This is a genomic window from Paenibacillus sp. UMB4589-SE434 (assembly GCF_030226685.1).
Classification (GTDB): Bacteria; Bacillota; Bacilli; order Paenibacillales; family Paenibacillaceae; genus Paenibacillus_B.
In genome coordinates, this window is the sequence record NZ_JASOYK010000001.1 from 1,095,753 (window position 1) to 1,326,438 (window position 230,686).

General features: G+C 42.8%; 172 protein-coding genes and 2 pseudogenes (2 of these 174 only partly in view). 17 read left to right on the top strand and 157 right to left on the bottom strand.

Going from position 1 to position 230,686, the window contains the following annotated elements; translation table 11 throughout:
• From QP775_RS04655 to QP775_RS04685, 7 genes are all read right to left on the bottom strand, one after another.
• Positions 1 to 388, bottom strand: the start of a protein-coding gene (locus QP775_RS04655) for a HAMP domain-containing sensor histidine kinase (RefSeq protein ID WP_285105703.1). The gene continues 848 nt to the left of window position 1, outside the view; only the first 388 of its 1,236 coding nucleotides appear in the window; its start codon is at positions 386 to 388; its stop codon lies off the left edge, out of view.
• 4 nt (positions 389 to 392) lie between these two features.
• On the bottom strand, positions 393 to 1,088 hold the full coding sequence (locus QP775_RS04660; RefSeq protein WP_285104002.1) for a response regulator transcription factor: 696 nt from the start codon (positions 1,086 to 1,088) through the stop codon (positions 393 to 395).
• Between the two features lie 87 nt (positions 1,089 to 1,175).
• Positions 1,176 to 3,158, bottom strand: a complete 1,983-nt coding sequence (locus QP775_RS04665; protein ID WP_285104004.1) for an ABC transporter permease — start codon at positions 3,156 to 3,158, stop codon at positions 1,176 to 1,178.
• A 17-nt stretch (positions 3,159 to 3,175) separates the two neighbouring features.
• Positions 3,176 to 3,868: an ABC transporter ATP-binding protein gene (locus QP775_RS04670; protein WP_285104006.1), complete on the bottom strand. Its 693-nt coding sequence runs from the start codon at positions 3,866 to 3,868 to the stop codon at positions 3,176 to 3,178.
• Between the two features lie 54 nt (positions 3,869 to 3,922).
• Positions 3,923 to 4,639, bottom strand: coding sequence for a lipoprotein BA_5634 family protein (locus QP775_RS04675; protein WP_285104008.1), 717 nt, complete (start codon positions 4,637 to 4,639; stop codon positions 3,923 to 3,925).
• Positions 4,640 to 4,793: 154 nt separating this feature from the next.
• On the bottom strand, positions 4,794 to 4,982 hold the full coding sequence (locus tag QP775_RS04680) for a hypothetical protein (RefSeq protein ID WP_285104010.1): 189 nt from the start codon (positions 4,980 to 4,982) through the stop codon (positions 4,794 to 4,796).
• 243 nt (positions 4,983 to 5,225) lie between these two features.
• Positions 5,226 to 6,728, bottom strand: a complete 1,503-nt coding sequence (locus QP775_RS04685; protein WP_285104012.1) for an alpha/beta hydrolase family protein — start codon at positions 6,726 to 6,728, stop codon at positions 5,226 to 5,228.
• 546 nt (positions 6,729 to 7,274) lie between these two features.
• On the opposite strand from QP775_RS04685, the gene QP775_RS04690 reads away from it, so the two are divergent.
• Positions 7,275 to 8,375, top strand: coding sequence for a hypothetical protein (locus QP775_RS04690; RefSeq protein ID WP_285104014.1), 1,101 nt, complete (start codon positions 7,275 to 7,277; stop codon positions 8,373 to 8,375).
• A 124-nt stretch (positions 8,376 to 8,499) separates the two neighbouring features.
• On the opposite strand, the gene QP775_RS04695 is transcribed toward QP775_RS04690, so the two are convergent.
• From QP775_RS04695 to QP775_RS04720, 6 genes are all read right to left on the bottom strand, one after another.
• Positions 8,500 to 8,757, bottom strand: a complete 258-nt coding sequence (locus QP775_RS04695) for a transposase (protein WP_285104016.1) — start codon at positions 8,755 to 8,757, stop codon at positions 8,500 to 8,502.
• 426 nt (positions 8,758 to 9,183) lie between these two features.
• Positions 9,184 to 9,945 carry a SagB/ThcOx family dehydrogenase gene (locus tag QP775_RS04700; protein ID WP_239331266.1) on the bottom strand — a complete coding sequence of 254 codons (762 nt, stop codon included), beginning with the start codon at positions 9,943 to 9,945 and terminating at the stop codon, positions 9,184 to 9,186.
• Positions 9,946 to 10,286: 341 nt separating this feature from the next.
• Complete coding sequence (locus tag QP775_RS04705; RefSeq protein WP_285104020.1) at positions 10,287 to 10,775, bottom strand: YfbM family protein; 489 nt, start codon at positions 10,773 to 10,775, stop codon at positions 10,287 to 10,289.
• Between the two features lie 270 nt (positions 10,776 to 11,045).
• Positions 11,046 to 12,635, bottom strand: a complete 1,590-nt coding sequence (locus QP775_RS04710; RefSeq protein WP_285104022.1) for a polysaccharide lyase 6 family protein — start codon at positions 12,633 to 12,635, stop codon at positions 11,046 to 11,048.
• A 464-nt stretch (positions 12,636 to 13,099) separates the two neighbouring features.
• A complete protein-coding gene (locus tag QP775_RS04715) occupies positions 13,100 to 13,939 on the bottom strand; it encodes a poly(ethylene terephthalate) hydrolase family protein (protein ID WP_285104024.1) in 840 nt (279 codons plus the stop codon).
• A 477-nt stretch (positions 13,940 to 14,416) separates the two neighbouring features.
• The gene (locus tag QP775_RS04720; protein ID WP_285104026.1) at positions 14,417 to 15,103 is read right to left on the bottom strand and encodes a DUF1266 domain-containing protein; all 687 of its coding nucleotides are present in this window, start codon (positions 15,101 to 15,103) and stop codon (positions 14,417 to 14,419) included.
• A gap of 366 nt (positions 15,104 to 15,469) precedes the next feature.
• Between QP775_RS04720 and QP775_RS04725 the strand changes: the two genes are divergently transcribed.
• A complete protein-coding gene (locus tag QP775_RS04725; protein ID WP_285104028.1) occupies positions 15,470 to 16,516 on the top strand; it encodes a hypothetical protein in 1,047 nt (348 codons plus the stop codon).
• Between the two features lie 170 nt (positions 16,517 to 16,686).
• Here the strand turns inward: QP775_RS04725 and QP775_RS04730 are convergent, their stop codons facing one another.
• The 10 genes from QP775_RS04730 to QP775_RS04775 form a co-directional block, all read right to left on the bottom strand.
• Positions 16,687 to 17,181, bottom strand: a complete 495-nt coding sequence (locus QP775_RS04730; protein ID WP_285104030.1) for a DUF4358 domain-containing protein — start codon at positions 17,179 to 17,181, stop codon at positions 16,687 to 16,689.
• Between the two features lie 22 nt (positions 17,182 to 17,203).
• A complete protein-coding gene (locus QP775_RS04735; RefSeq protein ID WP_285104032.1) occupies positions 17,204 to 18,352 on the bottom strand; it encodes a DHHW family protein in 1,149 nt (382 codons plus the stop codon).
• 39 nt (positions 18,353 to 18,391) lie between these two features.
• Complete coding sequence (locus QP775_RS04740; RefSeq protein WP_285104034.1) at positions 18,392 to 19,798, bottom strand: MBOAT family O-acyltransferase; 1,407 nt, start codon at positions 19,796 to 19,798, stop codon at positions 18,392 to 18,394.
• A 27-nt stretch (positions 19,799 to 19,825) separates the two neighbouring features.
• Positions 19,826 to 20,509 (bottom strand): GDSL-type esterase/lipase family protein, encoded by a 684-nt coding sequence (locus QP775_RS04745; protein ID WP_350338958.1) that lies wholly within the window; start codon positions 20,507 to 20,509, stop codon positions 19,826 to 19,828.
• Between the two features lie 198 nt (positions 20,510 to 20,707).
• Positions 20,708 to 22,522 carry a sensor histidine kinase gene (locus tag QP775_RS04750; RefSeq protein ID WP_285104039.1) on the bottom strand — a complete coding sequence of 605 codons (1,815 nt, stop codon included), beginning with the start codon at positions 22,520 to 22,522 and terminating at the stop codon, positions 20,708 to 20,710.
• Positions 22,519 to 23,196, bottom strand: coding sequence for a response regulator transcription factor (locus tag QP775_RS04755; protein WP_239331288.1), 678 nt, complete (start codon positions 23,194 to 23,196; stop codon positions 22,519 to 22,521). The genes QP775_RS04750 and QP775_RS04755 overlap by 4 nt, the downstream gene beginning before the upstream one ends.
• A gap of 207 nt (positions 23,197 to 23,403) precedes the next feature.
• Positions 23,404 to 24,171, bottom strand: a complete 768-nt coding sequence (locus tag QP775_RS04760) for a polysaccharide deacetylase family protein (protein WP_285105705.1) — start codon at positions 24,169 to 24,171, stop codon at positions 23,404 to 23,406.
• A gap of 337 nt (positions 24,172 to 24,508) precedes the next feature.
• The gene (locus tag QP775_RS04765; protein WP_239331292.1) at positions 24,509 to 25,012 is read right to left on the bottom strand and encodes a DUF3600 domain-containing protein; all 504 of its coding nucleotides are present in this window, start codon (positions 25,010 to 25,012) and stop codon (positions 24,509 to 24,511) included.
• Complete coding sequence (locus QP775_RS04770) at positions 25,002 to 25,565, bottom strand: sigma-70 family RNA polymerase sigma factor (RefSeq protein WP_239331294.1); 564 nt, start codon at positions 25,563 to 25,565, stop codon at positions 25,002 to 25,004. The genes QP775_RS04765 and QP775_RS04770 overlap by 11 nt, the downstream gene beginning before the upstream one ends.
• A 354-nt stretch (positions 25,566 to 25,919) precedes the next feature.
• The gene (locus QP775_RS04775; RefSeq protein WP_239331296.1) at positions 25,920 to 26,228 is read right to left on the bottom strand and encodes a cupin domain-containing protein; all 309 of its coding nucleotides are present in this window, start codon (positions 26,226 to 26,228) and stop codon (positions 25,920 to 25,922) included.
• A gap of 90 nt (positions 26,229 to 26,318) precedes the next feature.
• Between QP775_RS04775 and QP775_RS04780 the strand changes: the two genes are divergently transcribed.
• Positions 26,319 to 27,191, top strand: coding sequence for a LysR family transcriptional regulator (locus tag QP775_RS04780; RefSeq protein ID WP_285104044.1), 873 nt, complete (start codon positions 26,319 to 26,321; stop codon positions 27,189 to 27,191).
• A 458-nt stretch (positions 27,192 to 27,649) separates the two neighbouring features.
• Here the strand turns inward: QP775_RS04780 and QP775_RS04785 are convergent, their stop codons facing one another.
• Together QP775_RS04785 and QP775_RS25855 are read right to left on the bottom strand one after the other, a co-directional pair.
• On the bottom strand, positions 27,650 to 28,108 hold the full coding sequence (locus tag QP775_RS04785) for a cupin domain-containing protein (protein WP_239331300.1): 459 nt from the start codon (positions 28,106 to 28,108) through the stop codon (positions 27,650 to 27,652).
• Between the two features lie 19 nt (positions 28,109 to 28,127).
• Positions 28,128 to 28,307, bottom strand: coding sequence for an ethanolamine ammonia-lyase reactivating factor EutA (locus tag QP775_RS25855; protein WP_483311988.1), 180 nt, complete (start codon positions 28,305 to 28,307; stop codon positions 28,128 to 28,130).
• A gap of 1,014 nt (positions 28,308 to 29,321) precedes the next feature.
• Here QP775_RS25855 and QP775_RS04795 point away from each other — a divergent pair.
• Positions 29,322 to 30,989 (top strand): S8 family serine peptidase, encoded by a 1,668-nt coding sequence (locus QP775_RS04795; RefSeq protein ID WP_285104046.1) that lies wholly within the window; start codon positions 29,322 to 29,324, stop codon positions 30,987 to 30,989.
• 470 nt (positions 30,990 to 31,459) lie between these two features.
• Positions 31,460 to 31,984 carry a hydrolase gene (locus tag QP775_RS04800; protein WP_285104048.1) on the top strand — a complete coding sequence of 175 codons (525 nt, stop codon included), beginning with the start codon at positions 31,460 to 31,462 and terminating at the stop codon, positions 31,982 to 31,984.
• A gap of 277 nt (positions 31,985 to 32,261) precedes the next feature.
• Here the strand turns inward: QP775_RS04800 and QP775_RS04805 are convergent, their stop codons facing one another.
• The 14 genes from QP775_RS04805 to QP775_RS04875 all read right to left on the bottom strand — a co-directional run bounded on the left by QP775_RS04805 (position 32,262) and on the right by QP775_RS04875 (position 44,133).
• Positions 32,262 to 32,414 carry a hypothetical protein gene (locus QP775_RS04805; protein WP_285104050.1) on the bottom strand — a complete coding sequence of 51 codons (153 nt, stop codon included), beginning with the start codon at positions 32,412 to 32,414 and terminating at the stop codon, positions 32,262 to 32,264.
• 355 nt (positions 32,415 to 32,769) lie between these two features.
• On the bottom strand, positions 32,770 to 33,501 hold the full coding sequence (locus QP775_RS04815) for a hypothetical protein (protein WP_285104052.1): 732 nt from the start codon (positions 33,499 to 33,501) through the stop codon (positions 32,770 to 32,772).
• 99 nt (positions 33,502 to 33,600) lie between these two features.
• A complete protein-coding gene (locus tag QP775_RS04820) occupies positions 33,601 to 34,044 on the bottom strand; it encodes an SMI1/KNR4 family protein (RefSeq protein WP_239331310.1) in 444 nt (147 codons plus the stop codon).
• Positions 34,045 to 34,106: 62 nt separating this feature from the next.
• Positions 34,107 to 34,244 (bottom strand): hypothetical protein, encoded by a 138-nt coding sequence (locus tag QP775_RS04825; protein ID WP_285104056.1) that lies wholly within the window; start codon positions 34,242 to 34,244, stop codon positions 34,107 to 34,109.
• Positions 34,245 to 34,309: 65 nt separating this feature from the next.
• Positions 34,310 to 35,524 (bottom strand): hypothetical protein, encoded by a 1,215-nt coding sequence (locus QP775_RS04830; protein WP_285105707.1) that lies wholly within the window; start codon positions 35,522 to 35,524, stop codon positions 34,310 to 34,312.
• A gap of 174 nt (positions 35,525 to 35,698) precedes the next feature.
• Positions 35,699 to 36,067, bottom strand: a complete 369-nt coding sequence (locus QP775_RS04835; RefSeq protein WP_285105709.1) for an SMI1/KNR4 family protein — start codon at positions 36,065 to 36,067, stop codon at positions 35,699 to 35,701.
• Positions 36,068 to 36,151: 84 nt separating this feature from the next.
• Positions 36,152 to 36,289, bottom strand: coding sequence for a hypothetical protein (locus QP775_RS04840; protein WP_239331312.1), 138 nt, complete (start codon positions 36,287 to 36,289; stop codon positions 36,152 to 36,154).
• A complete protein-coding gene (locus tag QP775_RS04845; protein ID WP_285104058.1) occupies positions 36,279 to 36,842 on the bottom strand; it encodes a hypothetical protein in 564 nt (187 codons plus the stop codon). Before QP775_RS04845 ends, QP775_RS04840 begins: the two co-directional genes overlap by 11 nt.
• Positions 36,843 to 37,042: 200 nt before the next feature.
• A complete protein-coding gene (gene trpB / locus QP775_RS04850; RefSeq protein WP_285104060.1) occupies positions 37,043 to 38,203 on the bottom strand; it encodes a tryptophan synthase subunit beta in 1,161 nt (386 codons plus the stop codon).
• Positions 38,204 to 38,497: 294 nt separating this feature from the next.
• Positions 38,498 to 40,375, bottom strand: coding sequence for an FtsX-like permease family protein (locus QP775_RS04855; RefSeq protein ID WP_285104062.1), 1,878 nt, complete (start codon positions 40,373 to 40,375; stop codon positions 38,498 to 38,500).
• The gene (locus tag QP775_RS04860; protein WP_285104064.1) at positions 40,350 to 41,120 is read right to left on the bottom strand and encodes an ABC transporter ATP-binding protein; all 771 of its coding nucleotides are present in this window, start codon (positions 41,118 to 41,120) and stop codon (positions 40,350 to 40,352) included. Before QP775_RS04860 ends, QP775_RS04855 begins: the two co-directional genes overlap by 26 nt.
• Positions 41,121 to 41,213: 93 nt before the next feature.
• Complete coding sequence (locus QP775_RS04865; protein WP_285104066.1) at positions 41,214 to 42,227, bottom strand: sensor histidine kinase; 1,014 nt, start codon at positions 42,225 to 42,227, stop codon at positions 41,214 to 41,216.
• On the bottom strand, positions 42,224 to 42,937 hold the full coding sequence (locus QP775_RS04870) for a response regulator transcription factor (protein ID WP_239331324.1): 714 nt from the start codon (positions 42,935 to 42,937) through the stop codon (positions 42,224 to 42,226). Before QP775_RS04870 ends, QP775_RS04865 begins: the two co-directional genes overlap by 4 nt.
• A 368-nt stretch (positions 42,938 to 43,305) precedes the next feature.
• Positions 43,306 to 44,133, bottom strand: coding sequence for a hypothetical protein (locus QP775_RS04875; protein WP_285104069.1), 828 nt, complete (start codon positions 44,131 to 44,133; stop codon positions 43,306 to 43,308).
• 198 nt (positions 44,134 to 44,331) lie between these two features.
• Between QP775_RS04875 and QP775_RS04880 the strand changes: the two genes are divergently transcribed.
• Positions 44,332 to 44,664, top strand: a complete 333-nt coding sequence (locus QP775_RS04880; protein ID WP_285104071.1) for a DUF1904 family protein — start codon at positions 44,332 to 44,334, stop codon at positions 44,662 to 44,664.
• Positions 44,665 to 45,822: 1,158 nt separating this feature from the next.
• On the opposite strand, the gene QP775_RS04885 is transcribed toward QP775_RS04880, so the two are convergent.
• Positions 45,823 to 47,031 (bottom strand): hypothetical protein, encoded by a 1,209-nt coding sequence (locus QP775_RS04885; protein ID WP_285104073.1) that lies wholly within the window; start codon positions 47,029 to 47,031, stop codon positions 45,823 to 45,825.
• 284 nt (positions 47,032 to 47,315) lie between these two features.
• Positions 47,316 to 48,656, bottom strand: coding sequence for an erythromycin esterase family protein (locus tag QP775_RS04890; protein WP_285104075.1), 1,341 nt, complete (start codon positions 48,654 to 48,656; stop codon positions 47,316 to 47,318).
• A gap of 416 nt (positions 48,657 to 49,072) precedes the next feature.
• Here QP775_RS04890 and QP775_RS04895 point away from each other — a divergent pair, with 416 nt between their 5' ends.
• Positions 49,073 to 51,334: a PQQ-dependent sugar dehydrogenase gene (locus QP775_RS04895; RefSeq protein WP_285104076.1), complete on the top strand. Its 2,262-nt coding sequence runs from the start codon at positions 49,073 to 49,075 to the stop codon at positions 51,332 to 51,334.
• 363 nt (positions 51,335 to 51,697) lie between these two features.
• Here the strand turns inward: QP775_RS04895 and gnpA are convergent, their stop codons facing one another.
• The 42 genes from gnpA to QP775_RS05105 form a co-directional block, all read right to left on the bottom strand.
• Positions 51,698 to 53,869 carry a 1,3-beta-galactosyl-N-acetylhexosamine phosphorylase gene (gene gnpA, locus QP775_RS04900; RefSeq protein ID WP_285104078.1) on the bottom strand — a complete coding sequence of 724 codons (2,172 nt, stop codon included), beginning with the start codon at positions 53,867 to 53,869 and terminating at the stop codon, positions 51,698 to 51,700.
• A gap of 170 nt (positions 53,870 to 54,039) precedes the next feature.
• Positions 54,040 to 54,843: a carbohydrate-binding protein gene (locus tag QP775_RS04905; RefSeq protein WP_285104080.1), complete on the bottom strand. Its 804-nt coding sequence runs from the start codon at positions 54,841 to 54,843 to the stop codon at positions 54,040 to 54,042.
• Positions 54,844 to 54,883: 40 nt separating this feature from the next.
• Positions 54,884 to 56,479 carry a response regulator transcription factor gene (locus QP775_RS04910; RefSeq protein ID WP_285104083.1) on the bottom strand — a complete coding sequence of 532 codons (1,596 nt, stop codon included), beginning with the start codon at positions 56,477 to 56,479 and terminating at the stop codon, positions 54,884 to 54,886.
• Positions 56,454 to 58,193 carry a sensor histidine kinase gene (locus QP775_RS04915; protein ID WP_285104085.1) on the bottom strand — a complete coding sequence of 580 codons (1,740 nt, stop codon included), beginning with the start codon at positions 58,191 to 58,193 and terminating at the stop codon, positions 56,454 to 56,456. Before QP775_RS04915 ends, QP775_RS04910 begins: the two co-directional genes overlap by 26 nt.
• Positions 58,194 to 58,294: 101 nt before the next feature.
• On the bottom strand, positions 58,295 to 59,482 hold the full coding sequence (locus QP775_RS04920) for a glycoside hydrolase family 88 protein (protein ID WP_285104086.1): 1,188 nt from the start codon (positions 59,480 to 59,482) through the stop codon (positions 58,295 to 58,297).
• A 121-nt stretch (positions 59,483 to 59,603) separates the two neighbouring features.
• Entirely contained in the window at positions 59,604 to 61,427 is a 1,824-nt protein-coding gene (locus QP775_RS04925) for a DUF2264 domain-containing protein (RefSeq protein ID WP_285104088.1), read from the bottom strand.
• A 131-nt stretch (positions 61,428 to 61,558) separates the two neighbouring features.
• Complete coding sequence (locus QP775_RS04930; RefSeq protein ID WP_285104090.1) at positions 61,559 to 62,365, bottom strand: gluconate 5-dehydrogenase; 807 nt, start codon at positions 62,363 to 62,365, stop codon at positions 61,559 to 61,561.
• A gap of 41 nt (positions 62,366 to 62,406) precedes the next feature.
• On the bottom strand, positions 62,407 to 63,237 hold the full coding sequence (gene kduI / locus QP775_RS04935; protein WP_239328660.1) for a 5-dehydro-4-deoxy-D-glucuronate isomerase: 831 nt from the start codon (positions 63,235 to 63,237) through the stop codon (positions 62,407 to 62,409).
• Between the two features lie 210 nt (positions 63,238 to 63,447).
• Positions 63,448 to 65,916, bottom strand: coding sequence for a glycoside hydrolase family 95 protein (locus QP775_RS04940; RefSeq protein ID WP_285104092.1), 2,469 nt, complete (start codon positions 65,914 to 65,916; stop codon positions 63,448 to 63,450).
• A gap of 292 nt (positions 65,917 to 66,208) precedes the next feature.
• The gene (locus tag QP775_RS04945; RefSeq protein ID WP_285104094.1) at positions 66,209 to 66,862 is read right to left on the bottom strand and encodes an L-fuculose-phosphate aldolase; all 654 of its coding nucleotides are present in this window, start codon (positions 66,860 to 66,862) and stop codon (positions 66,209 to 66,211) included.
• A 281-nt stretch (positions 66,863 to 67,143) separates the two neighbouring features.
• On the bottom strand, positions 67,144 to 67,809 hold the full coding sequence (locus tag QP775_RS04950; RefSeq protein ID WP_239327774.1) for a bifunctional 2-keto-4-hydroxyglutarate aldolase/2-keto-3-deoxy-6-phosphogluconate aldolase: 666 nt from the start codon (positions 67,807 to 67,809) through the stop codon (positions 67,144 to 67,146).
• 63 nt (positions 67,810 to 67,872) lie between these two features.
• Positions 67,873 to 68,835 carry a sugar kinase gene (locus QP775_RS04955; protein WP_285104097.1) on the bottom strand — a complete coding sequence of 321 codons (963 nt, stop codon included), beginning with the start codon at positions 68,833 to 68,835 and terminating at the stop codon, positions 67,873 to 67,875.
• 128 nt (positions 68,836 to 68,963) lie between these two features.
• Positions 68,964 to 70,475 (bottom strand): alpha-L-fucosidase, encoded by a 1,512-nt coding sequence (locus QP775_RS04960; protein WP_285104099.1) that lies wholly within the window; start codon positions 70,473 to 70,475, stop codon positions 68,964 to 68,966.
• A 303-nt stretch (positions 70,476 to 70,778) separates the two neighbouring features.
• Complete coding sequence (locus QP775_RS04965) at positions 70,779 to 75,158, bottom strand: polysaccharide lyase family 8 super-sandwich domain-containing protein (RefSeq protein WP_285104101.1); 4,380 nt, start codon at positions 75,156 to 75,158, stop codon at positions 70,779 to 70,781.
• A 131-nt stretch (positions 75,159 to 75,289) separates the two neighbouring features.
• Positions 75,290 to 76,672 carry an ABC transporter substrate-binding protein gene (locus QP775_RS04970; protein WP_285104103.1) on the bottom strand — a complete coding sequence of 461 codons (1,383 nt, stop codon included), beginning with the start codon at positions 76,670 to 76,672 and terminating at the stop codon, positions 75,290 to 75,292.
• Between the two features lie 174 nt (positions 76,673 to 76,846).
• Positions 76,847 to 77,683, bottom strand: coding sequence for a carbohydrate ABC transporter permease (locus QP775_RS04975; protein WP_239327779.1), 837 nt, complete (start codon positions 77,681 to 77,683; stop codon positions 76,847 to 76,849).
• A 19-nt stretch (positions 77,684 to 77,702) separates the two neighbouring features.
• Positions 77,703 to 78,650, bottom strand: a complete 948-nt coding sequence (locus tag QP775_RS04980) for a carbohydrate ABC transporter permease (protein WP_285104106.1) — start codon at positions 78,648 to 78,650, stop codon at positions 77,703 to 77,705.
• Between the two features lie 646 nt (positions 78,651 to 79,296).
• Positions 79,297 to 79,986, bottom strand: coding sequence for an aspartate/glutamate racemase family protein (locus tag QP775_RS04985; RefSeq protein WP_285104108.1), 690 nt, complete (start codon positions 79,984 to 79,986; stop codon positions 79,297 to 79,299).
• 206 nt (positions 79,987 to 80,192) lie between these two features.
• Complete coding sequence (locus tag QP775_RS04990) at positions 80,193 to 80,414, bottom strand: hypothetical protein (RefSeq protein WP_285104110.1); 222 nt, start codon at positions 80,412 to 80,414, stop codon at positions 80,193 to 80,195.
• A gap of 271 nt (positions 80,415 to 80,685) precedes the next feature.
• Positions 80,686 to 81,225, bottom strand: coding sequence for an AAA family ATPase (locus QP775_RS04995; RefSeq protein WP_285104112.1), 540 nt, complete (start codon positions 81,223 to 81,225; stop codon positions 80,686 to 80,688).
• 935 nt (positions 81,226 to 82,160) lie between these two features.
• Positions 82,161 to 82,730: a manganese catalase family protein gene (locus QP775_RS05000; protein WP_239327791.1), complete on the bottom strand. Its 570-nt coding sequence runs from the start codon at positions 82,728 to 82,730 to the stop codon at positions 82,161 to 82,163.
• Between the two features lie 93 nt (positions 82,731 to 82,823).
• The gene (locus QP775_RS05005; protein ID WP_285104115.1) at positions 82,824 to 83,093 is read right to left on the bottom strand and encodes a spore coat protein CotJB; all 270 of its coding nucleotides are present in this window, start codon (positions 83,091 to 83,093) and stop codon (positions 82,824 to 82,826) included.
• Entirely contained in the window at positions 83,090 to 83,269 is a 180-nt protein-coding gene (locus QP775_RS05010) for a spore coat associated protein CotJA (RefSeq protein ID WP_483312002.1), read from the bottom strand. The genes QP775_RS05005 and QP775_RS05010 overlap by 4 nt, the downstream gene beginning before the upstream one ends.
• A 226-nt stretch (positions 83,270 to 83,495) precedes the next feature.
• Positions 83,496 to 84,248, bottom strand: a complete 753-nt coding sequence (locus tag QP775_RS05015; protein ID WP_285105713.1) for a YwiC-like family protein — start codon at positions 84,246 to 84,248, stop codon at positions 83,496 to 83,498.
• Positions 84,245 to 84,925 (bottom strand): molybdate ABC transporter permease subunit, encoded by a 681-nt coding sequence (gene modB, locus QP775_RS05020; protein WP_285104118.1) that lies wholly within the window; start codon positions 84,923 to 84,925, stop codon positions 84,245 to 84,247. Before modB ends, QP775_RS05015 begins: the two co-directional genes overlap by 4 nt.
• Entirely contained in the window at positions 84,922 to 85,746 is an 825-nt protein-coding gene (gene modA / locus QP775_RS05025) for a molybdate ABC transporter substrate-binding protein (protein WP_285104120.1), read from the bottom strand. The genes modB and modA overlap by 4 nt, the downstream gene beginning before the upstream one ends.
• A gap of 11 nt (positions 85,747 to 85,757) precedes the next feature.
• Positions 85,758 to 86,768, bottom strand: coding sequence for a GTP 3',8-cyclase MoaA (gene moaA / locus QP775_RS05030; protein WP_285104122.1), 1,011 nt, complete (start codon positions 86,766 to 86,768; stop codon positions 85,758 to 85,760).
• 34 nt (positions 86,769 to 86,802) lie between these two features.
• Entirely contained in the window at positions 86,803 to 87,288 is a 486-nt protein-coding gene (locus QP775_RS05035) for a molybdenum cofactor biosynthesis protein MoaE (protein ID WP_285104124.1), read from the bottom strand.
• 26 nt (positions 87,289 to 87,314) lie between these two features.
• On the bottom strand, positions 87,315 to 87,800 hold the full coding sequence (gene moaC, locus QP775_RS05040) for a cyclic pyranopterin monophosphate synthase MoaC (RefSeq protein ID WP_285104126.1): 486 nt from the start codon (positions 87,798 to 87,800) through the stop codon (positions 87,315 to 87,317).
• 16 nt (positions 87,801 to 87,816) lie between these two features.
• On the bottom strand, positions 87,817 to 88,083 hold the full coding sequence (locus QP775_RS05045; protein ID WP_285104128.1) for a MoaD/ThiS family protein: 267 nt from the start codon (positions 88,081 to 88,083) through the stop codon (positions 87,817 to 87,819).
• A 3-nt stretch (positions 88,084 to 88,086) separates the two neighbouring features.
• Positions 88,087 to 89,118, bottom strand: a complete 1,032-nt coding sequence (locus QP775_RS05050) for a ThiF family adenylyltransferase (RefSeq protein ID WP_285104130.1) — start codon at positions 89,116 to 89,118, stop codon at positions 88,087 to 88,089.
• Positions 89,108 to 89,734, bottom strand: coding sequence for a molybdenum cofactor guanylyltransferase (mobA, locus tag QP775_RS05055; protein WP_285104132.1), 627 nt, complete (start codon positions 89,732 to 89,734; stop codon positions 89,108 to 89,110). The genes QP775_RS05050 and mobA overlap by 11 nt, the downstream gene beginning before the upstream one ends.
• Positions 89,735 to 89,758: 24 nt before the next feature.
• Positions 89,759 to 90,439: a respiratory nitrate reductase subunit gamma gene (gene narI, locus QP775_RS05060; RefSeq protein WP_285104134.1), complete on the bottom strand. Its 681-nt coding sequence runs from the start codon at positions 90,437 to 90,439 to the stop codon at positions 89,759 to 89,761.
• Positions 90,439 to 91,098 (bottom strand): nitrate reductase molybdenum cofactor assembly chaperone, encoded by a 660-nt coding sequence (gene narJ / locus QP775_RS05065; protein ID WP_285104136.1) that lies wholly within the window; start codon positions 91,096 to 91,098, stop codon positions 90,439 to 90,441. The genes narI and narJ overlap by 1 nt, the downstream gene beginning before the upstream one ends.
• A gap of 43 nt (positions 91,099 to 91,141) precedes the next feature.
• Positions 91,142 to 92,611, bottom strand: coding sequence for a nitrate reductase subunit beta (gene narH / locus QP775_RS05070; protein ID WP_285104138.1), 1,470 nt, complete (start codon positions 92,609 to 92,611; stop codon positions 91,142 to 91,144).
• The gene (locus QP775_RS05075; protein ID WP_285104140.1) at positions 92,601 to 96,281 is read right to left on the bottom strand and encodes a nitrate reductase subunit alpha; all 3,681 of its coding nucleotides are present in this window, start codon (positions 96,279 to 96,281) and stop codon (positions 92,601 to 92,603) included. The genes narH and QP775_RS05075 overlap by 11 nt, the downstream gene beginning before the upstream one ends.
• A 118-nt stretch (positions 96,282 to 96,399) precedes the next feature.
• Positions 96,400 to 96,969 (bottom strand): molybdopterin-guanine dinucleotide biosynthesis protein B, encoded by a 570-nt coding sequence (gene mobB / locus QP775_RS05080; protein WP_285104142.1) that lies wholly within the window; start codon positions 96,967 to 96,969, stop codon positions 96,400 to 96,402.
• Between the two features lie 16 nt (positions 96,970 to 96,985).
• Positions 96,986 to 98,260: a molybdopterin molybdotransferase MoeA gene (locus QP775_RS05085; protein WP_285104144.1), complete on the bottom strand. Its 1,275-nt coding sequence runs from the start codon at positions 98,258 to 98,260 to the stop codon at positions 96,986 to 96,988.
• A gap of 13 nt (positions 98,261 to 98,273) precedes the next feature.
• Entirely contained in the window at positions 98,274 to 99,827 is a 1,554-nt protein-coding gene (locus QP775_RS05090; protein WP_285104146.1) for a nitrate/nitrite transporter, read from the bottom strand.
• A gap of 122 nt (positions 99,828 to 99,949) precedes the next feature.
• Complete coding sequence (locus QP775_RS05095) at positions 99,950 to 100,843, bottom strand: hypothetical protein (protein WP_285104147.1); 894 nt, start codon at positions 100,841 to 100,843, stop codon at positions 99,950 to 99,952.
• A complete protein-coding gene (locus QP775_RS05100) occupies positions 100,836 to 101,489 on the bottom strand; it encodes a response regulator (RefSeq protein WP_239327809.1) in 654 nt (217 codons plus the stop codon). The genes QP775_RS05095 and QP775_RS05100 overlap by 8 nt, the downstream gene beginning before the upstream one ends.
• 18 nt (positions 101,490 to 101,507) lie before the next feature.
• Positions 101,508 to 102,755, bottom strand: a complete 1,248-nt coding sequence (locus tag QP775_RS05105) for a sensor histidine kinase (protein ID WP_285104150.1) — start codon at positions 102,753 to 102,755, stop codon at positions 101,508 to 101,510.
• 358 nt (positions 102,756 to 103,113) lie between these two features.
• Between QP775_RS05105 and QP775_RS05110 the strand changes: the two genes are divergently transcribed.
• A complete protein-coding gene (locus QP775_RS05110) occupies positions 103,114 to 103,788 on the top strand; it encodes a CerR family C-terminal domain-containing protein (RefSeq protein ID WP_285104152.1) in 675 nt (224 codons plus the stop codon).
• Between the two features lie 56 nt (positions 103,789 to 103,844).
• Here QP775_RS05110 and QP775_RS05115 read toward each other — a convergent pair whose 3' ends face one another.
• The 31 genes from QP775_RS05115 to QP775_RS05265 all read right to left on the bottom strand — a co-directional run bounded on the left by QP775_RS05115 (position 103,845) and on the right by QP775_RS05265 (position 133,922).
• A complete protein-coding gene (locus tag QP775_RS05115; RefSeq protein WP_285104154.1) occupies positions 103,845 to 105,104 on the bottom strand; it encodes a M24 family metallopeptidase in 1,260 nt (419 codons plus the stop codon).
• Between the two features lie 450 nt (positions 105,105 to 105,554).
• A complete protein-coding gene (locus QP775_RS05120; protein ID WP_285104156.1) occupies positions 105,555 to 106,349 on the bottom strand; it encodes an aminoglycoside phosphotransferase family protein in 795 nt (264 codons plus the stop codon).
• 114 nt (positions 106,350 to 106,463) lie between these two features.
• Positions 106,464 to 107,159: a DUF6273 domain-containing protein gene (locus tag QP775_RS05125; RefSeq protein WP_285104158.1), complete on the bottom strand. Its 696-nt coding sequence runs from the start codon at positions 107,157 to 107,159 to the stop codon at positions 106,464 to 106,466.
• Positions 107,160 to 107,461: 302 nt separating this feature from the next.
• Positions 107,462 to 108,049 carry a YdeI/OmpD-associated family protein gene (locus QP775_RS05130; protein WP_285104160.1) on the bottom strand — a complete coding sequence of 196 codons (588 nt, stop codon included), beginning with the start codon at positions 108,047 to 108,049 and terminating at the stop codon, positions 107,462 to 107,464.
• A gap of 104 nt (positions 108,050 to 108,153) precedes the next feature.
• A complete protein-coding gene (locus QP775_RS05135; RefSeq protein ID WP_285104162.1) occupies positions 108,154 to 108,573 on the bottom strand; it encodes an SRPBCC family protein in 420 nt (139 codons plus the stop codon).
• Positions 108,570 to 108,899, bottom strand: a complete 330-nt coding sequence (locus QP775_RS05140; protein ID WP_285104164.1) for an ArsR/SmtB family transcription factor — start codon at positions 108,897 to 108,899, stop codon at positions 108,570 to 108,572. Before QP775_RS05140 ends, QP775_RS05135 begins: the two co-directional genes overlap by 4 nt.
• A gap of 586 nt (positions 108,900 to 109,485) precedes the next feature.
• Positions 109,486 to 110,655, bottom strand: coding sequence for a serine hydrolase domain-containing protein (locus QP775_RS05145; protein WP_285104166.1), 1,170 nt, complete (start codon positions 110,653 to 110,655; stop codon positions 109,486 to 109,488).
• Positions 110,656 to 111,059: 404 nt separating this feature from the next.
• Entirely contained in the window at positions 111,060 to 111,746 is a 687-nt protein-coding gene (locus QP775_RS05150) for a class I SAM-dependent methyltransferase (protein ID WP_285104168.1), read from the bottom strand.
• A gap of 31 nt (positions 111,747 to 111,777) precedes the next feature.
• The gene (locus tag QP775_RS05155) at positions 111,778 to 112,629 is read right to left on the bottom strand and encodes a DMT family transporter (protein ID WP_285104170.1); all 852 of its coding nucleotides are present in this window, start codon (positions 112,627 to 112,629) and stop codon (positions 111,778 to 111,780) included.
• Between the two features lie 41 nt (positions 112,630 to 112,670).
• Positions 112,671 to 113,537: a nickel transporter permease gene (gene nikC, locus QP775_RS05160; RefSeq protein WP_285104172.1), complete on the bottom strand. Its 867-nt coding sequence runs from the start codon at positions 113,535 to 113,537 to the stop codon at positions 112,671 to 112,673.
• Positions 113,534 to 114,490: a nickel ABC transporter permease gene (gene nikB, locus QP775_RS05165; protein ID WP_285104174.1), complete on the bottom strand. Its 957-nt coding sequence runs from the start codon at positions 114,488 to 114,490 to the stop codon at positions 113,534 to 113,536. The genes nikC and nikB overlap by 4 nt, the downstream gene beginning before the upstream one ends.
• A complete protein-coding gene (gene nikA / locus QP775_RS05170) occupies positions 114,480 to 116,048 on the bottom strand; it encodes a nickel ABC transporter substrate-binding protein (RefSeq protein WP_285104176.1) in 1,569 nt (522 codons plus the stop codon). Before nikA ends, nikB begins: the two co-directional genes overlap by 11 nt.
• Entirely contained in the window at positions 116,030 to 117,367 is a 1,338-nt protein-coding gene (locus QP775_RS05175) for an opine metallophore biosynthesis dehydrogenase (RefSeq protein WP_285104178.1), read from the bottom strand. Before QP775_RS05175 ends, nikA begins: the two co-directional genes overlap by 19 nt.
• Entirely contained in the window at positions 117,364 to 118,182 is an 819-nt protein-coding gene (locus QP775_RS05180; RefSeq protein WP_285104180.1) for a nicotianamine synthase family protein, read from the bottom strand. The genes QP775_RS05175 and QP775_RS05180 overlap by 4 nt, the downstream gene beginning before the upstream one ends.
• Positions 118,183 to 118,392: 210 nt before the next feature.
• A complete protein-coding gene (locus QP775_RS05185; protein ID WP_285104182.1) occupies positions 118,393 to 119,181 on the bottom strand; it encodes an ABC transporter ATP-binding protein in 789 nt (262 codons plus the stop codon).
• Positions 119,182 to 119,240: 59 nt separating this feature from the next.
• Positions 119,241 to 120,131: an ATP-binding cassette domain-containing protein gene (locus QP775_RS05190; protein ID WP_285104184.1), complete on the bottom strand. Its 891-nt coding sequence runs from the start codon at positions 120,129 to 120,131 to the stop codon at positions 119,241 to 119,243.
• Positions 120,132 to 120,324: 193 nt separating this feature from the next.
• Positions 120,325 to 120,975 carry a response regulator gene (locus QP775_RS05195; protein ID WP_285104186.1) on the bottom strand — a complete coding sequence of 217 codons (651 nt, stop codon included), beginning with the start codon at positions 120,973 to 120,975 and terminating at the stop codon, positions 120,325 to 120,327.
• Position 120,976: 1 nt separating this feature from the next.
• Complete coding sequence (locus QP775_RS05200; protein ID WP_285104188.1) at positions 120,977 to 121,801, bottom strand: sensor histidine kinase; 825 nt, start codon at positions 121,799 to 121,801, stop codon at positions 120,977 to 120,979.
• An 83-nt stretch (positions 121,802 to 121,884) separates the two neighbouring features.
• Positions 121,885 to 122,205, bottom strand: a complete 321-nt coding sequence (locus QP775_RS05205) for a hypothetical protein (RefSeq protein ID WP_285104190.1) — start codon at positions 122,203 to 122,205, stop codon at positions 121,885 to 121,887.
• On the bottom strand, positions 122,198 to 122,710 hold the full coding sequence (locus QP775_RS05210; protein ID WP_285104192.1) for a redoxin domain-containing protein: 513 nt from the start codon (positions 122,708 to 122,710) through the stop codon (positions 122,198 to 122,200). The genes QP775_RS05205 and QP775_RS05210 overlap by 8 nt, the downstream gene beginning before the upstream one ends.
• 29 nt (positions 122,711 to 122,739) lie before the next feature.
• A complete protein-coding gene (locus QP775_RS05215) occupies positions 122,740 to 123,468 on the bottom strand; it encodes an ABC transporter ATP-binding protein (protein ID WP_285104194.1) in 729 nt (242 codons plus the stop codon).
• Positions 123,461 to 124,282 carry an ABC transporter permease gene (locus QP775_RS05220; protein ID WP_285104196.1) on the bottom strand — a complete coding sequence of 274 codons (822 nt, stop codon included), beginning with the start codon at positions 124,280 to 124,282 and terminating at the stop codon, positions 123,461 to 123,463. Before QP775_RS05220 ends, QP775_RS05215 begins: the two co-directional genes overlap by 8 nt.
• A complete protein-coding gene (locus QP775_RS05225; RefSeq protein ID WP_285104198.1) occupies positions 124,279 to 124,878 on the bottom strand; it encodes a nitrous oxide reductase accessory protein NosL in 600 nt (199 codons plus the stop codon). Before QP775_RS05225 ends, QP775_RS05220 begins: the two co-directional genes overlap by 4 nt.
• The gene (locus QP775_RS05230) at positions 124,875 to 126,209 is read right to left on the bottom strand and encodes a right-handed parallel beta-helix repeat-containing protein (protein WP_285104200.1); all 1,335 of its coding nucleotides are present in this window, start codon (positions 126,207 to 126,209) and stop codon (positions 124,875 to 124,877) included. Before QP775_RS05230 ends, QP775_RS05225 begins: the two co-directional genes overlap by 4 nt.
• The gene (locus QP775_RS05235) at positions 126,206 to 126,577 is read right to left on the bottom strand and encodes a hypothetical protein (protein ID WP_285104202.1); all 372 of its coding nucleotides are present in this window, start codon (positions 126,575 to 126,577) and stop codon (positions 126,206 to 126,208) included. Before QP775_RS05235 ends, QP775_RS05230 begins: the two co-directional genes overlap by 4 nt.
• Before the next feature lie 267 nt (positions 126,578 to 126,844).
• Positions 126,845 to 128,245, bottom strand: a complete 1,401-nt coding sequence (locus QP775_RS05240) for an amino acid permease (protein WP_285104204.1) — start codon at positions 128,243 to 128,245, stop codon at positions 126,845 to 126,847.
• 774 nt (positions 128,246 to 129,019) lie between these two features.
• Positions 129,020 to 129,727 carry a DNA alkylation repair protein gene (locus QP775_RS05245; RefSeq protein ID WP_285104206.1) on the bottom strand — a complete coding sequence of 236 codons (708 nt, stop codon included), beginning with the start codon at positions 129,725 to 129,727 and terminating at the stop codon, positions 129,020 to 129,022.
• 359 nt (positions 129,728 to 130,086) lie between these two features.
• The gene (locus tag QP775_RS05250; RefSeq protein ID WP_285104208.1) at positions 130,087 to 130,848 is read right to left on the bottom strand and encodes a class I SAM-dependent methyltransferase; all 762 of its coding nucleotides are present in this window, start codon (positions 130,846 to 130,848) and stop codon (positions 130,087 to 130,089) included.
• 269 nt (positions 130,849 to 131,117) lie between these two features.
• Positions 131,118 to 132,416 carry a DUF4179 domain-containing protein gene (locus QP775_RS05255; protein ID WP_285104210.1) on the bottom strand — a complete coding sequence of 433 codons (1,299 nt, stop codon included), beginning with the start codon at positions 132,414 to 132,416 and terminating at the stop codon, positions 131,118 to 131,120.
• Positions 132,382 to 132,945, bottom strand: coding sequence for an RNA polymerase sigma factor (locus QP775_RS05260; RefSeq protein ID WP_285104212.1), 564 nt, complete (start codon positions 132,943 to 132,945; stop codon positions 132,382 to 132,384). Before QP775_RS05260 ends, QP775_RS05255 begins: the two co-directional genes overlap by 35 nt.
• A gap of 296 nt (positions 132,946 to 133,241) precedes the next feature.
• A complete protein-coding gene (locus QP775_RS05265; RefSeq protein ID WP_285104215.1) occupies positions 133,242 to 133,922 on the bottom strand; it encodes a GNAT family N-acetyltransferase in 681 nt (226 codons plus the stop codon).
• A 481-nt stretch (positions 133,923 to 134,403) separates the two neighbouring features.
• On the opposite strand from QP775_RS05265, the gene QP775_RS05270 reads away from it, so the two are divergent.
• Both QP775_RS05270 and QP775_RS05275 read left to right on the top strand, forming a co-directional pair.
• On the top strand, positions 134,404 to 134,865 hold the full coding sequence (locus tag QP775_RS05270) for a hypothetical protein (RefSeq protein WP_285104217.1): 462 nt from the start codon (positions 134,404 to 134,406) through the stop codon (positions 134,863 to 134,865).
• Between the two features lie 140 nt (positions 134,866 to 135,005).
• Positions 135,006 to 136,391 (top strand): SMI1/KNR4 family protein, encoded by a 1,386-nt coding sequence (locus QP775_RS05275; RefSeq protein ID WP_285104219.1) that lies wholly within the window; start codon positions 135,006 to 135,008, stop codon positions 136,389 to 136,391.
• Between the two features lie 375 nt (positions 136,392 to 136,766).
• On the opposite strand, the pseudogene QP775_RS05280 reads toward QP775_RS05275, so the two are convergent.
• The 11 genes and pseudogenes from QP775_RS05280 to QP775_RS05330 form a co-directional block, all read right to left on the bottom strand.
• Positions 136,767 to 136,928 (bottom strand): annotated as a pseudogene (locus QP775_RS05280) (TCP-1/cpn60 chaperonin family protein); the annotation flags it as partial.
• A gap of 96 nt (positions 136,929 to 137,024) precedes the next feature.
• Positions 137,025 to 137,606 (bottom strand): CatB-related O-acetyltransferase, encoded by a 582-nt coding sequence (locus tag QP775_RS05285; protein WP_285105715.1) that lies wholly within the window; start codon positions 137,604 to 137,606, stop codon positions 137,025 to 137,027.
• A gap of 816 nt (positions 137,607 to 138,422) precedes the next feature.
• Positions 138,423 to 139,484, bottom strand: a complete 1,062-nt coding sequence (locus tag QP775_RS05290; RefSeq protein WP_285104221.1) for a suppressor of fused domain protein — start codon at positions 139,482 to 139,484, stop codon at positions 138,423 to 138,425.
• A gap of 478 nt (positions 139,485 to 139,962) precedes the next feature.
• Positions 139,963 to 140,139 (bottom strand): YfzA family protein, encoded by a 177-nt coding sequence (locus QP775_RS05295; RefSeq protein ID WP_483311989.1) that lies wholly within the window; start codon positions 140,137 to 140,139, stop codon positions 139,963 to 139,965.
• A gap of 18 nt (positions 140,140 to 140,157) precedes the next feature.
• On the bottom strand, positions 140,158 to 140,994 hold the full coding sequence (locus QP775_RS05300; protein ID WP_285104223.1) for a CPBP family intramembrane glutamic endopeptidase: 837 nt from the start codon (positions 140,992 to 140,994) through the stop codon (positions 140,158 to 140,160).
• Between the two features lie 107 nt (positions 140,995 to 141,101).
• A complete protein-coding gene (locus tag QP775_RS05305; RefSeq protein ID WP_285104225.1) occupies positions 141,102 to 141,728 on the bottom strand; it encodes an ABC-2 transporter permease in 627 nt (208 codons plus the stop codon).
• Positions 141,721 to 142,587 carry an ABC transporter ATP-binding protein gene (locus QP775_RS05310; RefSeq protein WP_285104227.1) on the bottom strand — a complete coding sequence of 289 codons (867 nt, stop codon included), beginning with the start codon at positions 142,585 to 142,587 and terminating at the stop codon, positions 141,721 to 141,723. Before QP775_RS05310 ends, QP775_RS05305 begins: the two co-directional genes overlap by 8 nt.
• Positions 142,584 to 142,964, bottom strand: coding sequence for a GntR family transcriptional regulator (locus QP775_RS05315; RefSeq protein ID WP_285104230.1), 381 nt, complete (start codon positions 142,962 to 142,964; stop codon positions 142,584 to 142,586). Before QP775_RS05315 ends, QP775_RS05310 begins: the two co-directional genes overlap by 4 nt.
• A gap of 377 nt (positions 142,965 to 143,341) precedes the next feature.
• Positions 143,342 to 144,736: a TolC family protein gene (locus tag QP775_RS05320; protein ID WP_285104232.1), complete on the bottom strand. Its 1,395-nt coding sequence runs from the start codon at positions 144,734 to 144,736 to the stop codon at positions 143,342 to 143,344.
• 96 nt (positions 144,737 to 144,832) lie between these two features.
• On the bottom strand, positions 144,833 to 147,958 hold the full coding sequence (locus QP775_RS05325) for an efflux RND transporter permease subunit (protein ID WP_285104234.1): 3,126 nt from the start codon (positions 147,956 to 147,958) through the stop codon (positions 144,833 to 144,835).
• Positions 147,955 to 149,325, bottom strand: a complete 1,371-nt coding sequence (locus tag QP775_RS05330) for an efflux RND transporter periplasmic adaptor subunit (RefSeq protein ID WP_285104236.1) — start codon at positions 149,323 to 149,325, stop codon at positions 147,955 to 147,957. The genes QP775_RS05325 and QP775_RS05330 overlap by 4 nt, the downstream gene beginning before the upstream one ends.
• A gap of 405 nt (positions 149,326 to 149,730) precedes the next feature.
• Between QP775_RS05330 and QP775_RS05335 the strand changes: the two genes are divergently transcribed.
• On the top strand, positions 149,731 to 150,543 hold the full coding sequence (locus QP775_RS05335) for a MerR family transcriptional regulator (RefSeq protein WP_285104237.1): 813 nt from the start codon (positions 149,731 to 149,733) through the stop codon (positions 150,541 to 150,543).
• Complete coding sequence (locus tag QP775_RS05340) at positions 150,518 to 151,150, top strand: GNAT family N-acetyltransferase (protein WP_285104240.1); 633 nt, start codon at positions 150,518 to 150,520, stop codon at positions 151,148 to 151,150. The genes QP775_RS05335 and QP775_RS05340 overlap by 26 nt, the downstream gene beginning before the upstream one ends.
• A gap of 122 nt (positions 151,151 to 151,272) precedes the next feature.
• Here the strand turns inward: QP775_RS05340 and QP775_RS05345 are convergent, their stop codons facing one another.
• The 9 genes from QP775_RS05345 to QP775_RS05385 form a co-directional block, all read right to left on the bottom strand.
• Entirely contained in the window at positions 151,273 to 152,346 is a 1,074-nt protein-coding gene (locus tag QP775_RS05345) for a hypothetical protein (protein WP_285104242.1), read from the bottom strand.
• The gene (locus tag QP775_RS05350; RefSeq protein WP_285104244.1) at positions 152,336 to 152,911 is read right to left on the bottom strand and encodes a sigma-70 family RNA polymerase sigma factor; all 576 of its coding nucleotides are present in this window, start codon (positions 152,909 to 152,911) and stop codon (positions 152,336 to 152,338) included. The genes QP775_RS05345 and QP775_RS05350 overlap by 11 nt, the downstream gene beginning before the upstream one ends.
• An 82-nt stretch (positions 152,912 to 152,993) precedes the next feature.
• Positions 152,994 to 154,136 carry an efflux RND transporter periplasmic adaptor subunit gene (locus tag QP775_RS05355; RefSeq protein ID WP_285104246.1) on the bottom strand — a complete coding sequence of 381 codons (1,143 nt, stop codon included), beginning with the start codon at positions 154,134 to 154,136 and terminating at the stop codon, positions 152,994 to 152,996.
• Between the two features lie 19 nt (positions 154,137 to 154,155).
• Entirely contained in the window at positions 154,156 to 154,989 is an 834-nt protein-coding gene (locus tag QP775_RS05360) for a carbohydrate ABC transporter permease (RefSeq protein ID WP_285105717.1), read from the bottom strand.
• A 56-nt stretch (positions 154,990 to 155,045) separates the two neighbouring features.
• Positions 155,046 to 155,939, bottom strand: coding sequence for a carbohydrate ABC transporter permease (locus tag QP775_RS05365; RefSeq protein WP_285104249.1), 894 nt, complete (start codon positions 155,937 to 155,939; stop codon positions 155,046 to 155,048).
• A 337-nt stretch (positions 155,940 to 156,276) separates the two neighbouring features.
• The gene (locus QP775_RS05370) at positions 156,277 to 157,650 is read right to left on the bottom strand and encodes an ABC transporter substrate-binding protein (RefSeq protein WP_285104251.1); all 1,374 of its coding nucleotides are present in this window, start codon (positions 157,648 to 157,650) and stop codon (positions 156,277 to 156,279) included.
• 187 nt (positions 157,651 to 157,837) lie between these two features.
• Positions 157,838 to 158,605, bottom strand: coding sequence for a hypothetical protein (locus QP775_RS05375; RefSeq protein WP_285104253.1), 768 nt, complete (start codon positions 158,603 to 158,605; stop codon positions 157,838 to 157,840).
• Positions 158,598 to 160,046, bottom strand: coding sequence for a sensor histidine kinase (locus QP775_RS05380; protein ID WP_285104255.1), 1,449 nt, complete (start codon positions 160,044 to 160,046; stop codon positions 158,598 to 158,600). The genes QP775_RS05375 and QP775_RS05380 overlap by 8 nt, the downstream gene beginning before the upstream one ends.
• 3 nt (positions 160,047 to 160,049) lie before the next feature.
• Positions 160,050 to 160,706: a response regulator transcription factor gene (locus QP775_RS05385; protein WP_285104257.1), complete on the bottom strand. Its 657-nt coding sequence runs from the start codon at positions 160,704 to 160,706 to the stop codon at positions 160,050 to 160,052.
• A gap of 316 nt (positions 160,707 to 161,022) precedes the next feature.
• Between QP775_RS05385 and QP775_RS05390 the strand changes: the two genes are divergently transcribed.
• Positions 161,023 to 161,520, top strand: a complete 498-nt coding sequence (locus tag QP775_RS05390; RefSeq protein ID WP_285104259.1) for a DUF1036 domain-containing protein — start codon at positions 161,023 to 161,025, stop codon at positions 161,518 to 161,520.
• 228 nt (positions 161,521 to 161,748) lie between these two features.
• Here QP775_RS05390 and QP775_RS05395 read toward each other — a convergent pair whose 3' ends face one another.
• The 13 genes and pseudogenes from QP775_RS05395 to QP775_RS05455 form a co-directional block, all read right to left on the bottom strand.
• Entirely contained in the window at positions 161,749 to 164,004 is a 2,256-nt protein-coding gene (locus tag QP775_RS05395; RefSeq protein WP_285104261.1) for an ATP-binding cassette domain-containing protein, read from the bottom strand.
• 158 nt (positions 164,005 to 164,162) lie between these two features.
• Positions 164,163 to 164,561: an SRPBCC family protein gene (locus QP775_RS05400; RefSeq protein WP_285104263.1), complete on the bottom strand. Its 399-nt coding sequence runs from the start codon at positions 164,559 to 164,561 to the stop codon at positions 164,163 to 164,165.
• A pseudogene (locus QP775_RS05405) lies at positions 164,558 to 164,890 on the bottom strand (ArsR/SmtB family transcription factor). The gene QP775_RS05400 and the pseudogene QP775_RS05405 overlap by 4 nt, the downstream one beginning before the upstream one ends.
• A 728-nt stretch (positions 164,891 to 165,618) precedes the next feature.
• Positions 165,619 to 175,311 carry a non-ribosomal peptide synthetase gene (locus tag QP775_RS05410; protein WP_285104265.1) on the bottom strand — a complete coding sequence of 3,231 codons (9,693 nt, stop codon included), beginning with the start codon at positions 175,309 to 175,311 and terminating at the stop codon, positions 165,619 to 165,621.
• Positions 175,287 to 182,447, bottom strand: coding sequence for a type I polyketide synthase (locus QP775_RS05415; RefSeq protein ID WP_285104267.1), 7,161 nt, complete (start codon positions 182,445 to 182,447; stop codon positions 175,287 to 175,289). The genes QP775_RS05410 and QP775_RS05415 overlap by 25 nt, the downstream gene beginning before the upstream one ends.
• Positions 182,448 to 182,474: 27 nt before the next feature.
• On the bottom strand, positions 182,475 to 183,725 hold the full coding sequence (locus tag QP775_RS05420; protein WP_285104269.1) for an MFS transporter: 1,251 nt from the start codon (positions 183,723 to 183,725) through the stop codon (positions 182,475 to 182,477).
• Positions 183,726 to 183,896: 171 nt separating this feature from the next.
• Positions 183,897 to 184,772 carry a 3-hydroxyacyl-CoA dehydrogenase family protein gene (locus QP775_RS05425; RefSeq protein ID WP_285104271.1) on the bottom strand — a complete coding sequence of 292 codons (876 nt, stop codon included), beginning with the start codon at positions 184,770 to 184,772 and terminating at the stop codon, positions 183,897 to 183,899.
• A 47-nt stretch (positions 184,773 to 184,819) separates the two neighbouring features.
• Positions 184,820 to 185,068 (bottom strand): acyl carrier protein, encoded by a 249-nt coding sequence (locus tag QP775_RS05430; RefSeq protein WP_239327872.1) that lies wholly within the window; start codon positions 185,066 to 185,068, stop codon positions 184,820 to 184,822.
• A 30-nt stretch (positions 185,069 to 185,098) separates the two neighbouring features.
• A complete protein-coding gene (locus QP775_RS05435; protein ID WP_285104275.1) occupies positions 185,099 to 186,040 on the bottom strand; it encodes an ACP S-malonyltransferase in 942 nt (313 codons plus the stop codon).
• Entirely contained in the window at positions 186,021 to 186,746 is a 726-nt protein-coding gene (locus QP775_RS05440; protein ID WP_239327874.1) for a thioesterase II family protein, read from the bottom strand. The genes QP775_RS05435 and QP775_RS05440 overlap by 20 nt, the downstream gene beginning before the upstream one ends.
• A 40-nt stretch (positions 186,747 to 186,786) precedes the next feature.
• Positions 186,787 to 192,603, bottom strand: a complete 5,817-nt coding sequence (locus QP775_RS05445; protein WP_285104278.1) for a type I polyketide synthase — start codon at positions 192,601 to 192,603, stop codon at positions 186,787 to 186,789.
• Positions 192,604 to 192,735: 132 nt separating this feature from the next.
• On the bottom strand, positions 192,736 to 195,060 hold the full coding sequence (locus QP775_RS05450; protein WP_285105719.1) for an ABC transporter permease: 2,325 nt from the start codon (positions 195,058 to 195,060) through the stop codon (positions 192,736 to 192,738).
• A 2-nt stretch (positions 195,061 to 195,062) separates the two neighbouring features.
• Entirely contained in the window at positions 195,063 to 195,767 is a 705-nt protein-coding gene (locus QP775_RS05455) for an ABC transporter ATP-binding protein (RefSeq protein WP_239327877.1), read from the bottom strand.
• A 241-nt stretch (positions 195,768 to 196,008) separates the two neighbouring features.
• Between QP775_RS05455 and QP775_RS05460 the strand changes: the two genes are divergently transcribed.
• Positions 196,009 to 196,206, top strand: a complete 198-nt coding sequence (locus QP775_RS05460) for a hypothetical protein (protein ID WP_285104281.1) — start codon at positions 196,009 to 196,011, stop codon at positions 196,204 to 196,206.
• Between the two features lie 44 nt (positions 196,207 to 196,250).
• Here the strand turns inward: QP775_RS05460 and QP775_RS05465 are convergent, their stop codons facing one another.
• The 7 genes from QP775_RS05465 to QP775_RS05495 all read right to left on the bottom strand — a co-directional run bounded on the left by QP775_RS05465 (position 196,251) and on the right by QP775_RS05495 (position 205,035).
• Complete coding sequence (locus tag QP775_RS05465) at positions 196,251 to 197,303, bottom strand: dihydrolipoamide acetyltransferase family protein (protein WP_239327878.1); 1,053 nt, start codon at positions 197,301 to 197,303, stop codon at positions 196,251 to 196,253.
• Between the two features lie 6 nt (positions 197,304 to 197,309).
• Positions 197,310 to 198,302 carry an alpha-ketoacid dehydrogenase subunit beta gene (locus QP775_RS05470; protein ID WP_239327879.1) on the bottom strand — a complete coding sequence of 331 codons (993 nt, stop codon included), beginning with the start codon at positions 198,300 to 198,302 and terminating at the stop codon, positions 197,310 to 197,312.
• 20 nt (positions 198,303 to 198,322) lie between these two features.
• Complete coding sequence (gene pdhA / locus QP775_RS05475; protein ID WP_239327880.1) at positions 198,323 to 199,384, bottom strand: pyruvate dehydrogenase (acetyl-transferring) E1 component subunit alpha; 1,062 nt, start codon at positions 199,382 to 199,384, stop codon at positions 198,323 to 198,325.
• A 22-nt stretch (positions 199,385 to 199,406) separates the two neighbouring features.
• On the bottom strand, positions 199,407 to 200,618 hold the full coding sequence (locus QP775_RS05480) for a class-II aminoacyl-tRNA synthetase family protein (RefSeq protein ID WP_285104285.1): 1,212 nt from the start codon (positions 200,616 to 200,618) through the stop codon (positions 199,407 to 199,409).
• A gap of 49 nt (positions 200,619 to 200,667) precedes the next feature.
• Complete coding sequence (locus tag QP775_RS05485) at positions 200,668 to 201,873, bottom strand: acyl-CoA dehydrogenase family protein (RefSeq protein WP_285104287.1); 1,206 nt, start codon at positions 201,871 to 201,873, stop codon at positions 200,668 to 200,670.
• Positions 201,857 to 202,486, bottom strand: a complete 630-nt coding sequence (gene loaP, locus QP775_RS05490; protein ID WP_285104290.1) for an antiterminator LoaP — start codon at positions 202,484 to 202,486, stop codon at positions 201,857 to 201,859. Before loaP (QP775_RS05490) ends, QP775_RS05485 begins: the two co-directional genes overlap by 17 nt.
• 1,022 nt (positions 202,487 to 203,508) lie before the next feature.
• Positions 203,509 to 205,035, bottom strand: coding sequence for an FAD-dependent oxidoreductase (locus QP775_RS05495; RefSeq protein WP_483312003.1), 1,527 nt, complete (start codon positions 205,033 to 205,035; stop codon positions 203,509 to 203,511).
• 593 nt (positions 205,036 to 205,628) lie between these two features.
• On the opposite strand from QP775_RS05495, the gene loaP (QP775_RS05500) reads away from it, so the two are divergent.
• Both loaP (QP775_RS05500) and QP775_RS05505 read left to right on the top strand, forming a co-directional pair.
• Positions 205,629 to 206,156, top strand: coding sequence for an antiterminator LoaP (gene loaP / locus QP775_RS05500; protein ID WP_285104292.1), 528 nt, complete (start codon positions 205,629 to 205,631; stop codon positions 206,154 to 206,156).
• Between the two features lie 684 nt (positions 206,157 to 206,840).
• Complete coding sequence (locus tag QP775_RS05505; protein WP_285104294.1) at positions 206,841 to 212,474, top strand: hypothetical protein; 5,634 nt, start codon at positions 206,841 to 206,843, stop codon at positions 212,472 to 212,474.
• A gap of 178 nt (positions 212,475 to 212,652) precedes the next feature.
• On the opposite strand, the gene QP775_RS05510 is transcribed toward QP775_RS05505, so the two are convergent.
• Positions 212,653 to 216,102 carry a COG1361 family protein gene (locus QP775_RS05510; protein ID WP_285104295.1) on the bottom strand — a complete coding sequence of 1,150 codons (3,450 nt, stop codon included), beginning with the start codon at positions 216,100 to 216,102 and terminating at the stop codon, positions 212,653 to 212,655.
• A 165-nt stretch (positions 216,103 to 216,267) separates the two neighbouring features.
• Between QP775_RS05510 and QP775_RS05515 the strand changes: the two genes are divergently transcribed.
• Positions 216,268 to 224,343, top strand: a complete 8,076-nt coding sequence (locus QP775_RS05515) for a beta strand repeat-containing protein (RefSeq protein WP_285104297.1) — start codon at positions 216,268 to 216,270, stop codon at positions 224,341 to 224,343.
• Between the two features lie 153 nt (positions 224,344 to 224,496).
• Here QP775_RS05515 and QP775_RS05520 read toward each other — a convergent pair whose 3' ends face one another.
• Together QP775_RS05520 and QP775_RS05525 are read right to left on the bottom strand one after the other, a co-directional pair.
• The gene (locus QP775_RS05520; RefSeq protein WP_285104299.1) at positions 224,497 to 229,710 is read right to left on the bottom strand and encodes an alpha/beta fold hydrolase; all 5,214 of its coding nucleotides are present in this window, start codon (positions 229,708 to 229,710) and stop codon (positions 224,497 to 224,499) included.
• Between the two features lie 54 nt (positions 229,711 to 229,764).
• On the bottom strand, positions 229,765 to 230,686 hold the end of the coding sequence (locus QP775_RS05525; RefSeq protein WP_285104301.1) for an SDR family NAD(P)-dependent oxidoreductase. 6,059 nt of this gene lie beyond the right edge of the window; only the last 922 of its 6,981 coding nucleotides appear in the window; its start codon lies beyond the right edge, outside the window; it ends in the stop codon at positions 229,765 to 229,767.

The window sequence follows — 230,686 nt, forward strand, 5'->3', positions numbered from 1 at the left end:
ACTGCATGTAGCTTGCCAGAATCAGTACACATCCGAAACAAACCAATCCCCAATACATAAACTGATTATGGCTAGCGATATGGTTATTTAATAGAGGAAAAAGCTGCGACTCCAGTCCCTCATATAATCCATACTGCCTTAAGATCTCTCTCCCTTTTTCCTGATGCGGAATTGAATCAGAGGAATGGCTTGTTAAGACTTTCATAATTTCCGCTTCATTCTCAGGGTTTTGTTCGACCAATCTTGCGGTGATTTCCCCCCAAGTTGTAATGGAATCGCTTTTCAATTGATTGTTGAACAGTTGTTGGGTAATCAATTGATAAACGGTAAATAACGTTAACAGAACGGCCAATATCGCTATGTAGCCTTTCAACTCGGTATTTTTCATCATCTTACTCTCTGCTCACATCCTTATTCCAGCGATAGCCCAATCCTCTTTGCGTGACGATAAACTGCGGATTTTGGGGATCATCTTCAACCTTGTCTCTTAAACGCCTAATGTATACAGATAACGTATTTTCATCAAAAAAAACTTCATCTCCGTCCGTCATATTTAGCAGGAGTTCATCTCGTTTCAATGCTTTGTGGGCGTTCATCATGAAAGCTAGGAGAAGCTTATATTCTGAATTCGTTACTGGAACGCTCTCTTGATTTTTGTACACCTTGACTAGGTTCATATCGATTTTAATATTTTCAGATGTAAGGATCATCGAAGTAGTTTTCAGCAGCGCTTGCTTGCGTAATTGCACTTTCACTCTGGACATCAGTTCCTTCACGCGAAAAGGCTTCGTGATATAATCATCCCCTCCTATATCCAGTCCCATGACCACATTTGCTTCTTCATCCAGGGCGGTTAAGAATACAACCGATGTATCGCTATGTTTTTTGAAATGCACACATAAATCATAGCCATTTCCATCTGGAAGGCCAATATCTAGAATAATTAAATCAAAAGTATGATGATCATACTGATGCTTCGCTTCTTTGACACTAGAGGCTCTAATTACCTCATACCCCTCATTTTTCAATGAAAATTCGATGGCTAGCCCAAGAGCTTCATCATCTTCAACCAGCAATATGTTACTCAACGTGTGGCCCCCTTCTCCTCTTTCAATTTCGGCCATAGGCCAACAAATCAGAATAGCCTGACTATACACATAGCCAGGCCCTCGTTATTATTCTTCCCTGATCACATCAATAATATTATCTTTTTGGATTTTGCGCAGCGGAATCAGAACAGATACATAACTGATGATCAAAGCGGCAGCAAACGTAATGACACAAGCTATATAAGGAATCGTCCACTCAAGCTTCAAGACACCAGAAGCTGCCACATATATTATATAGGAAAGTATACATCCGAAAAAGATCCCTTGTAAGCTCCCAGACACACCGTATATCAATGCTTCATAGATAATCATTTTTTTCAAACCTTTTTGTGACATACCAATTGATTTTAACGCAGCCAGTTCTTTACGTCTGATGATGATGCTGATCGTAATCGTATTGATGATATTAACACTGCCAATCAGAGAAATAACCGCAATAAAACCATATACGAGCACTTTAATCACAAGCTCTGATTCTTTCCTTATTTTATTCTCGTCCAGATAATTAACGATTGTAATCGAGTACTTGGTTCCAACGGTCTGCTGGATGTCCGCAACTGCCGCGCTAGATTGATCCACATCCTTTAAGTTGATTCGAAAACTAGCGTCCTGTTGGCTAACTTCAGATACATTACTAAGCAACTTCAACTGTTCTAAAATGGCATGACGGTCTTGGGAAGAATCATGATGATCTTGTTGCAGGTAGATGGTTAGATCCGATTTCGTGGACTCTTTGTTCACATATTTGGATGCAAATGCGATATTCATGATCGATGAGAACGTAATAAACAAAACACTACTTATAATGATCGATAAGATCGTAATGTTATATCGATTTTTATTTCTTTTTACATTTTTCATGGCCAGGCTCAATGGAAAAGATATCGGCTTTTTCAGCACGGTATTTTTTTGTTTTTTGATCGATTCTTTCCTTATGGATAATCTACTGCTGATTGCCAGCAGGGGAGATATTCTGCCTGCAAAGAAAGCCGGATAATAACTGGATGCTAATACAGCTGCCAGCGTAATGATCGAACTGATCAATACGATTTGCCAATCAATGTGAAAGAACGAGACACTTGCACCGTCTTCTAATAAAATGAAGAAAATAAACTGCAGAGCTGCAAGAGCTAATATGCTGCATACAATTCCAATCGGAATCGCGATAACAGCCAGCACAGCAGCCTCCCTCATGACAATGTGTCGAATCTGCTTGCGCGTAGCGCCGATGCTTCGGAGCAGCCCGAACTGTTTCATCCGCTCAACGACGCTGATTTGAAAGGCGTTATAGATGACGACAGCTGTCGCGACCACGACTATACTGATGACGATGACGAGCATGGCCAAAATAGAGCGATTCGACTGTGGCTTCAACACTCGTATCAATTCTTCATTGATAACAATATTTTCATTACCAGTAAGTAATTTGATTTCATCCAAAACTTCGTTAAAGTTCGCTGTCTGGTTGATTTCGAATAATATCCGACCTTCCCCAATGGCAAAATCACGTTTATAGGTTAATAATCGTCCAACTTTACTTTTCTGTGTAAACTCGCGATTGTCTAGTAACCCAACCAGTTTATAGGTTTCTCCATCTAATTGAAAGGATTCTCCGAGCTTAAGATCTTTATTGATATAAGGAAGCGTCCATGAATCGACCGCTGCCTCATGCTCATTGGCAGGTAGTTGGCCATCCAAAAGGCTATAAGGTAAAAATTCCAACGCACGATGATCGGCGAAATTCATTTGTACTGAAACGTCCCCAACCGGGATGTTCTTGCCCTGAGACATCAATCCATACGATGCGATTTGGGGATTATATCTGATCTTATTCAGTATCGCTTCATCGTAATTGGAGATGCCGACATGAAACGAAAATCCATTTAGCTTTTTGATGTTTTCAATTTGGGAGAGCTGTGATCCCTTCATAAACAGACCGATCGTGGATATTAACGCTACTGAGAGTACGATTCCGACTAAGGTCAAAATGGTACGCTTGATATTCCCTTTTAGATACCGGCTGCTAAGTTGTTTGTAACTGCTGATCAACTTCATTCTCCCCCAGTCTAAGCCTTATTCACAGTTAGCCGTTGATCTGAAATGATACTACCGTCTTCAATCGTTATCACCCGGTCGGAAGCCGATGCAATCGATAAATCATGCGTAATCAACACAATAGTTTGATTGTATTTCTTGGCTGTCAATCGTAATAAATCCATGACTTCCTTTGTATTTTTCGTATCTAGGTTACCTGTAGGTTCATCGGCTAGTATCAAATGAGGACGATTAATTAGCGCCCTGCCAATGGAGACCCGTTGCTGTTGGCCGCCAGATAATTCGGAAGGCAGATGAGTCTTTCGGTCATGAAGCCCCAGGGTTTCAATAATTTCATCGAGATACGTCATATCTACCTGTTCCTCATCTAATAGCATAGGCAATGCGATATTCTCCTGGACATTCAATACCGGAATCAAATTAAAGAATTGAAAAATAAATCCGACTTTTCTTCTTCTGAATATGGAAAGCTCATCGTCCGAATAATCGTAAATACTATTTTCCCCGATGAATACTTGTCCTGAAGTTGGTCGATCCAACCCTCCTAATATATGCAGCAGTGTACTTTTCCCCGAGCCGGACACACCTACGATGGAGACAAATTCTCCTTGTTGGATCGAGAGCGTAATCCCTTTCAACGCATCAACCCTGCTATTGCCTTCGCCATAACTTTTCACTACATTTTCCATTCTTACAACTTCCATATCTTCACCCACTCATCACGTAAAGTTCAACCTTATGTGTATGCATTCATGTACTTAATCTTTTACATCTACAAAGTTTACTTTGTCTTCGCTATCTGGATAAACACTTCTGATTTCATCTAAAATCTTATTCACTTTTTCTTTCTTTTTATAATCAAAACTGTCTTTTTGGAAATGAATCAATGAGATCGTTGACTCTGCTTCCTTTATGTTGTTATAAGTTTGGTCGTTAACAATAACCAGATCCATAGGGTCATACCCGATCCAAGCCTGACGTTTCACATACTGTACGGATACTTTCTGACCGTTCAAATCGATTTGGTTATTCTTTATTTCGTAATCACTTAAAGAGAAGAGCAGATTTTGACCATTCGATAATTCTTTAATTGCGGTAACTGGATCTGAAATAATAGATGAGCTTTCAGGATCTTGTCTAGCTCGAATCATCCCCTTCTTGATGAACTGCTCAGCTGTAGAACGAGTAATAACTGAATATTTGATATCTCGGGTATCAAATTCCTGGCCCGCTTCATCCCGATCTTGCTCTGCAATTTTTGTAGTTATTGTTGTTGTAATCAGCTTCATTTTGTAGTCGATCATTTCTTTGCTTCTATCTTTGTACAGCTCTTTGACTTTCTTCATCTCTTGATCTGTAGCGATCACTAAAATTCCATTAGCCGATTGCGTTGGGCCTTCCACAAAACGTTTTACGCCGAACCCGATACCTGCAAAAATAGCGATAACCAACACGAAAACTATCAACTTCTTCATTTTGACTGCCCCTTTATAAAAATCATTTTATGTCTGAATTATATACAACTACGCTTTATAAGTTAATGACTCTTATCTAACGATTTGACCTCTTCTCTTACATTTTAGTAAGAATGATAGAGATTACTGATTTTCTTAGGGCAGTATTTAACCACTATATGGGAACCAACATGACGTGAGTTGTATCTTCATGAGAAAGCGGAACGCCAAAAAGCCCTAACCGATGCGGCATAGGGCTAGAACAAGCGACGCCGAATGAAATGTACACGTGACGCACATGATCGACCACAATCACTTGTGCGGGAATAACCTCCTTTAACTCTCGCCGAACTTCCGTGCTCATTGCAAAAGGAAAGCATCTTTTATTTGTCCACGCGCACCTAGCTAAGCTAGGCACAACCAGCCGGAGTGAGTCCAGTCGAGGTAGGAGCCAAGTCACTTCGTAGCTGACAGACAACTGGTGGAGAGGAGAGATCCTAAGGTTGAAGCCCTGAAACAAAGGAAAACTCCCCTTCAAGCAGCGGTTTATTACTAAACCTCTCTATTTGAAGAAGAGCATATCAAAATCGGTAGCCTGTTCCATTATTTATAGTAGCGAGGTTACGAACTTCACCTCTGGAAAGCGGCTATTCGGTCCTTTCATTAAGATTCCACCCTGATTTTTCAGATACATATCGAAGAAATCCAGTATATAGGCATTGATAACGGAGTTTGCTCTCTCGGGCGCAATCTTTCCTGTAACGCCTAGCATTTTGAACAGCGGAGAAATGAACTGTACGTCAATAAAATTCAAATGCTCCGTATTGTCGATATAGAGGAATTGTCCCCCTGCGGTAACCGTTTCGCGCATCCGTTCAAGCTCTAACTTTTTGTCTTCCGTTACTTGATTCATCCACTCTCTTGTGTTGCCCATACGGTTAAGCTCTGCATCCGTGTAGACCCGGTTATCCATCACCATTTTTAATCTATCAAATTCGCTTTCCGAGTTCATGAACAAAAACGGCTTTCGCAGGCCCTCTCTGTCACGCAGTCGATAAAGCGCTCCATCTAAGTCGATTCCAACCGTGATTCGCGGATCGTAAGCAGCGTCGTAGGCCGTCGCTCCGCCGATGGAATGACCGAATACCCCGACATGACCGAGATCAAACCTCCCTTTTAGATGACTTGGAATCTGACCCGATTGGATGAGCTCGAATTGGTCTAGCGCAAACGCCACATCGTCGGTTAACACTTTTCCCAACTTGTCGCGATTACCGCTTTCCGTCCGATAATCATGGTCAGGCGAGAATAAGCCGTTGGTTGTGCTGGTCGTGATTCGACCGTCCGGAAACTCAGTTGCAAATGTATTGTAGGTGTGGTCGATCACTGCCACGATATATCCGTGACTAGCGAGATTTTCGGCTTGTGACGTATGGAGGAACCTGGAAGATCCGAAACCGGGATTCGCAAGGATCAGCGGGTATGAAGTCTGAGCCGAAGAGACCTCGGCCCCTGAATAAGCATTGCTGGATACGTACTTCAGGTGTTGAAGAGTAAACCCAGGAAGGCCATAGTTCGCGGCCATATAATTCAAAATCTGGGTATCGGGAATAAAGGGAGCGTACTTGCAAGTGCCAGCTTGAGCTGGATACCATACCTGAACCATCAATTCTCTCTTACCATCTCTGGCTTCGTCGAAAATCTCTTCCCTTTTTGTATCCACGAAATGAAAAGTTTGCGTCCCTACCTTAAATTCGCCTGTCGGTTCAGGCAGTTTAAATACAGGAAAAGCATATATGAGACCTGCTGTTACGACCAGCATTATCGCGATAGCGGTATAAGCCGAACCCAACATGAATCTTGGGATTTTTTTTGGGCCTGTTTTTTTAAAATAGCTATAACCAGAAATGGCTAAAAACAGCATCGTTATGCTGTATGGGAAAAATATCTGAACTCTGTATCCTTCCACTGTCCAATGAATGACCAGTAAAAGTGTGGCGATTCCGCTGGCTACAAATACTGGAAATCTGCGCCTACCTTTTTTTAATAGGACTGTTAATGCAAACAAGCCGATGTTTGACAAAAAAAGCAACAGTTCATACAGCCTCATCTCGATTCTCCTTTTAAAAAATCTCTTTTCATTTGTTCCAATCTTATCCTGCCAGACTGGCCTAAGCTTTCGATTTGCCTTACATCTACCTTACAATTGTGTAATTCGATCTTGCGGTATTAGAGGACTCGTAAAACAGTTTCTGATATTTTTAATGAAACCCATTTTATTGAATTTCGTGAACGATGCGAGGTATCTGCAGATTTAGATTTCGTAACCGGATCAAATTAAATTTCAATTGCAGCTTCTTCAATTCATACTTTCTTTATCATTGTAATAATGTAAAAAAGCACCCTAAGAATGCAACATTTTCGCATTCTCAGGATACTTCCCTCTCCCTGACTTTTCATTTAACATAACCTTCCATAATAGGTTTTGATCTCACAAGCTCTATTGCAAATTATCGCAGTTTAGCGGATCTATAATAGACATATTTCGCATCCCTTTTTTATCGTACATCCAACTATTGTTTTATCAATACTATTCACATAATTTAGCTATCTAGCATAAGATATATAGATTTTTTAGTAGATAGGAGGAATAAAATTGACAATCATCAATCGTCAGCGCTTAACAAGTCAGACTACCAATACCGTGGTCGCAGCCTCTCAAGTACAAGCCATAACAAGCTTACTGGCAGGATCCGCACCTAATGCTGTAAATGTAGGTAATGCTCCTCTCATTTGGCCTTCTCTCAACAAATATATTAACGACAATAACGATGCTCCTGCATTCACTATAATTCCTGAACAACCATTTTCTTCTGTACCGGAGCCGCAATTTCTATGGAACAGCTTAACTCCTATTCCTGGAGAGAGCTTGGGGTTTGCCACCATGACATCACCAATCTTGATAGAAGCTAATACCCAAGCTGAGTTTGTTCTGTTTCTAGCCGTATTTGCAGATAATGCTCATACCGCCAGAATTGACATCGTGAATGCACAAACCTTTGCCCCAATCCCATCGACCGATGCAAGCGTTAACTTGTTAGACGGTTCACTTGATCCCGTAACAAGTGTAACGACCGACACTAGTAATCCTTATAATTGGCAAAAGATTCGCTATTATTCTATTCCAATTACGTTGACCGCTGTTCCGACTGATCAGCTGGTACGCTTTGTTATTTCCTTTTCAGTCAGCAATTACTTGGATAATGGACCCATAAATACCGCTGGCTTGGCTTTTGTTGCGGACTTTTATCAATTTGTGGGAGATGATGAAATCGTGAGTGCATTTGGAGGACTTTTACTTGATGAAGTTGGAATTTTGAATCTATCCTCTACATCGATCAGAGTGCCATTGGACCTGCCGTCTAATACCTCACTGAATATCAGCTATGCTACACCGGAAGTCATAACAATTACCGAGGCGGGCACCTATCGTGTCGATATTAACTTGGTAGGAACGATCGCCATTGCCCCCTCCCAAGTTGGAGTGGGACTCGGCATCAACAACACCCTCCAAGCCGATATGTTTCAGGAACTGATAGTGAATGCAGTAGACTTTTCCACGTTTACCCTGTCCAACTACTATGTTTTAGGTATTGGAAATCAATTGAGCATTCTTATGTATTCCATACCCAACTTGCAGTTTTTCTTTGCTGGTACGGGTATTTCAGCAGTACTATCGGTTCAGCGCGTATTCTAATATAGTTGTAGACTGACTGGATGTTCTTAAAGTAGAGAAACGAAAAGGCCAACTATTCGCAGGCCATACCCCTGTTGAGTAGACAGAACTAAAAAGACAGGTTTAAGCAGCAGCCGTATCTCGGTTATTCCGTCCGTAGATATGCCATCTCTTCTTCCATACTGGAAAATTTCGTTTTCGGCCGTCTTCGTCTTGTAGTAGTTGGCTCCAGAACCTCGCCTGTTTGATATTTCGTCACCCAGCTTTGAACTTGAGATTTATTACGAATTCCCAACTGTTTCGCTACCCCACGGGTGCTCATATGCTCTTCATTCACCACCCGAACAGCTTCCAGCTTTAATTCTAAGGAGTATTGCCTAAAGGTTTTTCCTTTTGGGACCATAAAAAATCCCCTCCGATCAACAAGATTAAGTCCATCTTAACAGATGTCTTTTTGCTCTTGTCTAGCTAGAAGGGGATAATACCATTCGCGCGGATGCCAAAAGGAACCGTTCTACAAATAAACAATACAACCTTTATCCCCCAATTCACCCCACCACTTTGGTATGTTTAATTGATGATTCTATCTAAGATCCAGACACTATAATCTTCAATTTCCAGCACTTATTTTGGTAGTTCAGTTAGATGATTATTTCTTAGGTCTAATTCTAATAAATTCCCAATTGTGAAATCTCTTCAGGCAAAAAGGAGCAAGTGTTTTTCATACGTTCAACCTCTTCATTACCTGCAGCGATATAGACGCCAGCCTTTTATATGCTTCTGACACTACCATCGCACCCTTCGGACCAATCTTTGATCAATGCGTGTATTATTCTCGTTTCTTCCCAACTGCACCCATAAAGATGATGAATTCTTCATCACCGTCTAATTCTAAAATATCATCAACCAATTTTTGATCATAGATTCCAATTGCACAAGCACCTGCACCGATCGATTCACTAGTCAAATAAAGGTTTTGGCTTACATGTCCAACATCGATGAGGATTTTTTTGTGAGCTGAAATATCATACTTCCATTCAGAACGATAGGGTGTTGTACTCCATGCAAACATTACCGAAGCTTTTTTTACAAAATTAGGAACAAAAGGTTGATCCAAAGTAATCGCATCAATTTTTTGATCAATTTTATCTAATTCAAACATAAACAGGAGCTTGTGTTCCATGGGAAGGTATCTATAAATTCCTTGTTGCAAGCCCTCTACTCGCATAATAAATAAATATGTCTCAAATGTATGTGTTGCCCCACTGCAGGGTACAGTTCGCAATGTACACCCATTCTTCGTCATACTCGTTATCCCTTGGGTAGCCCATAATAAATATGATAACTCTTCAAGACTTAATGATTCATCAGAATAAAACCTTGTACTTCTTCTTTCATTTATACATTCATATATGCTTTCTTTACTTACAACATCTTTTCTGATCTCTGGCAAATCAATAATTAGTGATGTTGAGTTATAGGACTTAACAATTGGTGGTTGCGGAAGTCCCTTTAGCTTATCTGTTTTAATATGTTTAAATTCAAGAAAATTCGATTTCAAAAAGTTTCTATGTTGTTCATATTTAGCCATAATAGACTCTCCTTAGATGACTTAATCGTTTCTTAATAGTTCTAACATAGCATGTATTAAAAATTATATTGTGATCTCATTCACAATATAATTTTTTACTTGAATACTAATGTGGTCTCGGTTAATGTGGTCTCGGTGTCAGCAGAAAATAAAGTCCTAGACTGTCGCTGTTTCATTTAACTAACGTGTCCTGTTAGCTTAACAAACAACTTTTCCGTTGGGTTTGAACCTATCCTCTCGATTCCATCCTTCGGAGATATACATCTCAATTATAATGAACTCAGCCGGATTCCTTGCACGATCCGCTCCTGGAGACTCTACGATGAATCAAATTATTAGAATCAGAAAATATAGAAAATAAGACCTTTGCCCTCGGCTACAGTTTGGCTATAGAAACGCCGGATTTCGTTAAAATTCTGAAGCATGTAGGCAAAGAATTCATCTTCATCCTCGTCTGAAACAGTGTCAGGTTCAAGCGGATATACCTCTTCCTTAACCATGGCCGGGAAATCATACCGCAAGCGAAGCTGCGCTTCATCCAGCTCAGAAATAGCCAGAAGCGCTTCTGCAACTTGCTCGGCGCGTAAGGAAAACGCCCCGAATGAGCCGAAATCGATGCCTTTGTCAGACGTCAGCGGAACAACATAGCCAAGAGGGGGCTCTCCATCAGCAATATCGCCACAAAGCAAGTAGTGAATCGCCTCCCAGGATCTATCAATGTCCAGTCCGGGATAATCGTCTATTTTCAAACTCTTCAATGCAATGTCACCTGCTGTGATTTGCTGCACCATGTTGTCATCCATAGCAACGTAATATCCGCGCATTCCCATGTCGTCATCCTTCTTTCCATTATTAGTAGTGACTATACTGCCCCATCAAAATGTAACATCTGGTAATTGTGTATTTCAAGGAACATTATACCCATGTTGCCGTCAGGACTACTTGTATGAATGTATATGTACTATTGCCCTCATAAAACAGATATTACGCTCGCTATTCATAGAAAAAACCGTTCCTTATTCGGGAAACGGTTCGTTATTTTTATAAAAGCGACACAATGATTGTATTTTTATAATAGTAAACCCATTAATGGATCCCATTTATTCCGGTGCATTCGGACCCACATCTGCTGCTTTAAGCGGTTTGCGACTACTAGCAGCATTTGAAAATTCATCAGCTCCTACATCGGTTTTCGAGCGTAGTTGTCCATCCATATCATCTATCACTTTCACTCGTTTTTCAAGTTGGATGTCAGTTACTGCTTTATTTATAGCTGGGCTGTTGGCAGATAGTTTATGCAAGCCTTCAGAAATGGTAAAGTCGGGATTTATGGCTAATATTTCAGAAGGGCCGCGTGACGCATTGGATAATGTGCTACCAAAGCCGAGGTTACCCTTAAAGATAGTGTCGGTGCTGCTAGACTCGTGATATAAGATGCCCGTCTTATTAGCGACGATATTGTTGGCCACCCAGCTTCCAGTCGGGGCGTATTTTTTTGACGTATTCGTTGAACCAATCGTAATACCATCTTTACTGTTAACAATGGTGTTATTTACGACTGTTGCACGATACACTCGCCATTGGGAGCTCAAATCTTCATCTGAAGGGTTCGTTGGTTTCCCATCTTTTCCACCGTCATACTTACCGCTGTCCAGAAATATAGCATCACCTGTTATGTCTTCCATATAATTGTTATAAATTTTATGATCATTTCCATATATCCGAATGCCCATTACCTTCTCCTTCACGCCATCTCCAAAAAAGAAATTGCCGTAAAACTTGTTATTGTGACCATGTCTGGCTGTCAATCCACCGCGGTTATTTATGAATGTGTTATACCTAACCTCATTGTTGCCTGATTTTACTGACACAACCTCTAGATCGCCGTCACAATTCTCGAATAGATTGTATTGGACTTTGTTTTGACCTTCGGATAAGGAAATCTTCGATACTCCAAGACGAATCGTTTCATTACCGTTTGCTGCTGATAATTTAACATTACGGAAATGGTTGTATTCAATCACGTCACGCTGAGAAATTTGTTTAACAGCTCCATTTATATATCCACTAAAAGCAATTACTGGTGCAGGATCGCTTTTCCCGTTAAAATCGTTGCGATCAATCTGGTTGTCGGAGCTGTTCTCACCTTTAATCTCCAGCCAGATCATCTTATTTCCAGTTGCAGGGACAGCAAACATATTGCGTGTCAATCGGATATGGTTCGAACCGTCAAGCTGAACCGCTGCACTGCGGGTGGTAGTTCCGGTGTTCGTAATTTTCAGTCCTTCAACGACAATATGAGATGAACGGACAATGTGTAACACGTCAGCACCCGCAATAATCGCTCGCCCACGGTTTGCGGCTTTAATCGTAATCGGATTTGTACTTGTGCCATGTTTACCACTGATTTGCAGCGCTTTGCTTCCTGTGTATGTACCATTTGCCAACACAATGGTTGTCCCTGGATTTGCCTCATCAATTGCTGTCTCTAGCTGTGCAGAGGTCGACACTTTTACTACCTTTGATACTACCCCTGATTCAAGTGCAACGTCATAAACGACGTCTGTTACTCCGGGCGCACCACCAGCTAACTGATTTTCTGCTGACGAATAACCTGTTACTGGAAACAAGGTTACTGACAACAAGGTCATAAGTAATAATCGTCTAACTTTGCTAGGTTTTATCAACATGATCACCTCTGTATATAATTGTAGTTGTAATCCTACCTTCTATATATAACCTATTTTGAATAAAATGATCTTAAAAATTGGTAAATAATTAAAAGTTACGGATATCGGATCTCTTTTAGTTCATTAAAAATAAGCAGGCTTAAGCAGCCTGCTCAACAATGTATAATATTCAACTTCAAGTCCCGCTAAAGTTTTCTTCCCTTATTGCCCTTACTAATATTGCCTACGTCTCGTCCCATAACGACCGAATCTAAGAGAAAAGTTCAGCGCTGGGTGTTATGGCGGAAGAGGAATAAATAGCTGACTACTGAAAGGCTGCAGAACATGATGGTACTAACAGTAAAAACGGCCAACATGCTGTTTTTCTGTTATTGATGCACGAATTTATTATCATCCATATTTGCTTGTATAACGTCCACCCAATTTGTATTATGCATCATTTCGGAAGAATCCCCATCAAATGCCTACATGGCTTCCTGATCATCATGCAGCCGATATCTCATCCAAGCCGTTAAGTAACCCCTATGGTTGCCACCATTACCTTCAATCGCTGTATGAGCTGCACCTTTTGCCATCCCCATCATAACAGGCGTGCTTGCGTTAGCACTATGCAAGGCTAATTGATTTGTTGATACCGGTGAGATTAAAAAATCTTTTGTACCGCCCAAAATGAGGAAAGGAACGGTAATTCGTGCTGTATCGTACACATCTTTTGGATCACAATGCTTCAAATCCGGGAGAGCGATGGATACAACCGTCTTAATCAACGATCCACTTTTATAGTTGGTATGAGCATTAATGACGCCAGTAGACCCTTGAGAATGTCCAGCTACACCAATATGTTCTATTTTTATTTTTTGATAAAACAAGCTGTTAGTGAGTTGGTTTTCATTTCTCAAATAATCAATAGCCTCTACAATTTCTTTGCCTGTTCCTGTCGTTTTGCTATAGGAATCGATTACAATGAATCCCCAGCTAGCAAGATGCGATAAGAGCTCATCATAACGATCTGGCGTGGCACCTGTTCCATTCCCCCAAGAAATAATAGGATAGGATTCGTCTCCCTGAAATGCTGGGTAGTATATTCTAAATAAAGCCTCTTTGCTCGTACTCTTAACTTCTTCTACTTTTACATGATAGCTTCCTTGCTGTGCATACCGCTGCTCAATGCTTCCTTCTGTAAGTTCTGGTACATTAGAGTGAATGATTATTTGCATGAATATAGTTATTGGAACTGCAACGATAAGGACAACAACTGACAACCATAAAATCCACTTTCGTTTTTTCAAAACCGACATAGACATGACCTCTCCGATAGTCTATAGGTTTCTCTATCGTTTTCTCTGTTAAATTATAAAACTAATGGGATATACGTGAAAGATACAGTTAAGTTTCATTAAACAAGATGCTAGATTAAACAGTAGATAAGGAGAACTGAGAATAGCTCAGAGAGTACGATTTGCTGTAAGTACAATAGACTGTCACAGTTCCAATTTTAGCAATTTGCCACGTGAAATCAAAAACAGGACGGGCAGAAAAGAGAGGTGTTTTGAAACTCGGTTATTTCGTCCTCTTTGACGGTAAAAAGGTGGGATTATTGCATTGGATTTTAACGAAGATTGACTCATCAAAGAAGAGACCTTTTAACGGTCTCTTCTTTAATGGCAATTCTACTATTGAGCGTCAATTAATAATTTTTAACTTTACAGCAAATGGTCGGGTCTTGTATACCACTTGTAGACCTCATTTATAAATGAGGTGAATTTATGAAAATATCAAGATTAAAACATATGTAATGGATACTTGTTCAAAACATATTTTTTCCCTTTTATTAACTGCTCTGCACTCAAAGTTAGTCCGTATATATCGCTTGAAAATGACACACTTCTCCCCAATAAGAAACCTACCATATAAGCTTCCCAATCAGGATAAGCTTTGCTTGCCAGTTTTGCAACAGTTTGCAAATATGACATCGCTTCTTCTCTAGTTATGTAGTTAAGAAAGCAACAAGTTCTTGCTAGGAATCCAACACGCTCATAATCCCATGCTTCCATAGTCTTAAAGTTGACAATATCCTCTGGTGAGGTGAATTTAACTTTTCCTTTAGAAACGCTAAATAAAGTTTTACAACCTTCATTAAAACTATCTACGATTTCTTGTTCAATTCCCTCTGGACTTCCTTTACTCTTGATGATTTCTAAAATAATATCATTATACTTTGTACGATGCCCTTCATTGAGCAACCATTCTATTGTTTCTTTTGCAGTTGCAAAATCTACAATTTCCCACATTTCAGCAAGACCATTTATATAAGTCTCTCTGTGTTTCTCTTCAAAATTTAAAATGCTTGCTTGCGAATAAACATGGTTATTGGAAACTAGTACGCTTCCAAAACACATCAATTTCTCTTCATTTTCTGGTAATTTGTTCACTTCATAGAAACTAGGTTTTCTAGAGAACCAACCCAAAATACTCACTCCTATTTCTTTTTTGTAAGGATAACATTTCTTTTCCTACTAATTATTCGCTGATACCACTTTTTATACCCAAGTAAAAATATAACAAATTCAATTATAATACATATTTTAATTAATGCAATAAATTATTAATATCATTTCCGTTTTAGAAAGCAATAAAGCCCAATGTAAATGTGCGCATAACAATTTTCAGATAAAAGGCTTTGACCAACTTCCATTGAGAAGGATTTTCCATTGGATTCCAAGCATGTTCATCACCAAGGACTGGTACAATCTTCTAATTATTATTGACTAAACCAAATTTACTATATTATTATTAACATTGTATTCCACTACCAAATTCAAGGAGGTTGTATAATGAAAAAGAAACTTGCTATTTACATCATGACTGCTCTACTGATGTTGTCTGTTGCAATTCCTGCAAGTGCTGCTTCTTACACCACGAATTTGTCCAATATTAACAACGATGAAATTACAGAAGTTAATCCTGAAAGAACTAATAAAATCGAAATATTGTATGAAGAGAGATCTAGGTTAATACAATCAAACGACCATGGAGAAAAACTTGCTGAAAATCAAATGAAATTAGAGGGTCTAGGTGTAGAGTTTCTTTCCACTAATGAGGTTCAGCAAAGATTTGGTAATGATGCTCCAGCTGAAGCTCATTTAAATTTAACTAGTGTCAATAAATCGGACTTGATTTCTCCTTACGTTAATCCTCCTGAAAAGAAAAATATTGTTTGGAAAAGTTATCGAGCGGATATGGTTAAGAATAGCGTTACATATGAAGTACAACATCTAACTGCAGAATCTAACAGCCAATCTTCATCATTAAAAGGAACAACCACTGCTGTTGTACAAACAAGCAGCTCCTTTGGAGTTGCAGTCGAAAAATTAATATTTACTGTATGTAAAGCAGGGGCATCAACCGTATCTAATGGAGTAAGTATTGCAATATCATTTTATGACGCATTGAAATCTTTTATTAGTGATGCAAATTTCAAAGCTACTACAACGGTTGATAATGTTAAAGTCACCTATCAAACAAATCAATATCAATCTATTGATTATATGTATGTTAAGGTAAAATCAAAGAATGACAATACTCAAGTTTTATCTTTTGTAACTAATGAAGTTTCAGGTGATACAACTGCAATTGTCCCTATTTTTAAATATGGTGCTAATGGTGCTACATCTGGATCATCATCTAGCACTATAAATAGACAGTTTTCATATAAAGCACCAAAACATCGGGATAGCGCACAGGCAGTGGCCTCCTATCTTGATCCTGTTTATCAACCAGGTCAATCGTTCTTAAATGAGCTTCAAGTTACAGGGATTAAGGGCGCAAAAGTACATTTTATCCCTATGACTGTTGTAACTTTACCAGGTTCTCTTAATTAACTTTTATCAAAGAGCATAACATCTTGGAGTATGTACAAGGTGTTATGCTCTTTACTCCATTTTTTACGTGTCAATAGTTTGTATTAACCGCGATTTGGTACTCCCCCCCTCAGATAGGATTCATAGCAAACTGTATATGAAATCGAATACTACGTATTATTGACAATGATTCATTTTAGCGCCTCGTCAAACGCCCGTTCGATCTGATCAATTTCTGTAGAGACCGCAAACAGAATATAAGGTTCCTTCACCTTTACTACGTGTTTTTCAAGCAGAGCATATTCATTCGGGCGATAGTCTTTAAATTTGACCGACTGAGCGTCGATTCGTTTTGTAATGTTTGATTTGACACTTTCTACTTGCTTTACGTCTGTTACCTTAATTACAACAATTTCATCCGCCATGACGTTGGACTTAGCAGTATAGAGAATAAATTCTTCAACTTGTTCAGAGTCAAGGCCGTATAGCTTTTTCAGCTTACTCTCATCCCCTTTCTTCAACTTGTCCAAGTTGACAGACTGCTTGATCTGCTCTTCGATCTTGGCAGTTGATACGTTGATAGATGGCTGTTTAGAAGTACATCCAATCATTAGACTAACTGCAAGGATGAATACAAGCATTGCTAACCACTTTCTTTGTTTGATTATTTTATAATCACTTTCCATAAGGTCTGTTTCCCCTTCTCCGTTATTCTTTTGTATCCGTCAAATTGTTGATCGATGGATCCTCTACGAATGTATTCATGTTATAAAGTATCAGCATGTCATGGATTTGATGCTGCTGCGCGAGCGATGCAACATCTCCCTCATAATATCTAAGATCCACAATATAAATTTCACTGAAATGTGAAGTTAGGAACGGAATAAAGCTATTGGCATAGGAATCCTTGACCACAAGCAGCTTCTGCCCTTCCTTGTGGCCTGTATTAATCTTAATAAGAGGGTGGTTGCCATTAAAAAATACGGTATACTTGTCCTTTTTCTTCATATTTTCCAACTCATACATGGAATCCGTGCGTTGCTGCTCTTCAACGTATTCGACGGTATACATCCATTCATTCTTCGGTATATACAATCCTATACTGTCTGGACTCACATTTCGAAATCCACTCTTCGAATACAAGGAGCCATAGAAATCATTCGTCAAGATTCGTATATCGAAGTCTTCTTCCCTCTTCTGAATGAATCCCATCTGCTTGCTTAGCTGCTGGTACGCATAGAAAGCACCTTTACTTGTCCAATGGTGATCCGTTTTGTAGTAAATCGGTTCATTTTGTCGAGAAGAAAGTACTGGGTACACATCGACATAATGGATGCCTGGATTTAAAGATGTTCTTACGTCATTCAGCAAGACCCGTTCACGATCACCCGAGACGTAATCCGGAAGCTTGCTTTGCAGCACACTGACGGCAGTTGGAACGAGCATTACATACTTGGTAAGCTCTGGCGTTGAGAAGTGGAAGGAATTAATCGTTTGGACCTTCTCTTTCAATTCACTTTCATTTCGCTCAACAAACTTCTGAAGCAAATACCCTTCTTTTCCAAGGTACACACCATTGCTTTCTTTCTTGCCTATCAAGCGATCCGCATTAGATTTTACACCAACCCATATCTCTCTTGCCACGAATTGATCCATCATATACTTCTCAAAGTCCGATGTGAACTTTCCAGATATAAAGCTGTGAAACGAAAACACTGGCAGTTGCTCCAACTTCCTATTTTCTGACTCTGAGAATACCTCCTTAGGCAGCATCAGATTGAGAAACAGAATAAGACCGATAAAGATCAGAAATAATATCGCCATTACGTATTGCAACAACTTGTCATAACGACTCAAGCTCAATCACCTCCCCGTTAATCATTTTTGTTCCGTCTCTTAGAATCTAAAGTACAAGAAGGGATTATACGTTTCATTGACCAAATAGGCCGTAGAAAGAAGCAGAAATATAACATATAGGATGGGCATGAAAATAGTCCCGCCTATCTGATACTTGTTATTAAATGCTGAAATCGCCTTCTTTGGAAATGGTGTAGCCAATAGTGCAGCTAGCAGCAATACAATCAGATTCGTAGATAAGTAATAGTAGCTATGATCGTTAGCAATCTGATGTGTGCTAAAGTTAAACATTGTTCCTAGAAATTCCATCGCTGTCGACATCTGATCAAGTTCAAAGAATACCCATCCGATCACGACAATCAGGAGTGTATAGATATGCCCTACTATGCGAGGGAGATGCTGCAGCCACTTGTATAGGAAGAGCTTCTCAAGCGCAATAAAACATCCGAAATAAAGACCCCATATGATGAAATTCCAGCTTGCGCCATGCCAAAACCCGGTCAAAAACCATACAACAAACAAATTGCGTAACTGCTTTACGATTCCTACCCTGTTTCCGCCTAGCGGAATATATACGTACTCACGGAACCAAAAACCTAACGACATATGCCATCTCCGCCAGAACTCCGATACGCTAGTTGAGATATACGGATAATTGAAGTTCTTCGTAAACTCGAAGCCTAACATTTTACCGAGACCGCGTGCCATATCCGAATATCCACTGAAATCAAAATAGATTTGCAAAGTAAAGGCGATAATGCCAATCCATGAAGTTGCTACGGTCAAATCCGACGCAGGAGTAGCTTTAATGCTTGACCAGAGCATGCCGATATTGTTCGCAAGCAGCACCTTTTTCGCCAGACCTCTAATGAACAATTGCGTTCCTTCCCCAAATAACGCTAGTGTTATTTTTCGGCTTGTGAGTTGCTTTGCAACATCACCGTATGCAATGATGGGTCCCGCCACAAGCTGCGGAAACATCGTTACAAATGTACCGAAGGAGATGATATTTTTCTGAACAGGAACTTTATCGCGGTACACGTCTATAATGTAAGACATGGTTTGAAACGTATAGAAGGAAATGCCGATCGGAAGCGGAAGCGACGTTACTTCTAGATGCAAGTTGAACAAAGAATTAAGATTCTCGACCAAAAATCCGAAGTATTTGAAAAAACCGAGTATTGCTATATTCCCGATGAGGGAGCAAACCAAGATGGCTCTTGCAATACTTTTATGACTACGAAATCTATCGATTAGAAGTCCATTCGCATAATCAAACACGGTCGAAAATATCATTAGAAAGATGTAAACTGGCTCTCCCCACGCATAGAAAACCAAACTTGCCAAGATCAAAATTACATTTCGCAGCCGATTCGGTGTTATAAAATAGATAAAAAGTGTTACAGGCAAAAACAAATACAGAAAAATCAGGCTACTGAATACCAAAGCTCGGCGACCTCCTTCATGAGAATCTTATTTCAGTTCGCCTTTCAGATAGTCGAGCAAAAGCGGATAGAATTCAGCCTTGAAATGTATGCCATCCTCATCATATAAGGCTAGATTCTGTTGGGCTACGGATGATACATTTACATACTTCACTTGTTTTTTGCCGGCCAGTTCCTTTAAAAGTTGATTGTAAGCGTCAATATTGGAGTAACGCGGCTCTTCTATTAATGCTTTCTTGGTTACTGGAGTGACTGACAATATCGTTATTTTGGTTTGCGGCAGCGTCTCTTTGATCTTGTCGAGCAGCTTCCCGTATTGCTCGATCCCAAACTGCAACGGATTATCTACTGGCCAGAGAATGTCATCTGAGCCCAATGCTATAAATAAATGTTCCGGATTTCTTTTAGCCAATTCGGCCACATCATTGCCTTTCAAGGCGAAGAAAGCTGTCTTGCCGGCTGCTCCAAATACGTTCGCTTTGTCCAGTACATCATGGAAACTAAATCCCTCGGTAATAGAATCTCCATAGAATACACTCGTATTAAACAAAGATTTCAGTGCAGATTCCTTTGCTATTGATGTTGTAGCTTCTTTTTGCGGAGTCGCTTCTTTATCTACTGCTGTCGAAGCAGTTCCGTTCTCTTGACTTACACAAGCTGCCAGGGACATGGCGATCATCGCTGTCATCAATAGGGTCATCCACTTTTTCATAATCATTTTCCTCTCTTGTGACTTACTTTTTTTATGAAATGATGTGTGATAATAGGACTACTCTCTTCATCACAATAGATAGTTTAAAGAAGTAAGATGAAGATAAAGTGCAGATGAGGTTGAATTTAAATAAAAAAGAGCAGCTCTTGATGTTTACAAGAGCTGCTCAGCTATAAATGAATCAGATATGGTATATGTTTATTTAGAAGGTACTTTTCTTTTCTCAAGGAAGAAAAAGAAAAGTACACCGTCCACAGTATTGTTCGCACCATAGGAAACCCCGTGCAGTTCCAATATCTTTTTGGAAATGGCAAGTCCTAGACCCGTTCCTCCGGAAGCGCGATGTCGGGAAACTTCGCCCCGATAAAAGCGATCCCATATTTTCTCGATCTGCACTGACGGAATATGGACGCCTGTATTCTCGATGCATACCTTAACGGATTCCTGCTCCTCAGTCATTGAAATGTTAATGGAATTTCCCTCGGGTGTGTATCGAATAGCGTTGTTGATAAAGTTGACAATCACTTGCTCGATTCGGAGCTTATTGGCCACGACTTCAATCGGAGCTAGCGATACATTCAAACTCAATTGCTTGTGTGCAATGTCGTTATACAGCTTTTCACAAGATTGCTCGATCACAGTATCAATTCTGAACGTGTCCAGCTTCATTTTGTATGTTCCTGATTCATATTTTGCTAATTCCAGCATGTCCACGATGAGAAGATCCATCCGCTTCACTTCATTTTCCATGGCAGAAAAGTAATAATCCCTCTTATGGTTGGCCACGCCGTCTTTCAAAATCGACAGACAGCTCTGAATGACACTCAGAGGGGTTTTCAATTCATGCGATACCCCTGAGATGAATTCCTTTCGTGTATTCTCCAACTGCTTTTCTTTTTCAATGTCCTGCTGAAGCTCTTGGATATAGGAATTTAACGTGTCTGATAATTCATTAATATTACGCGAGAGATCCCCAATCTCATCTTTTGTTGTAATGGGGAGCTTTTCAGAAAAATCCAGCTCAGTTATTTTCTTTGTCATTTGATTGATCCGCAATAAAGGACTTGCGATACCCTTGGAAAAATAGAACGAGGCCAGCAATATAAGTACTAGGACAAACACTACGATATAAAGATAATAATCCTGGATCATCCGAATCGCTTCATCGACTGGCTGCAGGGAGGTCATTGCAAATATATATGCGTCCTTCCCCTCTTGGTCTGTAATAGCCGTAACAAACTGTTTATATTTAATATCATTCTCTTCGTACGTACCCTCTAATGTAGCTGTTGCCTCTTCCTCATTCTTTAACAGCAAATCCGCTTGAAATGCTTTAATTCTGTCCAAGAATAAGTGGTTCGTATAAATAAATCGTGTAGCTTCATTTTTTGCAGGTAACATCGTTTTCGTTATGGTTCCGAATAAGAAAAGGGTTGGAAATTTCGTATTATTCAAATCTTCAGACCCTTTTTCGTTTGGTAAAAGCTCATGTTCCTTTTTTGCAAGCCGATTATTCTCCCAAGTAACAGCAAAGTTATCTGTGCTGATTATGTATGGAATAACCTCTGTCCCTTTTTTAAGTCCTTGAATTACGATGTCGTTTCCTTTACGCAGAAATTCGTTTCCTTGCCGGATTCCCTCAAAGTCACTAAAGCTATATAAGGGGATTATGATAGTTTTGGCAGCGAAATTATCATGACTGACTTCATTTATTGTAACTTCAATTGAGTCATCACTGCTCTCTTTTACATTGCCGAATTCATCTAATACAGTTACCCAAGTATTGTGCTCTCTATAAAATTCCTGCTCCAGACGTCCAATGTCTAACGAACGATTTTCTTGGTTAACATAGTTTTGAGCGAATGTTTCAAGGCTCGCTTTTACATTCTTTACTTTCTGATGGACATAATATTGCTTAAAAAATACGGTCTGGCCAAAAAAAATGGTGTCGAGGATCAGTATACATAATGCCGTTGTTAAAACAAATAATTTGAATACGATACCTTTTTTCATGACAATTCCTCAAATTTATAGCCGGATCGAACGACCGTAACAATGCATTTGGCCTTGTGCCCTAGTTTGTGGCGAAGGTTCCGGATATGACTATTGACTGTCCGATCGTCGCCTACGAAGTCATAGCCCCATATTTTCGTTATCAATTGTTCGCGGTTGATAATGATTCCTTTATTCTCCATCAAGTAAATTAATATTTCAAATTCCGTATGAGTTAAGCTGATGTGAACCTCATCTACCGAAACAGTACGAGAAGATAGGGAGACCGTAATGCCGCTGCTGGAGATGATTGAACTATCCGGTTCTTGCATATGTCGGTTTTCCAGCAGTCTCTTTGCTCGTGCCAATAATATTTGAGGACTATAGGGTTTGGTCACATAGTCATCTGCTCCAAGTTCGAAACCAAGCAGTGTATCATCTTCATCAACACGAGCGGTTAGCATAATAATGGGAACATTTGATGTTTTGCGAATCCGTTGACATACAGACCATCCATCTATTTCAGGCAACATAATATCAAGAATAAGCAGATCCACCTCATGATTCTGAAAGGTTGATAATGCTTCTCTCCCGTCGCCCGCTTCTAGAACATGATATCCTTCGTTAAGTAAATAATCTTTCATAATTTCGCGTAAAATATGCTCGTCTTCTACAATTAAAATTGTATTCGTCATGGTTGATCCTCCATTGAATGGTGTGATTTGTTATGCCCCCAGGAGAATTCACTGCAAAGATAAATTCCTTCATCTAAAACGACTAATCGTTCAATTAAGCTGGATATCATTCTTTACTTGTTAGATAAAGCATAAACATAGCTCGATAATAATTTGAATAACCCCCTATTTGAGGGGGGCCGTGCACAAATATTATTTTATCATATACTATAAACGGTTATCCTTTTGGAAATTAAGACGAAAATGCTCTTTGTCATGGTACACTGCGAACTCATATCCCTGATCTTTATAGAATTTAATGATTTCCGGTAGCACTTGCAAGGTTTGTGGCTTCTCGTGCATAAGAACAACTTCCAAATCCTCTGTCGTTTGTTCTTTTACATTTTCGATAATTTTATTTGGGTTTCCTTTTAACATCCAATCATGGGAGTCAATCGTCCAGTCCCATACTTTAATGCCTACGTTTGCGATTTGATCGCGAATTTGTATGTCCTTCAATCCAGGGGCTGATCCATAAGGGGGACGTACCAGCTTTGGATTCGTACCTGTAATATCGCGGATCAAGTTTAATGTTTCCACCATTTCGGGGACAAACTGTTTATTGTCATATAACTTGACCGCATCATGTGTCATACTATGTGCTCCAACATAGTGTCCTTCTTTTACAGCTCTTTTGACATAATCTTGATACTCCGTATTTTTCAAATTACTGCCCTGCATGAAAAAAGTTGCTTTTACATTATACTCTTGTAATACGTCTAGGAATTGGCCCGTTAATGAACTCGGTCCATCGTCAAAAGTCAGGTAGACTACCTTCTTATCTTGCTTGCTGACATCGCTGCCTCTTTCAGCTGAAATAGAGGAAAGTTTCCCAGAATTAAAGAATATAAGGAGAGATACGACCAGGATAATTCCTATGGACATTCCTACTTTTGTGAATCCACTCTTACTTCTGCCAAATCGTGATGTTTTCATATAATCGACCCTTTCTATGTCATTCACTTGTTGAGATGAATAAATACATGTTGTATTCTTTTTTCTTACAAGTGATAGATTAATATAGAAAGATAAAGATAAAGTGCAGACCATGTTGAATACATTTAAAGAAAAAATGTGTGGGTTAGCCAGCTAACCAGAAGACAGTCTACACATGCCAACTAACGCAAAGAATAGGCACATTAGATTCTCTGAGTATTCCTCCCCCCTTTGTCAGTATGGAACCGTCACGCTGACGCTGTCATAACACAAAGCATAGCCCCTGAATGAGAAAACAGTGCCCCCTCCACACTGGAGGGGGCACTGTTTCATTCTCTTACGGCTTGGCGGTTCCCTTAATCTTATCAAAGTACGGGGCAAGCTTGGAGCCGAGCTGCTTAAACTGCTGTTGTTCTTCTTTGGTCAGCTTCTCCTCATGAGTGACCCCATTTTTATCGGTGATCTTCAGCTTTAATTGCACGATTTGCTTGGTCAGCTCCATATACTCCTTAAATTCTTCTTCCTTGAGCTTGCCTTTAGCTGCTTGAAGCATTCCCTCGATCGCTTGATACTCTTCCTGTGAAACGCCATGCTGTTCAATGTCTGTAGAGGAACCGAATATATCATCGGCTAGATAGGAAGCAGCAAGTGCGACAGACGGAATCAGGATTGCTACTGCGACAATACCTACAAGTATTCGTTTTTTCATGGGAGATCTGCCTCTCTCTTCGTTCATATAGTGTTGATAGGACTGACGGACACGTCCATACAAATCGGGTGGGCAGTGCATCGAATCAGCTACCTGGTGAAGCACTTCACGCAATTCCTTGTCAATGGACATACGCGTCTCCTCCCGTCATTTCCGAACGTTTCCGGAGTTCTTTCAGTGCCAGATGATGCCTTGATTTCACTGTGCCAACAGGGATCTGCAGCATGTCTGCGATTTCTTCCAGAGCATAGTCGTGAAAATAGCGCAGGATGACAACCACGCGTAGTTTATACGATAACTGGCGGACAAGGCTGAACAGTTCATGCTGCATTTCGGACTGCAGGACAGCTATCTCCGTCCACTCGAACTGTTCGCAAGTCATCTGGCGGTTTCGTTCAAAGAGGCGAATTCGACGCCAAGCCTTTCTTTTCCAATCTTGGACCTGGCGGACAGTGATCCCGTGCAGCCAATACCGAAACGGTCGGTTCGAGTCGTACGTGTGAAATGACCGCCACATGCTCATATAAACTTCATTCACGATATCTTCAATGTCCTGTTTGTTGTAGACGAGAAAAGCAACCGTCCGATATACGTCTTGGTGAGTGGCCTGATAGACAAGCTGAAAAGCCGATTCGTCGCCCAACGTTTCTTTTTCAAGCCACGGAAGTAATTCTTTATCATTCATGGGGGACCCTCCCTAACGTGTTACAACCCTTTATTCGCTCTCGCGGGGAAAAAGGTTCAGTAAGCGAATAAACTTTTTTATGATACTCGCCATTTTAGGAACTTCTTCTGGTTCACGGTTACACCGCTTAACGTGGTGAAGAACGAAAAAACGCTATTCTTCTGTAATATATCAGTAATCTTACCTTGATTGGACTTTCACCAACTAAAATTAATGGATTTCTAGACACACAACATAAAAAAACCGCTCCTTTTCGAGCGGTTTCCTCTTAAAATAAAGGTTATCCATTCTTTGTTGCAATGTTTGCATGAAAAATAAAAATTAATAATTTCCTACATAAAGAATAGAAACACACTATACCGCATTACGTTCCATTACAAGAACCAAACAACCCTTTTCAGACCATGGTTCATGTTCTGTATTAGGTCCATAACAGAGATAAGAACCTGCTCCATACTCAACATCATTACTGATAAGAGCTCCATCTAATACGAATAATTCCTCGGTATCCTTATGCGTATGTTGAGGGAATTTTGCCCCCGGTGCAAATCGCACGACATAACGCAGTTCACCATTCTCATCTCGCAATGGAATTTGTTCTATACCATCCATAACAAATTTCCACTCACTGTTTGTGATATCAACGGAAAATAAATTTTTCATGTTATCATCTCCTTCTATACAAATAGTAATTTATAATGATATATTACTCAATATGAACAAAAATGAACTATTCTTCAGGAGAAATGAATTATGGAAATCCGTTTGTTACAGACATTTCAGGCTGTAGTCCAATGTGGTAGTCAGATAAAAGCAGCAAATCTGCTGCAATACGCACAATCTACCATCACTCTACACATCAATCAATTAGAAGAAAAACTCGGCATCGAACTGTTTGAGCGTAAAGGAAAACAAATGGTGCTAACCGAAGTCGGAAGACTTGTGAAAGAACAGGCAGATATTTTATTAAATCAAGTGGATGTCATCACCGAAACCGCAAAAGAATTTTCAATCGGTCAGAAAGGACTTATTCGAATTGGAGCAATTGAGTCCATTGCCAAAACAAATTTGATTACCATACTAACAACGTTTATGAAAGAACATCCACAGATTTGTCTTTCCATCGAAAGTGGCGTAACCCAACAATTTTGTCAACGGATTATCGCTAACGAACTTGATATTGCCTTATGTCCTCCTCCATCACCAGAATTAAATCTTGAATTTTATCCGCTATATGAAGAAAAGCTTTGTTTGATACTGCCAATCGACCATCCATTATCTACACAAGAAAAAATTTACATGTGTGATTTGGAAGATGAAAATTTTATTTTAACTGGACAATTGTGTGATTATCGGCGAAAAATAGAGCATGTTTTTCTTCATCATGGCTTTCATTTACACGCTAATTACGATGCAACCAACATGGAGATGGTTTTAAATCTTGTATTACAAGGGTTTGGTATTGCTATGCTGCCTAGCAATTTCGTTGCCAATACACATCAATACGCTGTTCGTGACATCGATGGTATTTCAGTCGTTTTACCTATTGGATTAATCCGCAAAAAAAATAAAGTCCTCAGCCCTGCTACAGAAAAATTGGTAGCTAACCTAATTTCATCCTGCTAAACAAGCACAAAAACCAGCTCATGTTTGTCAAGCAAATCTACCTTGGTACCTAACAGATTTTTTGTTGTTATAATGTTTATGGAAATGACAAATAAACCTCCATCGGCGAGGAAGTTTATGGATTTTGTTGGATATTGTTAACGATGAACAAGCTTAAGCATTAGCTATGGTATACGCATGTTAAAATAGCAGCCACAGGGTTTATTAAAACCTTGTGGCTGCTTTTCATATCACACAATAGATACCGAAAGTTAATGTTTAGTTTACTGACTATAAGCACATGCAGCGAAGATTGCTGACTGTCGAGAAGGCTGCTCGTCCCGAAACAAGGATAACCTTTAGTTGTATTAGGAGATCCTGCCCATTGATCGGGATTATTCTGGCACCTTGTCCGTTCGAAATTGGAACCGGGGCATCGCTATAACCCCGGTTCTGAAACCATTGAGCCGGAGTACACGTTAGGCTTGTTCTGCCCAGTTCGCCGGATATGTTACATAGATAAATCGTGCATATTCTGGCACAGAAAATTGAATTTTACTTCCTTTTGGAATCAGGATCACTTCTCCTGGACCAGCTGACACCTTTGTACCGTCAATGATAACATCCAGATGTCCCTCAATCACATAATCAATTTCATCATAGTTAAGTGTCCAGTCAAAGGTTGTTTCTTTCATCTCCATGATACCGCAGCCAAGTCTTGGACTTTCCTTTAGCGAGAAAAGATCTTTACAATAGACAATATCATTAGGATTGCCTGTATCGAGACGATCCTCTTCTGTTACTTTCATATTTGGCACTTTAACAGAAGTAATCCCTCCAGGACCTCTATGAACGTTCTGTTCAATAGCATTAGCTCCTATTTCTTCCATGATAATTTTACGAACCATCTCTTCAATCATTTTTTTATCGATACTCATGGGTACCCTCCTCTATTTCTTAGGTGCAGTTTTTTGAAACCATTTTACTTGCAATGAGCATTGCAACCATTACAGCTGTGATATACTTTTGAACATCGATTCTGTTATCGGCTAAAAGAGATGTGAAACAAATTTCACTACGCAAAATGACTTCTTTCTTCGTAATCACCAAACGCGGCACGAAAAACGACGACGCCATATATAGTTTGGATAGGACAAGTTGTGTTGTGATGTTCCCATTTCTATTCCTACACTAAACAATTCCTCTGCCATTTTCTCATTTCCCATAGCACAAAAAAACACAAAAAGGCCTAAAGTTATACCGCTTCCTGTCAAATAGGAATGCTATAACCTTAAGCCTCTTTGCTTTAGTAAGACTACGCCTTTGTAGTCCTATATTACAGTATAAACGTGAATGAAACACGCAGTTCCACACGCTGTAAATTTAAATTGCATACTCCCTTATAGTTTATCCTCTAACTAGCTATTTACAATAGATAAACCTAAACTATTTTGTGAACATTCTTCAACGTTGAATCCTTTACCATGCTCAAAATCTTGAAGAACATGTTCAGAACAATTTTGCAACAATTCATTAACCTGAATTTCAAAGTAATTTTTTTGAAATCTAAATGGGAGAAAATATTCGACTTATCTCCTATTGAACCTATAGGAAATAGAGATAATAGAAGTTTGAACGTGATATTTAGATATTGTTGTCGTTGTTTACGCTTACCTCGGAATTGATCCAATAATTACCTTACCTTATACTGACAATTAGCAACCTATTTATTCAGCTAGCAACAAAAAAATTCAAGAGAATGGAAAGGTGAAAATAATAGACTTGGGTTCGCATTTAATCAGAACGTAAGCTTTCGTACTCGTCTACTCTTTAAAACTATCGTTCAGCTTTTTGATTACTTTTGACTTCAAAACGATAGTGCTCGGAACTAAAATACGGAACGATTACAAAGGAGAGATTTCTATTATTCACACTTACTCCCGATTAAAAAAAACGTTGTCCATCGCTCTAGCCTCGACATTGCTTTTATCATTAGGTACTTTGTCAAATGTAGCATACGCTTCAGAGAGTGGACAGTCCTTTCCGACGAGTGCATCATTCACAAAAACTGCCTCTCCGATCTTCGAAGAAAAAATTGTTGTTAAACTTAAACAGCAAGCCTTCCACCCAAGCAAAGAAGGAAAACTTCAATTGCAACAAGAAATACTTCCGCTATCCGCTGTACCAGAATTATCGTTTGACCCGCTAATCTCGCAGCAATACTTACCATCAGCTAACAAAGGCGTTGCTGCTAGTCATCTTGCATCCGTGTTTGAACGCTATTATTATTCCAAAATTCCCGCTGGCGCTGACGTCGAACAGTTGTTACAAAAGTTGCGAAGCTCCTCGCTCGTTGAAGAAGCCTACTTAAGCAAAAAACCAGAATTAGCCAATGCGCCTATATCAAACACAACACCTGTCCTTCCAGACAACGATCCGCGCTTCTCTTTACAAAGTTATGCTCAAGCAGATCCTCTAGGTGTTAACGCTCCGTATGCTTGGCAATTTGAAGGTGGAGATGGCAAAGGTATCAAGTGGGCCGATGTCGAGTGGAATTGGGCTTTAAATCATGAAGATCTAGCTGCTCACAACATACAACTTTTGCCAGGTGGCGCTAATGATGGAGATGGTAGTCACGGTACGGCTGTACTCGGGGTTGTATCCGCGGTTGACAATGCTATCGGCAATATTGGGCTAGCAAACAAAGCAACGCCAATTGTATCCTCATTAGTTCGTTCAGGTGGTACAGCAGAAGCAATTTTAGCAGCCACACAAGTGTTATCTCCGGGTGACGTTATTCTGCTCGAAATACAGATCGGTTATGGCGGTCCTTGGTTGCCTATCGAAACACAGCCGGCAGAGTTTGATGCAATCCAATATGCAACAAGCTTAGGTATTGTCGTTGTAGAAGCGGGAGCCAACGGTGGTGCTGATCTCGATCAGTACAAGCATTGGGACAATAAATATATCTTCAATCGGGATCTCCCAGATTTCAAAGATTCTGGAGCAATACTTGTAGGAGCGGGTTCATCAACTGCACCTCACTACAGACTCGGCTTCAGCAGCCAAGGCAATCGAATCGACGCTTACGGTATTGGCGAGAACGTTGCTACCTTAAGTTCAACAAGTACTGCTTCGACAACTGGTTATACCGACCATTTCAATGGAACATCTTCTGCTTCACCTGTCGTTGTAGGTGCGATTCTACAACTTCAAGGAATCGCTAAAGCCAAATTCGGCGTGCCGTATTCGCCAGATGAAGTTCGTAGAATACTGAGATGGTTACCGTTCAATACCCCGACTTCCGACATAGCAAATGATAGAATTGGTACCCTACCTAATTTAAAACAAATTATTACGAATTTACCTACCCCAGGTGCTGTGCCTAACGATACAGTAGCACCACTAGCACCAACCAATCTAGTTGTTAATACTACCAATAACACAGTTAACTTGAACTGGACAGCTTCTACGGACAATGTTGGTTTGATCGGCTATGACATTTATGTAAATAACGATCCTTTTGCTAAAGCAAGATCGACTAGCAACTCTGCTACGATCAGTGGATTAACAAGTGGTTCATATACGTTTACTGTCAAGGCTCGGGATGGCTTTAGTAATTTGTCTACGGCAAGTAACTCGGTGCCGGTGCAAGTTGCCGCCTGCCCAGCTCCATGGAGTGACTCTTCCACTTATGTTCAAGATCATATTGTTTCTTATAACGGAGTTAAGTATCAAGCCAAATGGTGGACGCAAAATGAACGTCCAGATCTGAAAAGTGGTCCCAACGATGTTTGGACTGTGCTCGGCCCTTGCTAAAAAAATAAGAACTTGATTAAATAATAGAGAGGTAGGGCACATCCGTTCCCTACCTCTCTATTATTATCTTCGATAACCCCACTTTAGTTCTGTAAGTGAACTCCAATTACAAAAACAATTGTCTTAAATAAAATATTTATATGGCGTTCTGGATTACACATGAAATAATAGATACATATTCTACAGGAGCGTTTAGCAAGCGCAAACTCGTTTTTAGGAGGACTCTTGCCCGCGGAGAAAGCGTACTTTGTACCGCTTTACGCGCTCCTTTTTGGGGTGAGTATCTGCTATACTGTAAACTATGATGATTATTGCGGGATATCATTTTCAAACGGGATTGTAAACCAAAGTAAAAGATAGTTGAGAGGCAGTTGGATGCTTGTCAGCCGTTGGTTCAAGTGAAAGTTGGCTAAGTTAAAGAGTAATTAAGTGTTTTATTGAATGGTATAACGTTTTGAAAGGAAGAAAATATGATCTATTTTACCGCGGACTTGCATTTTGAACATGACAAAATTATTAAGCATGCGCATCGCCCTTTTCGCAGTGTGGGAGAAATGAACCAAAAATTAATTCAAAAATGGAACAAAAAAGTATCCTATACGGATGAGGTATACATTCTGGGTGATGTGACAATGAAAGGCGGGATGGTGGCTAATCATTATTTATCACAGCTAAATGGAACGAAATATTTGATCAAAGGGAATCACGATAACTTCGTTGATGACGAACCGTTTGACCAAAGTCACTTCGTCTGGATCAAAGATTATTATGAATTAAAACATGGAAATCATCATTTCATCTTGTTCCATTATCCAATCCTTGAGTGGCATAAACAAAGACATAGCTCAATTCAACTGCATGGGCACATTCACTCCGATATTTCGTATAACCTGGAAATGCTTGAACAAGGCATTAACCGCTATGATGTTGGCGTGGACGCGAATTTGTATGCGCCTGTGAGTATGGAAGAGATCTTGAAGACTTTGGACAAGTGAGAAGTTTGAGAAAAATAGTTGTTCGCAACCAGTCCTTTAAAACGTATGATACGCTTACTGCATGAAGTCTCCTAAATGAAGGTTGCCTTATGATCAGGCGCGAGGAAAACAATCGAAGTCGCTTCAATTGTTCGCAGCGGCATGCCGTTCCCATTGTTCAAATTATTAACGTTTCGGATCTAAGCTAGCAGGTCTAAGCTGCTGTACACGGTGGAGATACTGATATCTCGGGATAGATGCCTTTTACCAGCAAGAAGATTGATGATGTGATCTATTATCAAGGCTTTTCCATGTTATCCTGCAACACCAGTGAGCTCATAAAGCGAACAAAGAGGCAGCCGGATCTCGGGTCCACAGCAATATCCACATCGATCCCGTACACTTCCCGACTTACCTCTTTCGTCCTATTTTCGATAATTAACGTAATCACATTGTTCTCCTCTTAAAAATATACGGTAGCATCTCTAACAACCGTTCACGTGTGATGGGATCTTCATAATTCCATATAGCATCTATATAATGAATCTTACTGGAAGTTAACTTGGCTATAACCTTGATCTGTGGGCAGTGAGCAACTGCTTGCAATTCTAAGGGAGAACCCAAGATGAAGTTGCGATCTCCCCTGCTGCAACTACACGTTCTTTATAAGGAAGCGCTGAGTTGAAGGGAACAGTTGGAGCAATTTTCGACAATGCCTTTTTTCGGCTAGCTGACTGTAAGTATTAATAATTAGATCGGGTTCTAAGTTCATGATCAACTCTAAGTCACCAGAATTTCCAGCATCATTACGTTTCGCACCCTTTTGACAAGAGCCATTGCTTTATAACATCAAATGCCTGTTGTGCATCCTGTTCGTAGAAGACGGCCACCTCTTGCTGGTAAGCATAATTCAATCGTACATAGCCACCCAGTTTCAGGTAAAACAAAAAGCAAGTATATGGGGTCTCAATCGACAAATCCGGTGGAAAATCCGCTTGGCACATTCCGGCCAGCTCGGGCAGCGAAAGCTGATTCTGCCCTGATGGAAAACGCAAAAAGAGATGGTTCCGAGTTCCCGTCCACGGTTCATAATAGACGGCCTCCTCTTGGCTGCTTCCATACACCTGACGGTATATTTCATCCAGAACCAAGGCGTACATGCCATCGTCTTCCTGATCCCGTATCTGCAGGGAAATCGTCTTTATGTGCTCCGCATGCCGAGGCAGCCAGAGCAGCCCAGCCGTCTGAGGATGTACCGCCAGGAAATCACCGTCCATCGTTGTGCCTATAGCGTTACACTCACCGATCTGTTGCTCAGTAATGGGGCTATCTTCGTCATGCTCCCATAACCCGTACTCGGCAAAGGGTTTTAGCACCTCCGAATCAGGCAATTGGACATTGATCCATCCTCTGTAAGTCCCTTCACCAAAGCGCTGCAAAAAGCGAAGGTAGCCTGGTGGATAAATAGCAGCATCTTCCTTCGCCAGCAGTAGGTTCTGGCTCTCAGACAGCGGCTTTTGCTGAGATACGATGTACATGAATACTCCCCCTGTCTTTCAATTCGCTGATGGATTTCAAAAAATGGACATGCAAGACTCCATACCACCGTGGCCACAAAACCCACAGAATTGGATTAGTTACCATTCATAAAAATTTTCCTTGATCATTTCCTCAAATGAATCTGCTAATAACTTGATCTCCCCGGTATCGTGATAACAGATGCAAACCTTTCCTGCTTGATTAATGATAATCGGGTCGCCGGACCCATCCATGGAAATGACATAACTGGTTCGTAAAACATCTGCAAAGGGAAGTTCCTTGCATTGCTCTCGGAACTCCAGCGTCAAATCGACAACCGTTTCATTTCCGAGACTAGAGCCATTTGAGAATGCATGTATCGCAAGACCAGCATATGCTCCCCCAAAGGTCTTGATAAAGTGGACGTAATCCTCATGAAAGATTACATTCAGCCGCTGCTGAGCCTTAACAATTTCCTCTTGGCTCGCCGGCATGCCTACTAGTGTTCTATGATCTTCCCGATGAAGAAAAAGTTTTAATCTCTCCATTAACGCGTTTTTCATAGGTTATCTCCTTCCCAGACAATGCTGTTTCAGGATAAACTTCGTCTGTTTTTATTGGAATCTCATATCAGTGTGACTTGGCTACGTGTAAAGCCATCCATTCGCCGGATGATTTCCAGGCTCTTTTCAAGCGATGCATAAGAATGCTCGATCGTGTTCGCTACAGCTCCATTCCGCTGTTTCTCATAAATGGTGATCACTGGTCAACAACCCTTTACCATATGTAACTTGCTAATCCCACTGCCCGCTCCTTATCTCTTTGATGTCAGTATTCGCGAGCTGCATCGAACCAGCATTGAGCCATCTCCTCCGTTATAGGCTGGCCAATCAGGTGATCAGACTGGCTGAGCTGCCATACAGCTTCGCCAAGGTCTTCTCTTTCTGTGGTTTCGATGCCTTTGAGGGTATTGAAACGTACGGTAAAAGCGGTAATGGCTGCTTCGGCATCAGCAAGGCTGCTGGCTTGGGCCAAGGATGCCTGTGCAATGTTATAAGCTTCATTAGCCAGTTTGGCAAGACGTTTAGGCCAAGACGAGAATGGGCGGCCATATTCGGTCATCCACCACGCAGGTTTTCGTAACTGGCTCACTGAAGCATGACCGGTCCACGGACGGGTTTTAGCGCGTGTTTTCATTTGCTGCCTTAGGCGCTTACCTGTGGCCTCTTCCACATTGTAGGCGATAAATCTGTCAAGCAACGGCCATGTGTCCAAGGAGGGCAAGTCCTCCAAAACAGGCATAAAGCGCAGCTCCAGATTCGTTAACTGGGCATGACGAACCAACAAATCCATGTCACAGAAGTTCCCCCACAAACTGAGTGAGTCAAGATTGGGGAACCGGTCCAGAGAGTCCAGCGAGATAGGCTGTCCCAGCGGCGTGTTTTGCAGCGTCAGGCTCGTCACCTGGTGCAATTCACCAAGGTCAGGCAATGTGAAAGGAGGATCATTCTTGCGTCGACTGGTGCGTGGCGCTAGTGTCAGTGAAGACGGCATATTTCCAGTGGCCGATAAGCGTAATAGATCGCCAGACACGCTCAGGCGGTAAGATCCCTGTGGAAGCTTCAAGCTCAGGCACCCTTCGGTCTGGCCCAGCTCAATATGCAAGCCATGTATAATGGATTGGCTAGCGTCCACCACCGTATCGGCAGACAGGAGCGGAGTCCACATCATCTCTTCAATGGGACGTTTCTGCGCCCAATCCAAGAAGCTCGCGTCACTACCTGAATAGTACAGAAATCGCGGCCAAGGCGAGCCCGCCGGCGTAGCAAAGGCATCGAATACGGTCCAATCGATGCGTGCGTCTGGTACGACGTGGAGGTCCACCTTTTTTCCCAATTGCGACGGTCCGATAGATAAGCTGCCCACACCGGGACGAATAACAAGAGTGTGGCTGCGAGGACCCGTCAGATCAATCGGATAACTACCGTTTTCTCTAACAGAACTAGAGGGTTGAGCTTGGTTATCATTTGGCACTTCCGTCATCCTTTCTTCTACGCTTGATTTAGATGCTCCATTTTTGAAAACCATAATTGAATAAGCAATCTTGTATTTTTGAAATTCCTCTGCTGACATCAGTTGATCTCTCAATTGCCCCATGCACGTTCCATCTCAATCTCTTGATAAAACTAGCTTCATTCACGCTTCTTTAGACAAATTTCACACAAAATAGGAATCCTCAAACTCAATAACATCGTCAGTATACGAAAAGTGATTGGCCTGGAGTCTTATTGATATTCCGTTGGAGAACTCTTCAAATGAGTTTGCAATCACCTCTTGATAGCTCATACCTGGGTGATATTTAAAGATTTGTCCCGAGATGCCGTTTTCCCCCCCCTGATCTAAATCCAAAATTAGACACGAGGATGCTTCAAAATCGGTAAACGGAATCCATTTTTTGCTCCCAATTAGAGGTTTGATCCGAGCTTCGTCGATCCATTCCACCTGCTCCTCGTCCTCAAACAAATCATTCATCATGGACCATGTTTCGATGATATCCGAGATAGACATAAAGGAGTTATAACCGATAAAAGGTACTTGCTATTGTTGTCCGTTCCATGTCGACAGAAAGTTGCGAAAATGAATTGGTAGTTGAACGTTTAATGTACTTTCCTAAAGGATTAGTTCTTGCTCCGTAGCAGGAGGGTTAACGGTAGAATAAATCGATTGCGATATCGTTTCAATTTGTTTTAGAATACTTCCCCATACGCCGTTAGCCATGCATGGTCCACCGCCACTTTTAAAATTCATATTTCCCAAATCTATTTCTGAGAGCTTCTCCGTATGGTATCCACTCCGAGTCACTCCATAAAGACAGATTTACAAGCTCCGACAGCTTATCTACGACTTGTGCTGGGCTATTGATCTTTATCAAAGCGTCAAGATCCTCATTACGGATATCCAACGCTTCTCGCAGGTAATCATCATTAAGTCGCTCTTCTTTGAGTTCATATTCATCCCTCGCCCACTGTTCGCAAAAGATTCTTTCGGCCTGGATCTCTCCACCCTCGAAAATCGACAACTCGAATATTTCCTCATTTATATACCCGGCGGTCATCACCGGTCCCTCGATAAGTCGGGACAACGTAATGCCGATCTTCTTCACAGTCCCCCATACGAAATAATCGTGGAGAACGCTGATCCAGTCCTCATTGCTTTTGCATACATACATAACAACTTTGGTCACCTGAGCTTCATTTTTACCTAGTGCTTTGAGATGCGCCTTACTTAACTCTCTTAATACTTCGATAGTCTGCTCAAGGTTTTTCGACCTGATATGCAAATTTGCAAATGATCTTCCCACAGGTAACCTCCTACGACTAAGGCTGTTTTATGCTCATTACCTAATCTAGTAGCCCTATATAATTAGTATCTTATATTCATTATAGTGATCGTTTGTCCAAATTCCACCTACTTTTTACCTGAATTATGGAAATATGTACGATTCACTCCTCATACAATCAAAAGGCGCCCCATGGGCGCCTTTTGTCTTGCACACCTGTTTTATTTGAGCATTTGATATACTTGCTCAACATCCTTATCCCCACGGCCAGACAGATTGATGATGATAATTTGATCCTGGCCCATCATCGATGACAGCTTCTTTGCGTATGCAACCGCATGCGCACTCTCCAGGGCAGGAATTATTCCCTCTGTGCGGGACAGCTCCTGGAAGGCCTCCAGCACTTCCTCATTGGTGACGGTTGCATATTCAGCCCGGCCCGTCACTTTCAGCTGGCTATGCTCCGGCCCAATGCCCGGATAGTCAAGTCCTGCTGCAATTGAATAGGTCTTCTTAGGCTGGCCTTCCTCGTCCAACAGCACTAAACACTTGAAGCCATGAATGATGCTCGGTACACCTTCGGTTAAGGATGGCGCTTGATCGGGCTCAACACCAATCAAGCGAACGGTCGGCTCGTCAATGTAGTGCGCGAATGCGCCAATCGCATTGCTGCCGCCACCTGTGCAGGCCACTACCGCATCCGGCAGACGTCCTTCTTTCTCCATAATCTGCTGCTTTGATTCTTCGCTAATAATCGCCTGAAAGTGCTTGACCATCGTCGGAAACGGATGCGGCCCTACTGCGGAACCTAGCAAATAAAACGTATTTTCATAGTTGCGAACTAGATCGTCCAGCGCTTCATCTACCGCATCCTTCAGTCGACCTTGGCCTTTATGAACCGGTACAACCGTCGCTCCGAGCAGCTCCATTCGAAACACGTTAAGCGCCTGCCGGCGTGTATCTTCCGCTCCCATGTAAATGACACATTCCATATTAAACATGGCGCAGGCCGTTGCTGTAGCAACGCCGTGCTGTCCGGCACCAGTCTCAGCGATAATCCGTTTCGCGCCCATCCGCTTAGCGAGCAGGATTTGGCCAATAGCGTTGTTGATCTTATGCGCTCCGGTATGATTCAGATCCTCGCGCTTTAAGTAAATCTTCGGGCCACCCCAAGCTTTGGTCAGCCGCTCCGCATACGTCAGTGGATTCTCGCGACCAACATATTCGCGCAGGTAATAGCGAAGCTCTTCCTTAAAATCAGTGTCGTCTCTAAACTTGTAAAATTGCTCGCTCAAATAACTCAACACTTCCTGCAATTCTGGCGGGACGAAGCTGCCCCCAAACTCTCCGAAGTATCCCTCTTGCTGCAATTGTTGGTCCATAAGTAAAGCCCCTCCACCAATCGAAATAGAAATAGAAATAGAAATGGAAATCTACACCTAGCATTTTACCATAAATTACTTCAGGTCTGAATTGCTCTTGACCTCCCTACAATGATATTTTAATCTACGTTCTATGCACTTTTGATAAATACATGCCTAGTTCTTGCCATTCGTACAATCAGGTTTGTATGGAAACACATGACGGTTTTTTTACTTCATAAAAAAAGTTCCTAAATTTCTTTAGGAACTAAACACATTTTTCTAAATTAGAAGGATGTACCGGATTGAAGCTAGTTAAGCCTCTTCCAATAGACTTCTCAAATAGCGAGAACGAAGAAACAAGAAGTAAATGGACCACGCTACTAGAAATAAAAATATAATACTCGTTGCGAAACTTCCTATGGAAGTGGACACTCGTGTTTGTAGCATTTGCAGTGCAAATACGGAATGTAGTGCTGCGAGTATGACAGGGATAAAGAAAAGGATCGCTAACTGTACCGTGATAATCTGATTCACCTCGCGGTTAGTCATGCCTATTTTCCGCAGCTTTCTGTACTTCCCTTTTTCCTCCTGAACATCGGTATAAAAGCGGAAGTAAATAAAGCTTCCAGCCGCAATAAAAAACACGATACTGATAAATGTCCCCACAAAGAGCATTAATTTGTAAGTTAATTGATCCGTCTGGTACCAGTCCGGTGATGAACGATACTTAAACGCACTCCAATCGGTTCCAATTTGGGCATTAATTTTTTCTGCTGCTCTCGATGCCTCTGTCCAATCCGGAACTAAATAACCGTAATAAACTCCTTTGTTTAATACAGAATCCTGTTTCTCGAAATCTGCATCATTTAATACATACAATTTTCTATACGAGCCCTCTGGAAATAGGTTGTCTTGGACAGCATCGATAATCCGAAGTGAATTGTTTCCCAAGTGTACGGCTTCATGCTCCTTAATCGTTATACGGGTATTTGCTTTGTTCGTCCACACGGGGACTTCAATAGCTTCTCCAGTTTGTAACTGCAATGGTTCGCGGTTCAACAATTCCGCAATCCGATTATAACCTTGATTGGATATTGCTCCGGTCTTCTGACTTGAATCGCTGTCGATCTCTAGGAATGGTACCGAGACTGTCGTATACAACAGCCCTTCTTCAGCTAATATTGAGGAAATGATAGCAAGATTTTGATCACGGTGAGCATCGGAAGAATAGGAGGAATAATTGAACGGTATCGGATAGCTCTTCGCGTATTCCTCGTCTACCGACTGATAAATGGCAAAAAAGGTTGCCATTGTCGTGAATGATACCGTGCAGGTAATGGTGATAACAAACAATAATCGAGCGTTATCTTTCATACGATAAACCAAGTCTGTAATCCAAACTAAGTTCGTTTTGTGAAAAAATAATGGTGGAAGGGATGTCAATCGCATTAAGATAAATACACTAAGCTGAGAATAGAACAGGTAAGTTCCTGCCGAAACCAATAGCGCGATAACGCCCAAGTCATAAGGGATCGCAAATTCTAATACGACAATGAGATAACCTGCTGCAATCCATATGAATCCTGTTATGGAGAGCCATAAAGATGCTTTAGGTGGATCTTTCGGCTTTCGATTCCCTTTAAGGAGTTCAATGATCTCCTTAGATCTCACTGCAAACGGGGCGAGCTTAGAGATCAAGCCAAATATGATTAGAAAGCAGGTTATTGTCAAAATAATCGCTTTCACTGGCATGTAAAATTCGAGTTCTGGAACTTCCAGAATCATCGAAGCGAACATTAAAAAATATTTCGATAAAAAAAGTCCAGCGGTGATTCCTGTCACCATTGCTGTAAGCCCAATAATGATATTTTCCCATGAAATCAGTCGATTCAATTGCTTGCGTGTAGCACCTAACATCATCAACAAACCAATTTCTTTTGATCGCATCTTCAAAAAAGACCCCATTGAATACAGGATAAACAGTAATGAAAATATGGAGATCGCAAATTCTCCTGCAGACAGAACAGCATGAACGGGGCCGGAAGTGAAACTCTCTCCGATCTTAGGATGAAACAGGTTCACAGCAAATAGAAAAAAGACCAATATGGAAAAGGTGCTGCTGAGAAAGTAGGCTAGGTATGCTTTGTAATTTCTTTGTACGTTTTTAATTGCGAATTGTCGAAAAGTCACGAGAATCGCCTCCCATAAAGGACAACACTTCCATAATGTTGCCATAGAAGTCGTTCTGTTGTTCCCCCCGATAAATCTCGTTATATATAGAACCATCGCGAATGAAAATAATTCGGTCGCAATAACTCGCAGCTGTTGGATCATGAGTAACCGTTAATATTGTTGCTCCCATTTCGCGATTAATATTGCGCAACAACTCCATTACAGCACGAGATGATTTGATGTCCAAGTTTCCCGTTGGTTCGTCTGCAAGTACTAATACCGGTTCATGAATGATGGCTCTTGCAATGGCTGCACGTTGGACTTGTCCTCCCGATATTTCATAGGTACGCTTGTCGAGAATATCAGTAATCCCCAAAATTGGAGCAATTGCGTTTAACCGTTCATTCATTTTCCTTACAGCTACTCCGTCCAGCGCTAATGGCAGGAAAATATTTTCCCGTAAGGTCAACGTATGTAATAGATTGAAGTCCTGAAACACAAAGCCTAGTTCGCGGCGCCGAAACACAGCCAATTGCTCAGATGGTAGTTGATGTGGTTCTTTTCCATTGATGACAACCGCTCCAGTGGTTGGATGGTCAATTGTCGAGACGACATTCAACAGCGTTGTCTTTCCGCTCCCCGATGGGCCCATAACGCCAACAAATTGACCTTTCGGTACGATGAAATCTATAAGTTTTAATGCCTGGCAAGACACTTTTCCCTCATAAATTTTTGATATTTTACTGATTTCCAGCATATTCATGTGTGAACTCGCTCCTTTCTTTCCTTACTCTAAGGTTATAAGAAAGGAAGGGATGCCGCTATCGTTCTAAATAACATCAACATTACAAATCAGTCACCTTGTCGAATCAGGATGATAGGGCAATGGAAAATCAATCTTGACTTCCGTTCCTACTCCTAAAGAGGATTGGATCGAAACCTTGTGACCTAACTCATCACAAATTTTCCGGACGAGATATAAACCGATGCCCGTGGATTCACCATATTTGCGTCCGTTGGCACCAGTAAAATACAAGTCAAATACTCTAGGAAGGTCTTGAGGGGAGATGCCTACACCTTCATCGTTTACGGTCAATGTAATGAACGCTCCTTGTCGACGTACCCATATCCTGATCTGACGATTTCCACCATCAGAATATCGGATGGAATTGGTAACCAGTTGCGTCAGTACAAACTTCAGCCATTTGCGATCCGAAAGAACGGTGGCATCCCCTTGCACATCGGCTGAGGGGAAGATGTGTTGGTGAATAAAGTGACTTTTCAAGTCGTTAATGACTTCAAACACCAGCGGCCCTATGGGCACCGTTTGAATATAGAAATCCTGTCGAAAAGAGGACATTCTTGACAAGGTCAGAATCATATTTAACTGGTACTCCATACGGGCGATCTCCATTTGCATTTCCTCCGCCCCCTCCGAGTCCTCACGATCCTGAACAATCAGATGCAAAGCGGAAAGCGGTGTTTTGAGCAAATGGACAAAACGATTCATAAAATCAATCTGCTCCTGTTTTTCCTGTATGGATCTTTCCTTTTCGCTCTGCAATAACTGATATTGCCTTGCAAGTCCTCTCTTGAAAGTATGAAGCAACGGTGCTGTAACGTCCATTTGCAAAAAAACCTTTGCATCTTTCAAATCGGGAATATTGCTCAGCCACTTATAGCCGCCGCGTCCAGCCACATAACGGAATATCAGATAAATCAGCAGCATAAAAATACTCACTAGAAAGAGATACACGATATTGCTTGCAACCATATTTACATCCAACCAGCGAAATGTCGAATATAAAAATATAAACTGTATGATATGAAGTATGATATAGGAAGTATTATCTTTAATAAATAACTTCACTCTTTGGCCACCTCGTTCCAAGAGACATTCAAACGATAGCCTAACCCCTTGACGGTTTCAATGGCATTTTCTATTCCGAGTTCGGTGAACTTCTTGCGTAACCGGGCTACATTTACATTCAGTGTGTTCTCGTTAATGAATTCTTTTTCGTCCCACATCCGTTCAAATATTTTCTCCCGCTTTACCGTACGTGGATACTTGTGGATAAGAAGGTCTAGAAGATCACCCTCTTTTTTCATAAGTGATATTTTCTGCTGTCTGTAATGTAGTTCTGGACGTTCTGGGAAAAATGTTACTCCATAAAAATGAACTTGCCGTTCGGTATCAGCACCTCCGATTGATAATTCCCCATACGAACGGCGGATTTGACTTTTCACTTTGGCAACGATGACATCATAGTAAAAGGGTTTAGTTACAAAATCATCTCCACCGTACTCTATTGCCATCACCTGATCCAATTCTCCTGTTCGAGCAGAAATAAAAATAATGGGACAAGGTGAAATTTTTCGTATTTGTTTGCACCAATAGTATCCATCAAATTTAGGCAGATTCACATCCAGCAAGACGAGATGAGGCATGATTTGTTCAAAGGCTTGATCTATGGCATCAAACTGCTGTGTCACAATAGGTTGATATCCGTATTTGTCCAGATGATTGGATAGAAGCTCGGCAATTCGCTGATCATCTTCTACAATAAGAATCCGGTACATAAATCCTCCCCCTCCACACGCTTGGGTCATTTTGAATCCGTACCAATTGCAGGTTATTCACTACCATTATAGATGAAATTGAGCAGACTTTGTAAAATAACGGAAACCATCTCATGTGTTGAGGCTTAGCTAATAAATAAAAGTGCCTGTCCTGCAATACCTTATAGCAATTACAACGCCTCAGTATACAAGTTCGTAGCTGTCATAATCGCGAATAAAACGGCAGCGCTACCGTTCATTCTCATAGTTTAATAACAAGGGTTATTGGCAAAAAATAAGAAGGAGCTTATCACGACGTGACAGCTCCTAAAAATCTAATGGGTTAAAATAAACAAGATTCTGTTTTCTCCGTTCCCTTAAATTGTGCTCTACGATGTGCTAAGCAAAGAAGGCCATACCGAAATTTTCTCACGGCAGGAAGGACATAAAGTTTCCCCCGCTAAATAAGGCAGGTGTCCAGCCAATGTTTGTTCTCCAATCGATGCGGCACGCTCCGCTAATGTCCGTATTTCTTCATCTACAAATGACGTGACCGGAACAATCACATGTGGTTCCTGACCTGTGTGAAAGACGGGGTCGCGTTCATAAGCTTGAAGAATTCCTGCACAATCTTCATTAGGCCAGATGAATACATCTTGCTCGCAGGCAGGACACACGGCCACATAATCATCACCTTCACTAAATGTCATCAACATGTTGGCAGGGAGATATGAGCCGCGATAAGCAGCATCCGCAACAAGAATGTAACGCTTCTCGGTATCATCTATGGATTGTTGGGCAGTGTAGGCTAATACTTCCTCTGTAAGCGCTCGGAGCTTGCCAATTGCCTCTACATAGTCACCATATATTTCCGAACAAACGGAGCTGCCCACATCCTCAGCTAGTTCAGCCCAAGATGCCGGGAATGGCGCCTCATCCCGCTCACCGCGGCTTACCTCAATGATTCCGCAATTGATATACAGCTCTTTGCGCACTTCTGCATCCGATGTGGAGCATGCCAGCTGTGCCAAATATGGCATCGCCGCGTAGGTAGCCGTATATATCGTATTTTGATGGAACAAATACTCCTGAAAGAGTTCGTCAAAAATCTCCTGGCTGTATTCCTGCACTAGCTGCTGCAATAACACAGGCGCGTTGTCTGCAAAACCGTACGCTCCTGTAAGTTTTCCCCATACATCGCTATTCCACTTTAGCAAGGCTTCCCTCCGTTCCACATTAACAACTTTATCCTTTCTACTAATTGTATCACAAACAAACACTAGACTTAGTGCCTAATACCTCTACACTTCCCTCTTAACTCACCAGCTATTCTCTGATTGCCATAGACAGACTTGTACATTTACAATAAGAAAATGACAAAGACTAAAGTCAGATTGACAGGAGGAGGATATTAGATGCCGCAATTAATTTTTAGAGGAATTCCAGCCGAGGGCATACGTGCAATTAGCATCCCTCTCGTAGAGGAAATGGCCGCAATATGCCAATGCGGAACGGATAATTTCACTTTAGAGTGCCTGCACGTCACCGCTATATTCGACGGGAAATATACCGATTCGTACCCTTTCATCGACGTATGGTGGTTTGAGCGGGGGGACGAAGTGCGCGATAAGATGGCAGAGGCGATCGATAGGCATGTCCGGTCTCTCGGTATACCTGATTTGGAGATTTCCTTCCGGGTTGGCCGCGAGGACAATTTTTATATGAACGGACGCCGTTATGATTCCTAGCTAATAACAATGCAAGTGGTGACAAATACGAGACCTCCAGCACGTTGATTCTATCCTTGTCGCCTTGACATAGAATACCGGATACGCCTAGACCGTTTACAAGCAAGTTGCCGACAACTCGGTCAATAAATTATTATTTAGTCGCGCAGAAAGCAATTAACTGCAACAAATCCTGAGGATCACATATTTGCTGCACCGAAGCTACAAATTAGTAGACCCGGTATACACAAGAAGGCGACCCTTATTTGGATCGCCTTTCTAGCTTTCAGAAATAGTTACAGTTGCTAAATACGAAAATGTCCGAGATGCTGTTCATGACGGGAATTTTTCAGACTAGATTCCCAGGCTTTCCGATCTTCAAATTATTACTTGTTCTATATCATCACATTTTTCACTAGTCGGCTGATATAAAGAGTGAAGCTTGTATTCCTTTAAACTTGCTCGTACCCAAAACCGTTGCTGTCACTTGTGGTACGGGTCACCGTTACTAATCTTCAATTTATATGCCCATTACTTCAATGAAAAAGGCAGCTGATTGTTTGACCAGCTCATTGTTCAACTATCGTGTCCTGATACCTCAATCGACATTACGCGCCTGGTCCTACAGCTAGAATTGTCTCGGGAAGACAAAAGACGGCAGCCCGCAGCGTAGATACAGAGTTATGTGAAGCAGCATCTCACCGGAATACGAACTTAAATTCTCATATTTCACTTCTATAATTTATTCTGTTACCTCGTTATGTTCCTCGTCTAGCTGCACTATTTCTATGTCATTAATATCAGTATACACCCCGAATTTATTATTTTTCCAAGAGGTTTCGCCTAATGCCTTATTTGCAAACTTCATGAATAATTCCATATGTTGAGTATTCGCGAAATTACTGAGTTATCCTGCCCGGTTGCTTAATCAGTAAGTTCTGATTACAACTTTCAAGATTTTTGACCTCCCCCTGCCATCTGTCAGAAATGAGTTCAAGTCCTTGCCATTTGGTCTTAACAAGAACCTTATCACATAAATAAAAAAGCCGCGATTCTCGCGGCGAGTAATGAAATAATATTCTTGTCAAACGACATTTTTAACATAAATAAGAAGAAAAACAAGCGCTGGTGGCTCACTGTTGTAGACTGCCAGGACAGGCTGTATCTATATACCACTCTTTATTTTATTTTCTTCCAATTCATACCATTAGAAGAAATTGCCACTTCCTTCGCGTTATAACCGATAAACATTTTACCTGATTGAATGACTTCCATCTTATTCATAATGTTTAATTTCGTTTCTTTCCAGTTCAGCTTATCTTTGGACGTTAATAATCGAGTGCGTATAACTCCAGAGCTGTACCAGTATTGTGTAAACACATAATACTGGTTATTTAGCTGAAAGATAGGCGTACGATAATCATCATTACTGTACTTATGAAAAATAGCTGCACTTTTCTTGAAATTAAAAGTAATTCCATCCCTTGAGGTCAATTGATTAGAATACATGTCAAATAAACTAATAATTCCTTTGTCTATTGGCTGCTCTTCATATACATAGTAATTCCGTTCCGGTACGAATTTTCCGGTTGCTATATCGGTCGTATTCCAAGTATAAAACAGCTTTTTGTTTACGGCTCCGGATCGAAGCTTCCAATTAATTAGGTCCGAAGAGGTGTAAACAATAAGCTCTGCTCCTACATCGTCCTTTGGGTTAACCAAAAAATGATTGATTTCAGTTGTTTTTTTGTAATTATAATATGAATGTCCGCCTGCGATGGCTGAATACCCGCTTCCATTCCACCATATAATTATGGGGCTACCCGTCCATAGGATATCGTTGATAGATCCCTTCTGAACCCAATTTAAACCGTCTGGTGAAGTAAATACATATACCTTATTCGACTTTTCACTTGTTGCCAACAGAATCCGAGTACCGTGCACGATCTGGATGTTCCCGATCCCAAGCTTTAATCCATTATCTGCTTCTAAGGTGAATGGCGTCCAATTCACAGCATCGGTAGAATAATAATGGCTTTCTCCATTAAATGTGTACGAATTGGATAAATAATATACACCTTGGACAATCCGAATCTGATGGTATATAGCAGATGAGGGCAGACTACGAGATACCCACGTTTTTCCATAGTCTCGAGTGATGTTTAAGTATTTATCTGATATGGTAAGAATTTCTCCTTTACCATCTGCAGTGATACTATTGATCGCATCTTTCGTCGCGCGTTGAAAAGCAACTGGAAATGTAACAACTTGCTGAGTTGTATTCAAGTTTAACTCTTCAGCACTTGCCGTATCGGAGTTACTAGACATGGAGATAATCACTATTACGATTGAACTGATAATAAAATAAATCCATTTGTTAGTTTTCATTATTTCTCCTTCTGTAAAGTATAGTTATTGGGATAAATTGAGTCATTATTATACATTATAGGATTTTCTTATTTATGAACAGATAAACACATCTAGTTATTACATATATAGGGTTTCATAATTGTAATACTTCGCATTTTCATCTTGTCAAATTGGTAGTCTATGTAACTAATAAATATCCTATCCACTAAGACGTCATGCAAAAGAGCTACCATGCGGCAGCCCCTTCATTTTAAACATCTGTAACCACACTTGTAGTTCCATAATCTTATCGTTTTGCTTTATCATTTTTTCTCACTAAACTGAGACGGACTGGTTTCACGGATGTGGAAAAGGATATCGAACTGTTCCGACAGAGATGCATTAAAATACTGCGGCCGATCAGGGATGATTTGAGCGATGCCGTCAAAGAACGGCTGCTCTTTTTGTGCCCATTCCTTTGCCTGATCCTTAAGATTGCGAACATCCAGCATAAACATTTCATATGGAACTTCGCCAAACTTATAGTTGGAGCTGTTCACGTCCTGCTGAATCGTATCTGTCGCAAGCTTGCCTTCGCTGAAGGCGGTGAATTTCCCCTTGGTTGTGGTAGTTCCGATGGCCACATATTGATCGCCAAAGCGCTCGTTCAAGAACTGCCCCGCCACTTTCGGGTACATTTCCTTATCAATTACGCCTTTTGCTACATGGATATTATGTCCCCACACCATCGTTTTACCGCCAAATGCTTGCTGGGCCCATTCTGCATGATCGGCTAAGTATTGATCGTGCAGCGTTACAATCTGTGCATAATCGCTAGGAATCATCATTGCCGTGAAATTCTCGATCACCTTAGCCGTCCCCTTCACCCATACAAGCTCGGATGTGGCATTTTCATTGTTCATCTGTTCCGTCTTATTTTCGAGCAATTTTACAACTTTGGCTGCATTCGCATTGAATTTCTTCTTCTTCTCAGGTGTAAGCTTCATATATTCCGGCAAGCCTACAGCCGCAGCTGGTAACTCCTTATAGCTTTCCTCGACTTCGGACAGTATTTCAGGATGATGCAGTTTCACATAGTCAATCACTTTATGAAAGACAGCTGGCTCAAAAGTCTTCAAGTCGAGTCCGATAAATTGGATTTTCTTCTCGTGTGCTGGGTCAGCGTTATAGTCCTTCATCCATTCAACCATCGCAACAATCTCATCGGCTGGGTACAGCAGCTTCAAAAATTCTCTTGGATTCCCCTTTCCTGTGTGGATATATTCATTCAGCTTTAAGCCATTGCCCCAATCCTCTTCGATTCCGAAATTCGTAAAACCCATCTCGGTAACTAAAAACTTGACGAGACGAAACTTCATTGTAAATATTTCAGAACTTCCGTGTGAAGCTTCTCCTAATCCCACATAATTGGCGTTCCCAATCATGTCTTTGAACGGCATCATATCATCGAATGGCTGCATAGGATCGATCGTCTTTAGCGCCTTTGCTTGTGAATGAATTGACTCAACCACACTCAACTTGACAGGTTGAGCGACTACGGTAGGTTCCACCTGTTTATCCTCCTTCTTCTCCCCACACCCTACAGCCAGCATAGATGCTCCAATCATGATAGATATCCCTGCATATACCATTTTCTGTTTCATTTGTTTCCACCTTTTCTCGTGTTGTAATATTGTTCACTGGTACGTTTTCTATTTTATTTTTTAAATCTCTCAATTTTCTAACTTGATTCTTACGAAATCATTAAGTTATTTCTGAATGTAGGCACACCCTAATCATAGGTCCCTTTTCAATGCGAAACGAAGAACATTACAACTAGGAAGAAAGCAAGATCCGATCAACGATTATCTTGAATTTAAAGGCGAGCACGCACAAATATCGCTCCGCAAGAAAGAGAATAAACGAATGCATTGGTTGCTTTTAATCAAAATTTAATAATTGTTTTCGGTTAAATAAGTTCCATTTTAGATGAATATGGTAAAATATAGATCGAAAGTTTTAAGTAGTATAATTTTAGGGGAGGAGGATTTCATCCAAAATCTAAATAGGAGGTGTAGCAATGATTACACGAAGCAAAATGATGGCTTTGAGTCTCTGCTTTTGTATGCTGCTCGCTTTATTACCTACATCAGGTAACGCCAAGGCAGAGGTTAATGTCGCAGGTATGACAGATGCTGTACCGAATCCGTGGAAGCAGCAAAATATCGGTTCTCCCGCATTAGCGGGCAGCGCTTCCTACGATCCGGGGGTTGATCAATTTACTGTAAGCGGCGCTGGCACGGACATCTGGGGCAAGTCAGATCAGTTCAATTATCTCTATCAGCCCTGGACGGGAGACGGCGCTATTATTGCCCTTGTCTCTTCTCAGAGCAATTCACACGATTTTGCGAAGGCAGGAATCATGATCAGGGAAACGTTGAATCCCAACTCCAAACATGTCGATTTGCTATTAACGCCTTCCAACGGGTTCACGTTCCAATACCGGACTGACACGGGCGGAACATCTCAGAGTATTAAAATTGCTTCGACGAGCCCGGCCTGGGTAAAGCTTGAACGCAAAGGCAATGTGATCAAAGGATATGTATCCAACAACGGGTTGAACTGGGGCGATTTGGGCAACTTGACTCTTAATATGAATGCTTCGCTGTATGTTGGATTGGCTGTCACCAGCCATAATGTATCCAACTTAAGCACGGCCACCTTTGACAAGGTAAAAGTCAATGCCACCGGTGATGTATTCCCCCCTACAGAACCAACAAACTTGCAAGCAAACCGTATAACGGATACAACTGCGAACATATCCTGGACCGCATCGCTGGATGATGTTGGGGTAAAGGGCTATGACTTATACAAAGATAATGTCCTGACACAAGCGAATGTCAAGGATACTACCTACACCTATACCGGATTAACACCAGATACCACCTATCAATTCACAGTCAAAGCTAAAGATGCGGTAGGAAATATATCCAATGCCAGCAGCCCTCTCACCGTGAAGACGACAAGCCAAACCGATACGCAGGCCCCAACTGCTCCAACAGGACTTGTAAGCCCAAGCAAAACATCTTCGTCAGTCAATTTAACCTGGACGGCATCTACAGATAACGTAAGCGTCTATGCGTACGACATTTATAAAAATGGCACACTCGCCGGAAACACGCCTGCGACATCTTTTAATGCAACAGGACTTACAGCAAATACCTCATATACCTTCACCGTTAAAGCAAGGGACTTAGCAGGAAATATATCTGCAGCTAGCAATGCGTTGTCTGTCAAAACGAGCCCCGTCTCTTCCGATCCTTATACGCCAGAGGTTGTCGCTAACAACTTGGAAACACCTTGGGCTGTTGATTTTGCCTCAGATGGGCGGATTTTCTTCACCGAACGCAACAGCGGCAGGGTTCGTGTCATTGTGAATGGGAAGTTGAAATCCACGCCTGTCATTACGCTGGGTTCGCCTTTCTATTACATGCCTAAGAGCGAAGGCGGCTTGTTGGGCCTCGTCCTCGATCCAAATTTCACCACCAATCATTATATGTATATCTACCATTCCTACAAAACATCAGACAACAAAGTTGCCAATCAGGTCGTTCGGCTTAAAGAGAATAACAATATCGCTACAGTAGACAAAGTCCTGATTACGAATCTTCCAGGTGCGGTCTATCACAATGGCGGTCGGCTGAAAATAGGTCCCGATAACAAGCTGTATTTCGCCGACGGCAATTACGGTAACAAAGACGATACACTTACTTATCTCGGCGGGAAAATATTCCGACTGAATTTAGACGGCACCATTCCTAGTGATAATCCGTTTGCCTCCTCTCCCATTTATAGCCGTGGACACCGGAATCCTCAAGGATTAGCCTGGCAGCCAGGAACAAATCGTCTCTTTGCATCGGAGCACGGTGAATCTTCTAAAGATGAGATTAACTACATTCAACCCGGCAACAATTACGGTTGGCCTAAATATGAGGGTGGAAATCAAAATCAACCAGGGATTACACCTCCGCTCATTTATGCGAATGGCACAACATGGGCGCCTTCGGGTATGACTTTTGTAACTCAAGGGCCGTGGTCAGGGAACCTGCTTGTTACCAATTTAAAAGGCAAACAGATCATTCGTATGATCATTGGAGAGCAGAACGGCAAACCGACGATCAAGAGCAGTGATCTTACTTACTTGTTTGTGAATAAATATGGACGCATTCGCGACATTGTCGAGGCACCAGACGGATCACTCTATTTCGTTACCAGTAACAATGGCGACAAAAACGGTGACGGCAGCCCGGATAAACTTATTCGATTAGCACCTAACTTCTAGCGAATATGAATTATACGACTTGGCCTGCTTAAGCTTCTAGATTAAGGATAGACCTCTTATAGCAATAGGGGGTCTATTCTTCATTCATCTTGAAACGAGCAGTGTAATTATGAAATTCACAAATTATTCGCTGATCAGCATTATTGCAGTTGTCATTCTTTTGACGGGATGTGAGAGTGAATCGAAAAGGAGTTCTCATTTAGAAAAAGAGGCATGTTGTCAATGAGCAGCCATCATATAAAAAATAGGTATCACTCGCACAATTAGATTGCACAATTGATACCTATTTAATATTGAAATTTTCAGTGGCCTCGTCACGATGTATGCTAATTACATCCGTTCTTCAAGGCATGTTACGTAATCTTAAATATTAAACCAGCGCAATTCGCCGCCCTTTAGCTCCAGTTCAAAGCTATTGCCATTCGCATACACCGTGGTGTTCCGTGGCTCAGGCGTATTGTTGACAACGCAATACGTGCCTGTTTCTGGATAAACATGAATTTCCGTATGGGCATCCGAACTAAACCAGTTGTGCAATTCGCTATCTTTGCTGCATGACCACAGTAGTGCACGATGTAACAAACGGGCGTTTTCCGCACTATACGGTAGTCCACCAATATAGACGCAGCGACCGTTAAAGTAACTATTAACAGCTAACTGCACCTCTTTATCCTTACAAGTTAGAATATCAGCGCTAGTCGCATATACATTTTTCTTACCTTCACCAAAGTTAATGTCACCATCCATATCAGCGGTTATAAAGTGAGACGGCTTGACGTCCCAATTGTATTTATCGTAACCGAGGGTGAACCCGCGTTCTAGCTCCACACCTAGAGCATCGCCTAGCTGGAAGAAGCGCCCCTGATGTTGAGCAGCGGAAGGTTCGCCAACACCGATAAAACCGCCGCCACCAGCAATAAATGCGCGGATTTGCTCAACAATACACGGATCTGTCCAGTTATCGCCGCCGCCATGAGCGGTGCCAGCGTCACCGAAGTTAATAATAACGTCAATATCATCTAACAACTGCGGCTGCTCACGAATGTCGTCAAAGCTTATGAACGAAACATCGAACGGAGCGCCGCTCAAAATTTCTATAATACCTGCATAGCTGTAGTTTTGTTTCTGATACAGCGCATGATGCACCATGTGGCAGCCCCAAGAGCGCATTTTCCCCCAGCTATTCAAGACGGCAACTTTAGCTAAGCAGAGCGGCTTCGTGCGCGCCTTCTCATATAAATCGCGGAATTCATCCGCAACTTGCGTTACATAATCAACAAAGTCTGGGAAGTCCAGCGCCAGCTTCAAGTAACCGCCATAGCCAATACGATCTACAGGTTTACGCAAGACCGCACGTCGTGCTGTTAACCAGTTCTCTTGCGCTTCTGCCGTTGGATTGCCACCAGGATGGAACGTATCCGGGAAGAAGTATGGCAAGAAGCGCCCTTCTGTATATTTCACCCCAGGAATGTCGCTAATTAGGCGCAGTGTCGAACCATTACCGACGCTACCGACGACTGCATCTAGCCCGATGGATTTAAACTCATCCATATAAGGCTCGGTGCCAATAAAATGGTCACCTAAAAACATCATTGCTTCGCGACCTTCTTCATGGGTAATATCAACGAGCTCTTTAGCCAACAGCGCCACTTCGCGACGTTGGAAAGCCATAAAGTCCAAGTATGGTTTGGATGGAATCCGATACTGATTGTTGTAGTAACCTTCGTCAATAATATATTCCGGACGGAACTTATAACCAACTTCACGCTCGAACTGTTCGAGAATATAAGGACTGACGCTAGCGGAATAGCCGTACCAATCCACATATTTCTCTCGACGCAGTTCATCGAATATGAGGGTGAATTGATGGAAGAACGTTGTGAATCGTACTACATTTACATAAGGCTTGTCTCGCAAAAATTCACGCAGTCTGCCTTTAGAGAAATCCTTTGTTTTAGGCTGACGTACGTCAAACGTAATTTGTCGTTCGAAATCTTTCCACTCATTTACGACGGCGTTGTACATATGAACGGGATCCCAAATCAGATAGGCTAAGAAGCTCACACTATACTCATGGTATGGTATCGTGTTTGTAATGATTACCTGTCCACTAGCTTCATCATAACGCCAGAGATTGGTCGGTACGACCTCGCCAGTGGTGCGATCGATAACTTCCCACCAGCGGTAAATATCATCGCGGCTGTTGACTTCTAACAAGTCTTCGCTAATCCCCTCCAATAAACGAATGGAAAGTTCAGTATCTGTAGCAACAACAAATTTCGTTGAAATATAGCATTGCTGTACTTCGTCAGGGTTTGCCTTCGCCCAATTGTTGTCTTTGCGGGTTGTATAGTAAGTAGCGTATACTTTCGCTCCACATTCAGCTAGCTCTTGCGGAAAAGTTGTACCGTCTGCATCACGCACAGCATCTGCGCCCCACAACTTCATCGTTTTCAGCGTTTCTCCTACGATATCAAGATCGGTAGGGATGGTAAGGCGCCCGCTGCTTTGTTTGTTCTGGTTCTGATCGACCATTTGAATATGCTCCTTCCAAATAACTGATTGTTGATTACATCATACTCAGTGAGAAAGAGAGACCCAAGGACGGATTATGACCTTCCACGGGTAAAATTTTGACCTTTCCTACAAAAAAAGATATAGATCCCCCTGCTCGCTGCAGGTTACGATCTATATCTTTTATTCGCTCACTTTACTTCATAGCCATAAGCTTCAATTTGCGTTAGTGCAGGGAACGGTGACGGGTCAGCAGACTTGATTAAGTTCTTTACTGTCAGGGACTCTACCTGACGCGGCGTAAGCTTAATGACCTGCTTTGCATTCGTTTTTGCTAGATGAATCGTTTCACAATCACCATTGGAGAAGCAGACGGTTACTTGCTCCCAATAGTTATCGTGTGGGAAGTCCGCTCGCAACGTAAGAGCGATGCAGTCAATTTCTACAGTGCGCCCAAATTGAACGCTCATTTCAGCGTCATCTTGTTGGTTAATGCCCCACGACTCAAATGGCCATGCCCCATGACCTGCATTAAAACAATTACCATTAATGGCATTGCGTGCGGCAAACACGGACTCTCCACGTGTTTCCACATTCGCGATCGCATGCGGATAACAACTGTCATTCTCATGTTGGTCGAACGGATTAAGGGCTACATTTTTGTAACTGGAGATTTCCGCCGCAGTCGCTAGACGCACGCTAAGCGCATGGATGTCCCCACTGTATGATTTCGGATTATAGGAAATTTTCTTCTCTCCACATGGAATAGTAAGTCGATAGCAAGTTGTCGCTAAATATACGAACGTTTCAGGCATCGTATCATCAAGCTGCAACATGACATATTGATTAGGATGCTCGTTCTTTACAACAATTTGGTCACCTTCTTGATAAGGTTGAAGATATACAAGCTGAGCTTGCCCCTGATCAGTTGTAGTGGCCAATACTCTATGATTTACATCATGAATTTCAATCGTAAACTGCGTTAGTGGTGTCATAAGATGATCATCTCTTTCCTTAATTTATATTTTGAAAGATTTACGAATATTCGTTCTTATACTCACTAGGTGTTACGCACATATACTTTTTGAACACTTTAGAGAAATAGGTACGGTCTGAGTAACCTAGTGTCAGTGCTATCTGCTCCAGCGTGTGCCCAGATGTTTTTAACATTTGTGAAGCAATGTTCATTTTGTACTGATGTACATAATCAGTGAAATTGCTGCCAGTCAAGCGTTTGAAATAGCGTGAGAAGTAACTTGGATTCAAATACAAATAACGCGCAATATCAATGGAAGTAATACTATCGGCTAAATTTTGATCGATATAATGTTGAATTTGCTGTAACTTAGGTTCATAGCTGCTAGCTTGTGTACCTCGCCCTTGTTTCCCCTGTTTATCATTAGACATGGCCATCGCAGTTAGCGGGCGTTCCGCTAATGCAAGCACATCAGCAAGGGTCCGTGACTGCTCTATATAATTGTAGATCGCTTCATTGAGTCTAACCGAAGCTCCAATCGTCAGCTCGCGTAAGCAAGCTTGCAGCTCATGCAGGAATGCAGCAGGTTCAATCATTCTCGCCTGAAAATGTTGCTTCATATTCCCAATAATACGTTGTATGCCATCAATATCATGAATAGCTAATGCCTGCTTCAGTTCAACTTTATAGTTATCCAACTCCCCTGCAGGCAATTGCAACCTTGTTCGCCCCATCGCCTGCTGCTGATCAGTAATCAGCATCGACTCCCCACCATAAAACTCATATTTATGGCTTAATAAGGAGTGATAACACGTACCCAGTTGCTTAAGTTGCAGCTTATCACTAACCGCGACGCTTACCAGCTTCAATTTCATATATTGTGTAACTCGCTCTTTCAATTTTTGCAAATAGCTGTTGAAGTGCAACACGTTGTTATCTGCTAAATTATCGTGATAGTTATACACAATGACAAGATGCTGCTGCTGCAAAAATGGTGTGATCCCTTCATAGTTTCGTGCTAGCTCTTCCGCAATATTGTAGGCGGCATAACAAATTAACGATAACGATTGCTGTGAGTAATGTTCATCGTAACTAGCATACTGTACGTGAACAAGACTGAACATATAGAAAGGACTGTTCCAACTTACTCCAATGCTAGCAGCATAATTAAGGATTTCGTCAACATTCGTTCGATCAAGCACTCTCTGTAATAAACCTTGTTTGAATAACTGTGAATTATAGGTTGAAGGTTGTACACTTACAGACGAAGATTGCTTTTTCAGTAAGCTCAGCGACTTCGACAAACTTTGCTGCAACTGCTCTGCTGTTAACTGATCTTTAATTAAATAATCGTCAGCCTGAAGCTTAAGCGCCTGTCTCGCATAGTTGAAGTCTTCATGACAGGTTAAGAAAATGACACGTACATCCGGTTTGATTTGGCGAAACTGTTCTGCTAGCTCAATCCCATTCGTCTGTGGCAAGCCGATATCCGTGATCACAATATCTGGAACGGTCTGCTGAAACAGGTGGATTGCTTTTACACTGGAATACGTGGCAGCTACAACTTTCGACTGTAATTCTTCCCAATCTATCATTTGCTGCAACAATTTGAGCATTGGCACATCATCATCAATAAGCATCACTTTGTATATCACTGGTTGTCCCCCCGCTTGATGTCACTGGAATCTGCATCCGTGCCGTTATCCCATTATACCTGTTATGTGCAAAAGAAAGCGTAGCATCTGAACCGAAAGATAGTATCAAGCGTTGAGCGACATTAACCAATCCGACCCGCTCATAACTAGGATCAGGTTCATCACTGCAGCGCAGCACGCTTTCATTCAGCCGATGCAACATTGATTCATCCATACCTGCCCCATTGTCAGCAACCTCAATAATGATTGTATCTGAGTCATGATAGACGGATATCCAAATTTGAGATTGCTTGCGCATAGTATCATTGCCCAATATATCCTCTATATCTACATCAGTGTCGACAAAGCCATGTATAATCGCATTTTCAACTAACGGCTGTAGTAATAACTTTGGAAACTTAAGCAACTGCAATTGTGGCTCTACATCGACTTGCAGTTGAATTGGAATGTCACTGCGCATTTGCATAATATCAATGTAGTGAGCCATTAACTCACACTCTTCCTGCAAGGTTGCCAATGTATTAAATTTCATATAGGCACGCAGTAAGCTCATTAAAGAGTCAATCCTGCCACTATGCAGTCGATCATCCTGCAGCATTAAGCTGCACTTAATTGAATTAAGTGTATTCAACAGAAAGTGGGGACGAATTTGCATAAACAGCGCCTCCAGCTCCAACACGCGTCTTTGCTCCTGCTGCCGCTCCATCTCATAAATGGACTGTTGCAGCTGATCCAACATCAAGTTAAACGTCTTACTCACCGCTGCTAGCTCATCTTCTCCCTTAACTTGTAACCTGACATCTAGCTTACCGTTGCCAAACTGTCCTGCTACCTGCTGTAATTGCTCAATTGGACGGTGCAGTCGTTTAGAGATCAGCAGCGCAAATAAAGAAAATATAAGGACAAAAAGCATGACTTCAGCAGCACCGATATAAAGTGTTCTTGAAAAGATACCTCTAAACGTGTTGTTGCTCATCTCATACACAAGCTTCCACCCGTTTTTGCTCAGTACGACTTCGGAACGCATACGACTGTCCATCTTATTTGTATCAGATGCAAGCAATTGTGTTGAGCCAGCAATCCGCTCACCATGATCATCTAAGAGTGCAACATCCCATGACTTAACCGATTTTAATGCATTTTCGAAATAGGACTGTTCAATTCCAATCAGCAGCACTGCTGTATGCCCTTTACTGACACGATCATAGATGACACGAGCAATATAATATTTACTCGCGCCTTCTTCTTCGAGTAGTCCTAACCACTGTAGCCGTTCTGGCTGTTGGAAATTAATTTTGCTATACAATTCGGGCAAATGTGGTAATAATTTAGCCGGCTCATCATCTCCTGAAGGGATAATAAAATGCTGGCGGTTAATTAAGTACATATGCGTCTGCCTATTCAACGTTTTCGAATTGATAAGCGAAAATACAGCTTTGATTTGTGAGAAATTCTCATAATCAGCAAAACTATTTAACTGCTTCACATCCGCAAATTGACGCAAGCTCGTTTTGAAGCCTGTATCGTTTACAATATAATGGGAGGCAAATGTAGCATCATCGATCGTTTTGCTAAATTCTGCACCGATTACATTCAACATGTTTTCGTTCGTTGCATGGAGCTTATCCAGCATCGATTCTTTAATTAAATAAAACGATTGCACAGATACAGCTACCATCGGTACGATAATAAACAGCAAGAAGGAAAGTAACATTCGTTTATAATAAGTTAAGTTGAACATGATGTTTGCGTCACTTCCCTTCCTTTGACATCCGTTACTGTTCAGACCAAATCATCGACTTTATCTTCTTATTTCTATTTACGCTCATACCAATAGCCAGGAATACCGCGTGCAAGACGCATTAGTGCTTCTAAGTAATAATAATCGCCCCAAATCATATAATCATCCGGGGACAAACCACCATGGACATAGTACGAGCCATGCTTAAGCAAACCTTCCGCTGCATCGTCACCAATTGTACCGTAGTTGCTAATCAACGACTCCATACTGGTTGCCAGCATCTTCTCGAAATAGGGGCGATCAGGGTCAGCATCATCCAGATGTGAGATAAGCTCCACCAGTCCGGCAGCTACAATCGCTGATGCTGAACTATCGCGGTACGTATCAGCCGTCACAGGTGCGTTGAAATCCCAATAAGCAACATTGTCCTCAGGCAAATGCTCAAGGAAATAGCGCGCCATGCGCTTAGAAGTCTCCAAAAATACGGCATTTCCCGTATATCGATAGGAAAGTGCAAAACCATATACGCCCCAAGCTTGCCCCCGCGTCCACGTCGAACCATTGCTATGGCCCTGATGAGTGGCACCACCGATTGGAACACCAGTCTTGGGTTCAAAGAAGAATGTATGATACGAGCTATCATCACCTCTAACGATATAGCGCCGCGTTTTCTCTGCTTGGATTTCTGCAATTTCTCGATACTTCGGATCACCGGTCTGTTCGCTTGCCCAATACAACAATGGCAGATTAAGCAAACAGTCGATAATGATACGACCCGCTTCTTGCTCATTATCTTGCGCTCCCCAAGCTTGAATGTAGCCGCTGCCATCGCTCGTGTTACGCCAACGATTCAATAAATGATCAGCTGCATCCAGTGTCAACTCACGAGCACGATCATCGCCTGTAATGATCCACTGCGCTTTGGCAGATAAGCTGTATAGGAAGCCAATATCATGATGGTCCAATACAACTTTTTGCTCCAACCGCTGACGGAAACTAGCCACTGTAGCTTCTGCTGCCTGCCGGTAACGTTCATCTTGTGAATACTCATAGCACAGCCACAATATTCCCGACCAGAAGCCATTTGTCCAGTCGTTGTTATCGTTTAGTTGATATTTCCCATTAAGGCTAATATGCGGAAACTGAGTTCCAAACTTATCAATATTGATTAGCGTTTTCGCTAGAATGTCTTCAATTGCTTGTGTGTAAAGTTTATTTGCTTGCATCACCGTTGTTTGCGTTCCCTCTGTAGACATCTGCATTTCAGTCCTCTCTCAGAAAAATAACTCAATGCTAACTATATGATAGCGGAAACATCCCGCATAATGTAAGCGTATTTTTTTGTAGATGTGTGCACAATTTTTACCTTTTAATTTATTTTTCTTACCTTCTATTCACTTTCACCGTTGTCGTTTGCTCGTTATAGTGCACAATTACTTGATCTTCTGTCAGCTTCACCTCAGGCAATTGCGACTCGCAACCAGCAGGAACTCCTGCCATCACACTTACTAATACATGTGTGCCTGGCTGAAGTTCTGCACGCAGTGCAGGCATCAATGTACGCTCATAGAATAGATTGGTGTTAGGCTCGACGCGAATCATCTCCGCTTGTGTGAATCCTGTAACCGCCTTGGCGATGGTGATCCCGACAGGCGAATCGAAACTTGCCCAGCTCGCCTCGACTACAGCTGTGTCGTCACTGCTAACCGTGGCAAACGGCGCAGAGAAACTGGCATCATAAGCAATTAATGCGCGGCTGGTTTCCAACTCATGAATGCGTACGTGGCTGTCACCACAAGGGACAATCGTACTCCGAATCATAACTCCCGCTTGCGGCTGCCAGTTATGCACAAGTCGATCTTCATGCAGCTCATAGCTCGTATCGAGCGGCTTATCACGAAAATGTACGCCATCCTCACTAACAGCAAGCACACTATCAAAAGCACCTTCGTAATAGTAATAATTACTGCGCGGCACACTAAAGCCAAACACAGTCGAATAGGCAAATTTAGAGTACTTGGCGCAAGCATGGTTCTGATAGCCAATAAATTGACCTACCGGATACATAAGCGCATGCTGCGAATGATGCGTATGTTCAATCATCGCCTTCATGCTTGGCAGCGACAGTCGACCCACTGATACCTTTTGCTCTACTTCCTCTGCCTGCCAATACGGATGATCATCCGAAACAGCAAGCAACAAGAAACTTTTGAACGCCCAGTATGGGGAACCCGCACCATTGTAGCCCTCGCCCATGACCAAGTTTTGATAATGATAGCCTACGCTTAGCACGCCATCTGCCGTAAATATATTATGATTCATCCAGCTTCGCATATTGCGCGCATACAAACCTTTAATAACGCCCCATGGTAGCGCTTCAACATCAGCCAACACAAGCGCACTCCAGAAGCTGGCTTGCGCAAAGCGATACGCTAGACTGCGACCGAAAGGAATCGCCTCTCCCTTGCTATCGAACCAATACTGGTAGCTGCGCGCAAAAAGAATAGCCCGCTCTTTTAACCTAGCCGCCCGCTCTGGGTCTTCATCTCCCATAAACGTAACATAGATTAAACTATAGTAATGAAACGCCCATGGGATGTAATAATCAAACTGCTGATCCACACCGTCAAAATACCAGCCATCGCCGACATAGCACGACTCAATCAGGGCAAAATCTTGTTCAATCATCTCCTGAGAATAATTCATGCCTAGCCGTTTCAGTGCCACATTAACTAAGATACGAAAGAAATGCCAATTATTCGGTGCCAAACGACGTTCATTAATTTGCCATAACCAGTCTGCCAAATGCTGCTGTTCCGTCTCGGATAGAACATCCCACGTTTTGTCTGGTGCAAGCAGCAGTGTAGTTGCGATCGATGCCATCTCGACCAGCAGCTGATCTCCGTCCCTCATCTTACCATAATAGTGTTCGCTGTGCGGGTTGCAGCACGCCGCAAGTCCATGCATCCATTGCTGTCGAAGCTGCTCGTCATCATAATGGACGAGAAAAGGTCCCAATCCCCACAATATTCTTAAGAATCCTTCGGCATCTCTGCGACTTTCGGTATAGATCGTGCCGTGGGTTCCTAATGCTAAGTGTCCCGGCTGTTCTGCTGATCGTGACCTTAGCGGCTGTACTAACGTCAGTAGTGCTGCCGCTATATCGTCACGATTTTTCCACTGCATTTTACGTATTTCTTCTATCACGATTGTTCTCCCTCTCTATCCGTTTTAACAGCAAGACAAACCTCTTCACTCCCCTTGCGCACCTAACGAAATTACAAAGACTAACAGCTAAATGCTACTGTTAGTCTCCATTTTGATCTTCCTATTCGAAATTAAGGCTGCTTACCGATATAGGCAAGAATTCCACCATCAACATATAAAATGTGCCCATTGATAAAGTCACTAGCTGGTGAAGCTAAGAATACCGCAGGACCTGCTAAATCCTCCGTTTCGCCCCAACGCTCAGCAGGTGTCTTGGCAATAATAAACGAATCAAAAGGATGACGGCTGCCATCAGCTTGAAGTTCACGCAACGGCGCTGTTTGTGGCGTAGCAATGTAGCCTGGGCCGATACCATTACATTGGATGTTATATTTGCCATATTCAGAAGCGATATTGCGAGTTAACATCTTGAGCCCGCCTTTAGCAGCAGCATAAGCAGACACGGTCTCCCGCCCTAATTCGCTCATCATCGAGCAAATATTGATAATTTTACCGCCACCTTTGTTCATCATCCCTGGAATAACCGCTTTGGAGACAATAAATGGCCCGTTCAAGTCAATATCAATTACTTCCCGGAACTCCTCCGCACTCATTTCGATCATTGGAATCCGCTTAATAATGCCAGCATTATTGACTAGAATATCGATAACTCCAACTTCCGCTTCAATCTGCTGCACCATCGCTTGGACACCTGGCTCGTCGGTTACGTCGCATACATATCCATGTGCATCAATTCCTACTTCCTTATAAGCAGCGATACCGCGTTCTACACCTTCTGGCTTGCGATCATTAAATACAACTTTTGCACCCGCACGCGCCAGAGCGCATGCCAATTCAAATCCAATCCCATACACTGCACCTGTAACGAGAGCTACCTTACCATCAAGGCGGAAACGTTCTACCGAAAATTGTGACATTTTAATACTCCCTTCTCTATATACCATTTCGATTCATCTATCTACTTTAGTTCGTCCATAGCGACCATATCCATATCGGTATACGTGATATTCTCGCCGCACATTGCCCAAATAAATGTATAATTGCTAGTGCCTACGCCAGTGTGAATGGACCAGCTTGGACTAATAACAGCTTGCTCATTGCCAACAACGAGATGCTTCGTCTCATCCGGTTTGCCCATGAAATGAAATACCTTGTTGTCAGCTTCCAAATCGAAGTATACATACGCTTCCATGCGTCGCTCATGCGTGTGGCACGGCATCGTATTCCAAGCGTTACCTTCTTCTAGGTGCGTATAGCCCATTTGCAATTGACATGACTGACATACATTCGGATGAATGTACTGATAAATTTTGCGCTTATTCATTGTGTTCTCAGCACCGGTCTCCATTGGCTTAATGTTATCAATGGAAATACGTACATTCGGATATTTGTGATGAGCCGGACTAGAAGCAATATAAAACTTTGCTGGATTACTAGCATCTTCACTAGCAAACAGCACTTCTTTTGTCTCTTTTCCGATATAATAGCCATCCTGATTGCTCATCGATTCACGTACACCATCAATCGTAATAAATCCTGGACCACCGATATTAATGACACCTAGTTCACGACGCTCCAGAAAATAATCAACACCCAAATCTTTACTAAGCTTAATCTCCAACGACTCTTTCGCAGGTGTTACGCCACCAAAAATCAAACGGTCATTATGCGAGTAAGTCAAGCGAATTTCACCGGGAACAAACACCTGCTCCACTAAAAACTCCTTGCGCAATTCTTCTGTTGTCATGCGTGCGATCGATTGAGGTGCATACGCATAGCGTGTCTCCATAGTTTGCATATTTTCTAGTTCCTCCCGATTTCATAGACTTGGAATCATCACAATGAATAATGCGATCATTCGATATTGGATCTACAACCATCATAGTGAATGCATTTAACAATAGTAAGCTAATTATTTTGCCCGGTTGTGAACAATTTTGACTTTATTGCCTATTCGAATTCTTTTTTTCCTTATAATGTATACTAACTCAAGAGTAACCTACGCTAAGCTTACTGTAACGGTAGCTCCAAGCGGGATATCCAGCTGATAGGTATGTGGTGCAGGCTGTGTTGCGGCCACTGCCGTTAATGGCTTATCCATACAAAAAGTAAGCGGAACCGCACTATAAATAACACAAGGATTACCAATCGTAGACGTTATCTGCGCCTGTTGCAGCTTGCCTGCCCGCCATGCCATATCAATGGTAAAGCCACCCCGAGCACGTAAGCCAGTAACATGACCCTGCTGCCATGCAAGTGGCAAGGCTGGCAGCAATCGGATTTCATCCCCGTGCGACTGCAATAACATCTCTTGTATCGCTGCTGCTCCACCAAAGTTGGCATCAATTTGGAATGGAGGATGGTCACCGAACAAGTTCGGATGTACCGCTTTGCATAATAAATTACGTAGACTCAGATGTGCCTGATCTCCCTCATCTAACCTTGACCAGAAGTTTGCAATCCACGCTTGACTCCAGCCTGTATGTCCTCCACCATGGGCTAAACGCCGCTGCAACGTGAATCTAGCAGCTTGTCCGAGTTCAGGGCTGCGATGAGGAATGATCTGTTCCCCTGGATGCAAAGCAAATAGATGAGAAATATGGCGATGCCCCAGCTCTACTTCATCATAATCAACCGCCCACTCCATAATTTGTCCATGGCGGCCGATTTGCGGCTGTGGCAGCTTACTGCGCGCTTGCTGCCATTGTGCCATCAGATGTTTGTCCGCTTTGGCCTCCTGTTCCATATTCTCTTCTATATCCAATTTCAACAGTTCACCTGCACGGATACATGCTGTAAACAACGCATACAAAATTTGCGAGTCCATCGAAGGACCATAGCAAAGCGCCCCGACTTCACCTTGTTCACTACGATACGAGTTTTCTGGTGATAGAGATGGTACGGTCACCAGCTGTCCTGATGGCAGCTCCAATAAGAAGTCTAAGAAAAATAACGAGGCTTCTTTCAACACGGGATACGCACGTTCGCGCAAGAATGAAAGCGAGCCATTGTAACAATAATGCTCCCACATGTGTAGCGCAATCCATGCGCCACCCATTGGCCACATATTGGCGCTCACATATTCACCGTAAATGCCTGTATCGGCCCACAGATTGCTGCTCGTGTGGGCAACAAATCCGCGTGCACCATAAATGTTGCGTGCTGTTTGGCGTCCATTGATGACTAAGCGTTCAATAAAATCAAATAGCGGCATGTGACATTCGGCTAAATTCCCCGTCTCGGCAAGCCAGTAGTTCATTTGCAAGTTAATGTTTAGATGATAGTCCGATTCCCATGGAGGCGTATAGCTATCGTTCCAAATCCCTTGCAAGTTAGCTGGTAGAGTTCCCGGTCTGGAGCTCGCAAGCAGTAAATAACGCCCGTACTGATAAAACAGAGCCTCCAGTCCATTATCAGCTGCACCTTGCCGGTATCGCTCTAATCGCTCTGACGTCGATAAGGATTGCTCTCTCGGAATCTGCTGCTGTAGCTCGGTTCTGCTTCCTTTTTCCGCTTCCAAATCTAACGTCACACGGTTAAACAACGGCTTATAATCATCCAAGTGCCGCTGCTTCAATGTCTCATATGGCACTTTAGCTGCCTGTTTCGCTTGTTGCGAAGCAACAGCATAAGCATCATCACAGCGGAATGAAGTCTGTGCTGCTACAATGAGCGTGACTGCACGAGCTTGGCGAATATCAAGATAATTGCCCGCCGTCTGACACTGTCCACCTTCAACTACTGCGCGCAACACAACGGCATAACGTACGCCATCTGCTCCTAGTTGTCCTTGCATGGCAATAGCTTGCCTATCATCGGACTGAATAATTTTACCTGTGAATGGTCTACGATCGATTTTAGCCGCAAAGGTTAAGCCTGCTGCAGCGGTCGTGGTCATCCGGATGACCATCACTTGATCAGCGGCACTAGAAAATATCTCGCGGCTGTACTGAATTGCATCTTTCTGAACCTCACCTACTGCCTTAGTTGCCGTTCTTCCTTCCTTATCTTGGCATGCCACTTCATAATTTACCTGAACCAAAGCATGCTCCAAATCTAACTCACGACAATAATTGTTGATTGCATGAACCTCTATATCCGAATCAAAATCCAAGAACAAGTTACCTAATGTCTGATAAGGGTTGAAATATTGTGGTACGTTAGTCATATGCTTCAACACTAACTTTTCTGCCTTGCGCACGTTACCCTGCAGCAGCAAGTTTTTAATTTCCGGCAGCGTCGCCTGCGCAGATCTGTTATTGTTATCTCTTGCACCACCATACCAAATCGAATCTTCATTTAATTGAATCTGCTCACGCTGTATACCGCCATATACAACGCCCCCTAAGCGCCCATTACCGATTGGAAACGCTTCCGTCCATTTGCTAGCCGCTGTCCGCTCAAGCAAATAATAGCTGCTCTCTTCATTGCGGGTGCATTTATTTATGTCACATCTGACATGATTCATTAAGCTACCCTCATTTCTTTAAAGAATCCTGTGTAATAGCTCGTATTCTATTCCCAATATCGTACTTCGCACCATTATATCGACATTCCACTAAAAAATAGATGCACGATTATGACCATGTTTGTGTCGTTTATTGACCTATCGGAAGTTTCAACTGCATACATCATGCTCAATTCAAATCATGTAACAACCAATACTCATTAGACGTTTTTTTCTGGTCATACGGCACAAAAAAAATCGGACGATTCATACTTGCTGACTCGTCCGATCCTCATATATCATTTCGAATGATTTAGACAGTGCTTTTGCGTTGTCCGTAAGATTTGAACTTCTCTACCATATGATGCATTTCTGCATCAGGTAGCACTATAGGTTCGCCGACACTCTTCGCGAGCACGTAAAGTTGCGCACAGTATTCCAACTCCTCAACTATGTTGAAGGCATTAAGCAAATCTTGTGATCCCGCCAATACGCCATGGTTGGCTAGGATAACAGCTTTACGTCCTGCCATCGCTTTCGTGGCATTAACCGCTAACTCATGTGTACCAAAGGTGGCATATTCGGCTACACGTACACTTGGACCTGCAACAGCAATCATATAATGGGTAGCTGGCAGTTCCCAACGCAAGCAGCTAAGCACAGTTGAATACATCGTGTGGGCATGGATAACAGCATCCATATCATCACGCGTTTTATATTGTGCTAAGTGCATTTCCCATTCCGATGAAGGCAGGCGCATGCCTTCGACGACATTACCATCAAGGTCGAGAATAACGATATCTTCGGGTTCAATCTCGTAAAAATCAATACCTGTAGGCGTTATGGCCACAGTCCCCTGCTTACGATCGAAGATGCTAAGGTTGCCGCCCGTGCCTTTCGTCAAGCCGTTCTCGACTAGCTTTTTTCCGTATTTTATCAATTCATGTCTTGCTTGTTCCATTAACATCTCTTGTTAGTTCCTTTCTATCTTTCGATTGGTCTCTAATCGTTTATGTAACCGTTTTTGTAACCGTTCTTGTTGATACACCGCATAACTTGCTCCCTAGCAGGATTGTAGACTCGTTTCCAAATTGAATCTATCCTTTCGTGTACTTGCTAGCTTCATTTTGACGGATTTGGATCGCTATATGCAAGTAGGATTGATCCTCACGAGCAAATTACGACATAAATATAAAGAAAAGAGCAAGCAGCAAGGCATACATGGCCTTACTACTTGCTCTTTATATTTTATATCTCTTTTGCCTGACGATAAGCACTAACATAAGCGGCAGCTTTCTTCCGAATCAACGAAAAATCTTTGTTCTTTACGGCTTCATTCGTCAAATCGGAACCGATCCCTACCGCAACCGCTCCGGCTTTTATCCATTCACCAAGGTTATCCAACGATACACCGCCGGTTGGCATAATGTTAGCCTGCGGCAATGGGCCTTTGATCGCCTTGATTACGGATGGCTCATACAGGTTGCCTGGGAATAGCTTGACGATATCGGCGCCAAGCTCAAGCGCTTCATGAATTTCCTTGATGGTCATTGTTCCTGGCATCACCGGTACACGATATCTGTTACACAAGGTTACGGTATCAGCGCTAAGGCAAGGAGACACTACGAATTGGGCACCGCTAAGAATCGCCGCGCGTGCCGTTTCAGCATCCAACACAGTCCCTACGCCAATAATTGCATAAGTAGATTCATCCGATGAATCCCATTTATATGTTTGAGCTAGTTTCTCAATAGCTTTTAACGCAAACGGAACTGTCATCGTAATCTCTATCACTTTAATTCCGCCACGTATCGCTTCCTCGGCCATTGCAACAACTTCTTCTGCCGTTTCACCGCGAAGTACGGCAACGACACCTTCCTGTACAATCTTCTGAATAAGCTGCATTTTCTTCATATCGTTCTCCTCACCCATCTCTTTTTTACTTCATCAGAAATTCATTTCCGTTTACCAAATACCTTATCGCTCAACATGCGTCTTACCGGCAAGCAATCGCTCGATTTGTGCTCCACTAGGGAGACCTTCCCAATCTCCAACATTCTGGATTACCTGTGAGCCGATCAAATTACCGAGACGAACCGCCTCCACAAGACTATTATCTCGCAGCAAACCAGCTAGAAATCCGGCACAAAAGCCATCTCCAGCTCCTACAGTATCGACTACATGATCAACCTTGTAGTAAGGAACCGCTGACAGTTTACCGTTCTCCAGAATATAGGTTTTGTCCTCGCCACCTTTAATAATGCTAACAGCGGACAGCTCACTGAGCTTGGCAACGATCTCATCCATCGATTCCGTCTCATACAACAGTTTCAATTCATCTAATCCCGGTAAGAAATAATCTGCTTTTAGCGCCAATGGCAAAAGAACCTTTTGTGCTGCTTTAACATCCCATAGCTTTAAGCGCAAATTCGGATCGAAGCTTACTTTGACTCCGTGATACTTCGCAATGTCCATTGCTGCTGCCGCTGTCTCCGCGCAGGATGTGCTTAACGCAGGTGTGATCCCGGTAATATGCAAAATCTTTGCTCCTGCAATATATTCCTCATCCAAGTGCTCAGGCGTCATTTTACTAGCAGCCGATAGCTTGCGGTAATAATAAACAGAGCTTCTTCCAGCCGTATTCTCTCGAATCATGAGTCCTGTTGGAGCTTCATCTGTGAATGAAGCACGTGTAACGTCTACGCCTTCTCCCCGCACCATCTTATAAATCCGCTGCCCGAACGGATCATCTCCAAGCCGGCCGCACCAGCCTGCGGAATGTCCAAGTCTTGACAAACCGATCGCAACATTTGTCTCAGCTCCACCAAAGGATGGCGACAAATTCGATGTGTACTCAAGACCTTTTCCTCCCTCGGCGATCAATAGGGCCATACTTTCCCCGAAGGTGACCACTTCCGGATGAGAATTTATATTGTTCATTCACCTTCACCATCTCTTTCTATCTATCCGATAATCCTAGCTTTTATCTTCTGCCGCTTTATAGGCTGCATTGACAGCCGTGTACATCCAGCCTACAAATCTATTGCTAGTTACCACATATAAGCTTCCTATGATTCGTCCTGAAGAACCTGACTATAAAACACCTCGAATGTGGACAAGTTTGGCCACCAACGTGAGCCTGTGATTTGAAGGCGTAATCGACTGCTGCTTATGGCTGGAAAATGGCAAATTCGCTTGTGGCCGATAATCGTACCATCCAGAATTGGCCGCCACTCCCCTGTGCCTGCACCTGTATTCGTGCCTGCCTCTGTAGTTGCAGCAGCATCAGCTTGCCAATACTCCAAGCTGAAACGTTCAATCCGCTGCGTATAGCGATACTCCTGCAGTACGATATGATCGAACGTTTGCGCTTTTCCTAAGTCGACAGTGATACTCGCCACCTCTGTACCTTGCTCAGGTGCCCAAAACGTATCTCGATTGCCATCTAAGACATTGGCAGCTTCATGTCCAGCCATCGCTTCACTGGCCGTAGCAGCTGCATCACACGCCACATTTGTCTCAAACGTATTACGAATCCAAGCCCCCAACTCCTCTAACCGCTGCACATCATTCTCGTGTAGCAGACCGCGCGTATCAGCAGGAATATTTAGCAAGAGTGTTGCATTACCTCCGACCGAACCATAGTATACATTCCGCAGCTCATCCAGCGACTTGACTTGATCATCTTGACTCGCATGATAGAACCATCCCGGACGAATCGATGTATCTACTTCTGCTGGATACCAGACAAGCTCCGATACGTTGGCGATAATGTCGCGGCTACCTAAGTCTTCATCTTCTGAAGTGAAACGCTTGGCGAATTCAGCATGATCTTCCTGCTGTGAATGTTCCTGAATTCGCTCCTTATCCTGCAGCTGCGCAGGTACTACGCTCCACTCCGACTTGCGACAATGCCCCGCCTCATTGCCACACCAGCGCACATCCGGTCCACAAACCGAAATACTCGCCTCTGGCTGCAATTCACGAATCAGTGCATAATAGCCATTCCAATCATATACCTGCTTTTTACCGTTAGGCCCTTCACCGCATGCCCCATCAAACCATACACAAAAGAGATTCCCATAATCCGTCAACAGCTCGCGCAATTGACTTTTGAAATATTCATTGTAAGCGGGGGAATCCCCATAACAAGCCTCATGACGATCCCAAGGTGATAAATAAATTCCAAACTTCAACCCGCCTTCACGACAAGCATCAGCCACCTCACGAACGACATCACCCTTGCCATCTTTCCACGGGCTATTCTTCACCGAATGCGCTGTATACGCACTAGGCCACAAGCAAAACCCATCGTGATGCTTACAAGTCAGAATCAGCCCTTTCATCCCAGCAGCCTTGCACGCGCTCACCCATTGTTGTGCATCGAACTGTGTCGGATTAAAAATATCCGGCTGCTCTTGTCCACTGCCCCATTCCTGATCCGTGAACGTATTTACTGTAAAATGTACAAAAGCATAAAACTCCATCTCTTGTATCGCCAACTGTCGCTCTGACGGCCGCACCAACGCTGCCGCTTTAACTTGCTCAGTTCTTATAGCTCCACTGCTGTTAATAACCATCGCCCCCCTCTCATCTTCCCTTAGCAATATATTGAAGGATATAAAAAAGATATAATACGTATCTATATAGAAATTAAAAAACTAACTAAGGTACATAATAGCAAACCAAAGATAGGTAAAAACATGTATTATTTTTTTATAAACATGCAATATTTTGACCTTAACATCGAAAGCCAAGATCCTTAAAATCAGACCTTGGCTTTCGATTGTTTATTTTAGCCTTTATTAACTCTAAAACTCTAAACTGGAATTAACTTACGGAACATTCACTTTTGACCGCTTATCTACAAAATTCAGCATCTCTTATTTCAAACCATTTAACATGCGTAGAATTAAAGTAACTGCTTCGGCTCTAGTTGTAGAAACATTAGGATTAAATTTACCATCCCCATTCCCCTTTATCAGACCAGCTTTTGCAGCTGCTGCTACATAGGGTTTGGCCCATACTGGAATCTGATCTGCATCATCAAATGTCAGCGTCACATTTGGATGTACTTCAAGACCCCGTGCACGGACAATCATAACAACGAGCTCACTTCTGGTCATTTCTTTATTTGCACGGAATGTACCATCTTCATAACCTGAAATATATCCCGCTTTTGCAAGTGCTTGAATGAATGGCTGTGCCCATACTGGTGTTTGACTTTCATCCACAAAACCAAATGCTGTATGCACTTGCTCCAATTTCAGCGCTCTAGCTAACATAGTTGAAATCTCACCGCGAGTTATCGTACCATTCGGCCTGAAAGTTCCATTCTCATAGCCTTTTACAAAACCAAGTTCAACTGATTTTTCAATGGCAGCCTTAGCCCAATGATCTGTGATGTCTGACAAATCTACTTTAGGCGTTTCTGGATCAGTAGGTTTCACTGGTTCTATCGGTTTAGTTGGTTCTGTTGGTTTAGGTTTAGGATTAGGTGTTGGTGTTATTGGACCCGGTGATGGTGTCGATCCGCCACCCGTAGAGCTAGCTTCAGTCCTTACCGTTACAGGGAGACCATCACTCCAGTTTCCTGCTGTATCACCCGCTTTAACCTCAAAGTTATAGCTCGTGTTTGCTGTTAGACCACTGACAGTATAGCTCGTAATATTACTTGGTAATTGAATGAATTCAACACCATTCTTGTAAATCTTATAACTTATTACACTTGTATCATCCGTTGCTGCTGTCCATGAAAGTAATAGACTCTTTTCACCAACACTTGAAGCTAATAAATGTGCACCTTGCGGCCATGTAGGTGCGGTTTTGTCTACCGGTATATCGTCTTTATACGCTGCTGTTACTTTAACTGCTTCACCTGGCATGATGAACGTATACTTGTTAGTGTTTGTTGTATCTTTGGTTAATGTCAGGCTTGCTGGCGTTACGATCCACTTTTCGAACGCTTTACCCACAGGTGTATCCAGTGTAACAGTTACGATTTCACCCTTCTTGGCAGCCTGTTTATCTGCTGTTACACCTTCCACAGTTACGGTGTAAGTCTTTCCGAGATCAAATGTTGTCGTGTACGTCCTGCCAAGCGATCCTGAAGTGTTGATTTCAATGCTAACACCATCTTGTATCGGTGTAACTTTCATGCCCGCTTCTGCAGCTAGCAATGTCAAGTTCGGTTGGTGAACTTCAATCGTTACTGTGTTCTGCTTTTGCGTTGGGTCGGATATCGCAATTGTCAGTTCACCACTGTCTTCTTTCATGATGACAGCAGCAGCGGATTTGGCATTGATACTCCCGACAGAACCCGCACTCCAAAAATTCGCAGTGGTGATCCCAAGCTGTTTATTGCTCACTGCCTGAACGGTTGATGTATTGCTCAGCACTTTGACTGCTGGTTGTTCACTATATGCTTGTGTTTGTGCCGTCGTCATACCCGGAAGCAACACATACTCGTAACTAGCTGCTTGTGGATTAGTCCCATGTTCAAAGGCAATGCTAGCATAGTTGCGTGTCAGCTTATCTTTCGATTGAGCGTTGTTAATGTCATACCAAGAGCCTGTTCTCGCCTCCCGTACGACATGTAGTGTAGGCGCAGTTGGGAAGTAATAGCCCATATCTGCACCAGAACCTGCACGATTGCCCGCCAGGTGCGCCCAGTTTACATCGTCAAGATCTGCTGCATAATCCAATGCTGTAGGCACCTGCACCCCGTTAATTATAAATGCGTTATCACCGCTGCTATTCAACTTACGATTATCAACAATCGTCTCTACCGGTTTTACAGCGGCCGATGTTTTACTAATATCTGTACCGAGGGCTACAATTTCATCGTCGAACATAAACCATGATTTCTTACCACTTAAATCACTACCCGTTACTTTCGTTAATGAGAAATCCATGCCGCTTGCACTATACAAATGGTCTAGTAATGCGCCGCCAACATGACTTTTCGTATTGTAATAATAGGCCCATTCGCCTGGCATCTTCCCTTCTCCAGAACCGTCTGTCGTCGTGCCTGGCAAACGGAAACTATTAACCGTTGCCCAAAATCCATCGCGATATTGCAATAAGTCTTCATTATAAATATAGGTCATGCCAAGAGCAGTATCCCAACCTTTTAAATTCTCTTTATTGCCCATCTCAAAGGCAGAAATGCGGTCTGAGAACATACTTAGCCCAAAAGCATAATTCGGACGATGATGCGCAACACGGGCCATACCGTTGAACATGTAACTGTGCGACAGCTCACCGCGCGGTGCAACGGGATCATTCATCACTTTCTTCAGCAACACCACACTATAAATCGGCAAGCCTTTATAGTAATCATCAAAGGTTGTATCCTTGCTTACCCATTCCTTAACCATACTACGTATGTTAACGCTAACTTCTGGAGGTGCACCCTCTGCTAAACTTGCTAAAGCTACAATCGTACCGCGAGCCGTACCCGAATCTTTTCTGGAGATCCCCCGACCGTTAACCATATCCATGTACAGCCCTTTGTAAATAACTGGTTCAAACGTATCACTCACCCACTTATAAATGTTAGCTACACGTGGGTCAGTCACTGGCCATGGTGAATTGTTGAGCAAATAGGTGATATCCGCCGTGCGGCTGAGCCAAACTGCACCATAGCCAGCCGTATAAGCGATATTCGCATGCTGCACCAGTGAACCATCTTCATATACACCATCACCATTCGTGACATAGTTGTATTCTGATGCAATTGAATCCCGTCCTTGCGTAATTTTAGCGCTATTCCTACCAATTACGCCGCGAAGAGTTACAACAAGCGCTTTGTCCAGCAAATTGCCACCGGTCTCGATCACGGAGCTATTTTGCACCCGCTTTGTTGGGTTAGGACAATATTTATCAATTGTCCGTATAAAGTTGCCTATTTGCTGATCATTCAACTCATCATACATAAGGATCAAACAATCATTTAACAGCTGTGGTGCACCGATTTCAAATCCCCACCAGCTGCTAGAACTGCTGTAGGATAAACGCTCGTTATAACGCTTAGCGTACATCCAATCCAAGGCACCTATAATGGCATCCCGCAGCTGTGGATCGTGATAGAAACGGGAAGATTCTGTATTGTAAGCGGTTGCCATTGTTTTAATACGAGTAAACTCGCTAACAATGTTGTTGGCATGCTGCTCCTTCGTATCAACGCTATCCGTAAGATCTGACCATAAATATTTGCGACTGTTATCATTAGTACTAAGTGTATCAAGATAACCACTCTTCGTGGCATTGGATACACTATTGTCCATCTCAGCTACTAGTGCCTGAATAGCAGGATCAGCAGCAAGGCTAGCATCTGCAGCACCGACTAACTTCTGCTTCCAGCGTGAACGCAATTGGTCATAAGCAGCTGTTGTTTCTGCGGAGTCTACACCAATGTTACTTTGTGCCTTTATCATCTGGTCTTCTGTTGCAGCAGTAATTGTAGCTACACCCGCAGCAACTGCTGTTACATTACCAACTTGATCAACAGCAGCTACGTTCTCATTGGTAGTACTCCATATTACTTTGGGAGATGGTAGGTGATTTGGAGTGATGGATAATGTAAGCGGTTTCGTTTCTCCAACCGTCATCATCCTTGCCGTCGGTTCAAGCGTTAACCCCGTTATGCCGTCATATTCCTCCAGTCGAATGTTATCAAACCACACTTTGCCTGTGGAATTTTCTAAAAACAATTCAACAAAAAATTTGGCACCACCAACAGGCACCGTAAAAAAAACTTGCTGCATTGTCCAATCATTCGTACCATACACTTTCGTTGAAATAGGTCCATCTATTAATTTTGAGTTAGAAGCATTCTGCACAGAGGTGCGAAAATAAACGCCGCTGCCACCTGCAATATTTTCGGTTTTATACCATACTTGTAAGCGGTAAGATTTACCGGCCTCAACAGGTGCCTTTGTATTAATAGATACGCGGCTTGTTTTGGAAGCATCAATCAACAGCGATTGCTGACCACTATACTGATTATAGGTATCGACCGATACACTTACTGTCCTACCAACTGGTTTACCAGAACCTACAGGAATCCATGTGTCCCAATTAATTGGTGCGGGATTTGTATCCGTATATTGCGTCCAAGTCCCACTCGGCACCGCTGTCATTTCGAAATCACCATTTGGCACAACATTATTAGTATTAGATGACATCGCCACACCTGTACCAACAGGCAACAACGTGACTACTATCGTAATTACTAGTAACAAACTTAGTATTCTTTTCATCACTCTTCACCCCAGCCCTGAGCATATACTTCAAAGGCGTCCCTATCCACGCTATTTACGTTATATATAGCATGGAATGTAGAGACGCCTTGTTTCAGCGGATTACTACTTATGATGTTACTTACTAATCGTTACTTGTTCTCTTTTTCCTTAATAATCTTTGTTGCTTCTTCAACCATCCATGCTTGTACTTTTTCAATTGGCTCGTTGCTAAGCATAAATTTGCTGAAGCCATCGCCGATCACTTTTGTTAAATCAGCACTCGAAGTGGTTAGCACCTTGGAAGCATCCAAATACTTAATATCGTCGCCAAACAGTGTGGATTTTAACGACTCTACATCGTACTTGTCCGTGTTTTTACCGATCATACGCTCCAATAGTGCGGTTTGATCTGCTTTCTTCCAACCGGAAAACTCTAGTCTATTCGTTGAATCTGCTGTAGACATAAAGCGCATCAGCTTATATGACTCTTCCTTGTGCTTCGTTGTTGAACCCATTGCTAATTGCGAACCGCCAACAAAGTATTTACCTTCCTCATATTCTTTAGGCAAAGCATTCTTTGGAGGCAAAGGAACTGGCGCGAAAGCAGTCACAAAATCATGTGGATACTGCTCAAGATTACCTGGATCAGGAATCGTGAAGCTACCTGACATGATCGTCGCTGCACTTCCACCGAAGAATTCACTGCGATAGTTAAGCTTAGCTGCTAAAATATCCGCGTAAGGTTTCGCTGACTTATCTACGCTCTCCATGTCTTTACGCAGTTGGAAGAAGTACGGATAGGTCGGGTCAGCCAGAATTGTACTGCCATCGTCATAGCGGAACGGATCTTTCATAACCGTTTGCGCTGGGGCATTCATATACAATTCCCATGTATGGAAATATGTGCCGTATCGTTTATCTACGCCTTCACCTTTTGTGAGCTTCTTCGCATAGTCACGATAGTCATCCCATGTCCAGCCGTACTTAGGAACAGGCAGTCCCGCTTCATCCAACGCATTCTTATTGAGCATTACATACGTATAACCTGATGTATATTGCATCCCGTAGTATTTGCCATCTACTTCTGGATTTACATAATACTCATCTGTCGCCTTCAAAGCTTCTTTATCATAGAATTCATTCAGTGGCGTAAATGCACTGCGAACTGCTCTTTCAACGACCGCTGATGAACTTGGTAATTGAACTACGTCAACTTCATCTCCTGACGAAATCAGAAAGTCTAACTTCTTCAGCATTTCCAATGAATTACCTGGAACGAGCACGACATGTTCGACTTTAATACCAGGGTTAGCTGCTTCAAACTCACGCAGCATTGCGTCTGTAGCGCCTTCTTGGGACTCATTATCCCAGTTATAGTACTTAAGCGTCACTTCTTTTGCCCCAGAATCTGCACTACCGTTCGATTGTGCTGATTCGTCAGCAGCTTTGCTTCCACAAGCGCTTGTAAACATCATTAATGCTAGCAGTATGCATGTGGAAATAAGAAGATTACGTTTAGCTTTTCTTGCCATGTGCGAATTCCCCCTCATGTATTGTCTTAATCAAGACACGTGTTAGCGCTTACAGGCACAGTATATAACGTTTGGAACTTGCTTGCGTGTACAATTTTGTGTTTGTACGATAACGATTTTGACCTATTAGAAGACTCTAATGATGTCTACGGAATGATCATGAGTCTGTATGTCCTAACCTTTCACACCACCAAGGGCGATCCCATCAATAACTTGTTTCTGCAATACAATAAACACAATCAACAGAGGAATAATCGCTGACACTGCCGCCATCATCATAATTGCATCGTTGGTCGTGTAATCATCCCTAAACAATGTCATGCCTAGCGGAACGGTATACAATGATTTCGTTTGCAAGAAGATTAACGGATTTTGATAATCATTCCACGACCAGATGAACTTAATAATCGCCACCGTCGCGATCACGGGCTGACAGAGTGGAATCATAATCGAAGTGAAGCTACGCAGGTGCCCTGCACCGTCAATTCTAGCAGCTTCCAAAATATCATCACTCACACCGGCCATAAATTGACGCAGTAAAAATGTAAAATAGATTGAAAACATCCCCATAAATATTAGTGCTGCATGTGTGTCATATAACCCCATCCAACGAATCAGCATGAAGCGAGGAATGAGCGTCGCTTGATCAGGAATAATCATCATGGCTAGCAGCATGGCAAATACGAAGTTTCGACCGCGAAATTTTAGTTTCGTAAATGAATAGGCTGCCATCATTGATATGATTAGCGATAATACAGTAACGATAATCGATATTTTAATTGAATTCAGATAAATATTGGCGAACGGTACATTTTCCATCCATACTGCCTTAAAGTTGTTAATCACGTTGATGGAGCTCGGAATCCATTCAATCGGAAAGCGCATCACATCTTTTTCAAATTTGAATGCCGACGATACCATCCATATTAATGGAAAGATGAAAAAAATGGACAATATCCCCATTAACACTGTAGCGACAATTTTAGAAAATTTATTACGTAAGTTTAGCATCAATATTCTCCCCTTTCTATTAAAATGATTCTTCTTGGCGCATCTTCCACGTTGCCGCCGTAATCAGACCGATAATCGCAAATAACAGCCAAGATATTGCAGATGCATAGCCCATATTGTAGTTGACAAAACCTTCTTGATAGATGCGGAATACAATTACCGTTGATGAATTATCAGGGCCGCCTTCGGTCAAATACGAAATAATATCGAACACTTTAAATGAACCAATTAGCATCGTAATGAGCAAGAAGAACGTCGTTGGTCGGAGCAGCGGGATCGTGATATTGAAAAACTTCTTCAGCCCCGTCGCCCCATCAATTTCTGCCGCTTCATATAATTCTTCGGAAATATTGGACAATCCCGCCATATATATGATAATCGTATAACCAAGCCCTGCCCACGAACTAATAATGGCAACCGCGATTAGTGATGTTTTCGGATCAACGAGCCATTTCGGGGGATTCGATACACCAAGATCCATTAGAATTTGATTGATAGGGCCTAGTGAAGGGTGGAACAAAATGCTCCACACTGCTGCCACAGCGATAATCGAAGAAATGTAAGGTATGAAGAATACGACTTTAAAATAACTTTTAAAGTACACTTTACTATGAATAACAACCGCTAGCACAAGCGCAATCGCTATCGGCAATGGCACGGTTAACACCGTATAGACTAAGTTGTTGTATAATGCCTTCCATATGGTCGGATCTTGAAATAAATGAATGAAGTTTTGCAAACCGGCAAATTTAATTCCTGATACCCCGGACAATAAATCCCAATCTGTAAAACTTAAATACAACGAGAAACCAAGAGCAAATACATTAAGCAGCAACATACCTACAATTTCCGGCATTAAAAATAGCCACCCAACTAATGCTTCCTTTCTCCGTGGCGACCAAAATTTCTTCACTACGTGCTCCACCTGCTGCTTCGGGAGCTGATAACTTGATTTTGTCTGTTCCACTTATGATGTCACCTCAGCTTATAATTTGTTGACTTCATCATAAGCGGCAGACAAGGGAGAACAAAGGATGGATTATGACCTTGTGTGGGTAAAATTTTGACCTTTGTCATGTAAGGACAAAGGAGGGCCTAAAACCTGCTGAGGGAAGTCAATGTTTTTTTAGAAGCTTATTGAGAGCTGCGATTTCAGCAACTTTTTTTTGAAAAATGTCTCTAATACAAAAAAATGCCTGTAATCCATACAGGCATTTTTTAAAGCTATTCTGTTGAATTTATCACCAATGACATGGCAACATGCCTGAGTTGTTCGACCGATTCCCTGACTTCAAATTCATCAAATGGGCTTACTAATTATCAGTCCATTTAGCTACACTAACAGTGACCTGTTCGATTTGACTTTTGCTCAGGTTACCGTCAGGGGAACTGATCGTCACCGTCCGGTCGTACAGTTGGAAACCTAGCAGCGGCGTATTGGAAGGTGTAGACCACTTCGCGCTGACACCACTCGACAGCTTGACCCACTTGGATTTATAGCCGGTGGAATAACCCTGGCTGTTGCAGGTCAGCTTCGTATCCAGCCGAATTTGATGGCTGTGATACGCTTTGTTATTTCCTTTGAAGTAAGCAACTACTTAGGATAACAATGTTTATTCTAACGCTGCATTTACTGATTCAATAGCATGTATTACAGTGGTATCAAATACAGGGACTTCTGAATCCTCTTGTTTTACTAACATTCCAATTTCCGTACAACCTAATATTATTCCTTCAGCACCGCTATCAACTAAACGCTTAATAACCTTTTTGTAATAGTCCCTTGATGCTTGCTGAATGTTTCCTAAACATAACTCTTCATAAATAACCTTATGTACCATGTCCCGTTCAGAAAGATCTGGTACTAGAACCTTTATACCATTTGACTCTATTCGAGATTTATAAAAGTCCTGCTCCATAGTAAACTTAGTCCCTAATAATCCTACCGTACTTACATTTGATTTCTTAATATGAGTTGCTGTTGCTTCTGCAATATGTAAAACAGGTATGTTTATTTTTTCTTCGATATATTCAATTACTTTATGCATCGTATTTGTACAAATTACAATAAATTCTGCCCCTCCTTTTTCTAATGAAAGAGCAACATCTCCTAGAAGCTTTCCGGACTTTTCCCACTCGCCTCTAGCTTGATAACGCTCAACCTCTGCAAAATCAACACTGTATAACAGACATTTTGCTGAGTGTAAACCACCTAATCTCTTTTTTACTTCTTCATTAATAATTTGGTAATACGCAGATGAAGATTCCCAACTCATTCCTCCAATTAGCCCGATAGTCTTCATCAATTGTCCCCCTGAATTTTAATTTATCAATTCCGATTTTTTTAATATAACCATTATACATCAGAGCTGTTTTTCTACACCATATTCAGTTGGTACTAACTGCGTTATGAACTTGATAAAACAATATAGGCAATCTAAGTTCAGCTTTGGCTCTTTCCTTGACGCTTTCTCCAAATAGGTTCCCCACTTATACCAGCCGCCCTCGTCTAGGACGTATCCCTTATAGTCCAATCGCAATCGAATAGCGTATTAAGCGTCTCGTGCTCTATGTCATACGTAACCAGCTGTTGAGTAGAAGGCTGCCAAGCCAATATACCTATAGAATGATGACCCTCCACTTTTTTGAGCAAACTGATAATGGTTTCCTTTTGAGGTTCAACATCTTCATCAGACATGTCCTCATCTACTTCCTCGTTCTCTTCTTCCACCCAATATTCTGCGTCAAATACGCACAACTCAATTAACGTATTAAACTCAATATATAAAGCCTCACTGCTTAGGTTAGGGAAAATGTTATGGAAATTTACAATTAGATATATGCACGCAATTAACCAGAAAATGAAAAAATTGCAATACAAAAAGAACAGGTCACGGTGGCCAACGTATCACCGCTCGACTCCCGTTCTTTTTTTGCCTAGATTAGAAGTGAGTAAGAATTGACTATTAAAAAATATAAGAATATCAATACAAATTGAGACACTAAATATTTTTAAGAACTCCATTTCCTCCAAAGTTCAGTAAAATATCATTTACCGATTGCTCTGGCGACTGTTCCGAACTGTCCAGCCAAAACCCGATTTTAGGCGTTTCTTTCAAAAACTCTGAATACAAATATTCTACCGTAAAGCCAGTGTACCCGACTTTTTCTCTTAATTTTTCACGGACTTTTACCACCTCTACATTCGGACACAACACGACTAGCTGGACTGGGTAATCCTTTAACTGCTCCATCATATAAGATAATTCCGCTCCATAATAATTATCCTGCAAAACAACAGAAAAACCATTGTCATAATAGGTCTTCGCGGCATTTGCGGCTAAGCAATAACGCAAGTATAATTGACGGACTGCTTCTTTGGACGGTTCAGCAGACATTTCTTCGCGTCCTGATACAATCATGCGACGGAATACATCGCCACGCAGATGAACACCATTTCCCATCTTGGAAGCCAGAAGTTCCGCTATCGTTGACTTTCCAGAAGCCATGACGCCTGTAATTAAATAAATTACTTTTTCCATAGTAAGCTGCCTCCTTCTCTTATATATAAAGATAATTTTATGATTAAACATCTTCACCTTGATGCATCGACCAATGACTATAATAATACTCTACTCTAAACTATTCCGGGTACATTAATAACGCCACCAATACTGTTTGCAACAGCATGTTATCCACCAGAGAATCGCTAGAAACGGCGGTTTCGTCAGCGGTAGCGACCACGACTGTGTCCGTCATACCAACTGTCATCAATATGACTTATACGATTTCAAGGCGATGATAACTCACAACAGAGTACTACGGACAAAGAGCGGTTTGGAGGAATGGCGGATTGTCAGCGTTTGGTGGCAATGTTTAGCTTAAACTAATTTCTCGCTAAAGGTCACGAATAACTTTCCAAGATGTCAACTTAATATCTAGGATTTGCGGCCCATCCGCATGATATGCGTGAGACAGAATCAAATCATCGTTTTTTTTTACATCCATTTTGGCATCCAATTGACCCTCTTGATAATGGAGGATATATCTACATTGTTTCCATTGATGTAAATGATGTCTCCAAACTCATTCACAATTTCGAACCAACCGCCGTATTTAATGGCCGTCACGCGCTTTGAAAATATGTTCTTTCCTTGTACTCTCCTCTCTATCATTTCGCTACCATATTCAGAATAGATGAGTTGACATGAAAATATCTTTCCCTTGTCTTGAACTAAATCTGATGCAAATGATTCACTGGGAAGTCCTCTTTTCTGTGAATGGTTTTGTGGTGACTTCATTCTACAAGTAAACGGTCTTCCTTATTTATTTTTTCTAATTACACGGCCTATTTTAAGCTCTCTTTAGTTTATATGGAATGTACAAAGAAACCTTCCTCTTTATGAATGGTAGACCATAAAGAAGAAGGTTTCTTTGTAGCTTAATTTTTTATGAGGCTTACGTACAGTCACTTTGATCAATATACTTTTTTCATTGCTCGGTCATCTTTTAAAATTTCGACAGCTTCACGAAAGCGCAGCGAATGAACAATTTCACGTTCACGTAAAAACTTCAAACTATCTTGCAGGTCTACATCATCAGTCAGGTCAATAAGCCATTGATAAGTAGCCCGTGCCTTCTCCTCAGCCGCAATATCTTCATAAAGGTCAGCTATCGGATCTCCCTTGCTTTGTATGTAGGCGGCTGTCCAAGGTACGCCTCCGGCGTTATTGTAGAACAGGGCGCTATCGTGTGCAGCATAGTGTGCCCCGAGTCCGGCTGCCTCCAGTTGTTCCGGTGTTGCATCTTTTGTGAGTTTATAGATCATGGTTGCAATCATCTCCAAATGAGCAAACTCCTCAGTCCCGATATCCGTAAGCAAGCCAATGACCTTATCAGGTATTGTATAACGTTGATTCAAATAGCGTAAAGCGGCCGCCAGTTCCCCGTCCGCGCCACCATATTGTTCCATCAAGTATTTGGCCATTTGTGGATCACATTTGCTTACTTTTACAGGATACTGCAATTTTTTCTCATATATCCACAATACATCTCACCTCACGCTGCTCTATGATTCAAGGGAATCATGATACTAGAAATGAAATAAAACAAGACGGTGTAGCTGCTCGCCTAACTAGCTTTACACTTGCCATGGCCATGGCGTATTAACCCATGTAAATGGGGTTCCAGAATAATCACGGCCAAAATTTTGTAGTGGGCCGTAACGCTCTTGATACGATTGTGCCAGCTTTGTCCTTTCACTCACATAATGATTGAATTGTTGAATCGCTTGGGCGTCATCAGGATGAGTATCGAGGTACAGATTTAACTCTACCAACACAAAGTCAACCTCTTGAAGCTGCCTCAAGTGTTGGAAATATTCTGGAGATTGGAACGGGTGCCCTATCATGTGTCATGTCCTCCCCGCTTTGGTCGGTATGAACTATACAATGCTGGCCATAATGTGCCAATGCATAAAGCCTGTTCCGGTGAGAACTGCGGCTGATTGGGGGGCTGAAACGTAATGTATTGATTTGGCGGTACTACATAAGTCTTAAACGCAATCGGAGGGCATGGGTCGCACACTCCTCTGAACGGTACATAGAATCGTTCTTCTTGTAAAGTTCCAGTTCCGTTGTTATTCGGGTTATGATTCGGAATTGGCCCAACTATGCCTGCTGTTTCCGAGTGGACGTGCGGTGTATTAGCATATGTCATACACGCATTCCTCCTGATGTGGTGACAGATTATCAGTATCCTTCTTTATTAAGTATGAAGGGCTAGGGATGTCTCATTCCAGAAGAAATGCTAATTAGAACACAATCCATGATATAACGATAAACTGCACGGCACCCATAATCTCGAGAATCCCTGCCTTCATCGGACGCACCTGCTTCCCTGCCAAGAGAAACGTTCGAATAAGCGGTATAACAAATGGAAGCGTCATCCAAGGATAACCACATGCCCATGGCACGAATAAAATCAACACATGATAGGTGCGAGCCGCAGCCTCCCATTGCTTATTGCCTCGCTCTCGGAATATTGTTTTCACAAAGAAAGCTGTCCCCATAAAATATAAAAAGTTAATCAGCGTAACCATCAGCATCGTCTTGTCCCAACCGCCACTGCCAAACAAATAAGCAGCAGCTCCCCCCAAGGAAAAGATCAGAATCGCGTACAGATCATTCACGATGGCTCGCTCTGATTTATGCTTCACATGCCAGATGTTAACGATCAAGAGCAGTACGAATGGGATCCCGAAATAACATAATGAGGGCTTCTGGAAGAGCGGATACGCGAGTGCTGCCAGCGCGATGATTCCATAGTTGGCTGACCACTTCAGCAGATGATCACGCTGTTTGCTCCGTTTCAACGCTTGCAGAAAGGCATACGATGCTAAATAAAAGAACAACCAGGCAATAAACAATAATAGATGACTCCACTGCGGCGTACCTGCCAACATCCCAAATAAGAACGGGACGCTGATCATTGCCCATCCACCGTGTTCATGAGGAATTACAATCCCCTTATGTGTAGACTTCAATTGCTCCAACTCCTTTATCATGATGATGTTCGCTGTCGTCCAGTCAGGAGCAGCAATAGAAATGAAATAACGACCATAGAAATCGTCCACAACCATGCCATCATCATATTCCCTGAATCGACCGCAACAAAAATAGCTGTAGGAACGGTCTGCGTCTTCCCTGGAATATTGCCTGCGATCATTAACGTCGCACCGAATTCGCCTAAACTGCGCGCGAAGCTCAAAATATAGGCGGTGATGATCGATGGAAAAGCTAGCGGGAGCGTGATATAACGAAAAACCTGCCATTCACTCGCACCGATCGAACGTGCGGCATCGGCTAAATGATGATCAATAGCACGAAAACCTGTCTTCATCGTCTGATAGACGAGGGGAAACGATACGACGACAGATGCAATGACGGCAGCTCCCCATGAGAAGATGATCGGCGCAGAGAATAGCCATTCTGCGAACTGGCCGATCCAGCTACGGCGTCCTAGCGCAACGAGAAGCAGGAACCCAACCACCGTTGGCGGCAATACGAGAGGCAGCAGAAATAGGGTCTCTAACAGCACCTTCCCTTTCGCCGAGCTTCTTGTCATCCGCCATGCCAAGGTAACACCAAAGAGCGTACCCAAGATGCTTGCGATCAGTGCAACCTGGAGCGATAATCGAATGGGATTCCATAGCTGAGCCCAATCGATTTGGATCATATTCATTTCGAATCCGGCACGGAGAATCCGTATTTCACGAAGACATCCATCGCTTCCTTCGATTGCAGATAGTCGTACAATTGTTTAGCTTCCTCGGCATGGTTTGTTGCTTGGACGATTCCGATTGGATAAGTGATCGGAGTATACAATTTAGGATCTACGGTATATGCAATTTTCACTTTGTCCTTCGCGGTTAATGCATCCGTTTTGTACACGAATCCAGCATCGGCATTTCCCGTCTGAACATATTGCAGTACTTGGCGAACATCTTTTGCTTGGACCAATTTGGACTGTGCATCATCCCAGACGCCTGCATTCGAAAGCGCCTCTTGCGCGTATTTTCCTGCAGGAACCGTCTCAGGAATCCCGATCGCAATCTTCTGAATACCTGTTTTCAGAAGATCTTTCGCTTCTTGAACCGAAACCGATGTTTCGGTAGCAGTAATCACAGTAAGTTCATTGGCAAGAAAATTGTTCTGCTGATTCGACGCAACGAGTTGCTTGTCGACGAGCACTTGCATATTTTTCGAAGCAGCAGAAAGGAACAGATCAACAGGTGCCCCTTGCTCAATCTGCTGCTGCAGCGCGCCAGATCCCCCAAAGTTGAAATGAAGCTGCACACCGCTCGTCTGCGACTCATAATTCTTCTGTATCTCTTGCAAGGCATCAGTTAGACTGGCTGCAGCGGAGACCGTCAGCTTAACAGCATCCCCTTTGGAACCTGAGCTCTTGCCAGCTTGTTGATTGCCGCACCCCGAGATGACAAGAACCGTAATCAATAACATGGCGAGGAAACCCCATCTTTTTTTGGCTAAAACATGTCTCATACGTATCTCTCCTATCCACCTATTTGTGACATTCTACGTGCCGTAGGTGCGTGTGATATCGTTACATCGTTTTTTAGAAAATGTGACATTTCATGATTTTCAGGCTTCGTACCAAGTGCATCCAAGAACAACTGGCGCATCGCCTCGTCATCCCCGACGACACGCCGGACATGGAATTGCTCTGTCCAAGCTAAGCATGGCTTGATATAACCATCAGCAGTAAGCCTTAGTCGATTACAAGTCTGACAGAAGTGTTCGCTAACGGGATGGATCAATCCAAAACTACCAAGCGCTCCATCCAAGCGGTAATTCTCTGACGGACCATTTCCTTGAACCGCTGCTTCAGGTTCATAATCCCATTGCTGTTCTGCGCAGACTTCCTTCACGCGCGCGAGCGGCATGTACAAGTTCTTCCAGCCTGCATCGTGATGTCCGATTGGCATGTATTCAATGAATCGGACATGAATATCCCGGTCCAACGTTAAGCGGATAAAGTCTGAGATCTCATCATCGTTCAATCCTGTCATGAGCACCACGTTCAATTTGATGGGGCATAAACCAGCCTTCACGCAAGCATCAATGCTGTTAAGTACCTTCCGAACATCTCCGCCGCGCGTAATCAGCTTAAACCTGTCTGGATGAAGAGAATCCATGCTAATATTGACGCGTGTAAGCCCCGCCTCCTTTAATGCTTTCGCCTTTGGCGCAAGGAACATTCCGTTCGTCGTCAGTGAGATGTCTTCAATTCCGGGGATGCACGCAATCATCGCCACGAGCTGTTCCAGATTCTTGCGAACTAACGGCTCACCGCCCGTTAATCGAATTTTACGAATTCCCATGCCGGCAACGACACGTACGACTGCGACAATTTCCTCGAACGTCAGGATTTTATCCGAGGGCTCGAACTCCATCCCTTCTTCGGGCATGCAGTAGATGCAGCGCAGATTGCAGCGGTCTGTCACCGATATTCGCAAATAATGATGCTCTCGTCCATATTTATCAATTAAGCGGGGAATGCTCATCCTGCTGCACTCCTTTCTGAAGTAACTTCTGATGTCACTTCTGATCTTCCTTCGGGATATCTGCAAGCAATGGCCGTCCCTCCAGGTACTCCTGTTGATTAACCTGATCGCCAATCCATTCGGAGCCGTCCACACCATGTTCTTTTTTCCAGATGGGCACAATCTGTTTGATCCGTTCAATAACGTATTCATTCGCTTCATAAGCCGCTTTGCGGTGCGGCGAAGAGACGGCAATCACGACGGCCGTATCCAATATTTCTAGACGGCCCACACGATGCGTCACCGCAACGACAGTATCTGTCCAGCGCTCACGAACCTCTCGCCCGATTCGCTCCAATTGGGCGACCGCCATGGTTGTGTAGGCTTCATATTCGAGATATAAAGTCTGTTTGCCACAAGTCAGCTCACGCACCGTGCCTAGAAATAACGTGATTGCACCTGCTTCCCTTCGTTTCACTTTATTCAAGACTTCATCCAGCACGATCGGCTGATTCGTAATCACAAACAACGAGCTATTCATTCTTTCACTCCTATCTAAGGGCGGGCTTACGAATTTGCACGCACATAATCACCGCTTTTACCGCCTTGTTTTTGCTCCAAATAGGTCGGACCCAGTAGCATATCTTTATCAATCGCTTTGCACATGTCATAAATCGTGAGACCCACAACTTGGGCTGCCGTTAAGGCTTCCATTTCAACCCCCGTCACTCCCATTGTCTTGACCTGTACCCTGAAGGATAATGTCTGCGCATCTTCGATCGCAAACGTGATATCAATGCCCGCGAGCGGCAGAGGATGGCACATGGGAATGAGATCTGCCGTCTTCTTTGCTGCCATAATGCCAGCTACTTGCGCTACCGCCAGCACATCGCCTTTACGAATCGATCCTTCTTGAATGCGTTGCAATGTCTCCTCCCGCATGTGAATCTGACTCTTAACGATCGCGGTACGCTTCGTCTCGGTTTTGTCCGTCACATCGACCATATGGGCCCTTCCTTGATGATTAAAATGCAACAAATTGTCCTCTAACATCTGTATAGCCCCTTTCTTACCCTCCACTGACTGGGGGCAGCAATGCTACCGTATCATTTGGTGATATGATGTAGAAAGAATCGACAAATTGTTCATTGACCGCAATCATGACATGATCGAGCAGCAGAGTCGGGTAACGATTATTTAACTCTTGCAATAGATCAGCCACCGTGATCGAACCGAGTTCCAACTCTATGCTGGATGCACCTAACTTTTCACTTAAATGGGCAAAACATAGTATTTTCATAAGCTCACCTTCCTGTCTTCTCTTCGATAGATCCATGATCTAAGTTAAGTATCGATGATACAGCTTCTTGGCTGCCAGCGGGTCGGAGGTACCATGAATCAGTGCTCTGCCATCTTGGAAAATAACAAGACGATAGTGGCTCTCTTGAATTTGCAGGAGATAGGGATTCGACTTCACCTCGGCATGCAATTGCACAGCATGAGAGGCTACCAGATCCAAATCTAGCAGCTCTCGCCGTGGATAACGCACCCATACGGAAGATCGACCGCATAACACTTCTGTTCGCATGGCCGACTCCGACCTCATATACGGATAGCTCGGTTGAGCTCCGCATGTCGGACAAGCCTCACGCTTTCCCGTCATACTCAATCGAATGGATTGGTGCATGTTCGACCAGAGATCAAAAACAGTAAATCGATGCGACATCTGCGCTCTATTCCCAGAGAACCATTTGAGCGCTTCAGCCGATTGCATGGCCACGACCATCTGCACCGTTGGCGCAATAATCCCCTCTCGATCACAAGATGCAGCTCCGATCGGCATCCGTTCCAACACGCAGTGCAGACATGGCGTCTGCTCCGGAATAAAGCTGCACACCGCGCCATAACTGCCCGAGCAGGCACCATAGATCCATGGGATTTGGTATCGATAGGCAACATCATTCATGATATATCGTATTGCAAAATTATCCGTTGCATCGAGCATCAAATCTACCTTCGTATGATCAAGCAATTCAACAAGATCAGAGGCTGTACAATCCATAACATGCGCATGCACGGTGATGTCGGAATTAATCTGCCGAAGTCGGTTCGCTGCCGCGACAGCTTTGGGCAGTTGTTCAATTACATCCTCCTCACAGTAGAGCGACTGTCGCTGCAAATTACTCCATTCCACATAGTCACGGTCAATGATCGTGATCGTGCCAACGCCTGAACGTGCCAATAGTTCCGCATTCCCGGAGCCAAGCGCACCCGCTCCAACGATCAGAACATGCTTCATCATTAATGCTTGTTGACCTGCGATACCAATTGGATTAAAGTTCTGTTGTCTGCTATACCGATCATGGGACATGAGGATTGCTGCCTCCTTTCCAATCTTGCAATAATGCCGCATATTGCTCTTCGGTATCTACATCTTCTGTAAAATGATAGTCGATTCCCGCTACTGCCCAATCGTTCTCCCCTAGACCGAGCCAATGCATCGAATCCAGTAATCCGGACAATCGATATTGGCATAATTCGAGTCTCTGAATGATAGATGGCAGCATCCGATGAGGTCGATACACCCCATGCAGCATTTGATGCTTGCCATCGACAATGGGGAGAACCGCATCGTAATCGCTTGCCGCAAGCTGAGATAGCATCCACGAGGCAGCCGAAGCAGATAGCTTCGGATAATCGCACCCCACGACCCAAGCAAATTCCGTCTCGACGTGTAAAAAGCCAGCATGAAATCCGCTAAGCGGACCCTTCCCTGCATAAACATCCGGAATATAAATCACGTCGTCCTTTACCCATTTTGTATAGGATGAAGTATCGTTTGTTACGATGATCAGTCTCGTACAGATCGATTGCATCACCTTGATTTGCCGTTCAATAAAACGCTCCCCTTTGTATAGCAAGAGCGCTTTATTTCGACCATTCATCCGAGAATTGCGGCCTCCAGCCAGAATGATACCTGTTAACATCTGAGCACCGCCTTCTCTGAATGTTTACTTGCGTTTCCGGTACACCACATAACTGCGTGATAGGTATTTGATCGGCATGCTTAGCATGTGTACAAGTCTTGTAAAAGGAAATACGGCAAATAGTGCTAGACCCAGAATAATATGAACTTTGAAAATGATAGGTACGGTATTCATTAACTTATAATCTGGCATGAACAACATCACGCCGCGCATCCATGGTCCTATCGTCTCCCGGTAATCAAACCCAGAGCGGTCGGTCATATTGAACAGCGTCGCCGCCATGCCTACCACCACAATGAGCGTGAGCAAAATGATCGACAGCATATCGCCGAAGCTGCTCGTTCTACGAATCCGAGCATCCAAGAATCGACGGATTACAAGAATGATACAGCCGATAAGCGTCATCAGGCCCGCTGCCGATCCGATCCAAAGTGCCATCGTATGATACAGATGATCCGAGACACCGAGTGATTCGAGCCACGACTTCGGAATCAGAATCCCACCAACATGACCGAAGAAAACGAGCATGATGCCGATATGAAATAGATTGCTGCCCCACCGAAGTTTCTTCTTCTCAAGCATTTCACTCGATTTCGCGGTCCATCCGAACTGATCTGTCTGATAGCGATAATAGAGACCTACTAGAAAGATGATGAGAATCATATAGGGGTAGATCACCCAAAGAAATTGACTTCCCCACGACATTACACATTCCTCCCTACGCTGCCATACCCCGCAGTCGCCCACATCGGTCCGCATCCGAGTGAAGGTGTTGTATCTGCACATCCAGAAAATGCTGTCATCTCAAAGCAGCCTTCCGTCATGCCCGATTGATCTATGATGAATAGCATTGCATCGAGCACATGTCGGTAGGGACTACCCATATGGTGGAGCGCATCTCGGATACTCACTAACGCTTTCCGGAACGAGACCAGCAAGCCGATCCCTCGTTCCTCACTCGCTACCGCTACATATTCCAGGACCAACGGCAAATAATCCGGCAATTCATCCGTGTCGAGGACAATTTCCTCTTCTTCATACACTTGTTTCAGCTTCAATAATGCCGGACCACGTTCACGATCATCCCCCAGCTGTCCGTAAGTCAAATACATATTTGCTTTTTTACTAAAATCAAAGGTCTTCACATAAGCAGCTGTAATGGCCTCCGCATCCATCCCCACAAATTCAGCGAGACATTGACCCGCAAACTCTTGCAGCGACTTTGCAGTCGAAGCTTCCTCGTCTTGGATCAAATGGCACCAATTCACGTACATCTCATCTGCCGAGTCTTGCCACGCAGCATCCGGATATTGTAATAGCTGCGAGAAGAGCATCCAACTAGAGCGTCGCGTTAACTCTTTCATGTTCGATCCCTCCTTGTCCGTCCTTATCTGATGATTACCAGGCTTAACCGCCGCAGGGTCCTGGACCCCCCATCATATTCGTAAATCCGCAAGCACCTTGCTCCGAATAGAGATCCGCAAATTCCTCGCGATGCGCTGACGGAATGACAAAACGGTCTTCGTACTTCGCAATCGCCAATAGGCGGTACATTTCTTCCGTATCTTTGGCTGTCATCCCGAATTGTTCCAGCAATACGAGGTCAGGCGCCTTCTTCAAGTTAAGTGAACGCATATGCGAACGCATAACAGCCATTTTCTTCAGCACGTTCGTGATGACTTCGGTATCTCCAGCTGAGAGTAGATTCGCGAGGTATTGCACGGGTATTCGCATATCGTCAATCGCTGGGAAAATATCATCTGGTGACGCTGTCGCTCCTTGGCCTTCCACCATGTTTGTGATCGGGCTGAGCGGTGGAACATACCAGACCATCGGCAGTGTCCGATATTCAGGATGAAGCGGGAGCGCGATTTTCCAATCGACCGCCATCTTATAGATCGGTGAACGCTGCGCATGCTCAATCCAATCTTCTGGAATATTCGCTGCACGTGCCGCGGCAATCACTTCAGGATCATTCGGATCGAGGAAAATATTCAGTTGCGATTCGTAGAGCTTCTGTTCGTCTGTGACGGAAGCTGCTGCTTCCACTCGATCTGCATCATAGAACATGACACCAAGGTAACGGATACGTCCCACGCATGTTTCCGAACAAATCGTTGGCAATCCCTGCTCGATTCTCGGGAAGCACAAGGTACATTTCTCCGCTTTATTTGTCTGCCAGTTGAAGTAGACTTTCTTGTACGGACAGCTTGATACGCAGAACCGCCAAGACCGGCATGCGTTCTGATCGACGAGCACAATCCCGTCCTCTTCACGCTTATACATCGCACCGGATGGACAGCTGGATACACAGGACGGATTGATGCAATGCTCACAAATTCTTGGCAAATACATCATAAACACTTGCTCGAATTCCATCCGCACTGCTTCTTCGATGCCCGCCATATTGGGATCCCGATAACCCGACTCATGCACACCTGCGAGATCGTCTTCCCAGTTCGGTCCCCACTCCAAGTTCATATATTCGCCTGTAATTTGGGATTTCGGCCTTGCTACTGGCTGATGTTTGCGCTCCGGACTTTGCTGAAGCTTCTCATAATCATAGTCCCACGGTTCGTAGTATTCATCGATCGTTGGTTGATCCGGATTGTGGAAAATATTTTTCAAACGGTTGATGCGACTGCCGGAACGAAGCTCCAGCTTGCCCTTCTTAAGCACCCAGCCGCCTTTATATTTATCTTGATCCTCCCACTGCTTGGGATATCCTATGCCTGGCTTGGTCTCGACATTATTGAACCACATATATTCCGCACCTTTACGGTTCGTCCATGTGTTCTTACACGTAACAGAGCAAGTATGGCATCCGATGCATTTATCCAAGTTCATAACCATCCCGATTTGCGCTTTAATCTTCAAGCCAGTTCACCTCCTCAAGTTTGCGAATCACAACGTACAGATCACGCTGATTCCCTGTTGGTCCGTAGTAGTTGAATCCGTAACTCAGCTGCGCATACCCGCCAATCATATGCGTGGGCTTCACATGAATTCGTGTCGGGCTATTATGCGTTCCGCCGCGTGTCGTTGTCACATCGGTTGCAGGCACATTGATCGTCCGATCTTGTGCATGGTGCATATAGGCCATACCACGCGGCATCCGATGGGTTACTACCGCACGCGCAACGACGGCGCCATTCTGATTGAAACATTCGATCCAATCGTTATCCATGACCTCCGCATCGGCGGCGTCGTCTTTGTTGATCCAGACGGTTGGCCCACCGCGGAACAGCGTAAGCATCGGCAAGGAGTCGAAATACATACTGTGAATCGACCATTTGTTATGCGGTGTCATGAAGTTCAGGACGATTTCCTTTCCTTTCGTCGCCGGGCGCTTCTTGTTCGTATGGAACGGCGCATGCTTCATCGTCGGCTTGTAGATCGCCATATTCTCGCCAAATTCGGTCATCATCTCATGGTCCAGGAAGTAATGCTGACGTCCTGTCAGCGTGCGATATGGAATCAAGCGTTCTACATTCGTTGTAAATGGTGAATAACGGCGTCCATGCTGCTCAGATCCACTGAAGGCAGGTGAAGTTATGACCGTCTTCGGCTGCGTCGTAATCTCGTTGAAGGTGAATCGTTCTTCAATGCGATCCTCCGCCAAATCTTTCAATTTAAGTGCCGTTTTCTTCTCTAATGCCTCCCATGCTTTGACGGCCATTTTCCCGTTACTCGTGGAGGACAACGTGAGAATGGCTTCCGACATGTGACGATCCGTGACGAGTTTTGGACATCCTTCACTGATCCCGGCTTCATCGACGACTCCATTCACTTTTTTCATCAATTCGTATTCATCTGCCGCAGACCAGTTCATTCCTTTGATGCCGTACGGCTTATCTTTAATGTTCGGTCCAAGCGCCGTCATTTTCTTATACACCGTGGCATAATCCCGCTCCACGATCACGAACTTCGGCATCGTCTTGCCTGGAATCGCCTCGATCTCGCCTTTGCTCCAGTCGAGAATCTTGCCGAAAGGCTGCGCTAGCTCATCGGGTGTATCATGCTGCAGCGGCACGGCAACAATATCGCGCTGTGGCGCATCGAATTGCGTGGCTGCCATTTCCGAGAAGGTCTTCGCAATCGTTTTAAATGTTTCCCAATCCGACTTGGATTCCCATAATGGCGGAACAGCTGGATTGAAGGGATGGATGAAGGGATGCATGTCAGTCGACGAAAGATCGCTCTTCTCATACCAGGTTGCCGCGGGCAGGACGATATCGGAGTATACGGCTGTTCCGGACATGCGGAAATCGATATCCACCATGAGATCGAGCTTACCCTCAGCTGCCTGTTCATGCCATGTCATCTCCACAGGACGAATTGTCTCCGAGTCATCATTTAATAGACCGTTATGCGCTCCAAGCAGGTATTTCAAGAAATATTCATGCCCTTTTCCCGAGCTGGAGATCAAATTCGCGCGCCAGACGAACATTACTTTCGGATGATTCATCTCGGCATCTGGATCTTCGATCGCAAACTTCAATTCGCGATTCTTGAGCCGGTTGGCAACATAGCTCGCAATCGCCTCGGGGGTATCATGTCCCTGCGCAGCCGCTTCATTAGCCAGGTCAATGGAATTTGCGTTAAACTGCGGATAAGAAGGCAGCCAGCCTAAGCGTGCAGCCATGACGTTGTAATCCGCATAGTGCGCATAACGTGCTTTATCGACTAGGGCTGACGTATGTCCATCCACAGGATTCGATTCGAACCGCCATTGATTCGTTGCAAAGTAGAAAAAGGATGTCCCGTTCATCTGACGCGGGGGCATCGTCCAGTCTCTTGCAAAGGCGACGTTCGCCCACCCTTCCGCAGGACGCAGTTTCTCTTGTCCCACGTAATGCGCCCAACCGCCGCCATTGACTCCTTGGCAGCCTGTCATTAAGACCAGGTTCAGCACACTGCGATAGATCGTATCCGAGTTGTACCAGTGGTTGATCCCTGCTCCGACTATGATCATCGACCGGCCTTCACTTTCGACCGCATTTTGCGCAAACTCTCTCGCTATCTGAATAACGGATGCGCGATCGACGCCCGTAATTTGTTCTTGCCACGCAGGCGTATATGCGATGCTCGCGTCATCGTAGTCGCTGCCATGGAGCAAATCGACGCCATATTGAGCGAGCATGAGATCGAACACGCTTGTGACACGATATTCTGCGCCGCCTTCCCCCTTAATCGCCTTGTACGGGATTAATCGAGAAATCGCAGATTTGCCTTCTTCGGCGAAATAAGGAAGCTTGATCTCAAGCTGGCCGTCGGCAGATTCCCGCAATCCGAGCTGCGGCGCGATCTCTTCACCTGTTAACGTATCTGTCATCTCCAGATTCCATTTACCCTCTTCGCCCCAACGTGAGCCGATCGTGCCGTTTGGAATACGAAGTTCACCTGAGATCTCATCGATAAGAACCGTCTTCCATTCCTTGTTATTCGTCTCAATTCCGAGATCGTTCGCCGTGAGGAACCGATTCACTGTGTATGCACCATCTTGTTCTTGAAGCAGCACAAGGAACGGGAAATCGGTATATTTCTTAGAGTAACTCTCAAAATACGACGTTCTTTGCTTCACATAGAACTCGTTCAGTATGACATGCCCCATCGCCATGGCGAGTGCGCCATCCGTCCCTTGCTTCGCTGGCAGCCATTTATCGGCGAATTTCACGAATTCCGCGTAATCCGGACTGATCGATACGACTTTGGTCCCGCGATAACGAGCTTCCGTCATGAAATGCGCATCCGGCGTTCTTGTCATCGGCAAGTTCGAGCCCCAGACGAGCAAGTAACTCGAGTTGTACCAGTCACTGCTCTCAGGAACATCCGTCTGATCGCCCCAGATTTGCGGGGATGCTGGCGGTAAATCCGCATACCAGTCGTAAAAGCTGAGCAGCGGCGAGCCGATGAGGGATAAGAAACGTGAGCCTGCTGCATAACTGACCATTGACATCGCCGGAATCGGGGAAAACCCGATCACGCGGTCCGGACCATATTGTTTGATAGTATCGATCATGGAAGCGGAGATGATCTCAGATACTTCATCCCACGATGCTCGAACCATGCCGCCTTTTCCGCGAGCCGATTTATACGTTAGTTTTTTGTTGTCATCTTGTACAATCGATTTCCACGCCGCAGCGGGATCAGCATGTTTGCTCTTTGCTTCACGCCATAGATTCAGCAGCTTGCCACGAATATAGGGATATTTCACACGCAGCGGGCTGTAGAGATACCAGGAAAAGCTGGCTCCACGCGGACAGCCGCGCGGCTCGAATTCCGGCATGTCCGGTCCTGTAGTCGGATAATCCGTCTGCTGCGTCTCCCATGTGACAATCCCGTCTTTCACGAATATTTTCCAACTGCATGAACCTGTACAGTTCACGCCATGTGTTGAACGTACAACTTTGTCGTGCTGCCAACGATTCCGGTACATATTCTCCCAAGAACGATCGGCTGTGGATTCTTCGCTCCACCCTTCCGCATTCGTCTCGCGCTTACGGAAAAACTTCAGCTTTTGTATTAGCGGGTTGGTCTTGTTCATCGTTCCAGCTCCTTGCGCCTTATGATACTTCTATTGTAGAGGCTGGAGCTGGTGGTGAAGAGTGGGGAACTCCCTCATTCCATGGTAGGGATTCCCCGATATCGACGATAAAAATGGACTACAGGAGAGATCGAGCGAGGGAAATGGCTTTGTGCAGGATGTCTTCCTGCTCTTTGATATACAGTATTAATTTTGATGATATATCCGCAATTTGGAGTGTCAAACCTTGTTCTTGCAAATCTTCATGTGCCTCCCAACTGATCCAAAGGCGAATATCTGCTGCTTGAGCAAGTAAATCACGCATCTCCACAGCATGATGAATCAACGCGATCTTTGGGTATCGAGCCGATTTAAAGCCTTCGGCGATAATAATATCTACCTTGCCATACAGCTGCTGCGCAATTTCATCTAGCGATGTAGAGCTTTTCCTCATAGAGCGGGTTGCCGTCGATGAAGTTAATATGGTCTCTAGCGCGCCATGAGACAGATGCTTCTCACTATCTGTCTCATAGTCATCCAAACGGAATTCGTGCGCATCATGCTTAGCCGAGCCGACTCGCAGCCCTTGCGCAGTAAGTGCGGCGATAAGCTTGCAAGCAAGTGTTGTTTTGCCGCTATTTTTGTAACCGATAATTTGCAGAACGGGAACTGCTCGTACGATGAAGTTGTCACCAGATGGAATGCTCATGCCACTTCTTGCTCCTTTATTCACAGATTCCCTTTAAGGGAATAATCTCGACGAGCGCACCTTCCTGATAACCGTTCGGAGAACCTGGCAGACAGATCAAGCAATTCGCATCTCGCAAAGATACGGTCACACTCGACATATCATAGCCTACGGGTGCTGCCGTTAGCTTGCCTGCTTGTTCGGACATACGTCCACATATAAAACGCGTAAAGCGATCTGATTTTGCATAATTCACGGTTAATGTCGCCATTATGCGGGGTTCAGGGATGAGATCGGCCACCATCATACCGCGGAGCGCAGGGCGAAGGAACAATCTGCAGCCCACATAACATGCAGCGGGGTTGCCGGACAACGCGAAGATCAGCTTCCCGTGCCACATCCCAAACGTTGTCGGACTTCCTGGGCGCATCATCACCTTGTTGAATACCAAATCGCCATCCCATTCCTGCGTCACATCATACAGAATGTCATGATCCCCGACAGATACACCGCCTGTCGTAACAACGACGTCATGCTCTAAAATTGCCTTACGGATCATTTGTTTCGCAATGACCGCATCGTCTGGTACTTGATCCATTACAACGGGAATCCCACCGAACGCCGTAATGGCTGCAGCCAACATATACGAGTTGCTGTTTCGAACACGCCCAGGCGCTAAGGCATCTTCCACACGCAGCAGCTCCGCACCGGTGGCAAGAATCGCAACCCGAGGCTGCTTATAGACTTGTACCGTATGGATGCCGAACATCGCCAGCAGCGCAATTTCGCCAGCACCTATCTGAACACCCGAACACAGGACGGTTTCCTTCTCGGTGATTTCGACGCCAATTGGGGACACATTCTCCCCTATGGCAACAACCCCCTTCACCTTACATAGCTCCGTACCATCCGGTCCGCTCTCTTCCGCTGTCATCTCGTATTTGATCACAGCATCTGCGCCTTCTGGTACCGCAGCCCCTGTCATAATCCGAATGCATTGACCAGGTTGTAATGTCATCGTTGACACCTGCCCTGCGGGAACATTGTCGACGATATGCAGCGAGACGGGCGAACCGATCGACGCCTGTTTTGTATCCGCAGCCATAACCGCGAAACCGTCCATGCCCGAACGGCGAAAATGAGGCATTGGTTGTGGCGCGACAAGCTCTACAGCCAATGTTCTGCCGATGCTCTGCATCAAAGGTACTTCTTCCGTTGGCATGACACGCACACGATCCAGAACGAGACGTGTTGCCTCAGCTACGCTAATGGCATTGCGCATAAAAGTCTTCAATTCTTTTCTGCCGTTCATATAAATCCCCCCACTACATTACGATATTTGTTGTGTTTTTGCGGGAATGATTTATGCGTGATTGGTTCTGAATGTCTACAGGGTCGATTTCACTGAACACGCCGACATAATAATTTGTTTCTCCGACGTCATTTTGAATCCCGTTAATCGTTAGATGCTGCAGATACAATTCGCCATTTTGTTTTTTGTTCCAGATGTTGCCCGACCATGCGTGCTTCGACTTGAGCTGCTTCCACATGGACTCATAGAACGCTTGATCATGCTTTCCGGATTTCAAGAAGCCTGGTTTCTGTCCCATGGCGTCCTCCCCGCTATAACCTGTAATTTCTGTGAAAGCCGGATTGACGGTTAGAATGAGCCCTTTGGGATTGGTGACCAATACCGCTTGCGAAGTGCTCTGTACAATTTGTTCTGCTAATTTCACACGATCCTGCCAGTACATGTAGAGTACAAGAAGTACGCTGCACAACGCGACCATCGCTAGCGCCATGAATCCGATCGCATAATGACCTGTCATCGCGAGTAGTAAAGACAACATGAGCGGCGGGAAGAATCCGCCTAAACCGCCAAGCGCCGATATCAGACCGTTCGCAATCCCGGATTGCTTCGCGAAGTAGAGTGGGACCAATTTGAAGATCGTCCCGTTACCTAGTCCCGCACATAGGCCAATCAACAAACAGCCCACGGTAAAGAGCGGGATCGAAGGAGAGAAAGCGAGTATAATGCCGCCCATCGTGAGTCCACTGAACACGAACAGCAATATTTTGAATGGATTGAATTTATCCCCTAGCCATCCTCCCACCGGCCGCATAAAAGTTGCAAGGGTAACAAATCCAGCGGTACGCAAGCCTGCATCGACTTTACTGATACCGAAATTATTCACGAGATGATTGGGCAAGAAGACGGTGAATGCTACAAATGCCCCGAACGTAATGAAATAGAAGAAGCAAATCAGCCACAACTTCTCATTTTTGTAGATGCCTTTTATTTGTTCTATGAGGGCGACATTAAGTTTCGATTCCTTCCGATCCCCGATAAAAAAGTTTGCAATAGCAAAGATCGCGAGCAGAATCAAATAGACTTGAACTGTCGAACGCCATCCGATCTGCGTCGCTAATACCGGGGCAAAAAATGTACTCAGCGCCGAACCCAAATTTCCAAGCCCGTAAATTCCATTAATGAACCCATGTTTCTCTTTGGGATAATATTTTGGCAAGGAGGTAACCCCTACTGAGAATGTCGCACCCGAGATCCCTAAGAACAACCCACCAATAATCAGATCGAAGAAGCTCTTCGCTTGACTGATGTAGAATACAGGAGCGAGCAGCAAGACGAAGCTGATCAAAAACATGTTGCGCGCCCCGTATTTATTCGTCCAATAGCCGAATGGAATTCGTAAAATCGAACCAAGCACAACGGGTACAGCCGTGACTAACGATAATTGCCCTGGTGTTAATGGAATACCGTCTTTGATGAATACAATTAATGATGATAAGATGCCCCATACCGCAAATCCAAGAATCAGACTCAAGGTCTGCAAGGGTAAAATTGCTTTGGACGGTCTCATGCCCATTCCTCCTCGTGAACTCGACTAGCTATGATTCATTATCCGTGGAGTATGTCATGAAAAAAATTGGGGAATTCCCTCATTTGCTTTCTAGGAAATTCCCCATTTCGGATTTGCACTATTTAGTTCCAGTTCATCTCATCTAATAATAATCGCGTGGGTACGGTAAATCGCACCGACTGGCGTCGTTCGTCCATCATGATCTCTAAATCGCATTTTAGCGCGATCAGTTGATCTTTAACAGGATTAAACATTTCTCGAGATAAATGGCATTCCCCTTCACATTCATACTCAACCAAAGTATGTCCAGCATCGTCTTGCCCCAGCACGATCTTAGCTAGCGTATTCGCTTGGATGCAAGGGCGTACGAGCAGTTCGAGAATCGCTGCAATCTGCTCTTGCCGCTCATGCGACAATTGTGTGATACGCTGATCTAATAGTTCGCAAATAATACCTTTAGCACGAAAATCCCGTAGCCGCTGCAGGAGCGGGGTTGTCTTGTCATGCTGCACCGCACCTTGCGTATCCTCCGATACAGGATGGATCGTGATGCTGTCATATAATACCGCGAGCTTTGCGGCAGTTCGTTCCACATGCCCTATCTCTTGTTCACCAAATGCCCGCTCCTCCCGCTGACCAACCAGCAAAACACCGTAAGATTGCTTCTGCTCGACCCGCGCCGAATCTACCGAAACGCCCATACCAGAGCGTAACGACTCCACGAGGAAAATGGGGTACTCCAATACCTCATCTTGCACTTCTTCAGGAAAAGAAGTGACTACATGCGGTCGTCTGGCTTGCAATACCTTTCCTGCCATTCCGTTGCCCATTCGTACTGTAATTTTTTTGTATCGCTCCGATTTGGCACCAAGCGCAATTTTCCAATAAATGTCCCGATAATTCGCATCCGCGAGTGCTACAGCGACGAAGTCGAATGCCATGTCTGATTTCAACTGCTGCAATTCCAGTTGAATTCGCTGTTGGATCGTCAACGGCTGGTCACTTTCGTTAATCAAAATCAAGCAACCCCCTTCTCACAGCGAATTTCATCAATTCGCGACGATTATTTAATTGGAGCTTTTCCATGATATTGGCCTTATGGTTTTCAATCGTCTTGACACTGATCGTTAGCAGCTCAGCAGCTTCTTTGTTCGTATACCCCTTCGCAACAAGCGTCAAAATCTCTTTTTCTCGCTCGGTCAACGTCTCAAAGGCGTCTTTTGTCTCTCTAGTCTGCGCTTGCAAATACCCTTCTATCACTTTCTTCGTCGCAGTTGGATGCAAATAGACAAGCCCTTGTTGGACCTGCATAATAGCCGTCACGAGCTCCGAGATGGGCGCAGATTTGAGAATATAGCCCGATGCGCCTGCCTTCAATGCCCGAAATAAGTATTGCTCATCATCGTGCATCGTAAGAATAATAACCTTGACCTCTGGCATTGATTGCAGCAGCTCGCTTGTCGTGTATAGACCATCTCGACCGTTCGGCATGCTCAAATCCATAAGCACAAGGTCTGGATGCAGTTCAAACGCCTTCTTCATGCACGAGATGCCGTCCGCCGCTTCTCCCACAACCTGAATTCCCGGTTTACTATCCAGAACTGCACGAAGTCCACTTCGAACAACTGCATGATCATCGACAATTAACACTTTGATATCCATCGTATATGATTCCCCCGTTTACTTAACTAGCTGATCGACAATAGGTACCTTGACTTGAATCTTAGTCCCTTGTCCTGGTGTTGATTGCATTTCGAATTCCCCGCCCAGAATATTCACACGCTCCTCCATACTATAGAGTCCAACGCCTTGACGCAGTTCAGTTGTAATCACAAAGCCTATTCCATAATCGCGAATATGCAGCTCGGCGAGCGTCGGCAGCAGCTTGAGTCTAACATCGACCACTTCGGTCTGCGAATACTTCGCTGCATTGGTGAGCGCCTCTTGCACGATGCGGTAGAATGCAATTTCATGTGCCGACGGCAGTCGTCCGCTGTCTCCTTCAATCGTGAACAACACTTGAATACCGAATTTCTGCCCATACATCCTAACGTAGTTGCGGAGCGCTGCTACGAGTCCTATATCATCGAGCGCTGAAGGACGCAGTTCTACAGACAAATCTCGGATATCCTCAATGGTATGGCGAATGGATTCCTGTAAGGCAAGCATGAGCTCGTCTGCAGCAGGATATTCCTCCGACTCGAGTGAGGCTTTTAATACTTCCGTCTGAATCAAAATACTATACAAGGACTGACCGATTCCGTCATGCAGCTCACGTGAGATGCGTTTGCGCTCATTTTCTTGCGCAGACAAAATAGAGTGAGTAATCATTTTAGCAATCTGATGCTGTTCTTCCTGACGCTGCTCCACCACTTCCTGCATGCGAATAATATTCAAAAAGCCATACATCGGATCTTTATATTGGGATACGCTCGCGTTCATGGATTTACTCAATCCGCTTGGCGTCGTTAACTGCAACTCTACAGCCTGTGGGCAAGGCTCCGTAATAAAACAAGTTTGATAGGAACACAGCTTATTTAATCCCGGATAATTCGAACAAAGATTACAGAAATTCAGCGTAACGGGTTCATTGCCTATTTGCATCAACTGGCCTGCCACGGGATTCATTCGCACGATATTTAATGCATGATCCAGCACCAGAATTCCATCCGGACTATGCTTGAATACATTCGAGAGCAGTTCTTGCTCAGAACGGAGTTTGTGACTCTGCCAATAAATAATAAAGAAAAATAATGTGGTAATCATCAGCACAAATAAGAAAACCGGTACAAAATTCAACCAGCTTCGATTCCCCTCATGAAGAATGGCACGAATCGCAAATACGATAATCAGTGTTGTACATATCGTTAATATCCCGTTCTTCACCATAAATCTCACGAATGTTTTTGTCTTCTGGAACGTTGACATCAATGGCGCTCATTCCCTCCGTCCTTACTTACTGAAAGTCTATCATTGAATTTATTTATAGAGGTGCCACGTTTATTACATTTTTGCGAAAGTAGGCAGCGTCAAAAATTATGTGTATATGAAAATAACCCTTAAAACCAAAAAAAAAGCCGCTAATTTAGCGACTTCCTATGCGTATAAATTATTGAACTCGGACAGCTCGGTCCCATTATTATTTTTATCATAGCACAGCCGACCGTATGCTTTTATTTTTATAATTTTCTAATTTGAACAGAAACAAAATAAGTCGCACCGTACTTTTGTTTCAATTGATTAATTCATTTGAATTAATTATACTCAACATATGGAGGAATGGACATTGAATACAACACTAAGCAGCGAGATGAATCAAGGAAATGAAGACTCTACCCAAACTCGTTTATTAGAAGCAGGGCTGCGAATCTTTGGATTACATGGCTATGAAGGCGTACGAACGCGAACCCTTGCAGATGAAGCGGGTGTGAACCAATCGGCGATACCCTATTATTTCGGTGGAAAAAAAGGATTGTACTTAGCGGTTACCCGTCGCTTGACAGCAGCCGTTCATGATGAATTTTTAAAGCAGGCTCTTATTGAGACAGAAGTGATCCAGAAACGCTCAAAAGCAGAAGCTGAAGAAGCTCTAAAAAACGTCATGACGCAGTTCTCCCAGACGATGATTGGCAATCATGAAACCAATGCAAGAAGCGTATTTATCGCAAGAGAGCAGCTGCAGCCTACAGAGGCTTATGATATATTGTATGAACAATTTTTCCTGCCACTTCATCAGATGATTGCCGTCTTGGTGGGTAAATTAATGGAACTAGATGCAAATGATCCAAAAACGATATTAATCGCGCATGCCATTGTTGGACAATCGATTGCGTTCTCTGTAGCAAAGGAAACCTATCTCAGACGCCAAGGGATGCAAGACTTGGATGAAGCACACGTTGCCTTGATCGCCAAGGAACTTGGCGAGATGTCGATTCGTACATGCGGCGATTATTCTAATTAAAAAAAGGGTACGTAACAAAGACATAAACACTCTTCTCTACGTACCCTTTTGCTATTTTACCAAGTTGCCCTCATCAGCTGAGTAGAATTACTATTTAGTTCAATTCCCCCATCTTCACCCACAATCACCGTTCCGCCAAGATTAATGACCTTCTTACCAATCGCACAATTCGGCTCAAATGCAAATACCATACCTGCCTTAAGTTCGGTCTCTAACCCTATGGATGGAATAGGCAATACTCTTCCGTACTGTTTCGCCTCAGGCAACCGTACCATCTCATCCCCAACCCCAATAAGGCCAAATGGACTGATGGAATGGATAAGCGGATGAACGTGCCAGCCTCCTACTTCACGCATCGGCTCATTCATCGCTTCGACGACGTCTCTGAAGATAGCCCCATGCCGCAGCTCTTTTACTCCGTTCACATACGATTGTTTCGCTGCCTCAGCCGCCCGCTCAAAATCCGGATGCACAGCTCCTACAGCGATTGATGGCTGATGCTGCGTCTCTAGCATTCCGAATGATGAAAATACCTCAGCCAAAATAATATCTCCTTCTTGGATCATCCGCGGCTCCTCTGGTCGATATATCCATGCGGGTAGTCCCCATCCTACGAACTCCGGTCCTGATCCCATTAATATCGTCGTCGTGAAGCCGACATGGGTCACACAAGCATTCATCCCTGCCGCATAAATCTCATTTTCTCTAACGCCTGGCTTCGTCGCCTCAAGCATCGCCTGGACCATTTTTTCCCCGACGTCTGCAGACCATTTTAATACCGCGATCTCCTCCGGACTTTTCACAGAAGACAGTGCGAAAAATTTGTGGCCCACAGGCTTAAAGGTCGCGTTCGGCAATCCCTTTAAGATTGTTTGCCAAGTATTATAGGGCATGGCTCCATCAAAGTAATAGGGAGGATAAGGCTCTAAACCAATTACACCAAATGCTTTATTCGTAAGTCCTCGCTCTTCCAAAATTTTCACGATGTGCGTACCCATTTTCCCGACATACATATTTTCCGGGCTTATCCAGCCTTGCGTATTCGTATATCCAGCTTGAATATGATCTTCCACAGCAGTCGCTAAAAAGACTACAGAGATCGGCTCTTCATACTTTGGAAAAATGACAATAGAACCTGGACGCTCATTCGTAAAGTAACTGTCCGGGTTGAATACAGCAGGGAATGCACCTTCTCGATCGCCATACACAATCAATACATCCACATGCTCTTCTTCCATTAGCTGATTTGCAATGTTCCATCTACGATCTCTTTCCGCAAGTGAATAGGTTGGTATTCTAGTATCTTGTTTGATCATACCTCTTTCTCCTCCTGACGTTAATTACTTTCCAGAGCTCATCGCTGATCGCTGCCTTTTGTCATCATCCAAACATATACAGGAGAATGGCTCCTCTCCAATAGATGTCTTGAAAGAACGAGCACATGACAAGTATAATTAATTCAATTGATTTAATCAATTGAATGAATTTATCGAATCAGTGAACTTTTCTTGAAAAATGAAAAGTATACGCCCTTTGTCGTCCCGAAGTTAATGCTTCAAAAGCAGTTTTTAATACAGAATGAGGATTTTTTTATTAACTTAATAGCGTGTGGTTGCTGCTAGAATATCTAAAAAACCGATTCACTCTAAAACACAACTATCACGACTAATCAAGTTACAACCAAAAAAAGTCGATCCCTGAACGCTAAGGAATCGACTTTTATCTTGTTAATCTAAAGCTCACAGTAGTTAAACAACACCCATCTCTTAAATCCACTCTTTTCCATGTTCGCGTATAAATTTAATATCATTTTGATAATGCTCAACGTGCCCTTCATCTACCATCTTTTGAAAAGCAGTGTCACCTTCGCTAGCTTTTCTTTTAATAGTTTTACATAATCCTTCTAATCGTAGCAATACCATCTCTAAATAATCTTCTTTTATCCCCTCACCGTACGATTCAAAAAATAATTTAACTCTTTGTTTTATACGATTGGCATGCAGTAATGAATGATAATAAACTCCCTCACCCGTTTCAGAATGATAAACCCTACTTAAGGGGACGCAAGTGTAAAGAGTATAGACAATGTCCCAAAGTCTTGGACCGGGACCCGCAACATCAAAATCAATAATACCTACTGGCCTTTTTTGATTAAAAATAAGGTTGTATATTGCAAAATCATTATGGCATAGTACCTCAAATGGTTGGGGAGTGTTATCAATTGATTGCCAACTTTCTTCAATTGAAAAATCACTCACACAATCATGATAAAGGCGGAGCATCTTCGCTATTTCTATTAAAACATCATTAGACCACATGTATTCTTTTAAAGGATAATTGCCAGCTTCTCCTTCAATAAATGATAATATCTCTCTTCCTTTTTCATCAATACCTAAAAACCTCGGTGCATGACTGAAACCTTTGTTTTCTAAATGCTTTAATAGCTTGTGAATTTTGATGCTGTCTGGCTTTAATTCTCGTCGAACAGTATCTCCCGAACGATATACGTTTGAGACATTCCCTCCTGTTAACATTTCTTCGTTTTCGTGCTGGTTTTTCATTATCATTCCCCCGATGTATGGACGCTTTGATTGTATCAACTGTCTCTATCCAAATATTCTACATATGTAATATAGATTCCCCGAATCATTATGAAGTGGATCAGATACTTCAGGCTACATCATTTCTAGCGATAATGGAAGATTAATCTTTAGTGCAGGACGAACACCGTAACAAGCTAAGTTGACACGTCCGTAACTGCGAATACTGCTGCGAGGACCAATAAAAAATGCACGTGAAGAACTACTAGGTTGTGTTCGCAACCACCACCATGAACAAGCCAATTCTTCACCATTCTCAAACATATAGTCAGCTCTGACTTTTTTATCATAAATATACAAATGACATCCATCTTTCTTTTTAAGTTTGGAAAATTCCGTTCCTGTTGCTCGACGTTTCGTATTTAAAGAAACTTCATCAAGTTTATAGGTCAGTTCTTTCACCTCTGCAACACTAAGCAAAAAAACCTTGTCCTCCGTGTCTGTACTCCTTTCTACATTGTCAGCGCAATAAGTAATCTTGATATCCCCCTTCTCGGAGTCATTGAACGCAGTATGATAAAACTCATCGTTCAGCCACTTTCGCAAATCTGATTCACGCCAAGTGATATTGACAAATTCGCTGTGATATCGTCTACAATCCAAAATGTATTCACTCAAAATGAACAGTTCTCTACCCGAATTTTGCAGGACTCGCCACTTAATCGGTGTTCTGTGTTCTCCTTCTACCGTTTGCGGATATGTGCCGAGGGTAATGATTTCACCGGGTTTTGCACTCCGGAGCGGAGTGCAAGCAAGTTTATCATTTTTCAATTAGATCACCTCCACTCGTTTCTAATTTTAGTGTACAACTTTTGTGCAAGTGCTAAGATCAAGCTGTTATACTCTTGATTTATCTCTATATCAATATAAAAAGTTTATCATTGTGCTTTAATGTTGTTTTGGAATAATGTTTTTCCTAAGATAGATGACACCTAATTGGGTGCACAAGAAAACAGCCATAGACCTTGAAGGAACGGTCTATGGCTGTTTCGTTTATTCACTATTTTGTTTTAATTGTCCTTGGGGGTAAGGTTCAGCATCACTTGCACCTGCTGCATTTCCCATCGAATACACTAATCATTTAATCCCTTTCCATTCAGAATTTGCTGCGTACATTTTTCAACTCTCGATTCTCGTGTTTTGGATTGTTTAGGTCCAGAAAAATGAAGAATATACGCTCTTTGCCGTCCCGGTGTCAATGCTTCAAAAGCAGTTTTTAATACAGGGATTTCATCAAATTTATTCTGAAGTTCTTCAGGGATCACAAATTCTGTAGTAAAATTCACTTCCAAACCGGCTTGTTCGACTTCAATGGCTTCATGAATATAGGCTTTCAAAATGGCTTTCATTTCAACTATTTCCTGAAGATTGGTGAACCGAATCTGACGTGCCGCCTGTACATTCTCCGTTTGTTGGATTAGAATTCCGTGAGCATCCCGTAACAAGGCGCCTTTGTGAAACAGTAGCGCACAGTATTCTTTAAATCCATGAATTAAAACGATGTTTTTTTTCTCAAACGTGTAGCAAGGATGCATCCATTTAAACTCTTCTGTCAGCCCACTATTGAGAACGATATTCCTCAATTCCCCATATTCTTCCTTCCACTTTTTCGCTTTACTTAAAAATCCATCAACCTTAGGATTCATTCTGCTATTTGTCATCAAGGAAACCCCTAATCAATTTTCGTTTAATGGAGTATGGTGGAATTTTCGATCCCGAAATTAGATACAGCCTATATACGTCTATAAATAGATCCGTTGATGGGCTACTGTTCCAATACCTTTTCAAGCTCGCCGCACCATTTACCCCAGCCATACTTAGCTCCTGCGAGTGCTTGCTCATTCGAAATTCCGGTTTGTTCAAGGTGAAGATTAACCATTCCATCTTCTAAATCTTGGAGTGTCCAAGTGATCAAGTGCTTCTCTCCGCTTTCCCATGTATAGGACAACTTGTTAGGTGCGTCCACAATAAGCACTTCGCCTTCAATAATTCCATTCCACCATTCAGTCGGCTGAGTGCTGAACTGAAAATGATGTCCTACAACAGGTTTAAAATCATTTTCCATCGCCTGACCAGTGTGGATATTGTGCACCCACTTGGCAAGCATGCTCGAATCGGTTAAGGCCGACCAAAGCTTCTCAATCGTTGTCTTGTACTGAAAATCCAAAGATAATGTTAAACTCATCCTTCTTCCTCCTCTAGTAGCTGCTGCAAGCGCAGCATATTCGTACTCCAGAACTTACTATAAAAAGCCACCCAATCTTGAACTTCGCTGAGTGGAGCGGCGTTTAGCCTGAACCGCGTTTCTCTACCAACTTTCCGATCGAGTACTAGTCCGGCCTCTTTAAGGATTGTCAAATGCTTGGATACGGCTGTACGGCCCATCTGAAACTGTGCCGTTAATTCATGAAGCGGCATCTCCTCTGCTTCTGCTAATAGTCGTATCAGTCGACGTCTAGTTGGATCTGCAATCGCATCAAACACATCTCGTAACTGGTTGTTCTCACTCACCACACTCCCTCCAAATTATTATTTTATGTAGTAGAAATCTATTGGTGGCACGAAAGGACAGCCTTTAATTATAGCCACCTCCCTAAAAGTTAGTAGCTCTTCGGATGCAGCGACCATGCAGCGATATTTAGTGCAGCATATGAAAAGCGAAGGACATAATGAAAACATAATCAGCATAATGGTTAGCAAGCGCATGAGATAAAACCGCGCCAGTCATAGTACTTTCCAAATGACTAGTCCCTTATTGGACACCATTTAGTGACACTTCGATTATATGTCACCATTTGGTGTCGCGTCAAGCAGCATAAGCCTTTTTATTAGCTTTCGCAGCACCTTGCCCCTCATCGACGGAGCCTACTCGCGATCAACAGCGCGGCTAATCCGATCGTCACCTTGAGTGTCATTGGAAGACCACTCATCACATCGACGACCATACGCAGCTTATAGCCAATGCACTACACTTGATGGTCAAACGTGTCAAAATTAACTCCCATTTAGCATTGATGCTGGTGTGTTTGCTTGCACGATAAACAGCGCACCTTCCCTCATCAACAAGGGTGGCGCGCCGTTTATTGTCTTTTCTCAATTATTGACCAAATTCAGCCTTAATTACACTCAAACGCTGCTCCCACGTATCACTATGCATTGCATTAATAGCAACGGACAGCACATGCTCCCCACCTATTAAACCTCCAGCATATGACGAACTTCCGTGTATATCGCCGCCATGTCCCCAGAACGTCTCGCCATTTGGCAGTTTCATTCCGATCATTCCTAATCCATAGAGACCCAACTCGGTCTGTACACCATTCAGCATCTGCTGTAAAGTCTCCGGCTTCAAGAGCTTACCACCTAGCAATGCACTATAAAATGTATTCAAATCTTTGCCCGTGGAGATCATATCACCAGCTGCATTGCCCCACGATGGATTAATATCGGTGAAGTCTACCAACTTATTGTCCTTACTGTTCATTGGAATCGAATAACCTCTAGCATGTACTCCTGGAATATGCGATGCGCTTCCCAGCGAATAAGTATCTTTTAATCCTAGCGGATCAATAATACGCTTCTTAACCTGATGAGCGTAGGTGTCACCTGATGCCTTACGAATAATTTCACCAGCAAGTACGGTATTCGTATTGGAATATTCCCATTTCCCTAACTCCCCAGGAGAAAATGAAGGTTTCATTGAAAGTCCAGTTTTAATTAATTCATCTGCGGTATAGTTGCGGTACGGCGTTTTCTCGAACTCTGCAATAAACTCTTTCGTTGTATAGTTTGCTATCCCACTTGTCATCTGCAGCAGGTTGCGGATCGTAATCTTATCGCCATCGTACCCATTTCCTTTTACTACGCCCGGAAGCCATTTCTCTATCGTATCTTCTAGACTTAGCTTCTTCTCATCTACTAGCTGCAAAATAATCGTTGCAGTAAATGTTTTGGTTATACTCCCAATTCGAAAAGTGTAGTTCGATTTTATCGGATTGGAATCATGTATGCTAGCTTGCCCTGAAGCATAAGACCACTGCTCACCATTTTTCATTGCTACAGCAAATATACCTGGTGTAAGCGCATGCGCAGCTGCTTGATCCAAGACATGCTTCACATTGGCTCGTGAATCAACGGTAGCTTTTTGGGCTCCCGTTTGCTGTTGCGATGATTGGCCTTCTTGAGCATTTACAGTTCCTTGAACAGAAAAAAGTAAGGAGCCTGCTGCTATTGCCGTCGCCAGCATTAACGTTGTTCTTTTTTTCATGTCGCTTGCTTTTGAATTCACCATAATTCCTCGCTCTCCATTTTTTTGAACTTACGCTTTCCTACGCGACTGAATTGCTTGCTTACAAATCCATCATATAGCAGCGATCTTTCAAATTTCTTACCTGTTTCTTACATCATTCTTACGTTCAATGAAACGAACTTAGTTGAAGTGATTTCTTAGACACACTTTGAATCCCCTTCTCTACAACCGCACAAAAAACGCTTCTCTATATCGTCAATAATGACAGTATAGAGAAGCATCGTAGATAAGTTAGTATTGAATGCTGCCTTTGTGATACTCTTCGCGTGGCAAAGCAAGGTCAGAATGCAGCATTAGTTTGAGTCGTTTTATTGTAGAATGCTCAAACATCACTCGTTGAAAGTGTTTGATGAAGACTCCTCTTAATCCTCAGTAGGAGCTATTAATCGAAAAATATAGGCCTGTTCATAAGCATATTTTAAATGGTCTGCCACACACTCATACCACACACTAGCCTGCGCTAGCTCAACAAAATCCACTGGCAGCATGCGGCGGATCGAAACCTTAAACCCCTCTTTAAAAAATGCGTCTGCAATCTCATCAAGCGAATATTCCTGCATCGGGATCGCCGAGTTTGTATTAATTTTTTCTTTTATTCGAAGAAAGCTTGGATTGCTCGGGTAATCTGCGTATGTCGCATAATACACGCCTCCCGGCTTCAAAGCTTTTTTAATTTGTCGGGCATGCGCCTCCAAATTAGGCAGCAAGTACATGACAGCCAAGCTAAATGCGATATCAAATCTGTGCTCAAATTGCTCCGGACTTGATGTTAATACATAACGGATCGGTAATTGGTTCTTCCGACTGTTTGCAATCGCAATGGACTCACTCGCTAAGTCTGTGCCGATTGCCTCTTTATATGGCCGTTCTTCATAAAGCAGACGTAAAAATCCGCCTTGATTGCAGCCGAAATCAAGCACGCTACATGAACGCAAATCTTCCTCAGGAATAAATTTCAGAACACGTTTCCAGTGTGGAATATGAGTGTCTTCCATGCTCTGGTCTCCCTCTTGCCACCACACCTTATAGAATTGATCCTCTTTTATCATAATTTCCTCCTTATCGTATATATCAAAATCTTTAGGCACGGGCATCCCCGGACGGCTTAAACATGGAGAGACCGACACAGCCGGCAACAATCAAAATCCCGCCAATAATCGTTGTGATATTCGGTATTTCTTCCCAGAAAAGAAAACCGAACAGCGCATTGAGCATTAGGCCGAAATAGCTAATCACCTGTACAACGACGGCATTTTCATGTGTAAACGCCTTCGTTAAAAATAGTTGTCCAATTAATGAAACAACGCCGATAAGCAGTAAATAAACACTATCTCTTACATCAGGCATTACAAAATGGTTTGTTAAAAATGGAATTGCGACGATTGTGGAGGTCGCCGTAAAATAAAATACGATTTCATAGGCCGAGTGCTTTTGGCTTAGATAACGAATCGATATGCTGGCTGCCGCGGAAAAAAACGCACTTAGAAGACCGACGATTGCGAAAACAGAATAGCTCGCGTACGTATTAGGTTGAATTAGAATAGCTGCGCCAACAAGCACGACGAGCAGGAGCAGCGCTGATTTACCTCGAATTTGTTCCTTTAGTAAGAGGGCTGACAGGATCATAACAAAAATAGGCGCTAGTTGGGCTAATATGCTCGCATCCGTGAGCGGCAAATGCGAGAGCGTATAGAAGAATGTAAGCATATACATTCCTCCCATCAGGCCACGAACAGCAAGCATCGGAATGCCTGTTCTGGAAAAAGAGATACGTTGCCGCTGCATAATGACAAGCACGAGTACCGTGCCGATTAATCCGCGAAAAAACGCGATTTCCGCAGCGGGAATCGTAAAGCTTACCTCTTTGACCAGCGCATTCATCACGCTGAATACGAAGGACGATAGCAGGGCCAGCAGTACTCCATTTTTCATGGCGACCTCTTTCATTATTTGAAGTTGTCTCTATTATTTAGTTATCTGGCACGCACATCCATTAGATCCCGTAAGCCGTCGCTTACAAGGTTGCATGCCAGCACAATGATCATAATACATAGGCCGGGATATATCATCTGTTCTGGTGCTATCTGAAAATAAGGCCTGCCATCGCTCAGCATGGCTCCCCATTCTGGGGACGGGGGCTGTGCCCCAAGACCAAGGTAGGATAGTGCCGAAATAAGCAATATCGTTTTCCCCACATCCGCCGCGGCCATAATTGCCAATGGAGATGCCATTTGACGAAGCAAGTGCCTTCTGATAATGGCCCAGCCCCCACTGCCGGCTACAATGGAGGCATGGATATAGTCTTTCTTGCACTCCGATATGGCTATCCCTCGTACGAGCCGAGCGTAGCCAATCCACTTCACACAAGCAATTGCCAAGATTGTATTCACAAGACCTGGGCCAAGAAACCCAGCTACGGCAATAGCAAGCAAAAACTCAGGCACTGCGCCAGCAGCATCGGCCAAACGCATCAGCAATGCGTCCAAAAACCCTTTGGCAAAGCCTGCAATAAGGCCAATCGGTACTCCGATAATCATAACGACAGCACTGGCACAGAACGACAACCCCACCGTTTGACGAGTACCTGCCACTAATCTGGATAAGATGCAGCGGCCCAGATGATCCGTGCCAAGCGGATATTCCATGCTTGGTGCACGTAGTCGCTGCGACATTTGTACGAACACCGGATCATTAATCGTAAGCCATGGACTTAACAAAGCAACCAACAGGACTAGTCCTGCAATTCCCATGCCAATCCCCATGATTGGGCTGCGTCGTATGCTGCGCCATGAGGAATATGCTCTATAGGTTACCACGTTTATAGGACCCTCAGATTTCAAGCGCTCATCCCCTTCTCATGTCGGATTTTCGGATCTAACAGCATTAAGCCAACGTCGGATAACCAATTCGCAAGTCCAATAAATAATCCGGTTAGAAGGATATAGCCTTGAATAACCGGATAATTTCGTTGTGCAATGGCCTCCATCGCCATGCTGCCAAGCCCTGGCCAGCCAAACAGAGACTCCGTCACGACAGATCCGGCCATCAATGCTCCCATGCTCATACCAAGCAGAGATACAACAGGCAGTAAGGCAGGACGCATCGCATATATGGCTGTTACCCTCCATTCTCGAATACCTCTGGCTCGGGCCGCACGGATATACTCCTGCGAAAGACCTTCCAGCAGACCTGCACGCAGCAGCCGGATATATTCCGGAGCCATGACAAATCCAAGCGTAACGGAGGGTAAGATGAGATGGCGTAAGCTTCCTCCCCCCATCATTGGCAGCCAGCTTAATCGATAGGCAAAAAGATAGATAAGCAGCAAGCCAAGCCAAAAGCTGGGGATAGACGCACCGAGCAGAGCAATGATCCGGCTGGCATGATCGACAGAACGGCCATAATAGACTGCAGCGAGCAGCCCGAGAGGAACTGCAAAGACAAGCAGCGCAAGCATAGAGCTGAGCATCAATGATGCGGTTGCAGGCAAGCGTTCAGTTAATAGCTGCCAAACGTCCTGATTGGTTGTATAGGATCGACCCATATCGAGCCGAGCAACTTGTGCAACCCAGTCTCCATACTGTTGGTAAAGAGGCTTATCAAGTCCTAGCGCTTGGCGAACAGTGAGCTGATTGGCTTCTGTGACCGGCCTTTCGTCAGCCTTCAATATGGCAAGCACAGGATCGCCCGGCGCCATTTTCATTAGAACAAAAGTAACTAGACTTAATACAACAAGCATCAGCACGAGCTGAAGCAGCCTGAATCCCGCATGCCTAAACATTTTAGCGCACATCCATTTTATTCGTCACAATGTAAAATTCTTCAGCACCTGGCTTCCAATTCAATACGCGTTGATTGACGCCCACCAATATATTCGGATGAATAATGAAGGAATGTACATTCGCTTCGTTAATGACCTGAACAGCTTTCTGTGTCAAATGATTACGTGTTTGTACATCGCTAGTTGCGTTAAGCTCTTTTACAATCGGATCAAGCTGGTCCAATCGAATGTTAGCCGGATTGTAAGAACCTCCAGGTACATATGCAGCATTAATGAAGGAGGCTCCGTCTCCACGAGGGGAAGTCAAATAACTAGATGTCGACAAATCCCAATCGGTGTGATCCTTTATATAGACGTCCGGATACTCGACCGATAATATTTGAATATCAACTCCAATTTTGGCGGCTTCGGATTGGAGCAGCAATGGAATTAGAGGCAGTTCGGGATTGATTCCGGAGAAAGCGATCAGCTTTAATTGAAGCACATTCCCGTTCTTTTCCATTTTTCCATTCATATTGCTTTTATATCCTGCACTCGCCAACAGCGTAAGCGCTTCCTGTGGATTGAACTTTGTGTATCCACCCTTGTTGCCGAACGGAAGCAACGAATGAAAGGGACCGTTAGAAGGATTGGCATGGCCCAGCATTATGTCTTTTACGATCGTGTCCCGATCAATCAGCTTGTCGATAGCCTTTCTTACTAGAATATCCGATACGCTCGTGCTTTTCGGATTATAGGTAAAGTAATGGGTACGAAGACTGGGTACCGATTGAACCGCTAGCTGAGGATCTTGACCAATCGTCCCCAGCGCCTCTGGTGCCAAATGATACACAATATCCGCATGCTTTGACTGAAAAGCCAGCGTCCTGACGTTCGCATCCGCATTAAACAAAAACTTGACTGCGCTCAGCTTCGCCTTTCCGTCCCAATATCCGTCAAATCGAGACAGCGATATTTCCTGCCCGGGAATATAACCGTTGACCTGAAAGGGCCCCGTCCCAACAGGTGCTTTATTAAAGGCCGCCTTCCCCATTTTATTTTCAGCCGTTATACTGACAATACTTGCCGTGGGATGAACAAGCTCCGTTGCAAAAGCCGGATGCGGTTCCGACGTTGTAAAAGTAATCACTTGTCCGCTCGCTTCCATGTTCTGAATTTTTAATGCAGCAGCAAGCGCCTTACTATCTGCAATTGCCCTCTCGAAGGAGGCTTTAGCGGCTGCGGCGTCAAGCTTAGTACCATCCTGAAAAGTGACCCCGTCTCGAATTATAAATTGCCAGGTATGGTCATCCTTGGCTTCCCATTTGACAGCAAGCCAAGGAGCGACCTGCATGTTGTCGTCAAGGCGAAGCAGTGTTTCGGTTATACCCGCTCTCAAGGCAATCCATTCATTGTGGGGATCAAGTGACTCATTAGGCAAGCTGTGTAGAATGGTTACGCTCTTCTCACCTAGCTCGTTCCCCTCTGTCTTCTGCGTATTGTCACTACAACTGGTGAGAAGAATCATGCAGCATAACAAAGCGATCATTGCCCCTCTATTGCGCAGAAAGTTTACGTATTGTCCAAGCATGCCTCTCCCTCCTGTTCCTGAAAGATAAGAAGGATCATTGCCGCTTGCTCGCCTGTATCATCCGTCATCCGATCAGAAGCGAACCTGTTTGCACCTTTCTCTTCTATAAAGGCGGACAGCTTTCTTTCAAAAAGCTCAACTAATGCAAGTGAATGCTTCATATGCACACCTAGCAGCTGCCCCAAGCTGCACAGCAACTTCAGTCTCTTATAATCCTCATACGGGATTCGTGGAATGGACCAAGAGCCGTTTTCATCAACCTCAGCCTGTTTGTAAGGAATTGCGGAAAAGTCTACATATTTTCCTTGCTCGTCCGGTTCTGAGAATGGATCAATCAGAATGGAAGAATAACGGATATAGAGCATATATTCTTGCTGGACTGGCTCCATTTGGGGGAAGCCTTCGATATCAGCTCGCGACAGTGTTGTCTCATGAACCGGATAATTATCGTCATTCAGAAATTTCAGCAAATTCATCGGCTTTACACCAAACAATAAGAGAAGCTGTGATATCTCCTTCCACAGCAGAATCATACTGCGAATCGTATGCTGTGTAATCGGCCCCTCCGGATACAGCTTATACAAGTATTTGCGAGAGATATGCGAGCCGAAGATTTCGTTTAACGAATAATCGTTGATAAAAAAAGGCGGATGCACATAGGTTGTTATACTGCGGCTCTCTGCTTCGATAGGCGATGCTGCTAACTCACACTGTATGGTTTGAGCTTCGAGCAAAGCTTTAATGGTTTGCGTGACTTTGCTGTCTTTGCGATTCGAAGCTACAAATATTTTTCGTTTCATGCCTTTTACAACGGTTTTTAACATCGTATTTTCGTGGGATGGAAATCTTGAAGAGGCATAATAGGTAGAAAAGCTGATAAGCTCAATAGAAGCTGCAAAATGGCCGAGTGTACTTTGCAGTAGAAGATTCGATCCGATGCCTGGGGAGATAAGAACAATGGTACGCAGCTGTTTCATCGCTTCCAGATCTAATTGTTGAATGACTCGGGTGTAGCTGTCGCTCGGTGTGCATAAAACAAGGGTGTGCCATATATCCTCAACATCTGCATACCCGTTATAGAAGCGACTTACAATCGTACCACCAGATAAATGCCGGGCTTGCGGAGTTTGCAGATCGGCATAAATCGCATAATGATTGTGTTCGAGCTCCTGCTGGATCTGATCTGCACGAGTTCCTTTTCGATTGAGCAAGCCTACCTGATTGGATTGCTTGCTCCAATCTACTGCCGCATGAATACCAGCTGGCCCAACGCCAATGATTAATGTATTGCCGAATGGTTTAAGGTGTGGATTCGTCATCCTCCCTGTGTCACCTCCATTTCTCTAACTCTTTTCCGTTGCAGCATGACCGTATCGTAAATCCTTTTTCCATGCACGATTGGGGTAATCTCCCATTCATCAGAATGCTCAACATCGAAAGGAAAGTTGAAGATTGACTTTAATCCGTTGCCGTATCTTACGATTATTTTGACATCTTCATGAGCCGATTGCTGCAGCTTTCCCAGCAGCTCATGTTTGTCGTCGACCAGAGAAGCAACAACGACATGTGTAGCCTGTTCAAGGAAGCTTAATCCTGCCTGATAACAGCCAGAGAACGTGAGACTGGTTATCAAGCCAACTGCTTCAGTAACCCTTTTTCCGAGTGCAACGGCTTCTTCGTCCGTATCCAAGCAAAATACTTTCGCACCGGTTTCTTGCGCCATCGTCAACGCAGATACAGGAAATGCGCCGGACCCGATAAACAAAATTTTGGACGACGAGTCCATACCGAACAATAGCAGTTCACGTCTTACTGTGGAAGAGAGAATTGAAAGATATTCACTTATGCTCGTTTTTTGACTCAGTAATTGAGAAGATTGATACTTTTCCAAATAACATAACGCCTGATTAGATGCGGAGCGAACCCGCTCTCCATGCTGCCTGATCTCCTCCGTGTTTCCCCATTGCCTCCACAGCGCTTCATTTTCATCAGATGTCATGAACTGACATAAAGCGTCCAGCTTCGATTGCAATAACTCGTAGCAGTCTGGACATTCTTCCGAATAGGCCCTTAATCGATGAATTTCAAATTCAAACGACTGCAAGGCAAGCAGCAAGGCGTACTTCTGCTTCACACAATTTCCCCCCGTTTCATCGGATAGTATAATATATGGTAATAACAACCATTTCACAACCGTAATTATACAAGACTTCTAAACGCACTTGTATAGCTAAAACGGGCTATATTTCGCTAGTATGCCTTAAGCAGATTTGGGTTAAGACCACAGTCAAGCCATCCATAGCTCCTAAATATTCAAAATATGGTGAAATTACTGTGTAATACACTAGCTGCGTGCGGCAGCGATGAGCAGTTGAGTGTAGGGATGGCGATCTTTACTCCAAATCTTACTTTTGGCAAACTGGTCCACAATCATTCCTGCTTGCATAATCAGGATTCGGTCGCTCATTTGCTCCACGACGGCGATATCATGAGAAATAAACAAATAAGCTAGCCCTAGCTCGAGACGCAATTGATCGAGCAGCTGCAAGATTTGCGACTGTACAGTAACGTCAAGACTCGTGGTGGCTTCATCGCAAATAAGCAGCTTGGGAAGCAGGCTGATTCCACGTGCTATTACAACCCGCTGTCGCTGTCCACCGCTAAGCTCATGCGGATAACGTTCCATGCAAGCGAGTTCCAGTCCTACCATGTCAAATAATCTCCCAGCGGCCTTCCGTCTGGAGTTTCTTATATCAGAGAGAAACGGCGGAACCACCTCTGGATAATTGTCGAGCGGCTCTAAGACGGACCGCCATACTGGCAGACGATCATTAAGTGAGGCGTTGGGGTCTTGAAAAACCCCTTGTATATGCTGCCGCATCGTACGTAAAGCCTTTCCTTTGAGTCCTTTTAGCAGCGATCCATTAAACGATATTTCTCCACAATCCGGGTGCTCCAATAACAAAAGAAGCTTTGCAAGAGTGCTTTTTCCACAGCCGCTCTCTCCCACAAGTCCTAGACATTCTCCCTTATCGATATGAAAGGATATATTCTGTATGACATCAATCGTTCCTTTTCCTTTTGAACCGTAGTACATTTTGGATAACCCGTTCACGGAAAGTAATACATTCATCTGGCATTTGCCTCCTTAGCAGTACCGCTGTCTAGTGTCACAGAACCTTTATGTGATAGCTACTTGGGTACAGATTCAGCAGGGTTTTTCAGCTTTGGACACGACACCAGCAGTTGACGGGTGTACGGATGCTTCGTATGATTGCGAATATTCACGGCATCCCCCGACTCTACGATACGTCCTTCTTTCATAACTAGGATGCGATGCGCCCGCTTCATAACTTGTCGCAGATCATGCGAAATAAGCAGCATTGCGCATCCGGTCTGCCGTTGCAGCTCCGACATTAACTCCAGTACCCTTTCCCCGGTCAGTGCGTCCAAGGCGGTTGTCGGTTCGTCCGCGATAAGTAGCGCTGGTTTCAGCATAAGTGCCGCAGCAAGAGATACGCGCTGTTGTTGTCCACCACTTAATTGGAATGGGTAGCTTGTATAGGTACGCTCAGGTGGCAGCGCAACTTTGTCCAGCCAAGTCAGCGCCAGTTCTTTGGCTTCCCGGTAAGAGAGCTGCTTCAGATGGGTTCGAATTATTACACTCAACTGCCGACCTAATGGAAAAAATGGAGAAAAGCTGCCTTGATAATCTTGAAAGATCCAACCAATCTGCCTTCCTCTCCATTGCCTCTTTTTCTTTTCGGGCCAGTCTACTATCGACTCACCTTGAAATAAAATATTCCCGCCTCCAATATGGACTCCATTTGGCATCAAGCCCGCTATGGCGCTTGCAGTTATGCTCTTCCCGCTCCCGCTCTCGCCTATAAGCGCCAATGTTTCCCCTTCGTTAATGGAAAATGAAAGCTCGTGAAGAAGTGTCCTGCAAATTTTGTCTTTTTGGACAATGACGCTGAGACGGTCCACGATCAAAACTTGACGCGATATGTCGTTATCCGAGATCTCATTGGAACTGTCGCTCCAATTAGCGTACTGATTGTTCTCATCCTGATGAGCTGCCATTTAATACTCTCCTCCTTTAGAGCCTCCTATTCTTTGCTGGAAAAGTCCACCATTGTCTATTAGTTTAAAGGATTTTATGGTGCAGCAATAGATTTAAATTGCAATATGCCAATATTAATTTAATGCGCAAAGATCGAGCTCAAAGCGAGAACATTATTAAGACCTCTGAGATCCTGTAATCTCCTTTCGTGCATTACTCACGCTTGTTCATCCACCCATGTTCATAGGCATAGCGTGCCAACTGGACTCGATTTTCTAAATGGAGCTTCTGGAGGATATTTTTCAAATGATTTTTGACAGTATGTTCCGAGATATCAAGCCTGCATGAAATTTCTTTGTTACTGAGCCCTTTGGCAACGAAGCTCAGTATTTCATGTTCCCTGCTAGTTAACGGACTGTCCTGAGCTTCGCCCCCTCCCATTGGCGACAATTCTTTTAGAATACGAAAAGCCAGTTCGCGTGTCATTGGCGCCTCATCAACGGCAATTGCTTTCAAATATTCGTGCCAAGCCTCGGGGTTCAAATTTTTTAATAAGTAGCCTTGAGCCCCCTTCTTTAAGGCATCAAATAAATGGGTAATATCATCCGAAACAGTAACCATGACCACTTTGACATACGGAAATTTTTCCTTTAAGCGCTTAGTGGCTTCTAGTCCCCCCATACCTGGCATTTGAATATCCATCAGAATAAGATCGGGCATCCACTGCTCACTGAGTATAAGAGCCTCTTCACCGCTGCTCCCCTCGGCTACTACTTCAAATACGGGGTCACTATCCAGAATCATCCGCATTCCTTCTCTAGCCATTTCGCTGTCATCTATGATCAGTACACGAAACGTTGACATTTCAAGTCGCCCCCTTTGTAATCGAAACCCTCGTTTGCTCATTGAATCTGTCGATATATAATTTCCAAGACATCTTGTCAGCACGATCCTGCATCATCTTAAGACCGTAGCAGTTTCCTCTGTTCGTTGTCTCTAGATTAAAGCCTTTTCCGTTGTCCGTGATCTGGCAGAGCCAACCTGTATTGGTCGTTGATGTATGTACACAGACACTGGTTGCATCCGCATGCTTATGAATATTAAGCAGTGCTTCGCGGATGATGGACAATAATTCTACTTTTTCTTTAGAAGAGAGAATCGAGTCGGTCAAATTCCATGTTATTTCAAAGTGCAAATCACTTTCCCTGCGCAGCTCGTCAATCAGGCTTTCTACTCCTTGAAGCCAGGGGTTGCTGTCCACATCCGCTGCATGCCGCAAATTTGCAATTGCTTGTCTTACATAGTCGTTTGTATGATGTACGCTTTCCTTTAGCTTGTCTAACGGTAAGTCATTTGCCTGCTCCATTCGCTCCATCCGTGTTACCTGAGTATTCAGGAAAAATAAGGATTGTGCGATGCCATCATGCAATTCCCGAGCTATCTTCTCCCGCTCCTCAAGGACCGCTTGAACAGCCTTCACACGATTTAACTCTTCCTGGCTTTGCTCGATCATGGAGAACAATTTTGTCAGGAACAGCAGGGTTACTAACAACACAAGTACAGGTGCAAGCCAATTGCCAAGATCCATGGAAATATAGGGAAGGAGAAACTCATGCCTTACATACTCCCACATACCAATTGTCAAGGTGGGGATGATCAGGATCAGCCATTTGATCTGCTTGTAGTTCAACGTTCTAGTCTCCTTTCCATATATTTAAGCAGCTGTATATTGATCAAGAAAAAAGCGGGGTCGGATCAGAAGCTTTTGATCATTTACCACGACCAAGGATTCGGCATAAGTCCTGTCAGTTCCATAACTTTATCCCATAGCGTACGCTTCATCGGTTTCATCTTGTTGGCAGTACAGTCGGATTCAGGTCCATATCCAGTCTCTACTGCTTTGTGCCATGTTGTCTCGATTAAATTATTGGTTAGGTCAGCCTCGTTAAAACAAGGTGGGGCGATATATACGCGTAGTGTGTGGTCAATAACCATTCTTGTATTACCTGGGGGCTGAAAAGACAGTGGGACAAAGAGCATGATGAACAGTACGAGCAGCAGGCCGCCGCTTAATCCCCACCTCCGTTTAATCATCACTAATCTTCCTCATTAAATTCAAAATGTCGACCATTTCCGTCAGCTCCCCTTCGTGCCTCTCGATAAGTTCACCTTTAGCATTGATTACCAAAGTAAGCGGCAATCCGATAGCAAGATATTGTTTTTTGATCTTTTTGCTAGCATCTAATACGACTGGAAATCCAAGCTCATATCGATCTACAAATTGTTGCACCGTTTCGGCCTTTTCTCCAACATTAACAGCCAGTACATCAACGCCCGTTAATTTATATGCTTCATTTAATAAGGGCAGTTCGTTCACACATGGATTGCACCAGGATGCCCAGAAATTAAGCAGCACACCTTTTCCTTTATAACTGGAGAGTTCAATGTTGTCTCCCTGTAGATCCTTCAGCGAGAACAGCGGCGCAGCTTGTCCAAGCACAGCTTTATCTCGGGGGACATCCGCTTCAATCAGAGTGTAAACTCCGCCGCCAACCAACACTAGCAGAAAAAGATATGGAATCAGTTTGCGAATTGTCATAGCAACATTAACTCCTTGATGTACAGAATTTATAAGCCTGAGCGTATGCCAAACAATTCACCAAACAATTGCTGTAAGCCGTCAGCTCCATGCTCTTGATAAATGTGCTCCTTCTTTCCATCCAGCACGATGTTACCATCGCGTAGAAACACAATTCGATCAGCCAAAGCTTCGGCGATTTGCAGTTGATGCGTGGAAAAGAGAATGGTATGGCCATTACTGGCTGACTGACGAACAAGATGTATGAACGTTTCCATCCAATAGGGGTCGAGCCCGTTAGTCGGCTCATCCATAACGATAAGCGGAGGTGCCGCAAGCAATGCTTGGGCAAATAGAACGCGCTGCCGCATGCCTTTGGAGAATGAAGAGACTTGCTTATTCAGCTTATCAGAAAGGCCAACCAGCGAGAGTACCTCCAGCACACGTTCCTTGCTCAGCCCACGAAGCTTGGCCCAAAAATGAAGGGTCTCCAATGCTGTAAGGCCAAGACTAAAGCGGTAATCGTCGGGCATATAACCGATCTGTTGTGCATAATGACGTCGGTCAGCTTGCCAGCTAAGTCCATTCACAGTTATTGCTCCGCTTGTCGGGTGCAAAATACCTGCCAGCATGCGCAGCAGTGTACTCTTGCCGGCTCCATTGCCACCGCACAAAGCCACCACTTCACCACGGCCAACACGTAAATCCACCTTTCCAATTACCGTTTTTTCCTTAAATACTTTGTGAACCATATCAAAGCGTACCAATTCGTCAACCACGCCTTCTCTCCCTTTCCCATAACCGATAGGCAACTGTTAAAGCTAGTCCGATCCATATGACGAGTACGCCCAGAAATGCAGGTGTTCCCCATGGCGAGCGTATCCAAAGCATCCAGTTATAATATTCGGGTCCAAGTGTTGAGCCACCCCCTAATTTAACAACGGTAAATAGACGGGTCAGCTCGGCAGGGTTAAGAAGGGTCAAAAACGTAAGTGATGGTTTGATCCAGGGATAAGGCATCATACCCAGCATCGCAATAAGAATGGAAGGCCAGGCAATAATGGCAAAGAACCAGATTCCAACCCCGATCGTAAGCGCCTGCCAGCGATTGTGAGCAATTGTACCGATAAGCATGGCCACACCGAGAAAAAGTAAGGACAAACAGATTGAAAATACCAACAGCTGCCCATATGTCGCAAAATCAAACCCGCCACCAAACAAAGAACCAGCGGCACCAGACAAGCCGAATCCAAAGGCGACAATTGCCAGCAGCACAATAGACAGCCCTGCAAATTTCCCTGTAAGAAAAGCCCATGTTCCTAATGGATAGGTAGACAATAACTCCCAGTTCCCCTCTTCCTTTTCACCTGTCAATGAAAAAGAACCAAGCATTAGTGCCATTAGGGGCAGCAAATACAAGGCCAAATTCAGCATCGTGCTGCTGCTGCCCGAATAACCTTTGACATAACCTTGCGCATTAATTATCAAGAGGCTGAGCATAAAGAGAGCAAAAAGGGCCGTAAACGAGTAGGCCCATGGATTGCGAAAACCGATTTTCATTTCTCTTGCAGCGACATAACTCATCTCAGTCACGCGCCATGACCTCCGGACGATTGTTGCTTATTCGTATCCGTCGAGTGGTTTTTATCTGTTGTCGTCTTGTCATCCGACTTCGTATGTCCACCTTCTGAATTAGAATGACCATGCCCGCCCATACCTTCCATCATTTTACGATTTACTTCCCATGAGTGATTGGTAAGATCGTCCGCTGTCATTAGCTTGCCTTTTCCTTGAGCTTCGATGAATGCTTTTGTATCTGCTTCTTTCTCAAATGACACAATCCCGTAAGCCATCGGCGTTTTATAGGAAATATCATAAGCATAGTAGGCTTTTTCATAACGAATCCACTGCTTACTGTTATGGTCACGTACGAAGGCAGCGCCAATCGTATCTGTTCCATTTTCCTTCTTCCACTTATTTAAGCAGCCAAGGTCGTCAAATTTAAGTGATTGTCCATCCTTCGTAATAACTTGGGTTGCGAACTGGTCGTCTTTGACGGCCATCTTACAAATGGCGCATAGGTCTGTTTGTTCATTAATTGCCTGTGGCTCATATTTATCTCCACCACAAGCAGTAAGCAATACCATTAGGACAAACATATTGGCAATCAGTCCCGTTATTTTCTTCATATTTTTTGTCTCCTCATTTTATAAAATAATAAACTTGCACAGGCTATCAATAATAACCCCGTCAGTCCAGTTTTAAGCTTGTCAACACGTTGTCCTGTCTGGATAAAATTTGCGTGTGGTCTCATTAAGGGGGATGAGTCAGTTGTCCAGCGAATGCGCTCCGTCTGGTAGAGGCCTTCTAGAAAAACCATGCCAGGAGATTGGAAAAACAATTGAAAGGCCGCTCGCTTTCGGGTTAATCCTTGGAAAAAAGGGTTGATGGCATATGAAATTTCACTATTGCCATCCCCATTTGTATCAATGCCGCGAAAGCTGTCCCAATAGTTACTTGCAATTGTGTTATTGTCGCTATCACGCGCTTGTGCATCCGTCACATTGCCCAAAAATTGATTGCTTGTTATCGTATTCTCGCTGGACTCCAACAATTGAATACCGACAAAGTTGTAGCCAACCTGATTGCGCTCTACGCGGTTTGCAGTTGATTGTTCAACGTACAATCCTACTCGATTCCCATCAATCTTGTTATCTGACACCATTGTCTCGTGTGCATCGTAAAGCAAAATACCTTGCGAATTTACGTTTTCGCTTTGTTTGCTGAATGTATTTCCTGTAACCACAACTTGCTCAGCAGCCATCACCATGGCGCCTGTTACATTCAGTTTGCCTTCATTGTGTTGAATCACCGTTCGCTTGGTGTACATACAGTGAATTCCATAACGCGAGCGTTCGATTACATTGCCTGCAACGAGCACTTCATCGCTATTTTCCATATAAATGCCGTCATGTACTTCCCGAATTGTATTGTTTGTCATCCGCCAGCGGTGTGCGTTAAAAAGATCAATACCGTTACCTTTTTCAGCCATTCGCACGTCGTCAACTGCCCATTCAATTGTCGTACGATTGACTGAACCCTCATGCGCATCTTTGGCTTCAATCCCATGGGCTCCGGTACGGATTTGCAAACGATCCAGGACAGAACGATTACCTAGAACGAGTATGCTTGCTGACTCCTTAATGGCTTCATCAACTATACGCAATCCAGCAATTGTTATACGGTCTGCTTTGAGCGTAATTGCTGGCTTCTCACTGCTGTTGCGTACTATAACTTCGCCAGTAGGCTCTGCTGATTGCAAAGTAAGAGACTTGTTGATCGTAATAGGTCCCTCATACATTCCAGGCTGGAGTACAATACGGTCTCCTGGCTTGGCCTGATCCAACAAACGTTGGAGCTCCAGTGTTTGTTGTTGTTCTGCATAAACGTGTCCAGACGGTAAACATAAAGCAAGCACAATTAACGTAAACAAGAACCAACTGTTAGGTAATGTTCTCATTTGACTTCGACCGTTTTCTTCCGGGTTAGGTGCACATCATTCCCAAACAGGTGAACATAAACACTGTATTTTCCTTTATCAGAAAAAGTAAAAGATCCGCTAAATACGTTATCTCCCTTATATACAGCATCAAACAGCTCGGGCTTGTCGTCTGCTCGGATATCAAAGGTGACAGTTGCTTTCTCTGATACTTGCATTCCTGTAAAGGCAACTTGCAGTTCTACTGGCCGACCAGCAACAATAGTTTCCGGGTTCGTTGTTAACGAGGCTTCTACGTCGTCCACTTGAACAGGCGCCTCTTTGGAACACCCGATTAACAGGCTCAGTACGATCATAAATGTGACTATAGCAACTCCTTTTGCTTTCATTCCTTCACCACCTTGCTTACTACCGCTCAACACCAATCATTGTAGCAACAACATTTGCCTGCTCCTATAACTCATTAGGGCTATTACGCTCCTTAACTTCGACATATTTGTGTCAACTTGTGAACAAGGATGGCCAAATTTGTATTGAAACTTCTTATAAATGAAAGCTTCAACTAAAGGCTTCGCCACCACATCAACATCCATATATAAAAAGTGAACCACTCCAGAATGATGATAGGAGTGGTTCACTTTTTATATATATTTCTGCTAATTTTTTATTTCATCTGTATTTCCATTATCGGGTTGGTCACTAATCGGAACAGCTTTACTCACTCCGAAAGCGTAAAAGCTGATCACAACGATACCTAGAAAGATAATTCCCGTAATAAGGGACATGCGTGTATCATCATTAATCCACATCCCGACCAATACCATAAGCAAAAAAGCAATAGTTACATAGTTCGTAAACGGGGCAAACGGCATTTTGAAAGGATGTCGATCCAATTCGCTGCCTTTTATTTTCCTGAAATTTATTTGACTAATTAAAATAACAAACCATGGAACCATACCAGGAAGTACACTCGCGCTGTATACATGCACAAACAGATTTTCCGGTGCAATATAACTTAAGATTACACCTACACCCAATCCTACTAGTACACCAATCGTTCCCAACAAAGGAACACCATTATGGGATATTTTTGTAAATATTTTCGGAGCCTGTCCATTTACTCCTAAAGTATAAAGCATGCGCCCTGCACTATATATTCCACTATTACAGCCTGACATAGCAGACGTGATAACAACAAAGTTAATCAAACCAGCCGCCGCGGTAATGCCGACTTTCGCAAATGTCGCCACAAACGGGCTGCCGATCTCTTGCAGCTGATTCCACGGGTACACCGTCACGATGACAAAAATCGCACCAATATAGAAGATCAAAATGCGCCAAATGATACTTTGAGTCGCTTTTGTTAGCGTTTTTTGCGGATTTTTTGCTTCGCCCGCTGTAATCCCGATAAGTTCAACACCTTGATATGCCCCAATAACGAGCGAGAGAGCAAAGAAGAAGCCTGTCCAGCCTCCCGTAAAAAAGCCCCCATGCTGCCACAGATTAGATAACCCAATTGCATTCCCGCCGTTGCCAATCCCAAAGAAGATCAGACCAATCCCGGCTACAATCATTAAGACGATGGTTACGATTTTGATCATCGCAAACCAAAACTCAAATTCACCAAAAGATTTAACGGAAAACAGGTTGGCTGCACCGAGAATCACCATTGCGATAATCCCTGGTATCCAAGATGGCAAATCCGGGAACCAGTATTTCATATATGTCCCAACGGCAATAATTTCCGCCATACCAACAATGACCCACTGGAACCAGTTGCTCCAAGCCGTCATATAACCTGCCAAAGGGTGAATGTACTTATGACCAAAGGTCGCAAAAGACCCCGTGCTTGGCTCCACGTACAGCATTTCACCCATTGCACGCATAATAAAAAAGATAAAAATCCCGACAATCGCGTACGCCAGCATGACGGACGGACCTGTCCATTTTATTGTGCTTGCAGAACCCATAAATAATCCAACACCGATTGTACCGCCTAAAGCAATCATTTGAATATGACGGGCTTCAAGGCCCCTTTTCAATTCTTTGTTTTCCATTGCAGTTTTCTCTTCCCCCCGCTACTATTAGCTGTTATTTTGGATAAGCTGCAAAACCATACAATCATTAAGCAGGTACCGGCATTTCGTTATATAAGTAGTCTCCTACCTCTATATAACCGCTCTAATTGTATTATCTTTTTTTGATGGAAACAATTAAGATAAATTGGGAAGAAATCAATATTAAGGATTTTGTGTAAATAAATTTAATCTTCTTGGCGGGAAGGAAGTTTCTGCCTTCAACTATTCTTTTGATAGGACTTTATTGAACAGATATATTGGCGGAATTTACGAGAGGAGTTAATGCGGTATGCTAAGCCGTACGGTTAATAGTTAGTTTGCTTATGCTGCAAATGATATGGCAAGGCTTTTCCGGCTGCCCTATTGTCGGCGTGATCGTTAGTGCTTGCTTAACACTATTTTACCGATGGTTAATTCAAGTTTGTATGCAAAAGATTAGTTTTTTGTATGTCGGTTATTCTCGTTATCGTGATCATACATCCAGAGTTTACCTAATTTTCACCTAATAATCAAAAAAACCACCGCTAATGCAGAGTGAGGATTGATTCGTTTCACATATTTGGAAACAGTGATCTTGTGCCAAGCTCGCAGATTAGTAGGGCCCTGCGCAACGGGGAATTTCTGAGTTTCTGAGGGTGCCCTCATCCGTCACGCAAGTGAGAAATCATTCTCCGCAGCAGACCCCAGCACGAATGTAAGAAGTTATTATATTGTCCTTCGATGCTGCGTACACCTGTTTTTACCCCTTATTCCCTAACACCTAACATATTTTCGTTTGAAACCAAGCTGACTTTTATCAATCGCCTTTTGAATATTATCAGATGCGTTCAGGAACTTGCTTTTTCCGCTTTCGCGGTTGACCTCTACCGGACCCACTTCTTTCGCAATCTCGACCGCCTTGTGGTGAAGTGGCACATAGGATACTCCCACGGTGTATATAAAATTGTTCATCGCGTACTTTGTACGCTCAGGAGCATCATGAATCGTATTGTTGACGAGTTCCAACATATCCGCGATTTTCACTTGCGAAAATTCACTGTCTGGACGATTGCCGAGCATCCAGCAATAGCAGCTCCAGCCTGCCGACATTTTAAGCTCTGCACCACTTTTAATCCATTTATCAGCCACCTCTTGTGCGATGTCCGTTTCTGCCAAGGTTACGGCTACCACATAATCCGATAGCATATAAAAATAAGCTTTATCAATCCACCGTTCAAAATCCGCCTCAGACATGGCTTTAGGATCGGCGATGACTCCAGCAAAGTACATCGCATCATAATTGCCAGTAGCATAAAGCTCCTCTGCTAATGATTGATTGTGTTTTATTTTTCTGAAGATGGGCTTCATCTGGCCTGTAGCTACACCAAAAAGCGGCTCGTGCGCGCCGTTGGATAGGTATATCTTTTTGGTGCGTTCCTTGCCGAGGGCTTCAAGCTCTTGCATGACCATATCTAGATTCATTTGTTCGTACTCCCTTTTTAATGGGTTTTTGTTAATGGATAAAGCTTGTCTTTACTTGAATATATCATAAAGTGTACTGAATCCATAAAGTCGGGTTCAAGACTACCTTAACTGAGAAAATGGCAAAGATGTGTGATGATCAAACGAGAGAGAATATTCATTGTTGAAACATCTTCCGAAATTTTTAACCACTTCCTCCAAAATAGAGCCATACAAATCTCGGGCAATCTATGTATATAATGAAGATCGTCATCATCATGTCTCCGTGACATTCGCTGTTATTGATGTGGCTTGCTTCATGCGCAAAACGCTGTAATAAAAAAAGCTTGTTGTCCCTATCGGACAACAAGCTTTTGGCATTATGACTTTCTTACAGCCTCAAAAGTAATGATTTGATCTGCATGAGATGGTTGTTTCCCATACACATAATCAGCTGAGCATGTAATATCGGAAAATCCAATATGTTCTAAAACAAGCTTAAATTCCTCGATCCCATACCAACGAATAGCAAAGCGCTGCAACTCGGTTTGAATCAACTGTCCTTGACGCCATTTTTCATACTTTATATACGATACGGTAAACTGATTGAGCCAATCCATTTCAATTGATTTGTTCTCCATCGTAATACCATCACCGTTAGGTAAAGCAAAAGTTGACGTCGTAATCTCACCTGGCTTCCAATCGTTAGGCAATTGAAGATCAACAATCAAGCGCCCGCCAGGAACAAGATGGTTATAAAAACATTTCAACGCTGCAAGGGAATCCTCTCGCTTTTCAAGTAAACAAAAGGAACCAGTAGGTATAATGATCGCTTCATACGTGAATGGCAATGAGAATTTTTGTAATTTGCATTCGTACAAATTAGGCTTAAAGCCTCTTTCCTCACAACGTGTACGACAAGAAACTAGCATTTCAGGAGAATAATCAATTCCATCGACTATATATCCTGCCTCAAGAAGTGGAATGATAAAGCGCCCTGAACCAACTGCCGCTTCTAAAATACGTCCCTGACACGACTTAAGTCGTTCTTGGTAGTACTCAATATCTCCATTCAAAGAGCAACCTACAGGTTTGGTGAAGTCATAGACTTCAGTACAAAGTGTGCTGTAATAACTAAACATAAATATTTTCCTCCGTTTGTATGTACGGAAGACCCTAATAAAATTAACTCTTCCGTACCTCTAGATTTAAGGATGAGTAAACAGAGCTGACTGTCATAGGAAATCACTCTCTTTCATTAGTAATTATGGAAATTATATAATATCTACGGTAAATAAACAAGGCTAATCTATTTCATTCCATTCAAGCAGCAGCCTTTGCTTATTATTTTAACTTAACTAACTAAACGATAAAACGTGGACCGAAGCTGATATAACAAACACACTTGATTTTATTTGTTGTAATCTACAGGAATCGATATTTTCTTCTTGTGGGTTTTAATATATTGGTACCCCTCTACCAATAGAAATTCCGGCTTGTCTGTCGTGATAAACGAATATGTTTGTTCCCACAGAATGTTGCCATTCTTCAAATCCCACTGTCGCTCTTCGGAGATTGATGACACAGGAATTACGTTGCCGCCAGCTCGTATGGATAAACCGTCCGTATCCAAGAACGTAAACTGTTTTCTCGCAATGACAACATCATAGCCTGTTGCCGTTTGGGTAACACTGCGAATCCAGAACTTTTCATCCCCTATTTTAATGGAGCGATCGGATGGTGACGCAAGCAAGATTGGTTCTTGTATTTTGTGATATCCTTCAAAATTGACCAGTTCAAGCTCAAGGGATTGAATATGGTCTGTTGGGAGTGGCTCAAATTTAAGTTGGAAGTCCGGATTACTTCCCCCTGCTCGATTTCTTCCTACTTCTGTTCCATTCACATAAAGCTTGGTTTCACCTGAAAATCTCGGGTATTCCTCTAATTCATAATGTCCCTTTATAATGGTTGAAGTTGGTGAAGCTGTAATGGAGTCATAATGAATAGTCCCTTTATCAACAGCGATGGATTCGGAAAGACCCTCTTTAATGACACTCTTCATTGCTTTGTTTGCTTCAAACTCAAAGGAAAGTGGATAGGATATCTTCTCCCCATTGTCGAGCCATTCATTGAATGTAAGGGTTAATGTTCGAGAAAATGGACTAACTGGTTCGAAATCAACGTCTCCAACGAACTGGCTCTTGTTTTTACCTGGGTGACCACCTCCTCCAAGCGGTTTGGAATTGGTCAAGAACCCTTGCAGTTGATCAAAGCTATAACGTACAAAATCATGATCTGTATATTCAGTGCCTGCAGGCCGATCAATTGTGTAATACATGCGGAATACATTATCGTCTGCAATCACGCCATGAATGGTAAGGACGGTTCCGTCTTTGAACGTTGTGCTTTTGTTTATCCTTTGTCCGATTCCCTGCTCCATCACCTCTGCAAAGCTAAGTGAGTTCAAGCTGACACTTCCAAACAGTTTGCTGCCATAGTAAGCTAAGGCAGGATACTCATATACACCAACGATAACAATGAGTGCTGCGGCAACTGATGCAATCCATGTGCGGGCTTTTTTGCTCTGGTTTCTTTTTTTGACTGGAACATTCTGAAGTGCATCTCGAAGTCTGCCCTCGAGGTCTGATGGAGTCTGGATTTTATTCAAGGTTTCTTTATGCTCCTGTAATTTCTCCTCGATCGTTGTCATAACGATCACCTCCGATCATCACTTTTAGTTTTTGTATCCCCTGTGAGATTCTCGATTTAATAGTTCCAAGCGGTGCGCCCGTCATGTCCGCAATGGTTTGATATGGTAGATCATGAACATAACGAAGCTCGATCGCTTCTCGCTGCTGTGCATTCAGATGAGACAGCAGCACCTGCATGTCCATCTCGGACTCGGTGTCGCGATATGGATTATCGTCTATTAATACAGCAGCGGATGTTGCTTGCTGTTCTTCTAGTGGAAATACGCTATCCTTTTTACGGAGTAATGTTTTGCACCGATTGACAAGAATCGTTTTGCTCCAGCTGTAGAACGCTTCTTTCTTCTGCAATTTATTAATTTTCTCATAAAGTACTACAATCATATCTTCCATCGCATCCATAGCATCATGCTCGTTTCCCATGTAGCTGTACGCAAGGCGATAATAAGCATTATGGTCAGTCATAATGAGTTGTAATAAAGCTTCCTTGTTGCCTTTTTGCGCTTGTCTGACAAGATGGCTTACGTTCATGTTCACTCCCCTTTTCTATAGATAAGAGATTATAAAGGTCAGAAAAGTTCATTTGATCTAAAAATTTAATTCGAACCCTAAACAACCTTCGTTCATTCTCTGCACTTGAAGATGCTGTGTCATCCTGTAAGACACTGCGGCCTAAGATGCTCGCAATGGAATCCACCCCTTTTTTCAACGTTATTGGCCAGTCCTGTAAACAGAATCAAAAAAAACCGCATTATTATGCGGTTGCATTTGCATGAAGCACGTCTATGTATGGATAAAAGTGAGAGCATGAGATGTGAGTCCGACCATCAATTCGCAGATTCGGGTGAAACGACTTCCCACTTTCCAAACAACGTTAAACCAGCCGCTTTGGCTAATGACGTAGATGCATAGTTATCAAGTTGGCAGCGGTATTGGGGTTCGTATCCTTGTTTACATGCATACCTGCTTATAGAGCGCACAACATTGCGGGCATGACCTTTCCCGCGATAAGCTGTCAGTGTAAGTACACCGATATCCGCAATTTGTGCATTCTCCCAAGGATACATGCTAGCGGCGCAGACCAGGTGGTGTTGGTCAAAAGAGCCAAATACTGCCCAGTGATCTAATTCCACATATGCATCATCCAGATCTTGTTCCGAAGCAGAGGCTTGAAATTCAGAAAATACCACGTCATCTAGTGCTGTCAACTGACGTAAGTCACCCTTAACGGTTTCCTGCTCTAATATGTGCTTATCTTCTTCTGTAAAATAAAACAGATAATCTGCACCATGCAGTGTAATGCCCGCTCCATTCAATTTCTGCCGGAAAATGGCTTCTGTCAGTTCTTCTTGTACTGTAAGTCCTGCTTTATCGGCCAGTGCTGGCGTCAGAACAGCGCTCACTTTCCCATCGGTCGTTTCCAGTACCATGACCCGATTGTCTTCGCTCCGGTCAGAATTGATAATAATCGTAAAATCTTCATCGTGATACAGGATCCTGCCGTTCAAAAACGGTGATTGCCAAAAATCGGTGGTGGTTTGAGAAAATGAAGAACAATTACTGGCTGGAGCAGGTTGAGTTTCGTGTTTGGGCATGAAGTTCACTACCTTTTCTTTGTCTTTTGCCGTTCTCTATTGCATGTCCTTCGTGTGCTCACAATTATCGTTTATTACACACTTTCACTAGCTTTTTAACGTAACAGTCATTCATATGAACGAATATTCAACATCTATTCATATATAAATCGGATTGTAACATATTCCAATTGCAACATACTAGCTATGAATCACGGTTCTCTTATTCATGTACACAGCCAAATATTGATGTTACTATTTATAAAGGGAGAAGATACCAAGCCGTATTTTGACTCGCTTACAGCACCTCTGCAAATGATTGTCAATCCAGACATGCCATTACCCATAGTAACCTGTAATCATTAGATCGTTAGATAGAATGAGTTTTATTCATCCTATCTAGCAGGAGGAAATCATGACATTTATGCTTCTAATGGCGAGCGCCGCTATAAATACGATCCAATTTGTATTTGTGGGTGGCGCCGTTTTTGTGGGATTTGTCTTTTTTCTGATTGGCTGGCCGCAATCCAAGTCCATAAAAAAATGGTTTACGCTCGACATGATCAAATTTGCGCTTACCGTCTTTTTTACATTACTTACATTGATCGTGTATATGGCCGTTACATATTGGAACGTACGAACTAGCAGCACATTGGCCTTCACTCCTCCATATTCCATTGATGTCTACCTGATACAAGCCAAAAGTTTGGTGCTTTGGGGATTTGTGCGGGGGGCCTTCGCACTGCTTACATTTAAATGGATGCTGCCACTGTTGCTTGGGGAGCTGAAACTAGATAAAAAGCACATTTGGATAGTTGCGGGTGGCGCCATATTAACAATTGCTGGTGGCAGTGTTGCATGGATGTCATCGATCTAAAGCAAAGTTGCCTGTATCCAGCAGTTAGCGATACCCATGAACTCACCTATCCTTCTTACTGGATCAAGGTATCGTAATGAATTTGCAGTGAGTTCTGATCTTATATTCTCATTTCTAAAAAATTGATAGCGGAGGCTGCCATGAATCCCGTACACATTGAACAATTAAACCAATGGCATGAAGAAGACAAACATCAACAAATCGTTGATGCACTCATAACTATTCCTGAAAAAGACCGGGACTATGAGACGAATAATCGCCTGGGCAGAGCCTATAACAACTTGGGGCTATATGAAGAAGCACTTCATCACTTTGAACTAATAGCGGAAACGGGCCAGCCTGATCCGTTGTGGCACTATCGGGTAGGCTTTGCTTTATACCATTTGAAACGATATGAGGATGCGGTTAAGGCCTTACGCAACGCAGACCAACTCAATGCTGGTGATCAGCACACCGAATCGTTGTTAAAATGGAGTTTGCAAAAAGCCGAGAAGCAGAAAAGGGAACAGAGTCGAATTGAGGCCAAAAGGAAAGCGGCGTTGGAATCGCATGGAACAGCAGCGAATCAAGTTCCGTTAGCGAATATGTCGCTGACCGATTTTTGGGAAGAAAGTGAGTATGCAAGGAATTCCTATCAATCCGAACCGCCAATGGATGACCTTGTTATCTCGATCGAGGAAGAGCTTGGTTACAAGCTCCCTGCCTCTTATATCACACTGATGAAGCAGCAAAATGGTGGGATTCCGAAAAATGCCTGCTTTCCAACGGAGGAGGCAACTTCTTGGGCTGAGGACCATATTGCGATAAGCGGCATTATGGGTATTGGACGTGAAAAAAGCTACTCGCTCTGCGGAGATTTAGGCAGCACATTTATGATTGAGGAATGGGGATATCCAGACATTGGCGTCGTAATCTGTGATTGTCCTTCAGCAGGTCATGACGTTGTGATGCTGGACTACCGCGCATGCGGAAGAGATGGTGAACCCGAAGTTATTCATGTGGATCAGGAAGATGATTATGAAATCACTTTTCTGGCCGACAATTTTGAAGCGTTTATTAGCGGCCTAGTGAATGAAGAGGAGTATGATACCTCTGAAGAGGACAAACAAGCCGCTCTTGATAAAGTGGCCCACGGCAAATTTTCACCGTTGCTTGAAGAACTTTGCGCCACAATCACAGAGGTGGAGCAGCTTGAACAGAAAATCCGTCGAATTTGTACACAGATCGTTGAAGAAAAAGGTCATTTTTCTTTCCATGCGGATGAATTATCCTATGTGATGTATGATGTGCAGTTTTGGTTATATACAAAGTCATACCCAGATACTAGCCGGGAACAATACTTGACTATTTATGAGAAAATGATTACTTTCGGTGGAGAATTCAGTCTTGGCGGCTACGCTCCATCCTTTATTACAGATTGGCTGGACCGTCGCTTGCAGGAAGGACGGATTGTACAGGATAATGGATGCCTTCATGCTACAAATTCGTTTGTCGAAGAAGTGGTCCAGCAGCTGCAATCAGCCTGAGAGAGCTGATTCCCAATCATGCCGCACAGCGAGAAGAGTTTGCTTACAATGCAGCCTCTTCTATTTTATCAAGATCTCAACCTAAATCCGATGAGGCTGCTTTATTGCGTTCAGCTTGCCAAGTCGCTTATCCTATTCAAGATTTGAAGAATTACTCCCTTTTCTATGCCTAAAAAACCTTGTTCCTACAAGGGTTTAAATGGATGGAATTGATTCATTGAAGTATTTTTTAAAATAAAAAGAGGCTTCTCAAAAGTTCAGTGAACTAATGAGATGCCTCTTCCCTTTTAGGGATCACATTATACCCAAATGCTATCCCGTGGTGTGCTTTTTAGAAAAACCATGTGGCAGCAAGGCTAGTGGGGCCTCATTACATCATTTCGCCATCCCACCCATGCCGCCCATATCAGGTATAGCTGGTGCATTCTTTTCAGATTTATCAGCGATAACCGCTTCTATTGTCATGAACTTCGCTGCAATGGAAGCTTCGTTTTATAATGCGGAACGCATTACTTTTGCTAGGTAAACGATACCTGTCAAAGCCTTTAGCGCAAATATATCAGTGTTACTCTGCAATGGTCTCCGGTTTAGTGGAACCAAGTATGGGTCGGAAAAAGGTACTTCAGTAAAAATTCACATAGTGCCATCCAATTTTGCTTGTTGAATAAATTCATCAATTCGATTGGATAGTAACAACGGCAGCGTAGAAAAAATGTGATGGATCGGCCATTTCCACCAAGCGATATCTTCAAGCTCCGCTATTTGTTCATCGGAAAAGCGATAACGTATAATCCGGGCTGGATTACCTCCAACAATAGCATATGGGGGCACATCTTTAGTAACGAGGCTCCGGGCAGATACAACAGCACCGTTGCCAATGGTTACACCAGACAAGATATAGCTGTCAATGCCGATCCAGACATCATTACCGATTATCACGTTACCTTTGGTTTTGGGGTGTCCTAAAAAGGCCTGCGCTTGCGAAAATATTGGATTAAAGGGATAAGTAGTCACCCAATCCACATTGTGTTCTCCACCAAGCATAATAGTCACACGTGGTGCGATAGAGCAATATTTGCCTATGGTAAGACTTGCTCCTTCTCCCCAAGAGAGCACATCTGGCTGTCCATAAGTAAAGTCACCGATTGAATACGCTGCATAACGTACGTTTTGATTCATAAATATGCCTAACCTTTTAAATTCATCCTCATTCATCTCCGACACTCTCTTCAACTTTCACCTTCTCCTCTCTTTGCGTATCTTATGGTCGTACGTTATTCTTCATACCTTTTGACGACTTTCTATTTTGCTCTAACGTTTCTCCGGTTACCTTCTACCCTAAATGTACAATCTAAGTCAAACTCAAATGGCTGTCATCGCTATCGTTAAGATTGTTGTCAACTACATTTTTAGTAAATCCGTCAATTAGAAGTGTTTAAACCCAATCATTACCGCATTCTTCTGGTGGAAAAGTCAATATGAATAGCCCAACAAAAACTTGTGGCTAAAAATGTGAATAGACTGTTCTTTTCGCAATTGCAAAAATGATTTACAGTCAACTATCTTCATAATATTTAGACTTCTCCCTACAATAGAACTCACATTTTTCATCGTTAATCTTATTTACATGGACTGTCTACACAATATCAGACATAATCTTGAACGTTGCCTCAGCACAGCGTATCGGAGGGGAAACCTTTCATACTTAAAGAGCGATCAATGTTGAACCCTGTTACTTCTCATCTATTCATTTGTTTTAAACTCACGACCTCGATCGATGTGAAATAGCTCATTATTTGTGCAATAGTTAACAAATTCACCTAGCAATGTTAGATTTTCCGATGTTCTTCTGTGCATATTCTAAACAAAAACCACTCCCTAATAGAATTATTAAGAAGTGGTCATTGCTTGATTTATTATTTACGGTTTAGAGCAGAAGGGCAGGGAAGCCTAATTTACGTAAAATATATATCTAAATGATAATTGAAGTGCATCGTCAGCTCTTTGAGGAGAGTCCAAAATAAGTCATTCTCATCCTATAGTGGATACGACTTGCCCATCCTGATCTCGGATATACGTTTTTACGACTTGAATGGTCAACCCTTTGTAAGTGGAAAGCTTGAGTACGCTCTCCTGCGGTTGCATGATTTGTGAAAGCTCGGCGGCTGCCGCAGTATCCAATGTCAACCGTACTTCTTTTTCTCCGCTCTCACAACGTGTTTCCTCCCCTGGCGCCAGTATGACCCGCAAGTCTTGGCTGGAAAGTGTTAGTTCCTTCCCTTTCAGCAGGCGGCCACGGATCAGCTTGGCAACGGTACCGGCCTGTTTCGCTCCTAAAGTGAGTACTGCTGGCGTCTTGGTAAGCAGACGATTTTTCCCAGGCTCCCATGATAATTGATCCACAAATAAAAATCCGGTATTGGAACCGTCACGTTCTATACCACACTGCACAGCCTCAGCAATAACGGGAACTTGCAGCATGGAGTCCCTTGATAAATTGGTGATATAACCCGGCATCATCTCTTGACAAGCTTCTAGCATTTTTATTGTATTCCATGTTTTAGTCGCTTCCAGCTCTTCCTCAGTCATACCTATCATTTGTACAAACTCGACTCGTCCGTTTGGTGTATGTATGGCAGGAAGCTCAGTATCTTCGATAAAGACAAGTGCGGTTAATTTCGTATCAGATTCCAAACAGATGGGGCCGTTGGCATCCAAATAATCACCAGCAGCAAGCACATTGCCGCTGCTAAATACATATCTCCCCATATTTTGAAGCAAGTTCAGCGCCCAAGCGGGCGGCTCCTCTTCATGTTCCTCGCGTGTGAGCCGAAACGTAAGTTCGAATCCGAAACCGCTGTAATCGGTATCTTCGGATTCTTTTTCATACAGCTCCGAAAATCCAAAGGTGACGAAGTGCCAGTGCGGAAACGGCTGCTCTGCCTTATAGACACTAATGCCATCCAGTGGATCATGTCCCCCCAGCGCATACGAAGTCACCGTACCGTAATGCTTCGGCTCCTGTGCTCCATAAATGTTGACCATTTGCTCTTCGATGGCATCCCATCCAGTTGTAACAACATCCTCGCTCATTTGTTTTCCCTCCAATGATGATTTGGTTCAACGTTAGCTGCTTGTCAGGGGAAGCTTTGAATGGGTTGCTCCTAAAATTTGTTTAAACTGATCTATGAACGTGCGTTTCATTTCAGTCCACTTCGTGATCAACTAGGTCATACTGTTGGAAGTGAAAAATTAGGGATTCGTAGTCCCCATTTCCATAATAGATCTGGAGGAAAATGGGGAGTCCACAGCCTGATTAAGATTAGTATATGGGCTCAGGAAGCAAGCAATCAACCTATCCCATCACTGTTGGACAATAATACATACCTATGTCCTATAGATTTAAGTCTTTTTCCTTATGTAATTTGGTTCATAACTTAGCTCAAATGCTGTGCATTCATGAACGCTTATAACAAAAGTGCCTGCATGAGATTGCAGGCACTTTTTGTACTGTAAGGATATTTACTTATTCCTCGAACTTATCCAAGTTTCAACTAATATCCGGATAAGTTTAATACCTAGAAAAGAGATGTTTGATGGCACCTAGAAGTGCAGTCGACAGCAAGGTGATCATAAAAAATGCAGTAAATAAGTCGAATTTTTGGGTCGTATAAGGTGCAAACCATTCTGAAAAAACTCGAACCAACGACATGATCAAATAAGCGACCTTTTGCTGTACAGGTGTCATTTTTTCAAATTCGCCATTTTAACTAATATGCTTTTTCCGGATTATACGCTGCGCACTTAGTATAACAAGTGACACAATTATGCCCCCGATCTGCATCATAGCGATAGCGAATAGCATGCCGATTCCAGCTTCTGATTCGTGGTAGGTTATGATTGGCGGTACACCATATGCATGCGGGAGAATGACAAACCTCATAATTTCTAAGTATGTAAGGTGAAAACCAATCGATGCCCAGAGACTACCTGTCCATAAACGGAGTAACTGCAAGCCTACTCCAAAACATAGAATTATTACGATGTAAGAGATGTCAATCGATACTCCAGGTGCAAGTCCAACGAATGCTTGAATTAGGGCAACCGCTGTCGTGACGCATACAAATAGTAAAGTTTGAAATAATACAGACAGCCAGGCGGGGAATCGATGGCGTAACACATCATACAGCAAACCTCGCAACCCTAGCTCCTCTGGCAAAGCTTCATAAAAAACTGCAAACAATATATTAATGAGCAGTGCAGTGAACCACTGATCGGGAGGGTACCATTTTTCAATGACAATCCACCCTTGCGAACTAGCTACAATGAAACTCAATGCAGCTAATGCAATTGCCAAGAGAACCCCGGTAATAAAGTGATATCCCCTTTTCCAAGAATAGATCGGAGTTTGGGGTTTTACACCAGTCATCCGATAGAGATGCTGATACAAATACAAAATAATAGGAACTACCAGCCCGCTCATCACAATACTCTTAACCAAATATTGAGTATGCTTTGATGAGCCGAACAACTGTACAGTAACATCACCAGAAGATGAAGCTAGAAACAGGGCAGTAACTAATGTTGCCCATCCAGCAAGCAATAAACATATCCACTTCCTGTTTTGATTTTCTGTCAATAGCATTACACCGCAGTCCTTTCATTCAAAGCATGAGTCGTTTTATTTTCTACAAAGAGATGGAGCGCTTTCTAAAGATCCTTCCTCGTAAACAGCTTTGCAGTTATGTAATAGGATGCCATAAACAACAGCGAAAGACCCGCTAGCACCAAATAAAAAATTTGACTACTGCTAGAACCTTCCTCCCTAATCAAATTCATAAAAATTGCCGTAGGCTGTGCCAGTGCAATGAGCAGTATCAGAAATATACCATTAATAATAGCAGCTCCCTTTTTGCTAAACGCATAAAAAAGCGGTAGGTATATGGAAGTTAGAACGAGAGTTATGCCTACCGGACCGAGTATGTCTTTGATCGAATAATCAGGCTTGTTGAGCTCCGGGAAATATAGATTAACGAGCAAATGAATCCCGTAAGAAGCAAGGACGCCCACTACCGTATAAATAATGGCTGATACGTATTTGGCTAGGACAATTTGCTTGCGTTTAATCGGAAGTGTAACTAGAAAATTGTGATTATGGTGTTTAATATCAATCATTGTGCCGAGCATAATTGTTGCAAAAGCGGTATAGATTCCAACAAGGTGAATAGACGATGACATCTTTGGAATAAATGCGACACTAAATACAACTAGATACATAAGACTCATCCAAAATGAGCTTTTTAAAGCGATAAAGTCTTTTCGGACTAGGTTAAGCATGAACATGGCCCCCTTTAGCGGTGAAATACATGATGTCTTCTAACGATGGTTTGTCCAAAACAGCATAACTGCCAAATAAACGTTCAGCATCCTGCCGATTATCTACTAAGCCTTCAAAACCAACGGTTGTCTCACGGATTCCGACAAATTTTGTTCGTACATCTGCATCTAGCAGTTGTGAATCGCCCTTTACAATTACGTATCTATCGAGTACATCATCTTTCGTATCATTAAATACGAGCTTTCCACGATTGATGAAAGCAATGTAGTCGGCAATGCGATCCAAGTCTGTCGTGATATGAGTCGAGAAAATAATCGAATTTCTCTCATCCTGCATCATGTCCGCCAGCAGATCAAGCATTTCCCTACGGAACACAGGATCTAGACCAGAGGTTGGCTCGTCCATAATGAGGAGTTCTGCCTCATGCGATAATGCCACAGCTAGAGCAAACTTCACTTTCATCCCCTTGGATAATTGTTCAATCTTTTTCTTGTGTGACAATTCGAACTGTTCAAGATACCGATTAAACTTCTGTTCGTTCCACTTCTTATAGAAAGGCGCGATCAGCTTCTTCATGTCATGAATCGTAAGATGCTCATAATAGAAGCAATCATCCGACACGATGCCTATGCGCTGCTTAATGTCCATTTCTTGTGCAGGCATATCACAGCCTAGAATCTTTACACTCCCGGAGTCTGGACGGATTATACCGAGCATCATCTTGATCAAGGTGCTCTTACCAACACCATTTGGGCCAATAAGCCCGGTAATGTATCCTTGTTTTACATCGAGAGATACGTTGTCCACTGTAAATTGAGCATATTTTTTGGTAAGGCTACGTAATTCTATTACATTCATATCTGTTCCTCCTCGAACAATAAAATCAGATAATTCATGACATCTTGTTGGCTCATACTTAATTCCTTGCTTTCTTGTATGATTTCAATCATTTTCTCTTCTAAACGTTTCATTCGCTGCTCCCGAATAAAATCTGTGTTTGCCCCTGACACAAAGGACCCTTTCCCTACAACAGAGTCGATCAGTTTCTCTTTCTCCAACTCCTCGTAGGCACGCTTCGTTGTAATGACGCTAACTTGCAAATCCTTGGCCAACTGTCTAATAGAAGGGAGGCTATCACCAGCGCACAATTCCCCACTCAGGATATTCTGTCTGATCTGATTCATAATTTGCATATAAATGGGATCGCTTGAAGCGTTAGATATGATAATGTTCATTTTTCACCTCACCATCGCTTATACAGTAATTAATGTGTATATATAATATATACACTATTTACTTTTTCGTCAACACATTCATGTTTTGTATGGTTGCAGTCAACCTATGCGGTATTGTGAAGGGCAGGTGTTGACTACTTTTATGTCAGTCTAGAAATAACAAAAAAATCGCAGTTTATGCGATTTCAATCCTATCAAATCTAGTTTTTCCCCATTTCCCTCTCACTTACCTACAGTTAATTGAATAATGCAAAGAGCATTGAAATGGCAATATGACTAGAACTATATATACACTGCGGATCATAGCATTTGGTGCAGCAATTAACAGAGCCGTTCGTAATGAACGGCTCCACTTTCATTGATATCAAGCTCTACTCTTACTCCGTAATCGCCGGTTCAGTATTACTTGCGAAAATAAACCCCTTCTCCATTGCCTCCACCTTACTCCTCATCACGACATATTGCAGCTGCAGCAGCTTGACTTTCATGTCTGCCTGCTGTCGTTGAAAGCTAGCTTGATTCAGCTCATGGGATGGCACACTCCCCAATTGAAAACGGCGCTGTACTATGGCATAATCGATAGCTGCCTCGTTTGCCTCTGCTTGTGCTGTTTTGTACAGCTGATAAGTATGATCTGTCTCGCTATAAGTAGCATCAATGTGTTTGATTAACTGCACATTAGCCTGTTTTGTCTGCGCGACAGTAAGTGCCATAGTTGCCCCCAAATAACTTTTTCCGTATGCATTAAATGTCTTTGTGTTGGCCTGTTCCCACCAAGCCTGTTTTAGCTCATTCCACTTTCGCTTCATTTCGTAAGATCGTGCTAATATTTCCTCCGTATTTTTACGGTTGGACAGTACAACTTCACCCGCTTCGACATCTTCCAACTCGATAGCTGGATCGTAACGCAAGCCTAGATCGAAGCAGAGCTGCAGCAAAGCGAGACAATAATTGATGCGCTGAACCTCTACTTCAGTCGTCTGCTGGGATATTTTTAACTGTAGTCCTCTCATATTATCTGCCGCTGCCATTCCTTGACCTTGGAGCGTCAATAGACGTTTGCGCTCTCTGTTCAACAGCTGCAAGGCTTCTTCATGTAGCTTCTTCTGCTCTTGCAAGGATAGTAATTGTACATATTGACTCGTTATTTTTAACTTGATTCCTTCCTTGGCCTCATCCAGATCAAGCTCTGTATTCCACTTGTCGCGCTCTAGCTGTTTGATGGTAAGCTCCAGCTCGTTCCGCTGCGCTTGCAGCATATCGTTCATTCCATATACAATTTCTCTGACACTGCTCGTTAAACCATTCACAACAGTATTTGTCTCTACTGTTGGACCGAGCCACAGCAGCTGCTCAGGAGTGGCATCCGGTGGAATTTGATAAGCAGAATTACTCAATATTTTCTCAGGAGTGTCTGGCAAGCTATAAGTATCCATGGGCCAACTCATGGTCATATGATCAGCCTGCGTTTTAAGATCAGACCTTTTGGACTCGAGCGCATAGAACTTGAGATGCAGCAATGTTAAATTAAAAGAATCTGATATAACTCGCGACTGCACATCAGCCAAAGTTAAGCGTGAAATCTCAACTAACGGTCGTGAAGCCACAAACGAGGCCGGTAATTTTTTGTCCTTAGTTGCCTGATCCCCAGACGACTTTACGGGTTGATCAAGGACGTTATTTGTTATCGTACTGCTGCCAGCCCATGCTGTTGCAGCTGAGTTCGCAAACAATGCAAGCACTATTAACGCCATAACTGTTTTTTTGTTCATGCAGCTTTCCTCCCTTATCGGAACTAAAATGACATTTTAAAAATAAGGTAAGAACAGGTGGATTGCTTTGCTCTATCTACAAGTTCATTTGACTAACTAAACGGATAAATGCGTACTGTCTTCTCGTTTCATTTTTTTGTTAAATTGCTGTTCGTGCCGACGTTGCTGCCGCTTCAATTTGTAACGTGCGACAAGCAGATACAAGGATGGAACTACAAACAAGGTCAATATAGTCGAGAAAATAAGACCAAAAATGATTGTGTTTGCCATCGGACGAAACAAAATATCCCCAATTAGCGCAATCGGAATCATACCGACAATTGCCGTCAACGAAGTGAGCAGAATAGGCCGGAAACGAGCTGCCGTTGCCTGAATGATCGCTTCCTCCAGCTCAGCCCCCGCATGTCTAGCATCTTCTATGAACTCGATCAATACGATGCCATTTCGCACGACAATACCTGCCAAAGAAATAATCCCCATCATACTCATAAACCCAATTGGCATGCCTGTAATAAATATACCGATGATTCCCCCTGCTGCAGCCAAATAAACAGTAGTCATAATAATTAGTGGAATCGATACGGAGTAAAATTGAATCGTAATTAACATCAGAATAAGAAAAAATACGAAAACAGATAATGCTCCTAATTCGGAAAAGATTTTATCCTGCTCGGATGTTTCTCCACCAATCGCCCAGCTAAAGCCTTCCGGGAACGAGATTCCATTCAATTTCCCCGTAATTTCAGTCATAATATCAGTAGCCGTCCGACCTTTCACATCGGCGTCTATTGTAATCGTTCGCGCTAAGTTGTAGTGTTTAATTTGCTGAACCGAGAAGGCCGGCTTAAGCACCGCCACTTGGGATAACGGAATTTGTTTTCCCGCTGCATTGGTCACATTCAAATGATGGAAGAGCTCGTTCGGATCGGAGACTCCTTTTTCGATAAACAAGCGAATACTGATCAGATTTTTCCCTGTGTTGTATTGACTTGTCGTGATCCCGTCGCTTGCAAGCAGAAGTGTACGTGTCAGATTCGTATAGGAGACCATGTATTGATCCATAGCCTGTTTGTTAATATCCAGTTCTAAACCATACTGCTCAATGCCCATATCATCTTTGACATTATAAGTTCCGTTGGTGTTCACAATCATCGCTTTTACCTGCTGTGACAGTGCTTGCAATTGCTCCACATCCTCTCCTGCTATACGAATAGAAACAGGTTTGCCTACAGCAATACCTAGCGAAGGCGCCTTAACCATTATGGATGCGCCAGGATAATCTTGTCTGAATTTAGTATCCCATGCTTGAATGGTTGCAGAAAGATTTGCTGTTTCTTTTTTTAATCTCACCATTACATTTCCGCTTGTCGACGAAAACTGTCCAGTAGGATCAGCATCCAAATCATAAAATAATAGGGGAGCACTACCACCTGCACTGAATGAAAATACATCCACCTCCTGCTGTTTTCCTATCCAATTCGCCACATGGCTAACAACACGATCCGTTTCCTGCAGTGAAGTTCCTGCCGGCATCTCGACATTAATGGTAAGCTCTGGACGTTCTGATTTCGGAAACAGTTCGACTGGAACAAACACCACCAAGAAATAAGCTGCAGTTCCGATTAGCAAACCTGAGAAGCCTACGATGAATGGACGTTTAATGACTCTCTTCATTAAATTTCCAGAATAAAAACGCCCCATTTCCTCAATTTGCTTACTTAATATACCTGGTTTGGAACGGATCGAAGTCGTCTTCCTTCGTTTCTCATACCATTCGCGAAAAATCGGAATTATTGTTAAAGACATCACCATCGATGCCAGCATCGTTAAGGAGATCACGATCGGAATGGGTTTAATAAATGCACCGATGTCTCCTTTCAAAAAAATCAACGGCGCAAATGCGGAAATCGTTGCCAGCGTAGCCGTTAGTATGGATATCGCTACCTCTTTCGTTCCTTTTACCGCAGCAACATGGGGTTCTTCCCCCAAATCTTTCAACCTTCGCTCAATATTGTCATTAACGACGACAGCATCATCCACCAGTATGCCAAGCACGATAATAAGTCCAATCACAGACATTTCATTAAGCGTTACATGGAGTGACGGCAGCAAGATTAAACCGATCGCAATGGAAACCGGAATAGCCAATGCCACCAAGGAAGCCGTAAGCAAACTCATGCCAAGCATACATATGACAAGTACCGCAGCGATGGCGATAACAGTTTCCTTCGTCAGACTGGTGAAAATTTCATCAACACGATCCTTTTGGGCAAACAAAGTTATTAGCTGAGCTTGTGATGGAAGGCTTTTCTTTAGCTGTTCAAGCTTTTCCTGGACAAGCTTGTTCATCGATGGAACATCGCTTCCTGTTTCAGCACCGACCCCAATAGTCACAACAGGCTTGCCATTATAGTAGGCAAAGTACTCCGATTTGGCATGAGTAAACTCCACCGTAGCAATGTCCTTTAAATAGACAGGCGCTTCGGAATCAGATCTAGTCACAAGAAGATTGTTTAAAATATCAACATGTTCAACATCCTTGACAATCAGCTGATAGCTCCTGTTTTGGAAAGTAATGCCACCTGTAGGAACACGCTGCTTCTCTCCTTCCACAGCCATCAATACTTGCTCCCAGTTGATTTGATACTGCTGCAGTTTATTGCTGTCGACACTAATATGAACCTCTTGCTTAGGAATTCCATTCAGATCTACTTTGGCAACACCCGGAATTGACCGCAGTTGGTCTCGCCAGCTTATCATCAGATCATTAAGCTTATACAGATCTTTTTTGCTCTCTGTAGTGATCGCATAAGAACCGATGAATGAGCTTGCCAAGTCATCATTTACAACCGGGAGCTTCACTCCTTCAGGTAATTCTTCTCGCACATCCTGCACGTTTTTTCGCAATTTGTCCCATACTTCTTTTGTATCTGCCTCATCTTTTGCTTTAATAGTAATAGAAGAATAACCTTCGGATGATACAGATATGATTTCCTTAATCCCTTGAATTTCCTTTACTTTCTGCTCCACAACTTTTGTGACCGTCTGTTCTATTTTCTGCGCAGAAGCTCCAGGGTAGATCGTAGTAATTGTCGCATACTTGATAACAATATCCGGTATTTCTTGCTGAGGGAGTCCGACAAAGCTAAATGCCCCCACGATCATGGCCATTATAAAAAATAGCAGCGTTATTTTTCGTTTTTTAACTAAATATTCGATCATTGGGCAGCTCCTTTAGCAGCATGAACATGATCTCCATCAAATAACAGTTCGGCGCCCTTTGTTACAATTTGATCGCCTACTTGTAGACCGCCGCTTATTTCAAACCGATTATTCACCGTGTGTTCTCCTAATTGCACAATCGTTTTAGCAGCTACCCCATTTTTTACTTTGTACACAAAAGGTTTCTCCCCATCACGGATGACCGCCTCAACCGGAACAAGAATGACATCCCGTCCCGCTCGATGCAGCCCCACCTTAACGACTTGTCCGGGAGACCAGCCGAGCTGTTCATTGTTAATGACAACTTCCCCATTAATCGTACCCGTTGCTGCATTTGTAATTGGATAAATTTTATTGACCGTTCCCTTTATAGTCTGACCATACAAGCTGACATCAACTGCAGTACCGGGCTTCCACAGCTTGACTTCACGATCCGGCAAAGGCAGGAGCACTTTTAATTCGTCCACGTTACCTAATGTGTACACGGACTGGCCTTCTGCAGCCAGTTCTCCATTGTGAAATGACTTTGTTAATACAACGCCATCAAAGCGAGAATGGAGTGCCGTTTTAGATAAGGCCAATTCAGCTTGTCGTTTCACAGCCAGTGCGGCATTATACGCAGCCACCGCTTGTTTTTTGGCGGCAATGCTCGCCATTTTTCCTGAGTTTGCTTCATCCAGCATCCCGGATGCTGCACGTATCTGCTCTTTTGTTGCGCCTGCTTGCATTTCAGATAGAGCAGACTCTGTATCTTTGACTACATTTTGAGCATTTGTCAGTGCTAACTGAGCGCTCTCATTGTCACTTTGGGACACCAATCCTTGCTCATATAAACGTTGTGAACGTTCCGCATCCAGTTGAGCTTTCTCGCAGGCGGCCTGTGCTAATGTCACGGCGTTCTTTAATCTCTCTCGCTGTTGTGTTCGTGCGCCTTTCTTTACTTCCTGCAAATTCGCTTCAGTGCGCTTGACTTGCGCAGTGGATACATGTATTGCAGCTTCGGCGCTATCCAGCGCGGCCTTTGCCTGCGCAGCACCTTGGATCGCTTGATCGAGCTGAAGGCGATATTGATACGTGTCCAGCTTTGCAAGGATGTTTCCCTTTTTTACGGCGTCTCCGATCTGAACATTTGTCTCCACGATTCGTCCGGGAACCTCAAAGGCTGCTGACATTTGACTTTCTGCCTCCAATGTACCTGATAGCGTATAATTTGTCGTTAGCGGCTGTTTGCTTATTGTGCTAATACCTACCACCCGTCCTTGCGGGACTTGTGTTTGGACGCTGTCTTGTGTGTCCGCATTAGAGCAGGCGACTACTGCCACACTACACAACATGCACAGCATTACTGCTATTTTCTGTCCACGCACGATTCCATCTCTCCTCTATTACGTTCTATGTACGTAACATCCAACTCCACTTTCATGTACCTGAATAACCAGTAAAACTCTATCTTTCATGCTTTTACTGTCGATAAAATACGGTTTCCAGCGAGGGTTGAATGATAGATGAGTTCATATTAGCCCCTAGGTCAGACCTAGAGTCAAGCGAGGTGTTTGGATGGAATGTGCTGCTGCAATATCATTATCATGTGTGCAAGAAGGGCAGCTTCTTTTGCAGATTCTGGAGATAACTGTATAAACGCAGTTATTTTCTTGATTGTGGGCATGAAATGTTCTAATTTTAACAATAATTTCACATAAACACTTGACCCTAGGTCAGACCTAAGGTATATCTTTGAATTACGACAAGATTGAAGCTCAGGAGTGAGTGTTGTGAAAAATGAAATTACCATTAGTGAGTTAGCCAAGCTTATGAACGTATCTATCCATCAAATTCGTTATTTTGAGGAGAAAGGAGTTCTTCTCCCCGCTTATACAGATGACAACCAATACAGATTGTATAGCATCGAGCAGGTATATCAGCTCGCGCATATTTTGCTGCTGCGAAAGCTTGGAGTATCCGTTCAATCGATAAAGGAATGTATGACCTCCTTTTCTGCGGATCAATATGACCATCTTCTTCATCGTTCCCTTCATAAAATAGAGGACGAGATACAGCGCCTACAGGAGCTGCAGCAGTTCATTCAAAAAGTGCAGCATGAACAAAAAAACTTAAAAACAATGTCCACTCCCTATCAAATAAAACGGCGGAACACCACGTATTTCACACGTTGGATGGAAATGGATATCGGTACAAAGCTCAGTGCCAAACAATTGGCAGCACAAACAAAAAGCTTGCCCAACTTATTTGAATTGGACCTTCATTTTATATGTGATGGTTCAAACACCGTCAGCTTCTGCCTGGAAGCGCAACAGCCCGGCGATTTATGTCTGCCTGAAGGAAATTACCTTGTCCTGCAGTGCTCCATTCTAGAAGATGCTGAGCTTGATCATGCCATCGAGCAGTTCTATGACTATGCAGCAGCACATGCTTATGTTCCAGCAGGCCCTCTCATCCTGATTGAGAAGTCCTATTTATCTTTGTTTAGCAATAATGAGCTTCATTACGAACTGCAAGTCTTGCTTGATGCAGGTGTTCATTTCGAAGGAGGGTGTGATGATGACAGCGGCAGGAATAACAGTTGAACCTATGCAGGCCAAGTACAATTTACAGGTCGGTCGATTGTTTGTTTACGGATTTCGCGGGAAATTTCAGCATCTTACGAATTTGAATGATGACGATCTGGCGCAATTTTTCGCAAGTCTGCTTGAACTTTTTCCATCTGCAATGACCACTCGAAGAGTTATTGCAGTCTATGAGGGGGAAGTGATCGGCACTTTGTCAGTCAAATGGAACGTGGGTTCCATTATTAAGCAAGAAGAGAAAGCAAGTGCTTCGTGGCGAAACTTTAGTCGTTTCGGCAAGTGGAACGTTGTTAAGCTGTTCATCGGGCTTTGGTTATTAGGGCATGAACCAAAAGTTGGAGAATGTTATATTTCAGATGTAGCAGTCCACCCAGGCCATCGCAGTAAAGGCATTGGTAGCATGCTATTGGAATGGGCGCGGCAGCATGCTCAAGCAGAGCCAAGCTTGAAATTGCTTAGTTTACATGTCTCAGGTAAAAATCCACGTGCCAGACAGCTTTACGAGCAAATGTCATTTCGTAGGCATTCACACAAAATTAGTGTCATGAGCCATGTACTACTGAAGGAAGGGAAATGGTACTACATGGTACAAACCTTAACTAAATAAGACCGGTTTCCTGTACGCTAAGGATACCGGCCTCGCTTATTACTTTTTCCGAATTTTGAATAGATGCGTACACTTTCGCTATTTCTGATACATCAACGGATAATTTGCCTTACTTATTATTGCTACCATGCTGTTTCCGTTTTATGTTCAATGACTGCCAATACTTTTGGTTCAACTGCTTTCATCATTTTCTTCATTAAAGGCTCGCTAATAGTTACTCCATCATGATCCGCTTTATATTGGTTTTCAGACTGTGTTCTTGCAATTACATCAATCACTTGTTGTTTAGAGACATTTTTAGATGCTGCGATCTCCACAACAGATTTACCTTGTGCTAATTCTTGTTTTAATACTGTCGGGCTTATTTGTAGTAAAGAAAACAGTTTTTCATCATTTAAAAAGGAATCAGCAGTATAATCAGTCTTACCATTTAAAGAGAATAAACCTTCTACTTTAAGGTTTGAAGGAGTAGGATCACTGCCTCCTATCCGAGAAAGACTAATTGTATTGCCATGAACAAATACTTGGTAGAACGGTACTTCTGACCCCTTTTTAGCGTAACTCAACATCCATGTTTTTACATCTGGGTTCTCCATTTGCTCTATAGCAACTTCGTAGTCTTTAATGCTGCCATATATTTTAACAATAAGGTAATCCACCTTCGCCTTAATTTCCTGATCAGTCAAAGAATTGAGAGGTTTCTGCTTTGGCTCCCAATTCTCTTGAGTCAGATCTTCAATCTCACCCGTAATACCGTTTGCATGAAGCGTAATCTTTTTTCCTGTTTCTCCATTTTCCTGCAGTACGATGCTTTGTTGGATCGTTGTGTTGCTAGAATCACTAGGGTAACCAAGGTAACTTGCATCGATAATCTTAAACGATCTTGTTTCCGGAAATGCGCTATACAGCTTCTCAAGTGTTGCTTTGCCCAACTTATCTACCTTGACTTGTTCAGCAGTCATTGGTGTTCTAGTAAATATATCAATCAGGGTAGGCGCAGCAAATGCTGCGGTCGGAATCAAAATAGCAGTCGCAACTATTCCAGCAATTAATCGTTTTTTCAAGGTTATCTCGCTCCTTTTTTGTTTCAAATATTGAGAATAAGACTGTTCTATTCGTTTGGAAATGGCCGGTGGGCACGTCATATTTTTTGCCTCGTTGTGCAGATGTTCACGGATTGTGCGCTCAATAGTCATTGATCATTTCCATCCTTTCCCGGGGAAGATACCCTAAGCTTTTTCGAAGCGCCTGTAAGCCAGCATGATATCTGGACTTGACAGTACCCAGCGGAATATCGAGCAAAGTCGCAGTTTCCTCAAGCGTATAGTCGTGAAAAAAGCGCAAGATAATCACTGTCCGCTGTTTATCGGTCAGTTTTCGTATTGACTGCGATATCATTTGGTTTGTCCCATCCATCAACACAGTAGGTTGATCCCAATGAGACTCTTCCCGGGAGAAGACACGGACGCGTTCAAAAATTCGGAACCTTCTCCAGCCCTTTACCCGAAATCGCTGCACTTGACGGATGACCAAGCCGTTTAACCAAAAATGGAAAGGACGATTCGTATCGTAATTAGCAAGTGAGGTCCACATTTGCATATAGATCTCATTCATGACATCTTCCCGGTCCTGCTGATGATCCACGAGAAAGGAGACTGTTCGGTAGATGTCCTGATAGGTGGCATCGTACATCGTATGAAACGACTGTTGATCACCATCTTTCATTTTTATAAGTAGTTGGTACATATATTCATTTTGCATTCAGAGGGCCCTCCTGAGTAACCAGCTTACACACTATATTGTCGCTCTATCGGAAAAAGGTTCGGTCCCCAAGACAAAATAATTATGGCATTCGAATCTTATCGCCATCCTGCAGAGGATCGCTGCTCTCGACGATGACTTGTTCTTGCTCAAATACACCTTGGGTTACGGCTGATACTTGCTCATTAGAATCCACCACAATAATAGATGTTCTTCGAACGTAAAATGTACTGCCAAGCGGGCCATCTTTCCCCTCTATCGTAAATACATACTTTCCGCTTCCATCTTCGTGCACAGCTTTATTGGGTATCAATACCGCATCATCAGACGTCATTTTAGTGAGCTCCATATGAACTCTATCGCCTCTTTTCAAGCTCTTGTCTTGTATCGTGACCACAATACGCTTCATTGGAGAATTCAAGAGCGTACCTTCACCTACTGAACCTGTATTAATAGAATTTGCATCTTCGATTTCTGTAATTTTGCCTTCGACTTGTTTGTTCATTTTTTTATTTACTAGAACATCATGCTCTTGTCCTATCTCCAGGAGATCAGCTACAACCGCAGGGGCTAAAAACTCAAACTCAAATCCAAGGCTTCCGTTGGAGATACGCACATCCCCTCCACCATTGGATGAAATGAGGCCATCTATCGCGTTGACTTGTGTGACGATTCCGTCAAACGGAGCAACCAATTCGCGATTATTAGTCAAGTGATCCTGCAGCGTTTGAATTTTTCGCTGCTGAAATCTCTGATCAATTTTATTGATCTCGATTACATTTTTGGCGCTGCGTATGCTCTTCTCATCTCCGCTATGTACAGCCTCCATAAAACTGCTCTGTAGTTCTTCCATTGTAAGCTTAAGCTTATGAAGACTCGCTTGTTCGTCCTGAATCTGTTGTTCCGCTTCTGTACTGTTGTATAGGACCAACTTCTGCCCTTTCTTTACAGCATCCCCTAATTTAACATCTACCCTCTCCGCTTTCCAACCTGTACTATTCGTTAATGCTACCTCTGCCCTCCACTTTAATACACCACTACCTTGGAACGTATGAAGAAGCTGTCCCCGACTCGGCTCTACTATAACAACCTTAGGCAGAGTCAGAGCCATTATCGTGTTGCTGAGCAGCGTAAAAACAATCAGGAGGCCAATAAACCAGCCAGACAACCTTCGAATCTTTCGCTTACGTTCAGACTTCGTTTGATCTGTATGTTGTAATTCCATTATAATCACCCCTATATCACTATCCTTTAATTCCCGATAGCTGAATTCCTTCAATAAAGTAGGACTCTGCATATAAAAACAAGAGCACCATTGGGGCCATATACAGCACAGATGCAGCAAAAGCAATCCCCCGGGCCCCTTCGCTGACACGCGATAAATAAAGCGATAATGGCTGCTTGAATGAATCCTCCAGAAAAATAAGGGGCTGCTCGACCATATTCCAATTGTCAACAAATAGTAATACAATTAGTGCAGCAATTCCAGGTTGAATAAGAGGAACGATAATCTTATAAAAAATCCTCAAGTGCCCCGCTCCGTCCATTTTGGCAGCTTCGATATACGAATTCGGAATATGCAGCATGAACTGTCTCAGCATAAATACACCGAAGGCACTGAAAATTCCAGGCAAAATAATCGCAGATGTTGTGTTCATTAGTCCAAGCTTCTCCACTATAATGTAGTTGGGAACCAGTGTAACTTGAAACGGCATAATCATGGTCATCAAATAAACGACAAACAACTTATCCCGTCCCCAAAATCGGAGCTTGGCAAAAGCATAGGCCGCCAGCGATGCGACTAGCACTTGACCAGCGATGATCGGTGTAACTATCCATACGGAATTCCAAAACATCTGAAGGAACATCGGTTTATGAACCAGCACTTCCGCATATTGATGAATGGACAACCAATCGGGAAATAGCTTCAAGTTAACAAATCCATCCTTCTCACCTGCGGCAGAATTGATCATTTTGCCAATGAGCTTATAGTTATGTTCAATCTCACCTTCCGTCATCAACGAATTTGTGAATGTGATAACAATGGGAAATAGCATGATCGCGGCGATTATTCCCATCACCAACGTTAACGCAACCTTACGAAATTTAGCCAACAATATCACCGTCCTTACACTTAATCCATAAATTGCCGAAAACGGCGTTCTATTGAAAGCATGATTGTCACACTAATTAAAATGAAACCTACCATCAAGGTGGCAGCGGCCGTCAGTTTCTGAATATTGAGTGATAGAAACATGTTGTTCATATAATGCTGCAGCATATAAATACGGTCATGTGGATAATCACCAGCAATCAGATACGTTTCACGGAAAACTTTGAACGAATTAATAATGGACATTAAAATGACAAAGAACATCGTCGGAGTCAAGTAGACAAGCGTAATATGAATCAATTTATGAAATCTGCCGGCACCTTCGAGGTCTGCAGTTTCATAGTAATCCTTAGGTATACTTTGTAATCCGGCTAAAAATAAAATGATGTTGTATCCGATATTTTTCCATGTGTACACGGCAACCAACACGCCCATGGACCAATCTGATTTCATCCAATCGATCCGTTCAATATGCATGCTCTGCATCCATACATTCACTGTACCATTCCAGTCGAACATGATTTGCCACATCATTACGATAGAGGCGACGGGTACCACAAGTGGCAATACAAAAGCTGTCTGCAGCCAATTCTGAATAAATAACTTTTGATTAAGCAAAATCGCAAATAGTAAGGATAAAACGATGATCAGCGGCACACTTATACCGGTAAACAGGAATGTGTTTGCTGCCGCTTTACGGAAGGAGCCGCTATTAAACAGTTCATTATAATTATCAAAACCAACAAACGACCCACCCACTGCGCTATCTTGGAATGAATAGAACAATCCCATGACAAACGGAATAAGATAAAAAATTGCGAAGCCTAGCAAGCTCGGCGCCAAGAAAAGAACAGCCATCGTCCAATCATGTCGCAGCAGCTTACATATTTTGCCCTGATCCCATTTTCCCACCATGTTTAACATCTCCTAAATCCACGTCGAATGCGAAAAATGAACCATTCGATTTTTTCTTTTTACTAAACCATATTCGTTGCATTATCCCCTGCCATCGGCTTGTACACTACCAGTGTAGTACGCGAATATATGATAAGTGAGATGGACTTGTAATGGAGTTGTAAAAAGCTGAATTCACCTATCATCACAGCGTAAAAAGGCCAGCTGCGGTTGCAGCTGGCCTTGGTTCTGTCAGTCTTTGAATTGTCGATCAAGGTTCATTGTTCGCCTCCAATAATGGAAAGATAGACGTATTCTCATTCAAATAAGTCACACGATCCGCCACAAGTTTAGCTGGTTATTCATTCAAGAAAGTCGTCACTCGATTCTGAATTAACTTGGCCACGGCTTCGGCTGACTTCTGTCCGCTGAAGAAGGCCTTCGATTCATTCGTAATGATCTCGTCAATCTTGGAAGGTCTGAACTCCACCGGATAGATCGCTTCAGCCAGGAAATGCTCCAATCCTTGAAGATCCTGTGCTGTCACGTCGAATACCTTCCCCTTCAGTGGTCCCATTTCTTGATCCGATATCACCTTGCCCTCCTGCAGCAGCTCCTGCACTTGCTTTTGATAGACGTTCTTATTTAATGGGAAACCCGCGCTGCCTGCTTTGGCTTGTACTTCATCCGATAACATAAATTTGATGAAATCCCATGCTTCCGCTTTAACCTTCGATTTGGCATTCATCCCGATTGTATTGTAGGTTCTGAAATATCCTCCCGCTTCCTTCCCGTCTGCATGAGGTTTGACGTACAGCTTGGACGTAAATTCATATCCCTTTCCATAGTACTCGCTCTGCTTCATCATTCGAATGTAGTCCGCCGGGGAAACAATCGAAGTGTTCCAAAATATCGATCGTGATGCTGTCTCCGAAGCCACCTGTTCATCGAATAACGATTTAACTTGATGCAACAGAGCAGTAAAACCTTCTGAATCGAATTTGGCTTCACCGTTAGCCTGATCCACATAGGTAGCATATTGATCTTTAACCATTTCATTTAACAAATAATGCGGTTCGCTTAATAAGGCCGATTGGTTGTTGGCAGGACCCGCATTCTTTAGTTCCTTGGCCACGTCGACGAATTGACTCCAGTTCCAACTTTTATCATTGATCTCCACACCGCTTTTATTGATCACCGTTTCATTGCCTACAAGGCCATACAAGAAGAAGTTCAGCGGCATGCCATAGATTCCGCCGTTCAATTTGACAGCGTCCATGATGTTTGTGAAATATTGGTCTTTCTGAAAAGACGGATCATGTTCTATCAACTCACTCATGTTGACCAACAATTGTTTATTCACATAGCTCCCTGTCGGCAGCAAGTCCACCGCAATGAGATCCGGTCCTGTACCAGATAACATAGCCGTATTCGTCGTCTTAATAAACTTTTCGCTATCCTCTTCGCCATGTGCGTCATCACTCTCGACATAACTGAGATCAATCGTAATATTAGGATGTTTGGCTTCATATTTCTTCTTTGCCTGCTTATAAAACTCATCTGGAAAATAGGTGGAGAACACGATCGTTTTTTTCTTCCCGTCCAATTTCAAATCTGGAGCATTCTTCTCTTTTAGCGTTTCTGTGTTCTTATTTTCGCTTTGTGCCTCGCCCTTACTCGCAGGGGTGCTGCATGCTGAGACCGAAATGATGAATAGAATCATTAACATCATGAATAACGTTTTTTTCATTACCTTCTTCCTTTCCCTTATGAACATACTCTGCCATGAACCCCAGTGTAGTAGGCGAATATATGATAAGTAAGATAGACTTATATAGGAGTTGTAAAATTTAGATTCAAGCGCACAAATTGCAAAAATAAAGACCAGCTGCAGATGCAGCCGGCCATAAATTGTCGTTTTACGACTCTGTATAATATTGTAGGAGCGCCATCACGTCTTTACTGAATCCCGCCACCTGCTTTGTTCCCATTTGAACTTGAACACTATATTTTATCATTTGATTTGCCTTGTTCAAGTAATACACTTCCGGTTTATAGCCCCAACGAATCTGTTTCTTATCAAAAGTTAACTGCGATAATGGATCATTTGTTTTTTCCTGAATGAAACGTTCCGCCACTTCATGGACTTCATCCATAAGCAGAGTTGAAACGACATCGTTGTATACAACAGGGAACTGGTCAACATTATTGATTCGAAGTACATCGCCATCTCTCGCATTCACAACAATATCAAAAACTTCCCTCGGGTCAGCATCATGAATCAAGGTAACATAGAATACACCGCTTGGCATTTTTTTAAGCTCCGCTTCAACGTCAATCTCAAATGCGAACATCTGCCTCGGGCGCGTATAACTCTTATATCCCTTTTCCACCCGATCCAACAATTCTTTCAGCTTCACTTGGTCCACCGCAAGCAACTCGCCAAATTGAACCTCATCGATCGATAATTTCTTATCGTAGTATTTGTTGACCGCCTTCAGACTGACGGTCTTCACCGCATCCTGCGACAACACGCCTTCATACTGCACTTCGTTCTTATTCGGCTCTTTCGTTATCTTCTTCACGATCACCTTATCTTTGGCAATGCCATTGAATATGTCTTCACAACCCGTCAGCGACAGCATCACGAATGCTGCACCAATGACCATTAGGATTGACTTATTCATGATCAACTCCTCCGCCTTTCGGATAAATAGGTTCGAAGATAACTCGAATCGTCGTGCCTTCATTTTCTTCACTCGCGACTTCAATGACGGCACCGTGCATCCTTGCTACGCTCTGACAAATAGAGAGTCCTAGTCCCGCCCCCTGATTGCCCCGTGATCTTGCTTTATCTGCCATATAGAACGGCTCGAATATTTTGTCACGATGCGCTTCAGAGATACCCATCCCTTGATCGATCACTTCCAGCACGTATCGATCATTCTGACTGATGAGCCGGATCGTAATGCTCTGCTGTAGAGCTGAAGCCTTTAACGCATTATCTACGAGATTAAAGATCAGTACTTTGATCAGATCCTTGTCCAGCAGTAGCCTGCCGCCTTCACCACAATCAAGGATGATAGCAATCTGCTTCTCCTTCGACATCATTTCAAGTGCCGGTTTCATTTCGGCAATGATGGATCCTAGGTCTTGTTCTTCTATTTGACTGCGGCCTTCTTGCAACGAAATCAAGTCCATCAGCTTATGTGACAGCGACTCTAATCGCTTCCCTTCTGTATAAATTACATCCAGACCGTCGAGGAATCGTTCTTCGTTATATTTCGTCGTTCGCAGAAAATTAGTATAACCAATAATCGATGTTAACGGCGTTTTTAATTCATGAGTAAAATTATCAATGAATCGCTGCTTTTCTTGATTGTGCCTCTCCAAGACTTGAATCTTATCTTCCACAACCGCGGCCATTTCATTAAAATTTCGAGCCAGAATACCAATCTCATCCTTTGATTTCAATTGGACGCGTTCCGAAAATCCTCCCCGCGCAATTACTTGAGCCGTCCGATTCAACCGATCAATCGGCTTTGTCAGCCCTCTACTAACGAAGAGCATAATCAACATATAGAGGAAACTGGCAGAAATATCCACTTTTACGAAGAAGCTATACTGCTCCAAGCGATCCGCGTACAAGGAAGTTACGTCTTTCATGTAAGTAAAGACATAGCTTTTATGATTTATATCAGTAATATTCGAAGTAAACAAGATCGTACGCTGATCGATATCGCGAAGAATATAATGAATCTCATCCACAGCCAGCTTGCTAAGTTCTTCTCGATGGATCGGCATCTTAAAATCAACATTGCTGTAGATCGACTGATTCTTATCGTTCGTAATATCTATATACACCTGTTGATCGCGATTTCTCTCTACGAATTCCTTGGCGACATTAGCAAGTACCGTCTTCTCATAATCAAGCGAATCATAGATCCGAAGAATCGGAACAATCGCGTCGATACTTGAGTGAATGCTCATATTCTGGCTTAAGGCGCTGTTTATTTCCTGCGACAGGATCTTGTTATGGCTTCGTTCGATCACTAGAATCGAGGCTGCATTAAAAATAACGACGAAGACTAGAAAAGAAAACAATGAGATCTTATGCCAAAACTTCATGGCTCAATCCTCCAGCCGGTAGCCGACTTTGTAAACAGTCTTAATATGATCCTGGAGCTGAAGCTTCTTGCGTACCGATTTGATATGCATATCGACCGTTCTTGTTTCGCCGTAATAATCCCCACCCCATACGTTATCGATGAACTGCTCTCTAGAGAGGGCGATGTTCTTATTTTTCAGCAGCACAACCATCAACTCGTATTCTTTTGGGGTTAGTTCAACTGGATCCCCCTGAAGGGTTATTTCCCGTTTGTCCAAGTCGATTTGAATGTTTTGGAACTTCATAACGCGTTCTTCTTTGCCGTATCTGCGTAATACGGTTTCAATCCTGGCGAGCAGTTCAATCCCTTCAAATGGCTTAACCATGTAGTCGTCGGCCCCCAGCTTCAGTCCGTTGACTTTGTCGTAAACCGAGTTTTTTGCCGTCAGAAAAATGACCGGTATACGGTAGGGTTGAAGTTTTTCCATTAGTGCAAACCCGTCGAGCAGCGGAATCATAACGTCTAGCAGGATGAGATCGTACTTCTCTTGCTTTACCGCCTCCAGCGCCGCCAAGCCGTCGTATACTTCAGTCGTTATGTAGTTCACAATATTGAGGTTCATTTTAATAATTTGGGATATATGGATATCATCTTCAACGATTAAAATCTTTTTCTGCATATTTAGAAATCTCCTAATTCATCAAATATGTAATCACCCGATATCATTGTAACATTAACCGTTCCTAGGTCAGATCATGATAAATGATTTATCTAAAGGTGGAATTAGTATAAATGGGTTGGTAATTCGAGTCAAACGTGATGTCTAGTGTATGTGTCCTCTTTGGTGGTCGTTGATCGGTCCTTGAATAGTAAACTTATATTGACTTCTTTTGTATTTGGACTTTTTAATCTTCCTTATGCCTATTACTTTTTCGAATAATTGACATAGATTAAAGATGTGTTCTCAGTTCTTTTATAAGAGTGGAGTGATAACAGTGGGTTTTTATGTTCGAAATAGTACGCCTAACCCGATATATGTTGCTGTCGGATATTATGATGCAGGTTGTAGTCCTGTCACCTATACGAAGATTGGCTGGTACCGTATTACTCCTGGAAGAAGTTCGCTTTTAGTGACTGGCTCATCTGTTAATCAAACGTATTATGTCTATGCACAGGACAATTTCAATAATGAGTGGAATGGTAATTACTTCACTTCTGTTCCTAGAACAGCTTTCTCAATGTGCTGGATAGAAAGCTGCCAGGGCACGGGCTGTAGAACAGTAGGGTTCGATAGAGTTCCTGTCGGAAATTTTTTGAACTACACATTAACCCTTGTAGATAGTACTAAAGGTACATCTATCCCAAGAAATACTAGAGTGTCCAAAAAGAGAAAACCAAAATTTATATTAGGTAGACTCAGCCTTAAAAAATTACCAGGTAAATTAGGTAAATTAGGCAAGATTGTAAGACCATTATATGGTAGATTGAAGTAGATTTTTAGAAGTAAACATCCCGTGGCCGCAGAATACAATATTCGACTTCGCTAACGGGCCGAGTAGCCGTCAGCTATATTTTTACATCAATTTCAGTCATTATAAAGCGAAAGGCTGCCATTTCTGCTGGCAGCCTTTGCTCTCTTGCTACTAAATTGAACTTCTATAAACTATTCTTAAATGCCATTAATTTACATAACCCATATATTACTATGAGGCTAAAATGTATTACATCATGTATTTTCCCGTAATCGAGTGCTCAGCATCGATGATTTGCCAAGGTGTACCTTCGAAAACTACTTGGCCACCCTTACTACCTCCATCTGGTCCCATATCAATGATCCAATCCGCTTGGCTGATCACTTCAAGGTTGTGTTCGATGACGATCACTGTATTGCCGGCATCTACGAGGCGGTTCATAATCTTGAGAAGATGCCCGATATCTGACATATGGAGGCCAGTCGTCGGCTCGTCCATCATGTAGATGCTGCCCTTCTTATGCAGTTCACTTGCCAGCTTGATGCGTTGACATTCCCCGCCCGATAGCGTGCTGAGTGGCTGGCCAAGCGTAATATAGTCCAGCCCGACATCACTCATCGCCTGAAGCTTGCGCACGACCTCTTTTAGCTGGAAAAATTCCAATGCCTGCTCCACCGTCATCTCCAGCACTTCTGCAATTGATTTGCCATGCAGCTTATACTCAAGTACCTCTTCCTTAAACCGTCTCCCTTCGCATACCTCACACGGCAGCTTCACACTGTCAAGGAATGCAAGGTCTGTATACACCACACCTAGACCTTGGCAGTTCTCGCATGCGCCTTTGGAGTTGAAGCTGAACAAGCCTTGACTGACCTTGTTCGCGGAAGCAAACGCCTTGCGCACATCATCCATAATTCCCGTGTAGGTAGCGGGATTTGAGCGTGTTGATACGCCTACCGCGGATTGGTCAATGACGATCGCATCCGGATGCTGGCTAAGGAATACTTCGTTAATTAACGTACTCTTACCCGAGCCGGCGACACCCGTAACTAATGTCAGCACTCCGGTTGGAATATTTACGCTTACGTTCTGCAGGTTGTGTAAAGTGGCATCCTTGATCGTCAGCATGCCGGTCGGCTGCCTGCAATCGTGCTTCAACTGGAGCGGTCGCTTCATATGGGTACCTGTCAGAGTATCTGACTCCAGCAGGCCTTGGTAGCTGCCTTCATACACAATGGTACCACCACGACTGCCAGCGCGAGGCCCAACGTCAACGATATGATCGGCCACCTTGATCACATCGGGATCGTGCTCAACGACAATTACGGTATTCCCCTTATCGCGCAGCTTCTGAAGTAATTCGTTTAACCGGTGTACATCACGGGGATGTAAACCGACGCTGGGCTCATCGAAGATATAAGTGACATCCACCAGACTGCCGCTCAGGTGCTTCACCATCTTGACGCGCTGCGACTCGCCGCCGGACAATGTATCCGTCTCACGGTCCAGTGTTAAATAGTCAAGTCCGATATCCACTAGATGCTGCAACCGCTCTGCTAGTGACTTAACGACCGGCGCAGCGACAGAATCGCCTATCTCCCGAATGACTCGAATAAGCTGCCCGACCTCCATGGCGGACATCTCCGCAATGTTGAATCCATTGACTTTGCAGCTGAGTGCGGCCTGACAAAGTCTTGCACCGTGGCAGCTGGAGCAAGAACCCTCAGTGATGTACGGTGCAATAGCTTTTTGTGTGCGCTCTGACTTCGCCTTCACATCCTGCTTGATGTATTTGTTCGTGAACTTCTCGATGACGCCTTCAACTGTAATATTTGTTGCCTTCCCGGCGAAATCCATCTTCACTTTCCTAGCCTTGCCGTACAGCAATTGCTCCAGTTCCTCATCTGAATAATCACTTAGCTTCTTGTCCAGATCGTAGTCCCCCGACTGCACGATCATATTCCAATCCCAGCCGCCCACCGCATAATCCGGCAGCATAATTGCCCCTTCGTTCAACGACTTTGACATGTCTACCGCCTTGTTCATGTCAACGGCTAGTTTGCGACCGATCCCATTACACTCGGGACACATGCCTTGCGGATCGTTAAACGAGAACATGTTCGTATGTCCAACATACGGCTGACCTATTCGGGAGAAGAGAAGACGGAGAATGGGAGAGATATCGGTAATCGTGCCCATAGTGGAATGGGAACCGCCCCCGAGCCGCTTCTGGTCCACAATAACAGCCATGCTTAGGTTCTCAATCGCGTCCGCATCTGGCTGCGGATAACGCGGCAGGAAATTGCGCACAAACATGCTGAAGTTCTCATTCAGCAAACGCGTGGATTCTGCGGCAATCGTATCGAAGACGATCGATGACTTGCCCGATCCGGATACCCCGGTGAAAATCGTGATCTTTCGCTTGGGAATGCGCAAGGATACGTTCTTGAGATTATTTTCCCTCGCCGCCGAGATTACGATATATTCCTGTTTAGATTCGCTCATGCTTTACATCCTCCCAGTCGTGTTAATTAGATGATTAGAGATGGATATCCCCTCAAACACATAACCGGCTGCAACCTACATGCAGCCGGTTATGTCTTGTCTAGCAGAACTCAACTACCGCACCCACTAATTCGCCAATGGAAAGAGAGAAATACTGGCTATTGTTCCAACACCTTTTCGAGCTTGGCGCACCAACCACTCCAGCCATACTTGGCACCTTCGAGCCCTTGAGCATTTGAGAATCCGGTTTGCTCAAGATGAAGGTTAACCTTTCCATCTTCTAATGCCTGTAACGTCCAAACAACTGTATGCTGCTCTCCTGCGCTGGCCCAAGTGTAGGACAAACAGTTTGGCTCGTCCACGATAATCACTTCACCTTCAATAACTCCGTCCCACCATTCGTTCGGCTCAGTGCGGAACTGAAAACGGTATCCAACAACAGGCTTAAAATCATTCTCCATGACCCATTTGGCAAGCTTGCTTGGATCGGTTAAGGCAGACCAAAGCTTCTCGATCGATGTCAAGTATTGAAAATCTAAGGATAATGTTAAACTCATTCTTGTTCCTCCTCTAATAAGTGGTTTAGGCGCAGCATATTCACACGCCAAACTTGTGGTAGAAAGCTAGCCAATCTTGAATTTATTTTAAAGGTGAGGCATTTAGCCTAAACCGTGTTTCTCTGCCTACTTTACAGTTAAGTACAACTCCGGCATCCTTAAGCATTGTCAATGCTTGGATACCGCAATCCAGCCCACTTGAAACGGTGTCGGTTAACTCATGAAGCGGCAGCTCCTCCGCTTCTGCTAACTGACAGATGAATCAGTCGGAGCCTAGTTGGATCTGTAATCGCGTCAAACATATCCCGCAACTGGTTGTTCTCACGCACAACAACCTCTCCTAAATATTATTTCCAAGGAACAACCGATAATTTCACCATCTCCCTAAAGTAGGCGGTAGTTCGAACGTAGCGCCCACGAAGCGAGAACAGCTAATTCGACACCATTTAGTGACATTTTGATTATAGGACACCATTTAGTGTCCTGTCAACTATTAATATAATCTCCCCTTTGGCTCCTACATTACGAGTAAGAAGCCTCAGCACGACAATGCCGAGGCTTTATGATCATAACTTAGAGTTTCTTTAGTACCAATCTGTTTAGTTACTATCATACGGTTCTGCAAACTGCCTGAAAACGTGAAGAAGCTGCCGACAACACGATCGGCAGCTTCTTCAGATTTCCCATTTATGATTTTTTCCCAGGTCATCCCCATTGTCCAAGCCCTTTTTTTTTGAAAAAGCCTCAAGGTGTTAATCGCTATTTAATATTGAAATACTATTATTCTAATCTTATCGTATTTTGTACATATGTATAAAATATAAATAAATCCTCTGATCCAACAGTTTCATAAGGTTTTATGCCCTGCAAAACGATACATGATCTGTGGCTAATACCACCCTGAAGACATATCACCGCTACGCTTACTGCTAAACTTTATTCAGCATGCAGAGCAGAGATATGCCTTGGGGTGGGCCAGCTTTTACATTAACAAACTATATGATCACTTTTCTCTTGCTGTGAATGTGTGCACTCTTTAACATGTTTCGCGAATCTTTTAGATGAAGAGCAATTTATTAAAGTTATTCATCAAGCTATGAAGTTCTTGTGTAATCCTTGTTATTTGGTACTCCTCGCAGAATAACCTAATCATTAGTTCATCCTCTTTAACGGCAATCGCGATCTCGGTAGATACATTGTTTGTCTGACTACCGTAAATCTCCTTAATTCTGCTGAGCTCTTCCACCATCTCTGATTGTGAATCGTACATTCCCAGATAGTTAAAAATCGGAATTCGGATCATTTCTGAGCTGTAGATATCCTTTATGGAGTGTCTCACCTTTTTATACTTGTTCTTCGGTTCCTCACGAGACATCAATGCTGCAAAATTTACGTTTTTCTCATATGCAAAGCTAATTAATTCATTAATCTCTTCAAAAGCTAGATGTTGGTCATATCGTACACTTAAAGGCAAAATATCAATAAACGCCCCAATTGTATGATAATAATTGTTTGCCTGATATTTTCTTCCTGTATGCAGGATTGCAAACGGTATCGTATCAAGCTCGAAATTAAGCTCTAGAACTTTCAAAAATATTTTCAAGGATATATCCCATGACATTTCTTCTATGGATTCACGAATGTCGTCTGTTATCGGAATGGAAATAGTAGTATTTATTAATGATGCTTCCTTATATTTTTCGAAATACTGGCTATAGCTGGCGTAAAAATCATTTAGCTTATATTTCTCGATCAGTTCCTTTTCCGTTACGCCTTGAGGTCCCTTCAACTGCTCTGTAACATAATGCTCATATTGCAAAATGTTATGCCTTACTAATTCACCATTGTTTGAATAGGCTTGCCGTATGCTCGCTTGGATGATTTCGAAGCTCATCGCATCAAAAATTAAATGGTTAAATGGCATATATACCTTGAAATCATTCTCAGCGAACTTGATCATGATTACTTTATACAACAAGCTGCCGAAAATATCTGCACGCTCTAAATGTTCTCCATAAAGCTCATGAATGTAGGCTTGAATGGCACCTCGTTGCTCTTCACTGGCATGCTCTAGGTCCAGATAAGGTATCTCAATTCCCATAACCACGCCATATTGTTGGATCATGGTTTGATGATCTGATTTTATGACAGTACTTCTTAATAAATCTTGCTCGTTAATAACACATTCAATGCTCTTTCTAAGCAGCTGTACATTAACCTTATGGTTAAAATCCAATATCGCACCACTATATGTTTTGTTAGTATGTAGTAGAATTTCCTGCATCGCGGATAGTGGATAAGCCTGAATCATTTTGTTCTCATTTACTATCTTTTTACTAAACTCTTTAAGCTGGTCGGTTAGTGACTGCTTCCATTGTAAGAGGCTCGTTAAAATAGGTTCCGTGGCCACATGTCCCACTTCATTAAAATCCATTTGTTTATTTGCCCAGTGTTTATAAATATCACGAACATTTTCATAATAGAAAATATCTTTAATTGATATTTGGATCTTTACCTTTTTTAATTCTTTGTGTATTTTAGCAATTCGTATTGAATCTCCTCCCACCTCAAATAAGTTGTCCCTTACGCCCAGCTGCTGCAATCCTAATACATCCTTGCATATATTTATTATGAGAGCTTCCACTTCATTTTCAGCTTCCTCATAGTGGATGCCTGTCTTTATTACACCTTCAATTTCAGGTAATTGCTTTCGATCAACCTTACCGTTTAAATTAAATGGCAACGATTCCATACGGATAAAATGAGCAGGTATCATATAGACAGGCAATTTCTTACTCAAAGAATCCCTTAGTACATGGATGGCAATTTCCAGATCAGATACATAATAAGCGCACAAATACTTAATTCCATCCATTTCCTTATCGACAACAGCAACTTGGGACACCTGCGCCAGTTGTAATAGGTTCTGTTCAATTTCGCCTATTTCAATCCGATAACCTCTTATTTTAACTTGATGGTCGATGCGTCCCACATATTCAATATTTCCATCGGGCAGCCATCTTGCCATGTCTCCTGTTTTATACAGGCGCTCTCCTTCTTGATAAGGGTTAACTATAAATTTTTCTTGCGTTAATTGTTCATTGTTTAAGTATCCTCTTGCTAATCCCACACCCGCGATGCACAATTCACCGGTGATCCCCGTTGGTACCAGTTTATTATGGGTATCCAGTATCAATACTCGATGATTACTAATAGGAGTTCCAATTGTAATTTTGGCTTCATGCTCTGGTGATAGCTTGCAGGTTGTTGTGCATACGGTATCCTCTGTTGGGCCATATGCATTGATAACCTCTACCTTACCGAGTAGGTGTGAAATTTGTTCGTACTTCAGTTCACTGCCTGCGGTGATTACCCGCTTTAATCCGTTCGCTGCCTCTACATTAGCTGCTACGAATGGAGGTAATGTTAGAGTTGTAATCCCGTGTGTGCTAATATACTCGTTTAACAAGTCAGCGCTAAGCAGCACATCCTTATCAGGGATACAGAGTGTATTACCGAGCAAGAGTGCCATAAACAGCTCCCAAGAGAACGCGTCAAAGGCAATACTGGCAAATTGTAGTATATTCTCATCTTTCCCGATCCCCAGATCGCTCTCAAACCAATACTTCAAGTTAATAATACCTTTATGCTCAACCATAACGCCTTTAGGCTTTCCAGTCGTTCCCGAAGTGTAGATCACATAGGCCAAATCATTCGAATGGTTGATATTATCGACTTGTTCATGAGCGAGCGCATAAAGTCCCGCATCTTCTAAATCAATAACCTCTTTAATTTCAAGTGCTCTCATTTGTGTAAGCTTAAGAGTTGAAAGCATAAACGCGGCCTTACTGTCTTTTAAAATAAAATTGATTCGGTCCTCAGGATAGTTTGTATCAATAGGCAGATAGGCAGCACCTGCCTTTAAGATGGCAAGTACGCCAACAACCATGTCAATGGATCGATCCATCATAATCGGTACGATGGACGCTGCACTTATCCCTTTATCTCTGAGAAGATTGGCTAATGCATTTGCTCTCTTATTGATTTCACCGTAACTTATTGTATCTCCGCCAAACATAACCGCTGTTTTTTCTGGATTTCTCGTAACTTGATATTCAAAGAGGCCTTGAATCGTATCCTCTTTTGGATAATCCATATAAGTGTCGTTCAAATCAAGCAGCACTTCGTTTTTCTCATCCGTTCCCACAATCTCAATATCATCAATCCGAATATTCGGATTGGTAATGATCTGATTTAAGATATTCGAGAAATGGCTTTTTATTTTGTTAACTTCCTCTGTATCGTATACCCCATCATTGTAATCAAATTTGACAACGAGCTCTGCCCCTGGAATAACTTTGATATTAAAGCTATAATTTGTTTCCTCAAAAATCCGAGCAGAGCTAATGTTGAGATTTATCTGCTCTTGAATATCCTTATTAATCATATCTTCGTCAATCGGATAATTTTCAAAAACCATCAGCCCATTGATAAGACCAGTACCAACCTCAGTAAGCTTCTGAACTTCAGCTATCGAGCAATATTGATAAGGCTCGCTCTCATTAAAATCTGATTTTATTTTTTCCAGCACTTCTGTATATCTTTTCTCATGCGTTGTATTCACACGCAATGGAATGGTATTTATAAACAAACCAACCATTTCATCAATTCCATTTATTTTTGTTGTTCTACCCGATACTATATATCCGAACACGATATCATCCACATTATTGTATCGCTGAAGCTGGATCGCCCATACACTCTGAAAGATCGTATTAATTGTAACGTTATTATGCTTTGCCAGAACCTCGATTTGTTTAGTCATATCTTTATCTAGGCTTAAAATGACCTCTTGTGGTTTTCCTTTGGCTGCTAAAGCCTTTTTAAACGGGATTTCAATTGTAGTGCCGTATCCCTTCAAGTACACATCCCAGTAGTTCAATGCCTCTGTCTTATCCTGCGATCCTATCCACTTGATATACTCTTCGTAAGGTCTTACTTTCTTTGCCTCCACAAGAGAGTTTTGTAAGTGACAACTATAGATGTGGAACAATTCACTGCTTATGATTCCGAAAGACCATCCGTCCAAAATAATATGGTGATTGCTTAAAATCAAACTGTATTCCTGTTCATGCATCCTCACTACAAAAAGTCTTATTAGAATATCTTTAGATAAATCAAAGCCTCTTTTCCTATCCTCTATGACCAGCTGTTCAATATACGCTTCTCTATCGACCTGTAAATCCCGGATATCGAGGTACGTAAGCTCAGCCTCTCTGGATTTGTAAACGATCTGCATATTTTCTTTAAAACTACTGCTGTCAAAATTGGTTCGAAATACGTCATGGCGGGCAACGAGCTCCCTAAAGCTCTTGTTAAATAACTCTTCGTTCAGGTCTCCGATCACCCTAAGTTCCATATTTACATGGTAGTATTCACCTTTATCCGCCAACGAATGGAAAAGCAGCCCTTCCTGCATCGGAGTTAACGGGTATATTCGTTTCATATTGTCGATTTGCTTGAGGTATGGAGCTAATTCTTCCCACGCTATGTTCTCATCTGTAAGATCCGACGCGGTTAATTCTACATGTTCCTGGGATATGCAATGATCAATAATCAGTTTAAGGCTCTCAATGTAGTGCTGTAACAATCCTTCAATCGTGCCATCGTTAAATTCTTCCCTGATATAGCTCAAGGTCAGACTAAATTGTTTGTGGAGTACCATTGCTGAAATATTCAGAGGGTACAATCTGCCGCTATCCTTACTCACCGAATCCCCCGGTGAAATATCTGATAACGTAAAGTTTTCACCTGAAATATTCTCATCGAACTGTCCCAAATAATTAAAGCTTATGTCTGGTTTACGTAACACATTCAATTCAAAAGGTGATAAATATTTCAGCATTCCATAACCTATCCCTTTGCGAGGGATTCGTCGCAGTGTATCCTTTGTATTTTTTATTAAGTCTGATACGCGTTCTTTGGTGTGCAAAACTACAGGATACTGACTGGTGAACCACCCAACTGTCCTTGTTATGTCTACATCGTCTACGATTTGTTCCCTACCGTGAGACTCTAGATTAATTAGGATTCGTTCGGTTTGGTTGAAGTTACCCATTGTAAAGGTCAGGGCTGATAAAAGAATATCATTGATTTCCGTTGCGTACGCCTTATTTACCTTAGTTAATAACTTTTCAGTATACGCCTTATCCAGTACGATGGACTGTTTAACGATCTTAGCGCCATGTATATTTTGGGGTACTTTCTCCTTATTGAGCTCTTTAATTTCCGAATCTCCAATGCTATTCCAGTATTTAAGTTCATTTTTTAATGCCGAACCGCTGGCATATTGTTTTTGCTTGGACGCCCATTCTTGAAAGGAGGTGGTTTTTAAAGGTAGTTTCTGTTCTTGTCCGTCATAAAGCGTCTCAAAATCATCCATAATAATCCTCCATGACACGGCATCTACAACCATATGATGGATGGATACAAGCAAATAATCGCCCTTGTCCGTTTTAAACAGCCCTAATTTTACAAGTGGCCCTTTCGCTAACTTCATACTTGCTTGGAGTTCGGTGCATAAGTCTGTTATATATTCATTTGCAATCTCTGTTCCCGTAAGGTCATAAATACACAAGTCATATAACTTATTGGTTACTTCTCTATTGATAAATTTCTGGTTCACATATGTTGCTCGTAAAATATCATGATGCTGCACAATTTGATCAAAAGCTCGCTCAATTCTGTCTTCTCTAAAGCCATCTTTACTGAACAACATTAGCTCCTGATTAAAATGATCCTTAATTATATGTTCTTCTTCTAAAAACCATTTTTGAATAGGTGTCAGCTCGATCTCACCTGATACTTCACTTTGATCAATGGTTTTTTTCGTATGTTTAATATGAACGATCAAATCTTTAATTCTTGGATTTGCCATCAAATCCTTAATCTCAAACGAATACCCTTTATTGCTCATTTGCGAAATAGCTTGGATGGCTTTTATGGAGTCTCCACCTAGGGCGAAAAACTCATCATTGATCCCCACATTTCTTACACCTAGGATCTTTTCCCAAACCTGTGCAATTGATTTCTCCATGTCATTTCGAGGCGCGATATATTCTACTCCCGTATGTACCTCACCGTCTGGTTCCGGTAATGCTTTACGGTCTACTTTGCCGTTAGGGGTTAGCGGTAATCGCTCCATCTGTACGAAGTACGATGGGATCATGTAGCTCGGCAGCGATTGAGATATATGCTCACGCAGCGCTGATGCGGACAGTTCAACGTCGCTGACGACATACGCGCACAAATACGCCTGTCCGTCCTCTCCTATACAGGCCACTACGATTGCATCTTGAATATGCTCGTGCAGCAGCAAATGCTGGGCGATTTCGTTTGGTTCGATGCGGAAGCCTCGAATTTTAACCTGTTCATCAATCCGGCCCAAATATTCGATATTTCCATCAGGCAGCCAGCGAGCCAAGTCACCTGTTTTATACATTCGTGTACCTGGTTCAAATGGGTTCGGAACAAACTTCTCTGCCGTTAATTCCGCATTATTCAAGTACCCACGAGCCAACCCGTCTCCGGCAACGCAAAGTTCACCTGCGACTCCAATCGGCTGCAGATGGTTGTGACGGTCGAGGATATATGCGTTTGAATTGCTGATCGCTTTTCCAATCGGGATGGAACTGCTGAACTCTTTCTCAATGGCAAAACAGGTCGAAAAAGTTGTATTTTCCGTTGGACCATACCCATTAATCAGATTCAGAGACTGATGAGCCTTTCTTACTTGATTAATGTGCTCTCCTGACAACGCATCTCCGCCCACGACTAGGGTCTTCAGTCCCGTAAATATCGTTACATCCTGTTGAACGAGTTGGTTAAATAACGGAGAGGTCAGCCACATCGTTGTAATTAGGTTCTTCCTGATTTCTTGTCCTAACCTTTCCGCATGCAAGAGAACATGCTCATCAACCAAAACCAAGCTGATTCCGTTCAGCAAGGCCCCCCAAAGCTCAAATGTGGATGCGTCAAATACTACGGATCCCGTTTGTAATATCCGATCGCCTTCTGCAAATTCTACGTAATTAGTGTTTCTAACTAGTCGCACAACACTTTTATGCTCAACCATAACCCCTTTTGGTTTCCCTGTAGAGCCAGATGTATACATAACATATGCCAAATCAGAGGAGCTGTTCATCCACAGCGGATTGCTACACCTTTCCGACGACAACTCCTCAGGAACTTGCTCCATAAGCATTACTTCTATATGACTTCCGATGTTCTGTCGTAACGCTTCCATATAGGTTGATTGGGTAAGCAGCAATTCCGTGTTTGAATCTGCAAGCAGGGTTATCATCCGTTCTGTCGGATATTTCGAATCAATGGGCAAATAGGCCCCGCCAGCCTTGAGGATGCCCAAAATACCGATAACCATTTGCACCGAACGTTCTCCGATAATACCAACTAAAACATTTTTCCCAACACCCTTTTGTCTTAAATGATGAGCTAGACGATTGGCTCTCTCATTAAGTTCATCATAAGTTACATGTTCATCCTGATAGATCAATGCTGTATGATTGGGTACTTTCTCTACTTGCTCCTCAAACAGTTGGACAATGGACTTATCCTTCGGATACTGACTTTGCGTATGATTAAACTCGTGTAGAATCCGATGCTTGTCCTCATCATCAACTATTTCAATATCTTTAATACTTATATGTCGGTTTTCAATAATCTGAGTAACAACAGCATCAAATCCAGCTATAATCTTTGAAATACCCTCTTCTGAATAAGCGTTTTTATTATATATGAAATTGATCGACGTTGTGTCGTCTTGATTGACAACTAGCGTTAAATTATAGTTCGTACCTTCAATAAGTTGATGAGGTAGTACAAACACGGAATTAAGTATTTTTATATCCTTGTTTTTCAAAATTTCTTCATTTAACTGCTTCTCATCGATCGGATAGTTTTCAAATACAAGGAGGCTGCTGATCAAATCACTCTTAACCTCACTCTGATTTTGGATCTCCGCTAGACTTACATAATCATATTTGCTGTTTTGCAGTGTAATGCTGCTGATGTGCTTCATCAAGTCTTGATACTGCAAGTTTTCTGCAAACTTCACACGGAGTGGGATCGTATTAATAAACAGTCCTGGAATAACTTCCACGCCTTCTATTTCAGCATTTCTTCCTGACACGACATATCCGTATACAATGTCATCCGTATTATTGTATTTGTTAAGAAGAAGCGCCCAGATGCTTTGAATCACGGTATTAACCGTAACTTTACTTTCCTGAGCGATACGTGTTATGCATGCTGTTTTTTCTTCGTTTATAACCAATACCGTCTCATTATTGATGATTTCATTTGTTTTACTCTCTTTTTCAAAAGGTATTTTTGTAACTTCTTTATATTCATACAAGTACTCTTTCCAGTACGCTGTTGCTTCATTAATATCCTTATTTTTCAACCAATCAATATAAGTGAAATAAGGCACTACTTCGTTCAGACTTGCTTTAATGCCATGCTTTAATTCATTATAAATTTTAAATAATTCAATTAAGATTAGACTGTTGCACCATCCATCCATAAGAATATGATGAAGATGGAATATCATGCTGTAGACATTCTCTTTCATCCGGACAAGAACAATTCGTAATAACATGTCTTTGCTTAAATCAAAGCGTCTTGTACGATATTGTCTGATTAACTGTTCTAAGTATGCTTCATTATTATCGCCTTGATCTGTAATGTCGATATACTCTACCGCAGCTTTACGGTTTCGATAAACCACCTGCATATTTTGTTTAAATGAAGAGTAATCAAATATCGTTCTTATAATATCATGTCGTTCGATAACGATGTTAAAAGCCTGATCTAGGACCGCTAGATCAATTTCCCCTTCTACCTGAAAGCACGATAGCTTAATATACGTATCCAATTCATCCGTCAAGGCGTGATAAAGCATACCCTCTTGCATCGGAGCAAGAGGGTATATGTTTTTAATATTGTTAAGCTCATGCTTATAGGCGGACAATTGATCTATTGATACATCTTCAAGCGTAATATCTGTTACGGTTATTTCTGCTTCCTGTTTAGCTGTACAATGATGAATTAAGCGTGTCCAATAGTCTTGATATGTGGCCAACAGCTTCTCAATGGTACCCGCATAAAAATCGTCTTCTTCGTAGAATATAGAAATCATTAATTTGTTTTCTATTAGTGCAGTTTCGATGCCAAGTGAGTGTGTGCTTGCCGGATGCTTGGAGGAGCGGCTAATGTACTCATCACTCGTAATTTTACATAAATCTCCACTCGTATCCATATCTAGTTTGCCTAAATAAGTAAAACTAATTTCAGGCTCGACATGATGTAAGTCCTCACTGGATACAAACGTCATCATTTCATAGAACCTACCCTGATTCGGAACTCGTCGCATCATATCTTTTGTATGTTTAATCGTATCACCGAGATCATCGTAAGCCCTTAGAAGAACTGGAAATTGTGAGCTAAAGCACCCTACAGTTCTGCTTATATCTATCGTTTTTATTTGTTCTTCTCTATCATGGCTTATCAAAGTAATCAATGTGTTAGCTTCGTTTGTCCAATCACGGATCGTTAGGGCTAAAGTAGATAATAAAACATCTATCATGTTTGTACGATAGGCTTTATTTATCCTTTCCTGTAAAGCTTCGGTAACTTGTTCATCAAGCTCTAGAACTTGTTTGTTGAACCCCATGCAAGTTTACCTCTTTCCCTTGGCAATTTTTTGATACCGGTGTCACATAAGCTTTTCCAATATTCAGCCTGCCTTTTAACACTGTAAGAGTTCGCATATCCATTCAGCTTTTCCGACCATTCCTTGAAAGATATCGTCTTCTCAGCAAAAACGATACTCATTCCCTTTTCGGCTTGCATGTAGGCATTTGAGAAATCTTCAAGCAGGATTCTCCAAGACACCTCATCAATTATAAGACCATGGATGACGATAAATAACTTGTCCCCCGCGCTCATTCTGAACAAACCCAGTTTAACCAACGGTCCTTGTTCAAGATCCATGCACGTTTGAATTTCATTACATGTTTGGATAACTTCTTGATCCGATACATTCTCACATACATTTAAGTCATACAAACTTTCACCGATACCTCGATTGATTTGAACGACATTACCGTTCTCATTCTTATACACCATCCTTAATGCATCATGGTGAATGAGTAGTTTATCTAATACTTTCTTTACGATGTCTACCTTAAAGCCAACTTCCCTGTACAACATCCTGGCTTGGCTCCACAGATGTTGATCCTTATATTCTTGTTCAAAAAACCTCTTTTGAATGGGAGTTAACAATATTTCACCAGCTAAAGGATCCTGACTATGCTTGGTCTGCTGCTCTACAAATTTTACTAGCTGCTTGATTGTGGGGTTTTTGTATAAATGATCAACTTCAAAGCTGCAGCCCTTTGCTCTTGCTCGTGATAGGAGCTGAATGGCTTTAATTGAATCTCCACCCATTTGAAAGAAATCATCGTTAATGCCGATCGGGTTGGAGCCCAAGGTAACTTCCCATACTTTAGCTAGTACTTCTTCTATTTCATTACGCGGGGCTTCGTAATTTCTATCTACACCGACACCACCTGTAGGAACCGGCAACGCATCACGACCGGACTTTGCATCTGAAATAAGCTTGTCCGTTCCATCTTGTCCGATATTTCTAAAATCCTTGAGTTTAAGCGTAGAGTTGTCGTCATTATCATGATGGGTAATAAACTCTAAAATATGTTTATAAGTTTGTCCCCATTTCTCGATTGTCTCCTCTTTAAATAGGCCAGATTTATAGGTCATACTAATATGAAATAAGCCATTTTCCTCAAGGATTTCAATGACAAAATCAAAATCGGATAATTTGCTCTTGTAATTATAAGGTGTGATTCCCAAATTATTAATTGTTAGTACTCTTTCGTCCGTTTTTTCATACACAAACCTAACATTAAGGAAACCTTCCCTGCTGTTCTTTGCTTTTTTAATGAGACTTGCCAATAAATTGAATGGATAATACATATGCGAATAAGCTTCTAAACAATTTTGCTTGACTTCATTTAAAAACGCTGTAAACGTCTTTTCATCTGAGAGATTGTTTTTAAGTACAATCGTATTCGTAAACATGCCAATACTTTCATCAAAAGATCCATCTGCTCGATTTGTTACAGGGGTACCTATGCATATTTCTTCATTCTTGGTTAACTGTTTAAGTAAAAGATTAAACCCAGCAGCTAACAACATAAATAACGAGCATTTATTCCGCATAGATACTAATTTTAAATCGTGAACCAATTCTGAACCAAGCTTCATATGGAATGTATTTGCCGTTAAATCTGACTCTGCATGTGCTGGGAAGTCGGTTGGCAGCTTCAGTACGTTCATATCCCCTGATAACTTGTTCAGCCAATATTGTTCACTTTGCTGCCTCTCATCCGACATCAAATACTGTGTTTCCCATTCAACAAAATCTCTGTACTGCTTATTCACAGGCATAAGACGTTCATTGGTATACAGCTGCATAAACTCTTGGACAAATATGCTCATCGAAATTCCATCTGCTATCGTATGATGAAAGTTAAAAATTAGCGTTCCTTCGTCGTCCTTCTCTTCGATCAAGATGACCTTAAACAAAGGAGCTTCCGCTAGGTCAAAGCGTGTAACTAATTTTTCAATTAAATCATCTACATTCTCTTGAAAGTCCTTTTTAATAATTTCGATCTTAAAATTTACATTATCAACAATCTCCTGCTTAAACTCCCCGTCCTCAACAAACAGGCGTGTTCGTAAACTTTCATGTCGCCCTACAATTTCATTGAGTACGCTCTCAAATTTTTGACGATCGAGCGCTCCTTTAATCTTCAAGACTGTCACCATGTTGTACGGGTCGTCTTTACCGATCGAACTTAGTGTATATAATCGTTGCTGGATTAATGACATGGGTAGTACAGGGTGTGGTACTTCATTATTGGTGGGGCGAATCTCCTGATTTGCACGTTGTTTCAACGGCGTATCACCCAAGTATCCGGCTTGACTCATTTCTTCAATCGTCATTTTGATGGCAGCAAAAATATATTCGATATCCTCATCTGTATGTTCCGTCGAGAAGAAACAATTCCGTCCCTCCCAGACATAAACCCCCTTCTCCAGCAAACCAAAGAAGAATATTTCAAAATCTCCTCGAAACACAAATCTGAATAATGAACCGAAATGCACTACTTTAATAGGGACATGATGCTCTTCGAAATATGCGTTTACTCGGTTCACAAAATCATTGGTTCTTTTATTCAGCTTGTTATAAAGCGTATCTTTATGCTCCGTTATATAGGTTAGTGAGGCGTGAGCAGCAGCCATGGCCAACGGATGATGCGAAAAAGTTCCTGCCACAAATGTTCGCTTCTCCTCACAAGGCGGAACTGTGGTATCGCCAAAGCTCCACATGCCTCCATCGATACAGTCCATAAACTCTGACTTTCCAGAAACAACACCGATTGGCATTCCGCCACCAATAACTTTTCCATAGGTTACAATATCTGCCTTGATCCCAAAATACTGTTGCGCTCCTCCAGCACAAATTCTAAAACCCGTAATGATCTCGTCGAATATGAGGGCAATCCCATTCTCTTCCGTGATTTGTCTTAGCTTCTTAAGAAACTCTTTGGGCTGTACATCAGGTCTTCTGCTTTGAACAGTCTCCACTAAGACACCTGCTATATCATTCGCGTGTTCCCTTATAAACGCTAGTGAAGCCTCTTGATTGTAATTCAACATGACTAAATCACTGACCACGCTGTCCATAATACCTGGCGCTAACGGGATCGTTGTCAGGTTTCCATCCTCGCCAATGGAAGACAATCCAAGCAAGCCATCATAGGTGCCGTGATAGGAGCCCGCAAAAGTTACGATTTTCTTCCTACCAGTACTTGCGCGAGCTATCCGTACGGCTACCATATTGGCTTCTGTCCCCGAGTTATAAAAGGCCACTCTTTCGACGCCTGTTAAGTGGCTGATTTGTTCTGCAACGGTTCCTGCCAGCCTACCCATCGGACCTAAGGGCATTCCTTTACCAAGTTCCTCTGTTAATGCTTCGTTAATAAAGCTCGGATTATGCCCAAGTAAATTAACGCCAAATCCCATCGTTAAATCTACGATATTATTTCCATCTATATCACGAAGCTTCGACCCCTGTCCGGTCTCAGCTACTATTTGATAAATCATTTCCTTCATGACAGGTCTGAATCCCGCCACATTTCGATTATTGGCATATACTTTTCTGTATCTTTGAATATTCTCTTTTGATTTTCTAGAGAAACTTGTATACTTTTTTTCTATATTTCGAATATAGGATTGTTGTAATTCATTAAAATTTTCATTATCGATTAAATCCAGTTTTTTGTAGGGAACATAGTGGCCCTTTATATCCACCGTCAAAGGGGCTGTCTTCGAGCTGTTCACACTCACCTGACTATGATTTACGCTTGGCAGCTTATTTTCTGTCGGCTGCCTACCGCTTGGATGGCTTGGATTCGTTAGATTCTTCAAAATACCAAGCTGCTCCTCCATAATTTTCATCTGGGTCGTAAATATATTTTGTATCGCACCCATGTTATCATCGAGTGTGCTAAGCGAAGACCTCTTCTCCTTGCCAGCAGCTACAAAGCTATTTGCTGGCTCAGCATCCGAGATCGTATTTGTCGTCTCATCAGACACAGGCTCGGGGATATTTGCACTTTCGTCTTCGACTACAAACAAATCAATATGCTTGCTAATATGCTCAGTTATCTTCTCAACAGTATCCAAATTAATAAAAAACTCATTTAATGTAATCGAAAGGTTAAACTTATTCGTAATTTGTTTGTTGAGTTGGATGAGTACTAAGGAATCAAAGCCCAGCGTAAGCAAGTTAAGCTCATCCTCAATTTCTTCGATTTTTAGCCCGGTTAAAATCTTTATCATTTCTTTTAATTCTGTTTTGATTTTCTCTTTGTGGTTAGCTCGTAAGCTATTTTGGTGATTTTGATGCGGATGCTGTGGTTGTTGTGAAATAAAAGTGATTTCTCCCCTATCTGTCACTGATTCCGCTGCTTTCACTGGATTACTAACGTTACGCCCCATTCTTCTTACCTCTCTCCAAAGCTCCTTCTTTTGAAATGGATAATTTGGAAGTTTAACTCTTTTTTTGCTATAGGACTTATAGAATGAATTCCAATCCAGATCCAACCCTAACCTAAATAGAGACGCGACGGAGTTCAAAAACTGCGTATAGTTTTCCGTTTCTCTTCTCATGGAAGGTAACAACATCATGTCGTCTTCAACTAAACATTGATTGGCCAACCCACTTAGAGTCGCATCTCCTCCAATTTCAATAAAGATATCGACGCCAAGTCGTTTTGCTTCTTGAATGGCACTTTGGAAATCAACCGTTTTTGATAGATGTTCTACCCAATACTTACTATTGCCCAGCAAATCTTCTTTTTCTAGTTTCCCCGTAATGCTGGATATCATCGCTACATGCATATTTGAAAATGTAATATCACCGATACTTTTCTCATACATGCTTTCATAATCCTTCATCAACGAGGAGTGGTAGGGATGAGGGATGTTAAGCTTATTAAAAAAGACCCTGTGTTTGGTTTGCAAGGTTTCAATAACGAGATCTACCTCATCACTTCGGCCCGATATCGTCACATTGTCAGGAGCGTTTATCGCTGCTATCGAAACATGCTTACATCCACTTTCCTCTAATGCAGCTTTCACGTATTCCACATTCGTAAGGATAACGACCATCTTGCCTTCCACATCAATGGATTCCATCATTCTTCCACGCTGTGCAATCATGAGAATGACATCATCCAAGCTTATTAAGCCTGCATAGCATGCTGCAGCATACTCCCCTATGCTGTGACCTATGATTATTGCAGGTTTAATGCCTAATGTGCCCCAAAGCTTGGTTAACGCGTACTCAATCGCAAAAATAGCCGCTTGTGAATAGAGCGGTCTGCTGAGCAGCGTTGCGTCTTCCCCGTAGATCCCTTCAAGTATCGATAGGCCAAGGATTGCTTCAAACTTTTCATTACACAAATTCATGGTTTCTCTAAACGTACTAGACGTTGTGTAAAAATCTTTTGCTATGCCTTCATAAATAGAGCCTTGACCTGTAAATAAAAAAGCTATTTTTTTGTCTTTGGCCGTGCTTTTTTGAATCAAATGTTCATAATTGCTGTTATTGAGAACCAGTTCCATTTTCTCTAACAAGTCCTCTTTGCTTTTCCCTACTGCCGAAAATCTGGTGTTCAAAAATGAGCGGCTAATATTGGACGTATACGTGATATCTGCGATAGAGCTGTTATCCTTTTGCAGATGATCCTTCATAGAGCTTACATATTCTTTTAAAGCTTTATCATTCTTAGCTGACAAGGTTAATAGATAAGTAGGCAATTCATCAAGCTGCTCATCCGTGTTCTGAGGGGGCTCCTCAAGGATGACATGCGCCAAGGTCCCACTAAATCCAAAAGAGCTAATACCAGCTCTTCTGATTCCACCGGGCTTATGCCAGTCCTTAAATTGCTCTGCAATCCTAACTTTCTCCCATGAAATGTTCTTATTAGGATTTTTATAATAAATGTTGGGCAATATTTTCTTATTTTCAATCGACGAAATGACTTTAATCAATCCAGCCATTCCAGAAGCAGCTTCTAAATGTCCGATGTTCGGTTTGACAGATCCAATCAGAATAGGGTCTTTTTTATTTTTAAACACCTCAGATATCGACTGTACTTCGATCAGGTCACCTAGCGGGGTCCCCGTTCCATGCGTCTCAATAAAATCGATATCATCGACCGTTAATTTCGCATTATGTAATGCTTGTCTGATTACGCTTTGTTGAGACAGTCCGTTAGGAGCCGTAAAACCGTTTGACTTGCCGTCTTGTCCGATCGCGACACTTTTTACCACGGCAGCGACTTCATCTCCAGCGTGGTTAGCGTCTTTTAACCTTTTGAGTATAATGACACCACAACCCTCGCCTCTTCCAAAACCATCTGCCTCATCATCAAAAGCTCTGCATTTTCCATCTTTGGACAAACCATTGAACTTTGATAGTCCTATAAACGGCTCTGGTGTTAGTAATAGATTAGAGCCCCCAACGATGGCCATGTCACACTGTTTATTCCTCAAGTTGTCTACAGCCATACCTAATGCTGAGATGGAAGACGAGCAGGCCGTATCACAGGTTATCGCTGGTCCTTTGAAATCATAAAAGTACGATAATCTTCCAGCTGCGGAGCCAAGCGAGACGCCTACAGTAGAGTACGGCGTAATATCAGAAGCAACACCCGAGAACAATTCTGCGTTGGCATACTCATAAGCGCTTATTCCTATAAATACGCCTGTCTTACTTCCTTTCAGCTCCTCAATGTTCAGCGCCGAATTCTCCATAGCTTCCCAGCTAACCTCCAATAGGAGTCTCTGTTGGGGGTCTATTGATGCAGCTTCTATGGCAGATAGGCCAAAATGGATGTTATCAAAATCTCTAATATTATCCTGCAAAAATGATGCGCTTTTTGTAATCATTTTACCTTCATCGTCGGGATTATCGCTGTAGTAGTCGTAATAATCGAATCGATCCGGGTTAATATCAGTAACGGTATCTAATCCGTTAGCCAGAACGTTCCAAAACCCTTCAGGATTTGAAGCGTCGCCGGGAAACCGACACGAATAGCCTATTACAGCAATTTCTTCATTGCTTTTTTGATCATGAATGATGGTGGACAGCTCTTCTATTTTGGCTGCAGCTTTTTTTAGAGCCACTTTATATTTATCAATCTCTTGCTCCATGCACTCACTCCCTTTTCCTCAAAATGATTATGCTCCAATTTTATGTTTTTCTGGATTGTATTGAATAAAAGCTTTAAAGGATTTTAAGAAAAATAAGGGGATAAATAAAACGGTCGTTGCCATGAAACCTGAAAATACAATGTACTTTATCGGGAAAAATTCGCCTAAAATACCTCCTAAAAACATAGCCAGCGGTGCAAGTCCCATTGTAAGTGTTCCCTTGAGTGATGATACCTTGCCCCTCATTTCCTGGGTCACCGTCAGCTGTATGGTCGATTCGATCAATACATTGACAATTGCGTTGAATATCCCACCGATAAATAACAAAATGGCCATAAGTATAAAATGGTTCATCATGACTGCTGTTGCAAAAACAATCCCTGATAACAGCCCTGAAACCGTAAGCACCATACTTTTGTTTTCAGGCTTGATACGATATACAGATGTAAAAATCATTCCCGCGAGCATACCTAGCGTAAAGATCGCCATTGCAATCCCGTATTTTACTTCTCCCAGATTCACAGCATTTTTAAACATGGGTGCAAGCAATACAATACTTATCGTTGCAAAAAAGTTTAAAAAACCTGCCAAAATAATTAAGTCTCTAAGCCCTCTCATTTTCCAGACATAAGCAAATCCGTCCTTCATATCCTGCCAGAAGTTATATTGTTGATCCTGACTCGTTGACTTCGGAATTTTCATGAAAAATGAGAAGAAAAATGAAACAATATAAGATATGCCATTACATAAAAATAGAATCGGCGGGCCCACAAGATGATACAACACACCGCCTGATGAAGGTCCTATTATCTGAGAAATGGCACGTAACATACTTAAGTTAGCACTAGCTTGTACAATTTGAGACGAAGGAACAATATCTGGGATCGTTGACGTGACTGCGGGATTAAAAAATGCAGCGCATATCCCGAGAATAATCCCTGCTACAAATGCCATCCAAACTTCAAGAAATCCAAAAATTGCTGCAATACCCACAAAAACAATACATACACCTCGAATGAAATCCATTAATAGGATCATTTTTCTTCTGTCGGTGCGATCTACAATTACGCCTGCAAAAGGAGATATGAGGACTTTGGGAAGCAAAGTTGCCGCCAAAAGTGCACCCATTAACCCTGGCGAACCTGTTTCATAAAGTATCCAAAAAGTTAAGGCGATTTCATAGATCGAATCACCTAAAGTAGAAACCAGTTGTCCTTGCCAGAGTAAAAAGAAATTCATTGACCATAACCGTTTTTTAGGTTCGCTTGTGTTTTCCATTTTTCCTCCTGTCGAGAGCTAAAACAAAAAGAATCGCACTCAGCTTGGAGCCACCACTACCCCCTCCCTCGCCGATTACGATTCCCTTGTTCAAGATCTATTGTTTCCTGTGTTGTATGCAACACTGCGACTTGAAATAATCTAACTTCAAAGCATTGCCATCATCATTTTTTAAACTTGCACTAAACTGCGCTCGTACATCGGATAAGAATAAAACCCTTGTCCGGTTTTCCTACCGTGTGTCCCTGCTTCTACCATTTTGCGAAGAAGCGGACAGCAGCGAAATTTCGAATCCTGATAGCTCTCATATAAAATGTCTAGTGAATGCACAACGGTATCCAGACCTATCAAATCAGCAGTTTCAAGCGGTCCCATTTTGTGTCCAAAACATTTTTTGAAAATATCGTCTACATCCTTTGGTTCTGCCACTTGATCCTGAACGACAAATGCAGCCTCATTCATCATCAGATGAGAAATACGATTGGACACAAACCCTGGTAAGTCGTTAACCACAATAGCCTCTTTATTCAAAGTGGCAAGAAGCTCAATGGTGGCTGCAATGGTTTCCTCCGAAGTATGGTAACCCTTGATAACCTCTACCACCGGTTTCATTATTACCGGATTCATATAATGCGAGCCGATGACCTTAGTCGGCCTCTTGGTAAGAGAAGCAACTTTGGTAATTGAAATACAAGAGGTGTTTACAGCAAAAATACAATGATCAGGACAGATCTGATCAAGTGTTAGATATACGTCTTTTTTAATCTCCCATTTCTCTGGAACATTCTCAATGACGTAGTCTGCATCCTTTAATAAATCATAATTAACGGTAAAGCAAATTCGATTCAGGATGGTTTCAGGCTTCTCCACGGTTAGATCTTTGTGGTACAAGCCTTGAAAACGAATGTTACTGGCAACTTGTTCTTTGGCTCTCGTAAGAATATCTTCTGAAATATCAACGAGTATTACGTCATACCCGGCTAATGCAAAATGATGTGCAACGCCTGTCCCCATAACGCCTGCACCAATGACTCCAATCACCTTCATCTTTTTCTCCCCCTAAATCATATTGGATTGCCTTGTCGTGCTTGAATTCATTGACCTACTGCAGCGCGTTTGCTCGCGATGAGCGTAGCAATCGCCTGAATAGACTTGAAATTATTCAAGTCTAAATCATTGTTATCGATTTCGATGCCAAATTCCTTTTCAATAAACATAACCAGCTGCATGGCAAATAGAGAATTGACATCCCCAATTGCAAAAATATCATCGTTATCCTTTAATTGCTGATTTTTAATATATTTACTTAAAAATGCTCGTGTTTGGTTTCTGATTTCTTCCATTGTTATACACCTCTATTTAATAGTTTTTATTTACATCGTACTTTTTAATCGAATAAATTTTTTATACGTTAGAAATTCATAATCCAGATTAATGAGCCTTGATATTTTAGTAAGTGAATCATCCAAGCTAACTTCAACAAAATGATTTACTCCCCACTCGCCTAATTTTAGAATGGATGCATTCCAATTCATGGGGCTTGCCATATTTTTGATTAGCTCATCCTTTAAATCAGACGCACTTTGGATGACAGTCTGAGTAAAGACCGATACAATCGGTATCTCACCATCACAAATAGTAGTCTTCTCTACTAAATTTACGAACATATCAATTCCCCTTGCTGCATAAGGAGAATGAAACGCATATGGCGTATTGATGGTTGAAGCTTTTATAGCCCCCTCCTGTTCAGCTATTTTCAAAACCTGATGAACGCTATCCTTGATTCCTGAAATAACGAGACAGGTATCATTATTTTCGCTAGCGATATAAACATCATTTTCCGTTTTGCAATGGACAATGATATCGCAAATCTCACTATACGTTTTGCCTACGATGACTCCCATACTACATAAATCTGCGTGACCTTTGGGGTATTCGTATATCGTTTGCAGCATTCGCAATCCAGCAGCAAAAGAAATGGACTTGCCACACGCCATAGCGGTGATCAAGCCCATACTGTATCCTACCATCATTGCAGGTCTGATGCCGGAATTATCATAATGCTGATAAACAATATAATCACACGTATAAATCGCTATCCAATCATAGAACATCTTATCGTACTGCACACTTTCCTTATCTTCAGAGTTAATAAGATAGGCATACAAATCTATCCCAATCTCCTCATTCACAGTGGAACAGTACTGTTTCAGGTATTCTAGCTGTTCTTTATCAAACTTATCCAACAAATCACGGTAGTCCGCTCCAACACCCTGAAAAAGAAAGGCCCGCTTTTTATTGCTTAATTTGTTCATGACCAACCTCATTATTCTGGCATAATTCGTCTTCAATCATTTTTACGATTTTATCGACATGATCATTAATAAAAAAGTGGCTGCCCGTAAAATAATAGGACTTGCTCTTCTGTTCGCATAAATCGTCCCATGTAATCTTTTGAATACTATCAATTTTATCTTCTAATCCACTTAACACAGATATCTTGCATTTTAGTCTTTCCGTTCTTTCTTGAAACTTATAGGTTTCCATGATTCTGATGTCATTTTTTAATATCGGCAAATAAAACTCCATTAGTTCTTTACTCTGAGTTAGCTCTTCATGGATGCCACCTAGTGCAATTATTTTTGCAATAAATTCATCATCAGACATGTTAAAGCTGACATACATATTATTCTGCACGATAGGTGATTGTCTTCCTGAGAAAAAAATATGCTGTGGCTTCTGCTGTCCTTCGTCTAAAATTTTGTAGTACAGCTCGTAGGCCAACAACGTGCCCATACTATGGCCGTATAGCGCATATTTTCCCTCGTTAATTTTATCTTTTATCATCGAATAAATATCATCCACAGCTTCTGATATATCCTGATAAAAGCCCTGACCAAATCTCTCCCCCCTTCCCCTTATTTCGATAGCTTCTATTTCCATCGCGTGAGAAGTGAATGTATTCCAGTGTGAATACGCACGCTTGGATCCACCTGCAAATGGTAAACAAAACAATTTCATTGGCACGTTCTCCTCCGAAGTAACAAGTACACATTTGTCCTTAATTAATTAGGGAATTGATTTCAGACAAAATATCATCTACGGACTGATCTTCATTGTCTGCGCTGACATTCTCTTCTGTCTCTTCAAAGCTCATAGCTTCCATTAATAAATAGTCATTTAATTTTCTTAGAGATGGATAGTTGAAGAATACAGAAATGTCGACCTGTACATGTAATAGAGCTTTTATTTCGTTCCTCAGAGAGAATATCATCAAGGAATCTACCCCTTGTTCTGTAAAGGAACTATCTACGGATAGTTGACTGACATCATTAAATCCAATAATGTTAGCTGCTGCTTTATGCAATAGGACTAATAAATAATCACTCCTTTCCGTTGTTCCTAAATCTTTCAGCTTGGCGACAACATCTTCTTTAGCAGCCATATTCCCGCTTTGTTCTCCGAGTACAGGACTGTTTGTAATGAAATTCGTTAGAAATGCCGTTACTTCATCTACACCTGTTCTCTCACTAAATAACTCCCAATTTGCATCGACAACAACGATCGAAGACATGTTCTTATGAAATAGGTTGTCAATCATTTTCTTTCCAAGCTCTTTAGACATCCCGTAGAGTCCTTTATTCTCGATGTTCTTTAAAATATTGCTGTTACTTGTAGCCATTCCAGCTTCTTCCCAAGGCCCCCAGCATATCGACATCGCTGGCATTCCCAAGCTTCTTCTATATTCTGCAAACCTATTCATAAAATAATTGGCTGCTGCATAATTGGCTTGCCCCATATTGCCCACGATTGAAGAAATAGATGACATCATCACAAAGAAATCCAAGCTCTCCTCTTTTAATGCATGATGTAAGTGATAGGTTCCCCCTACCTTTGCTTTGAATACATTTTCAAAGCTGTTCCAGGTTTGATCTTTTATCATCTTATCTTCAATGATTCCGGCTGCATGGACGACGCCTTTAATCTCCCTGTTGTTCTGTTTTAGTTTCTGTACCACTGCGATTACGTCAGCTTCGTTACTTATATCAGCTTGTTCAACGATGAGCTGGACACCTTTTTCTTTCCACGAGTTCACAGTTTCAAGCAATGTGCCCGAAGCTTGACTTCTACTTAATAACACGATGTTTTTAGCACCCTGCTGGATCAGGTACTCTGCATAGATTTGACCTATCGATCCGGTCCCACCCGTGATCATATACGCTGCTGTTTCGTCGATCCGAATTGTGAGATCCTCGCTGCTAGTGCGGCTCTTGGCGTTTCTAATCAGCCTAGGAATGTACCTCTTATGCTGATCCCTCAGTACAACCTGCTTATCTTCTCCATGTATGATCTCGTGAATAATTGTATCGATATGGTTATTCAGCATATGGAGATCCGTATCAATAATGCCATCCCATAACGGCGTATGCTCGAGTCTAATGACTTCGGAAAACCCCCATAATGGAGCTTGATAGAGAGACGTTGCTATGCCATCTATCTGATGTACATTGTTTGTTATTACTTTCACGACCATTTTATTAGAGTAATTTAATTCGGTTATGGATTGTACGAGGTGCAATAAACCACTACATTCCTGTTCCACTACTGCTAATAATTTTTCTGCTTGTAAATTTTTTAGCTTAGCTTCATCCGTTGTGCTTAAATAAATAAGCTTACATCTTTCTTTTTTATATCGACTTGCGATGCTTTCCAGAAGCTGCTTTACATCGTGTTTATTGGAGTACGATATAAAAAACAGATCATTCTCATGCTCTACATATTTGTCCGCTTGCATGACTCGTATCGAAGATATTCCATGGTTATTCAATTTTTCATGGAATTGATCAACGATATCCGGGTCATTTCCGATTAATACAATTTTTTCATTGCCTGTGCCATTTTTGCTTGTTTTTGCTGCTTCCATCCATTCCACGTTATAGAGCATACGATCGCCGTTACTATTTAGCTCTTTGAGTAAGGTATCTCGCTCTGTTATCTTCGCCATGATACGTTCAATTTCAAATACGATTTCCCCCTTTTCATTGTAAACATCGATATCGCCGACTACCCCGGATTGTTGAGAATCATCTACTTTAATATGGCACCAGAAGCTCTCAGCGTCTCTGTAGTAATACTTTAATTTACCTAAGGATATAGGAATAGCCGTCTTTAATGCATACTCCTCACTCTGAGAATCCATCCGCATACTCAATTCGGAAACAAAAAATACAGATTGGAAGATAGAGTCTATGGTACCCGCATATACGATATAATTTTTACCATCGGGAATGTCCTTTTTAGGATCAATAAAGCAGACTCCTTCTGCTTCACCCTTCCACACTTTCGAAATTCGTGTAAAGCCATCTCCTAATTTAAACCCGAACTTTTTCATCACATCATAGGCACTGTATCCCGATGTTACTTCTGGATACCTGTCTATTAACTCGTCAATCGACACACGCTTCTCTTGTTCTTGCCCCTGAGCCATCATAATATTGCCCTTGCAATGTTTAATCCAGTTCTCATGTTGAGATTGCTTGTCTGTACTTACAAGTTCAAATTTCATTTGGTCTTGATTCGTATCTTCGATAAGAAATTGCACAACCCGCATTTCGTCTTGTATAGCCGTTAGGGGGGCATGAAACTCTACATTGGATATCGTGCAGCTTGACGGATTTCGGAAATCTTTAGCAATCGATAAAAGCATGGACATATGAGCAGCAGCAGGAGCAATCGCTGTCTCGAAAATAATATGTTCTTGCATAAAATACGGATTTTCTATCGTATAATTGCTCTGATATAGAGTGCCATTTTTAAAATAAGGGGTACTAATTCTCTGTCCAATGAGTGGATGATAATCCGTGCTTGCAATAGCAGGCAAACGATCTTCATGGGAGCACACGGGCTGCATCCAATAGGATTCTCTATCAAACACATAAGCAGGCAACGCTACTCGATTGTAGTCATGATCTAAGCTTGTCTTGAGTCCTGTCCAATGGATTGTGACGCCATGGCAATACAATTCGCCCATGCAATGTGTGATTTGCTCCCATGCCTTTTTTTTCATATCCAATGAGTTTATCAACATCTTCTCTTCACCAAGTATGAGCTTACCAAGCGTGCATAACGTGTTGTTTGCTCCAATTTCGAGGAAAATGGTATTGTGTACATCCTTTAATTGAGATAACGCTTGATAAAAATCAACTTTATCCTTGATATGATTGGTCCAATAGTCAGCGTCTAATAACTCATCTTTTTCTATAACTCTTCCGAGGGTGGCCGATATATAAGGCAGCTTGCTGCTTTTAAATTCCACTTCGTGCTGCGCAACATCTCTAAATGGTTCTAAAATCGGAATCATAAGATGGGAATGGAAAGCATGGGATACACGCAATCTTATTACATTTATGTTTCTATTTTCCGCTTCTTTAGTAACTTCCTCTACAGCATCAAGCTCTCCAGATATTACGATACTCTCTTCCGCATTATGCAAGGCGATAGACAGCTTTTCCTCATAACCCTTTAGTAAAGCTTCAACCGTTGTTTTATTCGCATATAGAGCAGACATCGCTCCTTGTCCCGGAGCTGAATCCATTAATCGGCCTCGTAAGGCAACCAGCTTCACAGCATCCTCAAGACTCAATATACCTGCTGCAACTGCTGCGGTGTATTCTCCTATACTATGACCCAGGACGACTTCTGGAGTAACCCCTACACTTTCCCAGAACTTTAATAGGGCATACTCGATTGAAAATATTAGAGGCTGAGCATAGAGAGTTCTTTCAATATCCTTACTGGAAAATTTATTGCTGTAGATCATTTCAACTAAAGATATATTCACATACGGCTCAAACAATTGATCACATTCGTCAAAAGCTAATTTAAACGAAGGATTATGCTCATACAATTCTTTCCCCATGCCTAAGTATTGAGATCCTTGTCCCGTAAATAGGAACACTCGTTTTGTTTCCTGATGCATATCCATCTTGTTATTATGCCGCGTTGAAATTCCAGCTTTGTTGTTCGTATCCAAATAGGCTTGCAGCCTGTTCATTAGTTCCTCTCGGTTTTTACCAGTAGCGGTAAACCTATAAGGAAAATCAACTTTGGCTCTATTGTTGGTACAAGCATAGTCTTTGATCGAAATCTGAGGATTTCTCTTCAAGTATTCAAGATTGCTTTTAATATTATCGAGTAATGACTTATCACTTTTAGCTGATATTTTCACGATGGAGATGGCATCCGTATCCATTGTTCGTATCGTTTCTTTTCTTGGCGGCTCTTCTAAAATGATGTGGGCATTGGAGCCACCAAACCCAAATCCATTTACTCCCACTCTTCGTAATCGACCATCACTTTTCCAAGCTTTATTTTCTGCTATGACGGATACCGGTGATTTCTCCCATGGAATAAAAGGGTTTGGCTCATTAAAATTTAAATTAGCAGGTATCATCTCATTTTTGAACGCTAATAGTACCTTTATAAGACTAGCCACTCCTGCTGCTGCTTCTAAATGCCCGATATTCGACTTAACAGAACCAATCTGAAGCGGATGATCACTAGCTCTATCTTTGCCATAAGTATTAACAACAGCTTTTACCTCTATAGGATCTCCCAGTTTTGTACCAGTACCATGCATTTCCATATAGTCAACATCAGAATAATCCAATCTAGCATCTTTTAGCGCCTTTGTGATTACTTTCTCTTGCGCTAAGCCATTAGGCGCCGTTAATCCGTTGCTCTTGCCATCTTGATTAATCGCCGTGCCTTTTACGACACCAAGTATATTATCGTTATTCTCTATAGCGTCATGAAGGCGTTTTAAGATCAATACCCCGCCGCCTTCACCTCGACCATATCCATTTGCTGCCGCATCAAAGCTCTTACTTTGCCCGTCAGTGGATATGGCTTCTAGCTTTGAGAAGCACACATGAACTGCTGGCGAAATCATCAAATTCACGGCACCCACGACTGCGGTATCTACTTCACCAGATTTAATGGCTCTGCAAGCCAAATGAAGTGCCGTAAGGGAGGAAGAGCATGCCGTATCCACGCAAAAGGAAGGTCCTTCAAAGCCAAACGTATAGGATATTCTCCCACAAGCCGTACTGAACGTTGTCCCTGTAAGCGAATAGGCGTCTATTTTACTTAAATCTCCTGATTTATAGTGGGCAAACGAATATTCTTCTCCTGCTATACCAATGTATACTCCCGTGTTGCTTCCATAATGATCCCCAATATTAAGACCACCATTTTCAAAAGCCTCCCATGTCAACTCAAGCAGCAATCGCTGTTGTGGATCCAATGACTTGGCTTCTTTGGGCGATATATTAAAAAACTTCTGATCAAAACGATCAATGGGAACGTTCAAAAACCCGCCTTTTCTAGAATACATTTTTCCAGGCTCTTCTTTGTCAGCACTGAAATAGTTATCTACATCCCATCGGTCCTCAGGCATATCACAAATCCCGTTAATGCCATTAATTAAAACATCCCAATATTCCTCAGGACTATTGGCTCCTCCTGGGAAGCGACAGCTAATCCCTACAATCGCTACATCTTGCTGTGAATTATTTTCTTCTTTGTCTCTATCCGCATCTTCACCATTTTGGGCATATACATCTACTTTATTTAAAGTGTTAAATAAAAAGTCTGCATACAGGTTGATATTGGAGTGCTCAAATATTGACGCAACTTCGATATCAATTTCAAATTGGTGTGATACTTTTTTTGTAAATAGTGGTATATCAACCGACACCAATCCTAAGCTGATAAATGGCTCATTGTAATCTACAACTTGTTCATCCAAAATATCTTCCACTAATTGTGCCAGATACGTGGTAATCTCATGCTTTGTAAAAATTTTTTCAGAACTCATTTTGTCTCATCTCCTTAAAGGTTCCTTTCTTTGCTTTATAGCGGTTACTCAGATCTTGATGTACGGTTAAATACACGCTGCATCTATAAAAACAACCTTAAGGTCCATAGGAACCTAAGGTTGTTTTTTCCATTATTCTACACTTTTTAAGGATTCAATCATATTGATACGAGATACTTTTCTTCGAAGCAGCAAGCTTGAAAGAATGGTAAGCGCAAATGCAAGTACAACAGATATTAGCATAACAAACAGACTTAATTGATCCGGGATTTGCTGATGAGTGCTCGAGAGTGCCTTAACGACAAGCCCATAAATATAACCACTGATTGGTAGCGCTACAATAATCGCAAAGGTGGTGAGTATGATGTTCTCGAAGAAGATAAGCCGGTTTATTTTATGCTTAGGGTAGCCTAATACCTTGAGTGTGGCCAACTCACGATTTCTTTCATAAATGTTAATGGAAGATATCGTATAGATAGCGCCAAAGGAAAGCACGACCGCACAAATGATAAACATAATAAAGATAAAACTATTTTGCTTCAGAATATATTGAGCCGATTCTTTTAAATCATTCTTATCTGCGATAGTATCTACCTGCTGATCTTGTTCGAAGACACTACGCACACTTGCAAGATCTGTAGAACTGCCGGCCTCCACTAAAAGCGAGGTTGGATTGTACTTGATGCCAAAGCTCTCCAGATACGCTGGCGTGCTATAAAACGACGGATTCGAATACTGGGTGGATATTTGTATAACTTTCATATCGACCGTTTTATTAGCAAACTCTGGCGCAGTGAACTTGATTTGGATAATGTCCCCTTCTGCGATCTGATAGTTGTCGGCATACGATTTTGGGACCAGTACACCGCTGTCTTCCAAAGCAAGCTGTTTGTCATTTTCGTCGAAGAAATGAATGAGATTGTTTTCTTTCTTCGTTACAACTAACGAAGCATTCTTGTTGTCATTACCTTTAATTAATTCCACCGGAAAGGTGGATAGATCATAGCTGCTTTTAATACCGTTGGGTAGTTGTAATGTATCCGGAGTTGTTCCACTCTTATAATCGACTCTTAAATCGTAGGTGTTTACTTTTTCAATCTGATCTGCTACTTTTTGCAAGGATGTCATAGTACCAAAGGCTGTAATCAATAACACTGTACTCACCACAACACCAACGGAGCTTGCTAATGCTTTTGACTTATTTAAAAATATATTTCTCAAAATGATCTTGTAGCTGTAGGAAATATGATTCCAAATGCCCGGAATTCTTTCGATGAGGAGCTTCTTCATTTTCTTAGGCGGTTTAGGCCGCATCGCCTGAGCTGCACGTTCTTTCAGGATGGCTCTGCCACTTAAGTAACAGGACAGGATTCCAAATGCACAAGAGAAAAGGATGGGTGGAATCACAGAGGTGAAGGATAAGGAGAACATAATATCAGGCAGCGCGTAGGCTTTTGCATTTGATGCTCTTATTAATGGAATAAATACATAAGTGGCAAGCACACAGCCTAGAACGGAGCCTATGATCCCTACCATTACGGGGTATCCCATATAGTGAAGCATGATGTTTCTGTTTTTTATACCTAATGCCTTCATAATCCCAACTTGATTTCGTTGAGAATCAATAATTCGCGACATGGTAAGGAATAGAATAATCGCTTCGATGATAAAGAAAACTAATGGGATAACCTTGCTCATCATGTTATTGTTATGGATGGTTTGTTGTAGTTGCGAATAGCTGAACATCCGCTCTTTACTGACTTGGCTAACATAGGAGAGTTGTTTAGATTGTGCTTCAATCGTTTTGCCTAATTGGTCAATATCGTAACCTTCCTTAACATCAATTAAGGTTTCATTATAATAAATGCCGCCTGCGATTTGAGGGATGGCGACTTCGGTTATATACGCTACGCCAAAAGATTTATGGTCTTGGACTGCGTTCTTTTTGGCATATTCTACATTTTCACCCAAGCCGCTAATGGTGAAGCTCATATTTTTATCATTCACACTTATTTGAATTTGATCACCGACCTGATGCTGATGTTCCTTAGCATAATGGGAATCTAGCAAGATTTCCTCTTTTTGGGTCGGAATCTTACCCTCAATCAGCGTAGGCGTATTAATTTCATTGTTTACAGGGATCGAGTGAATCTTTAAGGCAGCCTTCATTCCTTCAAACGCTTGTGTTGCATCCAGGGTATAGCGTCCTTCGATTTTGTTAATACCTTCAATGCTGCTTAACCCTGCTAAGTCCTGTTGGGATAATTTGTTGTAATAGACATTCAAGTCGCTTAAATTATGCTCTTTAAAGTAAACCTTCGTATAAGCGTTAAGATTATCGCTTAACGTGACCAGGCCCGCGTAGAAAAAAGCTCCCACTGCGATAACCAGCACAAAGGCGATAAATTGTCCGATTGATTGTTTGATATCCCTTAGTAATTTTAAAAATAACTTCATCATTACCACTCGATCCCTTCAACATTCTGTTTATCCTGATTTACTGTAACGCTTTCGATCATTCCGCTCTTCACTTTGATAATTTTGTCCGCCATAGGAGCAATCGCGGTGTTATGTGTGACCAAAACAACGCACTTCTTCGTTTCCTTGTTCAAATCTTGAAGAAGCTTCAAGACAGACTTCCCAGTGACATAATCTAAAGCTCCAGTGGGTTCATCGCAGAGTAAAAGCAACGGATTTTTGGCAACAGCTCTCGCGATCGCAACGCGTTGTTGTTCGCCTCCAGAAAGTTGGGAAGGGAAGTTCTTGATACGGTCCTTTAATCCAACCTTATACAAAATATCTTTTGCGTCCAGATGGTTTTTACATACTTCCGTCGCAAATTCAACGTTCTCTAACGCGTTTAAATTCGGAATTAAGTTGTAAAATTGGAATACAAATCCTACCTTCTCCCCGCGATATTCCGTTAGTTTTTTTTCGTTGTACCTTGTGATTTCTTGATCACCAACAAGCACCTGGCCTGTAGTAGCCGTGTCCATTCCACCAAGGATATTTAGAATTGTACTTTTACCGGCACCGCTAGCACCCAATACAACGACGAATTCTCCCTCTGATATGGAAAAATCAACACCCGCAAGAGCCTTGATCGGCACTTCACCAATTTTATATTCTTTTGTTACGCTTTTAAATTCGATTAGCTTTTTCACTTCTTACATCTCCTCGTTGGGTATTTTTGTGCTTGGTTTGACTCAATTTCCCGTTTCCTGTGAGATGGAAAAAGTCAAACTGATATTCTTACTAATAGGTTTGCTAGTTGGAAGCTGCACGGCTGAACTAACCTATCTATAGAACCCGCCCACTAAGACAGTGGCTAAAGGACCACTCGCTTTATTCAATTTATTCAGTTGGAAGCTATGATGATGATAGGAACAAAGGAAGTATAAACGGATGATGGTATTACAGAAGATCGTTTGTCAAGCAAAAGCATTGGCCCCGTTTGGGCTGCTAGTATTATTCCAGAAGTCAGTGATATTGGGTAGGCTGCCCAAGGGTGGTACGTCCTCAGGCTCTCTCAGAAGGGAAGTTGATCCATCAATTGGACCTGTTAGTAATTCGAAATACACCAAAAATGTCATTCATCAATAATATTCACTTATAGGGGATTTAGACTTCAAGCTGCGAAAGCTGCGTTAAGCAAAATAGTCTTCATAATGACTTTCTAGGTTAGCTTTAAAGGTATTGATAAACCTCAGCCCATCCGCGCCATCAAAGAAGCGATGATCAAAAGTTAAGGTAATCGGGAGCATTTTTCTAACGACAAGCTCGTCATTCTCCGTAACGACGACTTTCTTATCGGCACGATATAAAGCAACAATGGCAACTTGAGGACAAAAAATAATAGGCGTAGCAAAGCCCCCTCCAATCGCTCCCACATTACTTATCGTAATTGTCCCCTCGCGTGCATCTGTAAATAACAACTTCTTTGATCTTGCTCTCTCAATTAGTTCATTGATCTCATCTGCCAATACATCAACAGTTTTTTCATTGACCTGCTTAACATTGGGAATAACGACACCTTCGTTAGTATCCACCGCAATCCCGATATTATGGGATTGAAACAGTTTCAATGATCCATTTAGCTCATTCGAGTTAAACATGGGATGCTGGTTGAGCGTTTGAGATAAGGCTTTAACAAAGATTGGTGTCAATGTAACGTTTAAGCCCTTATTTTGCTTTAATTTTTCCTTATGCAGCAATAAGTTAGTAATATCTGCTTCTGCATAAGCTGTTACATGAGGAATGGTTTGAAATGATTTTGTTACGATGTTCGCTATTTCTTTACGCATGGAGGTCAATTTTACAATCGTATCGTCGATTGAATTGTCTAACCCTACGCTCGGATAGGTACCGAGATTAATGCCAAAATCATTCCACGAATGCTCCTTCTCTTTAGTTGCATCCAGCTTCAACCATTCCTGATTCCATCCGCCGGATGCTTCCCCCTTCCCCTGATCAATGACGATAATTACATCGTTAACGGTGACGACATCACCCGGATTATAAGGCAGTTTGCCAACTATCCCTTCTACCGGCGAAGGAAGCACCGTTGTTACCTTATCCGTCTGAACTTCGACAAGCGGTTGATCTTCAACTACATGCTCTCCTTCTTTGACCATGTAAGCAACGATATACCCTTCAATAAGTCCCTCACCAAGCTCAGGAAAAAAAAATTCATATTTCATAACAGCTCACCTCTTAAGAGAAACTAACATTTGATTTATTTCATGGATAATTCTGTCTGCTGATGGGAGGTAGTAATCTTCGATGGAAAATTGCGGCACGGGAACATCAAATCCCGTAATTCGTTTTACAGGAGATTTTAATTCACCAAACATACGATCCTGGATTACAGCAGCAAGCTCAGCGCCTACACCACCCGTTAATGGAGCCTCGTGTACAATCACGGCCCGCTGCGTTTTTCTGACGGATTCCTGAATCGTGTCCATATCAAACGGATACAAGGTACGCAGATCAATAATTTCCACACTAATACCTTGGGACTTTTCAAGCTGTTCTGCAGCTTTAACTACATTCCATACCATAGCGCCCCAGCATATAACCGTAATATCTTTACCTTGCTTGATAATGTTCGCCTTGCCAAGTGGAACCGTATATCTTTGCAGCGGAACAGAATGACGCATGCTGCGATAAATTCTCATGGGTTCCAGAAAAATGACAGGATCATTGCCCTCTGACGCTGCAATGAGAAGCCCTTTAGCATCATAGGGATTACTAGGTATGACAACTTTTAACCCTGGTGATTGGAAAAAAAGGGCCTCAATACTCTCCGAATGCAGCTCGGGAGCACGGACGCCAGCTCCATAAGGAGCTCTTATGATTAACGGGACTTCATACTTACCTTGTGTCCGCATTCGTAGTCTTGATAGATGAGACAAAATTTGCTCTAAAGCAGGATAAATAAATCCAAAAAATTCAATTTCGACAATAGGTTTAAGTCCGTTCAGCGCCAATCCAATGGCACAACCTACAATACCTGCTTCAGACAAGGGAGTATCCACTACACGCCGATCTCCAAACTTATGAAACAACTTCTCGGTAACGCGGAAAACTCCGCCATTCTTACCAATGTCCTGCCCTAATAGAAGGATCTTGTCATCATCAGTCAATAACAAATCCAAGGTTTCATTTAACGCCTGAACGAGGTTTAACTCTCTCTGCATACCAAGCCCCTCCGTGAAATCTATTGATGATGATAACGTTCCATAAAGCTATTAAAGTTACTCTCCTGCTCTTGAATGTTCCACGGCTTTTCAGAAAGTACGTTCTTAAACATGATGGTTGGATCAGGTTTTGGAATATTAAGCGCATATTGAATGCCATCATTCACTAATCGATCTGCTTCTCTATGAATTTTTTCTTCCGTATCTTGATCCAATAAACCTTGCCTACGCAAATAAGCTTCTAACCGTAATATCGGATCTCGTGATCTCCATGATTCACTTTCCTCGGAGCTCCGATAGCGGCTTGGGTCATCGGCAGTCGTATGTGGGCCATAACGATAAGTTACCGCCTCTATTAAAGTAGGCCCTTTACCGCTTCTAGCAGCTTCCAGGGCATTTTTGGTCGTTACGTAAACAGCAAACACATCATTGCCATCAATACGAATACTGTTCATATCATAAGCTATCGCCTTTTGAGCAATAGTTTCACTTGCTGTTTGGCGTGATAGCGGTACACTAATCGCATAGCCATTGTTTTGACAGAAGAACACCACTGGTGCCTTAAATACAGAGGCCATATTTAACCCTTCATGGAAATCTCCTTCTGAGGTGGCCCCATCTCCAAAATAAGCTAGCGAGCAAGCACTTTCATTCTTATATTTACTAGCCCAAGCGGCCCCTGCCGCTTGAGGAATCTGTGTAGCTATCGGCACGTAAGGAGGAAGAATATTTCTATTATTAGGAGGAATACAGCCCTCAATTCTGCCCATCCAATACCAAATAATTTTAACCATCTCATAACCGAATGTTAACATCGCTGCATGATCCCGATAGGTAGGAAACATCCAATCCTGTTCTAAAAGTGCCATAGCACTGCCAACTTGGCTCGCCTCCTGCCCCTCAAAGGAAGCATAAGTACCAATTTGACCCTTTCTCTGCATGTTCACTAACTTTCGATCAAATATCCGATTTAATACAAGAAGCTTGTACATCTCCATGGCCAATTTTTCGTTTATGACCATATTGTCATCCCGCAATGTACCGTCGAGTTCTAAGATTTGAAATAGACGCTGTTGTTCCATCTAGTCCCCCATATTATTGGATTTAGTCCGCCAAAATGGCTTCTGGACATCCATTTGATAAAATTCTTGTCCATTTTTCTTCATCCATCCCGTGCTGGCTAATAAATGCGTAGGCTAACCTTTCAATTCCAAAACCAACACATCCTGTTGACATCCACTCAGATTCACCGCGTTTTATATTAAATTGCTCCCCAAAGAAATGATCATGAAAATTAAAGGAAGCGGCTGCTATGGTTCGATCGTCTGCAACCTTTAACCGCAGCTCGTATTTAAGTTCTTGCATTCTTTGATTAAATATCTTCGCCGCTGTGTCTTCACTGCAGAAGAACGGATCACTAGCTACTTCGCAGTGTCCTTCCAATCCCAATTTCTGAAAAAGAGCAAATGAAGCTTCCATAAATTTTTGACGACTATCCAGCACAAAATCCTTTGACCCCATAAAGACAATTTCACGAATAGAGAAGTCCCATAATCTTTCTAGGGTGCGATGATACTTCGATTCATAGCGAAATGATTTTCCGATTGATGTTATGACACGATTTTGTGATTCAGCATGTTGGGTATTTTGGAATTGATGATAGGTGTGGTAGCACATGGTTGGGGGCAGGCAATAGTCAACATTTTGGCAGGAGGACAGCAAATATGAACCGACCCCGTTATGAGATGTATAGTCCTCAAGAAAATCACGGTAGGTATCAATATCATTATGAAGCCTCGTAACAAACATTAAGAAATGTGGGAACGATTTAAAATATCCACATTTCTCTAAGGCTTTGGTAGAAATTAATGTAGGATATCGATATTCGATTGCTCCAAAATTAGAGATCGTCATCTCTTTAATCATTCGATCTAAAGTATCCATTAAGAAAATTAATTTTTCTCCAAAACAGACCTGACCTTCGCCCATTTCATAAACCATTTCTTTTTCAAGCAGCTTATCAAAAAGATCATCCTGATAAGTTGTGTCATGTTTATCTGATTTCCAAATGACTCGAGGTGGCAGCACTTTTTGAAGCGCAATCTCATTGTCGATCACGGTTATTAATTTAGTTTTAATTTCGATAGGATCGGTTCCTGGCAATAGACTGACTTCTACACCATTGATAGTACTTTCACCTTTAACCAATTTAAATTGATTAATGTTGGCGGATATAAAATAAATTCTTTTTTCTAGTTCCTCGGCGTGTTTTAAAGATAGTGGTTCATCCAATAGAATGTAATGAATATTGTCCATAGTTATAAGCATTCCTTTCGCTTCGAGAAAGTATGTGATTCAATGCCAGTCAGTTATTAAACATATTAAAAGCGTCCTGCGCAATTAAGACCTGTTGAATCTGAGTGCTTCCTTCTACGATCTCCATAACCTTGGCATCTCTCATATGTCTTTCAACGGGGTACTCGCTGCTGCAACCATTGGCTCCATGTATTTGAACTGCATCCTTTGCCGCTTTAAAAGCATGAACGGTAGAGAAATATTTGGCCAATGAAGTAGCAAACGTAGCATTTACCTCATTGTTGTCCCATAGCTGGCCTGCTCGAAAACATAGATGCCTTGCAGCTATCGTATTGGTTACCATATCGGCAATCATCTGTTGAATCAATTGATGTTCTTTTAGATAGTGATCAAATTGTTTTCTTTCATTAATATAGTCTAAGCTCGCATTCAAACAAGCCTGTGCCAAGCCTGCGGCTCCCCAGGCTGTACTGTAACGTCCATGAGTCAAACCGTTATTGGCTACAAGCGCTAATCCGAAGCCGACTTTACCAACCAAATTGTCGACAGGAACTCTGCATTCTTCAAAACTTAGTTCAGCTAGCAAGGAGCCCCTAAAGCCTACTAGTCCAGATATCGGACGAACGGTTAGGCCGGGTGTATTTCTTTCTACTAGCAAGGCTACTGCCTGACCATCACATTGAGCAAATACCAAAAAGACATCCGCTTTTTGTGCAAACGTTATCCATTTTTTTTGACCCGAAATTACGTACTCAGTACCCACTCGTTGCGCTTTCGTTTGAAGATTTTTTATGTCACTTCCGATTTGGGATTCCGTAATAGCAAAAGAGACCTTGAGTTCACCTGAACTCATCTTTGGCAGCCAGTACTGCTTTTGCTCTTGAGATCCCCATCGCAGAATAGACGAAGTGACCATGCCTTGAACACCAATAATATTCCGTAAACTTGCACAGCCACGACCAATTTCTTCATTCCACAAACCATAAGTAATATAATCCATGTCAGCTCCGCCGTATTTAGCGGGTAATGCGGCTCCCCAGTTACCTTTATCTATAATCTTTTGAAGGACGGAATCTGGCATGTTTTCCTCTTGATCAATATGTCCAGCTGCGGGGACAATTTCAGAATCGACAAAAGCTTTGAATTCCTCTTGCTTCTCCATTTGTTGATTCGTCAGTTCAAGGTTTTGGATAAACAAAATATTACCTCTTTTCATTTCAGTATATTTAACATTTTTGTTAGCCCATCTTTTCATAAAACTTCATCATACCTTGGCTATCCGGCACTATTAATTCAATTCCTACTTCAATTGATCTTTCGCCACCAAAAAAACTGACCGCAATTTGAGCTCTTCTCTTTCTTTTGTCAATTTTTTTAATTATCCCTTCCATGCCATATAACGGGCCCGATTGAACACATACCTTAGCGTTTTCAACAATGACGTTTGAGTACTCTATAATATTCTCGTTATTAATGAGCTGCAGGATCTGTCTTATTTCAACCTCCTCTATTTTGTTAAAAAAATCATCGTAATTATAGATGGGGTCTCCTTTTTCTATGTGTGGATCAGGCATTGACTGAGATCTTCGATTTATTTTGTCTAGCATAAAAGATGAATTACGGAGCAATCGATAGTACTTGGGCAATTTTTTCAGCTCATAATACATTGTTGGAGTCATGTTTGTGTTGATTAACAGATAACCAGGGAATAACGTTTTAACGACACTGTAAAATTTACCTCCCTTTTTTTCAGGAATTAGCCGTTTCGGAACACATGAATATAAATCTTTTTGGCAGAATTGTAACTTCAAGCATTTCTGAACAATGTCCTCACTGCCAGTTTCAACAAAAAGTGCATACCAGCCCATACTATAGCTCCTTTTGAAAATGAGATATGTTAAGCGGTTTGAACATAAAAAAGAGAAGGAACTAATTAAACATCCCTCCTCTTTTTTATATTTTTTGATTTTTTATCCATCCTGTGCTAAAAAGACAGAGCTTCGCCACTGAGCTACCCTCCTAAAAGATAGACCTATTGCGAATGAGGAATATTTTCACACAGAAAAATTAACGTGCCTAAACAACGATTAATCCTTACAGAGTGATTGGATGTTAGAAGGGGCTGTCAAGAATGTTGTGTAAATTCATATTAGAAGAGTATCTCGCGAAGAACAGCAATTTCCTACTCAACATACGATCTGAAAATCGCTTTGCATTTGCTGTTCCGTTTATTTGGTGTGGTCTTGCTTTCATTCCGTGGTTTCTATAACCCAGATATAACTCGTTCCATGCATTGCTTGGAGGAACGGTTTGGGGGATTTCATGCTTTATTTGAATACTATTGAAAACAGCCTTACATGTAGCTTCTATAAAAGACCTCTGTAGGCACTCATCCATGAATTGCATTTCTAAAGCTCGAATTTGGCGCATGTTACTGCTCCGTCGACTGTTATAATAACAAAATAGTATCACTAAAGCCCGATAGTTGCCATGTTTGGTTTTCTTTACCGATTATATCCTTATACAGACACGATGTAAATATCTAGATGTCGAAGCGCTGTAGATTCTACTCGAATGAAGAGAGCATTTGTCTTTCTGAAAACAAATCGCTTATCGCTTCTCCCTGTAACATAACTAGTATTTACACCCGGTTACGTTCCATCCATGACGTGTACTACGAGCAATCAACCTACCGCTTAATTAGACATGATGCAATGATACTATTATTTCGTAAGCTATTTATCCCCCCCGGAAACACTCATTTGAATTTTGTGTAAATAGAGGACATCTGAACGAAATTACCAATGTCACATCCAATTTCCAAGTAAAGGAATGATACTATTATGGTAAATGTGCACACGGAAATCGTCAAGTTCATTTTTTCGCTCGGTTATTGAATGATTTGTTTTAGAGGTTTTGTTGCAGGCCCTTCTAACACATCACCATCAATCGAAAATCTTGAGCCATGACATGGACAATCCCAGCTTCGATCCCCAACATTCCACTCAACCTCGCATCCCATATGCGTACATGTGGTATCGACAACGTGTAGTGTACCCTGCTCATCTCTGTAAGCCCCTGCTCTTTTTCCATTTACGGATACAACAGCGCCTTCATCGTTCGCTAAATCCTTAGGCAGCTTATGAACAATTTCAAGCTTTCCACTAATGAGGTGTTTGGCAACATCTACATTTTGATAAATAAACGTCTTCACATCAGGGAAAGCATGGAATCTGGATGGTGTATATAAATCTTGATACGCGTTTTCTTTTCCTATAATCAAGTCCCGAAGTAAAATTGCGGCAGCTGTTCCCGTTGTCATCCCCCATTTTCGATACCCTGTTGCTACGTATACATTAGGCGTTACGGAAGAAATCTGTCCTATATATGGTATCTTATCTAAAGTGACCAGGTCTTGAGCAGACCATCGGTAAGGAAACTCTTGTATGCCAAACGTAGTGTGCGCAAAAGCTTGTAATGCCTCATAATGCTTGATTGTACATATCCCCTGTCCCGTTTTATGACTTTCACCGCCAATTAAGATCAAATTGTCCCCGCTGCTTAGTGTCGTCGTTCTGACGGAACGTTTCGGGTCATCAGCGCTTAAGTACATACCATTCAAATCGCTGCTTTTACTTTTGACCCCAATTACATAGGAACGTTCAGCATGCATTCTTGCAAAATAAAACCCCATCCCATCCATACAAGGGAAATGAGAGCAAGATACGACGTGCTTACACGTAATTTTGTGGCCATCGCTTGTTACTACTACTGGCTGAGTGTCATCTTCTACGGTTTCTACCGTTGTATGCTCATAAATATGCCCACCTGCCTGAATAAACAACTGTACGAGCTTCTTCAAATATTCAAGTGGATGAAATTGAGCTTGATTTTGCATTACGATTGCTGCCTTTATTGGTACGGGGAGATCGATTTGGCTTACCATGTTCCCGTGTATTTCAAGCTTGTCATACGCGTTTTGCTCATTTTCGAGCCTTTTTATGATAGTCTCTGAATTCGTATAAATATAAGCATCCTTTTCAATAAAATTACATTGGATGTCGTGTTGTTTAATGGTCTGCTTTATAAATTGCAGCGCTTCGTCATTTGATTTGTAATAAAGCTGTGCCTTTTCTTTACCAAAATTTTGGATTAACTCGTCATAAATCAAATCATGCTGGGCCGTGATTTTTGCTGTCGTATGACCCGTTGTTCCATTGAACAGGTAACCTGCCTCTAACAACACAACATTAAGTCCTTCTTTTGCTAATAAATAAGCGGACGTAATACCAGAAATTCCTCCGCCAACGACAACAACCTCAGCTTCAATATCGCCGGTAAGCTTTGGGAAGGAATCAATGCTTACTGATTCCAACCAATAAGACTTAGGCAAGTGGGGCATATCTTTAGATATCAAGGTTTCCTTTTCCATCATGAATGAACCTCCTAGATTAGGGTCTCTTGATATTCATTACCTGTTTAGTATTTGTTTAATCAAAACGCAGGTTTACAGCATATTTTCCACAAAAGTATATAATATTTATCTCTGCTGCTTCTTGTGATCTAAGTCCTATCCCAGGATCAGGCATATCTTTGATTTATATTTCTCTACAGCCATTTGCAAAGTACAGTTATATGTACCCTTGATTTTGCTAAAATTTGTGTTAATATTTACCTCAAAAGAACCCTCACGATATGATAGCACTTCCATGCAAGCGGACAAGCGCATTATCTACCATCGATATAGGATTAACAAAAGGTGTATCTTTATATTGCGTTGTTTACTCCCCTTATCGAAAGACCGTGCCATTTGTAAGCCTTGATCAATTCCGCAGTAATTACCTGTAATCCACCCATATACCTAATTTTTATTTGATATAAATATTTTTTGTAAGCCTATTTTTGGGATGAAGGAATTCCGTAGTGTTCTCTTTACAAAATTATAGTTATATAACAGAAATGCCCCATCTATTACATCCGTAACTAATTAGCTATTCATGGAGGGGAATAATGAGCTGGTTTGCACTATTTGTAAAGTCGGGAGAAGAAAGAGATGTGGAAGGGTTTATCAATCAGCATTTCGACAAGCAATCACTGTTTTGTTACGTGCCCAAAAAGCTTGTACCGGAGAAAAAGCAGGGTTGTGTTCATGATTCGGCCAAAGTGATTTTTCCCGGATATGTTTTTATTAACACAAGCATTATTTCCGCCTTATATCATCGATTGCGAAAAACTCCAAAAATTTATTACTTAGTCAAAAGCGGGGATCATAAGCTGGATCAAAGCTATAGTCCCTATTCAGAAATCCCGGATGAAGAAATGGATATGTTTTTGCAGTTAGTCGGACCAAATGACATGCTTGGTTATTCAGATGTCATTGTGATGAATAAACGGGCAAAAGTCATTGCTGGACCGTTATTTGGCAAAGAGGGGATTATACGAAAAATTGACAAGCGCAAAGGTAGAGCAAAAATAGAAGTTATGTTTTTGGGAGAAACAAGAATGATTGAGGTAGGAATTAATATTTTGTCCACATGATCATCTCGCCGACAAGCAGCTGGACGTTATCGATATCGGACCTTGTTCTGTACCCACTGGACAACTTCTCGTTCGTGAACCGCTGTGTGATTTGACAAATTTAGAGAACTAGCCTTGGATGAATTCGTGTAATGATCTGAAAATATATCGTATTATACATAAACTGTGCACCGATCTAGCCGTGTAACAGCTATTGAAGAACCACAGAGATCTGGCATCAAGCAGAACTTCCTAGGTTCTTCTATTTTATGTGTTCATTTTTTTGTGATCATACATATACTACGGCAACCTCCGTGAACGGTGCGACCGTATATTATCTGTCCCATTTACCTCTTCATTGATTCCTCTCCTCATTCCAAAAATCGAGGGCACGATTTACCCACTCTTGGGGACGAAAAGCTCCTAACTCTCCGTGTTTATAACCAAGCAGTTGTTCCACTTTACAATTTGAAACGACGCTGTTAAACAGCAGCGCAGAGTTACGAATAGCTTTGTGCTCATTACTCGTATACCAGTAAAGTACTGGAATCTCACAGCAGCTAATCTCTGTTCTTAACTTATAAGAGAAATGAGTGTCAAAAATGCACCACTGTCATCTTATTGGTTAAACTAACGAATTAGGTTATAACCAATGATTCCCTTCATAAACTATAAAAGAGATATTAAGATAATGGAGGCAGAACTATGCCGCTTATTCCACGCTATTCCACGATTGATACAGCGGCTGTAACTTTTACTGGGCAACATTGCAGTGGCTCTGCTGACAATTTGACGACTCCGTACACAACTTTGGAACTGTTACCTGAGTGTGATATTTTGCATGCAGAACTTACCTGGTTCGCATCATTCACAACTGGCGTGGATATGAAGGAAATGAGTGATTTGCATGTAAACCGCGTGAATCTGGGTACACCCATCGGTTATTACCAAATAAATGAACAGGGAACAAATTACATTGTCCAAAAAGGACAAGCAAGCCATTGCATATGTTCAGCTGATCTCACTTCAATAGTGACAGAATGGAAATCAGGAACCTATTCGGTTACGATCCCCGCTTGGGAAAGCATCCATTCAATGCTGCAATGCGGCTGGGTACTGCATGTCATCATCAAGCATCCCTCCTTGCCTTTACAATACATTAATCTGGTAACGGGCCATGAACATGTTAGCCAACATAAATCTCACCACTGGAAGCTTACTGGATTCCGCCTTCCCAGTACAAATATTAAGTTCAACTTATGGCTTTGCGCTGCAAATGCACAAGCACTAACAGGTGATATTGGCTCTTATTACGCGACCCGTACACCGATGAATGATGCTCAACCTGTGTTGAATCCAGCTTGGATGCGTCAATTACAAGCCTCCCCTTTGCAGCTGACGAATCCTTCATTTGAAAACCAACTCATCTGCGTATGTTCTGTTCCTCAGAGAACAGAGTGGTCGGATATTTTTACGATGGCAGTTCAGTTGGATTCAGACGGAGCACTTATCAAGTCCTGTTTGAATCGACTGGGGGAATACATAGATTACCAGTATGGGGAAATTGAACTTTATGAGCTGCAGCTATTTAATGAAGGGAATCAAAAGGCAGACTCGATATTGGCATCGTTTTATGCTACTGAAGGGGGAATTTTACTCAAAGAACTAATAGGTGTCCTTAATCAGAGCGCGCCAACCGTGGTGAGCTGTAAAAGTGGAATCGTCACGATTTCGGATCTACTTCCGAATGAAACCGTCACAATTAGATTTCCAGTCGTAATCGATGAGCAGCTGATTGATCAAAATGAGCTGCCACGTGATCTGATAACGTGTGTCGCTTCAATTACATACACCTTTGAGGTATCCTTAACTCGCTGTCACGCTCGAACAATATCCAATTATGTCAACATCCCCGTGCCAAATAAGCAGAGCAACTTGAATGTGACTCAATATGCGGATGTTACATCCGCGCGCTTGCAGGACTCTATTACATTCAACGTTCAGATTGCATCGTTTGGGCACAGGAAACTTTCAAACGTGTTTTTTAGAGATATGGCTTACCATGATTGCTATTACGTTCCTGGTACGTTAACCGTTAACGGCCAATTCCTTCCTGATGCTGACCCGTTGGCTGGCTTTTACTTATATAAAATCGATGATTGTATAACAACGCTCATCCGCTACGACTTGAAGCTGCAGCATATTCCTCCAAATAGTCAACTCCAAACTGCAGCACAGATCAACTATTCGTTCTTTCATCCAAACGGCTGTACCGGGCCAAACTATACGATTCGAAGTCAGACAACAACGGTTTGGCTTCATTATGCACAAATTTATCGTAACCTTCTTATGAAATCTAAAGGCAGCAATATTGGGGACGTTGTAGACCTAATTTTGCGTCTTAGCAATGGTGGCAACGAAACGGCTGAACAGGTTCCCGTTTACCTTAGCCCCGCCCCTGGTATGAGCTTTGTAGAAGATAGTGTAATAATAGACAGGCGAGCTTGTCCTAACAAAAATCCTTATAAGGGCTTCCACTTGGATCATGTAAAGCCAAACCGCTCGCTTTGCATTCAATTTAAAGCAAGGATAACCCGCATAGAAGCGTTACAGCATGTTCGCAATCAGGCAGTTGTACCCTATACGTATCAAATTGCTTCTGATCAACCTTCTATTTCCGTATCACAGCCAAGCAATATGGTGACCACATACATTCATAATTTAAATATCAGCCTTACTAAAAAGGTTACCCGAAAGTATGCTGCAGTAGGAGATCAACTCGTCTACACACTCCAGGTTTCCAATCGCGGCCATACAAGCATTATAGGTGCAACGGTACGTGATATTTTAGAGCCATGGCTGACGCTTGTTCCAGGGACAGTCACGGTGAATGGTTTGAAACGTTCACATTGTGATTTGCAAACGGGTTGTCACTTGGGGCAATTAAGCCGAGGCACTGCTTATACCATTACGTTTGCAGCAGTGGTGACAGCACTCCCACCGAATGGACGAGTCTATAATCAAGCTGAGATCACATATCAATATGTGCAGCTTGATCCATATCACTTGTTAACAAAAACCAGCCGCAGCAATAGGGTTTATACTATAGTTCAGCATGTGGATGTCAGCTTAAACAAACAGACTTGTACACGTTTAGCTTTGGTAGGAGACATTATTCGATTCACGCATCACATCATTAATATCGGAAATACGACACTTGGACAAGTCTGGTTTGCTGATCCACTAGCCACACCACTTCAAGTTGTAACCGCAAGTGTACGGGTTGATGGAGTTCCAGCACCTAAATTAGATCCTCAAAACGGATTCCGTCTCGCCTCTCTGCGGCCGAAATCGGAAACTTGGATAAGTCTGCTTGCTGAGGTAACAAATATCACTACTAACCAGTTAATATGCAGTTCTGCATGGATCAATTACGCTTTTCATAATGACAGCTGTGAACATATCAGCTACAATACAGCACAATCCAATGCGGCCCCCATCCTCGTACAGGCTTCATTATTGGATATGTGTATGAGCGTGGATCAGGATTGTGTTCAAGTCGGCGAACAACTGACATATACCATTGTGCTGCGAAATGCTGCTCTAGTTCCATTAAGTAGTATTTATTATGTAAATCCCTTACCCGCTGACCTGTGCTTTATTCCGGGAAGTTTGCGGATTAACGGCAAGGCGTATCACCCTTTCGTGTCAGCTATCAGACTACACCTAGACACCCTCCAGCCTGGTGCTAGTCTTGTCGTGTCCTATCGGTGTCAAGTCAGTAAGGAGGCCTTAGATTCAAGACAGCTGCTAAATTCAGCGGAAGCCGAATTCTACATGCCACGTTATGGTCAATCATGTACAATAAAACGAAATACATCCAGTAATACAGTTAGTACCCGTGTGTACAGAAAATGCTTGCTTCTCTTTGTTGCCTGCTCTCACAAATATGTCACATCGGGTGTGCAAATGAAATGTGAAGTGGCGGTCTCCAATGCTGGTACAATTACTGCTGATGACGTCTGGTTTTACGCGAGCATACCCGCAGGACTTCATATAGTGGCTGGCTCTTTACTTGTGAATGATGAGAGGTGGACAGAAGCTTGTCCCGGACGAGGATTTTCCCTTGGAACGCTTTCACCTTCCACAACCGTTAAGATCACATATGTGATCAGTGCAGAAGATATAACGAGTGCTAAAGTTTGTTTAATCCAATCAAAACTCCATTGTGTATACCGTCCGCTGATGACAAGCTGCAGCGAGCAGCAAACCATTACAAAAGCGGATCCCATACTTATTTACATCCTGCCTCCCTGGCCAAACCAGAACCCGTCGAAGGCGACGCCGCATCATTATGGTGCAGGACCAGCTAAGTTAATTTTGCAGCTGATGGGAGGACAAAGCGAAGCAGGATTGTGTCAGCCTATCCGTTATGCTGTAAGAGTAACTAATGTGGGATACACCTTTGCAGAACATGTCAGATTGGTTTTGACTCTTCCACGGGAAGCAAGCCGGATTCAAGCTTGGATCTCCGATAAAAGCAGCGAAAATGAGGTGCTCTCAGCACCGGATCATGTACCGATTCCACGTATTCTTCCAGGTGAAGACGTAGTTGTCCATTATGAGATAGAACTGTCGGAGCTCCCTCGCCCCAACTGTCTAAGGATTACAGCTGCAGCATTTTATCAGACAGATCACTCTTTTTTTAAGACACCGACTAACACCTATCATACATCAAGCAATTGCGTCATCACCATTATTCAACACTACGAGCTTGCTGTTTGTACTAGCGTGTACCAAGATGCAGCCGCAGTGGGAGAACTCTTGCCATTTCACACGATCATACACAACCAAGGAACGATTAAGGCTGTAAATATTCATGTGAGTGACCTGCTATCCTCGCCTAGATGGGAAGTCGAATCTGCGCAGGCATTAGCAGCAGACCAAATTTGTGTGCTTCCCGACGGATTAAATATTACCCATCTTGAGCCTGGGGCAAGCTGCAGCCTATTTCACGAAACAGAGATAACGACTCCCCTCACCTCAGCATGGGTGACCAATCAGGTGCAGATTCATTATGATAGCAACGCGCAGTATGACGAAGACGCATTTCCACGGATTGCTGTTGGCAACAAAGTTCACATTTATGTGAAACACCATGGGTTGCAAATAAGAAGTGTGCCTGCAACCTCCTCCTGCGAGGCAGATAACAGACAACTCATCATAGTCACAATTAACAATGTTGGTGGAGGTACAGCTTATAATTTAAATATAACATCTATTCTGCCGGCGGAGCTGAGAAGCAGCGTAAGCACAACTTTACTCTATGACAATAGTTTAGACATCTATCCAGCAACAGCGCGTATGCTGCTTCCTGTTCTCCAGCCAGATCGAACTGCCATCATAAAATACAGTGTGAACAGGCATGCGTATAAAGATCAGCAGCCTATCGACAACAATTCATTTGAGACTGTTGCAACTTATTATTATAGTGATGACTCAAACAGCAGACCTGCAGTTTGGGAACATGATAAAGTTAAATCGACCTATCGTGCGAGGGAGATTAAGATAGCGGTTTGCGTGATAGCTAATTGTACGTCCCTGGAAATCGGCGACACGCTCAGCTTTACTATTGTTGTTGAGAACAGCGGCAACCACGCTGTGTTTGGACTATTGCTTTATGTTAGTCTACCAGAACTTGTTTGGATGGTGGACGGTGCTGATATCATATGGGGATGCAAGCAACAGGAACATAGGGTTGAATTGGGCCAATTGGCAGTTGGCCACACCCGACGTATTACCTTTTCTGCTGCCAATATACATGCAACCAGACAGCAACTAGACTGTCGGGCCAGAGCAGTATGTTATTACCAGTTTCCTGACTCCTCCATTATTCATGATTATGAGGCCGTCAGCAATGACGCTATTGTGCAGCTCAGTACAGCAGATATCGAGCTCTATCAGCGTGCCAGTGCACTCGAAATAAACTGCGGCGAGTACGTGAAACTTTCGATCCAAATTAAGAATACAGGCAATATCGATCTTACGGACGTTTGGCTTTATGAGGCATGCTCCCCGCAGCTTACCTTAGTTCCGGGATCGGTCATGCTTAATAACAATTGCTGCCCTGATTTTGTTTTGCAGCATGGTATTTTCCTAGGAAAGCTGGCAACAAGCAAGCATATTAGTATTACCCTATTGGTGGCTGCTCAGACCCGTCCCCGTGCTGGGTATGTCACCTGCCGCTCGCAAGTAGGATTTCGTTACCGAGTTCAGCAAGCACAGAACTATAGAACTCGCACATACCAAAGTAATATTATCAAAATCTATGTACAATAGACGATGACTGCCTCCCTCCAGATGTATTTGATTTTTTAGCGTGGCCGCCTACCAAATCACGACCGAACAATCGTATGAAATATTGACTCGAAGCAGGAATATAAGGACCTCTAACCCGCTTCATAGGGAAGAGGTCCTTTGTACAACTGAGCCTGCTGAGTAAGTGAGATGTAATGCATCAAAAAGGATCAATATTGAGCACTGTCTTCTGTGGATTAGGCGTTGTCTTGGAGCGAGCTGTCACCACAAAGTCATAGCGAGAGCCGAGCGAAGAATTGGCAGGAATAGTGCTTTCTATCGAAATGATCCGCGATTCATTAGGTTCGAGGTTAGACATGATGGATAGATCAGCCGAATAAGCCGTATTTGGAGGCACAGTTGTGATTCGCTGCCCATTAATAAGTAAGGAGTACGCAATAGAGACAGCAGCAATGGAGAGCGTATAATCATCGTAGCCTCCTCCTGTATTACGGAAGAAGTTCGTAATGATTGCCGTTGAGCCTGGCGGAGTAACCCTAAAGGAGGTACTGTCATTAATACGATCTGTTGGTGACGGCAGCAGGGAGGTGCCAGGTGGCAAACTCGTCACAAATGCATTGCTTTGCTCTCCCCCATACACTTTGGATGAGATATCATTTGTATAAGAAACTGCGGTTGCTTGCAGCGTCAGTGAACTTCCCGATCTCATAGTGGGCAGCAAGGCAACAGTAAAGGCCATAAAGCCAGAAGCATTAGCGCTCAGAGACGGGACACTAATTGTAATTTTACGGGTACTGGCGGAATAAGATGACGTACATTGCACGTTTGTATTGATCCGATTAAACACAAAACCGTTAGGAATGGGGAGACTGATCGTTCCATTCATCAGCGCCACAGCACTGTTATTAACAAACGCTAATTTGAAAATGAGCACCTCATTGACATCTACTACTGCTTTTGCAGCGTAAAAGGTACCTGAGAGTGCGCTTGTTGCTGTCAGCGTCAGCACGATATTCGGGTGCTGGATCGTTAAGCCTGTGCTGCGGTTTAAGGAAACGTTGCTCCCAGTGTCCGTGTAACGGTATGTCACTTGCGCAGTGTTGGTTTGTTGCGACGTAGTTGCGCCTACGGCTTTATTGGCGTTTATAATCGAGCAGCGGAAGCTATAAGTTAACGTTTTCTTTTCGATCCTTGCATCTATCGTCCCTACCCCAGGGAATGTAATGGTGTTAGACGTCACTGTAGGTGTAATTGGGATGCCATTATAGAAGGCTTTGCCTACATAAACTTGTTGATTCGCCGGTAAAAGATCAGCTGCTCTTACATCGTATGCAATCGTTCCCTGAGGCACCGTTGCGTTGATTGTGTAATCAACAGTCGAGTTTACCTTTAATAAGTCTGCTGGGTATGTTTTGGCGATGGTGATAGCCGGCGAAGCTAAGGTAACAGAAGCGGAGCGATTTAGTCCGCTATACTGAAAGTTCACTTGTCCTTCTTCATACGGTTGTGAATAGGGATTACTGCTTGTAACTGTTGTGGATATCGTCAACCCAGGTGGGAGTGTGCTGCTGATCGTTACAGAATATGAGAGCGTAAGCGCTTGTCCAGGTCCTAACTTCATAACAGGCCATGTAATAAGGCTGCCTGTTGCTTGTGGGACATCGTAGCTACCTGTCCCTGTCACCTTGATCGTAGCAGGAATGAGCGAATACCAGGCAGACAAGTTATCCTGCACCACTAAACTAAATGCATCCGTTTCTGTCCCAAGCGTATTGCTGTTGCGGATGACAATGGAAAAAGTGTACACCTCTCCAGCTTTGATCCCTGTACGATTTGGCCCCTGCACCGTTTTGGTTAAAGTTAAGTTTGGCGTTCCGATATTAATTACAACCTGGTCACGACTGCTATAAGTAAAGCCGAAGCTATTGCTGCCCGTTAATTTCATCAAATTAGTGTTCTGGCCACTACCTCCTAGAGATTGAATGGGTACCTGAAACTCGATCGTTGATGTTGAACGACCCGGAATATCACCATATTGGAAATCTACTCCGTGAGGATCAATGAGTTGAGGGGAACCAGGTAAAGGCAGGGGACCTGTAAAGTTGTAGGTTAGATTTTGAATAGGATTAGCCGCCAGAGGAAAAAAGTCATCAAGTACGATAGATTTCTGAACTGCACGAATCGTTGCGGCATTATAGGTTAACCGATATTTTGCCAGGTCTCCGGGAGCGAGTGCCTTGATGCTTTTTGGCGTGCCATTCCGGTAGGCCCCTCCAATAAATTGTTTGAAGATTGTTCCTGTTACGATACTTGCAGACGTGCTCGCTTGATCTGACACATTCGTATGCAGTGTATTATTTACGGCTGTTAAGGCAACAGAAGGCTTGAAGTCGTCCCCTGCTGTGATCGGTATATTTACTTGATTTGCAGAACGATAACGATAATAAGCATCGACAGTCGCACGGATTACTATACTGCGAATGGTTTCTGGATTAGCACTTGAAAAAAGGTAGCGGACAGTGGTGCCCTGCCGTGAAGCATCATTAATTATATTGGTAGGCTGCTCGCTGGAGCTGACATAGATAAAGCCGTCCGGAAGGAAGTAGTCGGTTTGGATCAGATTTAAAGTATAATATTGACCCGTCTGGTAGTTAAAAGTTAGTTGTACATTGCTCTGTACATCCGTTACTTTGGGATCAATTGCTGTTGTTACTACAATATCCATAGCAATCACAGTTGCTTTTTGTACAAGCTGATTTTGATCCGTTGACATGACAGCTGTAACCGTCAAGGGGCTGCCGTGCAGTAAGAACGGACCAAGATTGTTTTGATACTGATTCCAAATTGCAAACTTAAAGGATACAGTTGTGTCACTGCCTGCTGACAGGTTCCTACTCAGGAAACTAAGCTGCGTATAGTTGTTTGGCAGCAATGGACTGGATACGGTTGGCTGAAGGAACTGCGCTGCATCTGTTCCTGAGCTAGTCAACGCCCCAATATATCGGATGCCGTCTGGAAGCTGAATCGTAATCGTTGCGCTGCTGGATACAGTCGTATTGTTTAAAATGCGGCAGGAAATAGTATACGGGTTCAAATAGTTGTTAGAGCTGACCGCGGTTCCCGCCCCTTTTAGCGCTTTGCTTGGAGCTGTTAATTGACAAGTGTAGCGGGTAGTCAGAAAGGACATCACTTTTTGCTCTGTTATTTTTAAATTGTTGTTATCATCGTTACCTCTTGGCTGAGTATCCGCTTGGCCCGTCACGACAGTACCCGTTATCAGCGTGCCAAAGGGGATCATCGCTCCATTCTTATAGGTTGGATTGCCAGATACCGTAATAGTAAAGACGTAAGCAGGTTCATGTGGCGCCAAGTCTTTCATACTGACCCATGAAAGCTGTGAACTGCCATCACTATTCGTTTGTATAGTGGTTGGCGGCAAGCTGGCTGTGCTGTAGCTTATACCATCAGGCAGCTTCAACAATAAACTGACATTGTACAGTTTGGCGTTGGGGCTTTTGTTTTGGAGATAAATCTGAAAAGAAACTGTACCACCACTTAGCAATGGAATATTGGACGCTTGATCAAGAGACAGAAGCAGTACATCGGAGTCCAACCGCATACATCCTTTCTTCATTCGTATTACTGCCATCCTATTCTGTTCTTGTTCAGAAGTGAATGCTCTATCTCTCTTCTGCAATTTGGGCTTGGTTTAATTATAAAAATTAGGAACATCCTCTCTTGCTTTTACATATGATGATACGGGCATTTTATTTGGCATGCCTTCTAATCACGATTGCAAGGAGGGGAACCACACTTGACGCTGATAACAAGATATACAACTATTGACAAAGCGATCATTGCTGCAACTGGAAACAGCTTGGTTACTTGCGGCAGTTCAACAAATGTCGATGTCAATACGGCAGATCTGATGACGTTAGATGGGAACGGAACGCGAGGCTGGGCTTCTGCAGCGAGTACGGCTTCCATTTCGGTCCAAGCGAACAGCACCATTTTGTATGCAGAACTCATTTGGTATTCAACAGTGTTCAGTACAGCCTCAGGAGCACTGGATGTAAGAAGCCTGGCTGATCAAGCTATAACTTTGACAACTCCATCTGGCAATTATTCCATAACCCCCATTTATACAGACAGTATAACGAACGTATCTGGTTCTATTGATCGTTTTCGCTCCGCTGATGTAACCTCCATCGTCACACAATCATTAAGTGGCGCATATACGGTGTCCAAAGTACCAATAAGCATCCCGCCAACTGGACTTAGCAATACAAAGGCAGGATGGACATTAGTTGTTATTTATCGCAACGATGCCTTTGCTCCAGAGTTGATCAGCTTCTCTTCGGGTATCGCAAATGTTAATGATAACAATCTACTGCAGACCAGCATTACCGGTTTTACGGTTGGACAAAGTCCACAGTCAGGTGGAATTTACGTAGCTGCTGCAAATGGCAGTTCGTTGACTAGTAATAGCCAATTAAAGGTTGGCCCCTCTTTTGCACGGTTGACGAATATAGGCAACACGGTGGGAGTTCCCCATACCAATCCGGCAACTGCGCCAAACAATCCTTGGAACAATATTTTTGCAGGGCAGATTAATGTGAGTAATCCGCTAAGTTCAAATGTAGGTCTAATTAATATTGAAGGTACAAATGGAACAAACAACCATGATCCTTTTGTACCTACTCAAGTCATAAACGCACGCAATAAATGGGATTTAAGTTGGCTGGATATTAGCAGTACCCTAGAAGATAACCAATCACTAATTGCGCTGCAAAGTTCAGCAGCTGGCACTACAGATGGAATTCAAATTGTGGCACTTGGCTCTGCTGTTAAAGTCATATCTCCTAATATTTCGGCTGTGCTCACTGGCTATAGTTCGGAGTCAAATTTGCTTTATCCTTACGAGGTGGGCCAAGAAATTATTTATGAGATTATCGTTCAAAATAGCGGTGCGGCAAATGCTGACAACGTCATCTTTAATGCAGCTGTGGATGCAAATTGTTCATTTGTCCCGAATTCTGTCATTGTAAATGGCGTTGTGAAGACAGGGGCCTCGATTGCTTCAGGTGTGAACCTGGGCACTATACCAGCTGCCGGTATCGTACATTTACAGTATGGACTGCACATTGATCGGCTGCCTGTAAATCAACAAATCAGCCAAACGGCAAATTATAGCTATCAATTTAGCTCCGGTGCTAACTCGCCCATTTATACGAACAATGCAACTACAAATACGGTTGCACATGCTGTAGTTGCTGCTCAGCTCAATGCTGTGAAATCCGCTTCCACGAATACAGCAAGCATCGGAGATCTTGTTACTTACAACATAAATTTGACAAACTCGGGAACAGAGCTGCTCAGCAACCTGTTCTTTCAAGACCCGGTCAGCCCTTATTGCACATATATTGCAGGAAGTGTCACGATTAATGGTACGGCACAATCGTCATATGATCCGACCGTTGGATTTCAGTTAGCTAATTTGCAACCTGGACAGACGACCAAAGTTCAATTTACAGTGAAGATTCAGTCCTTACCGCCGTCTGACTATGTTGATAATGCTGCTTATGTCACGTATAGCTACCAATATAATGACAGCACAGCCCCAACAACCTTAACCATTACAAGTAACCATACCGCCATCAGGGTACAATATGTTGAAATTGTAGCTAAACGTGTTATTAATAATGAATATCCTAATATTGGTGACACCGTAACCTATACGTTATCCTTAACTAATATTGGAAATATCCCAGATGTGAATGTTAATGTTGTTGAGCCCCCTGTAGCCGGAGCAACCTTTGTGTCAGGCAGCTTAACCTTAAATGGCGTTTCCCGTCCTGAGCTTAACCCGTTTACAGGATTTACGATCGCGAGCATCCAGCCACAACAAACGTACATCATTACGTATCAAGTATTAATTAACCAGGTAAACCCTGGTCAGACCGTTGAAAATATAGCGCAGGTGCCGTTTAAATATCAAATTACGCCAGGCGGCCCTATCATTTCAGATGAGCAAGATTCCAACAAAGTTGTCACGAGAACCAACTTCGTTACGCTGACCATCCAGGAAAGTGTCGATAAAAGCTATGCCGTGCTCGGTGACACACTTTACTATACTGTAAATGTCTCAAATACAGGGAATATAGATGCCTTGAATACGATCTTCCTCGCCGCTATCCAGGCTGGCACCCAGTTTGTCCCGAATAGTGTTGCGATCAATGGAATCGTAGTGCCAGGTGCAGACCCCAATATCGGTTTTAGTCTTGGCAGCATTGATCCTAGTAATACCGTCATGGTAACTTTCCAAGCCATTGTTACTAACATTCCTGTCCCGAACATCGTATACAATCAATCAAAGCTGATTTACGATTTTTACCCTGACCCAAGTGGCAACCACGTTACTTCGACAGCTTTCAGTAATACAGTTCAAACGATATTAAATAACGTCCAATTCTCTCATATTAAGAGTGTGGATAAGGCCTATGCGCAGCTAGGCGAAACGCTGGTCTATCGCACAACTATTCAGAATACAGGAACTGTAGTACTTACCAATGTGTTCTTCTTTGATCATCTAAATGAAGCTTTAACATTCCAGGCCGGTACCGTTCAAATTAATGGGATAAATTATCCTGCTTACAATCCTTTGACAGGATTTTCGTTAAGTAATATCAGCCCTGCTGATACGGTTACTATTGATTTTCAAGCTACTGTAAGCAGCATCCCGCCAGTAGGAATTATTTACAACTCCTCCAGCTTCACCTACTCCTATCAGACAGCACCTGACGCCCCAACATTCACAGCAACCTCATCTTCTAATCAGGTAAGAACAACCATTACAAATGGCAGCTTGTCCATAACAAAAAGTACGAGCAAAATATATGCAACAGTTGGAGACAGTTATTCTTATTCTTTACTCCTTTCAAATACAGGCAATGTGACCCTAACAAATATTGTTCTCCAGGATCAGCTTGCGAATGGTATCCTGTTTATACCTGGATCTGTTACGATCAACGGCACAAGCAAGCCTGACTATAATCCGAATACAGGCTTTCCGCTTGGCACGTTAAATGCAGGTCAAGTAGCCAGTATCAGCTTTCGTGTAACCGTTGATCATGTGCCAACGCCAAATACGGTGCTCAACTATGCTACAGCAGCATTTTCCTATACGGTCGATCCAAGCCAGCCGCCAATCACCGGCACAAGCACAAGCAATACCGTAACTACTATAATCAATCAGGCGGGTTCTTCCTTGGTTAAGACAGTAAACAAAGCCTTCGCCACAATTGGAGATACCCTAACCTACACGATCACGGCCAACAATACAGGAACTGTGCCGTTAGCGAATGTTGGCTTTAAAGATATCATCCCTTCAGGTGCCGCTCTGGTGGCAGGAACAGTATCCATTGATGGTATAAATTATCCGGATTATAATCCAAACGTTGGATTTAGTCTGGCGAACATTCCTGCTGGTGGGAGAACGGTTGTTATTTTCCAAGCGACGGTTGTAAGTGTACCTTTCCCTCCAAGGCTGGATAACACGGCAACTATCAACTACCAGTATCAGTTGAGTCCTGCTGGAGCAGTTCTGTCTGGTTCACAAACAAGTAACGTTGCGACTACATTTGTTAGCTTGGTAAATATAGTGAACACCAAAACTGTGGATCACACGTATGCCACAATCGGAGACACTCTAACCTATACTTCAGTGATTCAAAATAAGGGAAATATCAACATTTCAGATGTGTTTTTTGTAGATAGCATACCTGTCTCAACTGCATTTGTAGCTGGATCTGTTACGATTGATGGTGCCGCATCTCCGCTGCTTGATCCGAATATCGGCTTTTCACTGGGGACAATAGCACCTGACGAAAACGTGGCAGTATCCTTCAAAGTTACAGTAGCCGATTTACCGCTTAGCGGCTATGTGCAGAATGCATCCAATGTTACCTACCAGTATCAAATTGATCCAACAGCTCCGCCGTTGGTCGGTTCTCAGACCAGCAATATTGTAACTACCTATATTCGTGTTGGCAGTTTAATCGTTCAGAAGAGTAGTAATCGCAACTATACTCGTGTTGGTGACGTCATTACGTACAGCTTAGTGTTAGCCAATACAGGCAGCACTTTGCTGCAACAACTATTTTTTCAGGATACGATTCAGACGGAATCTGCTTTTGTAACTGGTACAGTGATTATTGATGGCGTAAATCAACCTGGTCTGGATCCGAATGTTGGCTTCATGTTGTCAGACCTTGGGGTTGGTTCCAATATCGAGATTCAATTTCAAGTTCTCGTAAACGCTATTCCAAGCACAGAACAATTGCTTAATACAGCTACTGTTCATTATGCGTATTATATCGATCCAAACGGAGTCATTCACACGGCTACGGCGGCATCCAACCAAACGATCGTCCAAGTAGATGATACTCCACTTTCTGTTAATAAATTCGTTGATAAATCCGTTGCCAAAATCGGAGATCAACTACTCTTTACAGTTTCTTTGTCTAATGGCAGCACGAACTTGACTGCACAGCAAATTCAATTTGTGGACGTATTAGATTCAAATCTGTCATTTGATCAAGGTTCGGTTACGATCAACTCCGTTCAACAGCCTGCACTCAATCCAAATACAGGATTTACACTTACCGACATTCCTGGTGAGACCACAACAACAGTTACTTTTAGTGCTACGGTAATTAGCCGTCCAAGCAACAACATCGTAAGCAACTTAGCCTCCATTCATTACCAGTATATACTTGATCCACAACTGCCTCCTGTAGTCGTGGATACAATAACAAATACAACTCAAACTTTGATTGCTGTGGGTGAGTTAACGGTAGTAAAATCGGCCACGGCCAGCTATGCCACAATTGGCGATGTATTTACGTACTCTATTCTGGTGAACAACTCGGGTTCTGTCCTTGCAACAAGTGTGAGCCTGCAAGATATTGTACCTTCCGCATTAGCGTTTGTGCCTGGCAGTGTGACCATTGATGGTTCTGCACAGCCTGCATTGGACCCGAATGTTGGTATCTCGCTTAGCAATTTAGCTCCTGGCCATACTGCTTTCATATCCTTTGAAGTTAAAGTTATTTCTGTCCCCCTATCAGGAGAAGTATATAATACGGCTAGTGTGACCTTCAGCTATCAGTTAACGCCAAGTGATCCTGTTGAGACCAAAACGGCAATTTCCAATACCGTAGTCATTAATATTTGGCTTGGGCAACTCACAGTAACTAAAGCAGTAGACAAATCGTATGCAACCATTGGAGATAAGCTGCACTACACCGTTACAGTCCGGAATACAGGGAACACGATCTGTACTTCTGTCCAATTTAAGGACGTTGTTCAAGCAAATGCGGATTTTGTACCTGGCAGCGTGCAAATCAATGGCATTACACAGCCGTCTTATGATCCGAATGTTGGATTTTCCTTAATTGACATTACTCCTGATTCAACTGTTACTATAACCTTCGATGTCAATGTAACTAGTTTACCTGATAACTATTTGTTAGCTAATACGGCTACAGTTCGTTATTTATACAGCAGTAATCCATCCAAGCCTCCAGTAAATGCAGCTACTGTCAGCAACACTGTTACCACCACGATCAATGTCGGGCTAGTTGCAGTAACTAAGTCCGTAAGTCAATCGTACGCCACAATCGGTGATGTCCTTACCTATTCCGTTCAAATATCAAACACTGGCAATACGAATGCAACAGCCGTCAACTTTAGAGACGTTATTCCGAACGGATTACTGTTTGTGCCAGATTCCGTTACGATTAATGGTGTGCTTAAGCCCGGATATGACCCTTACCAAAGCTTTTCGTTAGGGACATTAACTCCAGGCAGCTCCAGTATTGTGCAATTCCAGGCTACCGTAGTCAGCGTTCCCGTACCTTCTCTTGTTAGCAATATTGCGCAAGTCACGTTCACTTATCGCATCCAACCTGAAGGTCCGGATATTACAGATGAGGTGAACAGCAATACCGCCTCAACGCAGATTAACAATGCCGTGCTCGCCTTCAGCAAACAGGCAAGCCAAAGCTATGCTGCTGTTGGTGACACGTACACGTATTCCTTTGTGCTTAATAATACTGGCAATGTCGACTTGTTCAACGTTTCATTTTTAGATAACCTACAGTCTGACCTTGCATTTGTCACTGGCTCAGTCGTTGTGAATGGGCAAAGTCAACCGACCTTTGATCCAACAGTTGGCTTCATCATCGGTACGATCCCAACACTAAGTCAGTTGAACTTGTCATTTAATGTAACAGTAAGAAGCTTGCCTGCGAATCATATCGTATCCAACTTTGCAACTGCCAACTACACGTACAAAATCGATCCAAACGGTAATAGCTATACCAAGACTACTGCTTCAAATGCCGTTTTTACTACCATCATACTTGGAAGTTTGACCGCTACCAAAGCGGTTGACCTGGCATACGCGACGCTATCCAGCATATTAAACTATACAATTACAGTTAAAAATACAGGTTCTACAATCGTCTCCAACTTGTTCTTTACGGATACCCTGTCAGTTGGGGCAAATGTGGTAAGTGGAAGTGTCGTCATAGATGGTGTCCCGCAGCCGACCTTCAACCCGATTTCCGGATTTCCTATTCCGCCACTAAATGCAGGTACAACTACTACCATCAAGTTCCAGGCACAAGTATCTTCCATTCCAGCCGCTGGTACGATTACGAACTATGCTGTCGTTACAGGAGTATATCGAGTGAATCCAAGCGGTCCTGATATCCAAGTATCAGCCACAACTAATACTGTAACTACACAAGTTAATGTAGGAAGACTTGAAAGTGTCAAGAGTGTGGATAAAAGCTATGCGAATGTCGGTGACAGTCTAACCTTTACTTCTGTCGTTACAAATACCGGCAATGTAACTGCTAGCAATGTGTGGTTCTATGATACTTTGCAGCTCGAGGCTGGGTTTATTTCAGGAACTGTAAGAATCAATGGCACTGTACAGCCGACACTCGATCCTACACTCGGATTTACACTGGGCAGTTTGACGCCAAATCAAAGTGTGTCGATCGATTTTACGGTCAAAATTAACAGCTTGCCGACTCCTCCACAAATTACGAACAAATCGCAGGTGGAATTCAGCTACTACGTTGACCCAAATGGCACGATTATTACAAGCACTATTTTTAGTAACACGGTAACAACAGCAGTGGTCCAAGGCCAGCTAAGTGCAGTGAAGTCCGTTAATAAGACCATTGCCACCTTACAGGATGTATTAACCTATACGATTGTGTTGACCAATGCCGGCAATACTCCAGCACTTCAAGTTCAATTCAAGGATACACCGTCAGCAGGCGCAGCATTCAAATCAGGTTCAGTCCTTATTAATGGTACTGCGCGGCCAGATTTTGACCCAACGGCTGGTTTTATCCTCGGTGATATTGGTGTAGGCAATACGTTAACAGTTCAATTCCAGGCTATAGTTACCTCCGTCCCTGCAAGCAACATCGTTACCAACCAAGCAGCACTCAACTTTAGCATACTAGTCGATCCTAAACAGCCGCCAATCAGCCAAACCGCCTACTCTAACACTACGACTACCAGCATTGTGCTTGGCCACTTGTCTGTTGTTAAATCCGTGGATAAACAATTTGCTACGATTGGGGATACGTTAACGTATACGATTGTGATCACCAACAATGGCAACATTGACGTGACCAACGTCATATTTATTGACCCTACACCACAGCATGCCGTCTTTATCGTTGGTTCAGTTGTGGTAAATGGCATCAATCAGCCGACGTATAATCCTGCCGCTGGCTTCCCGCTTCATACGATGACGCCTGGTCAGATCATTACGGTAGTATATCAGGTGCAAATTATCAGTTAAACAGTTGAGCTTCTGCTGTCGAGAATTTCTTCTCGACAGCTATTTTTTATTCCAAAAGTTTAATTAGCCACTAATGTTATGTTTTATGGTATAAAATGAAAGCTGAGATGTGAAATACATTAACTCCATATTCATTCATTTAAAACACCGCTTTTACAAACTTACAAGCTGCCTCTGATCAGCGAAGTAATGCTGAACCACTGCGTTCAACTCTTCATAATGCGTGATGTTGCACCCGTGCCCGCCGTTTATTTCAACTAATTTGGCATTCGGTATCCGGCTTAATAACAGATTCGCTTGATTATAGTCGGCAACCTGATCTATTTTTCCAGATATGATTAATGTGGGTACGGTAATGTAAGGAAGAAGATTGTACGTATCGAACCCATTTGTTTGATGAATAACGATATACTTTTGCAGAACCGGATTCACAAATTCGCTCTGTTCAATCAACTCGAACTCCTCTAGTTTATTGTTCCTGTCAAAGTCATGCTTAAATATCTCTTTTAACTGTTCCTTCTCGATATGTTTTACCTCGTACAAGCTGGCCACTAAGACCAACGATTTCACTTTTTGCGGGAAATATCTTGCAAAGGCCTGTGCCAACATTCCTCCCCATGACGTCCCTATAACATGCACCGGCGTCGTAATATTCAGCGCCTCCAACACCTCCGAACATGTGTTGGAAATGCCGGCAAAGGAGAGATCGCCGTTGTCCTCGCTTAAACCCACTCCCGGAGGATGAATAATAAGTAACTGATAGTGGCTCTTCCAATCTTTGATCTGGTAATACCACTGCGAAGCGGTCAACCCGAATCCGGCAAACAATACTACTGTCTCATTTGCCTGCTTGCCGCAAAGGCATACCTCTACTTGCTTACTGGATTTCGTCTTCAGCAGTAGATGCTGAATGTCTTCACCTTGTTCGACCAAGGCACAAATCTCAGTTAAACTTGCTGGACTTTTACTGAACGGATATCCGTTCTTTATTTGATGCCAATGTGTTTTAAACAACTCAATATGAAGGGGTTCGCTTCTAATAATTCGGGTGATCGAACCAGACAACCCCTCTTCTCCGAATTTTGGCTTTGATACATACACCGGTGTGCTCCATGCTGGGAATTCCAGCACAGTCGACCCGGCTAGTTCCCCTGTTTCAGCACCTGCGGCCCCGCTAAAGACAAGACCTTTTAGGCTTAAACAAATCTGTCCGTGCGCATTCACCAAGAAAATATCAATTTGCTCCGATCGTGACGTTTTTACATACGCGTACATACGTGGTGACAGTGGCCCCACCTTTTCAACCTCCACTACAGATAAGATCTGTCTTATGGGATGTGGGTGGTTGTCTCTCAGCAGTACCATGATCGTCTGCACTGCGCAATCCCATATTCCTAGATGAAAGTCATCCTGATAGGGCCGCTGGAGCCCTTGATCAAACGCTATTAAACTAAGCGCTGATTCCTTCTTCGTCCAAAGTTGTGTGATACCTTGATAATATGACCCGTAATGGATATCACGTTCAGAGAAATAACTGTTAACGAATTGTGCCGTATCAAATGGTGCAGCGTCCGCAGCCCTCCAATCTTCCAAAGAGAAAGAAATTTCCTGCAGCGGCTCAAACAAAAACTGGTAGCATCCCGTGGCGTGGATAACAATTGATTCTGCGTCACTTCTACTATATATCTCAAAATGGAGCACGCTATTTTTTTCTCTTATTTTCAAATATATGATTTTTTCCGTGGCGTCCATAACTACAGGCTCGAACCATGTGACATTCGTGAGTTTAAACCGCTCCCCTTCTTTCTTGATTTGTGCGCCTGCTGCTAAAGCCATCTCCAACAGCGCGACCTTAGGCAATACGCACCTCCCTTCCACCTTATAATGCTGAACCAGTGGATCTTGAGAGCGGAGTGTTTTCCTATATACGATTCCCTCATGCAAGCTGAACCTAGAGTCGATAGTGTCCAGCATCGGGTGCAGTGGCATCATCCTTTTCGAAAGCAAATGATCCATTGACTGTTGCGAAATGCGATAACGTTCTTCCTTGAATGGGTATAACGGAAGCGAAATGAAACTCGGCTCCATATGGCGTTGCAGCAGCTCCCAACTAATCGGAACACCTCGCGTCCATAATTTCGCTATTTTAGGCAATTGGCGGCTGATAACCAGTTTATTTACAAAGTCTTCTCCATCAACGCAGTCAAACAAGTCCAATTCTAATGTGGTTTCCCTACAGTTCCCCGTAAACACGCCCTGCAGCTCGATACCGTTGGAGAAGCTGAGTAATTTCTCTATTAATTGCTCGCTACTCGCGACCACTAATGCTGCACGAACTTCCATTTCTTCCCTTTTAGTTTGTAGTGTGTACGCTACATCTGTAAGGCACGAGTCCAACCCAAAAGTTTCTCGTTCTTCCCTCAAAAACAAGGCCAATCGCTTTGCATACTCTTGCAATTGTCCCTGTGATCTGCCAGAAAGGACGATCAATTGCAGTTCGGATACCGATTCATCCTCACGGATCGGTGCCGCATACTGCTCCAGAATGAGACAAGCATTCGTCCCACCAATGCCTATGGCGTTAATCCCTGCCCGCAGCGGCAATTCTCGTTTCTGTTCTCCTTCTTGATACACGTTATGCTGCCACTTGGTTGATTCCCGCTGCATATAAAATGGTGTACCTTCAAACTGGAAGTCAGCATCCATTTTCTCAGTGTGGATAGCTGGCACCAGTTCTGCATACTTCAACTGCAGCAGCACCTTCGTGAGCCCTGCGATTCCAGCTGCCGCGCCTAGGTGTCCAAGGTTAGACTTTACCGATCCGATGGCGCAATGGGGCGGCTTTGTCTGCCTGCCAAAAGCTGTGATCATTCCTTTAATTTCGTTTAAGTCCCCGTATGATACTCCGTTGCCTTGCGTTTCGAAATAGCTGATTGAAGAGGGATCTACTCCTGCCTTATTCAGCGTTTTGGTGATTAGCTCTGCCTGATCTTTAGCTTCTCCTGCTGCATATCCACCAGTTCGGCCTGCATGATTGACGGAACAGCCTTTAATGACGGCATATATGCGGTCTCCGTCCGCCTCGGCCTGGAGCAGTGGCTTGAGCAGTACAGCTCCAACTCCTTCGCCTGTCACAGCACCACCAGATGAAAGTTGATCTGCCACCGTATACGGTTGAACCAATAATTGAACCCCTCCGGCGATCGCCATCCGGCATTCCCCCTGCCGGATACTCTCACAAGCCAAATGAATGGCTGTTAATGAAGAAGAACACATCGTGTCCAGCGCCATGCTGGGACCTTTAAAATGAAAATAGTGCGAAACCCGGTTTGCAATGGATGCCGCATTCCCGTTGACGGATGTCGCACCAACAAAGATACCTGTTTGTTCACTCCTTGGCCTACGGTTGTAACCCGCATCCTCTAAGGTTTCCCAAACCGTTTGCAGAAACAAACGCTCCTGCGGGTCCATCCGATCTGCTTCACGGGGAGAGATGTTGAAGAAGAGAGGATCAAACAGGTCAACACCGTCCAAGAAGCCACCCAATCTTTGATAGGCTTCATCTCCTATTTCATTTGCCCAATTCGCATCAAGTTCGCTGTTAAAGCGGTCCTGTGGCATCTCGGTGATACAATCCTGGCTGTGTTTTAGATTTTTCCAAAATTGCAGCACATTGCTTGCTCCAGGATAGCGTCCTGACAACCCGATGACTGCAATACCTGGTTCCGTGTCTTCCATGTGGTTCGTATGTTGGACCCGGCCATGCACAAAGATTGGCTGCTTGCGTTTGCTGCGCTTTTCGTGCCTATCTCGGCTTGATGATGGCGCAGAAAGTCGGGTGTCTGGGGAAGGCTTCGCTCCACCCTCATTATTAGTCCATCCGACTAAAGTCACTACAGCTTCTCTCTGTGCAGTAATCAAATGCTCAGAGAGGGAATGGATGGTTGGATACTCGAAAAATAGAGTGTTGCTTGCCTCCTTTAATCCTTTATGCAGCAAGTTGGTCAGTTCAATAACGAGAATTGAATCCAAGCCATACTCATCAAAGGATCGATTTTCATCGATCTCCTCATATGGGACAAGCAGCACATCACTCACTAACCGTTTTAAATAGGCGTTTGTTTTCTCTCGTAAATCGTCATAAGCATTTTGAATGGGCGTGTATACTATATTCGGTTTGATCGTTCGCTCCCTGTCTTCCGTGGTTTGCTGTCTTTGCACAGATGAAGAACCCGCTGCGGGATGCTGTTGTCGAATCTGCCTTACAACTCCATCGCTTTGTGCTGCAATGATTTGCTGTCCAAATGTCACATTTTCATCGGCTGAAAAATAAATAGAATGAAAGCCTTCTGACTTTAATACCTTTTGCCATGATTCCACAGACAGGAACGGACAACTCAGGGTTCGCTGTTCCGCATCTTCATACAGCCCCCAGTCCTCCAGAAGACCGAACGTTAGATGGGTTAACAAACAATTCATGGTCATTTCCTTCAGAATAAGCAGCCCATTTTTCCGAAGCAGAGCTTTCGCATTCCGCAATGATTGCCGAACATTCCCCACAGGATGAAGTGCATTCGTTACGATTACAATGTCGTATCCGCCAGCTTCCAGATGTTGATCGGCTACAGGGTTTTCTACGTTGAACATTCGGTATTTCAAAAACGGATATGGGGGTCCGCTCTGTTCTATCGCCTGATTCAGGAATGCTTCCGAAATATCTGTATAACAATATTCCTGAATGGCCGGGAAATACGGCGCCAGTTTCCGAAGAGCCGCAGCGTTTGCACACCCTGCTCCAGCTCCAACCTCCACTATTTTAATTTGTCGTTCGCCATTCTTATCTCGATACTTCTTCACGTGTTGGATAAGCTCTTCCGCCAGAACTTCGGCAAAGAAATTTTCGAATAAACTAATCTTTCGCATGACCTCTACTTGTTCCAAAGACGAGTCAGCCACAAGGATGTCTCTTGCGGACTTGTTCCCGGCCCAAATATCTGGCAGGGCACGCAGCATCCTTTCCGCTGCTTCGATAGCTGTTTTTAACCGAGGCGCGTCAATCCATGCCAGCTTCAGCTCATCCAACGATTGCCAAAGCTCTTGCATGTCTATAGAAAAGTGATTCGCTGCCATTTGCTTCTCTATGTCATGTATTTCAGAGACATTGCCTTCTAGAAAAGCTCTGCTTTCCTCCAGCCACTTGCGATAGAAACTGGGAATCTTTGAATGAACAGGTAGGTCAGTATCTTCAGCGCTGCTATCGGTTAAGCATCCCATGGATTGGAGTTGACCATACAACAACTTGAGGAGGTGTTGATTCACCTTCTCCATCAGCTCGCTCATCACTGTAAATTGTTCGGTATCCCTCATCCTGATCTCTCCAATGCCAGATTTTTCGGCGCGTTCCTAATCGATGACTCGCTCTCAGTAAGCCGTTATCGCCTCATCACATCGCACTGATAGCTGTTCCAATGGCTTCGTTGTTCTCACAAACGCCAGCTGGTCCATAGGTCCGGCAAGTAATGTTTCCAAGGCCTCCATGGCTTCAGCCGGTTCGATAGAACCAAATCCCGCTTTGTTCATTCTTTCTTCATAATAAATATCAGCCACTGCTCCTACGCTGCCCCAATAGCCCCAGTTCATCACTTTCACCATGCACGGCCACTCCAAAGCTAATTGGTGCGCAAAAGCGTCTTTGTAAGTACAGCCTGCAACATAGTTGCTTTGTCCCGGCGCCTTCAGAAACGCATTTATCGAAGAGAAAAACAGAACAAAATCGAGAGGCTCACGTTGAAATACTTGTGCAAGCGCCTCACTAACGCCGATTTTGGCTGATAACCCGGCGCGGAATCGCTCCTCATCCATAGCGGCAAGGCTTTTATCCAGAAGATGAATCGCGGAATGAATAACGCCGTGTATCTGACCATGCCGCCGCTTGATGGATTGATACGCCTGATCCAGTTCTTGGGGATTGGAAGCATCTGCGGATACATATTCCGGTATAGGACCGAGTGCTGCTAACCTGTCCAACTTGGCCACAATTGCTGCATCTTTCTCCCGCCTGCCGACCCACACGATGTTGGCCTTGTATGTGCGTATCATATATTCGCTCCATGCTTCACCTATGCCGCCAGCACCGCCAATGACAACATAAACGCCGCCTGCTCTGTACAACGTTGGATTCGCGGAATACTGCTCGAAAGGAATCAACTCTTGCCTATACCATTCCTTGCTCCGGTAGACAAGCGACTGTCCTTGCGGATGGACGGCGCAAGTGAAAATTTCCGCCAGCGGCCATTGCTCGGCAGCGTCAAGATCCACAAGCCGGATATGCCAATGCTTATAT

What these genes read in the sequence shown, in the direction of transcription:
- QP775_RS04975 (WP_239327779.1), bottom strand. Translation starts at nt 77,683, where the DNA reads ATGCTAAACTTACGTAATAAATTTTCTAAAATTGTCGCTACAGTGTTA.
- QP775_RS05360 (WP_285105717.1), bottom strand. Translation starts at nt 154,989, where the DNA reads ATGGGAATAATCGCCGCGATCATGCTATTTCCCATTGTTATCACATTC.
- QP775_RS05285 (WP_285105715.1), bottom strand. Translation starts at nt 137,606, where the DNA reads ATGAATGAGGATGAATTTAAAAGGTTAGGCATATTTATGAATCAAAAC.
- QP775_RS05425 (WP_285104271.1), bottom strand. Translation starts at nt 184,772, where the DNA reads ATGAAGGTGATTGGAGTCATTGGTGCAGGCGTTATGGGGACAGGCGTT.
- QP775_RS04920 (WP_285104086.1), bottom strand. Translation starts at nt 59,482, where the DNA reads ATGCAGATGTCTACAGAGGGAACGCAAACAACGGTGATGCAAGCAAAT.
- QP775_RS04940 (WP_285104092.1), bottom strand. Translation starts at nt 65,916, where the DNA reads ATGAATCATGTCAGATGTGACATAAATAAATGCACCCGCAATGAAGAG.
- QP775_RS05380 (WP_285104255.1), bottom strand. Translation starts at nt 160,046, where the DNA reads ATGAAGTTTTGGCATAAGATCTCATTGTTTTCTTTTCTAGTCTTCGTC.
- QP775_RS05430 (WP_239327872.1), bottom strand. Translation starts at nt 185,068, where the DNA reads ATGGAAGAAATCAGAAACCAAACACGAGCATTTTTAAGTAAATATATT.
- QP775_RS04945 (WP_285104094.1), bottom strand. Translation starts at nt 66,862, where the DNA reads ATGTTAATGGAACAAGCAAGACATGAATTGATAAAATACGGAAAAAAG.
- kduI (WP_239328660.1), bottom strand. Translation starts at nt 63,237, where the DNA reads ATGGAGACACGCTATGCGTATGCACCTCAATCGATCGCACGCATGACA.
- QP775_RS04860 (WP_285104064.1), bottom strand. Translation starts at nt 41,120, where the DNA reads ATGAATATGCTGGAAATCAGTAAAATATCAAAAATTTATGAGGGAAAA.
- QP775_RS05005 (WP_285104115.1), bottom strand. Translation starts at nt 83,093, where the DNA reads ATGATAGGGCACCCGTTCCAATCTCCAGAATATTTCCAACACTTGAGG.
- QP775_RS04960 (WP_285104099.1), bottom strand. Translation starts at nt 70,475, where the DNA reads ATGGTTATTAACAGCAGTGGAGCTATAAGAACTGAGCAAGTTAAAGCG.
- QP775_RS05480 (WP_285104285.1), bottom strand. Translation starts at nt 200,618, where the DNA reads ATGGACAATATTCATTACATTCTATTGGATGAACCACTATCTTTAAAA.
- QP775_RS05045 (WP_285104128.1), bottom strand. Translation starts at nt 88,083, where the DNA reads ATGGATCTATCGAAGAGAAGACAGGAAGGTGAGCTTATGAAAATACTA.
- QP775_RS05155 (WP_285104170.1), bottom strand. Translation starts at nt 112,629, where the DNA reads ATGAAAAATGGAGTACTGCTGGCCCTGCTATCGTCCTTCGTATTCAGC.
- QP775_RS05255 (WP_285104210.1), bottom strand. Translation starts at nt 132,416, where the DNA reads ATGACAACGATCGAGGAGAAATTACAGGAGCATAAAGAAACCTTGAAT.
- QP775_RS04965 (WP_285104101.1), bottom strand. Translation starts at nt 75,158, where the DNA reads ATGAAAAGAATACTAAGTTTGTTACTAGTAATTACGATAGTAGTCACG.
- QP775_RS05520 (WP_285104299.1), bottom strand. Translation starts at nt 229,710, where the DNA reads ATGAGGGATACCGAACAATTTACAGTGATGAGCGAGCTGATGGAGAAG.
- QP775_RS05295 (WP_483311989.1), bottom strand. Translation starts at nt 140,139, where the DNA reads ATGACACCTGTACAGCAAAAGGTCGCTTATTTGATCATGTCGTTGGTT.
- QP775_RS05075 (WP_285104140.1), bottom strand. Translation starts at nt 96,281, where the DNA reads ATGAACAAGACCAACCCGCTAATACAAAAGCTGAAGTTTTTCCGTAAG.
- QP775_RS04880 (WP_285104071.1), top strand. Translation starts at nt 44,332, where the DNA reads ATGCCGCAATTAATTTTTAGAGGAATTCCAGCCGAGGGCATACGTGCA.
- moaC (WP_285104126.1), bottom strand. Translation starts at nt 87,800, where the DNA reads ATGTTAGAGGACAATTTGTTGCATTTTAATCATCAAGGAAGGGCCCAT.
- QP775_RS25855 (WP_483311988.1), bottom strand. Translation starts at nt 28,307, where the DNA reads ATGGCGTCGTCGTTTTTCGTGCCGCGTTTGGTGATTACGAAGAAAGAA.
- narJ (WP_285104136.1), bottom strand. Translation starts at nt 91,098, where the DNA reads ATGAAAGAGTTAACGCGACGCTCTAGTTGGATGCTCTTCTCGCAGCTA.
- QP775_RS04950 (WP_239327774.1), bottom strand. Translation starts at nt 67,809, where the DNA reads ATGAAGAAAATGCAGCTTATTCAGAAGATTGTACAGGAAGGTGTCGTT.
- narI (WP_285104134.1), bottom strand. Translation starts at nt 90,439, where the DNA reads ATGTCGTGGGGAAGTCAATTTCTTTGGGTGATCTACCCCTATATGATT.
- QP775_RS05050 (WP_285104130.1), bottom strand. Translation starts at nt 89,118, where the DNA reads ATGTCCCATGATCGGTATAGCAGACAACAGAACTTTAATCCAATTGGT.
- QP775_RS05325 (WP_285104234.1), bottom strand. Translation starts at nt 147,958, where the DNA reads ATGATCGAATATTTAGTTAAAAAACGAAAAATAACGCTGCTATTTTTT.
- QP775_RS04745 (WP_350338958.1), bottom strand. Translation starts at nt 20,509, where the DNA reads ATGAAAAAGTGGATGACCCTATTGATGACAGCGATGATCGCCATGTCC.
- QP775_RS05135 (WP_285104162.1), bottom strand. Translation starts at nt 108,573, where the DNA reads ATGAGTTTAACATTATCTTTGGATTTTCAGTACAAGACAACGATTGAG.
- QP775_RS04725 (WP_285104028.1), top strand. Translation starts at nt 15,470, where the DNA reads ATGAAAAAGAAACTTGCTATTTACATCATGACTGCTCTACTGATGTTG.
- QP775_RS05510 (WP_285104295.1), bottom strand. Translation starts at nt 216,102, where the DNA reads ATGGCAGTAATACGAATGAAGAAAGGATGTATGCGGTTGGACTCCGAT.
- QP775_RS05400 (WP_285104263.1), bottom strand. Translation starts at nt 164,561, where the DNA reads ATGAGTTTAACATTATCCTTAGATTTTCAATACTTGACATCGATCGAG.
- QP775_RS04995 (WP_285104112.1), bottom strand. Translation starts at nt 81,225, where the DNA reads ATGGAAAAAGTAATTTATTTAATTACAGGCGTCATGGCTTCTGGAAAG.
- QP775_RS05420 (WP_285104269.1), bottom strand. Translation starts at nt 183,725, where the DNA reads ATGGAAAACACAAGCGAACCTAAAAAACGGTTATGGTCAATGAATTTC.
- QP775_RS04730 (WP_285104030.1), bottom strand. Translation starts at nt 17,181, where the DNA reads ATGGAAAGTGATTATAAAATAATCAAACAAAGAAAGTGGTTAGCAATG.
- QP775_RS05120 (WP_285104156.1), bottom strand. Translation starts at nt 106,349, where the DNA reads ATGAAAAACCAGCACGAAAACGAAGAAATGTTAACAGGAGGGAATGTC.
- QP775_RS04885 (WP_285104073.1), bottom strand. Translation starts at nt 47,031, where the DNA reads ATGAAAACTAACAAATGGATTTATTTTATTATCAGTTCAATCGTAATA.
- loaP (WP_285104292.1), top strand. Translation starts at nt 205,629, where the DNA reads ATGAGCTGGTTTGCACTATTTGTAAAGTCGGGAGAAGAAAGAGATGTG.
- QP775_RS05225 (WP_285104198.1), bottom strand. Translation starts at nt 124,878, where the DNA reads ATGAAGAAAATAACGGGACTGATTGCCAATATGTTTGTCCTAATGGTA.
- QP775_RS05395 (WP_285104261.1), bottom strand. Translation starts at nt 164,004, where the DNA reads ATGAGCGAATCTAAACAGGAATATATCGTAATCTCGGCGGCGAGGGAA.
- QP775_RS05150 (WP_285104168.1), bottom strand. Translation starts at nt 111,746, where the DNA reads ATGATAAAAGAGGATCAATTCTATAAGGTGTGGTGGCAAGAGGGAGAC.
- modB (WP_285104118.1), bottom strand. Translation starts at nt 84,925, where the DNA reads ATGAATATGATCCAAATCGATTGGGCTCAGCTATGGAATCCCATTCGA.
- QP775_RS05450 (WP_285105719.1), bottom strand. Translation starts at nt 195,060, where the DNA reads ATGAAGTTATTTTTAAAATTACTAAGGGATATCAAACAATCAATCGGA.
- QP775_RS05145 (WP_285104166.1), bottom strand. Translation starts at nt 110,655, where the DNA reads ATGAAAAAAAGAACAACGTTAATGCTGGCGACGGCAATAGCAGCAGGC.
- QP775_RS05190 (WP_285104184.1), bottom strand. Translation starts at nt 120,131, where the DNA reads ATGGCAGCTCATCAGGATGAGAACAATCAGTACGCTAATTGGAGCGAC.
- QP775_RS05235 (WP_285104202.1), bottom strand. Translation starts at nt 126,577, where the DNA reads ATGAAAGCAAAAGGAGTTGCTATAGTCACATTTATGATCGTACTGAGC.
- QP775_RS04710 (WP_285104022.1), bottom strand. Translation starts at nt 12,635, where the DNA reads ATGTTGATAAAACCTAGCAAAGTTAGACGATTATTACTTATGACCTTG.
- QP775_RS05445 (WP_285104278.1), bottom strand. Translation starts at nt 192,603, where the DNA reads ATGAGTTCTGAAAAAATTTTTACAAAGCATGAGATTACCACGTATCTG.
- QP775_RS05320 (WP_285104232.1), bottom strand. Translation starts at nt 144,736, where the DNA reads ATGAACAAAAAAACAGTTATGGCGTTAATAGTGCTTGCATTGTTTGCG.
- QP775_RS04815 (WP_285104052.1), bottom strand. Translation starts at nt 33,501, where the DNA reads ATGTACATCGTATCTCAGCAAAAGCCGCTGTCTGAGAGCCAGAACCTA.
- QP775_RS04895 (WP_285104076.1), top strand. Translation starts at nt 49,073, where the DNA reads ATGATTACACGAAGCAAAATGATGGCTTTGAGTCTCTGCTTTTGTATG.
- QP775_RS04715 (WP_285104024.1), bottom strand. Translation starts at nt 13,939, where the DNA reads ATGTCTATGTCGGTTTTGAAAAAACGAAAGTGGATTTTATGGTTGTCA.
- QP775_RS05385 (WP_285104257.1), bottom strand. Translation starts at nt 160,706, where the DNA reads ATGCAGAAAAAGATTTTAATCGTTGAAGATGATATCCATATATCCCAA.
- QP775_RS04870 (WP_239331324.1), bottom strand. Translation starts at nt 42,937, where the DNA reads ATGTACCGGATTCTTATTGTAGAAGATGATCAGCGAATTGCCGAGCTT.
- QP775_RS04675 (WP_285104008.1), bottom strand. Translation starts at nt 4,639, where the DNA reads ATGAAGAAGTTGATAGTTTTCGTGTTGGTTATCGCTATTTTTGCAGGT.
- QP775_RS05415 (WP_285104267.1), bottom strand. Translation starts at nt 182,447, where the DNA reads ATGGAGCAAGAGATTGATAAATATAAAGTGGCTCTAAAAAAAGCTGCA.
- QP775_RS05205 (WP_285104190.1), bottom strand. Translation starts at nt 122,205, where the DNA reads ATGATTAAACGGAGGTGGGGATTAAGCGGCGGCCTGCTGCTCGTACTG.
- QP775_RS05290 (WP_285104221.1), bottom strand. Translation starts at nt 139,484, where the DNA reads ATGAGCGAGGATGTTGTTACAACTGGATGGGATGCCATCGAAGAGCAA.
- QP775_RS04780 (WP_285104044.1), top strand. Translation starts at nt 26,319, where the DNA reads ATGGAAATCCGTTTGTTACAGACATTTCAGGCTGTAGTCCAATGTGGT.
- QP775_RS05115 (WP_285104154.1), bottom strand. Translation starts at nt 105,104, where the DNA reads ATGATCAAACAAGATACTAGAATACCAACCTATTCACTTGCGGAAAGA.
- trpB (WP_285104060.1), bottom strand. Translation starts at nt 38,203, where the DNA reads ATGGACCAACAATTGCAGCAAGAGGGATACTTCGGAGAGTTTGGGGGC.
- QP775_RS04705 (WP_285104020.1), bottom strand. Translation starts at nt 10,775, where the DNA reads ATGGGAATGCGCGGATATTACGTTGCTATGGATGACAACATGGTGCAG.
- QP775_RS05090 (WP_285104146.1), bottom strand. Translation starts at nt 99,827, where the DNA reads ATGAGACCGTCCAAAGCAATTTTACCCTTGCAGACCTTGAGTCTGATT.
- QP775_RS04830 (WP_285105707.1), bottom strand. Translation starts at nt 35,524, where the DNA reads ATGACGGAAGTGCCAAATGATAACCAAGCTCAACCCTCTAGTTCTGTT.
- QP775_RS05470 (WP_239327879.1), bottom strand. Translation starts at nt 198,302, where the DNA reads ATGCAGAGAGAGTTAAACCTCGTTCAGGCGTTAAATGAAACCTTGGAT.
- nikA (WP_285104176.1), bottom strand. Translation starts at nt 116,048, where the DNA reads ATGCTTGGACAATACGTAAACTTTCTGCGCAATAGAGGGGCAATGATC.
- QP775_RS05260 (WP_285104212.1), bottom strand. Translation starts at nt 132,945, where the DNA reads ATGAACGTAAGCCATCTTGTCAGACAAGCGCAAAAAGGCAACAAGGAA.
- QP775_RS04970 (WP_285104103.1), bottom strand. Translation starts at nt 76,672, where the DNA reads ATGGCAAGAAAAGCTAAACGTAATCTTCTTATTTCCACATGCATACTG.
- QP775_RS04765 (WP_239331292.1), bottom strand. Translation starts at nt 25,012, where the DNA reads ATGTCCATTGACAAGGAATTGCGTGAAGTGCTTCACCAGGTAGCTGAT.
- QP775_RS04840 (WP_239331312.1), bottom strand. Translation starts at nt 36,289, where the DNA reads ATGAATTTTAAAAGTGGCGGTGGACCATGCATGGCTAACGGCGTATGG.
- QP775_RS05035 (WP_285104124.1), bottom strand. Translation starts at nt 87,288, where the DNA reads ATGAATAGCTCGTTGTTTGTGATTACGAATCAGCCGATCGTGCTGGAT.
- QP775_RS04750 (WP_285104039.1), bottom strand. Translation starts at nt 22,522, where the DNA reads ATGAAAAAAGGTATCGTATTCAAATTATTTGTTTTAACAACGGCATTA.
- QP775_RS05365 (WP_285104249.1), bottom strand. Translation starts at nt 155,939, where the DNA reads ATGGTGGGAAAATGGGATCAGGGCAAAATATGTAAGCTGCTGCGACAT.
- pdhA (WP_239327880.1), bottom strand. Translation starts at nt 199,384, where the DNA reads ATGGAACAACAGCGTCTATTTCAAATCTTAGAACTCGACGGTACATTG.
- QP775_RS04680 (WP_285104010.1), bottom strand. Translation starts at nt 4,982, where the DNA reads ATGAGCACGGAAGTTCGGCGAGAGTTAAAGGAGGTTATTCCCGCACAA.
- QP775_RS04905 (WP_285104080.1), bottom strand. Translation starts at nt 54,843, where the DNA reads ATGACACCACTAACGCAGTTTACGATTGAAATTCATGATGTAAATCAT.
- QP775_RS05175 (WP_285104178.1), bottom strand. Translation starts at nt 117,367, where the DNA reads ATGACGAATCCACACCTTAAACCATTCGGCAATACATTAATCATTGGC.
- QP775_RS05350 (WP_285104244.1), bottom strand. Translation starts at nt 152,911, where the DNA reads ATGCAAAATGAATATATGTACCAACTACTTATAAAAATGAAAGATGGT.
- QP775_RS05015 (WP_285105713.1), bottom strand. Translation starts at nt 84,248, where the DNA reads ATGATAAAGGAGTTGGAGCAATTGAAGTCTACACATAAGGGGATTGTA.
- QP775_RS04685 (WP_285104012.1), bottom strand. Translation starts at nt 6,728, where the DNA reads ATGAGGCTGTATGAACTGTTGCTTTTTTTGTCAAACATCGGCTTGTTT.
- QP775_RS05230 (WP_285104200.1), bottom strand. Translation starts at nt 126,209, where the DNA reads ATGAGAACATTACCTAACAGTTGGTTCTTGTTTACGTTAATTGTGCTT.
- QP775_RS04775 (WP_239331296.1), bottom strand. Translation starts at nt 26,228, where the DNA reads ATGAAAAATTTATTTTCCGTTGATATCACAAACAGTGAGTGGAAATTT.
- QP775_RS05270 (WP_285104217.1), top strand. Translation starts at nt 134,404, where the DNA reads ATGACATTTATGCTTCTAATGGCGAGCGCCGCTATAAATACGATCCAA.
- QP775_RS05355 (WP_285104246.1), bottom strand. Translation starts at nt 154,136, where the DNA reads ATGGAATTACAACATACAGATCAAACGAAGTCTGAACGTAAGCGAAAG.
- QP775_RS05315 (WP_285104230.1), bottom strand. Translation starts at nt 142,964, where the DNA reads ATGAACATTATCATATCTAACGCTTCAAGCGATCCCATTTATATGCAA.
- QP775_RS05410 (WP_285104265.1), bottom strand. Translation starts at nt 175,311, where the DNA reads ATGGGGTTCAACAAACAAGTTCTAGAGCTTGATGAACAAGTTACCGAA.
- QP775_RS04670 (WP_285104006.1), bottom strand. Translation starts at nt 3,868, where the DNA reads ATGGAAGTTGTAAGAATGGAAAATGTAGTGAAAAGTTATGGCGAAGGC.
- QP775_RS05485 (WP_285104287.1), bottom strand. Translation starts at nt 201,873, where the DNA reads ATGAAAAGATGGGCTAACAAAAATGTTAAATATACTGAAATGAAAAGA.
- QP775_RS05310 (WP_285104227.1), bottom strand. Translation starts at nt 142,587, where the DNA reads ATGAATGTAATAGAATTACGTAGCCTTACCAAAAAATATGCTCAATTT.
- QP775_RS05340 (WP_285104240.1), top strand. Translation starts at nt 150,518, where the DNA reads ATGACAGCGGCAGGAATAACAGTTGAACCTATGCAGGCCAAGTACAAT.
- QP775_RS05085 (WP_285104144.1), bottom strand. Translation starts at nt 98,260, where the DNA reads ATGAACGGCAGAAAAGAATTGAAGACTTTTATGCGCAATGCCATTAGC.
- QP775_RS05245 (WP_285104206.1), bottom strand. Translation starts at nt 129,727, where the DNA reads ATGAATCTAGATATGGTCATGCAAGAGCTTGAAGCCCTCGGCAAGGAA.
- QP775_RS04820 (WP_239331310.1), bottom strand. Translation starts at nt 34,044, where the DNA reads ATGAAAAACGCGTTAATGGAGAGATTAAAACTTTTTCTTCATCGGGAA.
- loaP (WP_285104290.1), bottom strand. Translation starts at nt 202,486, where the DNA reads ATGGGCTGGTATGCACTTTTTGTTGAAACTGGCAGTGAGGACATTGTT.
- QP775_RS05440 (WP_239327874.1), bottom strand. Translation starts at nt 186,746, where the DNA reads ATGAAATTGTTTTGTTTACCATTTGCAGGTGGATCCAAGCGTGCGTAT.
- moaA (WP_285104122.1), bottom strand. Translation starts at nt 86,768, where the DNA reads ATGAGCATTCCCCGCTTAATTGATAAATATGGACGAGAGCATCATTAT.
- QP775_RS05375 (WP_285104253.1), bottom strand. Translation starts at nt 158,605, where the DNA reads ATGAATAAGTCAATCCTAATGGTCATTGGTGCAGCATTCGTGATGCTG.
- QP775_RS05505 (WP_285104294.1), top strand. Translation starts at nt 206,841, where the DNA reads ATGCCGCTTATTCCACGCTATTCCACGATTGATACAGCGGCTGTAACT.
- QP775_RS05195 (WP_285104186.1), bottom strand. Translation starts at nt 120,975, where the DNA reads ATGTCAACGTTTCGTGTACTGATCATAGATGACAGCGAAATGGCTAGA.
- mobA (WP_285104132.1), bottom strand. Translation starts at nt 89,734, where the DNA reads ATGTTAACAGGTATCATTCTGGCTGGAGGCCGCAATTCTCGGATGAAT.
- QP775_RS05460 (WP_285104281.1), top strand. Translation starts at nt 196,009, where the DNA reads ATGATGGTATTACAGAAGATCGTTTGTCAAGCAAAAGCATTGGCCCCG.
- modA (WP_285104120.1), bottom strand. Translation starts at nt 85,746, where the DNA reads ATGAGACATGTTTTAGCCAAAAAAAGATGGGGTTTCCTCGCCATGTTA.
- QP775_RS04890 (WP_285104075.1), bottom strand. Translation starts at nt 48,656, where the DNA reads ATGAAACAGAAAATGGTATATGCAGGGATATCTATCATGATTGGAGCA.
- QP775_RS05435 (WP_285104275.1), bottom strand. Translation starts at nt 186,040, where the DNA reads ATGAACAAATTAAGCAATAAAAAGCGGGCCTTTCTTTTTCAGGGTGTT.
- QP775_RS04700 (WP_239331266.1), bottom strand. Translation starts at nt 9,945, where the DNA reads ATGGCTAAATATGAACAACATAGAAACTTTTTGAAATCGAATTTTCTT.
- QP775_RS04930 (WP_285104090.1), bottom strand. Translation starts at nt 62,365, where the DNA reads ATGTCACAATTTTCGGTAGAACGTTTCCGCCTTGATGGTAAGGTAGCT.
- QP775_RS05240 (WP_285104204.1), bottom strand. Translation starts at nt 128,245, where the DNA reads ATGGAAAACAAAGAATTGAAAAGGGGCCTTGAAGCCCGTCATATTCAA.
- QP775_RS04955 (WP_285104097.1), bottom strand. Translation starts at nt 68,835, where the DNA reads ATGAACAATATAAATTCTCATCCGGAAGTGGTCACCTTCGGGGAAAGT.
- QP775_RS05210 (WP_285104192.1), bottom strand. Translation starts at nt 122,710, where the DNA reads ATGACAATTCGCAAACTGATTCCATATCTTTTTCTGCTAGTGTTGGTT.
- nikB (WP_285104174.1), bottom strand. Translation starts at nt 114,490, where the DNA reads ATGTGCGCTAAAATGTTTAGGCATGCGGGATTCAGGCTGCTTCAGCTC.
- QP775_RS05305 (WP_285104225.1), bottom strand. Translation starts at nt 141,728, where the DNA reads ATGCTTAACCTAGTCCGAAAAGACTTTATCGCTTTAAAAAGCTCATTT.
- QP775_RS04915 (WP_285104085.1), bottom strand. Translation starts at nt 58,193, where the DNA reads ATGTTACTTTCCTTCTTGCTGTTTATTATCGTACCGATGGTAGCTGTA.
- QP775_RS04800 (WP_285104048.1), top strand. Translation starts at nt 31,460, where the DNA reads ATGATCTATTTTACCGCGGACTTGCATTTTGAACATGACAAAATTATT.
- QP775_RS04770 (WP_239331294.1), bottom strand. Translation starts at nt 25,565, where the DNA reads ATGAATGATAAAGAATTACTTCCGTGGCTTGAAAAAGAAACGTTGGGC.
- QP775_RS05465 (WP_239327878.1), bottom strand. Translation starts at nt 197,303, where the DNA reads ATGAAATATGAATTTTTTTTTCCTGAGCTTGGTGAGGGACTTATTGAA.
- QP775_RS05370 (WP_285104251.1), bottom strand. Translation starts at nt 157,650, where the DNA reads ATGATGTTAATGATTCTATTCATCATTTCGGTCTCAGCATGCAGCACC.
- QP775_RS04755 (WP_239331288.1), bottom strand. Translation starts at nt 23,196, where the DNA reads ATGACGAATACAATTTTAATTGTAGAAGACGAGCATATTTTACGCGAA.
- QP775_RS05130 (WP_285104160.1), bottom strand. Translation starts at nt 108,049, where the DNA reads ATGACAAATAGCAGAATGAATCCTAAGGTTGATGGATTTTTAAGTAAA.
- QP775_RS05345 (WP_285104242.1), bottom strand. Translation starts at nt 152,346, where the DNA reads ATGACTATTGAGCGCACAATCCGTGAACATCTGCACAACGAGGCAAAA.
- QP775_RS04985 (WP_285104108.1), bottom strand. Translation starts at nt 79,986, where the DNA reads ATGAAGACTATCGGGCTAATTGGAGGAATGAGTTGGGAATCTTCATCT.
- mobB (WP_285104142.1), bottom strand. Translation starts at nt 96,969, where the DNA reads ATGAGCATTCCATCTGGTGACAACTTCATCGTACGAGCAGTTCCCGTT.
- QP775_RS05250 (WP_285104208.1), bottom strand. Translation starts at nt 130,848, where the DNA reads ATGTTTAGTTATTACAGCACACTTTGTACTGAAGTCTATGACTTCACC.
- QP775_RS04760 (WP_285105705.1), bottom strand. Translation starts at nt 24,171, where the DNA reads ATGAAAACATCACGATTTGGCAGAAGTAAGAGTGGATTCACAAAAGTA.
- QP775_RS04695 (WP_285104016.1), bottom strand. Translation starts at nt 8,757, where the DNA reads ATGGTCCCAAAAGGAAAAACCTTTAGGCAATACTCCTTAGAATTAAAG.
- gnpA (WP_285104078.1), bottom strand. Translation starts at nt 53,869, where the DNA reads ATGGTCGATCAGAACCAGAACAAACAAAGCAGCGGGCGCCTTACCATC.
- QP775_RS04785 (WP_239331300.1), bottom strand. Translation starts at nt 28,108, where the DNA reads ATGAGTATCGATAAAAAAATGATTGAAGAGATGGTTCGTAAAATTATC.
- QP775_RS05100 (WP_239327809.1), bottom strand. Translation starts at nt 101,489, where the DNA reads ATGGATATCAAAGTGTTAATTGTCGATGATCATGCAGTTGTTCGAAGT.
- QP775_RS05185 (WP_285104182.1), bottom strand. Translation starts at nt 119,181, where the DNA reads ATGAATGTATTACTTTCCGTGAACGGGTTATCCAAAATGTACTACGGT.
- QP775_RS05105 (WP_285104150.1), bottom strand. Translation starts at nt 102,755, where the DNA reads ATGTCAACGTTCCAGAAGACAAAAACATTCGTGAGATTTATGGTGAAG.
- QP775_RS05275 (WP_285104219.1), top strand. Translation starts at nt 135,006, where the DNA reads ATGAATCCCGTACACATTGAACAATTAAACCAATGGCATGAAGAAGAC.